The 230,686-nt window shown below is 30.3% G+C and carries 226 protein-coding genes, 12 tRNA genes, 1 other RNA gene and 1 riboswitch (2 of these 240 cut by a window edge); of the genes, 164 read left to right on the top strand and 75 right to left on the bottom strand.

The window, feature by feature from the left end:
* Positions 1–725, bottom strand: partial view of a cobalamin biosynthesis protein gene (locus tag EDC42_RS02060; protein WP_091698521.1) — the 5' portion only. 310 nt of this gene lie to the left of the window's left edge; 725 of the gene's 1,035 nt are visible here — the first part of the coding sequence; it begins with the start codon at positions 723–725; its stop codon lies off the left edge, out of view.
* Positions 726–790: 65 nt separating this feature from the next.
* Here EDC42_RS02060 and EDC42_RS02055 point away from each other — a divergent pair, with 65 nt between their 5' ends.
* Together EDC42_RS02055 and EDC42_RS02050 are read left to right on the top strand one after the other, a co-directional pair.
* Positions 791–1,249, top strand: coding sequence for a DUF2299 family protein (locus EDC42_RS02055; protein ID WP_069575772.1), 459 nt, complete (start codon positions 791–793; stop codon positions 1,247–1,249).
* A gap of 646 nt (positions 1,250–1,895) precedes the next feature.
* Positions 1,896–3,059: a Cdc6/Cdc18 family protein gene (locus EDC42_RS02050; protein WP_069575771.1), complete on the top strand. Its 1,164-nt coding sequence runs from the start codon at positions 1,896–1,898 to the stop codon at positions 3,057–3,059.
* On the opposite strand, the gene pyrB is transcribed toward EDC42_RS02050, so the two are convergent.
* Genes pyrB through hisG form a run of 3 tightly spaced genes read right to left on the bottom strand, consistent with a single transcriptional unit; the run spans position 3,052 to position 5,331 of the window.
* The gene (gene pyrB / locus EDC42_RS02045) at positions 3,052–3,987 is read right to left on the bottom strand and encodes an aspartate carbamoyltransferase (RefSeq protein ID WP_069575774.1); all 936 of its coding nucleotides are present in this window, start codon (positions 3,985–3,987) and stop codon (positions 3,052–3,054) included. The genes EDC42_RS02050 and pyrB overlap by 8 nt on opposite strands.
* On the bottom strand, positions 3,980–4,474 hold the full coding sequence (locus EDC42_RS02040) for a flavodoxin domain-containing protein (protein ID WP_069575770.1): 495 nt from the start codon (positions 4,472–4,474) through the stop codon (positions 3,980–3,982). The genes pyrB and EDC42_RS02040 overlap by 8 nt, the downstream gene beginning before the upstream one ends.
* Positions 4,471–5,331 (bottom strand): ATP phosphoribosyltransferase, encoded by an 861-nt coding sequence (gene hisG, locus EDC42_RS02035; protein ID WP_069575769.1) that lies wholly within the window; start codon positions 5,329–5,331, stop codon positions 4,471–4,473. Before hisG ends, EDC42_RS02040 begins: the two co-directional genes overlap by 4 nt.
* Before the next feature lie 228 nt (positions 5,332–5,559).
* Here hisG and EDC42_RS02030 point away from each other — a divergent pair, with 228 nt between their 5' ends.
* Both EDC42_RS02030 and EDC42_RS02025 read left to right on the top strand, forming a co-directional pair.
* The gene (locus EDC42_RS02030) at positions 5,560–5,766 is read left to right on the top strand and encodes a histone family protein (RefSeq protein ID WP_069575768.1); all 207 of its coding nucleotides are present in this window, start codon (positions 5,560–5,562) and stop codon (positions 5,764–5,766) included.
* A 41-nt stretch (positions 5,767–5,807) separates the two neighbouring features.
* Positions 5,808–7,112 carry an amidohydrolase family protein gene (locus tag EDC42_RS02025; protein ID WP_069575767.1) on the top strand — a complete coding sequence of 435 codons (1,305 nt, stop codon included), beginning with the start codon at positions 5,808–5,810 and terminating at the stop codon, positions 7,110–7,112.
* Here EDC42_RS02025 and tfrA read toward each other — a convergent pair.
* Positions 7,105–8,748, bottom strand: coding sequence for a fumarate reductase (CoM/CoB) subunit TfrA (gene tfrA, locus EDC42_RS02020; RefSeq protein WP_069575766.1), 1,644 nt, complete (start codon positions 8,746–8,748; stop codon positions 7,105–7,107). The genes EDC42_RS02025 and tfrA overlap by 8 nt on opposite strands.
* A gap of 175 nt (positions 8,749–8,923) precedes the next feature.
* Here tfrA and EDC42_RS02015 point away from each other — a divergent pair, with 175 nt between their 5' ends.
* Both EDC42_RS02015 and ribB read left to right on the top strand, forming a co-directional pair.
* Entirely contained in the window at positions 8,924–9,304 is a 381-nt protein-coding gene (locus EDC42_RS02015) for a DUF120 domain-containing protein (protein ID WP_069575765.1), read from the top strand.
* Positions 9,305–9,343: 39 nt separating this feature from the next.
* Positions 9,344–9,475: riboswitch (FMN riboswitch) on the top strand.
* A gap of 53 nt (positions 9,476–9,528) precedes the next feature.
* Positions 9,529–10,212, top strand: coding sequence for a 3,4-dihydroxy-2-butanone-4-phosphate synthase (gene ribB / locus EDC42_RS02010; RefSeq protein WP_069575764.1), 684 nt, complete (start codon positions 9,529–9,531; stop codon positions 10,210–10,212).
* 53 nt (positions 10,213–10,265) lie between these two features.
* Here the strand turns inward: ribB and EDC42_RS02005 are convergent, their stop codons facing one another.
* Positions 10,266–11,771: a nucleotide-binding protein gene (locus EDC42_RS02005; protein WP_069575763.1), complete on the bottom strand. Its 1,506-nt coding sequence runs from the start codon at positions 11,769–11,771 to the stop codon at positions 10,266–10,268.
* Between the two features lie 304 nt (positions 11,772–12,075).
* Entirely contained in the window at positions 12,076–13,446 is a 1,371-nt protein-coding gene (gene gatA, locus EDC42_RS02000; protein WP_069575762.1) for an Asp-tRNA(Asn)/Glu-tRNA(Gln) amidotransferase subunit GatA, read from the bottom strand.
* Positions 13,447–13,555: 109 nt separating this feature from the next.
* On the opposite strand from gatA, the gene EDC42_RS01995 reads away from it, so the two are divergent.
* Positions 13,556–14,350 carry an HAD family hydrolase gene (locus EDC42_RS01995; protein WP_069575761.1) on the top strand — a complete coding sequence of 265 codons (795 nt, stop codon included), beginning with the start codon at positions 13,556–13,558 and terminating at the stop codon, positions 14,348–14,350.
* Positions 14,351–14,419: 69 nt separating this feature from the next.
* Here the strand turns inward: EDC42_RS01995 and EDC42_RS01990 are convergent, their stop codons facing one another.
* A complete protein-coding gene (locus EDC42_RS01990; protein ID WP_069575760.1) occupies positions 14,420–15,133 on the bottom strand; it encodes a sugar phosphate isomerase/epimerase family protein in 714 nt (237 codons plus the stop codon).
* A gap of 67 nt (positions 15,134–15,200) precedes the next feature.
* On the opposite strand from EDC42_RS01990, the gene EDC42_RS01985 reads away from it, so the two are divergent.
* From EDC42_RS01985 to albA, 6 genes are all read left to right on the top strand, one after another.
* Positions 15,201–15,608, top strand: a complete 408-nt coding sequence (locus tag EDC42_RS01985; protein WP_069575759.1) for a PadR family transcriptional regulator — start codon at positions 15,201–15,203, stop codon at positions 15,606–15,608.
* On the top strand, positions 15,592–16,638 hold the full coding sequence (locus tag EDC42_RS01980; protein ID WP_069575758.1) for an ATP-binding cassette domain-containing protein: 1,047 nt from the start codon (positions 15,592–15,594) through the stop codon (positions 16,636–16,638). Before EDC42_RS01985 ends, EDC42_RS01980 begins: the two co-directional genes overlap by 17 nt.
* Positions 16,625–17,779 (top strand): ABC transporter permease, encoded by a 1,155-nt coding sequence (locus EDC42_RS01975; RefSeq protein WP_069575757.1) that lies wholly within the window; start codon positions 16,625–16,627, stop codon positions 17,777–17,779. The genes EDC42_RS01980 and EDC42_RS01975 overlap by 14 nt, the downstream gene beginning before the upstream one ends.
* Positions 17,780–17,790: 11 nt before the next feature.
* Complete coding sequence (locus EDC42_RS01970) at positions 17,791–18,996, top strand: outer membrane protein assembly factor BamB family protein (protein ID WP_069575756.1); 1,206 nt, start codon at positions 17,791–17,793, stop codon at positions 18,994–18,996.
* Between the two features lie 74 nt (positions 18,997–19,070).
* A complete protein-coding gene (locus EDC42_RS01965) occupies positions 19,071–20,612 on the top strand; it encodes a 2-isopropylmalate synthase (protein WP_069575755.1) in 1,542 nt (513 codons plus the stop codon).
* Positions 20,613–20,808: 196 nt separating this feature from the next.
* Positions 20,809–21,084 (top strand): DNA-binding protein Alba, encoded by a 276-nt coding sequence (gene albA / locus EDC42_RS01960; RefSeq protein ID WP_069575754.1) that lies wholly within the window; start codon positions 20,809–20,811, stop codon positions 21,082–21,084.
* Between the two features lie 10 nt (positions 21,085–21,094).
* On the opposite strand, the gene EDC42_RS01955 is transcribed toward albA, so the two are convergent.
* Positions 21,095–21,754 (bottom strand): PHP-associated domain-containing protein, encoded by a 660-nt coding sequence (locus EDC42_RS01955; protein WP_069575753.1) that lies wholly within the window; start codon positions 21,752–21,754, stop codon positions 21,095–21,097.
* A gap of 4 nt (positions 21,755–21,758) precedes the next feature.
* The gene (locus EDC42_RS01950; RefSeq protein WP_069575773.1) at positions 21,759–22,787 is read right to left on the bottom strand and encodes a DUF1786 domain-containing protein; all 1,029 of its coding nucleotides are present in this window, start codon (positions 22,785–22,787) and stop codon (positions 21,759–21,761) included.
* A gap of 91 nt (positions 22,788–22,878) precedes the next feature.
* Between EDC42_RS01950 and EDC42_RS01945 the strand changes: the two genes are divergently transcribed.
* The 3 genes from EDC42_RS01945 (at position 22,879) to EDC42_RS01935 (ending at position 26,052) form a co-directional block, all read left to right on the top strand.
* Positions 22,879–24,180: a TrpB-like pyridoxal phosphate-dependent enzyme gene (locus tag EDC42_RS01945; protein WP_069575752.1), complete on the top strand. Its 1,302-nt coding sequence runs from the start codon at positions 22,879–22,881 to the stop codon at positions 24,178–24,180.
* Between the two features lie 409 nt (positions 24,181–24,589).
* Positions 24,590–25,432 carry a ParA family protein gene (locus tag EDC42_RS01940; RefSeq protein WP_083234914.1) on the top strand — a complete coding sequence of 281 codons (843 nt, stop codon included), beginning with the start codon at positions 24,590–24,592 and terminating at the stop codon, positions 25,430–25,432.
* Complete coding sequence (locus tag EDC42_RS01935; RefSeq protein WP_069575751.1) at positions 25,432–26,052, top strand: hypothetical protein; 621 nt, start codon at positions 25,432–25,434, stop codon at positions 26,050–26,052. Before EDC42_RS01940 ends, EDC42_RS01935 begins: the two co-directional genes overlap by 1 nt.
* A 178-nt stretch (positions 26,053–26,230) precedes the next feature.
* Here EDC42_RS01935 and EDC42_RS01930 read toward each other — a convergent pair whose 3' ends face one another.
* Positions 26,231–27,343 carry a radical SAM protein gene (locus EDC42_RS01930; protein WP_069575750.1) on the bottom strand — a complete coding sequence of 371 codons (1,113 nt, stop codon included), beginning with the start codon at positions 27,341–27,343 and terminating at the stop codon, positions 26,231–26,233.
* 126 nt (positions 27,344–27,469) lie between these two features.
* On the opposite strand from EDC42_RS01930, the gene ilvD reads away from it, so the two are divergent.
* The 8 genes from ilvD (at position 27,470) to argS (ending at position 37,220) form a co-directional block, all read left to right on the top strand.
* A complete protein-coding gene (gene ilvD / locus EDC42_RS01925) occupies positions 27,470–29,119 on the top strand; it encodes a dihydroxy-acid dehydratase (protein ID WP_069575749.1) in 1,650 nt (549 codons plus the stop codon).
* A gap of 7 nt (positions 29,120–29,126) precedes the next feature.
* Positions 29,127–30,410 carry a histidinol dehydrogenase gene (hisD, locus tag EDC42_RS01920; RefSeq protein ID WP_069575748.1) on the top strand — a complete coding sequence of 428 codons (1,284 nt, stop codon included), beginning with the start codon at positions 29,127–29,129 and terminating at the stop codon, positions 30,408–30,410.
* Between the two features lie 135 nt (positions 30,411–30,545).
* Positions 30,546–31,865 (top strand): aspartate--tRNA(Asn) ligase, encoded by a 1,320-nt coding sequence (gene aspS / locus EDC42_RS01915; RefSeq protein WP_069575747.1) that lies wholly within the window; start codon positions 30,546–30,548, stop codon positions 31,863–31,865.
* 17 nt (positions 31,866–31,882) lie between these two features.
* Positions 31,883–33,088, top strand: a complete 1,206-nt coding sequence (locus tag EDC42_RS01910; protein ID WP_069575746.1) for a BaiN/RdsA family NAD(P)/FAD-dependent oxidoreductase — start codon at positions 31,883–31,885, stop codon at positions 33,086–33,088.
* 67 nt (positions 33,089–33,155) lie between these two features.
* Positions 33,156–33,785 (top strand): cobalt-precorrin-8 methylmutase, encoded by a 630-nt coding sequence (locus tag EDC42_RS01905; protein ID WP_069575745.1) that lies wholly within the window; start codon positions 33,156–33,158, stop codon positions 33,783–33,785.
* 9 nt (positions 33,786–33,794) lie between these two features.
* Positions 33,795–35,069: a glutamate-1-semialdehyde 2,1-aminomutase gene (hemL, locus tag EDC42_RS01900; protein ID WP_069575744.1), complete on the top strand. Its 1,275-nt coding sequence runs from the start codon at positions 33,795–33,797 to the stop codon at positions 35,067–35,069.
* Positions 35,070–35,074: 5 nt separating this feature from the next.
* Complete coding sequence (locus EDC42_RS01895) at positions 35,075–35,500, top strand: signal peptidase I (RefSeq protein ID WP_069575743.1); 426 nt, start codon at positions 35,075–35,077, stop codon at positions 35,498–35,500.
* A 19-nt stretch (positions 35,501–35,519) separates the two neighbouring features.
* A complete protein-coding gene (argS, locus tag EDC42_RS01890; RefSeq protein WP_069575742.1) occupies positions 35,520–37,220 on the top strand; it encodes an arginine--tRNA ligase in 1,701 nt (566 codons plus the stop codon).
* Positions 37,221–37,511: 291 nt separating this feature from the next.
* Here argS and EDC42_RS01885 read toward each other — a convergent pair whose 3' ends face one another.
* The 3 genes from EDC42_RS01885 to EDC42_RS01875 are packed head-to-tail and all read right to left on the bottom strand — an operon-like array spanning position 37,512 to position 39,819.
* Positions 37,512–38,045, bottom strand: coding sequence for a nitroreductase (locus EDC42_RS01885; protein ID WP_069574835.1), 534 nt, complete (start codon positions 38,043–38,045; stop codon positions 37,512–37,514).
* A complete protein-coding gene (locus tag EDC42_RS01880) occupies positions 38,042–38,458 on the bottom strand; it encodes a MarR family winged helix-turn-helix transcriptional regulator (protein ID WP_069574836.1) in 417 nt (138 codons plus the stop codon). Before EDC42_RS01880 ends, EDC42_RS01885 begins: the two co-directional genes overlap by 4 nt.
* Positions 38,455–39,819 (bottom strand): MATE family efflux transporter, encoded by a 1,365-nt coding sequence (locus EDC42_RS01875; RefSeq protein ID WP_069574837.1) that lies wholly within the window; start codon positions 39,817–39,819, stop codon positions 38,455–38,457. The genes EDC42_RS01880 and EDC42_RS01875 overlap by 4 nt, the downstream gene beginning before the upstream one ends.
* Positions 39,820–39,925: 106 nt before the next feature.
* Between EDC42_RS01875 and purD the strand changes: the two genes are divergently transcribed.
* From purD to argF, 3 genes are all read left to right on the top strand, one after another.
* Positions 39,926–41,236: a phosphoribosylamine--glycine ligase gene (purD, locus tag EDC42_RS01870; RefSeq protein ID WP_069574838.1), complete on the top strand. Its 1,311-nt coding sequence runs from the start codon at positions 39,926–39,928 to the stop codon at positions 41,234–41,236.
* A 27-nt stretch (positions 41,237–41,263) separates the two neighbouring features.
* Entirely contained in the window at positions 41,264–42,097 is an 834-nt protein-coding gene (locus tag EDC42_RS01865) for a TMEM175 family protein (RefSeq protein WP_069574839.1), read from the top strand.
* 62 nt (positions 42,098–42,159) lie between these two features.
* Complete coding sequence (gene argF / locus EDC42_RS01860; RefSeq protein ID WP_069574840.1) at positions 42,160–43,068, top strand: ornithine carbamoyltransferase; 909 nt, start codon at positions 42,160–42,162, stop codon at positions 43,066–43,068.
* 417 nt (positions 43,069–43,485) lie between these two features.
* On the opposite strand, the gene EDC42_RS09780 is transcribed toward argF, so the two are convergent.
* Both EDC42_RS09780 and EDC42_RS01850 read right to left on the bottom strand, forming a co-directional pair.
* Entirely contained in the window at positions 43,486–43,551 is a 66-nt protein-coding gene (locus tag EDC42_RS09780; protein ID WP_123833386.1) for a zinc-ribbon domain-containing protein, read from the bottom strand.
* The gene (locus EDC42_RS01850) at positions 43,541–43,873 is read right to left on the bottom strand and encodes a DUF2085 domain-containing protein (protein WP_069574842.1); all 333 of its coding nucleotides are present in this window, start codon (positions 43,871–43,873) and stop codon (positions 43,541–43,543) included. The genes EDC42_RS09780 and EDC42_RS01850 overlap by 11 nt, the downstream gene beginning before the upstream one ends.
* A 95-nt stretch (positions 43,874–43,968) precedes the next feature.
* Between EDC42_RS01850 and EDC42_RS01845 the strand changes: the two genes are divergently transcribed.
* The 5 genes from EDC42_RS01845 to EDC42_RS01825 all read left to right on the top strand — a co-directional run bounded on the left by EDC42_RS01845 (position 43,969) and on the right by EDC42_RS01825 (position 48,885).
* Positions 43,969–45,666, top strand: coding sequence for an acetolactate synthase large subunit (locus EDC42_RS01845; protein WP_069574843.1), 1,698 nt, complete (start codon positions 43,969–43,971; stop codon positions 45,664–45,666).
* Positions 45,663–46,148, top strand: a complete 486-nt coding sequence (gene ilvN / locus EDC42_RS01840; protein ID WP_069574844.1) for an acetolactate synthase small subunit — start codon at positions 45,663–45,665, stop codon at positions 46,146–46,148. Before EDC42_RS01845 ends, ilvN begins: the two co-directional genes overlap by 4 nt.
* 1 nt (position 46,149) lies before the next feature.
* Positions 46,150–46,677, top strand: a complete 528-nt coding sequence (locus EDC42_RS01835; RefSeq protein WP_069574845.1) for a beta-class carbonic anhydrase — start codon at positions 46,150–46,152, stop codon at positions 46,675–46,677.
* Between the two features lie 148 nt (positions 46,678–46,825).
* Positions 46,826–47,818, top strand: a complete 993-nt coding sequence (ilvC, locus tag EDC42_RS01830) for a ketol-acid reductoisomerase (protein ID WP_069574846.1) — start codon at positions 46,826–46,828, stop codon at positions 47,816–47,818.
* A 59-nt stretch (positions 47,819–47,877) separates the two neighbouring features.
* Entirely contained in the window at positions 47,878–48,885 is a 1,008-nt protein-coding gene (locus EDC42_RS01825; RefSeq protein WP_069574847.1) for a methanogenesis marker 12 protein, read from the top strand.
* Between the two features lie 2 nt (positions 48,886–48,887).
* On the opposite strand, the gene EDC42_RS01820 is transcribed toward EDC42_RS01825, so the two are convergent.
* Complete coding sequence (locus EDC42_RS01820; RefSeq protein WP_069574848.1) at positions 48,888–49,091, bottom strand: LSM domain-containing protein; 204 nt, start codon at positions 49,089–49,091, stop codon at positions 48,888–48,890.
* A gap of 76 nt (positions 49,092–49,167) precedes the next feature.
* Between EDC42_RS01820 and EDC42_RS09395 the strand changes: the two genes are divergently transcribed.
* On the top strand, positions 49,168–49,311 hold the full coding sequence (locus EDC42_RS09395; protein ID WP_170151642.1) for a hypothetical protein: 144 nt from the start codon (positions 49,168–49,170) through the stop codon (positions 49,309–49,311).
* A 5-nt stretch (positions 49,312–49,316) separates the two neighbouring features.
* On the opposite strand, the gene surE is transcribed toward EDC42_RS09395, so the two are convergent.
* Positions 49,317–50,093: a 5'/3'-nucleotidase SurE gene (surE, locus tag EDC42_RS01815; RefSeq protein ID WP_069574849.1), complete on the bottom strand. Its 777-nt coding sequence runs from the start codon at positions 50,091–50,093 to the stop codon at positions 49,317–49,319.
* 123 nt (positions 50,094–50,216) lie between these two features.
* Here surE and EDC42_RS01810 point away from each other — a divergent pair, with 123 nt between their 5' ends.
* Positions 50,217–51,119: a restriction endonuclease gene (locus EDC42_RS01810; RefSeq protein WP_069574850.1), complete on the top strand. Its 903-nt coding sequence runs from the start codon at positions 50,217–50,219 to the stop codon at positions 51,117–51,119.
* Here the strand turns inward: EDC42_RS01810 and EDC42_RS01805 are convergent.
* Positions 51,105–52,166 carry an oligosaccharide repeat unit polymerase family protein gene (locus EDC42_RS01805; protein ID WP_069574851.1) on the bottom strand — a complete coding sequence of 354 codons (1,062 nt, stop codon included), beginning with the start codon at positions 52,164–52,166 and terminating at the stop codon, positions 51,105–51,107. The two genes, EDC42_RS01810 and EDC42_RS01805, sit on opposite strands and share 15 nt — an antisense overlap.
* Before the next feature lies 1 nt (position 52,167).
* On the bottom strand, positions 52,168–53,523 hold the full coding sequence (gene cfbB / locus EDC42_RS01800) for a Ni-sirohydrochlorin a,c-diamide synthase (protein ID WP_069574852.1): 1,356 nt from the start codon (positions 53,521–53,523) through the stop codon (positions 52,168–52,170).
* 129 nt (positions 53,524–53,652) lie between these two features.
* Here cfbB and EDC42_RS01795 point away from each other — a divergent pair, with 129 nt between their 5' ends.
* The 3 genes from EDC42_RS01795 to EDC42_RS01785 are packed head-to-tail and all read left to right on the top strand — an operon-like array spanning position 53,653 to position 57,109.
* A complete protein-coding gene (locus EDC42_RS01795; RefSeq protein ID WP_069574853.1) occupies positions 53,653–55,479 on the top strand; it encodes a threonine--tRNA ligase in 1,827 nt (608 codons plus the stop codon).
* Positions 55,480–55,532: 53 nt separating this feature from the next.
* Positions 55,533–56,774 carry a bifunctional 5,6,7,8-tetrahydromethanopterin hydro-lyase/3-hexulose-6-phosphate synthase gene (locus tag EDC42_RS01790; protein ID WP_069574864.1) on the top strand — a complete coding sequence of 414 codons (1,242 nt, stop codon included), beginning with the start codon at positions 55,533–55,535 and terminating at the stop codon, positions 56,772–56,774.
* 53 nt (positions 56,775–56,827) lie between these two features.
* Complete coding sequence (locus EDC42_RS01785; RefSeq protein WP_069574854.1) at positions 56,828–57,109, top strand: zinc ribbon domain-containing protein; 282 nt, start codon at positions 56,828–56,830, stop codon at positions 57,107–57,109.
* On the opposite strand, the gene EDC42_RS01780 is transcribed toward EDC42_RS01785, so the two are convergent.
* From EDC42_RS01780 to EDC42_RS01770, 3 genes are all read right to left on the bottom strand, one after another.
* Positions 57,106–57,945: a phosphoserine phosphatase gene (locus EDC42_RS01780; protein WP_069574855.1), complete on the bottom strand. Its 840-nt coding sequence runs from the start codon at positions 57,943–57,945 to the stop codon at positions 57,106–57,108. The genes EDC42_RS01785 and EDC42_RS01780 overlap by 4 nt on opposite strands.
* A gap of 96 nt (positions 57,946–58,041) precedes the next feature.
* Positions 58,042–58,524 carry a hypothetical protein gene (locus EDC42_RS01775; protein ID WP_069574856.1) on the bottom strand — a complete coding sequence of 161 codons (483 nt, stop codon included), beginning with the start codon at positions 58,522–58,524 and terminating at the stop codon, positions 58,042–58,044.
* A gap of 8 nt (positions 58,525–58,532) precedes the next feature.
* Positions 58,533–59,156, bottom strand: coding sequence for an energy-coupling factor ABC transporter permease (locus tag EDC42_RS01770; RefSeq protein ID WP_069574857.1), 624 nt, complete (start codon positions 59,154–59,156; stop codon positions 58,533–58,535).
* Between the two features lie 630 nt (positions 59,157–59,786).
* Here EDC42_RS01770 and EDC42_RS01765 point away from each other — a divergent pair.
* The 10 genes from EDC42_RS01765 to hisB all read left to right on the top strand — a co-directional run bounded on the left by EDC42_RS01765 (position 59,787) and on the right by hisB (position 69,017).
* Complete coding sequence (locus tag EDC42_RS01765) at positions 59,787–62,717, top strand: FmdE family protein (protein WP_069574858.1); 2,931 nt, start codon at positions 59,787–59,789, stop codon at positions 62,715–62,717.
* 118 nt (positions 62,718–62,835) lie between these two features.
* On the top strand, positions 62,836–63,351 hold the full coding sequence (locus EDC42_RS01760) for a hypothetical protein (protein ID WP_069574859.1): 516 nt from the start codon (positions 62,836–62,838) through the stop codon (positions 63,349–63,351).
* Between the two features lie 17 nt (positions 63,352–63,368).
* Positions 63,369–64,052: a DUF2162 family putative transporter gene (locus tag EDC42_RS01755; protein WP_069574860.1), complete on the top strand. Its 684-nt coding sequence runs from the start codon at positions 63,369–63,371 to the stop codon at positions 64,050–64,052.
* A gap of 34 nt (positions 64,053–64,086) precedes the next feature.
* A complete protein-coding gene (locus EDC42_RS01750) occupies positions 64,087–64,728 on the top strand; it encodes a MotA/TolQ/ExbB proton channel family protein (protein WP_069574861.1) in 642 nt (213 codons plus the stop codon).
* Between the two features lie 8 nt (positions 64,729–64,736).
* Positions 64,737–65,075 (top strand): DUF2149 domain-containing protein, encoded by a 339-nt coding sequence (locus tag EDC42_RS01745; protein ID WP_069574862.1) that lies wholly within the window; start codon positions 64,737–64,739, stop codon positions 65,073–65,075.
* A gap of 58 nt (positions 65,076–65,133) precedes the next feature.
* Positions 65,134–65,718, top strand: coding sequence for a flavodoxin family protein (locus tag EDC42_RS01740; protein WP_091698573.1), 585 nt, complete (start codon positions 65,134–65,136; stop codon positions 65,716–65,718).
* Positions 65,719–65,766: 48 nt separating this feature from the next.
* Positions 65,767–67,323, top strand: coding sequence for a flippase (locus tag EDC42_RS01735; RefSeq protein WP_123833371.1), 1,557 nt, complete (start codon positions 65,767–65,769; stop codon positions 67,321–67,323).
* Positions 67,324–67,489: 166 nt separating this feature from the next.
* Positions 67,490–68,182, top strand: coding sequence for a TOBE domain-containing protein (locus EDC42_RS01730; protein WP_069574915.1), 693 nt, complete (start codon positions 67,490–67,492; stop codon positions 68,180–68,182).
* Between the two features lie 17 nt (positions 68,183–68,199).
* Positions 68,200–68,391: a 4Fe-4S binding protein gene (locus tag EDC42_RS01725; RefSeq protein WP_069574890.1), complete on the top strand. Its 192-nt coding sequence runs from the start codon at positions 68,200–68,202 to the stop codon at positions 68,389–68,391.
* 47 nt (positions 68,392–68,438) lie between these two features.
* A complete protein-coding gene (hisB, locus tag EDC42_RS01720) occupies positions 68,439–69,017 on the top strand; it encodes an imidazoleglycerol-phosphate dehydratase HisB (RefSeq protein WP_069574891.1) in 579 nt (192 codons plus the stop codon).
* Positions 69,018–69,134: 117 nt separating this feature from the next.
* Here the strand turns inward: hisB and EDC42_RS01715 are convergent, their stop codons facing one another.
* Positions 69,135–69,962 carry a F420-dependent methylenetetrahydromethanopterin dehydrogenase gene (locus tag EDC42_RS01715; RefSeq protein ID WP_069574892.1) on the bottom strand — a complete coding sequence of 276 codons (828 nt, stop codon included), beginning with the start codon at positions 69,960–69,962 and terminating at the stop codon, positions 69,135–69,137.
* 266 nt (positions 69,963–70,228) lie between these two features.
* A tRNA-Val gene (locus EDC42_RS01710) sits at positions 70,229–70,300 on the bottom strand.
* A gap of 124 nt (positions 70,301–70,424) precedes the next feature.
* On the opposite strand from EDC42_RS01710, the gene EDC42_RS01705 reads away from it, so the two are divergent.
* Complete coding sequence (locus tag EDC42_RS01705) at positions 70,425–71,348, top strand: branched-chain amino acid transaminase (RefSeq protein ID WP_069574893.1); 924 nt, start codon at positions 70,425–70,427, stop codon at positions 71,346–71,348.
* Positions 71,349–71,360: 12 nt separating this feature from the next.
* On the top strand, positions 71,361–72,194 hold the full coding sequence (uppP, locus tag EDC42_RS01700; protein ID WP_069574894.1) for an undecaprenyl-diphosphatase UppP: 834 nt from the start codon (positions 71,361–71,363) through the stop codon (positions 72,192–72,194).
* Positions 72,195–72,217: 23 nt separating this feature from the next.
* Here the strand turns inward: uppP and cobT are convergent, their stop codons facing one another.
* A complete protein-coding gene (gene cobT / locus EDC42_RS01695; protein ID WP_069574895.1) occupies positions 72,218–73,279 on the bottom strand; it encodes a nicotinate mononucleotide-dependent phosphoribosyltransferase CobT in 1,062 nt (353 codons plus the stop codon).
* Positions 73,272–73,772 carry a hypothetical protein gene (locus EDC42_RS01690; RefSeq protein ID WP_069574896.1) on the bottom strand — a complete coding sequence of 167 codons (501 nt, stop codon included), beginning with the start codon at positions 73,770–73,772 and terminating at the stop codon, positions 73,272–73,274. The genes cobT and EDC42_RS01690 overlap by 8 nt, the downstream gene beginning before the upstream one ends.
* 81 nt (positions 73,773–73,853) lie before the next feature.
* Here EDC42_RS01690 and EDC42_RS01685 point away from each other — a divergent pair, with 81 nt between their 5' ends.
* The 8 genes from EDC42_RS01685 to EDC42_RS01650 all read left to right on the top strand — a co-directional run bounded on the left by EDC42_RS01685 (position 73,854) and on the right by EDC42_RS01650 (position 84,424).
* The gene (locus EDC42_RS01685; RefSeq protein WP_083234867.1) at positions 73,854–75,452 is read left to right on the top strand and encodes a bifunctional N(6)-L-threonylcarbamoyladenine synthase/serine/threonine protein kinase; all 1,599 of its coding nucleotides are present in this window, start codon (positions 73,854–73,856) and stop codon (positions 75,450–75,452) included.
* Positions 75,453–75,495: 43 nt separating this feature from the next.
* Positions 75,496–76,047, top strand: a complete 552-nt coding sequence (locus EDC42_RS01680; RefSeq protein ID WP_069574898.1) for an XTP/dITP diphosphatase — start codon at positions 75,496–75,498, stop codon at positions 76,045–76,047.
* Between the two features lie 64 nt (positions 76,048–76,111).
* On the top strand, positions 76,112–76,510 hold the full coding sequence (locus tag EDC42_RS01675; RefSeq protein ID WP_069574899.1) for a 30S ribosomal protein S15: 399 nt from the start codon (positions 76,112–76,114) through the stop codon (positions 76,508–76,510).
* Positions 76,500–77,834, top strand: coding sequence for a single-stranded-DNA-specific exonuclease RecJ (locus tag EDC42_RS01670; RefSeq protein WP_069574900.1), 1,335 nt, complete (start codon positions 76,500–76,502; stop codon positions 77,832–77,834). Before EDC42_RS01675 ends, EDC42_RS01670 begins: the two co-directional genes overlap by 11 nt.
* A gap of 1 nt (position 77,835) precedes the next feature.
* On the top strand, positions 77,836–79,023 hold the full coding sequence (locus EDC42_RS01665; RefSeq protein WP_281272113.1) for an aconitase X catalytic domain-containing protein: 1,188 nt from the start codon (positions 77,836–77,838) through the stop codon (positions 79,021–79,023).
* Between the two features lie 82 nt (positions 79,024–79,105).
* Positions 79,106–80,491 carry a Mur ligase family protein gene (locus EDC42_RS01660; RefSeq protein ID WP_069574902.1) on the top strand — a complete coding sequence of 462 codons (1,386 nt, stop codon included), beginning with the start codon at positions 79,106–79,108 and terminating at the stop codon, positions 80,489–80,491.
* Complete coding sequence (locus EDC42_RS01655) at positions 80,484–81,995, top strand: Mur ligase family protein (RefSeq protein ID WP_069574903.1); 1,512 nt, start codon at positions 80,484–80,486, stop codon at positions 81,993–81,995. Before EDC42_RS01660 ends, EDC42_RS01655 begins: the two co-directional genes overlap by 8 nt.
* 107 nt (positions 81,996–82,102) lie before the next feature.
* Positions 82,103–84,424, top strand: a complete 2,322-nt coding sequence (locus EDC42_RS01650; RefSeq protein WP_069574904.1) for a DEAD/DEAH box helicase — start codon at positions 82,103–82,105, stop codon at positions 84,422–84,424.
* Here EDC42_RS01650 and EDC42_RS01645 read toward each other — a convergent pair.
* From EDC42_RS01645 to hisS, 4 genes are read right to left on the bottom strand one after another with little or no spacing between them, the layout of a single operon-like run.
* Positions 84,421–85,170 carry a sugar phosphate isomerase/epimerase family protein gene (locus EDC42_RS01645; protein WP_069574905.1) on the bottom strand — a complete coding sequence of 250 codons (750 nt, stop codon included), beginning with the start codon at positions 85,168–85,170 and terminating at the stop codon, positions 84,421–84,423. The genes EDC42_RS01650 and EDC42_RS01645 overlap by 4 nt on opposite strands.
* A 4-nt stretch (positions 85,171–85,174) precedes the next feature.
* Positions 85,175–87,019 (bottom strand): PINc/VapC family ATPase, encoded by a 1,845-nt coding sequence (locus EDC42_RS01640; RefSeq protein ID WP_069574906.1) that lies wholly within the window; start codon positions 87,017–87,019, stop codon positions 85,175–85,177.
* Between the two features lies 1 nt (position 87,020).
* Positions 87,021–87,428, bottom strand: a complete 408-nt coding sequence (hisI, locus tag EDC42_RS01635) for a phosphoribosyl-AMP cyclohydrolase (RefSeq protein WP_069574907.1) — start codon at positions 87,426–87,428, stop codon at positions 87,021–87,023.
* A gap of 2 nt (positions 87,429–87,430) precedes the next feature.
* Entirely contained in the window at positions 87,431–88,726 is a 1,296-nt protein-coding gene (hisS, locus tag EDC42_RS01630) for a histidine--tRNA ligase (protein ID WP_069574908.1), read from the bottom strand.
* An 85-nt stretch (positions 88,727–88,811) separates the two neighbouring features.
* Here hisS and aroE point away from each other — a divergent pair, with 85 nt between their 5' ends.
* Both aroE and EDC42_RS01620 read left to right on the top strand, forming a co-directional pair.
* Positions 88,812–89,663, top strand: a complete 852-nt coding sequence (gene aroE, locus EDC42_RS01625; protein WP_069574909.1) for a shikimate dehydrogenase — start codon at positions 88,812–88,814, stop codon at positions 89,661–89,663.
* A gap of 4 nt (positions 89,664–89,667) precedes the next feature.
* Entirely contained in the window at positions 89,668–90,357 is a 690-nt protein-coding gene (locus tag EDC42_RS01620; protein WP_069574910.1) for an ATPase, read from the top strand.
* On the opposite strand, the gene EDC42_RS01615 is transcribed toward EDC42_RS01620, so the two are convergent.
* Both EDC42_RS01615 and EDC42_RS01610 read right to left on the bottom strand, forming a co-directional pair.
* Entirely contained in the window at positions 90,340–91,785 is a 1,446-nt protein-coding gene (locus EDC42_RS01615; RefSeq protein WP_069574911.1) for a replication factor C large subunit, read from the bottom strand. The genes EDC42_RS01620 and EDC42_RS01615 overlap by 18 nt on opposite strands.
* A gap of 9 nt (positions 91,786–91,794) precedes the next feature.
* Positions 91,795–92,742: a replication factor C small subunit gene (locus tag EDC42_RS01610; RefSeq protein WP_069574912.1), complete on the bottom strand. Its 948-nt coding sequence runs from the start codon at positions 92,740–92,742 to the stop codon at positions 91,795–91,797.
* A gap of 153 nt (positions 92,743–92,895) precedes the next feature.
* On the opposite strand from EDC42_RS01610, the gene EDC42_RS01605 reads away from it, so the two are divergent.
* Complete coding sequence (locus tag EDC42_RS01605) at positions 92,896–93,852, top strand: zinc metalloprotease HtpX (protein WP_069574913.1); 957 nt, start codon at positions 92,896–92,898, stop codon at positions 93,850–93,852.
* The gene (locus tag EDC42_RS01600; protein ID WP_069574914.1) at positions 93,852–94,583 is read left to right on the top strand and encodes a tRNA (adenine-N1)-methyltransferase; all 732 of its coding nucleotides are present in this window, start codon (positions 93,852–93,854) and stop codon (positions 94,581–94,583) included. The genes EDC42_RS01605 and EDC42_RS01600 overlap by 1 nt, the downstream gene beginning before the upstream one ends.
* Positions 94,584–94,697: 114 nt before the next feature.
* Here the strand turns inward: EDC42_RS01600 and leuS are convergent, their stop codons facing one another.
* Positions 94,698–97,553 carry a leucine--tRNA ligase gene (gene leuS, locus EDC42_RS01595; RefSeq protein WP_069575556.1) on the bottom strand — a complete coding sequence of 952 codons (2,856 nt, stop codon included), beginning with the start codon at positions 97,551–97,553 and terminating at the stop codon, positions 94,698–94,700.
* A gap of 10 nt (positions 97,554–97,563) precedes the next feature.
* Positions 97,564–98,352, bottom strand: coding sequence for an NAD+ synthase (locus EDC42_RS01590; protein ID WP_069575627.1), 789 nt, complete (start codon positions 98,350–98,352; stop codon positions 97,564–97,566).
* Between the two features lie 312 nt (positions 98,353–98,664).
* Here EDC42_RS01590 and EDC42_RS01585 point away from each other — a divergent pair, with 312 nt between their 5' ends.
* Complete coding sequence (locus EDC42_RS01585; protein ID WP_069575559.1) at positions 98,665–99,675, top strand: ArsA family ATPase; 1,011 nt, start codon at positions 98,665–98,667, stop codon at positions 99,673–99,675.
* Between the two features lie 37 nt (positions 99,676–99,712).
* Here EDC42_RS01585 and EDC42_RS01580 read toward each other — a convergent pair whose 3' ends face one another.
* The 3 genes from EDC42_RS01580 to EDC42_RS01570 all read right to left on the bottom strand — a co-directional run bounded on the left by EDC42_RS01580 (position 99,713) and on the right by EDC42_RS01570 (position 103,616).
* Positions 99,713–100,042, bottom strand: coding sequence for a hypothetical protein (locus tag EDC42_RS01580; protein ID WP_069575561.1), 330 nt, complete (start codon positions 100,040–100,042; stop codon positions 99,713–99,715).
* Entirely contained in the window at positions 100,039–102,849 is a 2,811-nt protein-coding gene (locus EDC42_RS01575; RefSeq protein ID WP_069575562.1) for an Ig-like domain-containing protein, read from the bottom strand. The genes EDC42_RS01580 and EDC42_RS01575 overlap by 4 nt, the downstream gene beginning before the upstream one ends.
* 125 nt (positions 102,850–102,974) lie before the next feature.
* A complete protein-coding gene (locus EDC42_RS01570; protein ID WP_069575563.1) occupies positions 102,975–103,616 on the bottom strand; it encodes a cobalt-precorrin-7 (C(5))-methyltransferase in 642 nt (213 codons plus the stop codon).
* 90 nt (positions 103,617–103,706) lie between these two features.
* On the opposite strand from EDC42_RS01570, the gene EDC42_RS01565 reads away from it, so the two are divergent.
* Positions 103,707–104,495, top strand: coding sequence for a protein-ADP-ribose hydrolase (locus EDC42_RS01565; protein ID WP_198923038.1), 789 nt, complete (start codon positions 103,707–103,709; stop codon positions 104,493–104,495).
* Between the two features lies 1 nt (position 104,496).
* On the top strand, positions 104,497–105,348 hold the full coding sequence (locus EDC42_RS01560; RefSeq protein ID WP_069575565.1) for an SIR2 family NAD-dependent protein deacylase: 852 nt from the start codon (positions 104,497–104,499) through the stop codon (positions 105,346–105,348).
* Here EDC42_RS01560 and EDC42_RS01555 read toward each other — a convergent pair.
* Both EDC42_RS01555 and EDC42_RS01550 read right to left on the bottom strand, forming a co-directional pair.
* A complete protein-coding gene (locus tag EDC42_RS01555; protein WP_069575566.1) occupies positions 105,337–107,457 on the bottom strand; it encodes a phage holin family protein in 2,121 nt (706 codons plus the stop codon). The genes EDC42_RS01560 and EDC42_RS01555 overlap by 12 nt on opposite strands.
* Positions 107,454–108,323: a metallophosphoesterase gene (locus tag EDC42_RS01550; RefSeq protein ID WP_069575567.1), complete on the bottom strand. Its 870-nt coding sequence runs from the start codon at positions 108,321–108,323 to the stop codon at positions 107,454–107,456. The genes EDC42_RS01555 and EDC42_RS01550 overlap by 4 nt, the downstream gene beginning before the upstream one ends.
* Positions 108,324–108,403: 80 nt before the next feature.
* Between EDC42_RS01550 and EDC42_RS01545 the strand changes: the two genes are divergently transcribed.
* The 8 genes from EDC42_RS01545 (at position 108,404) to EDC42_RS09390 (ending at position 113,078) form a co-directional block, all read left to right on the top strand.
* Positions 108,404–109,594: a redox-regulated ATPase YchF gene (locus tag EDC42_RS01545; protein ID WP_069575568.1), complete on the top strand. Its 1,191-nt coding sequence runs from the start codon at positions 108,404–108,406 to the stop codon at positions 109,592–109,594.
* A 249-nt stretch (positions 109,595–109,843) separates the two neighbouring features.
* Positions 109,844–110,158, top strand: coding sequence for a TIGR04076 family protein (locus tag EDC42_RS01540; protein WP_069575569.1), 315 nt, complete (start codon positions 109,844–109,846; stop codon positions 110,156–110,158).
* A gap of 191 nt (positions 110,159–110,349) precedes the next feature.
* Entirely contained in the window at positions 110,350–110,481 is a 132-nt protein-coding gene (locus tag EDC42_RS01535; RefSeq protein WP_233144918.1) for a DUF2085 domain-containing protein, read from the top strand.
* Entirely contained in the window at positions 110,457–110,672 is a 216-nt protein-coding gene (locus EDC42_RS01530) for a hypothetical protein (protein WP_069575571.1), read from the top strand. The genes EDC42_RS01535 and EDC42_RS01530 overlap by 25 nt, the downstream gene beginning before the upstream one ends.
* A gap of 207 nt (positions 110,673–110,879) precedes the next feature.
* Positions 110,880–111,287 (top strand): NfeD family protein, encoded by a 408-nt coding sequence (locus EDC42_RS01525; RefSeq protein ID WP_069575572.1) that lies wholly within the window; start codon positions 110,880–110,882, stop codon positions 111,285–111,287.
* 12 nt (positions 111,288–111,299) lie between these two features.
* On the top strand, positions 111,300–112,205 hold the full coding sequence (locus EDC42_RS01520) for an SPFH domain-containing protein (RefSeq protein WP_069575573.1): 906 nt from the start codon (positions 111,300–111,302) through the stop codon (positions 112,203–112,205).
* Positions 112,206–112,363: 158 nt separating this feature from the next.
* The gene (locus tag EDC42_RS01515) at positions 112,364–112,849 is read left to right on the top strand and encodes a methyltransferase family protein (RefSeq protein WP_069575574.1); all 486 of its coding nucleotides are present in this window, start codon (positions 112,364–112,366) and stop codon (positions 112,847–112,849) included.
* A 91-nt stretch (positions 112,850–112,940) separates the two neighbouring features.
* Positions 112,941–113,078, top strand: coding sequence for a hypothetical protein (locus tag EDC42_RS09390; protein ID WP_158005596.1), 138 nt, complete (start codon positions 112,941–112,943; stop codon positions 113,076–113,078).
* Between the two features lie 142 nt (positions 113,079–113,220).
* On the opposite strand, the gene EDC42_RS01510 is transcribed toward EDC42_RS09390, so the two are convergent.
* Positions 113,221–113,622 (bottom strand): C-GCAxxG-C-C family protein, encoded by a 402-nt coding sequence (locus EDC42_RS01510; protein WP_233144913.1) that lies wholly within the window; start codon positions 113,620–113,622, stop codon positions 113,221–113,223.
* A gap of 84 nt (positions 113,623–113,706) precedes the next feature.
* On the opposite strand from EDC42_RS01510, the gene cfbD reads away from it, so the two are divergent.
* The 10 genes from cfbD (at position 113,707) to EDC42_RS01460 (ending at position 123,607) form a co-directional block, all read left to right on the top strand.
* Positions 113,707–114,780 (top strand): Ni-sirohydrochlorin a,c-diamide reductive cyclase catalytic subunit, encoded by a 1,074-nt coding sequence (gene cfbD / locus EDC42_RS01505; protein WP_069575575.1) that lies wholly within the window; start codon positions 113,707–113,709, stop codon positions 114,778–114,780.
* Complete coding sequence (hisH, locus tag EDC42_RS01500) at positions 114,777–115,373, top strand: imidazole glycerol phosphate synthase subunit HisH (RefSeq protein WP_069575576.1); 597 nt, start codon at positions 114,777–114,779, stop codon at positions 115,371–115,373. The genes cfbD and hisH overlap by 4 nt, the downstream gene beginning before the upstream one ends.
* A gap of 2 nt (positions 115,374–115,375) precedes the next feature.
* The gene (locus EDC42_RS01495; protein WP_069575577.1) at positions 115,376–116,740 is read left to right on the top strand and encodes an AIR synthase-related protein; all 1,365 of its coding nucleotides are present in this window, start codon (positions 115,376–115,378) and stop codon (positions 116,738–116,740) included.
* A gap of 51 nt (positions 116,741–116,791) precedes the next feature.
* Positions 116,792–117,229: a hypothetical protein gene (locus EDC42_RS01490; protein ID WP_069575578.1), complete on the top strand. Its 438-nt coding sequence runs from the start codon at positions 116,792–116,794 to the stop codon at positions 117,227–117,229.
* Positions 117,230–117,279: 50 nt separating this feature from the next.
* A tRNA-Arg gene (locus tag EDC42_RS01485) sits at positions 117,280–117,353 on the top strand.
* A 21-nt stretch (positions 117,354–117,374) separates the two neighbouring features.
* On the top strand, positions 117,375–118,631 hold the full coding sequence (gene truD, locus EDC42_RS01480; RefSeq protein WP_069575579.1) for a tRNA pseudouridine(13) synthase TruD: 1,257 nt from the start codon (positions 117,375–117,377) through the stop codon (positions 118,629–118,631).
* A 9-nt stretch (positions 118,632–118,640) separates the two neighbouring features.
* On the top strand, positions 118,641–119,030 hold the full coding sequence (locus EDC42_RS01475; RefSeq protein WP_069575580.1) for a DUF126 domain-containing protein: 390 nt from the start codon (positions 118,641–118,643) through the stop codon (positions 119,028–119,030).
* A gap of 9 nt (positions 119,031–119,039) precedes the next feature.
* The gene (locus EDC42_RS01470; RefSeq protein ID WP_069575581.1) at positions 119,040–120,254 is read left to right on the top strand and encodes a metal-dependent hydrolase family protein; all 1,215 of its coding nucleotides are present in this window, start codon (positions 119,040–119,042) and stop codon (positions 120,252–120,254) included.
* Positions 120,251–121,042 carry a nitroreductase family protein gene (locus tag EDC42_RS01465; protein WP_069575582.1) on the top strand — a complete coding sequence of 264 codons (792 nt, stop codon included), beginning with the start codon at positions 120,251–120,253 and terminating at the stop codon, positions 121,040–121,042. The genes EDC42_RS01470 and EDC42_RS01465 overlap by 4 nt, the downstream gene beginning before the upstream one ends.
* A 72-nt stretch (positions 121,043–121,114) precedes the next feature.
* On the top strand, positions 121,115–123,607 hold the full coding sequence (locus EDC42_RS01460) for a heavy metal translocating P-type ATPase (protein WP_069575583.1): 2,493 nt from the start codon (positions 121,115–121,117) through the stop codon (positions 123,605–123,607).
* A 36-nt stretch (positions 123,608–123,643) separates the two neighbouring features.
* Here EDC42_RS01460 and purB read toward each other — a convergent pair whose 3' ends face one another.
* Positions 123,644–124,993: an adenylosuccinate lyase gene (purB, locus tag EDC42_RS01455; protein WP_069575584.1), complete on the bottom strand. Its 1,350-nt coding sequence runs from the start codon at positions 124,991–124,993 to the stop codon at positions 123,644–123,646.
* A 145-nt stretch (positions 124,994–125,138) separates the two neighbouring features.
* Between purB and EDC42_RS01450 the strand changes: the two genes are divergently transcribed.
* From EDC42_RS01450 to EDC42_RS01365, 18 genes are all read left to right on the top strand, one after another.
* Positions 125,139–125,342 carry a helix-turn-helix transcriptional regulator gene (locus EDC42_RS01450; protein ID WP_069575585.1) on the top strand — a complete coding sequence of 68 codons (204 nt, stop codon included), beginning with the start codon at positions 125,139–125,141 and terminating at the stop codon, positions 125,340–125,342.
* An 89-nt stretch (positions 125,343–125,431) separates the two neighbouring features.
* Positions 125,432–126,208 carry a CPBP family intramembrane glutamic endopeptidase gene (locus EDC42_RS09775; protein WP_069575586.1) on the top strand — a complete coding sequence of 259 codons (777 nt, stop codon included), beginning with the start codon at positions 125,432–125,434 and terminating at the stop codon, positions 126,206–126,208.
* Between the two features lie 22 nt (positions 126,209–126,230).
* Positions 126,231–126,632, top strand: coding sequence for a hypothetical protein (locus tag EDC42_RS01440; RefSeq protein WP_069575587.1), 402 nt, complete (start codon positions 126,231–126,233; stop codon positions 126,630–126,632).
* A gap of 102 nt (positions 126,633–126,734) precedes the next feature.
* On the top strand, positions 126,735–128,231 hold the full coding sequence (trpE, locus tag EDC42_RS01435; protein WP_069575588.1) for an anthranilate synthase component I: 1,497 nt from the start codon (positions 126,735–126,737) through the stop codon (positions 128,229–128,231).
* Positions 128,228–128,812: an anthranilate synthase component II gene (locus tag EDC42_RS01430; protein WP_069575589.1), complete on the top strand. Its 585-nt coding sequence runs from the start codon at positions 128,228–128,230 to the stop codon at positions 128,810–128,812. Before trpE ends, EDC42_RS01430 begins: the two co-directional genes overlap by 4 nt.
* Entirely contained in the window at positions 128,809–129,816 is a 1,008-nt protein-coding gene (gene trpD, locus EDC42_RS01425) for an anthranilate phosphoribosyltransferase (RefSeq protein ID WP_069575590.1), read from the top strand. Before EDC42_RS01430 ends, trpD begins: the two co-directional genes overlap by 4 nt.
* 5 nt (positions 129,817–129,821) lie before the next feature.
* Complete coding sequence (gene trpC / locus EDC42_RS01420) at positions 129,822–130,598, top strand: indole-3-glycerol phosphate synthase TrpC (protein WP_069575591.1); 777 nt, start codon at positions 129,822–129,824, stop codon at positions 130,596–130,598.
* A complete protein-coding gene (locus tag EDC42_RS09570; protein WP_069575592.1) occupies positions 130,591–131,190 on the top strand; it encodes a phosphoribosylanthranilate isomerase in 600 nt (199 codons plus the stop codon). Before trpC ends, EDC42_RS09570 begins: the two co-directional genes overlap by 8 nt.
* The gene (gene trpB, locus EDC42_RS01410) at positions 131,187–132,371 is read left to right on the top strand and encodes a tryptophan synthase subunit beta (protein WP_069575593.1); all 1,185 of its coding nucleotides are present in this window, start codon (positions 131,187–131,189) and stop codon (positions 132,369–132,371) included. Before EDC42_RS09570 ends, trpB begins: the two co-directional genes overlap by 4 nt.
* Positions 132,364–133,137: a tryptophan synthase subunit alpha gene (gene trpA / locus EDC42_RS01405; protein ID WP_069575594.1), complete on the top strand. Its 774-nt coding sequence runs from the start codon at positions 132,364–132,366 to the stop codon at positions 133,135–133,137. The genes trpB and trpA overlap by 8 nt, the downstream gene beginning before the upstream one ends.
* Positions 133,138–133,209: 72 nt before the next feature.
* Positions 133,210–133,944 carry a proliferating cell nuclear antigen (pcna) gene (gene pcn / locus EDC42_RS01400; protein ID WP_069575595.1) on the top strand — a complete coding sequence of 245 codons (735 nt, stop codon included), beginning with the start codon at positions 133,210–133,212 and terminating at the stop codon, positions 133,942–133,944.
* Between the two features lie 61 nt (positions 133,945–134,005).
* The gene (locus EDC42_RS01395; RefSeq protein ID WP_069575596.1) at positions 134,006–134,881 is read left to right on the top strand and encodes a DNA replication complex subunit Gins51; all 876 of its coding nucleotides are present in this window, start codon (positions 134,006–134,008) and stop codon (positions 134,879–134,881) included.
* A gap of 217 nt (positions 134,882–135,098) precedes the next feature.
* On the top strand, positions 135,099–135,377 hold the full coding sequence (locus EDC42_RS01390) for a 50S ribosomal protein L44e (RefSeq protein WP_069575597.1): 279 nt from the start codon (positions 135,099–135,101) through the stop codon (positions 135,375–135,377).
* Between the two features lie 9 nt (positions 135,378–135,386).
* Positions 135,387–135,566 (top strand): 30S ribosomal protein S27e, encoded by a 180-nt coding sequence (locus tag EDC42_RS01385; RefSeq protein ID WP_067044971.1) that lies wholly within the window; start codon positions 135,387–135,389, stop codon positions 135,564–135,566.
* A gap of 63 nt (positions 135,567–135,629) precedes the next feature.
* The gene (locus EDC42_RS01380) at positions 135,630–136,430 is read left to right on the top strand and encodes a translation initiation factor IF-2 subunit alpha (RefSeq protein WP_069575598.1); all 801 of its coding nucleotides are present in this window, start codon (positions 135,630–135,632) and stop codon (positions 136,428–136,430) included.
* Positions 136,431–136,436: 6 nt separating this feature from the next.
* On the top strand, positions 136,437–136,604 hold the full coding sequence (locus EDC42_RS01375) for an RNA-protein complex protein Nop10 (RefSeq protein ID WP_069575599.1): 168 nt from the start codon (positions 136,437–136,439) through the stop codon (positions 136,602–136,604).
* Positions 136,604–137,380 carry a proteasome assembly chaperone family protein gene (locus EDC42_RS01370; protein ID WP_083234905.1) on the top strand — a complete coding sequence of 259 codons (777 nt, stop codon included), beginning with the start codon at positions 136,604–136,606 and terminating at the stop codon, positions 137,378–137,380. The genes EDC42_RS01375 and EDC42_RS01370 overlap by 1 nt, the downstream gene beginning before the upstream one ends.
* Before the next feature lie 94 nt (positions 137,381–137,474).
* Positions 137,475–138,653, top strand: a complete 1,179-nt coding sequence (locus EDC42_RS01365) for a TIGR00375 family protein (RefSeq protein WP_069575600.1) — start codon at positions 137,475–137,477, stop codon at positions 138,651–138,653.
* A 6-nt stretch (positions 138,654–138,659) separates the two neighbouring features.
* Here the strand turns inward: EDC42_RS01365 and EDC42_RS01360 are convergent.
* From EDC42_RS01360 to EDC42_RS01350, 3 genes are all read right to left on the bottom strand, one after another.
* Positions 138,660–138,733: transfer RNA gene (locus tag EDC42_RS01360), tRNA-Arg, on the bottom strand.
* A 54-nt stretch (positions 138,734–138,787) separates the two neighbouring features.
* A tRNA-Arg gene (locus tag EDC42_RS01355) sits at positions 138,788–138,861 on the bottom strand.
* 97 nt (positions 138,862–138,958) lie between these two features.
* A complete protein-coding gene (locus EDC42_RS01350; protein ID WP_069575601.1) occupies positions 138,959–139,486 on the bottom strand; it encodes an endoglucanase in 528 nt (175 codons plus the stop codon).
* A gap of 160 nt (positions 139,487–139,646) precedes the next feature.
* On the opposite strand from EDC42_RS01350, the gene frhA reads away from it, so the two are divergent.
* Genes frhA through frhB form a run of 4 tightly spaced genes read left to right on the top strand, consistent with a single transcriptional unit; the run spans position 139,647 to position 143,152 of the window.
* On the top strand, positions 139,647–140,861 hold the full coding sequence (frhA, locus tag EDC42_RS01345; RefSeq protein ID WP_069575602.1) for a coenzyme F420 hydrogenase subunit alpha: 1,215 nt from the start codon (positions 139,647–139,649) through the stop codon (positions 140,859–140,861).
* 16 nt (positions 140,862–140,877) lie between these two features.
* Positions 140,878–141,447 carry a coenzyme F420-reducing hydrogenase, FrhD protein gene (gene frhD / locus EDC42_RS01340; protein WP_069575603.1) on the top strand — a complete coding sequence of 190 codons (570 nt, stop codon included), beginning with the start codon at positions 140,878–140,880 and terminating at the stop codon, positions 141,445–141,447.
* On the top strand, positions 141,447–142,289 hold the full coding sequence (gene frhG, locus EDC42_RS01335; RefSeq protein ID WP_069575604.1) for a coenzyme F420 hydrogenase subunit gamma: 843 nt from the start codon (positions 141,447–141,449) through the stop codon (positions 142,287–142,289). The genes frhD and frhG overlap by 1 nt, the downstream gene beginning before the upstream one ends.
* Positions 142,290–142,300: 11 nt before the next feature.
* A complete protein-coding gene (gene frhB, locus EDC42_RS01330) occupies positions 142,301–143,152 on the top strand; it encodes a coenzyme F420 hydrogenase subunit beta (protein ID WP_069575605.1) in 852 nt (283 codons plus the stop codon).
* A 74-nt stretch (positions 143,153–143,226) separates the two neighbouring features.
* Here the strand turns inward: frhB and map are convergent, their stop codons facing one another.
* Positions 143,227–144,144, bottom strand: a complete 918-nt coding sequence (gene map / locus EDC42_RS01325; RefSeq protein ID WP_069575606.1) for a type II methionyl aminopeptidase — start codon at positions 144,142–144,144, stop codon at positions 143,227–143,229.
* A 102-nt stretch (positions 144,145–144,246) separates the two neighbouring features.
* On the opposite strand from map, the gene EDC42_RS01320 reads away from it, so the two are divergent.
* The 6 genes from EDC42_RS01320 (at position 144,247) to EDC42_RS01295 (ending at position 146,422) form a co-directional block, all read left to right on the top strand.
* Positions 144,247–144,657, top strand: coding sequence for a hypothetical protein (locus tag EDC42_RS01320; protein ID WP_069575607.1), 411 nt, complete (start codon positions 144,247–144,249; stop codon positions 144,655–144,657).
* A gap of 8 nt (positions 144,658–144,665) precedes the next feature.
* Complete coding sequence (locus EDC42_RS01315; protein WP_069575608.1) at positions 144,666–145,196, top strand: hypothetical protein; 531 nt, start codon at positions 144,666–144,668, stop codon at positions 145,194–145,196.
* A 113-nt stretch (positions 145,197–145,309) separates the two neighbouring features.
* Positions 145,310–145,384 (top strand) — tRNA-Met (locus EDC42_RS01310).
* A 29-nt stretch (positions 145,385–145,413) separates the two neighbouring features.
* Positions 145,414–145,694, top strand: an RNA gene (rnpB, locus tag EDC42_RS01305) — RNase P RNA component.
* Positions 145,695–145,790: 96 nt separating this feature from the next.
* The gene (locus EDC42_RS01300; RefSeq protein WP_069575609.1) at positions 145,791–146,114 is read left to right on the top strand and encodes a hypothetical protein; all 324 of its coding nucleotides are present in this window, start codon (positions 145,791–145,793) and stop codon (positions 146,112–146,114) included.
* Between the two features lie 83 nt (positions 146,115–146,197).
* Entirely contained in the window at positions 146,198–146,422 is a 225-nt protein-coding gene (locus EDC42_RS01295) for a hypothetical protein (RefSeq protein ID WP_069575610.1), read from the top strand.
* Positions 146,423–146,480: 58 nt separating this feature from the next.
* Here EDC42_RS01295 and EDC42_RS01290 read toward each other — a convergent pair whose 3' ends face one another.
* Positions 146,481–147,323, bottom strand: coding sequence for a DUF1002 domain-containing protein (locus tag EDC42_RS01290; RefSeq protein ID WP_069575611.1), 843 nt, complete (start codon positions 147,321–147,323; stop codon positions 146,481–146,483).
* A 191-nt stretch (positions 147,324–147,514) separates the two neighbouring features.
* Between EDC42_RS01290 and EDC42_RS01285 the strand changes: the two genes are divergently transcribed.
* The 3 genes from EDC42_RS01285 (at position 147,515) to EDC42_RS01275 (ending at position 160,197) form a co-directional block, all read left to right on the top strand.
* Complete coding sequence (locus EDC42_RS01285) at positions 147,515–152,308, top strand: cobaltochelatase subunit CobN (protein ID WP_233144915.1); 4,794 nt, start codon at positions 147,515–147,517, stop codon at positions 152,306–152,308.
* Between the two features lie 139 nt (positions 152,309–152,447).
* Positions 152,448–156,512, top strand: a complete 4,065-nt coding sequence (locus tag EDC42_RS01280) for a right-handed parallel beta-helix repeat-containing protein (protein ID WP_069575612.1) — start codon at positions 152,448–152,450, stop codon at positions 156,510–156,512.
* Between the two features lie 196 nt (positions 156,513–156,708).
* Positions 156,709–160,197 carry a hypothetical protein gene (locus EDC42_RS01275; protein ID WP_069575613.1) on the top strand — a complete coding sequence of 1,163 codons (3,489 nt, stop codon included), beginning with the start codon at positions 156,709–156,711 and terminating at the stop codon, positions 160,195–160,197.
* Between the two features lie 365 nt (positions 160,198–160,562).
* Here EDC42_RS01275 and dnaJ read toward each other — a convergent pair whose 3' ends face one another.
* The 3 genes from dnaJ to EDC42_RS01260 all read right to left on the bottom strand — a co-directional run bounded on the left by dnaJ (position 160,563) and on the right by EDC42_RS01260 (position 164,301).
* Positions 160,563–161,708: a molecular chaperone DnaJ gene (gene dnaJ / locus EDC42_RS01270; protein WP_069575614.1), complete on the bottom strand. Its 1,146-nt coding sequence runs from the start codon at positions 161,706–161,708 to the stop codon at positions 160,563–160,565.
* Positions 161,709–161,837: 129 nt separating this feature from the next.
* Positions 161,838–163,709: a molecular chaperone DnaK gene (gene dnaK / locus EDC42_RS01265; RefSeq protein ID WP_069575615.1), complete on the bottom strand. Its 1,872-nt coding sequence runs from the start codon at positions 163,707–163,709 to the stop codon at positions 161,838–161,840.
* A gap of 40 nt (positions 163,710–163,749) precedes the next feature.
* Positions 163,750–164,301, bottom strand: a complete 552-nt coding sequence (locus EDC42_RS01260; protein ID WP_069575616.1) for a nucleotide exchange factor GrpE — start codon at positions 164,299–164,301, stop codon at positions 163,750–163,752.
* A gap of 241 nt (positions 164,302–164,542) precedes the next feature.
* On the opposite strand from EDC42_RS01260, the gene EDC42_RS01255 reads away from it, so the two are divergent.
* On the top strand, positions 164,543–165,118 hold the full coding sequence (locus EDC42_RS01255) for an ArsR/SmtB family transcription factor (RefSeq protein WP_069575617.1): 576 nt from the start codon (positions 164,543–164,545) through the stop codon (positions 165,116–165,118).
* A gap of 26 nt (positions 165,119–165,144) precedes the next feature.
* Here EDC42_RS01255 and hypF read toward each other — a convergent pair whose 3' ends face one another.
* The gene (gene hypF, locus EDC42_RS01250) at positions 165,145–167,385 is read right to left on the bottom strand and encodes a carbamoyltransferase HypF (RefSeq protein WP_069575618.1); all 2,241 of its coding nucleotides are present in this window, start codon (positions 167,383–167,385) and stop codon (positions 165,145–165,147) included.
* A 55-nt stretch (positions 167,386–167,440) separates the two neighbouring features.
* On the opposite strand from hypF, the gene larB reads away from it, so the two are divergent.
* Both larB and EDC42_RS01240 read left to right on the top strand, forming a co-directional pair.
* Positions 167,441–168,202: a nickel pincer cofactor biosynthesis protein LarB gene (gene larB / locus EDC42_RS01245; RefSeq protein WP_069575619.1), complete on the top strand. Its 762-nt coding sequence runs from the start codon at positions 167,441–167,443 to the stop codon at positions 168,200–168,202.
* 1 nt (position 168,203) lies between these two features.
* Positions 168,204–168,764: a GNAT family N-acetyltransferase gene (locus EDC42_RS01240; protein ID WP_069575620.1), complete on the top strand. Its 561-nt coding sequence runs from the start codon at positions 168,204–168,206 to the stop codon at positions 168,762–168,764.
* Here EDC42_RS01240 and EDC42_RS01235 read toward each other — a convergent pair.
* The 8 genes from EDC42_RS01235 to EDC42_RS01200 form a co-directional block, all read right to left on the bottom strand.
* A complete protein-coding gene (locus EDC42_RS01235; RefSeq protein WP_123833370.1) occupies positions 168,753–171,287 on the bottom strand; it encodes a CDP-glycerol:glycerophosphate glycerophosphotransferase in 2,535 nt (844 codons plus the stop codon). The two genes, EDC42_RS01240 and EDC42_RS01235, sit on opposite strands and share 12 nt — an antisense overlap.
* Before the next feature lie 14 nt (positions 171,288–171,301).
* A complete protein-coding gene (locus EDC42_RS01230; RefSeq protein WP_123833369.1) occupies positions 171,302–171,820 on the bottom strand; it encodes a hypothetical protein in 519 nt (172 codons plus the stop codon).
* A gap of 8 nt (positions 171,821–171,828) precedes the next feature.
* Positions 171,829–172,833, bottom strand: a complete 1,005-nt coding sequence (locus EDC42_RS09750) for an ABC transporter ATP-binding protein (protein ID WP_083234907.1) — start codon at positions 172,831–172,833, stop codon at positions 171,829–171,831.
* Between the two features lie 429 nt (positions 172,834–173,262).
* Positions 173,263–174,030 (bottom strand): ABC transporter permease, encoded by a 768-nt coding sequence (locus tag EDC42_RS01220; protein ID WP_069575622.1) that lies wholly within the window; start codon positions 174,028–174,030, stop codon positions 173,263–173,265.
* Positions 174,031–174,060: 30 nt separating this feature from the next.
* Entirely contained in the window at positions 174,061–174,348 is a 288-nt protein-coding gene (gene hisE, locus EDC42_RS01215) for a phosphoribosyl-ATP diphosphatase (RefSeq protein ID WP_069575623.1), read from the bottom strand.
* Entirely contained in the window at positions 174,349–175,155 is an 807-nt protein-coding gene (locus EDC42_RS01210) for a CBS domain-containing ParB/RepB/Spo0J family partition protein (RefSeq protein WP_069575624.1), read from the bottom strand.
* Positions 175,156–175,167: 12 nt separating this feature from the next.
* Positions 175,168–176,520 (bottom strand): Asp-tRNA(Asn)/Glu-tRNA(Gln) amidotransferase subunit GatB, encoded by a 1,353-nt coding sequence (gene gatB, locus EDC42_RS01205; protein WP_069575625.1) that lies wholly within the window; start codon positions 176,518–176,520, stop codon positions 175,168–175,170.
* Positions 176,521–176,679: 159 nt separating this feature from the next.
* Positions 176,680–177,660, bottom strand: coding sequence for a radical SAM protein (locus EDC42_RS01200; RefSeq protein ID WP_069575626.1), 981 nt, complete (start codon positions 177,658–177,660; stop codon positions 176,680–176,682).
* A 190-nt stretch (positions 177,661–177,850) separates the two neighbouring features.
* Between EDC42_RS01200 and EDC42_RS01195 the strand changes: the two genes are divergently transcribed.
* The 9 genes from EDC42_RS01195 (at position 177,851) to EDC42_RS01160 (ending at position 179,890) form a co-directional block, all read left to right on the top strand.
* A tRNA-Asn gene (locus EDC42_RS01195) sits at positions 177,851–177,923 on the top strand.
* A 5-nt stretch (positions 177,924–177,928) separates the two neighbouring features.
* A tRNA-Ile gene (locus tag EDC42_RS01190) sits at positions 177,929–178,002 on the top strand.
* 27 nt (positions 178,003–178,029) lie between these two features.
* Positions 178,030–178,104, top strand: a tRNA-Glu gene (locus tag EDC42_RS01185).
* A 55-nt stretch (positions 178,105–178,159) separates the two neighbouring features.
* Positions 178,160–178,242, top strand: a tRNA-Leu gene (locus EDC42_RS01180).
* Positions 178,243–178,271: 29 nt separating this feature from the next.
* Positions 178,272–178,347, top strand: a tRNA-His gene (locus EDC42_RS01175).
* Between the two features lie 67 nt (positions 178,348–178,414).
* Positions 178,415–178,489: transfer RNA gene (locus EDC42_RS01170), tRNA-Glu, on the top strand.
* A gap of 116 nt (positions 178,490–178,605) precedes the next feature.
* A complete protein-coding gene (hjc, locus tag EDC42_RS01165; protein WP_069575735.1) occupies positions 178,606–179,016 on the top strand; it encodes a Holliday junction resolvase Hjc in 411 nt (136 codons plus the stop codon).
* Positions 179,017–179,071: 55 nt separating this feature from the next.
* Positions 179,072–179,219 (top strand) — tRNA-Trp (locus EDC42_RS09380).
* 59 nt (positions 179,220–179,278) lie between these two features.
* A complete protein-coding gene (locus tag EDC42_RS01160) occupies positions 179,279–179,890 on the top strand; it encodes an MBL fold metallo-hydrolase (RefSeq protein ID WP_069575734.1) in 612 nt (203 codons plus the stop codon).
* Here the strand turns inward: EDC42_RS01160 and EDC42_RS01155 are convergent.
* Both EDC42_RS01155 and EDC42_RS01150 read right to left on the bottom strand, forming a co-directional pair.
* Positions 179,885–180,544 (bottom strand): potassium channel family protein, encoded by a 660-nt coding sequence (locus EDC42_RS01155; protein ID WP_069575733.1) that lies wholly within the window; start codon positions 180,542–180,544, stop codon positions 179,885–179,887. The genes EDC42_RS01160 and EDC42_RS01155 overlap by 6 nt on opposite strands.
* Before the next feature lie 48 nt (positions 180,545–180,592).
* Complete coding sequence (locus EDC42_RS01150; RefSeq protein WP_069575732.1) at positions 180,593–182,026, bottom strand: TrkH family potassium uptake protein; 1,434 nt, start codon at positions 182,024–182,026, stop codon at positions 180,593–180,595.
* Between the two features lie 68 nt (positions 182,027–182,094).
* On the opposite strand from EDC42_RS01150, the gene EDC42_RS01145 reads away from it, so the two are divergent.
* Both EDC42_RS01145 and fhcD read left to right on the top strand, forming a co-directional pair.
* Entirely contained in the window at positions 182,095–183,156 is a 1,062-nt protein-coding gene (locus EDC42_RS01145; RefSeq protein WP_069575731.1) for a UPF0104 family protein, read from the top strand.
* An 83-nt stretch (positions 183,157–183,239) separates the two neighbouring features.
* Positions 183,240–184,130: a formylmethanofuran--tetrahydromethanopterin N-formyltransferase gene (gene fhcD / locus EDC42_RS01140; RefSeq protein ID WP_069575730.1), complete on the top strand. Its 891-nt coding sequence runs from the start codon at positions 183,240–183,242 to the stop codon at positions 184,128–184,130.
* Positions 184,131–184,186: 56 nt separating this feature from the next.
* Here fhcD and EDC42_RS01135 read toward each other — a convergent pair whose 3' ends face one another.
* The gene (locus tag EDC42_RS01135) at positions 184,187–185,320 is read right to left on the bottom strand and encodes an NAD-binding protein (protein ID WP_069575729.1); all 1,134 of its coding nucleotides are present in this window, start codon (positions 185,318–185,320) and stop codon (positions 184,187–184,189) included.
* 72 nt (positions 185,321–185,392) lie between these two features.
* On the opposite strand from EDC42_RS01135, the gene EDC42_RS01130 reads away from it, so the two are divergent.
* Entirely contained in the window at positions 185,393–186,934 is a 1,542-nt protein-coding gene (locus EDC42_RS01130) for a bifunctional ADP-dependent NAD(P)H-hydrate dehydratase/NAD(P)H-hydrate epimerase (protein ID WP_069575728.1), read from the top strand.
* Complete coding sequence (gene sfsA / locus EDC42_RS01125; protein WP_069575727.1) at positions 186,921–187,637, top strand: DNA/RNA nuclease SfsA; 717 nt, start codon at positions 186,921–186,923, stop codon at positions 187,635–187,637. The genes EDC42_RS01130 and sfsA overlap by 14 nt, the downstream gene beginning before the upstream one ends.
* On the opposite strand, the gene EDC42_RS01120 is transcribed toward sfsA, so the two are convergent.
* From EDC42_RS01120 to EDC42_RS01110, 3 genes are all read right to left on the bottom strand, one after another.
* A complete protein-coding gene (locus EDC42_RS01120; RefSeq protein WP_069575726.1) occupies positions 187,584–188,309 on the bottom strand; it encodes an NAD-dependent protein deacylase in 726 nt (241 codons plus the stop codon). The two genes, sfsA and EDC42_RS01120, sit on opposite strands and share 54 nt — an antisense overlap.
* Before the next feature lie 268 nt (positions 188,310–188,577).
* The gene (locus EDC42_RS01115; RefSeq protein WP_069575725.1) at positions 188,578–189,756 is read right to left on the bottom strand and encodes an argininosuccinate synthase; all 1,179 of its coding nucleotides are present in this window, start codon (positions 189,754–189,756) and stop codon (positions 188,578–188,580) included.
* Positions 189,757–189,849: 93 nt separating this feature from the next.
* The gene (locus EDC42_RS01110; protein WP_069575724.1) at positions 189,850–191,772 is read right to left on the bottom strand and encodes an IGHMBP2 family helicase; all 1,923 of its coding nucleotides are present in this window, start codon (positions 191,770–191,772) and stop codon (positions 189,850–189,852) included.
* 43 nt (positions 191,773–191,815) lie between these two features.
* Here EDC42_RS01110 and EDC42_RS01105 point away from each other — a divergent pair, with 43 nt between their 5' ends.
* Together EDC42_RS01105 and EDC42_RS01100 are read left to right on the top strand one after the other, a co-directional pair.
* Positions 191,816–192,556 carry a succinylglutamate desuccinylase/aspartoacylase domain-containing protein gene (locus EDC42_RS01105; RefSeq protein ID WP_069575723.1) on the top strand — a complete coding sequence of 247 codons (741 nt, stop codon included), beginning with the start codon at positions 191,816–191,818 and terminating at the stop codon, positions 192,554–192,556.
* Between the two features lie 73 nt (positions 192,557–192,629).
* Positions 192,630–193,334, top strand: coding sequence for a metal-dependent hydrolase (locus EDC42_RS01100; protein WP_069575722.1), 705 nt, complete (start codon positions 192,630–192,632; stop codon positions 193,332–193,334).
* On the opposite strand, the gene EDC42_RS01095 is transcribed toward EDC42_RS01100, so the two are convergent.
* A complete protein-coding gene (locus tag EDC42_RS01095; RefSeq protein ID WP_069575721.1) occupies positions 193,331–194,296 on the bottom strand; it encodes an arsenic resistance protein in 966 nt (321 codons plus the stop codon). The genes EDC42_RS01100 and EDC42_RS01095 overlap by 4 nt on opposite strands.
* A 361-nt stretch (positions 194,297–194,657) precedes the next feature.
* Here EDC42_RS01095 and EDC42_RS01090 point away from each other — a divergent pair, with 361 nt between their 5' ends.
* Genes EDC42_RS01090 through EDC42_RS01010 form a run of 17 tightly spaced genes read left to right on the top strand, consistent with a single transcriptional unit; the run spans position 194,658 to position 204,528 of the window.
* Positions 194,658–194,972, top strand: coding sequence for a monovalent cation/H+ antiporter subunit E (locus tag EDC42_RS01090; protein WP_069575720.1), 315 nt, complete (start codon positions 194,658–194,660; stop codon positions 194,970–194,972).
* Positions 194,973–195,016: 44 nt separating this feature from the next.
* Complete coding sequence (locus EDC42_RS01085; RefSeq protein WP_069575719.1) at positions 195,017–195,283, top strand: hypothetical protein; 267 nt, start codon at positions 195,017–195,019, stop codon at positions 195,281–195,283.
* Positions 195,280–195,702 carry a cation:proton antiporter gene (locus EDC42_RS01080; RefSeq protein ID WP_069575718.1) on the top strand — a complete coding sequence of 141 codons (423 nt, stop codon included), beginning with the start codon at positions 195,280–195,282 and terminating at the stop codon, positions 195,700–195,702. Before EDC42_RS01085 ends, EDC42_RS01080 begins: the two co-directional genes overlap by 4 nt.
* Positions 195,695–195,937: a DUF4040 domain-containing protein gene (locus EDC42_RS01075; RefSeq protein ID WP_083234913.1), complete on the top strand. Its 243-nt coding sequence runs from the start codon at positions 195,695–195,697 to the stop codon at positions 195,935–195,937. Before EDC42_RS01080 ends, EDC42_RS01075 begins: the two co-directional genes overlap by 8 nt.
* Positions 195,937–196,323 (top strand): cation:proton antiporter subunit C, encoded by a 387-nt coding sequence (locus EDC42_RS01070; RefSeq protein ID WP_069575716.1) that lies wholly within the window; start codon positions 195,937–195,939, stop codon positions 196,321–196,323. The genes EDC42_RS01075 and EDC42_RS01070 overlap by 1 nt, the downstream gene beginning before the upstream one ends.
* Positions 196,313–197,770 carry an energy conserving hydrogenase EhbF gene (gene ehbF, locus EDC42_RS01065; protein ID WP_083234912.1) on the top strand — a complete coding sequence of 486 codons (1,458 nt, stop codon included), beginning with the start codon at positions 196,313–196,315 and terminating at the stop codon, positions 197,768–197,770. Before EDC42_RS01070 ends, ehbF begins: the two co-directional genes overlap by 11 nt.
* Positions 197,767–198,102, top strand: a complete 336-nt coding sequence (locus EDC42_RS01060; protein WP_069575714.1) for a hydrogenase — start codon at positions 197,767–197,769, stop codon at positions 198,100–198,102. Before ehbF ends, EDC42_RS01060 begins: the two co-directional genes overlap by 4 nt.
* Before the next feature lie 34 nt (positions 198,103–198,136).
* Positions 198,137–198,376 carry an EhbH gene (locus tag EDC42_RS01055; protein WP_069575740.1) on the top strand — a complete coding sequence of 80 codons (240 nt, stop codon included), beginning with the start codon at positions 198,137–198,139 and terminating at the stop codon, positions 198,374–198,376.
* Complete coding sequence (locus tag EDC42_RS01050; RefSeq protein ID WP_069575713.1) at positions 198,373–198,849, top strand: MnhB domain-containing protein; 477 nt, start codon at positions 198,373–198,375, stop codon at positions 198,847–198,849. The genes EDC42_RS01055 and EDC42_RS01050 overlap by 4 nt, the downstream gene beginning before the upstream one ends.
* Complete coding sequence (locus tag EDC42_RS01045; protein ID WP_233144919.1) at positions 198,846–199,097, top strand: energy-converting hydrogenase B subunit J; 252 nt, start codon at positions 198,846–198,848, stop codon at positions 199,095–199,097. Before EDC42_RS01050 ends, EDC42_RS01045 begins: the two co-directional genes overlap by 4 nt.
* 12 nt (positions 199,098–199,109) lie before the next feature.
* On the top strand, positions 199,110–200,516 hold the full coding sequence (locus tag EDC42_RS01040) for a 4Fe-4S binding protein (protein WP_069575712.1): 1,407 nt from the start codon (positions 199,110–199,112) through the stop codon (positions 200,514–200,516).
* Positions 200,517–201,008, top strand: coding sequence for a 4Fe-4S binding protein (locus tag EDC42_RS01035; RefSeq protein WP_069575711.1), 492 nt, complete (start codon positions 200,517–200,519; stop codon positions 201,006–201,008).
* Positions 201,009–201,455 carry an NADH-quinone oxidoreductase subunit B family protein gene (locus tag EDC42_RS01030; protein ID WP_069575710.1) on the top strand — a complete coding sequence of 149 codons (447 nt, stop codon included), beginning with the start codon at positions 201,009–201,011 and terminating at the stop codon, positions 201,453–201,455.
* Between the two features lie 12 nt (positions 201,456–201,467).
* Positions 201,468–202,598 carry a hydrogenase large subunit gene (locus tag EDC42_RS01025; RefSeq protein WP_069575709.1) on the top strand — a complete coding sequence of 377 codons (1,131 nt, stop codon included), beginning with the start codon at positions 201,468–201,470 and terminating at the stop codon, positions 202,596–202,598.
* A gap of 3 nt (positions 202,599–202,601) precedes the next feature.
* Positions 202,602–203,600 carry a respiratory chain complex I subunit 1 family protein gene (locus EDC42_RS01020; protein WP_069575708.1) on the top strand — a complete coding sequence of 333 codons (999 nt, stop codon included), beginning with the start codon at positions 202,602–202,604 and terminating at the stop codon, positions 203,598–203,600.
* A gap of 12 nt (positions 203,601–203,612) precedes the next feature.
* On the top strand, positions 203,613–203,876 hold the full coding sequence (locus EDC42_RS01015; protein ID WP_069575707.1) for an energy-converting hydrogenase B subunit P: 264 nt from the start codon (positions 203,613–203,615) through the stop codon (positions 203,874–203,876).
* Positions 203,869–204,528 carry a DUF5612 domain-containing protein gene (locus EDC42_RS01010; RefSeq protein ID WP_069575706.1) on the top strand — a complete coding sequence of 220 codons (660 nt, stop codon included), beginning with the start codon at positions 203,869–203,871 and terminating at the stop codon, positions 204,526–204,528. Before EDC42_RS01015 ends, EDC42_RS01010 begins: the two co-directional genes overlap by 8 nt.
* A 21-nt stretch (positions 204,529–204,549) precedes the next feature.
* On the opposite strand, the gene cas4 is transcribed toward EDC42_RS01010, so the two are convergent.
* Positions 204,550–205,344, bottom strand: a complete 795-nt coding sequence (cas4, locus tag EDC42_RS01005; RefSeq protein WP_069575705.1) for a CRISPR-associated protein Cas4 — start codon at positions 205,342–205,344, stop codon at positions 204,550–204,552.
* A gap of 340 nt (positions 205,345–205,684) precedes the next feature.
* Between cas4 and EDC42_RS01000 the strand changes: the two genes are divergently transcribed.
* On the top strand, positions 205,685–206,428 hold the full coding sequence (locus EDC42_RS01000) for an SDR family NAD(P)-dependent oxidoreductase (RefSeq protein ID WP_069575704.1): 744 nt from the start codon (positions 205,685–205,687) through the stop codon (positions 206,426–206,428).
* 122 nt (positions 206,429–206,550) lie between these two features.
* Here EDC42_RS01000 and EDC42_RS00995 read toward each other — a convergent pair whose 3' ends face one another.
* Both EDC42_RS00995 and EDC42_RS00990 read right to left on the bottom strand, forming a co-directional pair.
* Positions 206,551–208,029, bottom strand: a complete 1,479-nt coding sequence (locus tag EDC42_RS00995) for a sodium-dependent transporter (protein WP_069575703.1) — start codon at positions 208,027–208,029, stop codon at positions 206,551–206,553.
* 344 nt (positions 208,030–208,373) lie between these two features.
* Complete coding sequence (locus EDC42_RS00990; RefSeq protein WP_069575702.1) at positions 208,374–209,447, bottom strand: DNA polymerase subunit beta; 1,074 nt, start codon at positions 209,445–209,447, stop codon at positions 208,374–208,376.
* Between the two features lie 98 nt (positions 209,448–209,545).
* Here EDC42_RS00990 and EDC42_RS00985 point away from each other — a divergent pair, with 98 nt between their 5' ends.
* From EDC42_RS00985 to EDC42_RS00940, 10 genes are all read left to right on the top strand, one after another.
* Positions 209,546–210,142, top strand: coding sequence for a DUF366 family protein (locus tag EDC42_RS00985; protein ID WP_069575701.1), 597 nt, complete (start codon positions 209,546–209,548; stop codon positions 210,140–210,142).
* The gene (locus tag EDC42_RS00980) at positions 210,139–210,654 is read left to right on the top strand and encodes a 6-pyruvoyl trahydropterin synthase family protein (RefSeq protein WP_069575700.1); all 516 of its coding nucleotides are present in this window, start codon (positions 210,139–210,141) and stop codon (positions 210,652–210,654) included. The genes EDC42_RS00985 and EDC42_RS00980 overlap by 4 nt, the downstream gene beginning before the upstream one ends.
* The gene (locus tag EDC42_RS00975; RefSeq protein ID WP_069575699.1) at positions 210,654–211,352 is read left to right on the top strand and encodes a 7-carboxy-7-deazaguanine synthase QueE; all 699 of its coding nucleotides are present in this window, start codon (positions 210,654–210,656) and stop codon (positions 211,350–211,352) included. Before EDC42_RS00980 ends, EDC42_RS00975 begins: the two co-directional genes overlap by 1 nt.
* A gap of 63 nt (positions 211,353–211,415) precedes the next feature.
* Positions 211,416–212,351 carry a CBS domain-containing protein gene (locus EDC42_RS00970; protein ID WP_069575698.1) on the top strand — a complete coding sequence of 312 codons (936 nt, stop codon included), beginning with the start codon at positions 211,416–211,418 and terminating at the stop codon, positions 212,349–212,351.
* A 30-nt stretch (positions 212,352–212,381) separates the two neighbouring features.
* Complete coding sequence (locus EDC42_RS00965; protein ID WP_069575697.1) at positions 212,382–213,182, top strand: CBS domain-containing protein; 801 nt, start codon at positions 212,382–212,384, stop codon at positions 213,180–213,182.
* A gap of 32 nt (positions 213,183–213,214) precedes the next feature.
* On the top strand, positions 213,215–214,021 hold the full coding sequence (gene pheA, locus EDC42_RS00960) for a prephenate dehydratase (protein WP_091698719.1): 807 nt from the start codon (positions 213,215–213,217) through the stop codon (positions 214,019–214,021).
* A 57-nt stretch (positions 214,022–214,078) separates the two neighbouring features.
* Complete coding sequence (locus EDC42_RS00955; protein WP_069575695.1) at positions 214,079–214,804, top strand: hypothetical protein; 726 nt, start codon at positions 214,079–214,081, stop codon at positions 214,802–214,804.
* A gap of 14 nt (positions 214,805–214,818) precedes the next feature.
* The gene (locus tag EDC42_RS00950) at positions 214,819–215,367 is read left to right on the top strand and encodes a PsbP-related protein (protein ID WP_069575694.1); all 549 of its coding nucleotides are present in this window, start codon (positions 214,819–214,821) and stop codon (positions 215,365–215,367) included.
* 30 nt (positions 215,368–215,397) lie between these two features.
* Positions 215,398–215,910 (top strand): flavoprotein, encoded by a 513-nt coding sequence (locus EDC42_RS00945; protein ID WP_069575693.1) that lies wholly within the window; start codon positions 215,398–215,400, stop codon positions 215,908–215,910.
* A gap of 25 nt (positions 215,911–215,935) precedes the next feature.
* Entirely contained in the window at positions 215,936–216,571 is a 636-nt protein-coding gene (locus EDC42_RS00940) for a phosphopantothenoylcysteine decarboxylase domain-containing protein (protein ID WP_069575692.1), read from the top strand.
* A gap of 633 nt (positions 216,572–217,204) precedes the next feature.
* Here the strand turns inward: EDC42_RS00940 and EDC42_RS00935 are convergent.
* Together EDC42_RS00935 and EDC42_RS00930 are read right to left on the bottom strand one after the other, a co-directional pair.
* Entirely contained in the window at positions 217,205–217,846 is a 642-nt protein-coding gene (locus EDC42_RS00935) for a fibrillarin-like rRNA/tRNA 2'-O-methyltransferase (protein ID WP_069575691.1), read from the bottom strand.
* Between the two features lie 3 nt (positions 217,847–217,849).
* Positions 217,850–219,001 carry an NOP5/NOP56 family protein gene (locus tag EDC42_RS00930; protein WP_069575690.1) on the bottom strand — a complete coding sequence of 384 codons (1,152 nt, stop codon included), beginning with the start codon at positions 218,999–219,001 and terminating at the stop codon, positions 217,850–217,852.
* Positions 219,002–219,114: 113 nt separating this feature from the next.
* Between EDC42_RS00930 and EDC42_RS00925 the strand changes: the two genes are divergently transcribed.
* The 5 genes from EDC42_RS00925 to EDC42_RS00905 are packed head-to-tail and all read left to right on the top strand — an operon-like array spanning position 219,115 to position 224,228.
* Positions 219,115–219,654: a coiled-coil domain-containing protein gene (locus EDC42_RS00925; protein WP_069575689.1), complete on the top strand. Its 540-nt coding sequence runs from the start codon at positions 219,115–219,117 to the stop codon at positions 219,652–219,654.
* A 24-nt stretch (positions 219,655–219,678) separates the two neighbouring features.
* Positions 219,679–220,590: a dihydroorotate dehydrogenase gene (locus EDC42_RS00920; RefSeq protein ID WP_069575688.1), complete on the top strand. Its 912-nt coding sequence runs from the start codon at positions 219,679–219,681 to the stop codon at positions 220,588–220,590.
* Positions 220,591–220,592: 2 nt separating this feature from the next.
* Entirely contained in the window at positions 220,593–221,393 is an 801-nt protein-coding gene (locus EDC42_RS00915; RefSeq protein WP_069575687.1) for a dihydroorotate dehydrogenase electron transfer subunit, read from the top strand.
* Positions 221,394–221,408: 15 nt separating this feature from the next.
* Complete coding sequence (locus tag EDC42_RS00910) at positions 221,409–222,431, top strand: AI-2E family transporter (RefSeq protein WP_069575686.1); 1,023 nt, start codon at positions 221,409–221,411, stop codon at positions 222,429–222,431.
* On the top strand, positions 222,432–224,228 hold the full coding sequence (locus tag EDC42_RS00905; RefSeq protein WP_069575685.1) for a DNA-directed DNA polymerase: 1,797 nt from the start codon (positions 222,432–222,434) through the stop codon (positions 224,226–224,228). It begins immediately after the preceding gene.
* A gap of 5 nt (positions 224,229–224,233) precedes the next feature.
* Here EDC42_RS00905 and EDC42_RS00900 read toward each other — a convergent pair whose 3' ends face one another.
* The 4 genes from EDC42_RS00900 to EDC42_RS00885 all read right to left on the bottom strand — a co-directional run.
* Positions 224,234–226,504, bottom strand: coding sequence for a peptidase associated/transthyretin-like domain-containing protein (locus tag EDC42_RS00900; protein ID WP_069575684.1), 2,271 nt, complete (start codon positions 226,502–226,504; stop codon positions 224,234–224,236).
* Positions 226,505–226,725: 221 nt separating this feature from the next.
* Positions 226,726–227,754 carry an L-sulfolactate dehydrogenase gene (gene comC, locus EDC42_RS00895; protein WP_069575683.1) on the bottom strand — a complete coding sequence of 343 codons (1,029 nt, stop codon included), beginning with the start codon at positions 227,752–227,754 and terminating at the stop codon, positions 226,726–226,728.
* 19 nt (positions 227,755–227,773) lie between these two features.
* Positions 227,774–228,793: a phosphoribosylformylglycinamidine cyclo-ligase gene (purM, locus tag EDC42_RS00890; RefSeq protein ID WP_069575682.1), complete on the bottom strand. Its 1,020-nt coding sequence runs from the start codon at positions 228,791–228,793 to the stop codon at positions 227,774–227,776.
* A gap of 90 nt (positions 228,794–228,883) precedes the next feature.
* Positions 228,884–230,686, bottom strand: the 3' portion of a protein-coding gene (locus tag EDC42_RS00885; RefSeq protein ID WP_069575681.1) for a beta-CASP ribonuclease aCPSF1. Its footprint extends 111 nt past the window's final position; only the last 1,803 of its 1,914 coding nucleotides appear in the window; the start codon falls outside the window, past its right edge — the gene reads right to left on this strand; the stop codon is at positions 228,884–228,886.

Genomic DNA, 230,686 nt, shown 5'->3' with positions numbered 1-230,686 from the left:
GGAATATAATTTAAAATATCATCTATTTTTGCAGGTAAAAAACCAATATAGATTAATTCCTGTGTTTTATATCCAAGCATTGCATCATGCGTATTTGAAAGTCTATATAACATTGGTACTAACAATAATAAATACAATTTCAAATGAACTGGATAAAATAAAATGAATATTGCAAAAATAATATAATAAAAAATTGGTGCAACATAAGAATCAGTTATATTTTCAGTTAAACTTTCAATAACTGCAGAAACAATGAAACATTCAGATAAATCTTCCGTGTTTCTACTAACTAAATATGAAACTGATTTTCTTGCTTTTTTAATATCATTATCTAAATCATTTTTAACATCAATTGCTGTTTGTAAAAGCATTTTAACAGAAAATGTTGAAGATAAAAGAATTGAAAATACTAAAAATAATAAAATAATATTATTTTTAATAATAGTATAAATTATTAATAATAATACACTTGAAATAACACTAGTACATAAAACAAGCATCAAACCAGATGCCCAATTTTTAATATTAATAAATTTTTTTTTAAAAAAATTAATCAATGAACCCATTATTACAACAGGGTGTATTTTTCCTGGAAGTTCACCAAATAAGACATCTATTACAAGTGAAAGTAATAATGCAAATATTATAAATAGAAATAAATAAAATGAAATAATATTATTTATATTTATTAAATTTATATTATTTATTAATTCATTATACACCATGATTTATTATATATAATATAAAAAAATAAATAATTTATTATATTTCTTTAATTGATGATGATATTATGATTAATGAAAAAACAATTGAAAAATGGTTACTTGATGAAGACATGTTACGTGAAATGAAGTTTGATGAAAACGCTGATTTTCATTTTATTATTGAATTTCCAAAAGACAATATAATAGATATTGTAAAACCGAAACAAAAAGATTGTATTGTTTTTGCATGTGCAACACAAGTTTCACAAGAACATATTAATTTGATGGTTTCAGCAGATTTAAAAACTAAAAAAGATTTTATTTTAGAATTAAATTTTGGATTAAATAATTTTTTAGTTGACTATGAACTTCAAATTCATGACGAAATGTTACAACAGTTTATTATCACTGATCAAATATTTGAAGATGGATTAACTAAAGATAACTTTATTAAAACTATAAAAAGAGTTTTTAAATCAAAATTACATTGTATTTGGTTAATTGAAAAAAAATTTAATAATCCTTCTTTTTCACCCATAAAATAATATACTAATTTAAAGAGAGAGAGGTACATTTCAAGTATAACATTTCCGAATGTATATTAAGAATGAAGAGGTATATTTCAAGTGTAAACATTTGAAATTTATCTCTATTTTTTGCACTTGATTTTTTATTCTATAATCTCATTTTTCTTTGTTTTTTAATTCAAATTTATATTTAATTTTTCTAAAATTTTTACACTTGAAACTCATGTCTTGATTTTTGTTTTTTGCAAAATTTAGTTACACTTGAAATTCATGTCTCTCTCTTAATTTAAAATCATGATAATTTTTTTAAAAAATAATGTTCAGTTCATTGAATATACTTTAATTTTGTTTTTTATCATGTAATTTTACACTTGAAATTGTTATATTATATTTGAAATAGTACTATTTCATATTTAAATTTTAATCTTATTTAATAGGATATTTTTTTATTTAAGTAAATTTTAATAATTATTATTATATTTAATTAATTTTTATTTTGTTTTATTTAATTTAATTTATTTTTATCAATTTAATTTTTTATAATTTTATTAATTTTATTACATTTTTATAAAATTGTAATAAAAATGTTTATTTAGGATATATTTTATATTATTAACACTGGAAATTATACTCTAATTTTTTTATAAATTTTTATGGTGGATATATGTCAAATATTTTTGAAGATTTAGAAAATGATGAAACACAAGGGCCTACTATATTTAAAGATAAACGTCCTTTAGATCATAGATGGTTACCTGATAAATTAGTTCACAGAGAAGAACAAATTAGGCAAATTGCAAAAAATTGGATTGATGTTTTAAGCAATGTAACTCCGTCTAATGTTACTTTATATGGTAAAACAGGAACAGGTAAAACAGCTGCATCAAAATTTGCCCGTGAACAATTAATTGATATTGCTCGTAAAAAGAATATTTTTGTTAAAGTTGAATATATTAGATGTACTGATTATACAACTGAATATCAGGTAATTGCAGAATTATGTAATAAACTTGGACGTGATGTTCCAAATCGTGGTTGGACAAAAGGTGAAGTTGTAAATACATTTAGAGACATTTTTAAAACAAATGCATTTGGTAAAAAGTTACATTTAATTGTTATTTTAGATGAAATTGATATTTTACTTGATAAAGATGGGGATGGAATTTTATACACTCTTACAAGAACAGAAAATGTTTCTGTATTATGTATAAGTAATTATTTAGATTTTAAAAATTTGATTAAATCTAGGGTTACAAGTAGTTTAAATGATAAAGAGATAGTATTTCCTCCTTATGGTGCAGATCAATTATCTGATATTTTAAAAGAAAGGGCAGAATTATCTTTTAATGAAAATGTATTGGAAAATGATGTTATTCCATTATGTTCAGCAATGGCCGCTAAAGAGGAAGGTGATGCAAGGTATGCTCTTGACTTACTTAAAAATGCTGGTGAATTAGCTTTTGATGAAGATTCAGAAAAAGTTACAAATAATCATGTAAAAAGAGCAAAAGATAAAATAGAACACAATAAAGTTATTGAAATTATATCCACTTTACCACTTCAACAACAAAGAGTTTTAGAATCTATTTTAAATTTAACAAAACAAAAAGAAGAAATTACATCTGGTAAATTATATGAAGCTTATACAGATTTATATAAAAAAGATGCAGTTACTTACAGAAGAATATTTGACTTTATTAATGAACTTGAAATGTTAGGAATTATTTCCACTAATACAATCTCACGCGGTCGTGGAAAAGGAAGAACTAATATTATTAAACTTCAATGTGATGAAACATTACTTGAAACAACCTTATTTTCTATTTAGGGTTGTTTTTTATTAATGTTTTTAAAATGGCCATTCTCACAGGAACAGCATTAGCAGCTTGTGTAAAATACTTATTATATTTTGTATTATCAACATTAGTATCTATTTCATCAATTCTTGGTAAAGGATGCATAATAATTAAATCTTTACCTTCAAGCATGTTTTTATTAATAATATATGCACCTTTTATTTTTAAATAATCATTAATATCTGCAAAACGTTCTTTTTGTATTCTAGTTACATATAAAACGTTTACATCATCAATTATTTCTTCAATTGAACCGATTTCTTTATATTCTACATTGGTTTTGTTCAAATCATGAAGAACTTCTTGAGGCATTTTAAGCTCAGGAGGTGATATTAAATATATTTTAATATTTTTAAATAAACCTAAAGCATGTGTTAATGAATGAACTGTACGACCAAATTTTAAATCACCAATTAATGCTATTTTTAAATTATCAATTTCACCGATTTCATTTTTAATAGTATATAAATCCAATAATGTTTGTGTAGGGTGTTGACCAGCACCATCACCTGCATTAATTACAGGTACATCTACAATATCTGATATAAATTTTGATACTCCTTCAAGTTCATGTCTTATAACTAATGCGTCACAATATCCTTCAAACATTTTTGCCGTATCTGCAATACTTTCACCTTTAGACACGGAACTAGATCCACTATTTTCAAATCCAATACATTCTCCACTTAAACGTTTCATGGATGTTTCAAATGACATTTTAGTCCTTGTTGAAGGTTCAAAAAACATTAATCCAAGAATTTTTCCTTTAAGCTCTTCAGATATTTCTCTAGATTTGGCAATATTTTCTAATTTTGATGCTTCATCTAGTATATATTCAATATCTTTTCTTTCAAAATCTTTCACTGAAATTATGTTTTTTAATCTAAAAATTTTAATCAACCCTTTTTTCAATCAAATTGTTTATATAATCACTAAATTTATTGATTTCATCAATGTTTAAACTTGGAAGGTTTTCTTTATTTTTAATTTTATTTTTTGTTTTTATTTTTTCAAAAAAATTTCCTTCATTAATATTTAATTCATATCCAAAATTTGAGTTAATACATGATGAATTTACTAATTCTTCTGTAAATATTTTATTAAATATGTCTTCTGTATTAATATTTTCTTCACTATTAATGACCAGTGCAATTGGTTTTTCTTTTATTGTTTTAATATTTCTAATAATATATCTTTTTAAACTACTCTGAAATTTACCGTTATATGCAGAAGCAATGAATATGATGAAATTATATTTTAAAATGCATGTTGTTTTTGCTTTTTCAATAGGTATTAATTGTACATCAGTGTTAATTTTACTAGCTAATATTTTACAAGCTTTTTTTGTAGATTTTTTTGAAGTAGAATATATTATTCCAATTTTCATATTATTCTTTCAATTGGTACTACAAGAATATCTTTTGCACCAGCATTCCTTAAACAGTTTACAAGTTCAAATACTTCTTTTTCATCAATAACTGCTTGAACAGCAACAGTTTTTTCATTTGATAATACTTCAGATATTGTTAAACCTCCCATGGAAGGCATTACTTCTTTAACTTTATCCAAATCATCATTTTTCACATTCATCATAATTAATTTTTTACGTTCAGCGTCAAGAACTCCTTTAATACTTGTACTAACGGCTTCAATTAATTCTTTTTTATTTTTTAAACTATATTTATTTCCAATAAGTTTAATTGTGCTATCTAAAATATTATCAATTATTTGTAGATGATTCATTTTTAAAGTTGTTCCAGTACTTGTTAAATCAGTAATCAAATCAGCAATTCCAATAAATGGTGCAGCTTCTGTTGATCCGCTTAGTTTAACAATTTTTAAACTTAAACCTTTTTTATCTAGGTATTTTTTAGTTAATACTGGAAATTCAGTAGCGACTTTCATTTCTTCTGTAATATCATCAACTGAATTTATATTTGATTCTTCTGGAGCTGCTAAAACTAATTTTGTTTGACCAAATCTTAAGTCAAGTAATTCTATAACATCTGCTTCATTTTCATTAATTAAATCAACACCTGTTATTCCCATATCTGCAACTCCATCATTGACAAATTCTGGAATATCAGATGCTCTTGCAAACATAACTTCTATATCTTCATTAAATGTTTTTGAAATTAGTTTTCTATTATTTTTATCAATTAACCCTAAACCTGCTTTTTCTAAAATGTTTATAGAAGGTTCACTTATTCTTCCTTTCGATGGTATTGCAATTTTAATTTTCATCATATCTTCTCAAATTTTTTTTCTTATATTATTTTATAAATTTATTTTATAAATAAGTATTTTTTTATTATTATTTTCTTATTTATTTTAATAATTAATTCTTATTTTAAGATAATACCTTAATTTATACCAAATATTTAAATATTAAGTTATCTTATATTGTTATTTAACTTATGATTTTAGATTTATAATCATAAGTTTTAATGAACTATTGTGAGGTGAAATAATATGTCTGAAATACCAAAAGCTCCTGTTGCAAGGATCATTAAAGAATCTGGTGCAGAAAGAGTTAGTGAAGATGCTAAAGCTGAATTAGCAGCATACTTAGAAGATGTTGCTCGTAATGTAGCTAAAGAAGCAAATGCTGTAGCTAAAATCGCTAAACGTAAAACTGTAAAAGCAGAAGATATCAAATTAGCTATCAAAAACTTATAAATAGTTTTATAGCTTTCTTTTTTTATTTTTTAGGTGTTATTATGAATGATAATACTATTTTAATTAAAAATGCATTAATTTTAAGTCCAAATACAAATTTTGAAAATAAACAGTCTATTTTAATTAAAGATAATTTAATTGCTGAAATTTCACCAGATATTGATGAGAGTAATGTCAGTAAAATTATAGATGCAACTGGTAAAATTTTACTTCCGGGATTAATCAATACTCATACTCATTTGTCCATGACATTATTTAGAGGTTTAGCTGATGATTTAAGTTTGGATAGTTGGTTAAATGATTATATATGGCCGATGGAAGCTAATCTTAATGGAGATTACTGTTATATTGGGGCTCTTTTAGGTGCTGTTGAACTTATTAAATCAGGAACAACTACTTTTTCTGATATGTATTTCTACATGGAAGATGTTGCTCGTGCTGTTGATGAATCAGGAATTAGGGCTGTTTTATCATATGGTATGATTGATTTTGGTGATGAAGATAAAAGAAAAAATGAAATAAATGAAAATTTAGAATTATTTAAATCTTGCGAGGGAATGGGAAATGGGAGAATTAAAGTTTTCTTAGGACCACATTCACCTTACACTGCTTCTGAAGAGTTATTAATCCAAGTACGTGAGCTGGCCGATGAATATGATATGGGTATTCATATTCATGTTTCTGAAACTCAAAAAGAAATTGTAGATATTTCATCTGAAAAAGGTTTAAGACCTTTTGAATATTTGGATAAAATTGGATTTTTAGGCCCTGATGTTGTTGCTGCACATTGTGTATGGTTAAGTGATAATGAAATTGAAATTATTAAGAAAAATAATGTAAAAATTTCACATAATCCATGTAGTAACATGAAATTAGCTTCAGGAATTGCTCCAGTTTCAAAATTAATTGAAAATGATATTTGTGTTTCCATTGGAACTGATGGTGCTTCTTCAAATAATAATTTAGATTTAATTGAAGAATTAAAAACAGCTTCCTTACTTCAAAAAGTTTCTACTTTGGATCCTAAAGTTTTGACTTCAGATGAAACCTTATCTATGGGAACTATTAAAGGTGCTGAGACGTTAGGTCTTGAATCTGAAATTGGTTCTATAGAGGTTGGTAAAAAAGCAGATATTATTTTAATTGACACTAATTCAGCTAATATGATTCCAGACAGTTCTTCTTTAAGTTCAAACATTATTTACTCCGCAAATGGTTTGAATGTTGATACAACTATTTGTGATGGTAAAATATTAATGGAAAATAAGAAATTAACTGTTTTAGATGAAGGTGAAATTTATCAAAAAGCTAGACAAGCAATAAAAGAATTAAAAGAAGCTATCTAGCTTCAAATTCTATTTTGTCTTTATTAAATATAATACTTTTTTTCCATTCATCTTTACTTTCAGGGAAATCAGACCTAAAGTGTGATCCTCTACTTTCTCTACGTAATATTGCAGATTTTACAATTAAAATACAAATTTCAACCATATTTATTACTTCAAGTGCAGTCACTAATTCGGTGTTGTATTGCTTTTTATCGCTAACATCTAAGTTATTTAATTCTTTTTGCATATCTTGGAGATCTTTTAAACCTTCATTCAATGTTTTTTCATCTCTTACTATAGCTACTTTTTCCCACATTAAGTTTTTAATATTCTCTTTGAATTTTTGTGGTTTGATATTACCTTTTTTAATCAAATTTTCAATTCTGGAAGATTCTCTTTTGACTTGTTCATAATCTGTTTTAATTTCTGTATCTGCACATGCTTTACTTGCACTTTCACCAGCAATTTTTCCAAATACCTGAGTGTCAGCTAATGCATTTCCACCTAAACGATTTGCACCATGGACTCCTCCACAAACTTCACCAGCACCAAATAAGTTCCTTAGTGATGTAGATGCATCCGTATTTATTTTCAAACCGCCCATAAAGTGATGTGCAGTTGGTGCCACTTCAATTGGTTCATGTTTAATATCAATACTGACATTATTGAATTGCAAAACCATTGTTTCAAGTTTTTCATCTATATAGTCATCATCTAAGTGTGAAATATCAAGATATACTCCACCTTTTTCAGTTCCTCTACCTTCAATTATTTCTTGGTAAATTGAACGGGCAACAATATCACGGGTAGCTAATTCCATTTTTTCAGGTGCATATTTTCTCATAAATCTGGCACCGTCTTTATTTAATAATTTTCCACCTTCAGCCCTTACAGCTTCTGTTACTAGTACTCCTTTTTTGGATTCAGGAGCAACCATACCAGTTGGATGGAATTGAACTTGTTCCATATCAATTAATTTAGCTCCAGCTTTGTAAGCTATTGCATAACCATCTCCATTTTTTTGGAAGGTATTTGATGTTACAGGGTATAATTGTCCAGCACCTCCACTAGCAAGGATTGTTGATTTTGCTTTAAAGTAAATTAAACTAGAATCTTTTAAATCAAGACCAGTTGCACCAATAACCTGATTTTTATCAGTTATGAGGGATGTAATCATCACTTCTTCAATGCATTCAATATCTCTTTTAATGATTTCTTCTTTAAGAGCATTTAATAATTCAGCACCAGTTCTATCTCCTTGATAACAAGTTCTTCTGTAGGTTTGTCCACCAAAAGGTCTTTGATCTATTTCACCTGATTCTTGGCGATCGAATAAAGCACCATAATTTTCTAAATCTATTAATCTTTGTGGTGATTCATTAACAAGAATTTCTACAAGTTTTTCATCGTTAAGATAACTTCCACCTTTAAGTGTATCATAAATATGAGCTTCCTTTGAATCATCTTTATCCACTGTTTTAAATACTGCATTGTATCCACCTTCCGCCATTCCAGTACAACCAGATCTAAATGAAAGACCTTTTGATACAATTATTGCTTTTAATCCAGCATTATCAACTTCAATAGCTGCTCTTGAACCTGCTCCACCAGATCCTATAATTAATACATCTGTTGAAATAGTTTTTATTTTCATTTTATTACCCTGCAAATTTAATAATTAGTAATTTATTTTTCAATTGTTAAATAAATTACTTCGAAAATATTTATAAAGTAAAAATATATTAAGTTATAATATTGAATTAGATTAATTTATTTCAATATTATTTAAATAGTATTTGATATTATGTAATTTAATTAGAGGCTATTTCATGAAAATTGATGGTGAAGTTACAACTGGTTTAGGAAAAGCAGCATATTTTTTATCACAAGAATTTTATACAAATGAATTTAAGAAAAATTTAGGTTTTGTTCCTTTCCCAGGAACATTAAATGTTATTGTTAGTGATAATTATTTAGATGAAATAAATGAAATAAAAAATAATTGTAAAAATTTAATTAAGCCAGATAAAGGATTTGGAGCTGTAAAATATATTAAAGCTAAATTGAATGATAATATTGATGGAGCTATTGTATTTCCTGCAAAAACTACCCATGAAGAGAATTATTTAGAATTTATTTCAAAAAATAAGTTAAGAGATGAATTAGCTTTAAATGATGGGGATATTGTATCTCTTGAATTTCAAAATTAAATAGTAAAACTTTTTATATATAATTTATATATTTATCAATCACGTTCTCAGGGCGGAGTGAAATTCTCCACCGGTGGTGATTTTTTAAAAAAATAAGTCCATGAGCACATCTGTGTTGATTTGGTGAGATTCCAAAACCGACGGTTATAGTCCGGATGAAAGAGAAGAAATAAGCAATTAGTTATTTTTAGCCCTGGTTCTAGTATTATAAAGGAGATATTACTATGAATCAAGAAACAAATTTAGATAAAGCTTTAGAAGCTATTAGAAATGGTGAATTCGTACTAGTTTTTGATGATGATGATAGGGAAGGAGAAGTGGATATGATTATCGCTTCTGAATTTGTAACCCCTAAATCTATTGCTACAATGAGAGATAATGCAGGTGGATTAATCTGTAATTGCATACACTCTGATTTTTGTGATGAAATTCATTTACCTTTCATGGTTGATATTATGGAAGCTGCAAGTGAAAAATACCCAGAATTAGCTAAACTTGCACCAAATGACATTCCGTATGATGAAAGATCTTCATTTTCAATTTGGGTGAATCACAGAAAATCATTCACAGGTGTAACAGATCATGACAGAGCAATGACAATTAGTGAATGTGCTATAATGATGAAAGAAGGAAGATTTGATGAATTCGGATCTACTTTCAGATCACCGGGTCATGTATGTCTTTTAAGAGGAGCAGATGGACTTGTTAAAAATAGAAGAGGACATACTGAAATAGGTCTGGCTTTATGTGAAATGGCTGGTGTTACTCCAGTTTGTGTAGTTTGTGAAATGATGGATGGTGAAACTGGACAAGCTACATCTGTTGCTGATGCTCGTAAATTTGCACAAGAAAATGGATTAATATTACTTAAAGGCGAAGACATCATTAATAAATATTTAGAGGATTAAGCTAATTTTTATTAGCTTTTTCTGCAATATATTATAAATGGGCTGTTGACTTATTAAGAACCATTAACCATTTTATTTTTAATTTCATTAAAATTGTATATTTTTTCAAATTCTACTTCACGAGCCATATTTATTATTTCATCAATATTTAAGTTATTTTCAATCAAATCCATTGCATGATTGGTAAATAATTCATATCTTATCTCAACTTCTGGAATAAATCCCCTCATATCTGCTGATTTTATTTTTGGTAATTTTAAAACTGTATCAACAGTGGTGTTATTCTTAATATAAGGTATTACTTCGTTGAAAATATCTTCACTGTATACTTTGTTGAGTAATATTGCTTTTACAGGAATTCCAAATTTTTCAAGCATATTAGAATGAGAAACTAAATCAACTGCAGCAGATTCTATTCCACCTTTATTAACACCTGAAATCAATATCATTGGTATTTTTGAAGACATTGCAATTTCTGCTGCTGAAAATGGTACTTTTTCATTTAAAAGGCCAGTAAATACACTCATTACTCCTTCAATTAAAACAATATCATAGTTTGATGAATTAAGTTTTGATATTGTAGATTCAATATCACTCCAACCTAAATGACCAATCTTTATAGATGAAAATTTTTCCATTTTTCCTTTTGTCAAATATAATCCTGGTATAATATCACGTACATCTGGACCTATCTTAAGCAGTGCAACTTTATATCCTCTTCTTCTTAAAGCTCCTGCAAGGCCAGTTACAATAAATGTTTTTCCAGAATCGGATCCGTTACTTCCAATCATTAAATATTTAGGTTTTTTGCATTTTATATCTAATTTAGGAACTTTAATGTTAGTGTTAATTCCAACTTCACTTTGCAAATATTTTTTAATTTCAATGTTTCTACTGTATATGTCATCAATATTTGCAGCATCTATTTGTTCTAATAGGTTTTTTATAAGAATTGGATTTTCATCTAATATTCCATGAATCATTGTGCCAATAACATTGCCATCATCATTACAAGCACCTGAAAATATATTGTATTCTCCATTTTTGTTTGTATCACCATAATTCATTCTTTGAACTTGTGAATAAAACAATGGTTTAGCATCTCCTTCAACTTTACCATAAGTGTGAGTATGAAAACCATCAACATCTTCTTTTTGACCTTTAACTAAAAAAGAGTTATTAAATACTTTGGCTTTAACACGATCACTTGTAATTAATGGTGAAAAGTTAACATCAATTATTCCAAGACCTTCTTTAACAATTGGTACTGGTGATTTTCTCCCAATATCTATTTGATTTGATAATAGCTGAAAACCAGCACAAATTCCAATAACTGGCTTTCCATCACTAGCCATTTTTTTAATTTCAGTATTTAGATCCATGTTGATGTCATTTGACTCAATAAGTGTTCCTCCAGGAATAATTAATGCATCTAATTCATTACTAGCTTTAAATCCATCAATAAGTCCATTTTCTTTAACAATATCTGTTGGTAAATTTCCAAAATCTTCAAATCCCGGAACAGCTCCATTAACATAAACAAGCCCAATTCTTGTCATAAAAATAACCTCTTGATAATCTATTGTACTTTATAAATATTATATTTTTAGAGGTCCATTTCAAGTGTAATTATTTTAAGAATCTAATTGTTCTGCAATGCATAATTTACAAACATCATTATGCAAATCCGTTTATCTTCTTTTACTTTCTTCAACTTTTAAAGACCCTGATCAAAAACAGAAATTGTAGATTAATATTTTTTAAAATAGTTAATAGATTAGGTTTTGATATTGTGGATTTCCAGTTACAATATCACTAATAATTATCGTATATTTCTTTTGAATTCATTTTTTAAAAAAGAGTTTATTGAGTGTTTTCGAAAACACTCATTGCTTTAATAATTTTTAAATCATCTAATGGTTTTGCTTGTAATTGTAATCCTACAGGAATACCATCTACTTCACCTGCAGGTATGCTTGCTGCTGGAATACCGGCTAAATTAGCAATTACAGTTAAAATATCGTAAGCATACATTTCCATTGGTTCTAATTCAGCACCAATTTCATGAGGAAGTTTAGGCACAGTTGGTCCTACAATTAAATCCACATTTTCAAGCATTGAGGTAATTTCAGATCTGATTACAGATCTTGCTTTTAATGCTTGTTTGTAGTATTTACCACTAAACTCAGCTTCTGCAATGTGAGAACCTATTTTTATTCTTCTAAGTACTTCATCTCCACACACTTCTTCGATTCTAGAACCATACTCTCTTCCATCATATTTTCTAGTTGCAGAAAAGAATTCTACATAGTTAATTAAGTAATATGTTGGTAAACATAAGTTAATGTAATCAAAGCTTACTTCAACAAGTTCAGCACCTGCTTCAACTAATTTATTGATAGCTTGGTTTACAGTTTTGTTAATTTCATCATCAGTTACATCAATGAATTCTTTACATACTGCAATTTTCATACCTTTTAAGCTGGTATCATCTAATACATTGGTAAAATCTGGTTTATCCCAGTTTAAGGTAGTACATTCAGTTTCATCGTATTTTGCAATAGTATTTAATGTGAGTGCAATACCACTTACGTCATTTGAGAGAGGTCCAATTTGATCTAAACTCATGGATAAGTCAAGTAATCCTTGTCTTGAAACTGCACCATAAGTTGGTTTAAATCCAATTACACCACAATGAGATGCTGGATTTCTTATAGATCCGCCAGTATCAGATCCAATTGAAATATCACACATTTTACCTGCAATTGCTGCTGCACATCCTCCAGATGAACCTCCTGGAATTCTTCCCATTGCCGCTGGGTTTTGTGTAGGTCCGTAGTATGAAGTTTCAGTTGAACTTCCTGCTGCAAATTCATCCATATTTAAAATACCGATGATAATCCCATCTTCATCTAAAATTTCTTTAACAACAGTTGCATTGTAACTTCCAATGTAATTTTCCAAAGTTTTTGAAGCTGCTGAAATGATTAAATCTTCAACATTAATGTTTGCTTTAATACCAAATACTATTCCAGCTAAAGCACCAACATCTTCTCCGTTAGCTATTTTTGCGTCAATAACATCTGCTTGTTTTAACGCATTTTCATAGTTTAATTCAATAAATGCATTAATACTTTCGTTATTTTCGTCAATAACTTTAATGAAGTTTTCAACATTTTCTTTAGCTGTTATTTCTCCATTTTTAATGGAGTTTAACTTTTCAATAACATTCATTAAAACACCTAATAATCGTAATTTGTAATATTAATAATTTATTTTTTAAGGTTAATAAACTTGCTTTTTTTAAATAATTTTAAATATTATTTTCTAACTATAATTAATCATGAAGAAAGCTGTTGTATTTGATAATTCTGGAACATTAATTGAAAGGTATAGAGTTATTAAAGATGTTTTAAATGGTAATTTATTCACAGATATTAATTCATTAGATTTAATTGATGCTGCTGATGCTTTAGCTTTAGTTGTACTTCAGTTTAATACAAATAAATTATTAGATTTAGATCAGAATACCTTAATTTCTGGTGTTATTAGAGAATATAACATTGATTTTGATGTCAGCTTTTCAACAAATCCTATTTCTAAAGCTGAAGTTAAAGAGATTATTGATAATGAAAAATCTGCTACCATAGCAGATATTACTGATGGTTTTGATATTTTAAGAGATAAAGTTCCTAATATGGAACTATGCAATGGATCTGCATTAATCGTTGATATGGATTTAGGGGTTATTGCATATACTATAACGTCTGCTGGTAAATTTTTTCCTAAGGTTTTTGAAACAATTGAAACTTTAAAATCACGTGGAATTGAAATATTTATTGCTTCAGGTGATCGAAAAGGAGCTATTAATAGACTGGCTAACCTGCTTGATATTCCAGAAGATAATGCTTTTGGAACTGTTTCAACAAGGGGTAAATGTGAAGTTGTTTCTATCCTAAAAGATAGTGGATATAAAGTCATGATGGTTGGGGATGGTATTAATGATTTATTAGCTTTTAAAAATGCTGATGTTAGCGTATTAACAATAGAACAACAGGAAGAGATATCTCCTAAAGTAATGGATAAAACTGACCATATCATTGAGGATATTTTTGAAGTTACTATGATTGATTTTTAATGATTATTTTTTATAATAATTTAACTTATAAGTTATAATTTATAACTAATAACCTTTAAAAAAATAATTTTATAAGTTTTCAATAACTTTTTTACTCTTTAAAATATTATTAAAATTATTTAGCTCAATAATTGCTGTATCTATTTTTTTAAGTAAATTTAAATCAAGTGTACCCTCACCTAATGTAATGTGTTGGTCTTTAACACCATTATTATCATTTAAATGACAATAACTTATATTTTTTAAATTTAACATTTCTTCTAAGTTTCCACAAGTGTTTCCATGCCCAGTATCTATTGTTAAGCTGCAACCTGTTTCTTCTTGAATCATTTCAATTTCTTCAACTTTATTTCCTAAAAATTTACCTCTAACTGGCATATTTTCAATTGATATTTCAATATTTGTGTTATCAATTATTTTTCCAATACTTTCAACTGCAATTTCAAGTGCCCATTTTCTAAGGCGGGGTTCGTTACGTCCAATTATTCCGGGATGTAGCGTTATTGTATTTGCATTTATACTTTCTGCATAATGGCCACATTGAATCATTTGTTTTATACTTTCAGTTCTTATTCCTTTATTTAGGCTTGCAATATTAATGTCTACTGTTGCTGCATGAATTCGCATGTCTATTCCACAATTTTTAAATTCTCCTTTATCTTTTTCATAAAATGGATCTTCTCCGAGAATTTCAATTATTTCAAATCCGTGCTGTTTTGCTAGTTCTATTATTTTATTGTTATCTTCCATGAATAATGCAAGAGTTGTAAAACCTAACTTCATGTTTATATATAAGTATGATTTATATAATAAATATTAACATATATCAAATTTTTACATATGGTGAAATATGACAGATAAAGAAATTTATGATACTCAAACAATGTTAATTAAACATTATTCCAATGGTTTAACCCGTAATTTAATTCTTTGGATTATTTCAAAAGAAAAAATTCATGGTTATGGGATAATGAAAAAATTAGATGAATTTTTTAACTTTGAAGATGTTAATTATGAAATTAAAAATACTTCAAGTAAAGTCTATCCAATTTTGAGAAAAATGGAGAAAAATGGACTTATCATTGGAGAATGGGATATTAATGAAAATAATAAAAGAGTAAAATATTACTCTATTACTGATGAAGGATTAATAATCTTAGATAAAATTCGTTCTATTATTAATTTTATTTCAAATAATCCCGCATGGTTAAATTTTTATGGGGATATGGGGGTTGAAATTAATGAAAAACGCAATTGAAACTAATAATCTTACTAAGGTTTACGGTAACTTCACTGCGGTTAATTCTCTTAATTTAAAAATTCCAAATAATAGTATTTTCGGAATGTTAGGTCCAAATGGTGCTGGAAAAACAACAACAATTAAAATGCTTACTTGTTTAATCCAACCGACTTCTGGCAAAGCTGTTGTTGGGGGATATGATGTAGAAAAAAATCCTGATGAAGTTAGAAATCTCTTAGGCATGGTTCCTCAACAAGTTAGTTTGTACAAGGATTTAACAGTTATGGAAAATTCACAGATGTGCGCTGACTATTATGGGATTCCATCAGATGAGAGAGATGCTCGTATTGAAGATTTAATGGAATTGGTTGATATTAAATATGCTAAGAATAAACGAGTTGGTCAACTTTCAGGTGGTCAAAAGCAAAAAGCATCTCTTGTTGCTAGTTTAGTCCACAGACCAGATATTTTATTTTTGGATGAACCTACTATTGGCCTAGACCCTACTACTAAACGTACTTTATGGGATTTAATTCGCGATTTGAATGATGAAGGCCATACAATAATTTTATGTTCACATGATATGCATGAAGTAGATATGCTTTGTGATAATGTTGGAATCATTAATACAGGTAATCTTGTGGCTTATGATACACCGCAAGGTCTTAAAGATTCTCTTTTAGAAGCTAATAAGAAAAAAATGACAGAAGCTTTAGGAAAGATTTCTGATGAAACTAAAATATCAACTTCTACTAAAGAAGATATTGGAAATCTTGGTTTAAGAAAAATGTCTATTCTTTTAAAAAATCAAAATGAAGAAATTATTGAAGCTATTAAAACATCTGATTTTGTGAAAACTGTTGAGATTGCTCACAATGGTCGTATTAATTTAAGAATTGATAGTTATGATGACATGGCTGTTCAAAATGTTTTAAAGGATATTAATTCTTTTGGTGGTGTAATTAAATCTATTTATACTGAAGAACCTTCACTTGAAGATGTATTTATTAAAGCAACTGCCGAGGTGGATGAAAATGCTAGAGTTTAAAAAATTTTGGTGGATGATTAAAAAAGAGGTACTTAGTCTTAAAAGACATCCTGCTAGGTTAGTTTCTATTATTGCATTTCCTATAATTATGATTTTACTTTTTGGTTACGGAATGGGTGGCGAAATGACAGATTTACCAATTCTTGTTGTTTCACAAAGTCATGGTAATTTAACAGATTTAACATTAGATACTATTAAAACAACTGAAACTTATAAGGTTATTGAGGTTATTGATGATTTGGATGAGGGTAAAAAACGTGTTGATTCGGGTGAAGTTAAAGCAGCTATAATACTGCCATCTGATTATGACGATAATTCAACACAACAAAAATCGGTTACTTTGTATTTGGATTCATCAGATCAAATGGCTTCTCAGATTTTAGATTCATCAACACAAGCTATATTCTCTAGACTCTCAAATATGGTTGCTTCCCAAACTAATGTTGAAAATAAAGATGCTAATATTAATCCATCAATATCAAATTCATTTAATAACTTTAAAGATGATATTAGCTTACATATTAATAGAATTTATGGTAATATTAAGTATATTGACTTTTTAGTTCCTGCAATTTTAGGTATGACTGTAATGATGAGTTGTATGATGGGAATGGGTGCAACAATTGCTGGTGAACGTGAAACTGGCGAACTTGCAAGATTATTCATGACACCAACATCTGTTTCAACTGTAATTGGAGGTAAAATTGCTGCTAAGCTTCTAATTGAGTTATTAAGAGCTTTAATATTAATTTTCATGGCTGTATTACTTTTCAATGTTAGTATAAAAGGAGGTATACTTCAAACTTTTATAGTCCTTGTAGTTGGAGCTTTATGTTTTGTTGGATTTGGAATGATGTTGTCTGCAAGAACATCTACTCAAGAAGATTATGTTCAAATGGTCATGCCATTTTCAATGCCTATGATGTTTATTTCTGGTGTATTTTATCCTATTGAAACAATGCCATGGATTCTACAGAAATTAGCATATATATTCCCTCTTACTTATTTAAATGATGCAATGAGGGGAATTATGCTTAAAGGTCAAACATTAGGGGATGTATGGTTAGATTTAGCTGTTCTTTTAGGATTTACATTGTTATTCTTTATAATTGGTGTTAAAAGATTTAATAGGGACGTATAGGAGGTTTCAACATGTATAAAAAATTATTTATTGGAATATTGATTTGTCTTTTAGTAATCTCTCCAATTGCTGCTGCAAATTGGAATTCATTTGCTGGTGGAGTTGATCACAATGCATTTAGAGAAGAAAGTTCGGATTTTGTAACTAATCTTTGGACTTTTAATATGGAATCACCTATTCATTCATCTCCTGCAGTTTATAAAGATTTTATTTATGTGGTTTCTACCCAGGGTATTTTGAAAGTTATTAATATGGAAACAGGAGAAAAAGATTGGGATTTTGATTTAGAATCAAATACTAATTCTTCACCAATAATTAACTCAAATAAATTATTCATTGGAACTGAAGATGGTATTAAAGCTATTAATATAAATAATCATAATGAAATATGGGATTATGATTGTGATGATGTTGAATCTACTCCCTTTTTATATAAAGATACAATTTACTTTGGAAGTGATGATGGTCATTTATACGGACTTGATAAGGATAATGGAAAAGTTGTATTTAATAAAAAATTAGATGGAGAACTTAAATCCTCCCCAATTGTAGTTGATGATACAATTTATATTGGATCTACAAACTGTAAGTTGTATAGTATCGGAACTGACAAAGATAAAAATTGGGAATTCACTACTGGTGATGAAATTTTATCTTCTCCTAGTTTTATCAATGACACTATTGTTTTCGGATCAAATGACGGCAATATTTATTGTTTAAATGAATCGGATGGTGCCTTAAATTGGAAAGTTGATTTAAATAATAAAGTTCTATCTTCACCTACTGTTGATAATCATGACAATAATATTTTTATAGGTTCTGATGAAGGTAATTTAACTTGTATTGATAATAGGGATGGGACTATAAAATGGAGTCATTCAGTTGGTGGTAAAATACAATCAACTCCTGCCATTAAGGATAATTTAGTTGTTTTTGGTTCGGATAATGGTAATCTGTATGTTTTGAATAAATATACTGGTAGTGAAGAATTTACATATAATCCAGGAACAATATTATTTAATTCAGCTATTAATTCATCACCTGTAATTAATGGTAACAGTTTGATATTTGGAGATGATTCTGGCAATGTATATTCTTTAAATATTGATAAACATGAGGTACCGGGATCAACTCAAATGTATTTTTCCATTTCTGTTTTAATAATTATTGTTATTGTAGCTCTTGTTATTGTTCATAAAGTAAAAGGTAGAAAATAATTTTTCTATATATTTTAAAAATGAAAAATTTAATAATTTATTAATCAATTTATTAGTATAGGGAAGTAATTACTATGAATGCAAAAAATATTGAAACTTTAAAAAAGGAAAATATGAATCTTGCTGAAAAAATTTATATTTTCGATACTACTTTGAGAGATGGTGAACAAACTCCTGGTGTTGCCTTAACTGTTGATGAAAAAATTCAAATCGCACAGAAACTTAATAATTTGGGTGTAGATAAGATTGAAGTTGGGTTCCCGGCATCATCTCCTGGAGAAATGGAATCTGCAAAAAGAATTAAAAATAGAGAACTGGATTCTAGACTTGTCGGTTTGGCCCGTTCATTAACAGGAGACATTGATGCAGTCATTGATGCTGATTTGGATTATATTCATACATTCATTGGTACTTCCCCATTGCATCGTGATTATAAACTTAAAAAATCTAAGGAAGACATTATTCACTCTTCAGTTGTGGCTATTGACTATGCAAAGGATCATGGCCTTACTGTTGAATTTTCAGCTGAAGATGCAACAAGAACTGAACGAGATTTTCTATTTGAAATATTCAATGAAGTTGTTGATGCTGGTGCTGATTTTTTAGATATTCCCGACACTGTCGGTGTTTTAACTCCCATTGTTACTCGTGAGTTAATCACAGATATTAAAAATAATTTTAAAACTCCGATTAGTGTTCATTTTCATAATGATTTTGGACTTGCTACAGCTAATACTTTAACCGCTATTGAATGTGGTGCCAATCAGGCCCATGTAACAATTAATGGATTAGGTGAAAGGACTGGTAACTGTTCTTTAGAAGAATTGGTAATGGCTCTTAAATCTGCTTATAATATTGATTTAGGATTAGATACTACTAGATTATACAGCTTATCTAATTTGGTTGGTCGTTTAACAGGAGTTAAAATGCCGGTTAATAAACCAATTGTAGGGGACAATGCATTTGCTCATGAATCCGGAATTCATGTTCATGGAATTTTAAATAATGCTTCTACTTATGAACCAATGTCCCCTGAAATGGTTGGTCACTCAAGAAAAATCGTTTTAGGTAAACACACTGGAGCTAATGCTGTTAAGGCTAAATTAAAAGAACATCACATAGATTTGAATGAAAAACAGTTTGACAAGGTATTTAAAAATATTAAATCATTAGGGGATAATGGTAAATGTGTTACGGATGATGATTTAATAGCTATTGCTATTACAGAACTTGCTTCTGCACGTGAAACTCCAATTGTTATTAAAGGTTTGAGTATTTCAATGGGAGCTAATGTTTCTCCTACGGCTACTGTTAAACTAGAAATTGATGGTGTTGAAAAAGAAACTGCAAGTACTGGAGTTGGGCCTGTTGATGCAGCTTTAAATGCTATTCGTGAATTGATTCAGGATACAATGGATATTGAATTGGAAGAATATAACTTAGAAGCTATTACTGGTGGTACTGATGCATTAGCTGAAGTGTTTGTTATCAGTTCTGATTCTGATGGTAACAAATCAACTGGCCGTTCAACTAATCAAGATATTGTAATGGCAAGTATATTGGCTGTTTTAGATTCAATTAATAAATTATTGTTAATTAATAGGTCAATTTTATAAATTTCAATTTTTTTCAATTTTTTATATTTTTTTTAATTTTTTTATTAATTTTCTTACTTATGTTTTATTTTTATTTATTTAATTATTAATTATTTTTTGGATTTTTATTATTTTTAATATTTTGTTTAAATAATATGCAAATATATGTAAAATTTTATATACATCTAATAACTAATATAATATATGGTGACATTAAATGGAGAATAATACAATTTTTGTTGGAAGCAAACCCGTTATGAATTATGTTTTAGCTGTGGTCACACAATTTAATGAAGGATCTGATAGTGTTGTTCTCAGAGCCAGGGGTAAAGCTATTAGTCGTGCTGTTGATGCTGCTGAAATAGTCAGAAATAGGTTTGTTCCTGCTTCCGATGTTACAGATATTAAAATTTCCACAGAAGAAGTTGAAAATTATAATAAAGAAAAAACAAATGTATCTATTATTGAAATTTTAATTGAAAAGGGTGAATAATTGCTCTTTTTTATTTAAATTTCTTTAAAAGATTTTTTTCAAGTAGGTATTTGGAAAGTAAAATATTTGAAGTGCCTTTTCCGCATGCTTTAACCTTTCCTTTTAGGATTGCTTTTAAAACGCTATCGATATCTTTTTCACAATCAATTAAACTATAACAATCCCCTACAAATTTCCAATAATGTGAATCACTTGCACCCAATGCTGGTAGATTTTTTTTTATAGATAATTTCCTAGCTTTTCTATTACAATATCCAACAATGAATCTAGCATTTTTTGTTTCAATAGCATCTATTTTTAATTTTTCATTGTCACTTTTACACAATAATCCATGTCTGTAAAAACAGTATGGATGAGGGATAATTGCAAGACCTCCTAAATCATGAATTCTGTCTATTGTTTCTTGAGGTGGTAAGTCTTTAGGTATCTTTTCCTCACACCCAAAACCAAGAATATGGCCTTTTGATGAAGAGATTTCTATAGAGGGGATGGCAAGTATATCTGTATTTCTTGTTTTTCTCATAACTTCACTAGTTCCATCTACAGTATCATGGTCACTTATGGATATTATATTAATATTTTCTTTGTTTGCTTTTTTTAAAATATCATCAATTTTTGAATTTGAATCGGAGGAGTATTCACTATGAATATGCGAATCCATTTTAAACATATAATCATCCTAATATTGTTTTTATTAAACCAACAGTGCCTGTCATCATTACATCTCCACCGGGAGCAGCATGATGCCAATCAAGATTTGTTTTTTCTATTAGTTCTCTTTTAGGTCCACTTACAATTACTTTTTCAATTTCTGATATTGGATTTAAAACATGCGCCCCATGTCCATGATCGTTATAAACTTCTTCATTGGTGATTATTCCATCTGCTAATCTTTTAATGTATCTTTCAAGTGATTCTCCAGTTAAACTAGATGTATGATGTTCGAATACTCCTTGAATTTTACCTTCATCTATAGATGCTGCTGTTGTATGTCCATTTCCAATATCTATTACAATATAACTTTCTAATTTTTCTGCAACCTCATCAAAACACATTCCAGCTATTGAAGCGAATTTTGTATCCATAATTAAAGGAATTTCATCTATTCCTTCATGTTTAACAATTCTTCTTACTGCATTCATTCTTGTGTAGTATTCAGGTAAATCATCAGTAAATCCGAATTCCAATGGAGACATTGGTTTGGAAATTTTTTCTCTTATTTTTTCAAATCTAAAATCTCTATCACCCATATTTTCGCTATACCCATGATCTTGTACTGCAATTGCAATTTTATCAAAATCAAATTCTAAATCATAATCTAATAGTAATTTAGATAATTTAGTTATGTTTATATCACCCATTTTGATTTTTGTATAATTTCTATACTTTTTTGATTCATCAGCTATTTTAATTCCAAATGATTTAACTTGTTCTAAATTGTCACGTATTGTTTTAGCACATGTAGGTTCCATAACTACTTCGTATCCTTTTTCGATGTGTTCTATAATGCTTTTTTTTATTTTTCCACCTCCCATTATTTCTCCTTCGAAGTAAATGTCGTTTTCTATATCTCTTATTTGTTGAGAAATAAATAAATGGGGAGAAGGTAGAACCAATTTAATTGAGTTTTCTAATTCTTTTTCTGTATCATAAATCATTATGTCTTGTGTCCCTGTTCCAACATCAATAGCTAAAATTCTCATGATTTTTTTATTGTTTTTTATATTATTAATAATTAAAGTGTACATTTAAGTACAACAAAGATTTAAATAGTGCAATATAGTAACTATTATTATGGATTATAAAATTACATTAAACTCTAATGAGGTACCAAAAAAATGGTACAATATTAACGCTGATTTGCCTGTCGAACTTCCAATGCCTAAAAACAGTGAAGGAAATGATCAAATTTCTTCTCTTCAGAAAGCATTTACAAAAGTAGGTTTGGAGCAAGAATTTTCAACTGAACGTTTCATAAAAATTCCAAAAGATGTTAGAAAACTTTACATGCAGATGGGAAGACCATCTCCCCTCTTTAGAGCAACAAAACTTGAAGAATATCTGGACACTCCGGCAAAAATATATTATAAACGTGAAGACACTTCCCCCACGGGGTCTCATAAATTAAATTCTGCAATTCCTCAAGCATATTTTGCTAAAAAAGAAGGTATTGAAAGATTAACTACAGAAACTGGTGCTGGTCAATGGGGCACTGCTTTATCTCTTGCATGTAACTTGCTTGATTTAGAATGCACTGTCTATATGGTTAAAGTTTCTTTCCAGCAAAAACCTGATAGAAAAAGTATCATGAATATTTATAATGGTAATGTATTTGCATCTCCAAGTGAAAATACTAAAGTTGGTCGTGAAATTCTAGCTCAAAATCCAAATCACCCTGGATCTTTAGGTGTAGCTATTTCTGAGGCTATGGAAGAAGCTTTAGAGAATGAAAAAGTTAAATATACTTTAGGAAGTGTATTGAATCATGTAATGCTACATCAGACAATTATCGGTCAAGAATTGAAAAAACAGTTGGAAATTGCAGGTGAAGAACCTGATATAATGATTGCTTGTGCTGGTGGTGGAAGTAACTTTGCTGGTTCATTATTCCCATTTATTAAAGATAAAATTGCGGATAAATCAGATACTCAATTTATTGCTGTTGAACCAAGTGCCTGTCCTACTTTAACTAAAGGAAGCTATGAATATGATTTTGGGGATGTAAATGGATTTACTCCAATGCTTAAAATGTTTACTTTAGGTCATGACTTCGTTGCACCTTCTGTACATGCAGGTGGATTAAGATATCATGGTATGTCTCCACAAGTATCTCTTTTAACTAAAGAAGGGTATATTGAACCTAGATCTGCTCATCAAAGAGATGTATTTGAGGCAGGAATTACATTTGCTCGTAATGAAGGAGTATTGCCTGCTCCTGAAACTACTCATGCAATTAAAGTTGCTATTGACGAAGCATTGAAATGTAAACAAACTGGTGAAGAAAAAACTATTGTCATGAACTTTTCAGGACATGGGATGTTAGATTTAAAAGGATATGCAAGTTATTTTGAAGGTTCAATGCCTAATTCTAAATAACATTGTCTTTCTTTTTTTTCAGTTTTTAGTATTATAACTTATAACTTATTATTTTATTTAAGTTATAACTTATAACTATTAACAAATAACTAATAACTTATTTGTGAAAACAAATACTTTATAAGATAGAAGTTATAAAATATAACTTATTTGTTAAAAGTTAGTTATGATAAGTTATTTCTTAAAACTTATTTTTTATAACTTTGAGGTTTTAACTTAAAACTTAATTCCTATCCCTTAGAAGTTAAAACTGATAATTTATTTCATTTAAGTTTTTCCTGAAAAGATATAACTTAACCCTTTTAACTTATACTGAATAATGTAAAAGTTATTCTTTTAACCCTTTAAATTTTTAAGTTATAAGTAAAACTGATAACTTAAAACTTATCATAAACAGGAGAATTCTTTAATGAGTGAAATAATAGCAGTGATGAATCAAAAAGGGGGTTGTGGTAAAACAACTACTGTTGTTAATACTGCAACATCTCTAGCAGTAATGGGTAAATCTGTTTTAGTAGTAGATATGGATCCTCAAGCTAATGCTACAACTAGTTTTGGGATTGATAAAACTAAAATAGAAAATACAATATACGATGCTCTTATAGGAGATATTAGTGTTAAAAAAGCAACAATTCCTACGTTTATTAAAAATTTATTTATTATCCCAAGTAATATATCTCTTAGTGGAGCTGGAATGGAGCTTTCTAGACGTGAAAATTATCATATTGTTTTACAAGAAACTCTTAAAGATGTTGTACCATTATTTGATTATATATTCATTGATTTGCCTCCTTCATTAGGTGTCATAACAGTCAATGCCTTGGTAGCTTCAGATAGTGTCTTAATACCTATTCAAGCTGAATATTATGCACTCGAAGGAGTAGCTGATTTGATAAATACTATTAAATTAGTTGAAAAAAGACTTAGAAGTCCAACTCCTATAAAAGGAATTCTCCTCACTTTATTCGATAAAAGAACTAGACTTAGTAAAGATGTTCGTAAAGAACTCAAAAATTACTTTGGCGAAACAAATTTACTTTTTAAAACTATTATTCCAAGAAATATAAGATTAGCTGAAGCTCCTAGTTTCGGTAAACCTTGTTTAATTTATGATCCAGATAGCACTGGTACTAAATCTTATTTGAAATTAGCTAAAGAAATCATTCAAAGAGATGAAAATGTCCAATTAAATATTGCTAAAACCAATATTGACAAAGTTAAAAAAGATTCTGAAGTTGCTGGGGGTAAATAATGGCTAGAAAAAGTCTTGGTAAAGGATTAGCTTCATTAATTCCAGATTTTTATAATGAAGATTTTGATAGCAATTCTACTCAATCTCTTGAAGATATTATGAATGAAACTGAAAATAATGAAGAAATTAAGGATTCTGAAGAAAAAAATGCTCCTAAAGAAAAATCTTCCAACGATGTTAATAATAATTCTAATGAAGAAGAGATTTCTAAAGATGAAACTCTTGAAGAATCTGGAAATGATGAAACTCAAAAAAATATATTTGAAGAGATAGAGGAAGAAAAAAATAATCAAGAAAAGTCTATTGATTCAAATGAAACTACTTTAAAGGAAGATGTATCGGAGAATATTAAAGAATCTGAAAACATATCTATTCAAAATAATGAAAAAAACACATCAACAACTCAGGAAACTAAAATTCAGGAACATATAGTTGAAGTTAAGGAAATTGTTGATAAAAATCCTAGAATTACGTTATGGTCTTCAAGATCCTCTGCGGTTTTCAGATATTTAAGAAAAACTGAACCTGAGTTTAGTATTTCAAAAGAGGCTTCTAACTTAATTGAAGAGGCTGTTGCTAAAAAATACCCTGAAATATGGGCATTATTCGATGATTACTAATTTTTATTTATTATTATATATTTATATTACATTTTTTATTCTATTTACACTTGAAATAATACTGAGTAGATTTTATTAAAAATATATTGTAAAAAATTATATCTATTATTATATTATATTTTAGTCTTATTTATATTAAATTAAATTACTTTAATAATAAAATAAATTATTAAACAATCTAGAAATTAAAAGTTGTTTGATATTCTCCATTAATTTTAATATATGGATCTGCTCTATTTGTTATAACACCTAATTCTTGAAGTTGTTCTTTATGCGTAAATGGTTTTTTCTTACGAATAGATACAATTTCATGAGCAGATTTTACCCCAATTCCCGGAACCCTGATAAGTTCTCTAATAGGTGCACTATTTATTTCTACTGGAAAAATATTCATATTTTTTGCAGCTAGAATCTTCGGATCTTGTGTAAGAGATAACTTATCACTTTCATCAAATATTAATTCTTTAACATTATATTTGTAAGAATTAATTAAAGTATCTGCATTATATAACTTTGATGTTCTATCTGTTGAACAAGCTTCCTTATTTTTAAATTCTGTTTCTTCAATTGGAGTAAATGCTGAGAAATATGTTCTCTTCAGATCTGATTTTTTGTATATTTTTTCCATTCTACTTAATATCTCTTTATCAGTTTCATTGTTTGCTCCAATAATTAATTGTGTTGTATGTGTAGAATTTGGATATGTTGTACTTTTATGCTGTAGAGAATTTATCCATGACAATCTTTTTAATATATCTTTATTATAATCCTTTGTTGATGATAATTCTGCAAGACCTGAAGATGTTGCAGCTTCAATATTGATACTAACTCTATTAGCTAATGCCATTGCTCTTTTAATCGAGTCTCTGCTTGCTCCTGGTATAACTTTAAGATGAATATAATCATCATAACCATATTTTTTTCTAAGAAGACTCACGGTTTCTATTTGTTTTTCCATAGTGGAGTCTACATCATCAGATATTCCTGAACTTAAAAATAAACCATTAACTAATCCTCTATTATAATATCCAAGAAACGCTCTTGCAAGTTCTTCAGGTGATAGTTCTAATCTTGTAAAATTTCTTTTGGATTGATTAATACAATATTTGCAATCATTTTTACATTTATTGGTCATGAGTGTTTTAAAAAGTGGAATTTTACATCCATTATGACCTATTGCTTCATAAATTCCAGGTAAATTTATCTGAGAACTTTTATGATGACTAACATAATCACATAAGTCATATTGAGCCGAATCAGTTAAAATTTTCATTTTTTCTAGTGTACTCATAGTAATCAATATTTTATTTATTAGTTTTAAAAATGTTTCTATTTAAGCAATGTTTATTTTACACAATATTATAAAAGTTATTAATTAAATATATATCAATGGTTAATAATTTAATTGTGTGATTAAATGAAAAGTGATAGTGTAAAAAAAGGAATTCAAAGAGCTCCACACAGATCTCTTTTAAGAGCTTGTGGTCTTGATGATGATGATTTTAAAAAACCGTTCATTGGTATAGCAAATAGTTTTACAGATATTGTTCCGGGTCATATCCATTTAAGAGAACTTGTTGAATTTGTAAAAGAAGGTATTATTGCTGCTGGTGGTATTCCATTTGAATTTGATACTATGGCAATTTGCGATGGAATTAGTATGAATCATGAAGGCATGAAATATTCACTTCCTTCAAGAGAAATTATTGCTGCTACAGTTGAAAGTATGACTAAGGGTCATGCTTTCGATGGACTTGTATTAATTCCAAGCTGTGATAAAGTAGTTCCTGGAATGATTATGGGTGCAACTAGAGTTAATGTTCCATCTATTGTTGTAACTGGCGGACCAATGATTTCAGGTGAATATAAAGGTAAAAGTGCTGATTTAATTACTGTGTTCGAAGCTGTTGGTGCTCATTCTGCAGGAAAAATGTCTGAAGAAGAAGTTTATGAACTTGAAAAATGTGCCTGTCCTGGTGCTGGTAGCTGTTCTGGATTATTTACTGCAAATACAATGGCATGTATAACTGAAACTTTAGGTTTATCTCTTCCAACTTGTGCAACTACTCATGCAAGAACAGAAGAGAACAATCAAATTGCATTAGATTCTGGTAAACAAATTGTTAAACTTGTTGAAGAGAATATTAAACCATCTGATATTCTGACTCAAGAATCTTTCAACAATGCTATAGCTGTTGACATGGCATTAGGAGGTTCTTCTAATACTGCTCTTCATATTCCTGCTATTGCAAGTGAAGTAAAAGATTTAAATGTTAATTTAGAGTTATTTGACGAAATTTCAAGAAATGTTCCTCATATTGCTCTTATCTCTCCCGCTGGTGAAGATTCAATGATGGATTTACATTTAGCTGGTGGAATTCAAGCGGTATTGAAAACATTAGGTGATAAAATTGATATTAATCAATTAACAGTAACTGGTAAGACAATTAAAGAAAACTTAGAAACTGTTGAAAATAAAAATACTGATGTTATTCATACTTTGGATAATCCCGTCCATGAAGATGGTGGAATTGCAATCTTAAAAGGTAATCTTGCACCAAATGGAAGTGTTGTTAAAAAAGGTGCAGTTGCTGATCATTTAATGCATCTTAAGGGACCTGCAAAAGTATATGATTGTGAAGAAGATGTTACAAAAGCAATCTTTAATCATGAAATTAAAGAAGGGGATATTGTTGTAATTAGATATGAAGGACCAAAAGGAGGTCCGGGTATGAGGGAGATGTTAAATCCAACTTCAGCTCTTGCTGGTATGAACATTAAAGATGTAGGTTTAATAACAGATGGAAGGTTCTCTGGTGGAACAAGAGGTCCTTGTATTGGACATGTATCTCCTGAAGCAATGGAAAATGGTCCAATTGCAGCCATCGAAAATGGAGATATTATTGAAATTGATATTAATAATAGATCTATTAATGTAGAACTTTCAGATGACGAAATCGAGAAAAGATTAAAATCAGTTAAACACCCTGAAAGGGAATTAGATGGCTGGTTAAGATTATATCAAAAATTAGTTCACTCTGCTGACACAGGTGCTATTTTAAGGTAGTTTTAAAATGGAAATATTAAAATATTCTGATATTGATTTAGTTGAAACTATAAAAAGATCAGAAGAAGATGTAAATAAAGTTTTAGGTATTGTTTCAGATATTTTGGATAATGTTAAAAACAATCATGATTTAGCTATTCGTGAGTATACTGAAAAATTTGATGGAGTTACAATAGAAAATTTAAAAGTATCTGAAGATGAAATAAAGGAAGCTTATGATACTTTAGATGATAGTTTACTTGTTGCTTTAAAACAAGCGGCATCAAATATTGAAAAATTTCATAAAAAACAAATTCCTCATGAATGGGAAATTGAAGTAAATCCGGGTATTGTTGCAGGTCAGATTGTAAGGCCTATAAACTCTGCTGGCTGTTATATTCCTGGTGGAAGAGCAGCATACCCTTCATCAATTTTAATGACCGTCATTCCTGCTAAAATTGCAGGTGTTAAAAAGGTTGTATGCGTTACTCCTCCGCAAAAAGATGGTAAAATTTTAGATGCTATACTGGTTGCAGCAGACATTGCCGGTGCTAATGAAATATACAAAGTTGGTGGAGCACAAGCTATTGCAGGTCTTGCATATGGAACTGAATCTATTCCGCAAGTAGAAAAAATTGTGGGCCCGGGAAATATATTCGTTACTGCAGCTAAAAAATTAGTGTATGGTCAAGTTGATATTGAATTCCCTGCAGGACCATCTGAAGTGTTAATATTAGCAGATGAAACTGCAAATCCGGAATTTTTAGCAACTGATATATTAGCACAAGCAGAACATGATCCTAATGCATCTTGTTTTTTAGTTACTGACTCTGAAAAATTAGCTATTGAAGTTGATGAATTTGTAAAAAAATTAACTGAAGTTGCTCCAAGACGTGAAATTATTGAAAAATCATTATCTAAAAGTGGAAAAATTATTATCACTAACACTTTTGAAGAGGCTATTTATATCACAAATGAATATGCTCCTGAACATTTAATCATATCTACTAAAGATGATGATGATACATTATCACACATTAATAATGCTGGTTCTATCTTTTTAGGTTCTTATTCACCAGTAGCAGCAGGAGATTATGGATCCGGAACTAACCATGTTCTTCCGACCGGAGGTGGAGCTAAGATGTATTCAGGATTATCTACTGAAGCATTTATTAAAAAACCCACTGTTCAGCGAATTACTAAAGAGGGTCTTAAAGAATTATCAAAAACTTCGGTACCTATTGCTGAGTATGAAGGTTTCTTTGAACATGCAAACTCATTTAAAACAAGACTTAAAGATGATTGGAAATAGCTAAAATTATTTAGCTATTTTTTACTTTCTTATTTTTAATCATTTTTTTACATATCTTTATAAAACATTAAAACTAAATTAAATTCATAATGAAAATTTTATCATTATTTTATTTTTACAACCGAGGTGAATAATTTGCAAGGTTTATTAAATGACTGGAGAAGAACTCATTATGCTAAAGAAACTACCCCTGATATTGCAGGTAGTGATGTTACCATCATGGGATGGGTACATGAAATCCGTGATTTAGGCGGTATTATTTTTGTTGTTATCCGAGATGTTACTGGTAGAGTTCAATTAACTGCTCCAAGTAAAAAAGTAGAAGCGGAAATATTAGAAGATATTAGAAAATTCAGAAAAGAGTCAGTTGTTGCTGTTAGAGGATTAGTTCAAGAAGCTCCAAAAGCACCTAATGGTGTTGAAATAATTCCTAATGAAATTAAAGTATTAAACTTATCTAATCAACCTTTACCAATGGATCCTACTGAAAAAGTTCAGGCCGGAATTGATACCAGATTAGATTCAAGATTCATTGATTTAAGAAAAGAAAATGTTTCAGCAATTTTCAAAATTAAAGGTCAAATGTTCCATACTATTAGAGATTATTTTTATAATAATGGATTTCATGAAATTAATACTCCTAAACTTGTAGCTTCCGCTACTGAAGGAGGTACTGAATTATTCCCAATTACTTACTTTGAAAAAGAAGCATTCTTAGGTCAATCTCCTCAATTATACAAGCAAATGATGATGGGTGCTGGAATGGACAAAGTCTTTGAAATTGGTCAAATTTTCAGAGCTGAAGAACATGATACTTTAAGACACTTGAATGAAGCTATTTCCATCGATGCAGAAGCTTCTTTCATGGACGATGTTGATGTAATGAAAGTATTGAATGACATGCTTATCAACGTATTAACTGATGTCAACGATAAATGTAGTGATGAATTATCTATTTTAGGATATGAATTAGATGTGCCTAAAGGAAATTTCCCTGTTGTAACTTATGATGAAGCTGTTGATATTGTAAATTCACGTGGAGTTGAAATGGAATGGGGAGAAGATTTATCTCGTGAAGCTGAAAAAGCATTAGGCGATTCAATGGGTGGATTTTATTTTTTAACTGAATGGCCGTCTGCAATTAAACCATTTTATGTAATGCCTCAAGAAGGAGATGAAAAATACTCCCATGCTTTCGATTTAATGTATAATAATTTAGAGTTATCTTCTGGTGCTACTCGTGTTCATCAGCATGATTTACTTGTAAAACAAATAGAAGAAAGAGGATTAAATCCTGATGGATTTGGAAGTTATCTTAAAGCATTTGAATATGGTATGCCTCCTCATGCAGGTTGGGGTTTAGGTGCTGATAGATTAACTATGGTACTTACTGGCTCTGAAAACATCCGTGAATGTGTACTATTCCCAAGAGACAGACACAGATTAACTCCTTAATTCCTTTTTTAGATATTATGGAAGAATATGAAATAGCTGTAATTGGTGGAGGACCGGCAGGAATAATGGCCGCAATAGCTGCAAGTCAAAATTCTTCAAGCGTAATATTACTTGAAAAAAATCCTAAATTGGGTCGTAAACTCCTAACTACTGGTGGAGGGAGATGTAATATTACGAATGCTAAACCAATAAGAGAGTTATTAAAATTCTATCCTCAAAAAAATTTTTTAAAACACGCTTTTTATACACTTTCAAATGAAAAATTACTATCTTTTTTTGAGAATAAAGGATTAAAATTCATTGAAGAAGCAAATAATAGAATATTTCCTGAAACTGAAAAATCTATTGATATCTTAAAAATTTTAACTGATTACTTAGAAGATATAATTATAAGTTATAACTTCGAAGTTAAAAGCATCGATGAGGATTTTGTTATAAATGATAAGTTAAAAGCAGATAAGATAATTATTGCTACAGGTGGTATAACATATCCGAAAACTGGTTGCAGCATTAAAAACTATTCTTTAACAAAACAGCCTATTACTGATATTAAATATGGACTATCACCATTAATTACAAAAAAAGATTTGTCTGATATTGCTGGTATAACATTATATGATGTTATTGTAAGTTATAAGAAAACTAAAGTTAAAGGTAATGTTTTAATTTCCCATTTTGGTTTAACTGGTCCGGCAATTATTGATTTAAGTAATTTTATATCAGAAAGTATAAGTTATAACTTATTGGAAAATGATAATTGTGATATTAATTTTGAAATAGCTATTGACTTATGCCCTGATTTCAGCCGTGAAAAATTACAAGAAAAATTCAATCAAGACTTTCAAGTTAAAGGAAAAACGATGATTAAAAATTATTTAAAATTATTTTTAACTAACAACTTCATTGATTTCTTTTTAGACGAAATAAATCTTGACAGGGAAACTCAATTATCAAGAATTAATAAAAAAAGTAAAAATCGTTTAATTAAAAATTTAAAAAGTTTTAATTTTAAAATAAAAGGTTTTAATAATGATTTGGCTAAAATAACAGTTGGTGGTATTGATTTAAATAATGTTAATCCAAAAACAATGCAATCAACAATCATACCTAATTTATACTTTGCAGGTGAAGTTTTAGATTTACATGGACCTACAGGAGGTTATAATTTAAAAATTGCTTTTTCAACAGGTTATCTGGCTGGGTTATCTGCAAGTGAAAAATAATTTTTATTTTAATTTTTTTATCAAATAAACAAAATATTTAACTTATATATTTACTAATAGTTATAATATGTCAGACAAAATGTTCATGGGTGCATCAACTAAACAAGGTTTGGATATTGCTAATAAAAGTAGGGAAATTATCCGTAACCTTATTGGAGATGATGTCAAAGATTTAAATCCTGCTGAAAGGGATATTGTTGAGAGGATTGTCCACTCAACAGCTGATCCTGAATATGCAAAATTAGTAAAAATTAGTCCTGATTTTGTAGATGCAGCTATGGCTTCCCTAAAAAATAAAGAAACCATTTTAACTGATATTAATATGGTTAAATATGGTATTACAAGATATGAAGGGGAAGTAGAGTGTTATATAAAAAATAAAGAAGTTATTAAAATAGCTAAAGAAAATCAAATTACAAGAGCAGCTGCCGCAATGCGTTATGCTGCTGATAATGGTTTTGAGGGTATTGTGGTTTCGGGCAATGCGCCAACTGCTGTTTTTGAAGCTATGGACTTATATGAAAAAGGTGAAATGAATCTTAAAGCTATTGTTGGAGTTCCTGTTGGTTTTGTTGGAGCTGCTGATTCAAAAGAAGCTCTACATAATTCTAATATTCCTAATATTATTGTTGAAGGACCTAAAGGTGGAACACCGATAGCAGTTGCTTGTGTAAATTCATTAATACAACATTTATAACGTGATAAAATGAATTCTGAAGAATTATTCAATGAATCTAAAAATTATTTTCCGGGGGGAGTAAATTCTCCTGTACGTGCTTTTAAACCTTATCCATTTTTTGTTAAAAATGCCGGAGGTTCAAAACTTACTGATGAAGATGGAAAAAGTTACATTGATTATTGTTTAGCATATGGTCCGTTAATTTTAGGGCATGCTAATCCTAAAGTTGTAAGGGAGGTTTCTAATCAATTAACTATTGGTACTGCTTATGGTACTCCAACTGAAAATGAAATTACTCTTGCAAAAGAGGTTATTGATAGAATTCCATCTGCTGAAATGGTAAGATTCTGTAATAGTGGTACTGAAGCCACTATGAGTGCAATTAGATTGGCACGTGGTTTTACGGGTAGAGATAAAATTGTTAAATTTGAAGGTGCTTATCATGGAGCACATGATTATGTATTGGTTAAAGGAGGATCTGGTGCTGCAACTTTGCCTGATAGTGCAGGTATTCCAGTTGATACTACAAAAAACACTTTATCTGTTCCATTTAATGATGAAGAGATTTTAACAGATTTAATTGAAAGAGAAGGTGACAATATTGCTTGCATTATAATGGAAGTTGTCATGGGTAATGTTGGTTGTATTGAACCAAAACCGGGATTTTTAGAATTTGTTAGAAAAATTACAGAAGAAAATAACATAGTTCTAATTTTTGATGAAGTTATCACTGGTTTTAGAGCTTCCAGAGGGGGAGCTCAAGAATATTATGGAGTCACTCCTGATTTAACTACTCTTGGTAAAATTGTTGGTGGCGGACTTCCTATGGGAGCTTTTTGTGGTAAAAAAGAAATCATGGAATTAATTGCTCCAAATGGTCCTGTTTATCAGGCAGGTACTTTTTCAGGAAATCCTATATCTGTACAAGCAGGAATATCTACTTTAACTCAATTAAATAATGCATTTTACAAAGAATTAGAAAGGAAAGGTAATTTTCTTAGAGGCAATATTCAATCTATAATTGATGATGAAGAATATAATGTTCAACCGGTTGGGTTTTCATCCATGTTTCAAATTTATTTCAATCCAGCACCAGTTTATAATTATGCTGATGCTCAGGAATCTGACAGAAAAAAATTCTTAAGATACTTTAAATCATTATTAAAACAAGGTGTATTCATTCCACCTTCCCAATTTGAATGTAATTTTATTTCAAATGCTCATAGTATGGAAGATTTACAAAAAACTTCAGATGCTATTGAAATTTCTTTACATGAAGCTTTTAAAAAAAGAAGAAGGTAGTTTAAATGGAAATTGATTATAAAGAAATTGCATCATATGTAGTTATCCTCATTATTGTTTTAATTGCCGCTCAACATCTTAATGTTGTTGTATCTGGAAGTATGGAACCTGCCTTTTATAGGGGTGACATTGTTTTAGTTGAAAAAGCAGATTTCTTTGGTATTCATGAGTTTAATGCAAGTGATGTCAAAGTTGGTGATGTAGTTGTTTATGATGCAGCTTGGTATAACCAGCCAGTTATCCATAGAATTATTAATATTACAGATATTAATGGAACTACGATGTATGTAATTAAAGGAGATAATAATAATGCTCCTGACCCATATTATGTTACTTCAAGTCAAATAAAAGAAAAAGTAGTAACAGTTGATGATAATTTAGTCGTAATTCCAAAAATTGGTTATCTTTCCCTTTGGTTAAGAGGGTTATAATTATTATTAAGGTGAGTTAATGTATTTTGAAATTGAAAAACAAGCTATTGATGCTATTAATAAAGCATTAGATCAATATGATGTAGAAGTTGATAGAAATTTTAAATTAGAATTTCCACCTAATCCAAATTTAGGTGATTTAGCAAGCACAATTGCATTTGCACTTACTAAAAAATTAAAAACTTCACCTCCTGAGGTTGCAAAAGGTTTAGTTGAGAAAATTGAAGTGCCTGAAATTTTTTCTAAAGTACAAAATTTTGGACCTTATGTTAATTTTTTCATTGATTACAGTAAATTCTCTAAATTATTATTGGAAAAAGTTGATGAAAATTATGGGCAACTTCCAGCATATGGTGAAAAGATTGTATTGGAACACACTTCAGCAAATCCAAATGGACCATTACACATTGGGCACATTAGAAATTCTATTTTTGGGGATTCTCTTTCAAGATTGCTAAAATTAGCTGGAAGAGATGTTATAACTCAATACTATGTAAATGATATGGGAAGACAAATAGCTATTATTGTGTGTGGTATAACTGAATGTGGTTTAAAAATTGAAGATTATGATGGGGACAAAATAGACCATAAAATTGGAAAACTATACTTCGATGCAAACAAAGCTGTTGAAGAAGATGAGGCTTTAAATGATAAAGTTGATGAATTAATCCGAAAATATGAAGAAGGCTCTGATAAAAAATTAAATAAAATCTTCGAAGATGTTGTAGCTAAATGTATTTCTGGAATGAAAGAGTCTCTTTTAAGAATGAATATTGTCCATGATGATTTTGTATGGGAAGGTCAATTTGTAAGAAGTGGGGAAGTCAATAATCTTGTAAATTACATCCAAAAAGAAGGATTTACAAGAGAAGAAGATGTACTGTTCATTGATTTAACTGATTTTAATATTGATAAAGAGTTCGTACTTAGAAGATCTAACGGAACTTCTCTTTATTCTACAAGGGATTTAGCTTATCACAAATACAAAGCTACTTTAGGTGATACTGTGCTTGATATTTTAGGTTCAGACCATAAATTAGCAGCTAAACAAATTAAAGTTATCTTTGAAGAAATTTTAAGACAAAAGGCTCCTGAAGTAATCTTTTATGAATTTATTACACTTCCGGAGGGGTCAATGTCTACTAGAAAAGGTAAATTTGTATCTGTTGATGAATTAATTAATGAGGCAGTTTCAAGAGCTCATGATGAAATCAAATCTAGAAACCCTGAATTAAATGAAGAGGAAATTGCACCGATGGCTGAAGATATTGGTGTTGGAGCAATTAGGTTCTTTATTGCTAAATTGTCTCCTGAAAAACACCTGACATTCAAATGGGATGAAGCTTTAAGCTTTGAAAGAGGCTGTGCTTCTATTCAATATGCTCATGCAAGGGCATGCAAATTACTTGCAAAATCAGGTAAAGATATTAATTCTTTAACTGTTAGTGATGATTGGATTCCTAATGAGGATGAACAGGAATTAGTAAGGCAAATAGCTAAATTCCCACAAGTTGTTGAAGATTGCGCTAACAAACAAAGAGTTCATAATATTACTCAGTACTGTCAAGATTTAGCTGGTTCATTTAATAAATTCTACAAATCACAACAAGTTATTGGGTCTGATTTAGAAAATACAAGACTAATTTTAGTTGATAGGGCTAAAACAACTATTAAAAATGCTTTAGATATTTTAGGTGTTGTTGCACCTGAAAAAATGTAGATGGGGATTTAACTCATCTTTAATTTTTTTGACTTGTTTTTTTATATTGTGGGTGTCCGCCAAAAATCTAAAATTAATTTTTGAAACTGATTAAAAATACTTCAATTCAAAAACAAAGAAAAATTTACATCGAAAAAATTACTTTTGGCGAACAGTCTTGTATAATTTCTGAATTTATTTCAGAAATTTTTGGATTTTTGAGTTTAGCTTCATTTTATGAAAATTTTGAATTATATTGTTAATTTAATAATGCTACATAAATTATTGCAAAATGGGAGAAATAATAAAAAATTAGTCCACATAGTGGATGTAATCTTCTTTTCTTGGTAATGGTTTAGGTGATTCCATGTCAGGATAACCAAGGGCTACATGGCCAATTCCTTCGTAACTTTCAGGAATGCCCCATTTTTTAAGTAATGCTTTTCCTTTTTCAGATGAAAACTCATCACGAGCTCTGTGAATCCAGCAGGATCCAACACCGATTGCATGAGCGGCATTTACAAGAACTGCAAGTACGCTAGCACCATCTTCAACAAATGTTGGCATTTTGCTATCTGCTAAAACAATTAATATTGTTTTTGCTCCATAAAATGGATCCATATCTTCGGGAACATCAACTGGGAAATAACTTCTATTCCATTTTGATAATTCTTTAATAGTTTCTGGATTTTGAATCACAACAATTTTAGGGGATTGCATTCCTCTTGCAGTTGGTGCATAAGTTCCAGTTTCTAAAATAGTTTTTAAATCTTCGTCACTGATTTGTTTGTCTTTAAATTTTCTGATGCTTCTTCTACTTTTTAAGTCATTTATTGTTTGATTCATAGTAATTCCTCACAAATTGTTCTAAGTGCTTCTAAGAAATTTGCATATTCTTCTTCTGTTAAATTTTGTTTTAATTTTTCATCCCATTTGTAATCGTAATTTATAACTTTTTGAGCTGTTTTTCTACCTTTAGATGTCAATTTAATAATTTTTTTTCTTTTATTTTTAATTCTTTCAATAAATCCTTTATCTTCAAGTTTTTTAAGATTTCTTGTTATTGTACTTTCATTTAAATGCAATACTTCAGCTAATTTTTCCTGATTTATTCCTTCATTTTCATATATTATGATTAAAATTGGATGGAGGCCAAAGCTTAAGTCTTCATCCTTTACATTTTCGTTAATGTATTTAGCATGTTCTTTATGAATTATTGAAATAAATGCAGCACTGGGTTTATTTTCATTAAACTTCATGATTCAATACTCCTCATTAATCTGTTGATATATAGTTCAATACAAATATAACATATTAATGAACCAATTCCTCCACCTAGAAGCATTCCACAGTATATTCCGAATTCCCCCATATTGAGGGTAAATCCAAGTACATATGCAAAGATTAATACTAATACAAATTCCCTAAATGATGTTAAAATAAATGAAATGGATCCTTTTCCAACTCCTTGGAATACATTTCCTGCACTTGCTCCAAATGGTACATATAATATAAATAAACACATAATTTGTAAGAAACTTGCAATTAATGGTTCTAATTGAGCACTACTTTCAGAATATGAAAATATGAATGCAATTTGATTTGCAAATATATTTAATATAATACAAACAATAATTGAAGCTATTAATGCAACTTTAACTGCATATCTTGCTGTAATTCTTAAATTTTCATATTTACGAGCTCCATATGCTACTCCTGAAACTGATATTGCTGCAGTTCCAACTCCAATTGCCGGAAGCATTCCGATGTTTATTATTCTCCAACCTGCTGTATAAACAGCTACTGCAACAGGTCCTGATACAATTGTAAGCATGAAATTTACAACTATTGTTAATGCAGATAAGATTAATTGTTCTAAACTGGCTGGGATACCCACAACTAAAATATCTTTATACATTGTTAAATCATTTTTAAAACTTTCACGATTATATTTAAGATAGGTATCTTTTTTAACAAGCATCCAATAAAGCATTGCAGCTACTGCGAATATATGTGCAATAACAGTTGCCCATGCTGCACCTGCGACCCCTAAATTGAATGTATAAATGAAAATTGGGTCAATAATCATATTGGTTATTGCTGAAATTGCAAGGGGTATTGTTGCTCTTTTTACATCTCCTTCTGCTCTGAATGCTCCTCCGAAGATTGGTGGAAGTAACATAGCAAATGAAAATGCAAAAATTACAATTCCGTAATCCATTGCGTATTTTAAAACAGCTGATGCTCCCATAACAATTAATAATGGTTTTAAAAATGTAAGTAAAATTATTGAGACTGCTATTGATAAAATTATTCCTAAAATTAAGTTGTGAATTGCGGCATTATTGGCTGACTGTCTCTTTTCAGCTCCAATATAACGTGAAATTAATGAGTTACCGCCAGCACCTATTCCGTTTCCAATTCCGATAAGCACCATAAATAATGGTGTTACATATCCTAGTGCAGCTAATGGATCTGCACCAAGTCCTGCTACCCAAACACTGTCAATAATATTGTTGGCGAAAATTAAAAACATACTAGCGATAATTGGTATTGATAATTTATTAATTGCCTTTTTAGGATCTCCTGTAATCATTTCTATATTTGAATTTTTTTCCATATTATTTTCCTCTTACTCTTGCATATGCAATGATACACTTGTATATGCAAGTGTTAATATATAAATATTTTCACTAACATAAACATAAATAACAGGAGACTATATTATGAAGGTTTTAGTTGTTGGAACTGGTGCTCGTGAACATGCTATTGCTGATGCTTTAAAAGAGGATGTGGAATTATACTGTTACATGAGTAAAGTAAACCCTGGAATGTCTAAAATTGCTGAATTTAAACAAGGTGATGAGGGTGAAGTTGAAAAAGTAGCAGAATATGCTGTTGAAAAGGATATTGATATTGCATTTATTGGTCCTGAAGCTCCTCTTGGAAAAGGAATTGTCGATGAACTTCAAAAAAATGGGATCAGTTGTGTTGGACCAACTCAAAGTGCAGCAAGAATTGAAACTGATAAATCATTCATGAGAAAACTTTTTGAAGATTATAATATTGATGGATCACTTGTTTACAAAGTATTTGATAACTCTGCTGATGTTTCTGCATTTTTAGATGAATTTGAGAGGGATGTTGTTGTAAAACCTGTTGGATTAACTGGAGGTAAGGGAGTTAAAATTGTTGGTGATCATTTAAAAGATAATGAAGAAGCAAAAGAATATTCATGTGAAGTAATTGACAATGTAATGGGTGGATTTGCTCAAGTAATTATTGAAGAAAGATTAATTGGTGAGGAATTTACAATTCAGGCATTTTGTGATGGTGAACACTTAGCTCCAATGCCTGCAGCACAAGACCATCCTCATGCATTTGAAGGGGATGTTGGAGCAATTACTGGTGGTATGGGATCTTATTCTGATGTTGGAGGATTACTGCCTTTTTTAACTCAAAATGATTATGATGATGCTGTAAAAATTATGGAATCTACTTTAAAAGCTATTGCTAAAGAAGCTGAACCATACAAAGGTATTTTATATGGCCAATTCATGTTAACTGCTGACGGTCCAAAACTAATTGAATACAATGCAAGATTTGGAGATCCAGAAGCAATGAATGTTTTACCATTACTTAAAACTCCATTAATTGATGTTTGTCAAGCTATTGTTGATGGTAACTTAGATAAAGTAGAATTTAAAGATAAAGCAAGTGTATGTAAATATGTAGTGCCTGACGGATATCCTGAAACAGAATTCGCTGGAGATCTGGTTGATGTAGATGAAGAATCTATCGAGAAATTAGGTGCTAAAGTATTTTATGCAGCAGTTTCTGCAGAAGATGATGGTATTCACTTATCTGGCTCAAGGGCATTAGGTATTGTAGCTAGTGGTAATTCTATTGAAGAAGCTGAAAAAATAGCTGAAAAAGCATGTGAATTCGTTAAAGGTAATGTTTACCATAGAAGAGATGTCGGTACAACTGAACTTGTTAACAAACGTGTTGAACACATGAAAGAAATTTTAAGCTAAATTTCTTTTATTCTTTTTTTTGATTTTATGAATAATATGCCTAAAGATTTAGATAAAATAAAATTTGAGTTATCTGAGAAACTTGAGTTTTTAAAAGAGAATGCCGAGTCGGAAGAAGAAATAGAAAAATTAAATAATTTTGCTTCATATTTGGCTGATAAATATTCTCAGATTGATGATGAAGATATAAAAACTGAAAAATTAAACAGAATTAATACAGGTCTAAGTTATTATCAACGTTTTAAAAAGGCTTTAGAGAAAAATATAGATATTGATCCTGGAAGATTAATGGGTCTTACAGACGGAATCTTTGGAATGGTAATGACTCTTTTGGTATTTGGTATTGCACTTCCAGAATTACAGATAACATATTATTCCACATTTTTGTCATTTTTTTCAAGTTTGGCTCCAACAATTGGAGTTACTGTTGTCAGTTTTGTTTTATTAAGTTCTTTTTGGATTTATCATCATGAATTTATTAAAGTGAATAATCTTAATATTCCTTACTTATGGTTGAATGTTTTCTTTTTAATTTGTATATCATTTGTTCCATTTACAACTTCATTAATTGGACATTACTCACATTTCTTTTTATCTGAAGTCATTTTTGGAATTAATATTCTATTAACAATAATTTCCTTCTTATTAATGTATCATTATGCAAATTCAATGCATTTTCTTGAAAATGCGCCTTCAAAAAAAGAGCGAAATTATGTTTATCAAACTTTTGGAATGATAATGGGATTAACCATTGTTGTGAACCTCTTGGATTTCCATGTTTCAAGTTATTTTATTTATTTATTCTTACTAGTTCCTGTAATATCTACAATTAGGGATATTAGATTTAAAATGAATGAATAGATAACTTTAATAAATACTTTTAATAAATAGTTAATTTTATTGTTATTGTAAAGGGGATTTGAATGGGTAGTTTATTATCAGTTACAGACATTAAAGATGATGTTAAATATATTTTGGAGTTAGCCTCTAAAATTAAAGCAGGTGAAATTGAAGAAAAACCACTAAAAGATAAAACATTAGCAATGATTTTCCAAAAATCATCAACAAGAACTAGAGTTTCTTTTGATGTTGGAATGTATCAGTTAGGTGGAAGAGCAATTTTTTTATCTTCTAATGATTTGCAAATGGGTAGGGGAGAACCAATTTCTGATACTGCAAAAGTTTTAAGCCGTTTTGTTGACGGGATAATGATTCGTGCTATTGAACACGATGATGTAATTGAATTAGCTAAACACTCTGATGTTCCTGTTATTAGTGGATTAACTAATTTAGAACACCCTTGTCAGGCATTGGCTGACATGTTAACAATCAAAGAACATTTTGGTGTTTGGAAAGGTAAAAAAATCTGTTTTGTTGGAGATGGAAACAATGTATGTAATTCCCTTTTATTGATTGCTCCTCTCCTTGGTATGAATATGTCTGTTGCTTGTCCAAAAGGTTATGAACCTTCTGAAACTATTTTAAAAACTGCTAAAGAGTATGCTATGGAAAATAATACTGAAATTATTGTAAGTGATGATATTGGTGTTGCATTGGAAAATGTTGATGTAGTTTATACTGATGTTTGGGTAAGTATGGGTGATGAAGCTGAAACAAAACAAAGAGAAATAGATTTTGCTCCATTTCAGGTTAATTCTGATTTAATGAGTATAGCTAATGATGAAGCTATTTTTATGCACTGTTTGCCCGCAATTAGAGGTCAAGAAGTAACTGGTGATGTTATTGATGGACCAAAATCAGTTATTTTTGATGAAGCTGAAAACAGAATGCATGCCCAAAAAGCTGTTTTATATTATTATATGAAGGATTAAATTCTTTTAAATTACTTTTTTAAATCTATAAATATTAAATATGGAATTATTATTAAATTTGATATTTAAGGGAATTGTAATTTCTGTATTTAGTAAATAATCCTTAAATGCTGATTGTTTATCTGGAATTATTCAAATCAGCATCACTATTTATTCTGTTTACTATTATGGAAATGAACGAATATTTTCATTGTAAAAATAAAGTTTATAATTGTTAATGAATTTAGTTTTTCACTTTAAATTGATCCGATTATTGCAAAGATTATAAAAATTCCAATTAAGCATAAACAACATTCTATCCAACTTTCATTATTTGTATTTGTATTAGTTGTAGATCTTATATTCTGATTATTATTATACGTATTTTCTTCCACTGAAGGTTCAATCACTGTTTTTTTAATTTCATCATCTTTTAGTTTAGTTCCGCAATTTACAGAATACTGCTTCTTCTGGATTCTCTTCACCACAATTTCTACAATACATATAAAATCCACCTTATAATTATTTTTAAAAAGATTATTAAACCAATCCCACCAATTAAACCTGTTATAAATCTTAAGTTGTTCTTACTTTCTCTTAAACTAAAATATTGTGTGAAACCATCAATTGCAACGGGAATCATAAGAATCATAGAAATTAATAGCATATTTAAATCATAATTGTGATTGTAAAATTGATAACAAATTAAATAAACAATTAATCCTGTGTAAAATCCACAACATCTTGCACAGACTGGGAATTGATGATTTTTTATGTGGAAACTTCGCTCTGGTTTTCTGTGACAAATATATTTTGTTAGTTCCATAGTATCAACACAAGTTTACTACATTAAATTTTTTCAATAATTATATATATTTTTATGCTTATAACTTAATTTATAATAGATAAAAGGTTTTTACAATGAGAGGCGGAGAAGCGATAATTCAATCCCTAAAAAACATGGGGGTTAAAACAATATTTGGTTATCCGGGTGGACAAACCATACCGTTTTATGACATGTTATATGACTCAGACATGGAACATATATTAGTAAGACACGAACAATGCGCAGCTCATGCAGCAGATGGATATGCAAGAGCTTCTGGCCGTGTTGGTGTGTGTTTAGCAACTTCTGGTCCAGGTGCGACTAACCTTGTTACTGGTATTGCTACAGCATATATGGATTCTTCTCCAATTGTGGCTATTACAGGACAAGTTCCTACTCATTTGATTGGAAATGATGCATTCCAAGAAGCTGATATTATTGGAATTACAATGCCTATTACTAAACATAGTTTTCAGCCTAAAAATCCAAATTATATTCCTTCAATGATAAAATCTGGTTTTGAAATTGCTGCAAGCGGAAGACCTGGACCTGTTGTAATTGATGTTCCGAAAGAAGTTCAAGAAGGTGAACTAAGTGATTTTGATGATTCGTTAATTGATACACCGGGTTACAATCCTACCACTAAAGGTAACCTTAGACAAATAAGGAAAGCTTGCAATTTGATTAAAGATGCTAAAAAACCAATGATTTTAGCTGGTGCAGGTGTCATTATATCTGGTGCATGTTGTGAACTAAAAAAACTTGCACATACTATTAATGCTCCGGTCATGACTTCTCTTTTAGGTAAAGGAGCAATTGATGAAACTGATGATTTGGCGTTAGGTATGCTTGGGATGCATGGAAGAAAAGTTTCTAATGATTATATTAATGAATCAGATTTGTTGATAGCTATTGGTGTTAGATTTTCAGATAGAACTACTGGTAGATTAGATAGTTTTGCTCCTGATACTAAAGTTATTCATATTGATATTGATCCTGCTGAAATTGGTAAGAATGTTGATGTTGATTTACCAATTGTAGGGGATGCACATAATGTTTTAACTTCATTGAATAATTATCTAAAAGAATATAAAGTTTCCAGGGATGTAACTGAATGGGCAAACATGATTAAAGAAAAAAAACAAAAATTACGTCCTAGAGTTTCTTATTCTGATGTTCCCTTAAAACCACAAACTGTTATAAAAGAAATAGCTGAGGCATTAACTTCAGATTCAATATTAACAACAGATGTTGGTCAGAATCAGATGTGGGCAGCACATTTCTTCGAAACTCAAAAGCCACGTAAATTTATCTCTTCAGGTGGTCTTGGAACTATGGGATTTGGATTCCCGGCAGCCATTGGTGCTAAAGTAGCTTGTCCTGAATATCCTGTTGTATCACTTAATGGTGATGGCGGATTTTTAATGGTTTGTCAAGAATTAGCAACCATTCGTGAATATGATTTGCCTGTTATTGCCATTGTTTTGGAAAATAGAACTTTAGGAATGGTATATCAATGGCAAAGTTTATTGTATAATGGAAGACACTCACAAACTTTACTTGGTAATAGTCCGGACTTTGTTAAATTAGCAGAAAGCTTTGGTGTAAATGGTGTTAGAATTACCGAACCTGGTGAAACTAAAAAAGAAGTAGCTTCCGCAATTAAAGATAATGAACCAGTTTTATTAAATATTGTAATTGATTCTGAAGAAGCATTACCTATGCTTCCTCCTGGAGCCGGAATTAGTGAGATGATTGGTGAATACAAACTTGAGAAGGATGTGATTAGATGAATAAAGAATATCATGTTATATCCACATTGGTAGAGGATAGGCCAGGGGTTTTACAAAAAATTGCAGGGTTATTTAATAGGAGAGGCTTTAACATTGACAGTATTACTGTTGGAGCATCTGAAGTTGAAGGATTATCTCGTATGGTAATTAGTGTCAATGCTGATAAACAAGGCCTTGAACAAGTTACAAAACAACTAAATAAATTAGTTGATGTTATAAAGATTAAAGATATTACACAAAATGCAGTTAATAGGGAGTTATGCCTTATTAAAGTGCATATTCCTAATGAAAAAGCAAGAGCTGAAATAATGCAATATACAAATATTTTTAGAGCAAAAATAGTAGATGTTTCTGAAGAAAACTTAATTATTGAGCTTACTGGAGATATAGGAAAAATTAATGCGTTTATATCTTTAATAAAAGGTTACGGAATCAAAACTATTTCCCGTACCGGCCTTACCGCTATGGCTAGAGGTGTATAAAATGAGTATTTTAGAAAATGTTTTAGAAGATAATAAGAAATTTGTTGAAAACTTTGAAGGCGAAGAAATGTCCCACCATGCACAAAAAAATTTAGCTATCTTAACTTGTATGGATTGTAGATTAATTAACTTTTTTGAACCTGCTTTAGGTCTTAAAAGAGGGGATGCAAAAATAGTAAGAAATGCAGGAAATTCCATCGTTGGAGAAGATGCAATCAGATCAATTGGAGCGGCTTTATACAACCTCGGAGCTGAAGAAGTGTTAGTTGTTGGTCATACTGAATGTGGTATGGCAGGTGCAGATGTTGAAGCTCTAAAAGAAAAAATGCTTGCAAGAGGAATCAAAGAAGAAGACATCGCTAAATATGATTTGTCTAAATGGATTGGCGGATTTGACGACGAAGAGGAAAATATTAAGAATGTTGTTGAAAAAATTAAAAACCACCCATTAATCCCTGATGTGCCTGTACATGGTCTTATTTTGGATGTTGTTACTGGTGAATTAAAAGTTTTAGTAGATGGTTACTAATCATCTTTTTTTCTATTTTTTCATATGTTCGATTTATGAAATATAAAACTTAATATATTATTAAAATTAATATATTATAATGGATATTTTATAATATATTCAATTCAATTTTATTTATTAATTAAAAAAAATAAGAGATGATTTTAAAATGAAAATGTATTACGATGCTGATGTAAATACAGATGCTCTTAAAGGAAAAACCATAGCTGTAATCGGTTACGGTTCACAAGGCAGAGCACAATCTAGAAATATGGCTGATAGTGGAGCTAATGTCATTGTTGGTGTAAGAAAAAATGGAAGTTCTTGGAATTTGGTTCAAGAAGATGGCATGACTGTAAAAACTATCGAAGATGCAGCAAAAGAAGCTGATATTATTCACATTTTACTCCCTGATGAAATTCAAGAAAAGGTTTACAAAGAACAAATAGCTCCTTATGTGGAATCTGGTAACACCATTTCATTTTCTCATGGTTATAACATTCATTTTGGTTTAATTGATCCTGCTGCTGATGTAAATATTGTAATGTTTGCACCTAAAGGGCCTGGATCTATGGTAAGGAGAACTTACGAAGAAGGATTTGGTATTCCTGGTTTAGTTGCAGTGGAAAGAGATGCTACTGGTGATGCATTACAACTCGCATTAGGTATGGCAAAAGCATGTGGTTTAACTAAAGCGGGTGTTTTAGAAACTACTTTCAAAGAAGAAACTGAAACTGATTTATTTGGTGAGCAAACAGTATTATGTGGTGGTATTACTGAATTGATCAATGCTGGATTTACAACTTTAGTTGAAGCTGGTTATCAACCTGAAATCGCTTACTTCGAAACTTGCCATGAAGTAAAACTCATTGTTGATTTAATCTATGAAAAAGGTTTTGCTGGAATGTGGAATGATGTAAGTAACACTGCTGAATATGGTGGATTAACTAGAGGAAAAACCATCATCACTGATGAAGCAAAAGAAGGTATGAAAGTCGCTTTAAAACAAATCCAAGATGGAACTTTCAAAAAACAATTTGCTGATGAAAATGCTACTGATGGAGCTAATTTAAAAGAAATGAGAGCTGCTGAAGGTCAAAAAGAAATCGAAATTGTTGGTGAAAGATTAAGAAAAGCTTGCGGATTACAAAAAGATGATTAAGTCTTTTTAATCCTTTTACTATTTTTTTATTTAATTATTTATATTGTAGTGTGGTAATCATGGTATTTATTGGAATGGACCATGGAACTACTGGAATCTCTTTTTGCATAATGTCTGATGATGGCGAGGTACTCGATGTTTTTAAATTAGGAAGAGAAGAAAGTAAAAAAGGTTTAGTTTCTGCAACTGAAGAAATAACAAAACGTGTTGATCTGGACTCTGTAAAATTAATGGCTATCACTTATGCCATGGGTGATGGAATAAACCAGATTTTGCCTACAGACAAAGTTGAAGATAGAGGTATTTTATCTATTGATGGAGCTGGAAAAGTAACTGGAGGTGGAACTTCCGTATTTTCCGAATTAGAATCATTGGATATTGATTCAATCATGATTCCTGGTCTTCATAAAGACTCTAATTCTTTAAATGAATTATTTAGAGCAGCTTATTCTCATCAGGCTAGTCCTGAAAAAGTAAGTATTTGTTATAATGGATTAAAGGAAACAGGATGGTCTAATTTTATTGTAGCAGATATTTCATCTAATAGTGTCGATATACTGATTGAAAACGGGAAAATTAAAGGTGCTATGGATGCATGTCTTGGCGCTATGGGTGTTGTTCATGGACCTATTGATTTAAAAATGATTAGGGATATTGATGAAGGAAAATCTTCGGCTAATGATTGTTTTTCACATGCTGGAGCAATTAAAATTGCAGGAATTAGTGGTAAAGTCGCTAATGTGAAAGATGTACTTTTAGAAAAGTATAGAAATGGGGATGAAAAAGCAAAGTTAGCTATTGATACTTTAATCATGACTGTTGCAATGGAAATTGCTGGTTTGGATGTGATATGTGAAAATGAAATTGAGGGAATTGTACTTACTGGATCTATTGGAAGTGCAATTGAACCATTTAATTTTGAAGATGAAATTAATAAATATTTCAAAAATAAGTATCATTTAAAAGTAATTTCTAAAGAATCTGGAGCTATTGGTGCTGCTCAAATTGCAATGGATGTTTATAATGGTAAAGAAGAAATATTGGGTATTGAAGTTAATATTTCCTAACTTTATTCTTCTTTTACACTAATAAAAATGATATTTCCACCTTTGACAGTTTCCAAACCATTTTCATTTTCAAGGATGATGTTTAAGTAATTGTCAATTGCGATTATTTTTCCTTCGCTTTGATAGTTTCCTCTTAAATCAACAGTTACATATTTATTCTTAAATTGTTTAAACATTTTATTTACATTATCTTTATCTTGATTCATTTTTTTCAAATCCTCGATATTCTACATTTATTTTGATGTTTCATCTTTATATAGTTTGACATTTATATTATATAATATGGCAATTAATCAATTAGAAAGTAATTTAGAAGCTATTACTCGTACAATAGCTCAATTAAAAAGAGATGGATGTACTGATGAAAAAATTTTAAATGAACTTAGGGAAGAAAGGGATAAAATACTTAAAGATTTAAATTTATAAGTATTTTACTTTAACCATTCTTTTATTAAGCTCATATCACCAGTTAAATCAATTTTTAATGGTGTAATTGTAGTTTTTTGTTTTATTTTTAATTCATAACCATCGCTTCCAGGTTCATTAAACTCATAGGGTTCGCCATCAATCCAGTAGTATGGTTTTCCACGGGGATCTAAGCGCTGTTCGACTACAGGGGAATACATCCTATTTCCTAATTCTACAACTTCAAATTCATCATCTGAAGGGTTTACAGGAATATTAACGTTTAGCAAATCAATTCCTTCAGGTAATCCTTTTTTTAATACTATTTTTGCTAATTTATTAAGCATTTTAACTGCAAAATCAAAATCTACTTCTACTTTACCATTTTCAAATTTAACATCGTCCTGTGTTACTTCTTGAGAAATGGCGATTGTAGGAATTCCAAAACTTGCAGCTTCCATTGCTGCTCCTAATGTTCCGGATGTTGTTAATTCTGCTTTTCCAATATTAAAACCAGTATTTATTCCAGAAATCATTATGTCTGGTTTTTTATCTAATATTTCAAATAATCCAATTGTTACAGCATCGGTTGGTGTTCCATTCACACCATAACCCATGCTTCCATCTCTTAAAGTATATTCATTTACTCTCAATGGTTCAAATAATGTTAATGCATGGCCTATTCCACTTTGTTGTGTTTCAGGTGCAACAACGTATGTATCACATAAATTTTCCATGGCTTTTTTTGAAGCTAGAATTCCTGAAGCGGTTATTCCATCATCGTTACTTATTAATGCATTCATAATTATATTAAGGTTTAATCTTGTTAAAATAATTTTATATTTTATTAATTGTATAAAAAAGTTTAATAACAATTTCCTTTATAAATTATAATAATAACTGCAAAAAATACAACGGGTGGAAACTTGGAAAAACCACAATTAATTAATTTTATAGCTAAAGTAATGGAGGACTCTGGTTTTAAGGTTTATAAGAATTTTAAAACTTCTCAGAGAGTTATAGATATATATGCTATTTTACCTACTACAATTGGCGATTTTGGTGTTGTTGTAGCATGTAAAAACTATGATAAAGATTTTAAAATTGGAGTCGATGTATTAAGGGAAATGGAAGAAGTTCAACAGAGTATTAAAGCATCTAAGGTAACTATTGTTTCTTCATCTTATTTTTCAGATCAAGCAAAGAACTATGCTCTTAGAAAAAACATTAAATTAGTAGATAGGGATAATTTACTTGAACTTGCTAAGAAATATCAGGACAGGACTTCACAAACTACATTGGATAATACTCCTTATGATGGAGGAGCATCCCAATATATTGAAGATGAATATCCTGAATATACTTATGATGCTTCTGATATGGAGTATTTGATGAGAAGAAGGGAGCAAAATCCTGCTGTTTATAAAAATACATTGTATAGGCAAATCGATGAAGATAGGCACACTGGATTTTCATCAATTTTAAATAGGGGAAGTTCAAGAAATAGTAGTTTATCCGGTGTAACTAATTTATATAATTACCAATCCAGAAAAAGTACTTTTGGACAAGATTCATTGTTGTTTAATTTAGTTAAAAATCCAATTGTTCTTATTATTTTAGTTGTAGCAGTTTCATATATCATTTCTTATATTGCAGGTAATCTATTAAAAGTAGATGCTGGAATAAGTGGATTAATTGAGATGATTGTGGCATTATTCCTTTCATATGGTTTATCATTGTATACTGATAGAAATAGGGATTTTATTGTTAAAGGAACATTCATATTCTTTATTTCATTAATTATTTTAATTATATTAATTTTTGTTTAATTTAATATAATTATGATTAATTATTATTAAGATTAATCCAAGGAAATATAAAAACCAAATCATAATGTCTGTGGGACCTGTTTCTATCCAAATTAATGTGTGTGTTAAAATAATGGAGTAAACTCCAACTCCTATTCCTTCTTTTAATTTATATATTATTCCAATAAATACTCCCATAAATAACATTTGAATTGCAAGGCCAATTAATCCGAAATCAAGGGTAACTGGTCCGAATAATGTTGAAGTAAGGCAAACATTGTAGTGCAGGACATATTCGCCTATAAATGTTCTGGGGCTTCCAGATGAGAAAATCATACTTAAAATATGTCCATTTGTTGAACCGGCAAGGGGAATTATTTTTTCAAAAACTTCTAGGGTAAATGCTGCTCTATACAGTACTAATTGACCAGGATTCAATGTCCAATGCTGATTAGCTATTGATTGGGAGGCAATATATCCGATTGCCATAAATCCAATAGCTATTATTGCTATGAATAAAATTCCTATTTTTTTAGATATTCTATTCAAATAATATAGGGTAATAAAAGAACTTCCTAAAATTCCCAAAACAGATGTTCTATATCCGTTAAGACCAAATATTAAAGCTCCAAGAGCAACTAAAATTAAATATTTTTTATTATAATATTTTGCAAGTAAAAGGTTTATCATTATCAAAAATAGCGGATATGCTATTCTCCAAATATTTGTTGTTGAATTTGACTTTAAAACACTATTAAAAAGAGGAATACCTCCAATTAAGATTATATTTAGAGTCTGTAATATCAAAGCTATTAAAACAAGAATTATTAATAACCTTTCAGAAATAAAATTGATTTCCTTAGTCTTATCAACAATAATTTTATTTTCCATGACTAAAAAGCCAGTTGCAAAAACAATGCATGCAAAAATAATTGTTAAAAATACATTCATGTTGAGAGGATCTTCAAATCTGTAGTCAAACGATCCGGCATACCCCATTAATAAAAAAACGACAATTGCAACTACAACAATTAATGGATTGAAAAAATCAATTTTTCTAATATTCATTTTATCCTCCAATTTCTAGAGAAGAAATACAGAAGTTTCCACCGAAGTTTGGCATAGCGGCTACATGGGTGTGAACATAACTTGCAAGCGTATTTCTTTCCATAAATCCGTCTTGGTTATTATAAGATCCTTTCCCTCTTAATATCTCAAATGCTAGTTTGTTTTTAATATTATTGTCATTTACAAGAACTTTTGAGTAATGAAACTCATGACCATTGAATTTTTCACCTTTTTTAGAAATAATGTTATCTTCTTTAACTTCAGCGATAGTGTATTTTAATGCTTGTACTCTATCTGTTAGAATTGACTTATAAGGGTATATATTTACCACTGCATCTTCATGTATTGAGTTCATAAGATACATTAAACCACCACATTCGGCAAAAATAGGTCTGTCTTCCATGTGGAAGTTCTTGATTTGTGATAGCATATTTTGATTTGCATTAAGTTCTTTTGAAAATAGTTCTGGATATCCTCCACCAATGTATATTCCATCAACATCAGGCAGCTCTTCATCCTTTAATGGTGAAAAATATTTTATTTTAGCATTATTTGCTTCAAGTGATTCAATATTTTCTTTATAATAAAAATTGAATACTTCATCATAAGCAACACCTATTTTTACCTGCTGTTTATTTAATTTATTCCAGATAGGAGTAATATTGGATGTAATTCTTGGAGCAGTTTTTGCAATTTCAATTAATCTATCCAAATCAATTGAATTTTTAATAACTTCGGACCATAATTCAATAAATTTAAGTGAGCTTTCTCTTTCACGGGCAGGAACAAGGCCTAAATGTCTTTGTTCAATGGAAATATTGTCATCACGGATTATTCCACCAATAACCTCGGTATTTGTTATCTCTTCAATTGATTTTTTAGTTTTCAGATAATGTGCTTTATTTTTAACTTTATTTAAAATAACTCCTGCAATATTAATTTCAGGATCTAGTGATTTAAATCCTAAAACTATAGCTGCTGCACTTTTAACCAAGCTTCTAGAATTAATAATTAATATTACTGGTGCTTTTAGAGATTTCGCTATTGAAGCCGTACTTCCAATGTCATTTACAGAATCTATTCCTTCAAAAAGTCCTCTTACACCTTCAATAATTGCAATATCTTTTCCTTCCATTCCCTTAAGATATGAATCCCTAACTTGACCTTCTTTCATAAAAAACGAATCTAAATTTCTTGAAATATTTTCAGTAGCTAATGTGTGGTAAGATGGATCAATATAATCTGGTCCAACCTTAAACGGTTGAACATTATATTTTTCACTTAATGCTTTCATTATTCCGGTAGCTATTGTTGTTTTTCCAACTGCACTTCCGGTTCCTGCTAAAATAATTCTCATGTTTATAATTATTGGTGAGATATTTTATTAAAGTTATCTTTTTAAATCCATATTCAAAAATACTTTTAATATTAGCTATTTTTATATAACATTAAAAATAAAATCTAAATCATAATATATGGTGGTAAAATGAGAATTTTATTAATTCATTCTGATTATTTAAATTATAATGTAAAAAATAAAACACCTGTAGCTGAAGATATTGAGGAAGCTAAAAAAGAAGGTTCCTTTGATGATTCTTTAGTTGTATTTACAGCTGTTGAAAAAGATGATGAAAATAATCCAGAAGGTATTGTTAAAAATTTAGTTAGTGAAGTTAAAAAAACTAATGATCAAGTTAAAGCTGAAAATATTGTATTATATCCGTATGCTCACTTATCTTCTTCATTAAGCTCTCCAAAAGTTGCTATACAAATATTAAAAGATGTGGAAGAAGCTTTACTTGCTGAAGATTTTAATGTAAAAAGAGTGCCTTTCGGATGGTATAAAGCATTTGAAATATCTTGTAAAGGTCATCCATTAAGTGAACTTTCAAGAACTATCACTGCTGATGATGCAGAAAAGGCTAAAGTTGAAAGAAAACCTTCAAAATGGCAAATTCTTGAAGGTAACAAAATCACTCAAATTGAAGACTTTGAATTTGATAATAAAACTTTCAAACAACTAGTTGATTATGAATTGGGACAAGGCGCATCTGATGAAGGCGAACCTCCTCATGTTAAATTAATGAGGGAGAAAGAAATTTGTGATTATGAACCAGCTTCTGATGTTGGAAACCTTAGATGGTATCCAAAAGGTAGATTAATAAGAGATTTGCTCGCTGATTATGTTTACAACCTTACTGTAGATCATGGAGCAATGCCAATTGAAACTCCAATTTTCTATGATTTAGATAATGAAGCCATATATCAGCATGCTTACAAATTTGGTGAAAGACAGTATAGAACTGATACTAAAAAGAATTTAATGCTTAGATTTGCCTGTTGTTTTGGAGCATTTAGGGTAATGTCTGATTCATATTTAACTTGGAAAAACTTACCTGCTAAAGTTTATGAATTGTCTACTTATAGTTTCCGTTTTGAGAAAAAAGGAGAAGTTGTTGGTCTTAAAAGATTAAGAGCATTTACCATGCCTGATTTCCATTCATTCTGTGCTGATGTTCCGGCATCTCTTGAAGAATTTTCAAATCAAACTGAAATGTGCATGCAAACTGGAAACGATTTAAATTTGGACTTTGAAGTAATTTTCAGAGCAACCCAGGACTTCTTTGATGAGCATGAGGAATGGATGTATGAAGTTGCTGAAAAATTCGGAAAACCTGTCTTATTAGAAATTTTACCAGAAAGACACCATTATTGGGTATGTAAAATAGACTTAGCAAACATCGATGCTTTAGGTCGTCCAATTGAAAATCCAACTGTTCAAATTGATGTTGAAAGTGGTAAAAGATTTGATATTTCTTACTTAGGAGAGGATGGTGAACAGCATAATCCAACTATATTGCACTGTTCTCCAACCGGAAGTATTGAAAGAGTTTTATGTGCAATGCTTGAAAAAACCGCAATTGAATTAAACGAAAAATCACCAATGTTGCCAACTTGGTTAAGTCCAATCCAGGCAAGAATTTTAACTGTTGGTGAATCTCACAAAGAATTTGCAGAAGAATTATATTCTAAAATTAATGCTTCAAACATTCGTGTAGATATTGATGATAGGGATGAAAGTGTAGGTAAAAAAATTAGAAATGCATCTAAAGAATGGATTCCATACATTTTTGTCGTTGGAGATAAAGAAGTTGAATCTGGCAAATTCCAAGTAACTGTACGTGAGACTGGTGAAAAAGTTGACATGACAGTTGATGAGTTAATTAATGAAATCAACGAAAAATGTGAAGGAAAACCTTTTAGAAGATTACCTTTGCCTAAAGATATCTCAAGAAGGATTAACTTCCAATAATTATATCTATAAATAAACTAATACTATAATATGGAGGAAATTTAATGGACCCAATGTATAAAATAGGAGAAGCTCTTATTGGAGATGGCCCTGAATTAGCACACATTGATTTATTGATTGGTGATAAATTCGGACCTATTGGTCAGGCTTTCGCTAATGGTTTATCAAACTTATCTGTAGGACACACTCCTTTAACAAGCGTAATTAGACCTAACTTAATGACTAAACCAGCTACTTTAATTATTCCTAAAGTAACAGTTGGTGATTTAGATGATGCTGGTAAAATTTTCGGACCTGCACAAACTGCTGTTGCAAGAGCAGTAGCTGATGCAGTAGAAGACGGATATATTCCAAAAGAAATTGTAGAAGATATTGTAATTAATGTAAGTGTATTCATTGATCCATCTGCTAAAGATTACAGAAAAATTTATCAATACAACTACGGAGCAACCAAATTAGCTATCAGAAGAGCAATGGAAGATTATCCATCAATTGAAAAAGTTTTAGCAGAAAAAGACCGTGGAACTCATCCAATTATGGGATTCAAAGTCAAAAAACTTTGGTCACCACCATACTTACAAGTTGCTCTTGACTTAGATAATGAAGATGCTATGGAAAGAATAATTAATGATTTGCCTGATAATGACAGAATATTACTCGAAGCTGGCACTCCACTCGTTAAAAAATTCGGTGTTGGAATCATTGGCAAAATCAGAGCTTTACGTCCTGATGCATTCATTATTGCTGACTTAAAAACTTTAGATGTGGGTCGTGTTGAAGTTAAAATGGCGGCAGATGAAACTGCTGATGCAGTAGCTATTTCTGGTCTCGGTACTGTTGAATCTATTGCTAAAGCTATTCATGAAACTCAAAAACAAGGTATCTATTCCATTTTAGACATGATGAATGTCGCAGGATTTGAAGAAAAATTAGCCAAACTTCCTAAAGACTTAAAACCAGATATTGTTTTATTACACAGAAATGTAGACATGGAAACTTACAGAGCAGAACATGGTGAAGACACTAGTGACATGACTGAATGGGGTAACATTAAAGATATTAAATCAATGCTTGGTGATAAAGGTCTTGTTGCTGTTGCAGGTGGTATTAGACCTAACAATGCTGAAGAAGCTATTGAAAAAGGTGCTAACATCATTATCGCTGGTAGATACATTATTGGTTCTAAAGATGTAAGAAGAGCTGCACAAGACTTCTTAGAACATTTTGAACCAGATCCAGACAACATGAGACTTGCTATGGATGAAGATGAAAACATTGAAGTAAAAGATGACTAGTGAATTAGATTTTTTTCTAATTTACAACTATTTTTTTTAATGGAGTTTTTATTATGGGATTTTGCAATTCATGTGGTAGACCAATTGTAAAAGAAGATTATGGAACTAACAAGGATGGAAGTTTAAACCCTGATTTTTGTAAAGATTGTTATCAAAATGGTGAATATACGGAACCTGATATAACTCTAGCAGAAATGATTACAAGAAAAACAAAGGAAATGATGGAAAAAAATCCGAGATTGCCTGAAACACAAGCTACAGGTATTACTGCAGTGTTTATTCCAGGACTTAAGAGATGGAATCCAGAGTTTCAAGATGATTATAAAACTCTTTAATTTCCACTTTTTAAAATAAATTCTTTAACTTTATTGGCTATATATGTGTCGTGGTCTTTCATAGCTTTAATTTTATATAATTCTTCTTCTAAACTGTTAATTTTATCGACCAGGTCATTGTATTCTAAACGAAGAGTGTCATAGTCTTTTTCTAATTCTTCATTGATTTCATAGATTTCAGCATAACCTGTTTTTGTATTGAGGTTTTCTTGTTTTAACTGATCGTATTTTGTTGAAACTTGATTGTAACTATCTTTAATAGTGGAATGTTCATCTTTTAAATTGGAACATTTGATTTTAAGATTCCTATTTTCTTCTTTAATACTTGAATATTTGCTTTTTAAGTTTTCATTTTCAGTTTTAATATTGACAAATTTATTTTTTAAGTTTTCATTCTCGATAATCAATTTGGAGTGTTTATCTCGAATATTCTCGTTTTCTTGTTTGAGTTGGTCAATATTATCTTTTTTAATTGAATTATATTTGTCTTCAATATCTTTTAAAGAAGTAATCTTAGCTTTTAACTCTTCAATTTCTTTTTCATATTCTGAAGTAGAGTTTAAATTTTCATCCATCTGTTCATTCAATTGTTTCACTTCCTCAACATAAAAATAATTAGCGATTTTTAAAAATTCATTTTCTTCTTCTCTACTCTTAAAATTTTCAATTTCACTATTTGGGATAATTAAAACTTCTTCTTGATTGTAATAAATATCTTCATTTTTAGGGATGGTAATTTGTATTTGTTCGGTAGTATATTTCTTTTGTTCGCCATTTTTAAGTGTTCTGTTATACTTCCGAGAATATTTTTTCACGATACCTTTTCCAATCTTCATAATCATCCCTTTTAGTATAATATTGTGTTTTTAAGATTATAAATATTATGTAGTTTTTAAAAAAGAAGTGGGGATTTTGAATTATTAATTTAATTCCTATCTTTTCATTATATATGCTCCACAGCCAATACCAATTAATAAACCTATTATGATACCGATTGTTAATGGCAATCCAAAATTATTTTCACTATTTACATTTTCTACGGGCACATTCATAATATTTTGAAGTCCTTCAAGAGTTGTATTGTCGTTTACATTGTCTATTACAATTATTCTATTGGACATGTCAGGATGCTTTTTTAAAAAATCATTAGCAGTCTCTTGATATGCAGTAAACAATATTCTTTTGTTTGTGTTGTTTATACTATGTTCAAGGATATGTGTAACTTCATCTTCAGATGTGAATTTATAAACGCTAATGTTAATATTATTTGATTCTGCAATACTTTTGACCATTTTTCCATTGCTGTCATTAGCAACAACCATGGTGTCTGCTGTTACATCTACTCCATGTGATGACACCGTACTTATTCCTAAAAGTAATATTAATAACAATATTGATATTTTTAAATATTTCATTTTATCACCTAAATTTTATTTATTTCAATTATTTCGGGTTTTATTTTTTCAATAGCTGTTATTATAATCACATTAGCAAAACCTTCTATAAATGAGATGAATACATAAAATGGCAATAATGTTGATAATAATACATCAAGGTTCATTGCTCCTGAAATTAATAAAATGCCTATCTGTCCAAATGTGGCAATAATAATTCCAATAACTGTTGATCCAAATATTGCAAATTTTTTATTTAAATTTAAAAATAGTTTATAAAACCCATATGTTGCTACAGACAATATGAATCCAATTACAATGAAATTAGCACCTAATGATGTTATACCACCCATATTCAGAGTTAATGCTTGCATAATCAAAGTTACAAAAGATACTATTGTGCTAGAAAAGGGACCTAATAACATAGCTATTAATGGTATTATGAAGAAGTGGATTGGCACTCCAAGCGGTGATGGGATTGATAATGATGTAATGCCTATTGTAAAAACACTAAACAAAGCTATTGATATTATTCTTTTTTCTTTATTTTCATCATTAGAAAATTTGTAAAAGAATAGTGAAACAATTATCAATGTTATTGTCCAATAGATTATTGCTTGTTCGAAACTTATTATTCCATCAGGTAAATGCATTTTCTCACTTTTTTTTAATTGTCGATAGTTGAAATTAGAAGTAATACATTATAATACTATTTCCATATTACTTTTTTTAGATATTTTTTAAAAGAGTATTACTTATTTTAGTTTGTTTAATTGTTGTTATTCATTTTAAAATTTTGTTTAACTAATTTTTAAAAGTAATAAGATTTAATTTCATTTTACTGCTTGGTTTATAATAATTAAGATGTAATTATGGTTTTATTTGTCCAAATATGAAATGTATTACTTTTTAAATTCGTAATACTTTTTTATAACTTTGTTATTAAAGATACGATATTTTTTATTATTACTTTTTGAATTTTGTTAAATCTTTTATTTATTTCAATTTTTAGCAGATTAGAAACGGTTTTTAATAAAACAATCTATTTTTTTGAATTATTTCTTGTAATTAAACTTTTTTTATCAGAATCTTATTATAATTCTTTTTCATTGTTCTTTTTTCAATAGTTCAAATAATGGAATAGTAATACTTTTTTATAATTTTTATTAATATAAATAATAATTATATTTATATATTTATTACTTCAATTTTTAAAATGTATTCATACGATTAATCTTTATTATTGCATATTCAATTATGGATACAAATGAATTTAAAATAATATGGGGGGTAAAAATATTAACAAACATTTAATTTCACTTTTATTTTTTTGCATTTTAGTTTTGCTAATGGCAGGTGGAGTTTATGCAGAAGATATCGGTAATTCAGATGTTTTTGAAAATCCAATCTCTACGGATATTCAGCAAGATGATTTATCTGAAGATGATTTGGATATATCTAATTTAAATGTTAAAGTTAATTATCAATATGCTGATGATAATGGAAAAATAAATCCTACTATTAAAGTTAATGATAAACATATTATATCAAAAGAATTTAATAGTTCATATCAAAATTATAATGTTATAATTAATTCTACAAATATTGCAGATAAACTTAATATTTCTATTTCTGCACCGGGATATTTGACTCAATATAAAATAGTCACTCCAAACATGGGTAAATCTATTTTGGCTAATGTCACTTTTAATATGGAATCTTCTGAAAGTTACAAATTAGGTAGAGATGTAACTGCGGAAGCAGATAAATTACTTGATTTTAAAAATGCTGATGATGTTTTAGCTATTACAACTGCTGGTGTTGCAAAATATAATGGTAAGACTAGTGAAGATGCAATGGAAGCAATGGTTAATTATGGAAAAATATCTTATAGCAATATATTAATGTTACGTCAAAGTGCTATTGATCCTATTGATTTTGCTTTTATTGTTAAGAAAGGAAATGAGTTAAAAGCTATCATTTTCCAAAATGCATCTACTAAATATTCATATTTGGGAACTATTTCTGAGAACATGACAAAAGCTCAATGGAATAAATATTATAAGTCACTTGTTGGTGAAAATTCCTGGGCATTTGCTAGCTTGGCAAATGGTTGGGCTGCTGGTGTTTCTAGAGAAATTCTTCAAGAAGCCGCTTTTCATGGCCATATTTGTGAAGGTACTTTGGGTGGATATAGTATTATTCAAGCTTTGTTGAAATACTATCCGCCTGAGCAAGAAAATAATCCTGGTGGAATTGGTTCTCCTGCAGATATTACTGCTTATAAAGTACTCGGAGTTCCTGGCGGATCGGATGATGATGCAGCATTATTCTTTTTAGATGATACAATTGGTAAAACTGGTTATGCTGGTATGAATACCACTAATACTGGGGCTACTGAGAATATGATTGGTTTTATTAAATGGAATTCCAAACAAAAGACTGGTGATTTAATTATCATGTCATTTAATTCCACTAAACTTAAAAAACTTTTCAAAAAAGAAACTAAAATAAATGCTGATGCTGGAAGTTTGGAAGAATTAAAATACTGCTCTTGGTGGATTAATAAAATTAATAATAATCCTGAAAAATTAGTTGATTTTTTATATGAATTTACAGGTTTAAATCAAGAACAATATAATTACTTGATGGGAACTACTGAAAATATAACTTATGATGGTGAACCTGCAGAGTATGGTCTTGATGGTCATGGTTTAGATTTAAACTATATTTTATCTTTAAATCTCCCCACTGCTAAAAGAACAATCAATAGTGTTGCTCATGCTAAATTAACTGATGCTGAACTTAAACAAATTGGTATTGATGCAGCCAATAAAGCTAAAAAAATATTCAATGAAGAATTGGGTGTTGAAATTGATAGGGATGATATTGATTTTCTAGCTTTAACTGATGCAGGATATGCATTTTTAAATGGCCAAGATACTGTAGTTGTTCGTGATGGTCTTCATGAAGTCCTTGGAGGAACATTATATAGTCAAAATTTATTAAGTCTTCACCAAGCTGTATGGAAACCGTTGTGGTTTGCATTTGCAATTCGTTATCCGGATTCTGATTTAGTTGATATGATTTATTTAAGATATAATCCAGATACTAAAGATTTCTTTGTTGGAACTCTTGATGGTAATAGAGTTGTGGATATTGGTTTTGAAACATTAAATAATAGTGATAAATTAAAAGCTATTGCAAAATCTTTTGTTCCTGATGGAAATTGGTTTAATATTCAAAGTATTGTAAACGCATGGAATGAACATCCTTTATTTGATCAGATGGCTACTTTCTTGTATCATGCTCATGTATGTCCTGGCGTTCAACCAGGTTTCTTTATAACTGATTATATTCAGGAAAAATATCCATTAGGTGAAAATGAATCTTACACTTACATTGCATCTAGTATTTATTGTAAAGATGACAGTTTAACTTATCTATTGGATTTATCTCCAGGTTTAGGTACTTTTTATGTACAAAAATTACCAAAAAATGAAACTGAAAATGGAATATCTCAAGGTGTTCTTGTCGTATGGGATAAAAATCTTAAAATAGGTAAGGCAGTAATTGTTAATTTTGATGATTGGGGTACAATTGACACAAGTATGTATGTAACTAGTGAAGCAAAACGTGCTAGTCAAATTAAAGCTTATATTGACATATATGGTAATAGGAACAATCCAAATGTTAAATCTAAACCAATTGTCTCAACCGTAAATGAAAAATGGATTACTGAAGAACAATTTAACATGTTAAAACAAGGTGCTGGTGATGATTTTAATGTACTTTCATACTTGAAAAGCCTTGATGATATCACTAAAGAAGATTTATTAAAATCAATAAATCAAAATTCCAATAGTAATTCAAATTCAAACTCTAAGCCTAACATTAACCCTAATAGTAATTCAAATTCCAATTCTAACAGTAGTTCAAATGCTATAGCATCTCATACAAATTCCAATCCTTCATCTTCTGGAAGTGTTGGAACTTCTGGTGCAGTAGTTTCTAGTGCATATGTTGGCGAGTTTACTAAAGATGCTGAATCTGAAGATTCACAAAACGGTCCTGATGATGCAAAATCATATGAGGTATCTAAATCTCCTGCAGCAAAATCTGCTGATTCAAATAGTTTAATTTATGCTTTAATTGGTGTATTGGCTATTGGAATTTTGCTTGGTGTAGGTTATATGAAACGTGATAAAAAATAGTTTTAAAGGTAATAACTCTCTGAGTTATTATTTTTTTATTTTTTTAAGTTAAATTTAATTAAATAAATTTTTTAAGAATTTTACTTAATTAAATTTAATTTAATTATGTGGTGGTTAAATGGAATGTAAAAAATTAGCATTGTTGATTTCAGTTATTTTTATTATGTCATTTGCAGCATCTGGAGTATTCGCTCATCCTGGTCATGGTTCTGAGTATGTGGAAGAAGTGACTTCTGATGATGTTGGTTCATCAAGTAATTCCGGATCTTCTTCAGGTAGTTCTGGTTCTTCAAGTAACTCTGGTGGTTCTACCGTTCCAGCTTCATCTTCTTCTAGTAGCTCTAGTTCTTCACGTAGTTCTAGTTATTCTAGTTCTGACCCTTATTCTAGTAGCTCTAGTTCTTCAGGAGCTCATGATTCAAACCATGATTCATATCAAGGTTCATCATCTAATTCTGTTGTAAAAGATAATTCTTCTCTTAAAGATGCAAATAAAACAAATGAAAATTTAACTAATGATTCAGGTGAAATTGATAATGATGAATTATTTACAGTAAACAATATTCTATTATTGATTATTGTATTGTTTTGTGGGTTTTTCATAAGTGTTATTCTATTTAAATTATTTTCTTAAAATAACTTGGAGATATTATGAGTTTTAGTTTGTTATGGTCTGTTGGATTTGCTGTTTCAATAGTGGTTTTTGCGATATCTATTGGTTTGGTTATTAATTCTAAAATTAATTCGAATAAAAATTTAGTCAAATTAGTTTTTGTTTTATTTATATCTACTTTAATTCTTATTTATTCGATTTGCATTTTTAAAATTCAGTTAAATTCAATTATAGGTAGTTATAATTATGTTTTATTGTTTTTAATTGCATTCCTATTAATGTTTATAGGATATATTATTATCAAAGAAAATGGGTGCGGAAGAACTTTTATAAATGTTCTTTTGTTATCTTACTTAAGTTTTATATTGGTGATGTTAATTTGTATAGGTTCTAAAGAATCTATTTTTGGATTGGATGATTTACAAATTAGTTTATTAGCAACACTATTGTTTAATTCATTGATCCTTGTTGTATTCTTTGCTTGTAGAAAATTAAAGTTGATTGATAGGTCTTATAGAAGTTTTGGAAGCTTGTATTTAATATTGGGAATTTATTGTTTAATGATTTCATTATTGCTTCCAAATATCATCTCTTTGAATATGGGGGATATGAAACCTATAAATATTGTTTCAATTGATTCAATAGCTTTTATTTTTATTTTATTGATTGTGATAATGGTTTTAGGTTTGTTGTATTATAAAAGAAATACTTTATTGAAATGATTTTAAAATTATAAAAAATTATATGGTGATTTATATGGTGGCTATTCCTGGGAGTGAGTTTTTAACTGCTGCTTTAAATGTAGTTTCTCAAAGTTTACAGATTCCAGTAATTATTTTCTTATTGATTTTTGCAGTTTTTGCAGTTTTTGCTTTTGGAGGTCTTATTTCAGATTATAGGACTCGTATAAAATTAAATAGGGATTATAAAGAAAAGTTAATATTTTCTTTAGTTAATTCTAAAACAGTCGATGAACTTAAACATGCTGTTGATGGTTCAGAGATTTATAATTCTCAAAAAGAAGTTCTATTAAAAATAGCTGATGCACATTCATTATCTTGTGAATCTCGAGAATCATGGGCTTTAAATTTAATTGAGGAAGAAGAGGTCGTCATGGCCAAATCTCTTGAAAAAATAGATATTGTTACTCGTATTGGTCCAACTCTTGGATTAATGGGTACTTTAATCCCAATGGGTCCCGGTCTTGCAGCATTAGGTAATGGGGATGTTTCAACATTGGCTGCTGCTATCATTGTAGCATTCGACACAACAGTCGTTGGTATCGGGTCTGGTGCTGTTGCTTATGTTATATCAAAAATTAGACGTAGATGGTATGAGGAATATTCATCTAATCTTCAGTTATTTGTAAATGCAGTTTTAGAGAATTTAAACGATTAGGGATTATTATGATTCGTAGAAAAAAAGGAAAATTTCTCAGTCAAGGTGAAGAAGATCCTATGAGTGGAACATCAAATTTAGTTGATGTAATGTTGGTTATTGCTGTTGGACTGCTGATATTTTTAGTTATTTCTTGGAACATGCAGAATATTGTATTTAATGAAAATATGGATGAACAACAAAAAGAAAAAGTGAAAAATGCAATAAAAGAGGTTTCACAAATTGACCAGGGCAATGAATTAAATGATACTCCGGATATAAGTAAATCTTCTGGAAAAGGTTTTACTGAAATGGGTAAAGTTTATCGAGATTCTGACACGGGTAAATTAATCATGGTTGAAGGTTAATTAATCAAAATTATTTTTTTACAAAATTATTTTAATTAATGTAAATAAAACTATTTTCATGAAGATTTTTGGTATTTGTGCTAGTCCTAGAAATAATACAACTGAATATGCGTTATCAAAAGCTATGAGGAGACTGAATGAAGAAGGTTTTGAAACGGAAATGTTTACTTGCCAATCAAAAGATATTAAACCGTGCATGCATTGTGATTATTGTTTGGAACATAAAAAATGCATAATCCAAGATGACATGGGGGATGTTTATAAAGGTCTTTTAACTGCTGATGGGATTATTTTAGCTACTCCAGTTCAAAATGGTGGTATCAGTAGTTATCTGTCAGCTATTATGGATAGGACTAGAGCATTAGAAGCTATCGATTATAATATTCTAAGAGGTAAAATCGGAATGAGCATCACTGTTGGCGGCGATCGTACAGGTGGACAAGATTTTGCCCATTTAAAAAATATTACTTATTTCATGATACATGGTATTATTCCAGTAAGTGGAGGTCCTTTTGGTTCTAATTTAGGTGCTTCATTCTGGTCAAAAGATTCTTTAGATGATATTAAAGAAGATTATTATGGTATGGATTCATTAAACAGAACTTTGCACGAATTTGAAAATTTTCTAAATAAATATATTTAAATATTAAAATCGATTTATATTAATGATAGATATTTTTAAGGCTAGATTATGGCAAATAAGTTAATTCGTGGTAGTTTAATAATTTTAATAGGTAATGTAATTTTCCGTATTGGGGGTTATATTTACCGTTTCTTAATGGCAATTTTACTTGGACCTACTGCATATGGTATTTTAGGAATTACTTTACCATTTCAAGGAATTTTTCAGACTTTATCTGCTGGTGGGCTCCCTCCCGCTATTGCTAAATATGTTGCAGAATACGAAGCTATTGATGAAAAGGACATGGCTCGGCAAACAATCTACACTGCCTTAAAGATTATGGTTTTTCTAGGTTTATTCTTTGGAGTATTGATGATTTTCATTGTTGCTCCATATTTGGCTTATGGTTATTTGGGGAAACCTGAAGCTTTAATCCCTTTACAGATTGTAGGGCTTATTACTCCATTCAGTGTTATTGTTGGTGCATTTAGAGGAGCATTCCAAGGGGTATATAAAATGGAGTATATTGTATATACTCGTGCTGTAGAGCAACTTGGTATGATTTTATTTGCAACTGCATTTGTATTAATAGGTTTATCTACAGTTGGAGCGTTATGGGGTACTGTTTTAGGATATTCTCTTTCTGTTGTAGCGGCGGTTTATATTTTCAAATATCATATGGGAAATTTAATACCGGAACCTAGTGATGATTTTGTTTTTACAAGACGTGATGAATTAAAACTTGCAACTGTCCTGGTTAAATTTTCTATTCCTGTAATTATTACAGCTATTGCTGAAATGCTTATTTATAATATCTGTACAATTGTTATGGGTAAATTTTTAACATTTGATGACATTGGATTTTTCGCTGCGGCAGATCCTATTGCAAGGCTTCCTTTAATTATTTCAATTTCCATCGCAACTACAATTTTACCGGCTTCTTCTGAGGCATTCAAGTTAAAAGACATTGGCATGCTTCAAAAATATGTTTCAGAAGCTTATAAGTTTTCATTGTTGTTTGTTGTTCCGATGTGTGTTGGTCTTGCATTATTTGCAGAACCTACTTTAAGAGTTCTCTACTTTAAAAATCCTGCTTATGTGGCTGGAGCAATGGCATTAGCAATTCTATCTATTGGAATGACCTTTTATTCAATATTTGCTATTTCAACTAGTATTGTTCAAGGTATTGGAAATCCAAGAATTCCTATGTATATTTTAGTTGGCGGGGCTGTTGTTACTGGAGTTCTTAATTGGATAATGGTTCCAACTCTTGGAATCGCTGGTGGTGCACTTGCTACTAGTGTTGCTTGTTTTTTAATGATGGTTCCATGTATATACTTTGTATTTAGATTAACAAAAACCAAAGCTCCTGTTGTTGCAGTAGCTAAAATATTGGTTGCTTCTGCAGTTATGGGTATAGTTGCATACTTTATCCCAAAAAGTACTTTATTTTTATTCCCTGGGATAGTATTATGTATGGTTGTTTACTTTTTTGCTTTGATTTTAGTTAAATTTTTCCAAAAAGATGATATTGAAAGTTTAAGGAAATTTTCATCTAAATTTGGCCCGTTTTCTAAACTTATTAATAAAATGTTAAATTTTGTTGAAAGGATTGAATTTAGATAGACATGTGTCATATGTGATATGCATAGTGCTGGTTCGTTCATCTGGTGATTCAACAAACTCGGATATTGTGTATAATCATGTAATATTAAAAAAATGTGGTCATGTGGCATATAATCAAAAATTATTTAATTATGGGAAATATAAATATAATATTCGGGAGATTATCATGGCGGATGTAAATGCTGGTGTTGAATATAAAATTAATGTTGATGGTAATTTATTTTTATTGGATAATAAAAAATACCAATTATTACAATCTATCTTAGATACTGGTTCTTTAACAAATGCGTCTAAGGAAATTAAAGTTTCTTATAGGACTGCTTTAAGTTATATTGAAAAAATGGAATCTGCACTTAATGTAAAAATTGTTAATACTACTAAAGGTGGTAAAGGTGGAGGTGGAGGAACCTCTCTTACAGATGAGGGTTACTCTATCTTAAAGGAGTGTAAAAAGATTAATGCAATCATGGAACTTCATAAGGACGTTAATGAAATTGAAGCGGATATTGTTGACATTAATGTTGAGAAGGGTGTAATGACTATTAAAATGAATCAGTTTGAAATAAATGCCCCGTTAAACAGGAATTATGATATTGGGGATAAAATTTTAGCTTTAATAAGTTATGATAATATATTTTTAATGCTGGAACCTCAGTCTTCAAGTATCCGTAATGTTTTAAAAGGCCAGATCATTGAAATGAGTCTTCAAAATGAGATAATTCGTGTTAAAGTGGATGTTGGCGGAGTTGTTTTGTGTTCTGATATTACTGTTTCTGCTGAAAAAGAGTTAAATCTTAATATAGGCACCGAAGTTTATGTAGGTTTTAAAGCAATGTCTGTTGCAACATTAAAATTATGATATTATGAGGAGATTAAATGTTACAAATTTTAGTTGATGAAGAAAAGTGTATTGGTTGTGGAAATTGTGCTGAGATTTGTCCAAAATCTGCTAAAATTTGGAAAGTTAAGGACGTTGCACATATATTGGATTTAAGATATTGTCATGTTTGTACTTTATGTGCAATGGAATGCCCTACACAATGCATTAAAATTGAACGTAATGGTTGAACTATATGAATTATTTAAGCTGAATTAATTATTTTATAGGTTAAATTATGACTAGGAATATAAATGTTTCAAGAAAGACATCTGAAACTGACATTAATATTAAAATGAATCTTGATGGTACAGGCAAATATAATATTTCAACTGGTGTGAACTTCTTTAATCACATGTTAGAATCGTTTTCAAAGCACAGTATGATTGATTTGGATGTTCAAGCCAGAGGGGATATTGAAATCGATGACCACCACACAATTGAAGATGTTGGAATATTACTTGGTGAAGCATTTAACAAGGCTATTGGTGATAAAAAGGGAATTAAAAGAATGGCACATTCTATTGTTCCAATGGATGAATCAGTAGCAACAATAGCAATAGATATTAGTGGACGTAGCTATTGTAATATGGACTTGAAATTTAAAAATGAAAAAATAGGGGATATGACCTCTGATGTTGTAATTCATTTTTTTGAATCTTTTGCCGGTTCTGCCAAATTAAATATCTATGGTACTGTTGAAGGTGCAAATGATCATCATAAGGCTGAAGCTGTTTTTAAAGCATTTGCAAAATCTATTAAAGAAGCAATCAAAATTGAGCACAATCAGATTCCATCGACAAAAGGTGTTTTATAGCTATTAAATTAGCTATCTTTTTTATTTTATAGAGCTTATTTTTAAAAATTAGTTTACATTTTAAATGGTTTTTATGGTTTATTAAAAAAATAAAAAAGAAAAGTAGTGAAAAACTACTTATTCTGGTTTTGAGATTAAGTCAGTTTTAGAACCAAGGTTTCCTTCTTTCATGTGAGGGGTTCTTAAAACAGTATCATTAGCTTTTTCAATTTCTCTTGCTTCTTGAGCTAATTTAGCAGCACATGCAGCAATTTCGTGAGCAGCAGCTACTAATGGGATGAAGTTTTCGAAACCTTTGGTCATGAAACAACCTTTCATGTCTAAGTTTGCAACGGATCCAGCCATTTCATATGCAGCAATAGCTTTTGCTTTTGCGTAAGGGTTTGCGAATCCACCTGCTTCAGCAGCTTTTTCAGCAGTTACTATAAGTTTAGGTAATTCGATTTCACCTGCTTCAGCTTGTTCGATTACAGTATCAATAGTTTGTTGGACTAATCTTAATGCTCCAGTTTCAGCTAATACTTTTAAGATGTCGGAGTTGAAGATAGCCATTTCAGTTGGGTCTAACCATTCTCTTTTTGCACCAATCATTGGGTCAGACATAACGATGATGTAACCTAATCCTTGTTCATCCATTTCATCTTTTTTACCTTTACCAGGTGCGTCACCAACGATAATTGCAGGAATATCTTTTTCAGATAACATTTCTCTTGCCTTAGCAGGACCAGGTGCTCCTGGGTTTGGGCTGATAAAGATTGCAAAATCAGGTTCGAATGCATCTATTTTAGGTACAACGTCTTCTACTTGTTCAGGGTTCATTTTTGCTCCAGATCCAAATGTTCTTACATCGATATTTGGTCTGTCTGCTCTTTCATCTAACAATAGGTCAATTACTGGTGAAGTACCAATATTACCACTTTTAATAATAGCAATTTTAACTACCATAATTAAGTCTCCTTTTTCGATAATACTAATTTTAGTTAGAAAACTATTTAAATTTTATTATTTGTTATTGTTAATCATTTTAGTACGTATTTTATAAAATATTGTTCATTTTTTAATTTATTTAATAAAAATATATACTATTGGCTATTGATTTAAGATTTTTTTAAGAAAAAGAATTTTATAATTATACATGTTTCATGTTAAATTTTACTTTTGAATAGGCAAAAATATTGTCTTTAAGTAATAATATTTTAAAAATTAGAGAGTGGTTCCGACGAGATTCGAACTCGTGATCCCCTCCTTGTAAGGGAGGTATCATACCACTAGACCACGGAACCAACATGTAATGTTATGAAATTAATAGTATATATATCTTTCCTTTTTTCAAATTTGAACAAAGTAAATTTTAATATATAATAAAAACATAATTACATAATATAAAAATATTATAGAAGTGATATAATGGCATGGGATGACACAGCTAGTAAAATTTGGGTAGATGGAGACATGGTTGATTGGAAAGATGCAAAAATTCATGTACTTTCTCATGTGGTCCACTATGGTACAAGTGTTTTTGAAGGAATTCGTGCATATAAAAATGAAAATGGTGTAGCGGTATTCCGTTTAAAAGAACATGTACAACGTTTATTTGATTCCGCAAAAATATATAAAATGGAAATTCCATTTACACAAGAAGAAATTCAAGAAGCAATTTTAGAAGTTGTTCGTGTAAATGATTTAAATGGATGTTATATTCGTCCTATTGCATTTAAAGGATATGGACAATTAGGTGTAGATCCTTCAAGCTGTCCTGTTAATGTAGTTATTGCTGCTTGGGAATGGGGATCCTATTTGGGTGAAGAAGGAATGGCAAATGGTGTGGATATTGGAGTATCTTCTTGGAGAAAACCGGCACCTGATACCTTCCCAGCACTTGCAAAATGTGGTGCAAATTATATGAACTCCCAATTAGCAAAACTCGAAGCTATTGATAATGGATATGATGAGGCTATCATGCTTGATTATGAGGGGCATGTTTCCGAAGGAAGTGGGGAAAATATCTTCCTTGTTGAAGATGAAAAACTATTCACTCCAGCAATGTCATCATCAAACCTTAAAGGTATTACAAGAGATTCTATAATGACTGTTGCACGTGATTTGGGTTATGAAGTTATTGAAGAAGTTATTTCAAGAGAAAGATTATACTCTGCTAATGAAGTATTTTTTACAGGAACTGCAGCTGAAGTAACTCCGATCCGTTCAATTGATCACAGAACTATAGGTATAGGTAAAAGGGGACCAATTTCTGAAAAACTACAAACTGCTTTCTTCGAGATTGTGGAAGCTAAAGTAGAAGATAAATATGGTTGGTTATCTTACATCTAAGCGGTGTAAATTATGGATATATTACAGGCTATAATAATTGGTATTGTTCAAGGGTTAACTGAATTTTTACCAGTTAGTAGCTCAGCACATTTAGTATTCGCTCAAAAATTAGTGGGTGTTGAAAGTTCTCTTACATTTGATGTTTTACTTCATTTGGGAACATTGATTGCTGTTCTTTGGTTCTTCCGTTGGGACATAATTAAAATGCTTAAATCTTGGTGGTTGAGTATTGGTGATTTATTGCAAGGAAGATTTAAACAAGGTTTTTATGATGATCCTTATAAGAGACTTGCATGGTATGTTATTTTAGCAACTATTCCAGTTGGTATTGTTGGAGTCTTATTTGATGATGCAATAGAATCATTATTTGCAGGCGCACTTTATGTTCCGGCATTCTTTTTATTTGTAACTGGTACTATTCTTTATTTGTCTCAAAGAATGAATAGTGGAAAGATTAACATGAATAACATGTCTAAGGTTGAGGCATTGGTAATGGGATTAGGTCAGGCATGTGCAATATTGCCGGGTCTTTCACGTTCAGGAACTACAATCGCAGCAGGTTTGGTAATGGGTCTTGATAAAGAGTTCGCTGCTAAATTCAGTTTTATTTTATCCATTCCAGCAATTTTTGGAGCATTCATTTTTAAATTAAAAGACATAGGTTCTGCAATGGATGTTAACTTTTTACCGGTTTTCATAGGTTTTATTGTATCTATACTTGCAGGATATCTGGCTATTAAATGGATGTTGGATTTAATTAAAAACAGAAGCTTGGATATCTTTGCATATTATTGCTGGCTGATGGGTATTATAGTGTTTATGGGATCAATTTCCCATATATTTTAAAATTAAAATAGAGATTAATATCTCTATTTACATACTTTTTCTATTTTTTCTCTTAATTCTTCAACAGAACTTCCTAAAACAAGTGCTGTAAACATCATTCCTCCAGCACCTGCACCTTCTTTAACAAATCCAGTTAAATAATTTTTTAATCCTTCATGTTTTGAATCTTCAAATTTAGGATCTACTACATGAACAGTAATGCTGCTGTCAATCTGATTTAAAATACCGAATAAATCTGCAGTTTCATCAGCTGCAACAAATACTGTAGTAGCTAAATTAATTCTTGAAAAATCAAAGTTTGGCTGAATTGATTTTATTACAGCACATGTTGCTGCCATTTGTGTCCCGCCTGCTAAAATAATTGGAATATCAGAACCTAACACAAGACCTGCAATTGCAGGAATTGTCGGATCTCCTACAGCACCAATCACTTGTATGGCATCTGCTTCACCGGGTATTATTCCAGCATTTCTCAAACCTTCATCAACAACTTTTGATTTTAAATCATGTGGATTGTGAGGCATACTTCCACTAACTTTTTCATTAGCTTCATAACCTAAGGCTTTTAAAACTCCTAGTGCTGTTGTTGTTCCTGCAGGTATGCTTTCACCAATGATGAGCATTTCATGTCTTCTAGATAGCTCATTACCTAAATCTTTTCCATTTTCAATAATTTCTAATGGATTTAAAATACCTTCTCCAGTTCTTATATCTCTCCCATGTTCTTTTCCAAAACTGTAATATGATACGTCTGCTTTAACTTTTGAACCTGCATCAATAATAACAAATGGGATATTTGAAAGCTGGAGTGCCGCTTTTGTAAGTCTTGCAGGTGTTGGTGCTGCCGCACCATCAACAACTGTTTCGGCTGCAGTTCGGGTACAATGGACTTCTCCTAAAACTAAAAATTCAGCATCTGCTGCTGGTGTAAATACTGTTAATTCAGGTGTTGCGCCAGCTCCTGAAATATCTGGAATTGTTGAAGTATCAGTCGTTCCTATTGTAAGTAAGAATACTGGGTCATCACATTCCTGCAGTTTTTCAATAAGTTCAGTTGATCCATATGTTTTTATTCCATCAATCATCTTTTTCACCAAGTTTCCTCAACTGTTCTAAAATTATTTTATTTTGATTAATAATCTTTTTATTTTGTAGCATGATTTTCTTTAACATTTCTATTTCTGGTAATTCATCATCATTTAAGAATTGTTTTCCGTCTCTTGCTCTTGGTGGAATTCTAATTTGATTTGGAGGAAGTGGATTTTGTTCATTTGTTTTTTGGGGTATAATTCCTTTTGATGCACTATCTTCATTGGAAATGAAATCAACATATCTATGTGTTACTTTATTTTTTCCCCTTTCGTCAAGTAATTCCATTAATCTATCATCTACTTCTTTAACACCATGAAGTTGTTCTTGTTCTACCTCGTGCAATAATCTTTTTTGAATATTATAAGCATTATAAATTGCAATTCCACGGGTTTTACATTCGTTTTTAAACAGATCACTGATGTTAATATCTCCTGTTAATTTTTTAACTCTTTTCTGTTCTGGAGTATTAGCGTTATAAAATCCCATATTTATTGTTATGTTTTTTAGATTTAAAAAATATTTTTATATTTTTAAAAAGTAATATACTAATTAATTAAATTTTTTTAGTTGATTATTTTGATATGTTTAGGAATTGAAGGAACTGCAGAAAAAACAGGTGTAGGTATTGTTGATGGTGATGGCAATATATTGGCTATGACTGGAAATCAATTATTTCCAGAGGAAGGTGGTATTCATCCAAGAATGGCGGCAGAACATCATGCAGAATGGATTCCTAAATTAATTCCTCAGGCTATTGAAGAATCTGGACTTTCATATGAGGATATTGATATGATATCTTTTTCACAAGGCCCTGGCTTGGGTCCGGGTTTAAGAATTGTTGCAACTTCGGCCCGTAGTCTCGCATTATCTCTTAAAAAACCAATAATTGGTGTAAATCATTGTATTGCTCATGTTGAAGTTGGAAAACTTGATACTGGTGCTGTAAATCCGGTTTCTCTTTATGTAAGCGGTGGAAATAGTCAAGTTATTGCTCATGAAAGTGGAAGATATAGGATTTTTGGTGAAACCTTAGACATAGCTATTGGTAATTGCCTTGATCATTTTGGCCGTGAAACTGGTTTGGGTCATCCCGGTGGTCCAGTTATTGAAAAATTATCTAAACAGGGGTCTTATATTGATTTGCCTTATGTTGTAAAAGGAATGGACTTTTCATTTTCAGGATTATTGTCTGCTGCGTTAAGGGAAGCTAAAAAAGGAACTCCTATTGAAGACATTTGTTTTTCACTTCAGGAAACTGCTTTTTCAATGCTTGTTGAAGTAACAGAACGTGCTCTTTCCCATACTCAGAAAGATGAAGTAATGTTGTGTGGTGGTGTTGCAGCTAATTCAAGACTAAGGGAAATGCTTAACACAATGTCTGAGGAGCATGGTGCTAAATTTTATATGCCTGAGATGAAACTTTGTGGTGATAATGGTGTAATGATTGCATGGTTGGGTCTTTTGATGTTTCGTGAGTTTGGATCTATGGACTTATCTCAAACTGGTATTATTCAAAAGTTTAGAACTGATGAAGTTGATATTCCGTGGGTTGATAATGTTAAAACCTACTTAAAATTAAGTGATGATTTGATTGCTAAAGGTGCAGAATCTAACATTGTTAAAAGTAACTATTTGGGTGAAAAAGCTGTTCTAAAAGACAGAATTCCTAAGGGGTATAGAATCGCCGAAATTGATGATAAAATTAGAAGAGCAAGAACAAAAGAGGAAGCTAAACTTTTATCTGATGCAAAATGTGCTGGTGTTAAAACTCCTATTTTATATGATATTAACTTAGAAGAAAAATCAATTTTGATGGAAGAAATTAAAGGTAAAATGGTTAAAGATGTCATGGATGAGGATTTGGCATTTAAAATAGGTGTGGAAATTGCCAAACTTCATGCTGCTGATATTATTCATGGGGATATTACTTCATCAAATATGATGCTTCAGGATGGGAAATTGGTTTTTATCGATTTTGGTCTTGGAAAATATTCTAATTTAGATGAAGATAAAGCAGTTGATTTGCTTGTTTTAAAGAAATCTCTTCAGAGTATTGATTATAATTTAGCATCGAAATATTTTGATTGCGTATTGGTGGGATATGGTGATGAAAATATGGTTAATAAAATATCTGACATAGAGTCACGTGGGAGATATACCCACTAATTTTGGATTAACTATATAAAAAAATGAAATCATATTTAAAAATATGATAACATTTATAACTGGTAATGAACATAAAGTTAAAGAAGCAGAGAATATTTTCAAAGATTATGACATTAATTTAGAGCATATTGATTTAGGTTATGAAGAACCTCAAGGAACTCTTGAGGAAGTAGCTATATCAGGTGCAGAATATGCCTGTCGTAAACTTGATAAACCTGTGATTGTTGAAGATGCTGGTTTATTCATTAAAGCTTTAAAAGGATTTCCTGGAACATATTCACATTATGTTCAAGATACATTGGGAAATCAGGGAATTTTAAAGTTATTAGCAGATACTGATGACCGTTATGCCGAATTCAGGTCAGTTATTGGGTACTGTGCTCCCAATTCTGAGCCCAAGATCTTTTTAGGTAAGGTATCAGGTGAAATCGCAGTTGAAGAAAGAGGAGATTTAGGGTTTGCCTTTGATCCACTTTTTTATGTTCCAAGTCTTGGTAAAACATTTGGTGAACTTACAACTGAGGAAAAAAACCAATTTTCACATAGAAAAAATTCTTTAGAACAATTTATTAAATGGTATTCTAGTCAAGAATAATTTTTCTAAAGATTTTAAATTTATACTAATTGGGCTTATTTATAAATATTAAAGAGGTTATATTATGGCAAGACCAGAATGGGTAACTTATAGTGATGAAGAAATTGAAGAAATGATTTTAAAATTTAACAAAGAAGGTAAAAGCACTTCTGAAATCGGTATTGTATTAAGAGATCAATATGGAATTCCATCTGTTAAAGATGTTACTGGTGAAAGAATCACTCAAATTTTAAAAAGAAATGATCAAGCTGGACAATACCCGGAAGATTTATTAAATTTAATCAAAAGAGCTGTTAACATCAGAGATCACTTATCTGAAAATCCTAAAGATTTACACTCTAAAAGAGGTTTAACTATCATCGAATCAAGAATCAGAAGATTAGCATCTTACTATGTAAGTGAAGGTGCATTACCTGAAGGATGGAGATATAATCCAAAAGAAGCAGCACTCCTTGTTAAATAGGGCTAGTGAAGCAACAGATATGCTCAAGGAGCATATTGAAAATGATGACGTTATAAGAATAATTTCTCATAACGATGCGGATGGAATATCCTCTGCAGCCGTATTAGCGAATGCTCTTGCCGAAGAGGATGTACAATTCCATACTACAATTATTCCTCGTCTTAAAGGTGATATTGTAAATCAATTAAGGCATGAAAAATATGATTTATTCATATTCTCAGACATGGGAAGTCCATTTATTAAAGAATTCAACACATATAAACATGATGTTATTGTTGCAGATCATCATCAAGTAAATGATACTGAAGCGGAAAGCAATGTTGTACACTTGAATCCTCATTTGTTTGGAATAGATGGTAGTAAAGATTTATGTGGTGCAGGTTCAAGTTATCTTACTATTCGCGGGCTTGATAAAAAACATTTAGCTTATTTTGCTTTAATCGGTGCATTTGGTGATATGCAAGGACAAAATGGATTTACTGGAGTAAACAAACTAATTGTTGATGATGCTATTGAAAGCGGAACTTTAGAAATTCATGAAGGGTTGAAAATTGTTTCCAAATCATCTGAACCAATTTTTAAATCTTTAGCTTATACTTTTTCACCTCCTCTTCCTAAGATTAGTGGAGATTTTGAGGGTGCACGTGAATTTTTAGAACGTATGAACTTGTCTTATGGAATTAAATTCACAGATTTGGAAGACGAAGAGAAAGATTTATTAAAAGAAGCGTTGATGTCTATTAATCCGGATATTTTTGGAGATTGTTATACAGTTCCAAAAGAAGTACCATTATTGCGTGATCTGGAGGAGTATTCTTATATTCTTGATGCATGCGGTAAAAACAAAAAACAAGGCCTTGGTTTAAGTATTGCACTTGGCGAACGTGATCAAGCACTTGACACTGCTTTAAAATTACAAAGTCAATATAGGGATCAAATTGTTAAAGGTCTTGAATGGATTAAGAAACAAGGTGCTGAACAGCTTAATAGTATTCAGTACTTATATTCTGAAGATAAAGTATTAAAGTCTGTGATGGGTACTATTGCAAGTATAGGTTTGTCAGTTGAATTATTGGATGATTCAAAACCAGTGATTGGTCTTTCAAGGCTTCATAAGGATATTAAGATATCTGGCAGAACCACTCGTAATATGGTTGCAAAGGGAGTTAATTTAGGTAAAGCATTGCAAGACTCTTCAAACAACTTTGGTGGTACCGGAGGAGGTCATGACATCGCAGCGGGTGCTATGGTTGCTTATGAATTTAAAGATAAGTTCCTACACCTAGTTGATGAAATGGTTGAATATCAATTAACAAATGATTAATATGTTTTTAACAAAAAAAGAAGAACAAATGTGTGATGGGGAGTTTGGAGAAACTATCAGAAAAAGCATGGATATCTTAGTTGCTTTAGGGGATATCTATGGTGCTTCTAAATTGGTTGATATTACTTCCGCACAGGTATCTGGTGTTTCATATAAAACTATTGGAGATGCTGGTTTAGAATATCTTGAAGATTTGGCTCGTGACGGATCAGGTAAAGCTACCATTAATGCTTCATTAAACCCGCCAGGAACTGATTTGGATAACTGGAAAGAGTTAGGTTTTCCAGAAGAATTTGCAATTAAGCAAAATCAAATTGTGGATGCTTATGCAAATCTGGGAATTTATAAAACTTGTACTTGTACACCCTATTTGGTGGGTAATGTTCCAAGATTTGCAGATCATGTGTCCTGGTCAGAATCATCTGCTGTGGCATTTGTTAATTCTGTTATCGGAGCTAGGACTAATCGTGAAGGTGGTCCGGCGGCATTGGCGGCAGCTATTGTCGGTAAAACTCCATTATATGGATTCCACTTGGAGCAAAATAGGAAAGCTAATTTAATTGTCAATGTTGATTGCAAAATCAATGGTGCAGATTTTGGTGCATTAGGTTATATTATTGGTAAATTTGTTGGTGGTGGAGTTCCATACTTCAATTTAATGAATTCTCCCAATAATAATGATTTAAAAACTTTAGGGGCGGCACTTGCATCTTCAGGTTCAGTTGCTCTTTATCACATGGAAAATATAACTCCCGAACATAAAAATGCTGGAAAAGATGATGTTGAAGATATCATGTTTGTTTCAAGAGATCAAATTAATGAAACTCGCCAAAAATTATCCACTACTGATAAAAAACCAGATTTAATTTGTTTAGGATGTCCTCATGCATCTCTTGATGAAATTAAACAAGTAGCTAGCATTGTTCAAGGAAAAACTATTAAAAATAAATTATGGATTTGTACGTCCGTAAGTGTAAAGGCAACATCTGATAGAATGGGCTATACTAAGATTATTGAACAAGCAGGTGGAAATATTGTATGTGATACTTGTATGGTTGTAGCTCCTATTGAAGATATGGGCTTTGAAGTAATAGGTGTGAACTCAGCAAAAGCGGCAAACTATGTTCCGTCAATGTGCGGACTTGATGTTGTATATAATGATGTGGAAAATTTAATACAGTTTAAATAAATTTTCTATTTTTTTTTAAAAAATCTTAAATTTAATAAGATTCAAATATTATACTGATACAAACTGTGGGGAAGACTTTTTTATGAATTATTTAGTTGTTGGTGCTGGAAATGCTAGTAGGCCTGTTGCAAGATTATTAAATTATTTGGGTCATGATGTTGTTGTAACAGATTTAAAAGATATTTCTGAATTTAAAATAGAATTTCAAAGAAGTTTAATTGAAATGGAAAAAGAAGGGGTAAGATTAGATATGGCTAACAAAAATCCTTCAGTTGAAGGTTTTGATGCTGTTTATATGCCTCCTACTTTGCCCGAAACAGCTCCAATCGCTCAAAAAATTTATGAGTCTGACTTAAAAATTTTAACTAATGAAGAATTCTCTAAAATCGTAAATGATTTAATTGATGTGGATATTATTGGAATTACTGGAACTATGGGAAAAACAACTACTACTTTTATTACAACTAGCTTATTTAAACAAGCAGGATATAAAGTGTGGTCATGTTCTTCTCTTGTAAATAATTTAGTTTCAGAAGCTATTGTTGACGGTATTGTTAAAGGTAAAGTCAATGAATGTGATATAGCTATTTTTGAACTTCCTCATGGTACTATTGGTCTTTTAAACAAATTAAATATTAAAATTGGTCTTTTAACTAATATTGCAGAGGATCATTTATCAGAGTTCGGTGGTTCTCTTGAAAAGTATCAGAAACGTAAACTGTTATTGCAGGCAATGAGTGAGATTTTCATATCAAATAATTCATGTCATGATATAATTGAAAAAGTCCGTGATGATGCAATATTTTATGCTTTAGATGAAGATGTTGACTTTAAAGGTACTGTTGGTGATAAGTCATTAACTATTGCCTATGGTGATAATGAATTTACAACACCGTTTAATATGATGAGTTATTTCTTTGAAAACTCTGTTGCAGCAGCCTCTATTGCATTAACATATGGAGTTAATGAAAAAGATATCATCGATGCTTTAAAGGCATTTAAAGGTTTGCCTGCGCATATGGAAGATGTTGGGGAGTATAATGGCAGAAAAGTAATTTTGGATTCTGCGTTTTTATATGATGGAATGAAAATTACCCTTGATTACTTTAAAGATGATAGTGTTGTATTGTTCTTAGATCATTTTGATACCTTGTCTGTAAGGGACAAGGCAGAAGTTGGCAATCTAATAAGTGAATATAACCTTAAAGCAGTTATAGCTAGCGGATTTAATGAGGTTACACAGGCTGTTGAAATGGATGCTGCAAATGAAATTTTAGATGCTATAACTAATATAAACATTGAAAAAGTTGCTGTTGAAACAATAGAAAAAGCAGCTGAATTAACTTTCAAATATTCCGAGCCTGGAGATGTTATTTTACACATGGGGCCACTTATAGCATATGATAGATTAACTACTGTTGATAAAATTATTAAAGGACTTGAAAGAGGAAGTAAAAAGTATGAATAAAAATAAAACCTTCGGAGTTATTGGTGTTTGTGGAGCAAACGGAAATTTAATAGCAAGGATTCTTAAACAAAGAGGATATAATGTTATCGGGACTGATCTGTCTTTCAAAAAGGATTGCCGGTTTGCTAAAGCATTAGAAGGTTATGATATTGAAGTATTCTACGGAAATGCTCCGGAAGCTTTCTTTAAAAAGGCAGATTATATAATTCCTCCTGCTAGTTTATCTAAAGATTCTAGTTTATTTAAACAAATGGGGGACAAACCTATTTTTGAATTATATGATGTAATTGAAATGATTCAATCTGAAAAACCAGTCTTTGGAATAACTGGTACTAATGGTAAGACAACCACCACTACATTACTTAAAAAAATTGCTTATGATAATGGAATTAAACCATGTGAACATGATTTGGAAGGCATGCAAGGTAATGCTGAGTTTATTCCAATTTTACAATCTAGATTGGATGGAGATGTTGGAATTATTGAAGTGGGAACTTTTGGTGTTCCGGGAACTATTGGAAGAATAGTTAAAAATACTGGAATGTCCGGCGGTTTAATTACAAATATTACTCCTGATCATTTAAATGATCTTGGAAGTTTCATGGATTATGCAAAAGTTAAAGCGGAATTCATTTCTGAACTCGGTCTTGGTCAATTAATTGTAAATGGACAAGATCCAACAATTATGGGACTTTTAAGAGAACTTGATTTTAAAGGAGAAGTAATTACCTTTGGGGTTGATGAACTCCCGGATTCAATTGGAATGAAAGAATGTGTATGCGGAAATGAAATTGCTGTTAAAGAAATAATTTCGGGCTGCGGATACTACTTCTGTAAATGCGGCCTTACAACTCCTCAAGCTGATTATATTGCAACAAATATTGATTTAAAAAATAGAACTTTTGATTTGCATACTCCAACTGAAAAATTAACAGTTAAGATGGGAGTTGATGGACTTCACAATGTATACAATTTAACTGGAGTCATTATTGCAGCTCATAAATTCTTAGACTTACCTTATGATAAAATTTTACCTACAATTGCAAGTTTCACTGGTGTAAGTGGAAGAATGGAAGAAGTTGCAAAAGTTAAAGGGAAAGATATTTTTGTTGATTATGCACATAATCCTGCAGGTGTAGAAACAGTTTTAAAAGAATTTAAAAAGTTATTTGGAGACTTTACAACTGTAATTACAGTTTCATCTGAATCAGGATATGTTGGGGATATTGATATATTTAACAGTGCTTTGAAATTTTCAAAATTCATTGTTCCAGCATCAGTTGCATCACAAAAAATAGCAATTGAAAAACTTAAATCAAAGCCCGAATTAAATGATAGGATATTTTTAAACCATATTGATAACTTTGAGAAAACTGGAACTCTTGGGGCTTCTGAAGATGAAGTTCGGGATGGTTTAAGAAAAGCTTTAAATTTGGATTGTGAAATGGTAATAGCTATTGGAGAAGCTGCTACTAAATTCAAGAATGCTGTTTTTGATTTATAATCCTATTTTTTAAATTTACTTTCTAAGCAATATTACTTTTCAAATGCTCTCACTAAACATTTTATAAATATCAAAGAGTAATATGATAATATTTAAGGTTTGGTATTATGACTAGTTATATTTCTCATCCTCTATTGAAAGAGAATGCAATTGAATCAAGATTATATCAGCAAGTGCTTGCAGGGGATGTTTTAAAAAAAGGAAACACTATGGTTGTTGCACCTACTGCTTTAGGTAAAACAATTGTGGCAGTTTTAGTTGCAGCAGATAGGTTGCAGAAGGTTAAAAATTCTAAAATACTGATTTTAGCTCCTTCCAAACCATTAGCAATTCAACATGAAGCTAGTTTTAAAGAGTTTATTACTCTCCCATGCGCTTCAATAACTGGTGCTATTAAGCCAGAAGAGAGAGTTAAAAGATGGGAAGAATCAAGAATAATTTCTGCAACACCTCAAACTGTTGAGTCTGACTTATTAAATGGACGTTATGATTTGAGTAGTGTTTCTTTAATGGTATTTGATGAATGTCATCATGGTGTCGGATCTTATTCTTATGTATATCTGGCGTCTCGATATGTTCAGGAATCTAAGTTTAATCTAATTTTAGCTCTTACTGCTTCTCCAGGTTCAGATAAACTTAAAATCAAAGAAGTTTGTGAGAATTTATACATTCAAAACATTGTTGTTAAAACAGAAGAGGATGCTGATGTGAAACCTTACTTTAATCCAGTAGAACTGGATTGGGTTAGAGTAAAGATGAGTAGTGAAATTGAGAAAATTAAAGGATATGTAGATAAATCTCTAAAAATAAGACTCAAAGCTTTGAAAAATATGGGAATTATTAGAACCGTATCTGTTGGAAAAGTTGATATTTTAAAAGCAAGGGGAAAAGTTCAAGGCGAGATTGCAAGATCCACTAATCCTGATAAAGATTTATTTCAGGCTATTTCTATTTTAAGTGCTGTTATTAATATTCAACATGCTCAGGAGTTAATCGAAACTCAGGGTGTTCAAACATTTAATAAATATGTTGCAAGGCTACGTAAAAAGAAAACTAAAGCCGCTAAATCATTAATGTGGGATGATAATTTTAGCCGTGCTATTAAATTGGCAAGGGAAGCTGAAAAGCATGGGTGGGAGCATCCAAAATTAGGAGAAATTACAAAAATCATCAAAAAGGAATTGGGAGAAAGTGATGGTCAACTTAAATTGACTACTAATCGTTTTGATGATAAGAATGATAAGAATGCATCTAAAATTATGGTATTTACTCAATATCGTGATACTCTTGAGATGATTCATCAGAAACTTGAAAAAGAAGGAATTAAATCAGTTAAATTCTTTGGACAAGCGTCAAAAGATGGTGAAAAAGGTTTAACTCAAAAACAGCAAAAAGCGATTATCAAATCATTTAAAATGGGGGAATATGATGTTTTGATATCTACCAGTGTGGCTGAAGAGGGCATTGATATTCCTGCTGTGGATTTGGTTATATTATATGAGCCAGTTCCCTCTGAAGTACGTATGATTCAAAGACGTGGAAGAACTGGCCGTAAAAGAACTGGTCGTGTAAAAGTATTGATGACTAATGGAACAAGGGATGAAGCTTATTACTGGACCAGTGTCAATAAAGAAAGCCGTATGAAAAATCAATTAATAGATCCGGATGTTTTAGAAGAGTTAAATGCATCTGCAATTGAACGTATGGAAAATCAAAGAAATGTAAAAGTCATTGAAAAGCCTAAAAAAGAAAACAATTTTCCAATTGTTTATGCGGATTCCCGTGAAGGTAATTCAAAAGTAATTAGGCACTTAACTGAAATGGAAATTGATGTTAAAGTTAATTCAATGGCTGTTGCTGATTATCAGGTAAGTGATGAAGTGGCAATTGAGAGAAAAACAGCAAAAGATTTTGTTGATTCAATTATTGATAAAAGATTATTTAAACAAGCTCGTGAATTATCAGAGGAATTTAAACGTCCTTTATTGATTCTTGAAGGTGATGATTTATATGCTGGTATGGTTAATCCAAATGCAATTCGCGGATCATTAGCATCAATTGCAATTGATTTTGGCATTAGCATTATTCCAACAAGAAATGCTCAGGATACTGCTGCAATGATTAAAAGAATTGCAGTTCGTGAACAAAATGGTGAAAGGACTCCTATTCAGATTAGAACAGATAAAAAACCTGTAAGCATGTTGGAACAACAACTGTTCATTGTCGAGTCTTTACCGAATATTGGTCCTGTTAATGCTAAAAATTTGCTTGCTCATTTCGGTAGTGTTGGAAAAATAATAAATGCAAGTGAAAGTGACCTTCAGGAAGTTGAAGGTATTGGTAAAAAAACAGCAGAAAATATTAGAAAGGTAATTGATTCAAAATACCTTTATTTTGAAAAGGAAATTAAAGAAAAAAGGCTTCTCTAAAAGTTCTTTTTCATATATTCGTAACTTTTTTTGATGGAATCATAGTTATTTACTTCAATGATGTAGATGCCATCGTAATTATTTTTCTCTAAAGTGTTTACTATATGGTTTAAATCAATTGACCCCTCACCTAATGCAAGGTGTGTGTCATCATCACCAAAATTATCATGGATGTGTATGTGTTTAATGGAATCAAAATACATTTCCTCTGACGAATATCCTGCATGTTTAGCATGACCAATGTCTAAAGTCATTGAGAGGTTGTTGTCTGTTAGAAATTCATGTAATTTTTCGATATTGCTGTAAATCATATTGTCAAACTGGGGCATATTTTCAAAAGTAGTTTGTACTCCTAAATCTTCTCCATATCCTCCAAGTTCGATCATCGATTTATTAGCAACATCAATAACTTTGCTTCTAAAGTATTTGTTTGCTAAAAAGGGAATAGTTCCAGGATGTATGACAACCGATTCGCAGTCAATTTTATTTGCGAGTTTAAATGAGGATTTAATTTGATTGATTGCATTTATTCTGCTCTGATTTTGTAAACTTGCAATATTAACATCCATAAAAGGTGTGTGAATTGAATATTTTAGATTAAAATTTTCTAATAATTCAACATCAATACTTTCATTAGGAAATTGGTGCACTAATTCAGCATAATTCAGTCCTAAATCTTCAATAAATTCTAAAGTATTTTCTAATTTATATTCTATTCCTGCAAGTGTTGATGCTCCAATTTTCATAATATCACATTTTTTGAATTGCAGTAATTTCTAATCCCATTTCAATAGCTTCAATAATGAAATCAGATAATTCTATTCCTCTTTTAATTTTTATTTCTCCTTTTTTAGAAGTTGTAGCTGTAAGTAAATATTCCCCGTCTATAAATACATCAAAATTCTTCCTTCCTTTGTCACGACCTAAATCTAAAATTAATTGTTTTTTTGTGTGGATAATATCAACTTCAATTGGATGTTTATTTATTGGTTTTGATTCGATTACTTCAACTCCAAGACTTATTCCAATACTTTCTTCAATCTCAGCAATTCTTTTACCGTTTTTTCCAATGATTTTTGGAATAAAATCTTCTGGAATGTAAATGTTTGCTCGCTCAGGAGAGGTAACTTCCACATCAACTTTAGCTTTTTTCGGAAGAATTTTTCTAATTTTTCTTAAGATTTCTTTTTCTGCAATTTTTTCAACTGCAGTTTTTTGTCTTTCACTATTTTGAGAACCATTGACTAAATCCATGTCCATGACTATGGTCTGCTCACCATAAGTGTAGATTTCATTTTTAAGCTCACCAGTTTCAAAGTCTCTTACTTCAATTACGGGTCTTGCAAGATCTGCTTCTTTCATTCCGGTGGGAACTTTTACAGTCATTTTTGTTTCATAAACATGAGTAACTTTCCCGTCTTCAATATAAATACTTGTATCAACAATGGAGGGGATTACTCCAAGTTCAACTCTTGAAGCTATTCTTTGGATTGCATCTATTGGCCGAGTTGCATGCACTACTCCAATCATTCCAACGCCGGCCAATCTCATATCTGCAAAGATATTAAAGTCACTATTTTTTCTAAGTTCGTCATAAATAGTATAATCCGGTCTTACAAGTAATAAAACATCTGCAGTATTTTCCATACTCCCTTCTAATGGGCTGTATTGCGTAATTTCATCTGGAAGTTGCAAATCTCTTGGAGATTCCATTGTTTTTACAACTTTATTTAATTTTGAAGAATAATATTTTGCAATAGCCTGTACAAATGTAGATTTTCCTGCTCCGGGTGAACCAGAGATTAATATTCCTTCAGCGCTAGTTCTAATCCTATCTAATAATTTTTCAGATAGGTTGTATTCATTTAAACTTATACTAACAACAGGTCTTACGGCTGTAATTTCTAAAGCCTCTGAAAATGGAGGATAAGCTATTGAAATCCTATATTCTCTTGATTGAACAACAAAAGAACCCTCTTTTTCACTTTCAAGATAAGTCTTAGGATCACTTTTTGCTTTATCAAGAATTTCATCAACAATTTTTTTGAGTTCTTTGTAAGTATAACGTTTTTCGTTTAATATTTTAAAATCAACATGTCCTGGAGTTCCTTTTTTAGCCATTGGAACAACATTTTCTTTTAAATGAATGGACATGGTCTCATCATCAAAAAATTTTTCAATTGAAAGTGGAGTTTCTTTGTATTCCTGTTCAAAATAATAAACAGGAATTCCTTGAGCTTTAGCAGTTTCAGCCTGTACTTTGTCATTTGTAAGAAGAGTTCCCATTTCGCTTCTTGCTAAATCTCTTATTATGCTATCAATTTCACCACTTTTAGCATATTTGATATCATGATTGGTTGGTCTTCTTCCTTTAAAGCTAATGGATAGCTCTCCATCGTATTGGAGTTCTTGTAATTTTTGCAATTCTTTTAATCCTTTTTGACCTTCTGATCTGTTAGCATTGGCTTGGTGTTCAAGTTCACAAACAACTGCTTCAGGTACAATAATTTCAGGATAATCAATATTCTCCTTTTCAATTAATTCAGTTATTGCACCTATAATAACAGCACTTGTGTCTGGTATTATACATTTCATTTTAATACACGTCTTCTGGGTTTACAAGTCTTTCTAAAATAACTTCTAAATCTTCATCTTTTAAATCGTCAATATCAACTTCATTTTTTGTGTTTATTTTTCTATAAAAACATGAAAGATATCCTTCATGGCAAGCAGCGCCTGTTTGGTTGATTTTTAGTATAATTGCATCCATATCACAATCAACAAGGATTTCTTCAACTTCTTGGATGTGGCCTGAACTTTCACCTTTAAGCCATAATTTGTTTCTTGAAGTACTCCAATAATGAGCTTTGCCTGTTTTAATAGTTTTGATTAGTGCTTCTTTGTTCATATTTGCAAGCATTAATATTTGATTTGTTTTTGCGTCTTGTGCAATAGCAGTAATTACTTTAACTCCGTTAATTTCATGCCTGAAGTTGACTTTCATTTCTATTCCTCTTTAAGATAATCTACAATATTATTAATACCAACTAATTCTTGTTCGCCATTAATCATATTTTTAATAGTGACTTTATCTGATTTAAGGTCATTAGCACCGATAATAATCATTTTTTCAACTTTGATTTTATCAGCGTAATTCATTAATTTCTTGAATTTTTTACCGTTTAAATCGACATCTGCCTTAAATCCATTTTTTCTTAAAATTTGGGTTATTTCAAATGCTTTTAGTCTAACATCGTTAGAAATAGGAGCTACATAAACATCTAAGTGGGAAGGCAATTCCTCTTTATCTGCAAGTTCCTCAATTGCATTCATTAATCTGTCAAAACCTAGAGCAAAACCAGTGGATTCTACTTCCTGGCCTCCAAAAAGTTTAACGAGGCTGTATGATCCTCCACCGCATATTTGTTTTTGGGCACCAAGTTCTGGAACATAAATCTCAAACACGATTCCGGTATAATAATCAAGACCTCTTGCAACACCTAGATTTAATGTATAATTTTCAACTTTAAAAGCATCTAAAAGTGAAATTAATTCTTTAAATTCTTCTAATGCTGCTTTCGATTCTTCATAAGGGGATATTAATTCTTCAACTTCAGGAATAATTGATTTATCTCCTACAAGATCAATCAGTTTTAATAAAATCTGGTTTAATTCTTCATTATTGATTACAGGTTCGTCTCCACTTAATGATTCAATAAGCAAATCTTTATCTCCCTTATCAATAACTACCATAATTTCCCTTTGAGTTTCAACTGAAATGTCAAAATGTTTGAATAATCCTCTTATAATTCCAAGGTGGTTAAGATTGACATCAGCTGTTGTAATTCCAAGGGATTTAATTGCATCACAACAAAGTGCAATAACTTCTGCTTCACCTTGAGGTGTTTTAGCACCTATTAATTCACAACCAAATTGCCAAAATTGCCTGAATCTTCCTTTCTGAGGTCTTTCATATCTAAAACAGCTTCCATAATAATAGAGTTTAATTGGTTTAGTCGATGTTTTTTCAAGTTCATTCAAATATAATCTAGCAACTGGTGCTGTTATTTCAGGTCTTAAAGTCAATTCTCTATCAGATTTATCTTTAAAATTGTATAATTGATTTACAATTTCTTCTCCAGATTTGGTTGTGAATAATTTCAATTCTTCAAATAATGGTGTTTGAATCTCTTGATAACCGTAACTTTCAAATACTGTTCTTAAGGTACTTTCTGCTTGTTTTCTTTCTCTCATTTCTTCAAATAAAAAATCTCTTGTACCTCTCGGTCTTGTAAATTCCATTTTTACTCTCCTTATAAATGATATATTATAGTTTAAGTTTGTATATACAAATTTATATAATCTTTGTTAATCAATTAAATATTATATGAAAATTAAAGGTAGTACAAATATTGTAGGATTAATTGGCCATCCTGTTGAACACAGTTTCTCTCCACCTATGCACAATGCTGCATTTGATAAATTAAATATGGATTATGCATATGTTGCTTTTGATGTTGATTCTAATAATCTAAAATCAGCAATTGATGGTGCTAAATCATTAAATATTAAAGGGTTTAATGTTACAATTCCTCATAAAATTGGAATAATGCAATTTTTAGATGAAATTGATGAGGTTGCTAGTTTAATAGGTGCAGTTAATACAATTGACTTTAAAAATTTAAAAGGATATAATACTGATGGAATCGGTGCTGTAAGGGCAATTGAAGAAGTTACTAATATTAAAAATAAAAATGTTGTAGTTGCTGGTGCAGGCGGTGCATCAAGAGCCATTTCATTTTATCTTGCTAGGTATGGTGCAGACACTATAACTCTACTAAATAGGAATGTTGACAGGGCAATGAATCTTGCAGAAGATATTTTGGATTCCGGATTAATTACTGAAATTAAATCAGATTCCATCTCTGAAATCAACAGCTATTTGTCTGATGCAGATATTCTAGTTGATACAACGCCTAGGGGAATGCACCCTCACACAGATGATGAGCCTATTGCTCGAGCGGAAAATATGCAAGAAGATTTAGTTGTATTTGATGCAGTTTATAATCCTAATGAAACTGTTTTAATAAAAGAAGCAATTAAAGCAGGTGCAAAACCAGTTTATGGAATTAAAATGTTACTTTATCAGGGAGCAGAAAGCTTTAAAATATGGACTGGAAGAAAAGCACCAATTGATGTAATGGAAAAGGCTTTAGGGGAAACACTTAATTTAGAGTGATAATATGGATTTAATGTTTGATGTTTCAGGATTGGCAGGTGAAAAAGAAGAGTTTTCAACTTCAAAAAAAGATGTGTTGAAATTTCTGAAAATAATTGGAGTAGACAGTCGTTTTGTATCTTACACACCAGATAAAATTTACATTAATAATTTAAGATTTTCAAAGTTTTCAAGAAAAAGACAAGCTACCTTTAATAAGCAATATCCTGAAATTGAAGTTGTAAGAAGCTCATTATTCCAAAAGATATGTTCTAAGTCATCAAAACACTTGGCTTTGGAAATTAAACCAAATTCACTTGTCTTAATGCCTAAAGATAATTTCATAGTTGAGCTAATCATGGAGCCTTATACACGTAAGTACGGTGCTAGGCTAGTTTATGAGGGGGATTATGATTTGATGGTTAATCCATTGATTTTAGATGATCAAGTAAATGATATATTTGAAGGTATTTTCAATGGGGAAGGTTTAAATTTTAATATTAATTCTAATGAGATTTATCCGTTAATTAATGTACCTTTAAACTGGATTAATTCCTTTTTAGAAATGGATGGTCAAAAATCAATTGAAAATAAAAATAAAAACAGGTTAGCTGCCTCATTCAGTGAATTTTTGGAAGATGTAGCTCCGCAATATAAAGAAAATGTTGTTAAAGCAGCTAAATATATTGAAAAAAAATTAGAAACTGAACAATGAAACCTGTTTGTCAGTTTTCTTTTTTTCCTTTTTCTCTTTTGGGGGTTCTTTTTTAACTGTATCTTCAGCTTTAGTTTCATCAGGTTTTGAAATTTCATATGAATCTTCAATTTCAACTGCAGCTGTTATCATTTGGTTTTTAAGTTCTTCAGCACGCCTGTCACGTTCTTCAACTCTCATTTGAGCTTTCTGTTTTTCCATTTTATTAATAACTTTCTTAGGAATTTTTTTAGATCTAAATCTTTTGATTTCATTATCTTCAAGTTCCAAATAATCAGAAATCTCCCAAGCAAGTTCATCGTTTTTAAACATTATCTCAAGATATGGGAACATTGAAATAGCTATTGAATGTGAAACGTGTAATTTTACAGACATTTTTTCAGCAATTTCATCTCTAAGATTTCTTTTGCCCCTATTACGGCTCATTAATGTGAATATGGTTGGAGTTTGTATTTTTGTGAATTTTTTATATGTTTCATGTTTGGAGTTACTTACTCCAATTCCCATAAAGTCGCTTGCATATTTCCAATAGCCGTAATTTCTGCTGCGTTGTGTTCTTCCAAAGAAAATGTCTGCTTTTGAAATGTAGTCATAAGCTTTTTTGATTTCATCTTTTTTCTTGTATTCTCTTGGAATGTTTTCAGCAATATATTCCATGACAAGTGTTGGATCTTCTTCAATCCACATCGCTTCTTTAACGTGTGCTGGTGTTTTACTTTTTAAAACACCTGTAATTGCATTAAATATGTCTGAACGGGTATCCTTGGTTTTCATGTTTTCTACATCTTGGACTTCAAGTGTAGAATCTTTACTGGATAATGCTTGCAATGTGTTGATTGCTGATCTTACATCTCCTTGTGATTTTAAGGCAATCTCTTTTAATGCTGCAGGATTTGCATCCACGTTTTCTGCTTGAGCAATTTCTCTTAAAAGTTTTGTGATGGAATTCCATCTTGACTTTTTCATCTTAATTACTTGGCATTTTGGTTTTATAGATTGCAATCTTTTTGAGTAAAAATCGTTAGCTATTAAAATCATTGGATGTTTTGAACTTTTAATTATATCTCCAATAGCTTTAACTCCTCCACGGTCGTTAGTTCCGTGAATGCCGTCTACTTCATCAAGGATTATTAATTTGTATTCGTCTCCAAAAAGGGATCTGGAAGATGATGACTCTCCAATTGTACTTTTGATAATCTCTTGTGAACGTTTATCACTAGCGTTAAGCTCAATATGTTCTGAGAATTGTTTTGCTATAATTTGAGATAGGGTTGTTTTTCCAATGCCTGGCGGACCAACTAAAAGTAGTGGTATTTGGGGGTTATTTGATTTCCATGCATTAACCCAATCTGTAATTATTTTAATCTCTTTTTTATTACCTACCACTGCACTTAATTCTTGTGGTCGGTATTTATCAGTCCATAACATTTATATACCTTATAAGAATTGGGTTAACAAAGCTTCGAGTTGAATTCTTGGATTTGCTCCTTCCCTTATTCTGAAATCACATTCAGCGATAGATTCAATTAAATCCATGTAGATTGACGCATCCATTTTTCCTTCAAGAACTCTTTTAGAAACATCTTGGTAAATTTGAGTAACCATATCTTCTCCGCTTGTTCCCTGAAGTACTATAGTTTCTCTAAGAAGTGTGCGAGCACCCATAAAGTCACCCATTAATGCTTTATTTATCATATTTTCAATGTCTTGTGGTTTAGCTTTTGAAACAACTTCGTAAACTGAATCTTCTGTGACTGTTTCTCCTTCGGATGTTGCGGCTTGAAGGACATTTACTGCTTTTCTCATATCTCCTTCAGCAAAATAAACAATTGATTCAAGACCTTCATCATCAGCTTGGAATCCTTCACTTTCACAAATATATTTTAAACGTTCTTTAATTTCTTCTCCTTTAATTGGAGCAAATCTGAATATTGCACATCTTGATTGAATCGGATCAATGATTTTTGATGAGTAATTACATGAAAGTATAAATGAAGCGGTTTTAGTATACATTTCCATTTCACGACGAAGGGCATGCTGAGCATCTTTTGTCATGTTGTCCACTTCATCTAAAAATATTATTCTAAATGGAGCACCAACAGGTTTCAATCTACAGAAATTTTTAATATTATTTCTTACAGTTTCAATTCCTCTTGCATCAGATGCATTTAATTCTAAAAAGTTTTGTCTCCAGTATTCTCCTAAAATGGATTTTACTAATGCTAAGGCTGTGGTTGTTTTACCAACACCTGCAGGACCTGTAAACATTAAGTTAGGCATACTTTCTTCGCCTACATATTTTTGTAATCTTGCAACAATCTGTTTTTGTCCTACAATGTCTTCTAATTTTTGTGGTCTATATTTTTCTACCCATGGTCCGCTCATTTAATCACCATTTTTTATATAGTAAAATTTATGTATTTTGTAATTAAATTATTTTTTGATTAACTTTTAAAGTATATGAAATCTAATAAATATATATTTAAAGTGAGCATTTTAAAACTAATGTTTACAACAAAAATTAAGGTGTTATAAAATATGAAAAATACATGGAAACTTAAGTTAAGAATGATTCTTACATCAGTTGTAATGTTTACTATTGTATATTTCCTTATCATGCTTGTAGGGTTGTACCTTGGTGTGAGCAGCTGGAAATTATACTTTGGAGCAAGCTTAGTAATCGTATTTTTACAATATTGGTTTGGACCATCATTGGTAAAACGTTCAATGAATGTAAGGCCCTTATCAGAAGCTGAAGCACCTCATATTCATCAGATGGTTCAGGAATTAGCAGACGCAGCTGGAATTCCAAAACCAGAAATTGGTTTATCTGAAATTAATATTCCAAATGCATTTGCATATGGCAGATCAAGCAGAAGTGGACACATTGCAATTACCCGTCCAATTTTGGGATTACTTGACCGTGATGAACTGAAAGCCGTTATTGGTCATGAAATGGGGCATATTAAACATAATGATATGATTGTTACTGCTGCTGTTAGTGTTATTCCAATGATTTGTTATTATATTGCATTATCTTTCATGTTTTCAGGAGATAATGACAATGGTGGCGGAATTATAATCGGAATTCTTGGATATGTGTTCTATTTGATTGGTCAATTGCTGGTGCTCTTTATTTCAAGAACTCGTGAATACTATGCTGATGAAGCAAGTGTTGATTTTGGAAACCGTCCTGCAGCATTGGTGTCTGCACTTTATAAATTATCTTATGGTGCAGCTAGTTGTGATAAGCAGACAATTTCTGAAGTAAATACAAACAGGGCATTCTTTATAAATGATGTAAACAATGCAAGGCATGATGTTTCTGATTTCCAACAAATTGACTTTGATGGTGATGGAAAAATATCTAATGATGAGTTAAGAAGACTTGCAAATTCCGATGTTAAAGTTTCAAGGAAAAATGGGCTCATGGAATTATTATCCACCCATCCTGATTCATTAAAAAGAGTTAAAAGATTAGCGGAGTTAGAATAATGAAAATGATTTTAGATGAACGTGGTAAGAAGTATGTTTTAAAATCTGGAGAAGATTTCCAAAGTGATTTGGGAATTGTATCTGCTGATGTATTAAATGATGCAGATATTGGTGAAGAGGTTAAAAGTCACTTAAACCACACATTTAAAATTATAAAACCGAATATCAATGATTTCATTGATATTATGGATAGAAGATGTTCAATTCTCCTTAAAAAAGATATTGGATTGGTATTGGCTCATACTGGTTTGGGATCAGGCTCACGTGTAGTCGATGCTGGAACAGGTGCAGGAGCTATTGCACTAAACTTCGGAAATGTTGTTGGATCTGAAGGTGATGTCTTTACCTATGAAATTAGGGAGGACTTTGCTGAAGTTGCCCGGAAAAACATTGAAAAATTTGGAATTACTAATGTTCATGTTAAAAATAAGAATATTAAAGATGGGATTGATGAAGATAAAATTGATTTGGTCTTTTTAGATTTGCCAAAACCTTTCGAGGTATTTGAAGAAGTAATGGAATGTTTGAATGTTGGCGGGTGGTTAACAGTTTATGCCCCTTACATTGATCAAGCAGAAATTTCTTATCGCATTGCAAAAAAATTAGGATTTTATGATATTGAGATTTTTGAAATTTTAGAACGTGGTCTTGAAGTTAGGCCTCAGGGTGTCAGACCAAAAACACGAATGGTTGGTCACAGCGGATATATGGTATTTGCACGAAAATTATAGCTATTCTTTAATTAATTTTAGCTATAATTATTTTACTATTTTTAATATAACTGTGTCATTAATTTGATGGTTTTATTTTAATTAAAATAAAAAGAAAAAGTTGGAATAATTTTGTTATTCCATAAATATTGCAGGTTTATATGGCATTGCATTTTTAGCCTTATTTTGTGGATCGTATGAGTCATCAGTATGGATGATAACTTCATTTCCACATTCTTCTTTGATGTAGTCAAGAGCATCAGATAAGATTTCTGCTTCGTTGATTTTGCCGATATATCTTGTTTTAGTTATCTCTTTACCGATTTTTTTAGCTACCATTGCAATTTCTTTTTTATCATCATGAATTTTAGATCCAATGGCTCTTCCCATAATCTGTCCGATGTCTGGTTTTCCCACTTCGTCAGCTATTTTGTATAAGTCCCATTTCCAGTCAGGTGCAAGATAAATGTGGACTTTTTCAACATCTTCTCCAACCATCTGTTTGATGTGGGCAATATCTTTAATGATGTTTTCCACTAAATCTTCTGATTTTTCAATTTCAGCACTTACAAGCTCTTCATTGTATTCTGGCCATGCTGCTTCACTTGCAAATCCAGCTCCGCCATAGGTTGACCATAATTCTTCTGAAGTGTGAGGAGTGAATGGAGCAAGGAGTCTAATCCATGCTTCAAGAACAGTGGATAAAACATAGATTACTGCAGAATCTTGTGCATCAATTATGTGTTTTACTCTGTATAAGTAATGATCTACATCTTTTTTAAGTAAGAATAAAGAATCTTGCAGTGCTTGTCTTGTTTGGAAGACTTCTAAAGCTTCAGTTGCATTTTTAATATGCTGATTAAGCTGACTGATTATCCATAAATCAATAGTTCTTTTTAATTCAACTTCTTCAATGTTACTTAAATCTAATGGGGAACCTTTGATTTCTTCAACTCTTGCTGCAAATTCTCTAAACCATTCAAGTCTTCTTTTAGTTCCGAGAACTTCCTTTTCTCTCCAGTCAAAATCTTGCCATGGTTCAGCAGATGCCATCAGGAAGAGCCTTACAACATCAGCGGAGTAGTCTTTGATTGCATCTTTAAGTAATATAACATTTCCTTTTGATGAAGACATTTTATTTCCTTCTAGAAGACCCATACCGAAGACTACAGTTCCTCTTGGCCATTTATCTTTAGGATAAATTGCACTGTGGTGGAACATTAAGAAGCTTAAGTGGTTACCAACAAGGTCTTTTGCGGATAATCTCCAGTCAAGAGGATACCAGTAGTTGAATTCGTCTTGAATTTCTTTAACTTTTTCCGCCGGCACTGTAATTTCCCCGGAGTCTTTGTTTAAAAGAACTTTGTCAAAGAAAGCAAGGTTTAAATCATCAGGGTTCATGTCTTTTAGGTATTTTGCAATAGTATAATATGACATGTAGATTGTTGAATCGGTTAAAGGTTCAATTAACCACTGATTGTCCCAAGGAAGTCTGGTTCCAAGTCCTACTTTTCTTGAACAAGCCCAATCATCTAACCAGTTGAGATAATATTCAAAATTATTTTTAATTTCTTTTGGGATTATGGTTTCTCCATCAAGAACTTCTAAGGTTTTTTCAGTCCATTCTTCATTACCATATTTCATGAACCATTGGTCGTCCATAATCTTAACAACACAATTGTTGCCGCATCTGCAGACTACTGGTCTTTCAGCAAAGTCGTACATGATTGTAGCCATGTTGTCATTGATTAATTTTTCTTTTAACTCTTCACGAGCAAAACGAACTTTCATACCACCGAAATCAGGGATGGAATCAATAATTTTACCTTTGCTGTGCTGGGCTTTGTATAATTCATTAGTGGCTTCATGTAATTTTTCATCGTTTTGGTCAGTAATTCCAAGTCTTTCAATGATGTCTGCTGCTGGAATTTCTCCATATCCTTTAAGCGTACATACTGGAATTGGATGAACATTTTCAATAATGCCTTCTAAATTGTACTTAGATATTAATTCGGCATTGTTTTTTAAGTCTTGAAGTGCAATGTAATCTGCTGGTGCATCTGCAGGTTCAGAGAAAACAACTCCACTTCCGTAGGATTCACTTACAAAACTTGCTGGGAAAACTGGTAATTCTTCCCCAGTAAACGGATTTTTAGCCATTTGTCCAATTAAATCGTTAGGATTAATTTCAGATATTATATCTAAGTTTTTAATTTGATTTTTTAAGTTGTAGTGAGCTTCTTTTGTAATGACCCAGCGTTCACCGTTAGCATTGACTAAGACATATTCAACATCCGGGTTTAACCAAATATTGGTTGCTCCAACAATAGTTTCAGGTCTTAAAGTTGCAGTTACAAGAATTTTATCTCCTATAGGGAATTTAAGCAATGTTAATTCATTAACTCCAACTCCTTCTCCTTCAAGCAAATCATGGTCTCCAACTGGGTTGTCACAGTTAGGACAGTATTTCACTGGATGTTCGCCTTTTGCAACTAGACCTTTTTCGTGTAATTGGGTAATTTGCCATTCGATGAATTTCCTGTATGTTGGATCAATTGTTCTAAATTCTCTTCTCCAATCAATAGAATAACCCATTTCTTCCATTACTTCATGGTATTCAGTTGAAAAGTATTTTACAATGTATTCAGGGTCTTCTAATTTTGGTAAAGTTTCTTTAGGAACTCCATGAACATTGTGGTATAAATCAAGTGTCCATTTGTCTTTTCTTTTAATTCTGTCCGCTATTCCGATAACTGGTGCACCAGTCACATGCCATGCCATTGGAAATAATACATTATATCCTTCCATTCTTTTGAATCTTGCATAAACATCGGGCACTGTGTAAGTACGTCCGTGACCTATATGCATCGCTCCACTAGGGTATGGAAAAGCAACAGTAAGGTATAATTTTTCTCGTTCATCTGGGTTTGATTCAAATAATTTTGCATCTGCCCATTTTTTCTGCCATTTCTTTTCAATATTTTCGCTCACTAAATCACCATTATAATATTGTTTTTGCAGGGCTTTCAGGAACTTTACTTTTGTGTTTGCTCCTGATTATTTTATTAATAATCATGTCAACTTCCTCTGCTGAAATATTTAATCTATTAGCTATTTCATTATTTTTCATATATTTTTCAGTAGATAAATAAAGAATCTGATCAAGTAAATCATAACTCATTCCAATTTCGTCCTCGTCAGTTTGATTATCCCATAATCCTGCACGTGGAGGTTTTTCGATGATTTCCTTTGGAATATTTAAAAATTCACTTAATTTAAATACATCGGTTTTATACAGGTTTCCAATCGGTTCAATATCACATGCACCATCCCCATGTTTTGTAAAGTATCCAATTAATATTTCGCTTCTATTACCAGTTCCACAAACGATGTAGTTGTTATGGTTAGCATAATAATAAATGATAGACATTCTAATTCTAGCTTTTAAATTACCTATGGCTAAATTATAATTGTCTAATTGAGTTACAGATAAATATTCATTTAAAACACTGTCAATAGCTATTTCTTTATATTTAATTCCTAATTCTTGAGCTATTTCAATAGCATGAATTTTATCTTCAGTTGGTGTGGTAGTGGATGGCATACTTACTCCAAATACATTTTCTTTTCCAACAGCTTCGCATGCAAGATATGCTGCAAGTGTTGAATCAATTCCTCCACTCAAACCAATTACAATACCTTTAGATTTAGATTCAGATACTTTTGATTTAATGAAGTCAACAATGTTGCATTTTGTTTTTTCACAGTTTAGTTTTGGAATTTCACTAATGTTCTCACCAACCTTTATCATTCATACATTGAATAATATGTAATTATTAATTTATATATTCTATTGTGTTTTTAATTGTGATTATGGGGAATTATAATATTAAATAACATTAAGGGAATGTTTGAATTTAGTAAAATTGTTGCTTACGATGGTAATTTACAATATTTGTAAAGAAATTTGCTATTTATGTAAAATGATGCATAAATATGGAACATTGATGATTGTAAAAATCATTATAATAACTAAATTTATATACTATAATAAATTAAATAACATTAAGTTACTAAAAGTAGGTTTATTAGGAGGTAAAAATTGTCATTTAAAGATTATTTTAAATTTGATAAAGACAAAACCACATTTATTTTTGTTGGTGGTAAAGGTGGAGTCGGAAAAACTTCTGTTTCTTCTGCTACTGCATTATGGTTAGCTGAACAAGGTAAAAAAACATTGATTGTATCAACTGACCCTGCTCATTCGTTAGCGGACTCATTGGAAGTACCAATTGGAAGTTATCCTCGTGAAATTAAAACTAATTTGTTTGCTGTTGAAATTGATCCGGATGTAGCAATGGCTCAAAAACAAGCACAATTGGAAGCCCAAAAAGCAGCAAATCCTGATGATGGTGGGTTATTGGGTATGGACTTTTTGTCTGACCAATTGGATATGGCATCTGCATCACCCGGCGCTGATGAAGCGGCTGCATTTGAAATGTTTATGGGTGTAATGAATTCTGATGAATTTGACGTTGTTGTATTTGATACTGCACCAACAGGACACACTTTAAGATTATTATCTTTCCCTGAAGTAATGGATTCTTGGGTAGGTAAAATGATGATGCTTAAAGCAAAATTGGGTGGAGTAACTAACTCATTAAAGAAAATTATGCCATTTATGGATGCTGTTGATGATCCTCAAACTTCTGAAGATTTAAAAAGAACCAAAGAACAAATTGACATGGCAAAAGAAGTTTTATCTGATCCTGATAGAACCACTTTCAAAATGGTTGTAATTCCAGAGGAAATGTCTATTTATGAATCTGAAAGGGCTTTAGAAGCTCTTGGTAAATATGATATTACTGTTGATAGTGTTATTGTAAATCAAGTAATGCCTGATATTTGTGACTGTGATTTCTGTCATTCTAGACATAAATTACAGCAAAAACGTTTGGCTTTAATTGACCAAAAATTCCCAAATCAACACATTGCTGAAGTGCCATTATTCAAAGATGAAGTTAAAGGTCAGGATAAATTGTTAAAGTTAGCTCATATTTTATATGATGATGAAGACAACGATGAAGTTGTCCAGGATGCTATTCAGCTTTAAAAAATAAATAAGTTAAAATAAAATATTATTTTAACTTTCAATTACTTTTTTTATTCAAAGTGCTATCAAGCAAATTTGCAAGTATTAATAATGCCGTTGAAAAAATTAATGGATTTCCAATAGACATTTCATAAAATGCAATTATTGTTGCGAATATTATTATAATCACAATGTTAATATTTAATTTTCTTTTAGATTTTTTACTTGTGTCAAGAATTGTTTGTGTACTTGTGTAAAAAATACTAATGAGAAATGCCACATCCCATATAGCACTATATTTTGGATAAACAAGGGTTATAGCTATTAATGCACATAATATTATAATTATTGATACTGTAAATTTACTTTCTTTTTTAATTTTTATCACCTGTTCCAACTTTTATCCCAATATTTTTGAGGCATACTAAATGGTGTCCAGTAGTCATCAATGAAATATTTGTAAGTCTCTGTTTTACTTAATTTTCTTGTTTTCCCATCACTTATATAGATTGCATTATTGCGATCTAATGTCATATCATCTCTGATTTTTACTTCAATAAAATCACATCCTCCTTTTTCATTCGGAATATTGTAAATTTTTTTTGATTGTAAATATCCTGGTCTTGTAAAAGTAATTTTATCCATAACTTCATGCCAATCACTTTTTTCAACCATTTCGTTTCTATATGTTGTTCCTCCACTTTGTATAAGTGCCATTGTTGTAATTAAATTCATACCTAATGATCCAACCCCATTTAATGGTTTGGCAAGTAAATTTGCAGCCATATAAAATAATTTACTAATTGGATGTGTCTTATTGGGGTATATGTTTGATAATCCATTATTAATAATGTTAAATGTTTCTTTAATTCCTTTTATTATGTCTTTTGGTATAATTCCAACACCGCAACAGTCATGTGTGGTTTTAAGTGATGATCCTTTATAAACGGAGTTTTGAGCTAGAACTACACTTGAAACTCCGCTGCTTGTATTTAATATAATTGCAGATTTTGAATTTGCTTCTGAAAATATGTAAATCATGTCATCTAATTGTGCAATACTAAAGTTGTTTTTTAGAATGGATAAAAATACATTATCTAATGAGTTTGAACTTTTATCCAAGTATCTATATGCAACTTTCAATAATGCATATTCCTCAATATTTGGTAAATTCATTGAATTTAATAATTTGAATAGGAATGCATTGTCAAATTTGCCTGTTACTTTCATACCCATGTCTGCATTTAGTATATTTAAATAAGTGTCTTCTAAGTTTATTCCACCTAATATTGTTAGGGTATTGTTTCTTTTCCAATTCACATTTAATTCTTTGGAGCTCTTATCTGCTATTATATCTGCAATCCAAGCTACTTCAAGAGATGCTAAATGCATTCCATAAATATTCATTACTCCAAATCTACTTAAATAGTCCGGATTTTTTAAAACCCAATTCTCTAAAGTTTTTTGATTTATTTTTTCATTAATCAGAGTATATGATTGCAGAACTTCAAATCCCATTGCAGTTCTATATTTTTTATTAAGGCCGTAACTTATATTCTCTTCTTTTTCTACTTCTTTAATTTCATCAACTTTAAATTTAGTTATAATGGTTTCTTGTGAGGCATATCCTACTATTGAATTTCCAAAATAACTAAATGTTACGGGAGTGTTGGTGTTTGCAAATCTAATTGTGTCATTGTAATTTCCATAATTGAAATTATAAATTGTTTTTCCATGCAATGCAGATAAACTGTATCGTAAGCTGAATTCATCAAAACTCAATGTGTTGAAGTTAATTTTTGCAGTTATTTTATCATTTTCCACATATGTTAATGTTTCACTTTTATCTAATCCTTTACTTGCATAAAATCCAAATAAAGCTGTATTATCTTTTGTTTTACTCTGATAGTCAATTTGTGTGTAATCATTTACTTTGCTAATAATTATTCCATCTGAGGTTAACTTGTTTCGGTTTGTATAACTTTTTACTCCACTCCCATCAAAGGGCACTAGATAATTATTATTGTATCTAAGAGTTATGGAATTTATTCCGTTAATTGAAGTTGTTGTAAATGTGTAAATTTTTCCCCCAACTTGAATTTTAAATATTTCATTTTTTGGCATTTTTATGATGCCGTTGATTCCAGATTTAAGACAGTAAACAGAGTTATTAACCACATATTTTGCTGTAACATTAACATAATTTGGAATTAATGTTGTATGGATATAATTGGTTGATTTCACTATTTTATTTATGTTGATTTTATTAGTATTTTTAAGACCCATATATTCGGTTGTTATTGAGTGTTTCCCAACATCTAAATTGATGTCTAATGTTGCAATGCCATTTTTATTAGTTTTTTTTGAATATGTTTTTCCGTTAATCTTAAATGTAACTTTTTGATTTGGATAAACTTCGCCTTTATTATTAAATACTTTTACATTAAATTTACCATCATTTTGCCCATTAATGCTTAAATCTTTAGTTTTAATTAAACTTTTTATAGTTATTTTTTTATTTACAGTTTCAGATGTCTTTGGATTTATAATGGATATGGCGTATGTTCCAGGTTTTAAATTAATCGGTAATTTTCCAACACCCTTTTTGTCTGTTTTAACAGTGTAATGTTTCTTATTTAACTTGAATTTAACGGCTTTATTTTTTAATATATTTCCTTTTTGATTATAAAATTTAGAAGTGTAGGGCGATGTATTTTTATAGTATTTCTTAAAATCATTACTTTTTATTGTACTTTTAACTGTAATTGTGCTCTTTTTTGATATTGCAGTGTATTTAGTTGTTCCAGCAAATCTTATTTTAATTGGATAATTTCCACTTTTTAAACTGCTAATTGTAAGGTAAGCATCACCTTTACTGTCAGTTTTTTTGTTATAAACTTTGCCATTAACAGTAAAATCCACTTTTGCTTTTGTTATTGCTTTTTTATTTTTATTTTTCACTGTTGCTTTGAATTTACTTCCATCCTTATAATACATTTTTAAATTAGGTGCTTTAAGAGTGACTTTTTCTTTTTTAGAAGTTTCCTTACTAACACTTGACTTACATAATTTTTGACTTGAATCTGTTTCTTTTTGAGTTAATAATGTTTCATTTTTATTATCCGCCGCTGATACTGCGGTAATTAAAAAAATAAATAATAAAATGAAACATGTGGTGTTTAGTTTCGCATTCATGATATCTACCTTAATGTCAATTTTGTCAAATCGACGATTAAAGTTTGATATATGAACTATATAAGTTTTAATTTTAAAAATAAATAGTAAATGACTTTTAAAATAAATTTTAACTGTAAATTATCTTAATAAATAATCATAATACACATATAGGTAAATTCACTTTGTGCAATATCTTTTAATGTAGCCTCAACAATGTTTTCATCAGGATAACTTAATCTCTCACATACCACAACTTTCCTATTTTCTTCAACACCATGGTCAAGTAAAAACTGGGCCATATCTTTTACTTTTCTTGAAGGAAGGGCTATTGTTGTCTTTCCATTGTTAATGACAGGTAAGATGTCCTCTATATTTTCTCTACCGTGAAATGTCATTACATTAGCATTGTCCCATTGGATATGGCATTTTGCAGCTGCAAGCTGCAGGGAACTAATTCCTGGAATAACTTCAATATTTTCATTTGGGAATTCTTTTTCTTTTGAAATTCTTAAAACTGTATTTAAAACACCTGAAAAACCAGGATCTCCTGTTGATAATATTGATACGGTATTTCCATTACATGCAAGTTGAACACCTTCATTTAATTTCTCTAAAAGTTCTTTTACATTAAATGCAATTTTATTTTGAACATCATCAAATAACTCAATTGCTCTTGTACTTCCAATGGTATAATCACTTGTTTTTACAGTATCAATTGCTTTTTTAGTTAAATATTCGGAAGCACCAGGACCAATCCCAATAATAAAAATTTTTCCAGTTTGCATATTTTCTTATTTATTTAAAATTGGTATTAATAGTTACTTTTTGGTTACAAAAATCATTTAAATATTAACAAGTAATGTTTATGTGAGGCGATTAAAATAAACACTGAAGAGCAATTAGATTTTTTAATTAATTACTTAATAAATGAAAGAGATGAATTAATTGAGGTTCCGCCTAATTTTATTGAAAAAAGAAATTTGCTTCGTGCATTAATGAATATTAGGATGCCTAATGAAGTATCTTCGGAATTTTTAAATGTCCAAGATGATTTTTTAACTGCTGAAACTTTTAATAAATATTTAACTTCTGTTGATGATATTGCTGAAGTTAAGGGCAAATTAATGCTGTGGCAGGGTGATATTTCAACTTTGAAAGTGGATGCAATTGTTAATGCTGCTAATTCAAAGTTACTTGGATGTTTTGTTCCATTACATAATTGCATTGATAATGTTATTCACTCAGCAGCAGGTATTCAATTAAGGGATGAATGTAACACGATAATGAAAATTCAGGGTAAGGATGAAGAAGTTGGAAAAGCTAAAATCACTGGTGCTTATAACTTACCTTCTAAATATGTAATTCATACAGTTGGTCCTACTATTCCACAAGGCTTTAAACCATCTAATTATGATTGTGAATCATTAGCTAATTGTTATAAATCCTGTTTGGAAGTTGCAGATTACAATAATCTTGACTCAATTGCATTCTGTTGTATTTCAACTGGAGTATTTAATTTTCCACATGAACTTGCTTCAAAAATTGCAATTGGAACTGTTGATGAATATTTAAAATCAAATGAAACATCATTAAAGCATGTAATTTTTAATGTGTTTACAGATTCGGATTATTTGATTTATAAAAAAGAGTTATTCGGTGATTAAGATGGATAATTTCAAACAAAGATTAAATAAATCCAAAGAAGCTATTGATAATGCAGATTATATTATTATTGGTGCAGGAGCTGGATTTTCAGCAGCTGCTGGAATATTATATTCTGGAAAAAGATTTGAAGATAATTTCAAGGATTTCATTGAAAAATATGATATGAAGGACATGTATTCAGCAGGGTTTTATCCATTTAAAACTCAAGAGGAAAAATGGGCTTATTGGTGTCGTCATGTTTATGTAAATAGATATTCTGTTGGAAAAACAGAGTTATATAAAAAATTATTTAATTTAGTTAAAGATAAAGACTATTTTGTATTAACAACAAATGTTGAACATCAATTTTGGATTAATGACTTTGAGGATAAAAGAATATTCGCAACTCAAGGGGATTATGGTTCAATGCAATGTGAAAAAGGATGCCATGATAAATTATATTCAAACGAGGATTTTGTTTATGAATCTTTAGGAAAAATAGAAGGTTGCAGAATTCCGTCTAATCTGGTTCCTAAGTGTCCGGTTTGTGGAGGGAATATGGATCTTAACCTAAGAAAAGACCAATTCTTCATTGAAGATAAAAAATGGCATGAAATGGCCAGTAATTATCAGAATTTTTTATCCAGAATTGATGAAGATAAAAACATTGTACTTTTAGAATTGGGAGTTGGATTTAACACTCCAACAATTATTAGATATCCATTTGAACAAATGACATATAATAATAAAAATATGACTCTAATTAGATTAAATAGGGATTATCCAGATGCAATTGATCAAAATAAAGATAGAACAATAAGTTTTGATGAAGAGATTTATGAAATATTTGATTATTGGCTTTCAAGATTTTAATTCATTAATTTCTTTTTTTAAGAATTCGTAAATTGAGGAAGCTCCAATTAATTTACCAGGATCTTCCCATTCAGAAGGATATAAAATGAAAGGTTTTGTTTGATCTCCTCCAAGACCTCCATGACTTCCAATTAACTCTTCAAATGCATTTACTTCATCATATTTTTCATCATAAAAACCATTGACCATTATGTCGGGCATATTGTTAAATGTGTTTTGTCGTTTTAAATGTCTTGCAGCATTTTTTCCATAATTAATTAAGGGGTTTTCACCAATTATTTTATCTGTATCTAAATAGTATATTCCATCTTCTCCAATCACCATGCCTCCATTGGTTATTGAATGAACTAAAATGAATCCAATTCCTGGATGTTTTACAAGGCCGGGTATCAATTCAGGAAATAACATAACTATTTCTTCATAGGTTAAGCGTTGTTTCCATTCTGTTAAATATATTAATCCTAGGTTTCCAGAACCTAAAACAATCAATTCAGAATCTTTTGCTTTTTTAGTGCTCTGTTCAATACTTTCATGGCCTTTAATGTATTCTAAACTATTTGAATATTTTTTTCTTAAATTTTGGTATTGTTCATTATCAAAAATAATTGCAGGTTTTTTATTTTCAAGTTCATCTCTAATATTTTGAAAATATGTATTTTCATCAAATATATCGTCACGAAAATCACCTATTTTTTCTTTGACAATTTTTAATTTTATATTTTCAGAAAAAACTGCATCTCTAAAGTGATCAATATTAAATTCATTTCTATAAACTTTTAAATCATCTGGAAGAAATCTTCTAACATAATTTCCGAGTGTTATTCCATATTTTTGTTTAAATGTTGCCCCATTACTTTGGCCATGGTCTGATAAAATAACAAGTTTGTAGCCCCTGTTGCTCATATCAATTGCATTTGTTAACCTTTGAATTTGAGTATCAATTTGTTTTAATACTGGCCACACATCTTCATCTTGTGTTCCAGAGTGATGGGCTACTTCATCATACCCCATAAATGTTGCATATGCAGTATCAATTTCTCCTTTTAATATTTCACTTGTCAGAATATCTGTTGTAACTTCTCTAAGCACTACATTAGCACCAGCTCTCACAGCAGCATAAACAACTGTTCTTCTAAGTCTTGGTTGGATATTTTTTATTAAATGTTTAATTTGTGATTTTAATTCAACTAAAATGTCCCATAAAAATAATGTAAATATTCTTTGGTAGTTGTAAGTGTCTAAAAATACTGTATTTAATGTTTTATGGTTAATTCTAGTTAGTGTCCCTAATTTTGAAGAAGTTAATGGTGCACTTTTACTATCTCCTGAAAACATATTGCTAACGCTTATTCCATCAACAAGCAATCCTTCCCCATTACTTATTCTTTTTTCTATTAGTGGAGCATGGCTTAATTTTCCAGAAACAATTATCTTATTGTCATTTTCTTTTTCAACCCATCTATAAGCTACAATATTTTCATTATTTCCATGCAATATTCCCGCCTGGCTTGCTCCGGTTTGAGAAGATAAATCTGTTTCCCATTCTTTTAGATTATGAGTACTTGAATCAATCCATTCTTTAATTGTTGGCATTATATTATTGTCAATTGCTTTTTTTAGAATATTTATTGATAATCCATCAATTTCAAGCATTATAATTCCCGGATAGCTTTTTGAATCTATTTTTTTATTAAGGGCGTATTTTACAATATTTTTAAGATGTCTATTGTAATAATTAGTGTTTGTCATGTTTGTAACAACTGTTGTGGCAATTGACATGAAAAACGGAACTTTAATAGATGCATAAAAACCAACATCAACATTCGGAATAAAGTAACAAGCAATATAAAAGATTAATGCATTAATAAATATTGTACCAATGCCTAAAGTTTGTATCATGAACTTCATAAAAAATCTTTTAAAAATTGGCCATAGTAATGTATTGGCTATGGTTATTGAAAGGACTATGAAAAATGCATTATACCACGGTCCTATGGAAAAATCTCCATATAAATCTGACATTAATATTATAACTAGTATATTAAGTAAAACAAGTAAAATTAAATTAATTATATTTTTTGTTGAAGTTATGATATTATGAGTATTCATTTTACATCGATTTTTTGTTTTCTATTTGTTTTAAGGGTAATTATTGTAATTTCAGGTTTACAATTAATTCGCATTCTGAATGAATTTGTTCCAAGTCCTTTACTTGTATACTGTATCATATTTCTAACTTTATAAAGGCCAACGGGGTATTTTTTTGAGTTCGGACCTCTAAATGGTGTTGTTTCGAATTTTGGGATTATGAATTGTCCGCCATGTGAATGTCCTGAAATTTGCAAATCAAATTTGTTTGTTTTAGATGATTCTTCTGCAAAATCTGGCTCATGGGCAAGTAAAATACTTGGAGTATCTTCTCTAATTTTAACTAAAACTTCATCTAAATTATCTGCACAAACAGTGCAGCTGTCAACACCACAAATATTTAAAAATTCACCTTCTTTTTCAAGAGTATAAACTTTATTGCTTAAATCTATGATCTTTGATGATTTAAATATGTCTCTAATTTTTGATGCATCCATCCAGTGATCATGATTTCCTAAAACTCCAAATTTTCCATATCTTGATTTTAATTTTTTAAAAGAGTCAGTTAGGGATTTTTCATAACCTTCTGTTATGTATGAAAAATAATCTCCAGTTAAGGTAATTAAATCGACATTTAAAATATTGACATAATCTATAAGTTCATCTAAGTATTCCGGATTAATCCATTGACCTAAATGAATGTCTGTTAGATTTAATATCTTAAAATTATGAAAGTTCCATCCAAGATTATTTAATTTAATATCTACTTCAACCAAATCAATTTCACTGGGTTCAAACTTCTTGTCTGGAAGTGAATAAGTCATTGCATCTTGAATTCCCTGTCGAATCTTCATTGCTGGAGGACGATCAGTATCATAGTTTTTCATTAAAATATTATATGCATTCTGAAACTATTTATAATTTTAAATACAGATATTAATGTGTTATTAATTATTAAGTGATTATTATGCTTCAAATTGCAGTTTGTGGAAAACCAAATGTGGGGAAATCCTCTTTTTTTAATTCAGCAACAGCATCTACTGTAGAAATGGCAAATTACCCATTTACAACAATTGATGCAAATAAAGCTGTTGCTCATGTAATTAAGGATTGTCCATGTAAGGAGTTGGAAGTTACATGTAATCCTCATAATTCAATTTGTATTGATGGAAAAAGATTGCTTCCAATTGAATTGATAGATGTTGCAGGTTTAGTTCCTGGAGCACATGAAGGAAAAGGATTAGGTAACAAGTTTTTAGATGATTTAATGCAAGCTAAAGTTTTTATTCATGTCATTGATGCTTCAGGTTCAACTGATATTGAGGGAAATCCTGTCGATCCTGGAAGTCATGACCCATTAGAAGACATTCAATTTTTAGAAGAAGAAATAGTAATGTGGATGTACGGAATTTTATCAAGAAATTGGGTAAGACTTATAAGAAAAGTTGGTGCTGAACATTTGGATATTTCAAAAGTATTGTTTGATCAATTGTCCGGTACTGGAATAACTATCGAGGACATTATTGAAGCTAAAAGGAATATTGAACCAGATTATAATAAATGGGAAGAAAAGGATTTAATAGAATTAACAAGAAATATCTTAAGGATTGCCAAACCAATGATGATTATTGCAAATAAAGCAGATCTTCCAACTTCTGCAGCTAATATTGAAAGAATTAAAGAAAAATATCCATATGTAATTCCAACTTCAGCGGAATCTGAAATTGCACTTGTAAGAGCAGCAGAAGCAGGTTTAATTTCATATATTTCAGGGGATGATCATTTTGAGATTTTACAAGCTGATAAGTTAAATCCAAATCAACTTAAAGCATTGGAATATATTCAAACTAATATTTTAGACAAATATGGCAGTACTGGTGTTCAGAAGGCTTTAAATTATGGAATTTTCGAATTACTGGATAGGATTGTTGTCTACCCGGTTCAGGATGAACACAAATATACAGATCAAAAAGGTAATGTTTTACCAGATGGATTTTTAGTTCCAAATGGTGCAACTCCTCGTGAATTGGCCTACATTGTACACACGGATATTGGTGATAAATTCATGCATGCTGTTGATGCAAGAAGAAACATGCGTGTAGCTAGCGATTATGAGTTAAAGGATGGGGACATTATTAGTATTGTAACAAGAGGTTAAATCCTCTTTTTTTTCATTTTTATAGGTTTATGGTTAAATTAACTAAAAAGTTAAGTTCTAATTAATTTAAAGTATTATTTTTAAAAAATCTGCTGTCTTAAAGTTAGCAGTAGTTAAGATTTAAAAAAATAGGATTACTTAGTATTGGAGATTCTGCAAATTAATAATGATAAATTATTAGATTAGGTAATTAAATGTTGGAATTATAAAAAAGTCTTAAAGACCATAAAATATTGATTTGGAGATATTATGAAAAAAGTAAAAATTACTGTCATGAGAAAAGTTAGGCATGATGATTTAATTGAAGAATATGAAAACCCTTTGGAGCATGAATGTAGTGTTGAAGAAGGTCAGGTTTTCATTGCAAATGGCTGGGCAAGACCTGATGATTTCTGTGATAGTGCTTGGGAAAGTCTTTCTCCTTTTGTAATGGCTTTAGCTAATGGTGCTAGTGATTTTTATGATGGGTGGATGAAAAACAAAAAATCTGCAATGATTTCCTGTAATGATGGTTTTAGGCCAGTTAGTTTTCTTTTGGAAACACTCGATGAAGATGCAGATTAATTAGGTTAAATCATTCTAATTTTATTTCCTATAAACTTCTTGTTGATGAATTTGAAGAATTTAAAAACTAAATAGTCGTATTTATAGTTTAAATGTTCTTATTCTGTTTGGGATTTATATTTTAACTTGTTAGTTTGATTATACTTACTTCTTTTTTTGTAGATTATACAATTCATGTTATTTTATTGGTGATGTTATTATCAATTCCAACAGTTATTGATGGTTTAACTCAATTAAAGGGGCTTCGTGAATGTAATAATAATTTAAGATTTATTACAGATTTAATGGTGGGTTATATTTGGGTATTATTATTAAATCTTTAAAATACTTCATTTATTTACAAATTGAGGCATTTAATCATGAGTTTTTCAGATGGCCGAAAAGAATGGAGTACTGGAAAAAAGCATTATCAATTATCATATTCTTTTGTATTGGATTAATATTAATGGATATGATAGCTTGTGGAGATTTACCAGATAAAAATACTGCTTCTTCATTTATGTTTTATATTTAGATAAATTGTTAATTTTACAAAAATTTTTTTAAAAATCTATTTTTTACTATTTTTAGTTAATTTAATCGATGTTTTATTTGCACTGGGTAGAATTTGTAGAATTTGTGTTTTGAGTATAATGATTAACTTCATATGGTTAGATTTTAAAAACAATTAAGTATAATATACTTGATAAATTATATAGTTAACTATCAACAAGTGATTAAAATGGAAATTTTTATTTGGATAATATTGGCTATCCTGTTCTTCTTATTGGAAATACTTACAGGTAGTTTTATTTTAGTGTGGTTTGGTATAAGTTCAATAGTTGCAGCTGTATTAAATTATTTTAAATTTGATTTCTACACACAATTTGGAGCTTTTATAGTAATATCAATAATTTTATTGGTGTTTACTAAAAAATTTGCAATTAAAGTCACACCTGAAATTAATAAAAAGACTACTGCAGAAAGGCTGATTGGAAGAAATGCTAAAGTTGTTCGAAAAATTGATGATAAGAACATTATTGTAAAAGTATGTGGTGAAGAATGGTCCGCTTATGCAAAAAATAATGTTGACATTGGGGACACGGTTAAAGTATGTGGAATAGAAAGTATTAAATTAATAGTTGAGTAAAGGATGTTTTAAATGATAGAAACAATAATAATAATTGTCATATTTTTAGTTTACATTGCTATGAAATATGTTAAAATTTTAAGGCCATATGAAAAAGGGGTTGTTGAAAGACTTGGAAAATATAATAGAACTGTTTCAAGTGGGATAGTTGTATTAATTCCATTTTTAGAAAATTTAGAAAGGGTGGATTTAAGAGAACAGGTTGTAGATGTTCCGCCTCAGGAAGTAATTACAAAAGACAATACTGTGGTTGTTGTTGATTGTGTAATTTTTTATGAAGTTGTAGACCCATTTAATGCAACATATAATGTAGTTAACTTTTATCAAGCAATTACAAAACTTGCACAAACAAATTTAAGAAATATAATTGGGGATCTGGAACTTGATCAAACATTAACTTCTCGTGAAATGATTAATGCAGAATTACGTGAAGTATTGGATGAAGCTACAGATAAATGGGGTAGTAAAGTAGTTCGTGTTGAAATACAAAAAATTGAACCTCCGAAGGATATAGTGGAGGCAATGAGTAAACAAATGAAAGCTGAAAGAATGAAAAGAGCATCAATTCTTGAAGCTGAAGGTTATAAACAATCAGAAATTAAAAAATCTGAAGGGGATAAACAAGCAGCAATTTTAGAAGCAGAAGGTAAAGCTGAATCTATTAAAAAAATGGCGGAAGCAAAAAAGCAAGCTTTAATTTTAGAAGCAGAAGGTGAATCAATGGCAATTGAAAAGGTATATGCTGCAATTCACGAAGGAAATCCTGATGATGGTCTTATAGCTATTAAATACTTGGAATCACTGGAAAAAATAGCTGATGGAAAAGCATCTAAAATATTTTTACCGTTTGAATCAAGCGGTGTTTTAAGTTCAGTTGCAGGTATAGCTGAGCTGTTTAAAGAGGATAAAAAAGAATAATTTTTATTCTCTTCTTTATAATATTGTACTTATTTTAATGAAATACTCATTGGATTTTAGAAACATTAACCTAGAATATTTTAATATATGTTTAATCACAATAAACAAAATTTAGGCATACCAAAAAATTTATATTCTATCAAAAATACAATTAACATATGGATGAAAAACATTTGCCGCTATTTGGTGTAGGTCCTTATTTAATGGGATTAATAATTATAATAACCTTTTTATCAATTGCAGCCTCAATTTACAAAATTATACCAGTATATAATATAAATAAACTAAATATCTTCCTTATTACATTGGGAATAATTTCAATCATTTTTGCTATAGTATTATGGTTATTGGCAATACTTAATTCAAAATTAATGAAGAATATTAAAAATAATAATCTAGTAACAACTGGAGTTTATTCTTTTGTATCTCATCCAATATACGCCTGTTTTCTTTTCATATCAATTGGATTAATTTTAATTTCACAAAATATATTATTATTCTTTTTACCATTTCTATTCTGGGCTTTTTTAACAATTAGTCTAATAAAAACAGAAGAAAAATGGTTATTTGAAAGATATGGGGATGAATACATAAAATATTCAAAGAAAGTTAATCGATTCATTCCATTTAAAAAAATATTTTAATAATTCTCCAGGATGACTATAATTTTAATTCAAATTTAATTAATACTTATGACATTAAAGGAGAAGATATCCCAACTTGTGCTCAAAATGCATGGGAACAGTATGGGAAAATCAAAGGAATGAAAAAATTAAAAGAAGTTTCAATATTGATTATGAAAGTTCTGTTCCAGAAGATTTTGCTTCTGATGGAAAAGTGTATTGTTATTTATATATTGCTGTTGAGTCTTAGCATATAATATAATTCTTTCTAATTTTATATTCGCACTGAAATATAAAAAATTAATTTATAATGAAAGATAATGTCGAAAAATAAATGATTCATACAACTGGCTATGTTTTGATAGTTTATTACATATTTTCATTTCAACAAGCTATTCATCCCATAAATCAGCAACTTTATTTGCAATAAATACACAGCAGTCGACACATGGGGATTTATCTTTTCCATTGTTGGTTATTTTACCACAACAAACGGTTCCATATTTTTCTTTAAAAGAATTAAAAATCTCTTTTGCATTTTCTTTGATTTTAACAGGATTATCTAATACTAATCCATTCGCTATTAAAGCACCAGTTACAGCACCGCATGTCCCTTCATCAAATGTTCCACCTATTCCTCCTGCAAATCCGCATGCTATTTTACACATTTCTGCTTTACTCATAGGATATTCTGCAGCTTCACAAAGCCCCATTAATGTTGATTCGGAACAACTTTTAAAATCCCTATACTCTCTAATTTTTTCTTCTAAAATTTTTTTATCTAGTTTCATCATTTAATCTCCAATTGATAATTGTATAATTATATAAATTAAGAATTTAAAATAATTATTTGTTAAATTATTTTAGGTGAAAAAAATATGCATCCAAGACCAAGTCCAATTGCAGCGTCTCTTTATACTTTAAGAGACATGAATGTTGATGTTATTGTTATGCACGGGCCAAATGGTTGTTGTTTTAGAACTGGAAGGTTATTAGAAAGTGATGGAGTAAGAGTCTTAACAACTGCAATGGCCGAAAACGATTTTATTTTAGGAGCTGGTGAAAAGTTAGAAGAAACTTTAAAAAAAGCTTATGACATGTTTAAACCAGAATTGATGGGTGTTGTAGGTACTTGTGCAAGTATGATTATTGGTGAAGATTTAAAAGAAGCTATTGCTAATGCTGATTTGCCGTGCACTGTAATACCTGTTGAGTCTCATGGGGGATCTGGTGAAGGTGACAATACTGTTGGTGCTATTATGGTTTTAGAAGCAGCAGTAGAATGTGGTGTTATACCTCAAGGTGAAGCGGATAGACAAATTGAAATGCTTGAAAAAGCAACTGAAGTTGAAAAAACCCGTGGAATGGCACAAGGAAAATACATTAAACCTAACTTTGGTGATTCAAAGGAAAATGTTGCTAAACTTGTAGTTCGCGCTATTAAAGATGGCAAAAAAGTAGCTTTTGTTCATAATGCTAAAAAAGAAACTGCATATCTGTTTGCAGATATTATTAATTTTGACTATAAAGATATTAGAAGAGATAATAAACCTATCATTGTAGCAAATCTTGATGGCAGCACTGGTCTTGAAAGAATTAGATGTCATGCAAAAAATATCAAAGAAGAATTGCCGATGGAAATTGATTTTATTACAGGGGGGCTTGATGAATATCCTATCACTGCTGATGTTGCAGCTGAATACTTAAAAAATATGGATTTGGATTTAATTGTTGTATTTGGTGTTCCACATGCTTTCCCAATTGAAGACTTTGATGTGGAGTCTGTTGCAATAACAGATGGGCCTCGTTTAGTTGAACCTTTAAGGGATTTAGGTTACAATCATGTTGTTGCTGAATTGGATGCTCATTCAAAAACTCTTGGAACTGATGAAATTGTATTTTCAGACTTTGGCGGTATGATTAGATCAGCTATTGGATGGTTAGATGAATGATTACGATTATTGATTATAAAAGTGGAAATTTAAAAAGTATTTCAAACGGATTTAAAAAAATAGGTGCAGAATACAAAATTAGTGATGATAAAGAGGTAATTGCTAATAGTGATTATCTTGTTTTGCCAGGTGTGGGTGCGTTTGGAAGTGCAATGGAAAATTTAAAACCATTTAGAGATGTAATTCATGAACATGTTTCAGAAGATAAACCATTTTTAGGAATTTGTCTTGGCCAACAGGTTTTAATGAGTTCAAGTGAAGAAGCAGATGGTGTTAAAGGATTGGACTTATTTAAAGGACATGTTGAACTGTTATCAGGGGATGTTAAAATACCTCATATGGGCTGGAATAAATTAAAAATATGTAATAATTCACCTATTTTAGAAGGAATAGATGGGGAATTTTTCTATTTTGTTCATTCATATCATGTTGTCCCTGATGATGAAAGCATTATTGCAGGAGTTTGTGAATATGGTGGGAAAATTGTAGCTAGCTTAAGCCAAAATAATTTATTTTCAACACAATTTCACCCTGAAAAAAGCGGTATAGCAGGACTTAAGATTTTAAAGAATTTTACTAATTTGGAGTTATAACAATGGATATTGAAGGATTTGTAAGAGCAAGAATTGATGATTATGATTATAATGATTTAACAGAGCTTTTAGCTGTAAGAATCAGGGAATATAAAAAAATTTCTGAAAAAAACTCTGTTGAAATGGCAAAAGCGGTAATTGATGAAGTTTCAACAACTCTTAAATTACAAGAGTGTGGTGATGAATTTTTAAAAGAAATAGCTAATGTTAACAAAGCCGATGTTTTAATGGGTGAAATGGGAGTAGGTTCTCGCGGAGCTGGGGATTTCTTTGTTCACAGAAAAATTGCAGAAATTGTCGCATCAACAAATACAGCATCACTTATAAATCCGTCCGAACAAGATGATGGTGGTGTTGTTAAAGCAAAAGCAAACAATGATGATGTTTATATTACAACTGCAGTAGATGGAATTCATTCACGTTTAAGCGAATATCCATTTTTAGGTGGTTTTCATGTAACCAGAGCAACCCTTAGGGATGTTTGTGTAATGGGTGCTGATCCCGTTGCAATTTTAAGTGATGTTCATTTGGCAGATGATGGTGATGTTGCTAAAATATTTGACTTTACTGCTGGTGTTGCTGCTGTATCTGAACTTGTTGATGTTCCAATTGTAGCTGGAAGTACATTGCGTGTTGGTGGAGACATGGTTTTGGGTGATAGGTTTGTTTCTGCTGTTGGAAGTGTTGGTGTTTCAAATCATCCTCCAACAGCAAGAAAAGGAGCAACTGACGGTGATGTAATTCTTTTAACAGAAGGCTCAGGTGGAGGAACAATAACAACAACAGCTTTATATAATGGTTTCTTTGATGTTGTGTGGGATACAATGAATGTAAACTTTGTTCAAGCATCCCATGCATTATTTGAAGCAGATCTTGTAAAAGACATTCATGCAATGACTGATGTAACAAATGGTGGTCTTAGGGGAGATGCTCATGAAATATCTAATACAACTGGTGTTGGTTTAGAATTTTATGAAAAAGAAATCAGACAAATGGTTGCTCCAAATGTATTAAACATGCTTGAAACATTAAATATTGACCCATTGGGAGTTTCAACTGATTCACTAATGTTGATTGCACCTCCTGAAATCGTTGGAGATATTAAAAAAGTGGTTGGAAAATATGATGTTTCAATATCTGAAATCGGTGAAGTTAATACTTCTGGAGAACCAATATTAATTAAAGAAGACTCTTCTGAAGAAAAACTTGTTCCGTTATTCAGAGAAGCTGCTTATACCAAAATTAAAAAATTAGTTGGTGAAACAACTCCTGAGGACTTTGAAGAAATGAAAGAAAAAGTTCAAAGAGCTTCTGATGCAGCTATTGCTAAAAAAGAAAAAGTGATCAATCACATTCGTGCAAATTAATATTTGCACACTTCACTATTTTTTTAATATTTTGAAATTCTATTTTTATTCATGTTAGATGAAAAAGGATATTTTTATATCATTGATGCTATTCTTGCTGTAATTCTTGTTTCAATAGTATTTTTAGTTGTAAATACTGCAATTTCCATTCCAAGTCCAGATTATTCTTATGATTCATGTGAATTCAGAACTGCTCAAGATGTCATGGAAATTCTAAGCGGAAAAGTGAATTTTACAGATAGGACATTTATTGGTGAGATATCTAAAATCTTAAAAGATAATAAAAATTCAAAAGAATCTATTAATTTAGTTTCAAAAATTTGTAAAAATAAATTTAAAAGTTTAAATCTTACAAATTATAGATTTACTGAGAATAAAATTTTAAAAGAAAAAATATTGGACTCATCAGGTGATTATTCAAAAAGTAATATGGTTTCAGTTGCTACACGTAATTATGATGACTATTCTTATACTTTATCTGTATGGTAATCATTAAATACTATTAAAATCATAAAATTATATGTTATCTTATTTTATTGGCCCTGGTGGTGTAGTTTGGATAACACATGGGACTGCGGATCCCATTCCCCGGGTTCAAATCCCGGCCAGGGCATTATATTTTTCCGTGATTATTATGTTAAATGCTAATACTTATGTTACAGCTCAAGAAGGTATTGGGGGAACAATTAGAAACCAATATGAAGATTTTTACGTAGAAGAAATTCCTGAAATTATTCCCGATGGTGAAGGGCCCAATGTTTATGTATGGATTGAAAAATTAGGAAGAACTACATTGGATGTTGTTTTAGATATTGCTCGTGATTTGCATATCTCAAGAAAAAGAATGGGCTTTGCAGGAATGAAAGATAAAAAAGCTATCACTCGTCAATGGATTTGCATTGCAAATATGGATTCTGAAGAACAGTTTAAGCAAGTCGAAGCTTTAGATATTTACAAAACTGATTTTTTAAAAACCGTTCGTGGTCGTAAAAAACTTAGAATGGGTCAACTTCGAGGAAACAAATTCAGAATTCTAGTTAAAGATTTGAAGGATATTGAAAAAAGTGCTGATGTTGCAAACGAAGTTTTAGATGAACTTCAGCATACTGGTGTTCCAAATTACTTTGGTTGGCAAAGATTCGGGAAACCAAGAACAATTACTCATTTAGTTGGGGAAGCATTGGTTGAAAATGACCTTGAAAAAGCTGTTGGAGTTTATATTGGTAATCCTCAAGAGGATGAATCTGAGAAAAACCAAAAAGCAAGACAAGCATATGATGATGGAAATCTTGAAGAGGCATTTAATTTAATGGGTAAGGGGATGCGTTATGAAAAAATGATGCTAAAAGAATTAGTCAAGGCATCTAAAAAAGGAGAATTAACTGATAAAGATTATATGAATGCATTGCATGCACTTCCAAAACCACTTCAAAGAATGTTTGTCCATGCTTACCAATCTTATTTATTTAATGAAGCTGTAAGTAAAAGAGTAGAGATGGGAATTAACAAATATATTGAAGGAGATATTATAATTGACACAGAAGAACATATTGTTCGAGATAAAACTCCTGAAGAATTTCAAGAATTAATTGATAATTTCCAAGCAAGTCCAACTTGTCCCTTGTATGGTACAAAGGTTCCTTTTGCAGAAGATGCTGTTGGAAAAATGGAAGAAGATATTTTAACAAATTATAATATTACAAAAGCCAATTTTGAAGTTCCAAAAATGCCACGCTTAGGAAGTCATGGTCTTAGAAGATCAATGAGATTCAAAGTATGGGATGCTTCAGCTACTGCAACTGATGAGGGGGTTTTATGTGAATTCTCAATTGATAAAGGCTCTTATGCTACTGCTGTTTTAAGAGAAATAATGAAAAAAGATGTTATTTAAGTGATTAATATGATTACATGTAGAAATATTGCAAAAGGAAAAGGAAAAGGTGAATTAATAGTCTCATCTGAACCAATTAGTTTTCTTGGTGGTGTTGATCCTGAAACTGGTATTGTAATTGATCCTACTCATGAATTAAAAGGAGAATGCATTAAAGATAAAGTTTTATTTATTCCTGGTGGAAAGGGTTCTACTGTTGGTTCTTATGTTATTTTCCAAATGATGAAAAATAATACTGCTCCAAATGCCATAATCTGTCTTAATGCAGAACCAATTATTGCAACAGGAGCTATCATGTCCGATATTCCAATGGTTGACTCACCAGCTCAAACTAAAGACTTAACAAATGGGACTTTAGTTGAAGTTGATGGGGATAATGGAACAATTGAAATTTTATAAGGGGTTAAAATGCAAACTCTAATTGAAAATGTAAATATTGTTAATCCTGGTGATGATATAAAAACTCATCAGAATATCTTAATTGAAGATGCTCTGATTAAGGAAATCTCTCAGGATAAGCTATCCACTAAAGATAATGTTAAAATTATTGATGGTGAGGATAATTATTTACTTCCGGGCTTTATTGATTGTCATACTCATATTTTTGCAAAAGGGTTTCATAAAGAAGAAAACATGACTAATCCTTTAGGAATTCATTTTTATAATGCAGTTCCTCATTCTTTGCAAACTATTGATGCGGGTGTTACAACAATTAGAGATTGCGGATCTGCTGATTTAAGTTTTAAATTAGCTCAACAAAGAAAATTATTTACTGCTCCTAAAATTCATTTATCTGTTACTCCTCTTGTCATTACTGGAGGACATTTTGATTTACTTTTACCTTCTGGTTGGGATATGGAGATAATGTATCCTGGGTTTCCAAAAGGAAGGTGTGACGGTGTTGAAGAAGTTTTAAAAAAGACTCGTGAAGTAAAAAGAGCAGGTGCTGATTTTATTAAAGTAATGTGTAGTGGGGGAGTTTTAACAACTAACAATTCACCAGAATTCGCACAATTTAACAAGAAAGAATTGAAAACAATCGCATGTGAAGCTAATGCAAATAATATGAGTGTTTCTGCTCATTGTCATAGTTTAAAAGGAATGAATAATTGTATTGATGTTGGATTTTCATCAATTGAACATGGAACATTCATTGATAGGAAAACTGCTTGTCGAATGGCTGAAAATGATGTTAGTTTAGTCCCAACACTTTTAGTTCATCAATTTTTATATAAAAACGGTTTTCCGGCATGGGATAATTATGCTCGTGAAAAAACAGCAAAATTAAAAGAAATAGTTAAAGTCCACAAGGAAAATATTGCTGCTGCTTATGAAGAAGGGGTTAATATTTTAATGGGAACTGATAGTGGGGTTATTCCTCATGGTCATAATTTAGAAGAATTAATTCATTTAACTGATATTGGAATGAGTGAATCAGAAGCAATTGCCAGCGGAACTGTGAATGCAGCTAAATTTTTAGGCAATGATGACTTAGGCAAAGTTAGGAAAAATTGTATTGCGGATTTGGTTCTGGTCAATTCTAATCCTTTTGATGATATTTCTATTTTAAGCGATAATGATAATATATTAACTGTCATACAAGATGGAATTGTGGTTAAATGAAATTAATTATTGATACTGAATTATGTACTGCCTGTAAATTATGCTCTCAAGTATGTATTCGTGATAATATCTATGTAGATGATTTTGCAGTTGAAATGGGTGATAATTGTTTTGAGTGTGGACATTGTATGGCAGTATGTAAAGTTGGTGCAGTAACTTTAAAAAGTTTCATAGGTCATGAAGATAGAATCCAAGAGTATAATTCTCATGAAATTCCTGTTAAATATGATGATCTGCTTCAACTTTTAAAACAAAGAAGATCTATTCGTTGGTTTAAAAATAAAAAAGTGGATAAAAAAACTTTTGAAAAATTATTTGAAGGGGCATATTATTCACCATCAGCTCAAAACGAACAAGATGTTGAATTTGTTGTTTTAGATGAAAAACTCGATGAATTTATGGATGTCGTTTATGATATTATTAAAGTTGATGAAGATAAATTTTTCAGAATTAAAGAATTCGGCGATTATTTAAAAGATAATTCCAAAAAGAAATTCCACCCATTGTTATGGGAAGGAAAACAACTCATTTTAACATTTTCAACAGATAAAAATAATGCAGTTATTGCAAATACTCGTCTAGAATTACTTGCTTATTCTTTAGGTCTTGGAGGATTTTATTCTCTTTTTATTCTTAAAGCTGATGAAATTAATCATGATAAATTAATGGAATTTTTTCCAGATATTGATAAAAATAAACATATGTATTCTACTTTTATAATTGGATATCCTAAAAAAAGATTCAGAAGAACAATTCCTCACAGGGATATCACTGCAACCTATTACTAATTTAGGTATGACAAAAACTTTATATTGTGGTATGTTTAATAGTTATCATAATAATATAACGGATGTGATGAAATGGCTTATCTCAAAAGAATGGATTTGCCAATTGAAGGAATGCATTGCGCTTCTTGTGTATTAAGTGTTAATAAAACTTTCGGAAAAATTGAAGGTGTAGAAGAAGTTGATGCTGATTTAGCGGCAAATAGGTTACATATTACAATAAATCCTAAAAAAATTTCTTATGAAGAAATGGAAAGATTAGTTAAAAATTTAGGTTTTGAACTTCACTCTGATGAAATGACTTTAAGAATTCAGGGTATGCATTGCGCATCGTGTACTATGAATGTCGAAAATTTTTTAATTAGAGTAGATGGTATTTTTGATGTTAAAGCTGATTTAACATCTCAGACTGCAAAAATAAGATATGATTCATCTAAACTGGATATGAATGAGGTTGAAAAAGTAATTGAATCCTTAGGTTTTGAACTTTTAGGTATTGAGGGTCAAACTGAAATTGATGAGGAAGCAATTTATCAACAGGATCTAAAAGATAAACTCACTAGAATTATCGTAGGCGTAGTATTTACTGCTATTTTGATGATTTTAATGTTTAGTGGATGGGATCCATTAATGGGGCCTATTGCTAGTTTAAATCAAGTCACTGGTCTTCATATTTCTGCAATGGGATTACTGTCATTAATTGTAAGTATCGGACCATTTATTTACATTTCATTACCAATTTTAAAAGCAGGATGGAATGGATTAAGCCATAAAAACTTGAACATGGATGTAATGTATTCAATGGGTATTATGGTTGCTTACGTTTCAAGTATTTTTGGAACATTTGGTATAGTATTGGATCACACTTTCATGTTTTATGATTCTGCGGTTATGCTTCCTGCATTTTTAATGATTGGAAGATACTTGGAAGCAAGGGCTAAAAAAAGAACTTCTGATTCAATTCGTGAATTGATTGGGCTTCAACCTACAGTTGCAATTTCAATTGAAGTCGATGAAAACGGAGAAATTACATCTCAAAAGGAAGTGTCTATTGCAGATATTGTATTAAATGATTTATTGCTTGTAAAACCTGGTGAAAAGATTCCTGTTGATGGTGATGTTGTTGGCGGAGAATCTTGTGTGGATGAATCAATGATTAATGGTGAACCAATTCCTAAAGTAAAAAAAGATGGTGAAGAGGTGTTTGCAGGCACTATTAATCAGGATGGAGTATTATATATTAAAGCTAAAAAAATTGGAAAAGAAACGGTACTTTCGAACATTATCCGTTTGGTTGAAAAAGCACAATCTTCAAGACCTCCAGTTCAAAAATTCGCAAATACTATTGTATCATACTTTATTCCAGTTATTTTAACAATAGCTATTGTTGTATTCTTAATCTGGTACTTTGTACTTGGAGAAACATTGCTATTCTCACTTACCTGCTTAATTTCCATTTTAGTTGTGGCATGTCCATGTGCATTAGGTCTTGCAACTCCAACTGCAGTTACTGTAGGTGTTGGAAGGGCTGCTGAATTCGGAATCTTAATTAAAAATGGTGATACATTAGAAAATGCAGGACAGCTTGATGTAGCAGCATTTGATAAAACTGGAACTATAACTGAAGGAAAACCTGAAGTGGATGATATTATTGCATATGCTACTTCTGAAGAAGATTTAATTAAACTTGTAGCAAGTGTTGAGCAAAATTCAACCCATCCAATTGCAAAAGCTATTGTTAATAAAGCAAAAGAGTTGAATATTGAATTAGATCAGACTACTAGTTTTGAAAATGTCACTGGTAAAGGTTTAAAAGCTGAAATCAATTCTAAAGAAATTCTTGCAGGTAATTTAGCTTTAATGGAATCAGAAAATGTTGAAGTTTCTTCAAAACTTGCTGATAAATATTATGAACTTGAGAAATTATCTAAAACAATTATTTTCCTTGCTGAAGATAAAACTGTTAAAGGTATTTTAAGTCTATCAGATAAGATCAAAGAAAATTCTAGAAGAACCATTGAAGAATTGCATAAAATGGGTGTTCAAACATATATGCTAACTGGAGATAACGAATCTACTGCATTAAATGTGGCTCGTGAAGTTGGTATTGATAATGTAAAAGCGAGTGTTCTTCCTGAAAATAAATTGGAGATTGTTAAAGATGCTCAATCAAATCACACTAAGAAAGTTTTATTTGTTGGAGATGGAATTAACGATGCTCCTGCACTTACACAAGCAGATATTGGTGTAGCTATGGGTAATGGTACTGATATTGCAATGGAAAGTGGAGATGTTGTTGTTATGGAAGGTGATTTGGAAAATGTTGTTGCAGCTATTCAATTCTCTAAAAAAGTAATGCGCAGAATTAAAGAAAATATATTCTGGGCATTTGCATATAATTCAATTTTAATCCCTATTGCAGCAGGAATTTTATATCCTGCATTTGGCATAACATTTGAACCTGCATTGGCAGGTCTTGCAATGGCAATGAGTTCTGTAACAGTCATATCTCTTTCATTAATGCTTAAAAGATATGTTCCAGAAATAAAAAGAAAAAGTAATATTTAAATTAATTGATTATATCAATTAATTCTTTTTTTAATTTTAAAACCACTCTTTTGATTTTTCAAGTAATTCATCAATAATGGTTGGTATAGATCCGGTATATGTATGAGGATCCATTATTTTATCAACATCTTCTTTAGTAAGGTATTTTTTAACTTCTTCATCTTCTAAAATTAACTCTCCAAGTAATAATTTTTCTTTATTGGCTTTAATAGCATTTTTTCTTACAATTCCGTAAGCAGTTTGTTTTCCCATTCCTGCACGAGTAAGTTCTGCCATTAATCTTTCAGCCATAACCAAACCATGGGTGAAATTTAAGTTTCTTTCGATATTTTCATCGTAGAATACGAGATTGCTCATTAATTTAATTGTTAAGTTTAAAATGTAATCAGTTAAAATACAACTTTCTGGAAACATTATTCTTTCACAAGATGAATTTGTCAGATCTCTTTCGTGCCAAAGTGGATTGTTGTCTAATGCCGCATTTACATATGATTTAACGATTCTTGCAACGCCGCAGATTCTTTCAGCCGTAATTGGATTCATTTTGTGAGGCATAGTGCTACTTCCTACTTGTTTTTCAGGATCGAAGTACTCGCCTAATTCCATAATTTCAGTTCTTTGTAAACTTCTAATTTCAAGTCCAATTTTATCTAAAGTACTTGCAATATTAGCTAATACACTAATGAATTCAACATGATTGTCTCTTTGGACAACCTGATTCGTAATTGTTGCTGCAGGCAAACCTAAAATTTCTGCAACAGTTTTATGGATTTCCCAACCTTGTTCTCCTAATGCTGCAGTTGTACCTACTGCACCATCCATCATTCCAACACATACATTTGATTCGGCATGTTCTAATCTGTCATATTGCCTGTGGAGTTCATCTGCCCATAGAGCAAATTTCATTCCGTAAGTTGTTGGAAGAGCATGTTGTCCGTGAGTTCGTCCAATACATACTTTCATTTTGTTTTCACTTGCTAAGTCTAGCATGATTTTAGTTAATTTTTCTAATTTTTCTTTTAATACATTAATTGAATCTTTAATTAATAATGAATTTGAACTGTCAACAATATCATTGGATGTTGCTCCAAAGTGCACATATTCTCCTGCGCCATTTTCACAAACTTCTGTAATTGATTTTGATAATGCTGCAATATCATGATTAGTTGCAGCTTCAATTTCTTTCATTCTTGTTAATTTAACATATTTTGTGTTAGCTTTTGATGAAATTTCATCAGCCACTTCTTGAGGGATAATTCCAAGTTTACCTTCAGCTTGAGCTAATGCGGATTCAACATCTAACATTCTTTGTAATTTATTTTCTTCTTCCCAAATATTTTTCATTTCAGGAGTCCCATATCTGAATTCAATAGGATGTATAGCCATTTTATCATCTCACATAATTATGAATAACAATATAATATTTTACTTTAATACTATTATAATTTGGGTATTTGTTTACAAAACATTTATATATGTTTTATTTTAAAAAATAAAGATTGCTATTAATCATGTTTAATAGGTGATATATTTGGAAACAAGAATACGAAAGTTTCGCCAAGAAAAGGGCATGACTCAGCAACATCTTGCTGAATTGGTTGGTGTGACTCGTCAGACAATAAATGCTTTAGAAAATGCTCGCTATAATCCTTCCTTATTATTATCCTATCATATTACTAAGATATTGGGGAAAGCTGCTATTGAAGATGTTTTTATATTCAATGAAGATGATTGATGGGATTTAATTAAATTTGGATCATGATTTATTTTTAATTTTTTCATTAATTAGTCTATTTTATATAAAATTTTAACTTTTTTGATAATATGTCTTCACTTAACGAAAAACTTAAATTAGTTACCTTAAAGGGTTTATTGATTTTTATTTTTTTCATATTTCTTATTAATGTGTTGCTGGGTTCATTAAACCTTATTCAAATTAATAATGCTTGGATTTATATTTTTGTTATTTTTTATTTTATTTTTAAACTTAGAGAGGGATTTTCAAGTTTTAAGCATGATTTTTTAAAAGTTTTCACATTTGAATCGTTAAAAATTATTTCAGCAATCGTAATTTTAAATGTTTTTATTTCTTATGGGCTGCTTTATTTGTCAGACTTTATTTTAAATGTTTTTCCCAATTTAAATTCAATTGTTATGTCTTCTGAATATATTAACAATTCTTTATTTGTTTTTTACGGGGTTATAACAACAGTTTTTATTTCACCTATTTCAGAAGAGTTAATTTTTAGAGGAGTTTTGTTAAATAGACTAAATTTAATTATTCCATTGGATTTTTCAATTGTAATTACATCTATTTTGTTTGCATCGCTACATAGTTTTGGAAGCATTACTGCAGCATTTATTTTTGCTGTTTGTATGGCTGTTTTATATTTAAGAACAGATAATATTTTAGTTCCAATTTTTGCACACTTTTTAAATAATTTAATTGCTGAAATTATTGTTATTGCTGATGTGGGTAATATGTTATTTACAAATAATGTTGTTATGCTGATAATGTCAGTTTTAGCAATCATTTCAACTTTTTTAATCTTAATTCTGATTAAAAAGCAATGGAATATATTAAATATTAATAAATTATAGAATATTTTTAAGGAGTTTTAGTATGGATTTAAGAAAAATAGGCATTCTATTAATATTTGTTGGAATTTTTGTTACAATTTTTTTTATAAATGATGATAAACTTTTTGTTCCTGCATTGACTGTGACTGTTTTAGGATTTTTTGTAACTGTTGTAGGTTTTGTCATTGAAATTAGAAAACAAAAAATTAAAAACGACAGATTGGAAAAAGATATAGAATCTATTCTTCAACCATTGATTACTGAATATTCAAATCTTAACAAACAGTATCGTATGGATTTTCAAGGGGATGAATACACTCAAAAAAGGATTCAGTTAAATCGTGATTTGGAAAAGGAAATCACAGATAAGATTCCATATTTGGAAAGTAGGGAAATTAAAAAAATTGTAATTCAGTTTAGTCAAGAACAGGACAAAATGAATTAATTTTTTTTCAACATGAAGAATAATGTACATTTTATTACAACAAGGATTTAAATAGTACATCATATATATGATATTATGATGATGAAAATATTAAGTGATACTATGTTTTCCCCAAGTTTAGAAGAAGTAATAGAAATAGGAAAAAACGAAGAATATAAAAGGATTCCAATATCTTATGAACTATTTTCAGATATTGCCACTCCTATTGAAGTTTTAAGAATTCTGAAAGGTATAAGTAATCATACTTACATGTTAGAAAGCGTTGAAGATTCAAAAAAATGGGGAAGATACAGTTTTTTAGGTTTTGATCCACTACTGGAAGTCACTTGTCATGACAATATGGTTCATATCAGAGGGGATAAGGAGTTCAATGAATTAACTGATGAGGAAACAATAATTGAAACTAATGTTCCAAGTGATGTGATTAAAGATTTAGTTAGTAAAAATAAATCTCCAAAACTTGAGTACTTGCCACCATTTACTGGAGGTTTTGTCGGATATTTTGCATATGACTATATTAAATATAGTGAGCCTTCTCTTAATTTAGATGCCGAGAATCAAGATCAATTCAAAGACATTGATCTGATGTTATTTGATAAGGTTATTGCATTTGATAACTTCAAACAAAAGATTATTATTATAATCAACATGAAAACTGATGATTTAGAATGTAATTATAAAAAAGCATGTGAGAATCTAAAAAATATAGCAAATTTGATCAGAACTGGTAAAAAAGCAGAAATACAACCACTTAATTTAAAATCAGAATTTACACCAGTTTTTTCACGTGAAAAATATTGTGAAATGGTCAAAAAAGCTAAGGAATATATTTATGAGGGGGATATATTTCAAGTTGTTCTCTCAAATAGAATTGAAGCAGATATTTCTGGAAGCTTGTTTGATACATACAGGGTTTTAAGAACAACTAATCCCTCTCCTTACATGTTTTATTTTTCAAGTAATGATATTGAAATAGCTGGCGCTTCACCTGAAACATTAGTTAAATTAACTGATAATCAATTATACACATTTCCGCTTGCCGGAACAAGGCCTCGTGGAAAAACTGAAGAAGAAGACTTGATGTTCGAAAAAGAATTACTTGCAGATGAAAAGGAACTGGCTGAACATAATATGTTAGTTGATTTAGGTCGTAATGATATTGGAAAAATATCTGAAATCGGCTCTGTAAGTGTTGATAAATATTTATCTGTTGAGAAATTTTCACATGTGATGCATATCGGATCAACGGTTAGCGGAACATTAAGAAGCGATTTGGATTCACTTTCAGCTATTGATTCGATTCTCCCTGCAGGAACTTTATCTGGTGCTCCAAAATTAAGGGCTTGTGAGATAATTAATGAGCTTGAAAATAATAAGAGAGGAATATATGGTGGAGCTATAGGATATGTGGATTTAAGTGGAAATATTGATACTTGCATATCAATTAGGATTGCATTTGCTCGTAATAATAAAGTTTTCATCCGTTCAGGTGCAGGAATTGTTGCAGATAGCGTTCCAGATAATGAATTTGATGAATGTTTAAATAAAGCGGCCGCTGTAATTAATGCTTTGAAAATTGCTGATGGAGGTATTTTATGATTCTTTTAATAGATAATTACGATAGTTTTTCATACAATTTATACCAACTAATTGGAGAAGTCATGAAGGATATTCAGGTTTATAGAAATGACAAAATAACAGTCGAAGAGATAAAAGATTTAGCTCCGGAGGCAATTGTTTTATCTCCGGGTCCCGGAAAACCTGAAAATGCAGGAATCTGTATTGATGTAGTTAAAGAATTTCATGATAAAATACCTATTGTTGGTGTTTGCTTAGGTCATCAAGCAATCTGTGCAGCTTTTGGAGGTAATATTTCTCATGCTAAACGATTGATGCATGGCAAATCTTCAAAAATCTCTCTCCATTATGATTTCATATTTAAAGGATTGCCAAGTGAGATAAGTGTCGGAAGATATCATTCTTTAAGTCTAATTGAAGACACGCTTCCAGATTGCTTAGAAATTATTTCAAAGGCTAAAGATGATGGTGAAATCATGGCAGTTAAACATAAGGAATTTAATGTTTACGGACTTCAATTTCACCCGGAATCAATACTAACTCCAGACGGTTTGACTATTATAGAAAATTTTGCAGAAAAAGTTGAAAGAGGGATATTATGATTAAAGAAGCTATTTTAAAAGTATACAAAAATCAAGATTTAACTCATGATGAGGCATTTCAAACTATGGATGAAATTATGAGTGGTGAAGCAAGTGAAGTTCAGATGAGTGCTTATTTAACTGCCATGTCTATGAAAGGAGAGACTATAACTGAAATTACTGCTTCTGCTGAAGCTATGAGGGCTCATTGTGTAAGGTTATTAAATGACAGGGAAGTTTTAGAAATTGTTGGAACCGGTGGGGATGGTTCAAATACATTCAATATTTCTACTACTTCTTCAATTGTTATATCTGCAGCGGGGGTTCCTGTTGCAAAACATGGGAACAGATCCGCTTCAAGCAAATGTGGTGCAGCGGATGTTTTGGAACAGTTAGGTGTAAACATTTATATTGAACCTGAAAAAAGTATAAAATGTTTAGAAAAAATAAATCTATGTTTCTTGTTTGCTCAAAATTATCATTTATCAATGAAATATGTGGCTAATGTTCGTAAAGAACTTTCAATTAGGACAATATTTAATATCTTAGGTCCTTTGACTAATCCTGCTGGGGCTACAATGCAGGTATTGGGGGTTTATGAAAAAGAACTTGCCGAACCTTTAATTGATGTATTAAAAAATTTAGGAGTTTCATCGGCTGTGTCTGTTTATGGAATGGATGGAATGGATGAGATTTCAGCTAGTGATAAAACTTTTGTGTGTGAACTTAAAGATGGCAAAACAATGTCTTATGAAATTTCACCAGAATTATTTGGCATGGAATTAGCATCAAAAGATGATCTTGTTGGTGGAAATGCTCGTGAAAATGCAGAAATTACATTATCTATCTTAAAAGGTGAAAAAGGACCAAGAAGAAATGCAGTTTTATTAAATTCTGCTGCAGGTTTATATGTTGCAGGTAAAGTTGAATCCTTAAGAGATGGTGTTGACCTTGCAGCTGAGGTAATTGATTCTGGAAAAGCATTAAAACAACTTGAAAACTTTATTGAATTTACAAACAGCTGATTAAAATGTTATGTGAAATTGTCGAAAAAACTAAAGAAAGGGTTGAACAAGCTAAAAAATCAATTCCTCTTGATGAAATTAAAAAAGAAGTTTCTTCAATGGAAATGACAGATGAGTTTCCTTTTAAAAAAGCATTAATGGAGGATGGAATTTCAATTATTGCTGAAGTTAAAAAAGCATCTCCTTCTAAAGGTTTAATTGCTGAGAATTTTGATCATGTGAATATTGCAAAAGATTATGAACAGGCTGGCGCTTCTGCAATTTCAGTCTTAACAGAACCTTTCTTTTTCATGGGATCTAATGAGTATTTAAGTGAAATTTCTGAAAATGTTTCCATTCCAATTTTAAGAAAGGATTTTGTTGTTGATGAATATATGATTTGGGAAGCTAAATTGCTAGGTGCTTCTGCCATATTATTAATAGTTTCTATACTTGATGTTGTTCAATTAAAGAAATATTTGAATTTGGCACATGATTTGGGGCTTTCGGTCATTGTTGAAACACATGATGCTGACGAAATTAGAATGGCAATGATTGTTGGGGCGGAAATTATTGGTGTCAATAATAGAAATTTAAAAGATTTCACTGTAAATATTGAAAATAGTATTAATCTACGTAGATGTGTAAGTGGCGATGTTATATTTGTTTCAGAAAGCGGTATTAAAACAAAAGATGATGTCACTAAATTAAAAGAAAATGATGTTGATGCTGTTTTAATTGGCGAAACTTTAATGAAAAGTAATGATAAAAGGTCCATGATTTCGGAGTTAAAAAATGGTTAAAATCAAAATTTGTGGAATTAAAAGATTAGAAGATATTGAAATTGTAAATAAGTATAATCCCGATTATATTGGATTTGTTTTTGCAGATTCAAAAAGAAAGATTTCGCATGATTTGGCTAAAAGATTAAAAGATAATTTGAATTCAAATATCCTTTCTGTTGGTGTTTTTGTCAATTCATCAAAAGATGAAATACTGGGTTTATTTAATGAGGGCATAATTGAAATTGCACAACTTCATGGTAATGAAAGTGAAGAATATATAATTGATATAAAAGAAAGGACTAATTATGAACTAAAAATTATAAATGCTATTGAAATGTCGCAGGATATTGATTTATTGAAATATGATAAATCTTTAGCAGATTATTTATTGCTGGACAGTGGTAAAGGAAGTGGAAAAACTTTTGACTGGCAATTGATAAGAAATGATTTAAAAAAGAACTTTTTTTTAGCTGGTGGATTAAATATCCAAAATGTTCGTGAAGCTATTCATGAATGTAATCCGTATGCAATAGATTTAAGTTCTGGTCTTGAAACTGATGGATTTAAAGATGAAATGAAGATTAAGGAAATTATGGAGGTTATAAATTGAGTAAAGGAAGATATGGAGAATATGGTGGGCAGTACATATCTGAAACATTAATGAATGAATTGATTTATTTGGAGGAACAATACAACCATTACATGAGTGATCCTGGTTTTGTAGAAGAGCTTGACATGTTATTAAAAGAGTATGCAGGACGTCCTTCTTTATTATATTATGCTGAAAGAATGACAAAAGATCTTGGTGGGGCTAAAATTTATTTAAAACGTGAAGATTTAAACCACACAGGAGCTCATAAAATTAATAATGTTTTAGGTCAGGTTCTGCTTGCTAAAAAAATGGGAAAAACAAGAGTTATTGCTGAAACTGGTGCTGGTCAACATGGTGTGGCTACTGCAACTGCTGCTGCACTTTTGGATATGGAATGTGAAGTATTTATGGGTGAACTGGATACTAAACGACAAGCTTTAAATGTTTATAGGATGGAACTTTTAGGGGCAAAAGTTCATTCAGTAAAATCCGGAACTAAAACTTTAAAAGATGCAGTAAATGATGCATTTAGAGATTGGATTGCTCGTGTTCATGATACCAATTATGTAATTGGTTCAACAATGGGTCCCCATCCATTTCCAATGATAGTTCGTGATTTTCAAGCAGTAATTAGTGCTGAAGCACGTGAACAATTTTTAGAAAAAGAAGGAAGGCTCCCTGCTGCTGTTGTTGCATGTGTTGGTGGTGGAAGTAATGCTATGGGTGCTTTTTATAATTTTATTGATGACGATGAAGTTAAGCTAATAGGATGTGAAGCTGGTGGAAAAGGTATTGATACACCTTACAATGCAGCAGCATTAACCAAAGGTAAAATTGGGATTTTCCATGGGATGAAATCAATATTTAATCAAAGTAATTATGGTCAGATTGCGCCAGTACATTCGGTTTCTGCAGGGCTTGATTATCCGGGTGTTGGTCCGGAGCATGCTTATTTAAGGGATATTGGTAGGGCAGAATATGTTCCTGTAACTGATGAAGAAGCAGTTACCGCATTTGAATATTTATCAAAAATGGAAGGTATTATTCCTGCTATTGAAAGTGCACATGCCGTTGCCCATGTCATGAAAATAGCACCATTAATGGACAAAGAAGATATTATAATGATTTGTCTTTCAGGAAGAGGGGACAAGGATGTCAGATCAATTGCGGAATATAGGGGAGTTGAATTAAATGAGTAAAATAGCTGATGCATTTAAAAATGGAACTGCATTCATTGGTTTTTTAACTGCAGGGGACCCGACAATTGATAAAACTGTTGAATATATTCTGGCAATGGAAGAAGCAGGTTGTGATTTGATAGAAATTGGAATTCCATTTTCTGATCCAATGGCTGAAGGTGTTGTAATTCAAGATGCAAATGTACGTGCCTTAAAGCATAATACAACAGCAGATGATGTATTTGGTATTGTAAAGAGAGTCCGTGAGAAAACTGACATTCCTTTAGTATTTTTAACTTATATTAATCCTGTTTTCTTTTATGGGTATGAAGAGTTTTTTAAGAAATGTGGAGAATTAGGAGTCGATGGCATCATATCTCCAGACTTGCCTTATGAGGAAAAAGGTGAGATTAAAGATATTGCTCTTGAAAATGGTGTAGATGTTATTTCATTAATTGCTCCCACTTCAAGTGAAAGAATTAAGATGATTGCGGGTGATGCTACTGGATTTATTTATGTGGTGTCTTCATTAGGGGTTACTGGAATGCGTAGTGAAATCAAAACAGACTTAAATTCTATATTGAAAGATATTCGTGAAGTAACTGATTTACCATTAGCAGTTGGTTTTGGTATTAACACGCCTAAACAAGCTGAAGATATTTCTAAAATTGCTGATGGTGTTATAGTGGGAAGTGCGATTGTAAAAATAATTGAAGAACATGGAGAAAATGCTACAAAATATTTAAAAGAATATGTTTCTTGCATGAAAAAGGCCTGCAATAAATAATCAATATTAAAAAGATAAACTTATTATATATAAAAAACATATATATTCATATTATTAATAAGAGGATTATTTATGTTTAAAGCAGAATTAAGTGATTCTAGTATACTAAAAACCAGTTTTGATGCTATTTCATCTATTGTTGATGAAGTACAAATTCAAACTGATAGTGAAGGCATGAGATTAGATGCCTTAGATCGTAGTCACATAACTTTCGTACATTTGGAGCTTAAATCAAGTTTATTTGATGAATATGTTTGTGATGTTCCTGAAAAAATTAATATTGATACTGATGAATTCATGAGAATTCTTAAAAGAGCTAAATCACAAGACAGAGTATTGATGTCTTTAGATGAAGGTAATTTCATTATCACTTTTGAAGGCGATGCTACAAGAACTTTCAAAATTAGATTAATTGATATGGAATATGATAATCCTGTTCCGCCTCAAATTGATCACCCAACAAAATTTAAAGTACGCTTTTCAATTTTAAAGGATTGTATTAATGATATTGATATTTTTTCAGATAAAATAGCTTTACAAGTTGATGAAGATTACTTTATGGCATCTGCTGATGGTGAATTTGGTGATGCAAGTATTAAATATCTTCACGGCGAAAATATTCAAGAACATGCAAAATCTTTATTCTCATTAGATAAGATTAGAGAAATGCTCAAAGCAGATAAATTTTCAGAGGAAGCTGAAATTAGTTTAGGCAATGACATGCCATTAAGTTTAACTCTTAATATGGTTACTGGTGATGGTAAACTTAGTTTCTTGCTTGCTCCTAGATTAGAAACAGATGATTAATTTTTTTTCATTTGTTTGTCCTTTTTTTATTTTTAAAAGACACCTTTAGAGATGATATTAAGTGGATCAATTTTATCAAGAATTGCGTAAAATTCAAAAAAAAGAGCGTAATAATGGTACTTTAGCTCGTGTAGATGAAAATTTTTATGCAAGTATTCATGAATATTTGGATGAGTTAAGGCAAGAAGCAATCAGAGATCCATTTTCTAATATTCATGGAATGCTTAAAGAAGCTCAAATTATTGCAACTGAGATTTGTGAAAGAAGAGAACATAAAATAACTGATGCTGCAGTTGTAAATATCCATAGATCTTATCGGCTGTTCACTGGAAAACCTAAATTTGATTTAGTTGATACTACTCCTCTTAATTTAACTCCTGAAGAGGAAAAATTTTATTTTTCTTTATTGGATACCTTAAAAAATCATAGGGGAAATATTTCTTTAGAAAAATTATCCGATGATGATGAATTTGTTAAACCTAAAGAAACTCAAACTAACACATTGGTGCCAAAACATGATGAAATTAAGCCTAAAGTTAGTAATTTAACACATGATAATGAATCTGAAGATGAAGTTTTAAATCGTTTAGATGAGATTAGTAGGGCAAAACCACTAAAAAAAGAACCGTTAGAACCTAAAATCGAATCTAAAACAATGTCCATTCCAAAAACTCAGGCTGGAAATATTCCTGAGAAAAGTATTGAGATAAATCCTAATGCTTTTGATAAACAAGATGAATTTTATGATTTGGAGTCTAAAAAGTTAGCTAGGGATACAGAACTTGTTACTATGTTGGTTTTTGATGAGATTAATCCGATTGTGGGTGTTGATGAAAAAGTCTATGGTCCATTCAGACCTCAAGACTTGGTGACTTTGCCTTTGATAAATGCAAAAGTATTTTTCAAAAATAGAAAAGGTCGTCAAATTAAAATTTAACTGATTTTCCATTACATTTAAATAACTTAATAAATAGATATACTAATCGTATCTATTTGTGATAATAAAAAATTATATTTTATATAATTTGGATTTTTGCTGTGTGTAGACTTGATGCGTTACAATACAGTCTTAATCTCTAGTTTTTTAATACATATATTGGATTTAGATAAATTCATGAATAGAGTTACAATGATTTATTAATTATGGTGAAAAAATGAAAATACCAAAAGAAAAAAGAACTTACTGTCCGCACTGTAAAAAACACACAATGCATGAAGTTCACACTGCTAAAAAAAGAAAAGCTAGTGAATTAACTTGGGGACAAAGACAATTCAGACGTGTAACTGCTGGTTACAGAGGTTATCCAAGACCTTTACCTGCTGGAAATAAACCTGTTAAAAAATTAGATTTAAGACTCAAATGTAAAGAATGCGGTAAATCTCATATTAAACAATCTTTCAGAACAGGAAAACCTGAATTTGTAGCTAAATAGGTGATTAACATGGTTAGTAAAGGTAGAGGAAACTTTTTAAAAGTTAAATGTTTGGATTGTGACAATGAACAAGTAATATTTGATCGTGCAGCATCTGATGTTAAATGTATTATTTGTGGTAAAACTCTTGTCAAATCTCGCGGTGCTAAAGCTAAAATCACTGCACATATTGAAAAAGTTTTAAACTAGGTGCTCTAGTTTAAACTTATTTTTTACTATTTTTTATAATTATTTATTAATGTTGGTGAGAATATGGTAAGAAAAAGTCAAGAATGGCCTGATGAAGGGGAACTTATTGTTGGTACTGTTTATAAAGTTCTTAATTATGGGGCTTTTGCTAAATTAGAAGAATATCAGGGCAAAGAAGCTTTTATTCATATTTCTGAAGTGTCTTCTGGTTGGGTTAAAAACATCAGAGATCATGTAAGGGAAAATCAAAAAATTGTTTGTCGTGTTCTCAGAGTCAATCCTAAAAAGGGGCATGTTGATGCTTCTTTAAAAAGAATTCGTGAAGACCAAAGAACTAAAAAAATCCAACATTGGAAAATAGAGCAAAAAGCTGAAAAATTCTTAGAATTATCTGCAAAATCATTGGATAAAAGTTTGGATGATGCTTATGATGAAGTAGGTTATGAACTCATGGATATCTTTGGAGATGTTTATGGTGCTTTTGAAACTGCTTCTGAAGAAGGTGCGGGTTCACTTACTGAAGAAGGAATTCCGCAAGATTGGGCTGATGCTATTACTGAAGTAGCGCAGAGAAATATCACTCCTCCTGAAGTTCACATTAGTGGTTATGTCGATATTGAAACTTTCGTACCTAATGGTGTTGAAATTATCATTGATGCACTTAAAGCTGCTGAAGATAATGGTGATGAAGAGGAAGAAATTAAAGTCCAATGTGTTGGTGCACCAAGATACAGGATTACTGTAAAATCTACTGATTACATATTGGCTGAAAAAGCTCTTAAAGCCGCAGCTGATAGATGTATTGCAGTTATTGAAGAATCTGAAGGTAACGGTTCTTTTCTAAGAGAGTTAGATAATAATTAGATTCTTATGAACATGAAAATGAATAAATGTCCTGAATGTGGAATTTATACTTTAAAAGATTCCTGCCCTAAATGCGGCGGGAAACTTAAAGTTATTTATCCTCCTAAATTTTCTGTTGAGGATAAATATGGAAAATATCGTCGTATTTTGAAAAAAGAATCAATGAAGGAGTAATGTCCGTGAACACTGCTGAAATAAATATTTTAAAAGAAATCGAACTTGAAAATCCTATTTTCATTGAAGCATTGCCGGGTCTTGGACATGTTGGTAAATTGGCTGCAGATCATATGATTGATGAATTGAATGCAACCAAATTTGCTGAAATTTATTCCCCAGCTTTTCCACCTCAAGTTCTTATTAAAGAGGATGGGATTATAGGTAATATGCTTAATGAGTTATATTATTTAAAAGATGTTGGTGAAGACAATTTGGATTTAATCGTTCTTGTTGGTAACACTCAAGCTTTATCTCCTGAAGGACAATATTTGGTCTGTAAAGATATTTTAGATTTTGTTAAAGGTTATGGAATAACTAGAATGTTCACTATGGGTGGAATGGCTATACCTCAGCCTGTTGAAAATCCTAAAGTTTATGGTGCGGCTAGTGATGAAGCTACTATTGAATTATTAAAAGAAGCCGGAATTGAAATCAGATCTAATGATGGGGGTATTGTTGGCGCTTCTGGTTTATTTTTAGGTTTAGGAATTCGTCAGGGAATTCAGGGGGCTTGTCTTATGGGTGAAACTCCAGGATATTTCATTGATGCCGAATCTGCTGAAGCTATTTTGAAAAAATTATCATTATTACTTAATTTTGAAATCAATACTGATAAATTAGATGAAAGAGCTGAAGAAACCAGACAAATGATTGCTAAAGCTCAACAAATGGAACAAGATTTGATTAATAAGGCTAATACTGGAAATGCCGATGATTTAAGATATATTGGATAAACTTCAATATATTCATTTACTTTTTTTATTTTACCCATATTTCTAAACTTAAGTTTTAGAAAAATAAATATAATTTAATTTCAAACATTTAACCATGTTAGTAAATGCTGATTTTCATGTTCATAGTTGTTTTTCAATGGCATCATCAAAAGACATGTTAATAAAGAACATGGCTGCTAAATCTAAGTTAAAAGGTTTAAATCTTTTAGGAACTGGTGATGCGTTTCATCCTAATTGGTTAGATATGATTGAGGAAAGTACAGTATATTGTGGGGATGGAATTTATAATAGTGATGATATGAATTTTGTTTTAACAACAGAAGTTGAAGGAAGAAATAGAATTCATCATTTAATTATTATTCCAAATATTGATATTGCTCGTGAACTGTCATATAAGCTTCCATCTAAAAATAAAAAAATCGATGGTAGACCAAAAACCAATTTATCTGGAATTGAACTGTTAGAGTTGGTTCGGGATTATGATTGTTTGATTGGTCCTGCCCATGCATTTACTCCGTGGACTGGAATGTATAAATCGTATGATAGTATTTATGATTGTTATGAAAAAAGAGTGGATTTTGTAGAATTAGGTTTATCTGCCGATACGTTCATGGCGGATAGAATTTCAGAACTTAAAGATTTTCCTTTTCTCACTAATTCGGATGCACATTCTCCATGGCCTCATAGATTGGGCAGGGAATTTAATCAAATAGAGCTTAAAGATATTTCTTTTTCTTCAATAAAAAATGCATTTAAACATAACAAGATTAAAGCTAATTATGGTTTGGTGCCGAACTTAGGAAAATATCACATGACTGCATGTACTAAATGTTATAATTTGATTGATCCTATGATTGCTCATGAAAATAAAATGAAATGTAGCTGTGGCGGAACCATTAAAAAAGGAGTTGACTTTAGAATTTCTGAAATTGCTGACTATGATAAACCTAAACACCCGGCGTTCAGACCAAAATATGTTCATTTGATGCCTTTGGCAGAAATAATCTCTTCTGTTTATGAGAAAGGCGTCACTACAAAAACAGTTCAAGGTAAATGGCAGAAGCTGATTGATAATTTTGGCACAGAAATTGATGTTTTAATTAATGTCAGCTTGGATGATATAGAAAAAATTGATTTAAATATTGCTCCAGCTATTAATGCATTTAGAAATGGTGAAATAAATGTTATTCCTGGTGGTGGGGGTAAATATGGTCAGATTTCTTTTGATAAAATAAAAAAACAAGATAAAATTGTTACTTTAGATAATTTTTAAAAATCACGGACTTGGAGGGATTTGAACCCTCGATCTTAAGATTAGGAGTCTTACGCCCTTCCAGACTAGGCTACAAGCCCAAAATTTATAAATTAACTTTAAAAAATTATTTTAAAAAAAGAGTGTATAAAGAGCGGACCCGCCGGGATTTGAACCCGGGGTCTTCGGATTAGAAGTCCGACGCCCTATCCAGCTAGGCTACGGGCCCTCACATACAACAATAATAATTTTGTTATTTTTATTATATATAGTTATCCATTTTTTGCATATTTAATAAAAAAATAAAAAAGGATTAATTTTAAAAATTATCCTCTTCCGGTAGCACCAGTGTTGTCATTAACACTTATGGTGTCTACATTATTACCATTTGCATCATATACAGTAAAGTACCAGTATCCTCCAGAATATGATCCACTTCCTGCATAACATCCAGCTTCTTCAATAGCATCATTTGCAATACTTTTTGCTTCTGAATATGATAAATGTGTTCTTGAGTTACTATTGGATCCTCCTCCAGATCCCGAACCTGATCCGCTTCCGGAGCTTGAACTACTGCTGGATCCACTTCCAGATCCTGAACCTGATCCGCTTCCGGAGCTTGAACTACTGCTGGATCCACTTCCTGAACCGGATGTGGTTGCTATTGTATTTCCACTTCCATTTCCTGTAACTGTATTATTTCCTATTCCATTTCCAGCATCATTATCATTTGCTGACATACTGGATAAGTCAGAAAAGATTGGATTATCGCTATTTGTAATACCATATGCCGCAACTGCTGCTGCAACACATAAAACGATAATGATTGAAATAATTATGTTTGCTTTATCCAATTTTTCCCCTCCTTTGAATTGAATATTAGATATAATAATATAACTTGGTCATTTATGTCTTATATATATTTCTATATAATTTTTTTAGTATTACTTATTAATATTTGTTAATATATATATGTATCGTTAGTTTCTAATTTCTATAATTGAGGTGACATATTTGAAAGATAGAGTAGTTATATCTCCTACAACTCGTCAAGAAGGCCATGCCGAATTAGTCATGGAAGTTGATGATGAGGGGATAGTTACAAAAGGTATGTATTTAAGTATAACTCCGGTTAGGGGTTTAGAAAAGATGGTTCTTGACAAAGCTCCTGAATCTGCTGTTGTTTTATGTCAAAGAATTTGTGGTGTTTGTCCAATTCCACATACTTTGGCTTCTGCAGAAGCAATGGATATGGCTTTAGGAATCGAAATTCCTAAAAATGCTAAATTGTTAAGAAAAGCTACTTTAGCAGCACACAACATTAACAGTGCAGCTATTCACCAGTTTTTAATTGCAACTGATTTTGTACCTGAAAATTTATTCGCTACAGCTGTTGACAGTGTAAGTGAAGTAAGAAAAACAGTACAATATGTTGTAGACATGATTGCTGGTGAAGGTATCCACCCATCTGATGTAAGAGTTGGTGGAATGGCTAGAAACATTACTCCATTCACTAAAGAAAGATTAATCGAAAGAATGACTGCACTCAGACCAAAACTCGAAGAACACATTGAACTAATCAAAAACTGTGTTGTTGAAAAAGGTTTACCTGATGATTTAGGTGTAATAAACAGACCATTAATGGCAACTGATGCAACTTATGGAACCAACGATTTCGATATGGACGTTTTCTCAGAAGTTTTACCTGAAGCTTGGTATGATGACCCTGAAATTGGTAAAAAGGCTTGTTCTGTAATTCCATTAATTAATGGTGAAAATGTTGAAACTGGTCCTAGAGCAAGAATGGAAAAATTTGCTGGATTTAAAGGTAAAGGTGTAAATGCACAACATGTGGCTCGTGCAGATGAAATGTTAAAAAACTACGATGCATGTATGGAAGCTTTGGATGCAATTGATCCTGCTGCTCCTGCAAAAGTAAGTTATGATAAAAGAGGAACTGGAGAACTTGGTTTTGGTGTAATTGAAGGTCCTAGGGGAACCAATGTACATATGGCTAAGGTTGTCGAAGGAAAAACTAAATTCTACTCTGCTATTGTACCAACTACTTGGAACATTCCTACAATGGGACCAGCTACTGAAGGATTCCATCACGAGTATGGACCACATGTTATCAGAGCATATGATCCTTGTTTATCATGTGCTACTCACGTAATGGTTGTTGACGATGAAGATAAATCCATTCTCAAGAATGAAATGGTGAGAATATAATTGTGGAGGATAAATAATGCCTTATGATTCGGATATAATCGTTATTGGATGTGGAAATATATTATTTAAAGATGATGGCTACGGTCCAATAGTTATTAATCTTTTACAAAAATATTTTAATGATAAAAATGATTATTATGATCCGGCGGTTACTTCGTATGTTGAAGATGAATTTGATAAGAATGTTTTAAATCAAATCAAAGAAAAATTTGAAGGTGTAACTTTACCAGATAGTGTGCAGTTTATTGATGGAGGAACTGCAGCACCAATGAACTTCTTTCCGTTATACAAAGAGTATGACTGGAAAAAATTGATTGTTATTGATGTAGTTGAATCAAATGCCGAACCTGGAACTGTGGGCATATTTGATCCTAATGCTATGCAAGTAGGAAAATATGATAATCCTCATGGTATGACTGTTGAAGAGCCACTTCAAAAGATTTCTGAAAAATGTGAAGTTGTAATTGTTGGTTGTAAACCTGCTTCTATCCCAATACCTGACATCGATGTGGGTTTGTCTGAATCTGTAGAAAAGGCAATTCCTGAAGCTATTGATATTATTTTAAAAGAAATCGGGGTAAAATAATGTTTGATAAATTAAAAAAAGCTTTTGGCGGTTCAGCTGAACCTGCTCCAAAAGTAGATGAAAAAGTTGAAGAGGTTGCTCCTGTAGAAACAAAAGCACCTGCAGAAGAACCTAAAGCAGCTTCATCAAAACCACGTATTGGTTACATACACTTAAGTGGTTGTACTGGAGATGCAATGTCTTTAACCGAAAATTATGATATCTTATCCACTGTTTTGACTGATATGGTTGATATTGTATATGGACAAACTTTAGTTGATAAATGGATTCACGGAACTTATGCTGAAGAAATGCCTGAAATGGACTTATGTTTAATTGAAGGTTCTGTATGTTTACAAGATGAACATAGTGTACATGAACTTTTAGAAGCAAGGAAAAAAGCTGGTTTAATTGCAGCATTCGGGTCTTGTGCTATTACTGGTTGTTTCACTACTTATTCACGTGGAGGACAACAAGCTCAACCTAGCCATGAATCTTTCTTACCAATTGGTTCTTTAGTTAAAGTGGATGTAGCACTTCCTGGTTGTCCTGTTGCACCTGAAATGATTGCAAAAACTATAGTTGCATTATGTGAAGGCGACTTAGACTATTTAAAACCTGCAATGGATTGGGCTGCATGTGATAAAGGATGTGGTTGTGACGTATTAACCAATGTAGTTCGCCAAGGATTATGTACTGGTTGTGGAACTTGTGCTCTTGCTTGTCCAACTAGAGCAATGGGCTTCTCAGAAGGTAGACCTAGCTGTGATAAAGACAGATGTATTAAATGTGGATCTTGTTATATGATGTGTCCAAGGTCATGGTTGCCTGAAGGAAGAATTAAAAAGGAAACAGGACTTTAGGGGGAATAAATATGCCATTAGGTAATTATAAAGAAGCAATCTCAGCAAGAGCTACTGAGAAAAAAATCCTAGATGTATCACAAGATGGAGGAATTGTATCTGCATTGCTTTGTTATGCACTTGATGAAGGAAAAATTGAAGGTGCTGTTGTAGCTGGAACTCCTGATGATGATTGGAGACCTGTTCCTACTGTTGTAACTTCATCTGATGAAGTAATTGCAAATGCTGGAACTAAATATTCAATGTCTCCTACTTTAGCTGTATTAAAAGAAGCAACTCGTCAATACGGTCTTGAAAAAATTGGAGTTGTAGCAACACCATGTCAAATCCAAGGGTTAAGAAAAGCACAAGCTTATCCATTCACAAGATTTGTCGTTAATAAAATTAATTTAATCATTGGTATTTATTGTATGGAAAACTTCCCTATGGCTTCTCTTGACACTTTTGCTACTGCAAAATTAGGATTTGATAAGTTAACTGATGCTACTAAAATGGACATTGGTAAAGGAAAATTCTGGTTAACAAAAGATGGAGAAGATTCTGGTTTAAAACTTAAAGAAACTCATGGTTATGAACAATCAGGATGTAACATTTGTACTGATTATGTTGCTGAATGGGCTGACATATCTACTGGTTCTGTAGGATCTCCAGATGGATGGTCTACCGTTTTAACTAGAACCGATGATGGTAATAGTATATTTAAAGAAGCAGTTTCTGCTGGTTTAATTGAAACAAAACCTGTTGACGATGGAAAATTCGGTCTTCCTTTACTTGAAAAATTAGCTAAAGGTAAAAAAGACAAAAACGGTGCAGAATTTGAAAGAAGAGCAAAAATGGGAGTTAGAGTTCCTACTATATATTAATCTTCTTTCTTTTTTTTCTTTTTTTTAATGGAAATCATTTATAATAAAAAATAAGTTGAAGAAATAAATTTCTTCTATATAGTTGTAACAGTACAACCTTCTTTTTCAATAATTACTGTATGCTCTTTTTGACTTACAAAACAATTCTCTTTTTCACGAAGAGGGGCATATGGATAAATTGCCATGGATTCTGATAGTTGCTTTAAAGCGATTGATCCTTTTCTTTCTCCAAATTCATTGGTTATCCATCTTCCAGAAAATGGAACATCTCTGTGGTTGTGTTGAATATATTTTAAAACTTTTTGAGTGCTTTTCATTCTGAATGGTTTATTTGCCATGTATGAAAATATATAATGCCCTGGCGCATCATTTACAATACCTTCTCCATTGGTTGCAAAAGGTTCAATTGCAATGGCTTGACCTTCCTCTAAAATATAATTGTCGTGGTTGTCATAATTTGGAATGGAAATGCCTGCATGTAAATTGTACTGTTCTAAGCTATGTCCAGTTAAATTGAATATCGGATTTAAATGGTATTCCGCAATTGCTTCATGGACTGCAGCACCTATTTTCGAAACTTCAATTCCTGCTCTTGCTGTAGCGATTGCAGCTTCAAGACCTGCTGCAGATGCTTCTTGGATTTCCTCATGTAGATTAATTTCATCTTGACTGTAATTTTCATCAATATTCCCATTAGCTATGATTGTAACTGCTGAATCTGCAATACATCCATCTACCATTGCACCTAAATCTAATTTCACCATGTCACCTGCTTTAAATGCAGTTTCATCTCTAATAGGGGAAGTATAATGAGCTGCAATTTCATTTATTGATACATTACATGGGAATGCAATTTCAGCACCAGTTTTTAATATTTCACTTTCCACGTAGTTTACAAGGTCTATAACTAATGCTCCATCTACAATCATTTTTGAAGCTTCACTACGTATTTTTGAAACAATTTTTCCAGCTTTTATATAAGATTCCATCATATATTATTACCTTCTTTAATATAATAATTAATTATTTAATAAATAAATTTTATATTTATATTTATATTAGTTTACTCTATAAATATAACTGGAGGTTAAAAAATGGAAGCTATTCCTACAATACCTGATCAAATTTTTTATTTGATAATTCTGGTAATTGTTGCTATTGTATTGATAGTTATTGTTTTTCAATGGAAAAAAGTTGCACAATCAAAAAATTCAATTTTAATTCTTGAAAAAGAAATTGAACTTAAAAAAATGTCTATGGTGGAAAAAGACATTGAATCTAAAAGGTTAATGGACAATCCAATTCCATTACCTCAAGAGCAACAGGACAGTCTTTCAGCTATTAGGCAATCTACAACTGAAGTGAGAAGTAATGTTGGTTATCTTCACTCTGAGATTAATGAAAGATTAGCCAGACTCGAAGCTGAAACCGAACAAAGAAAGTTAGAAAAAATGCTTAAAGAAATTGAAGCAAAAGAGAAAAAACTTAGTAAAATGAATAAATAGGTGTTAATATGGATGCTATTGAAGCAGTTGCAATCTTAATTTTAGTTGTTGCTATTTTTATTTTAGTTTATTATTATTTGCTAAATAGTCCATCTTCTATGGATAAATTAAAAAACATTGTACCTGAAAGTGCAGATGCGCACATGGACGAAGTTTTAGGTAAAAATAATGTTGATTCAAGTTATGATTTATCTAAAGAAGATGTTTTAGGTGATAAAGAGGAATCTGAATCAATGGGTAAAAGAATAAAAGTTAAATTAAGTGATATTGATGGTTCTACTATTAACACTAGCGCATTTTCCCATAAACTTGATGCATTTTTAGATCAAAAAAGTGATCAATTAATTAAAGACTGGTCTTTAGCCACTACAAACGATTTGGATAATCTTCAAGCTAAATTTGATGAAACTACTAATAATGTAGATACTTTAGAAAAAAATTTCAATGAGTTTAAACAATCATCTGAAGAATTCCAAAAAATCACTGGGGAAAGATTGGATGATTTGGATAAAAGAATAGAATCTTTAGAAAATAAATAATTTATTTTTTTAAAATATTTTATTTTCTTCGATTTTTATCTATTTTTACGAAAGATTTATATAGTATGTTTGCTATATGATATAGTATAAACATATACTGTTTTTATTCATATAGCAGGGTGGGGTAGTCTGGTGATCCCGCGGGGCTCATAACCCCGAGATCCCTAGTTCAAATCTAGGCCCTGCTACTATTATTATAATTGATTATTTTTTCATGGCAAGTTAAAGACAGCTGCTGGTTTTTATTAACTAAGGAAACTCCGCCCATCATACAAGACTATGGCGTTGAAAAACGTATGCTGAGAAGCATGACACTGGAGCAGAAACGATACGTCTTTTAATGGTGGACTATGATATTTAATTGAGGACATTAAAAGAACAGGTGAAACGGCCATTCCATAGGATGCAAGAGCAAAGTTGCCGATAATCTCTTGAGTAGGCAAGGTAGCACGCTAAGATGAATGCTGTAAAACAGAAGGTGGGTTACTCTTAACAGGCCATGATTAATTAATTATAATATTATATTGCTATTTTTCAAAATATTTAATAATTTATTTATACTTATATGCTGATATTGAATATAAGGTGATTGTGATGGAACATATTACGTATGATGATGTTGTTGAGTATAATCATTTATTTACTCTAGTGCCTTCTTTTGTATTGGAAAAAATGGCCAAAAAGAATTCCAATTTAGTTGATAAGTTTGAATCAGCAATTCAGTCCCATATAAATGATTTAACTGTTGAACAAAGAATCAAATTAAATATTATCCTTGATAGTGATGTTTCAGAATTGCAAGATTTAATGTATAATGCATATATGAGGACAAATAAAAAACAATATCAGATATTGGCTAATCCTAAGTATAAACAGTTCATTGAGTTAAATTTAGGGGAATTGCGGAAAATAATATAATGTTGTATTGTGCAACATTGGTATAGGTTTGGTAATATACTTTTTAATTGTGATTATTATGAAAAATATTTTTTGAAAGAGAATTGGCTGGTGAATTAATTTCAACTGATGATCCTGAATATGATGATATTTTATCAATTATTAAAGAAACAATGAATCTTTGTCGGGAATTAAATTCAGGTGTATACACCGAGGAAGAAAACTTAGAATATTTAAGTAAAATAATTGGAAAGGATGTTGATGGATCAGTATTTTCCATGCCTCCGTTTATGTGGATTATGGGAAAAATATTACTATTGGTTTATTAAAAAAATTGATGAATGATTTATCAATTTATTATTATTTTTTAAAAAGTAAATTGGACTATTAGTTGAATAGCCCGTCTAAAAATCCAGTATTTGATGTATCGGTAGTATTTAGCACATCATTTACTTCTGTCTGGTAACTGTTAATATCTCCCTGAACATTTTGTATTTGTTCAATACTTTCAGCAAGGTTTTCAATATCATTGTATGTTAAATTGATATTGTAATTAATGGTAGTGTTATTGATTATATTTACTATTGTCTGGTAATCTGTAATGTTTTCTTCTTTAACGGTTTCTTTTACATCATCAACCAAGTTTGATAAGTCATCGGCACTAACATTTGACTCTTTTACAATTTCCGCTTGTGTATAAATCTCTTTGTTTGCAGCTTCTTTAACCGGTGCGGGAATTTCAACATCAGTAGCTACTTCATATGAATTCATAATTCCCGCTAAAGCAGATTCACCAGTCGCAGTAACGGGACTTGTTATATATACATGGCCATTTGTAATTCCTGCTGATTTTAATGCGGAGAGATACATATCTCCAGTTATTGTGGTAATTTTTGATTTGTCTACGCTAACTTTAAGGTTATCATTATCTCCTAAATCAACTAGTGCTGATGAGAAAATCTGATTTGAATTATAACTTTTTCCAGTTATTGTACTTGAAATTTTATTCACTTCATTGGCAGTGATTATTTTGGAATTTACTCCTTTTAAATCCATATGTGCTTGATTTTCAAAGAATGAATCAACAGTGTTCTTATATTCAGCATTGTTTTTTGTAGTTTCACCGTATGTTATAACAATTTGGTAATCATTTGCTGAAAAACCCGCTGGAATAAGCATTCCTATAATTGTTATTGATAAAATAATTATGATGATGCTATTTTTATGCATTAATGTCACCTCTTTTATATTAGTACATTTAATTAGTTGGATTATATTATTTAAATGTATCTTATTTGTGTTAATATGTATATGAAAAATTGTAAGATTCTTTTAATTTTAATAAAATTTATATATTTTCAAATTAAATTTAATTTCATAGTTGATTATTTTATATTGCTATGTATATTGATGTAAAGGGGGTGAAAATAACGAAAAGATTAGATAATAAGTTGTTATTTACATTATTTGCAGTTATGTTTATATTGTTTTCATTAAACTGCGTTTTTGCACAGAATAACACTACAGTAACTGATGTTTTATCCACTGTTGAAGATGATGTTGGTATTCAACAAATACAGAGTTTTCAAGTAGATGAACCTCTATTGGCTGCGACTAATAATAATATTCAGATTAATGTTAAACATCATTATAATGAAACGGCTAATACATGGGATGAGGATGGTTATAATTTAGCTAATGCAACAGTTAAATTATATGGTGCTAATGATAAATTAATTTCAACACATAAGACAGATTCAAAAGGTTCAGTTTTAATTAAAAATTTAAAATCAACCAAATATTATGTTGAAGTTAGTTATGCAGATTATGAACCAAAAAAATCTAAAGTATTGGATTTTACTAAAAAATCCGGAACTTTAAAAGGATCATTTGACTTTATTCCTGATATTCTATTATTTGTAGATTATAAATCCCATAATGAAAAGTTAAATGTTTTAATGAATATGTCTAAGAGAGTGGCTTTCATTAGCACTGGGCAAGATTATGATGTGTCTCGTGAATGGTTAGTTGGGTATGCACGTTTCATTCATATTGATATGTTTTCCGAAGGAGCATATGCCATATTCACTGCTGAAAAATTAAAAAAATTGCTTGCTATCTCTCCAGCTAATGCAAATTATAATGTTGCATATACATTCGGTGTTTATAGTAATTCAATTTTAAACGCTACTGGTTTACACATTGTTGGTGCAAACTCGAAGAATAATACTTTCAATACTATTGAAAACACTTATATTGGTTCTTATTTCCAAGCCAAAGACATTAACTTATCAGATGTTTTGTATCATAATATGGAAAACTATTTGAAATATGTGTATTATTTAATTAATCCGTCAAAATATGAAAATCCCACACTTAATGATTCTAATGCTCCTCAAATGGGTCCAGAATGTGGATTTTATCATCCAGATTTAGGTATTTTCACCATATATCCTGAAGGTAGTTTAATAAATAATTGGATTAAAACTAATCCTGGATATGGTGTTGATGGAATTGGTAGTTTAAATTGGATGATACAGGATTATCCAAAGTGGTTTGTAGATCTATTGGATCCTACTACTTTATTTGAACAGTTTGAAAATCAATTTATTGATAGATTTAATCCTAATAAGAAATTCATAGCTATTGTTTCTTACTATTGTGGTGGGGAAGTTGTTGATTCTTTAATTAGAGGTTATGAAGAAATTGGAAGGCCTGCATTCAATGTTTTTAAATTTTCTACAGATCCTTCAATGTCTTCAATATTAAATAAAATTAATAATGTCTCAAAAATAGGAATTTCTTCTATTACTTCATTATATAGTTGGTCTTTAAGTTATGCTAATGGTTCTGCTGAAAAAGATTTATCTGATATTGATGTTGAAATCCTTAAAGGTGTAAATGAAATTTCAAAATACAGTTATGAAAGTGAACTTGGACCTCAAGTTGAGTGGACTTACTCTGTGACTTATCCGAGTTTTGAAGGGGTGTTTAGTCCTGTTATTTTATCGTATCTAGATGAGGATAAGGTTCATGTAATTCAATCAGGTGTTGATAAGATGGTTCAGCTCAGTAGTAGGTGGGCTGATTTGAAAGATTTAAATAACTCTGAAAAAACAATAGCTATTGTTCTTTATAATTATCCTCCTGGTAAAGCCGAAATTGGCGCATCTTATTTGGATGTAATGCAAAGTACTTATGATTTACTTATTAAATTGTATGAAAATGGTTATGCTATTGGGGATATTAGGAAAATGATGAATATTACAGAATTCACTAATTTATTAATTGATAGTGGTAACAAAGGATCCTGGGCTGGGGGTTTGTTAAAAAAATATGTTGAAAAGAATTGGGATGAATTAGTTAAACATAACCAATTAATCTCAATGGATGAGTTCATTGATTTAACTTCAGATCTTCCAGATGAGTTATATGAGGAAATGGTTACTCAATGGGGTGCTGGTTTAGGTAAATCAATGGTTTATACAGCTAGTGATGGTAAACAGTATTTGGTTATTCCTGGTGTTTGGTTTGGCAATATTTTTATTACTTATCAACCAAGCAGAGGTTGGGAAGAAGCAGATATTGGTGAAGTTATTCAAAATTACCATGATTTGAAATTACCTCCTCATCAGCAATATGTTGCATTTTATGAGTGGATGGATAAAGTAACAAAGGCTAATGCAATTGTTAGTATGGGAACACACGGAACATTAGAATGGTTACCTGGTAAAAATATCGGTGTTGGTTCTGGAGATTGGTCCTATGAATTAACAAGAATTCCAACAATATATCCATATATTGTATCTAATCCTGGTGAAGCTATGGTTGCAAGGGATAGAGGTTTAGCAATGCTTATTACTCACATGACTCCTGCTATAGTATCATCTGAGTTATATGGTAATTATTCGATTTTAAATAATTATATTAATAGTTATAATAATCAGATTAAACTCAATGTTACTTCTAATGCTAATATATATAAAGAAAAAATTCTTAAATTAGCTCCTAATTTAGGTTTCAGAAAGATGTCTAAAGGTGAGTCTTTTAATCACTGGCTTGAGGAATTGCACCTTTATCTTGAAAGTATGGGTGATGACCTAATGACTTATGGATTACATAATTTGGGTAAAGTTTTAACAGGTAATGAACTATCTGAAGAAGTTGTTACAATCGTAACTTCTCAAACTAAGATTTATAATCAAATAATGGAATTTTTATATCCTAATTTAAAAGGCAAAGATTTTTATAAAGATATTCAAGGAGATGTAAAATACCTTAATGAACGTCATACTATTCAGGCATTCTTAAGAAACTATGTTGATGGCTTAGTTAACGGATCTTCTGTTTTGGATTTGGTTAATAAGTTAGGTGTAAATAAAGATAGTTCATTATTCTCATCAATGAAATATGCTCAAGATGTAATTATAAATATCCAAAATAACAATGAATGGAATGCAATTCTCACTGCATTATCTGGTGGATATGTTAAAGCAGGTTTATTTGCGGATCCTGCATATGGTGATTCAATTCCAACAGGATATGATGGATATGCATCCGATCCTACTAGAATGCCATCTGAAGCAGCATATGAATCTGCAGTCAATATAGTGAATTTATTGCTTGCGGATTATTATGAAAAACATGGTAAATGGCCTGAAATGACTGCATTAATCTTATGGGGTACAGAAATATCAAGAACTGAAGGAATTGGTGTTGCAGAATTTTTATACTTCTTAGGATGTAAACCGAAATGGGCAGAAAATGGTAAAGTAATTGGCGTTGAACTACTTCCTTTAAAGGACTTAAAAGTTAAATTACACAATGGTTCTGTTGTTAACAGACCTAGGATTGATGTATATGCAAGTTTAGTTACAAGTAATAAAGATTGGATTACTTGGATGGTAACTGCCACTAGGTTAGCGGCAAATGCTGGTGAAAGTGAAAATGATAATTATGTTATAAAACATTATAATGAATATCCTACTCTTGATAGATTATTTGGTCTTCCGGGCAATATTCTTGAGGGTACTGGTATGAGTACTCTTATTCCAAATACTGCTAATTGGAATATTTCCACAGTTAATGTGGAAGGTATGAATGTTTATTTGGATACTGTTTCATTTTCATGGACTATTGATGAGAAGGGTAATATCAATATCACTAAACAAAAAGATACTTACAAATATCTCCTTACAAAAACAGAGTTAATAACACAAAACCTAGATAGTACTTGGAGAATTTTAGATTCTGATGATTACTATGATTGGTTTGGGGGATTATATAATGCTGCTTCAATTTTAAGGCAAAAAGCAGGTTTAAGCAGACCTGATACTTCATTTGTTGATATCCGTGATAAGAATAAATATGTTACTAGAACTTATGAGGAAGAGATGGAGTTTGAAATCAGAACCACTCTTTTGAATCCAAAATATCTTAAACCTCTTAAAGGAACTGCTGCAGGTATGAACTGGATTGCTTCAAGAATGCAGAATACATTCGGTATTTTGACTATTAGTGGTAATAAGTTGAATAAGGAATTAGGTAATCAAATGTCCAATACCCTTTTAGACTTAGCTAGTGGTGTTAGAGATGCAAGTACTTCTTACGGTATTCAATCTGCTATTGCGCACATGATTTACTTAGCAACTCAAGGTACTTGGGATGCAGATAGTGAAACCCTTCAGAAACTCGCTGATGAATATATGAGACAAGTTTTAAAATATGGTGTTGCATGTTGTCACCACACTTGTAAAAACTTGGATTTTAATAACAAGGTCATTCAAGTAAGTTCATTAACTCCTGCTCAAAAAGCAGAATTTGCAAAAATATTGGCACAAGCTACTAATACTGATCCTTTGTATGAGGTGGAAAAAGATTCCGCTAATAATGATAATAATGCACAAGGAATTGTTAATGGAACTACTAAAGATAAACAATCAGATTCAGAATCTGGGGATAAAACATCTTTTGGAGGAGATTCCTCTCAAGCAGGTGATGCAAAATCTGCTTCACAATCTCAAGATTCTAGTGATTCATCAGGTGATTCAGGTGCTGATGCATATGAGTTGTCCCAACAATCCGCTTCTAAATCTACTAGTGGCGCTGAATCTAGCATGCCAATATTTGTTATAATTGCTATTATTATTTTAATTGTAATTTTCTTAGTTGGATATGTTAGAAATCAAAAAGATGAAGATTTCGATGATTATTAATTTAATCATCAACTTTTTTTATTTTTAGAAATTTTTAAATATACTTTAATTATAAATAGAGTAATATATTAGATTATTTTTAAAGTTTAATTTAATTTTACTTTAAAATATAGTTGAATTTATATTAGTGAGGTGTATTATGGTTAAAAAATTTAATATTTCATTATTATTATTCCTCATTTTTATATCAATGGCTACTGTTTGTGCTAGTGATAATATGGAGGATACTTTAAATAATAATGGTTCTATTCTGAGTAATCCATCGGATGAAAGTATTTTGCTTTCTAATGATGATGTTCTAGCTGAATTTACAACACATGAAATAAATGTAGAAAAGTATTCTATTTATTTTAATAATAATGGTGATCTAATTTCTTCTAAGGTTAAATCTGGGGACACACTTAATTTTACTGGAGATTGGAATGAAGTTAGTTCTAAAACTTTTAATTTTAATAAAACTTTAAATATTGTTTATTCTGGATCAAAACCAATGAAAAACGGTGTTTTCACATTTTATAATGGTGCAACAGGAAGTTCCATTATTGGCTTGAATATTGCTAATACTGAGGATTATAATTATGGAATTTTCTTAAATGGTGCAAGTAACTGCATTGTAAAAGATTGTTTTATTAACAATACAGGAATGTCCTCTTATGCAATTTGCATAGCCAATAATGCAAATTACAATAATGTATCAAATAATTTTTTCTGTGATTATGGTATGAATTATGGGGGTCAAGGAACTAGATCAACACCACCTGTACTTCTTTCTGGTGCTCATCATAACTATATTGCAAACAATCATATTGAATGTGATGATGCAAACGGGATATATTTGTCTTACTATGATGGGGGTCCTTTGCATGGTGGTGTTTCTAATTATAATTTAATTTACAACAACACTGTAAAATATAATGTTTTGCCAACTTCATGGGGTTATGGTATTCAGATAATGGGTGGATACAATAAAATTTATTCCAATAGGATAATTGGTGCATTCAGAGGCATTTCAACTTCAAATGGTGCATTTAATGAGATATTTAATAATAGGATTATTAATATTACTGGTGCGGATTTTAATCATCCTGTTGTTGAAGTTGGAGGGGAGTATGGAATTGTTGGTTCAGCAAATGCGATAATAATAAACAATTCTATTGAAAATGCAAGAATACTTCCAGGTTCTGGTGCGATTTATGCTATTGATAATGCAATTATTGAAAATAATACTATTGATGTTGTGTCATCAGGATATGGTATTCAGGCAAGTGGAAGTAATATTTCTATCAAAAACAATAGTATAATTACTGAATCTGGTGCTGGTGTCTTTTGGAAAGGCGAATATTTTGATTTGGTTGTAGTTGGTAATAATATTACAAGTGGAAATGGTGTTGGTGTTTTAGTTAAAAAAGAAAGTGTTAAAAAAATGCCAGGGAATATAACTATTGTTGATAACTATATTTCTACTGGAAATAAGTATGCAATTGATGCAATTGAGGTTAATGCAGATACTAGTTATGTTATTGAAAATAATACTATTCCTAAGGGTAAAGGTATTGTTGCAACTCCTGAAGGGTCATATGATCCATCAAAACCACGTTATATCTTTAAGGGAACAACTTATAGTATTACTCCTGAAAATTATGATGATTATTTTGATGTGGGAGGTACTTTAAATTCAGTTGTTAAAAATGGAGATATTTTATATTTCGATGGTAATTTTGAGAATAAGGGTGTAATATATATTAATTCTGCAGTCAAAATTACTGGTAAAAATCCGAATTTTTATAATGCTACTTTTAGGATATCTGAAGGTGTCTGGATTGAAAATTTAACAATTAAAAATAAAGATTCTGAAAGAATAAATGCATGGGGAATCCTTGTATATAATACTGGTGGAGCGATAATTTCTAATTGCAATATTGAAGTAACAGATCCAAACGCAGCATATGCAATTTATGTTGTAGAATCAAGCGATATTGATGTTTTGAATAATAACCTTACATCTAATGGTAATTATTTAACTTATACATTACTTGCTATAAGTGTCTATGATTGTAATTTTATCAATAATAGTATTCATACCATTGGAACTGGTATTGAGCATGTATTTGAAAATAGTCATTGTGTTGATGGCAATTCTAATTGTATAGATGGTTCTACTTGTGTTGGTGGAGATACTGTTTGTACAAGTGGGAATACTATAACTGGAAATCATGTTTTAAATGAGGTTTATAGGACTTATGGTATTTTGATGGCTTATTCTTCTGGTTGCAATATTTCTGGAAATAAAGTAAATGCAACTTCTAAGCTTAATAAAACATCTAATACATTTAATTCAAGTTGGGGAAATAATTATCATAATAATATATCTACAAATTCTATTGTTGGTATAGATTTATATTTTAATAGTCATAATAATACCTTTTCAAATAATAATATTTATGTAAAGTCTAATGATAATTATATTTATGGTATGGGTGTATTAGGTTCTAATACTGGGCATGATGCTCCTGAAGGAAAAGATGCATCTAATAATCAATTTATTAACAATAATATTGTTTTGGAAGGAGATTATTTTGTTCAAGGTTTAGTTATTGGCCATGAATCAAAAAACACAACTCTCATTTCAAATACTGTTAATGCTAAATCTAATAATTTTTCATATGGTATTAATTTAGAAGGGTCTCAAAAATCAATTATTAAAGATAATAATCTAAAATTAACTTCAGATATTGTTTATGGACTTGAAGTTTTTAGGTCGAATGGTAATTTTATTAAAGGGAATAATCTTGATATAAAAGCTAAGCAGGCATATGCTATTGCACTTTCAAATGCTGAGAATAATATTATCCTTAATAATATTGTAATGAATAATGTTACTGGTGAGGAAATAACTTATAATGTGTGTGATTCATTAGGTGTTGGGGTTGCTGGAATCTGTCTTAAATTTAATTCTTCTAGTAATAATATATCTGGCAATAATATAACTTCTAAAAAAGGTTATGCAATTGTTATTGATAAATTAGCAATTAAAAATAATTTATTTTACAATTATTTAAATTCTGAAATGGGTATTGGTGATAAAGCTATTAATAACACAAATAATAATTTTGTTAAAGGTAATTACATCTATATTTTAAATGGATTAATTCCGGAAGTAACGATTAATTATTTGGGTACTGCAGATATTGTTTTGAATGTTGGTGTTGATGGGGTATTGGTTAAATTTTATATTTGTGGGGAAGAAATTGGTAATGCAACTTCTTCAAATGGTGTAGCAAAATTAAGATATAAATTTGATGATAGTTATACTCCTGCGGGTTATTCGATTAAAGCTATTGCATCTAAAAAGGATTACTTAACTAAAGAGTTCATTTCTTATTTAACTATTGAAAAAGGTCTTCTTAATATTAATTATAATGATGTAACTGCAATTCCAACATCTAAGGGAAAATTTGTAGTTGTTGTAGAAGATATTTTTGGAAATTCTGTATCTGGAATTACTGTTAAATTTTATAGACTTCAAGGAAGGGATGTTTTCATAGGTAAAGTAAAAACTGATAAAAATGGTGTAGCTACTCTTGTTGCTGAAGTACCTTCACTTGGTAATTATAAATTACGTGCAGATGTTGTTGAAAATGACAATTTTAAGTCAAACAGTGGTAAAGCTAATTTGATTGTGGCTTATAAACCTTCAATTTATCAATATAAAACTAAAGCTGTTTATTATGGTAATACTATAAAATATACGGTTCGTGTTAAGGGTATTGATGGTAAATATGTTGCTGGGGGTAAAATTGTAACTATTAAAGTTAACGGAAAAACCTACAGGGTTAAAACTGATAAATATGGTAAGGCATATAAATCCATTAAATTAAAAGCAGGTTCTTATAAAGTAACTGCTCAATATGGGGTTACTAAAGTTTCAAGTAAAATTAAATTTAAGCCAATTTTAATAGCTAAAAACATTGTTAAAAAGAAATCTAAAAAAATTAAGTTCTCGGTTAAGTTAGTTAATAAGCATGGTAAAATATTAAAATACAAAAAAATTATTTTTAAGATTAAAAATAAAAAATATAGTGCAAAAACAAACAGTCATGGTGTTGCTATATTATCTATTAAAAACTTAAAAATAGGTAAAAATACTATTACATCATTTTATGGTGGTTGCACAATATCAAATACAATAACTATTAGGAGATAATTGCATTCTTCTTTTTTTCTTTTTTTTCAATTTTAATTTAACAAATTTTAAATATTATTTATTAAATAATCATTATTATAGTCAATAAATTAAAATTTTTATCAAATAATTTAGACTATTTTTTAATTTAATAATTAGTAAATGAGGTGGAATTATTAAAAGAAAGAGTTTAATTATCTCATTAATTTTACTTTCAGTGGTTTTATTATCTACTGGTGTTGCTTTTGCTATTTCTGAAAATGATGTTGCTGTAAGTAATGATGTGGGTATTGTTAATGAGACTGTTCTAGAAGTAAGTTCTGATGATTCGGATTTATCAGAAGCTGATGTTTTAGAAACACAAACTAATGTTGTAACTAAAGATACTTTCCATAATTATTTTGGAAATGATGGTACATTATTAGATAATGTTTCTAGTGATGAGTTAATATTTAAAGGAGATTTTACTGGAATCGATGTCAGTTATATGACAATTGGTAAATCTGTTAAGTTATCTGGTGGTAATACTACTCTTAATAATGTTACTTTCATTATTGGTGCAGATAATGTGGTGATTGATGGGTTTGTTCTTGATCATTCTGATGTTTATTTATTTGATATAGAAAATGTAAATGGTGTAACTTTATCTAATAATATAATTAATTTCAAAACACTTGAAGGGACAGAGGGTTATGCTATTTTTGCCAATACTGTAAATGATTTTAAAATTATCAATAATACTATAAATTATGTTGGTAATACTAAAGGTACGATGGTTAATAATGCTATTCGTGTAACTGGTGATGAAGATTCTGCAATTGCTTCAAAAAAGATTATTGTTGAAGGTAATGTAATTAATATAAAAATCCCTTCTGTGGATGTGGGTTATGATCCTGTTACTTGGGAATCAAAAGTTTTTTCTGAAGGTATTGTTTTCTATTATTGTGAGGATGTAAAATTTATAGATAATCGTGTTGATTTAAAATATAATAATTTTAGTGGTGGTTTCGATACTATTTATGCATTAAGTGTAAGAGGAAATCCTTATAACTTTGAGAATACAATTGTTTCTTCTGACATTGAAATTATTAATAATACAATAAATGCTAATGGACATAATTATATTTACACTATTTTCCTGTCTGCTAATGATTTTAAACTTTTTAATAATGTAATTAATTCAACAGCTGATTTTTATTATGCTAATGGTATTAATATTGATGGTCCTGCATCTGAAGGTATTGTAAGTAATAATTTGATAAGTGTTGAATCACCATATGATGTTTATGGTATTTATTCTTACCAAATGAATGGTCCCATTGAATATATTTCATATGTAAATAATACAATTATAGGTAAATCTTATGTTGGTTGCGGTATGGAAATTGTTGAATGCAATCCATACATTGCAGATAACCTCATAATCATGAATGGTAATTATACTTTTGGTGTTGTTGCAAGTATTAGGGATAATGGTACTATTTCTAATAATTCAATATCTTCTTTAGGAAATAATAATGGTACTGATGGTACTGGTGATCCTTTATTGCCTTTAAATTCATTAGGTATTAGTGTAAAGGGTAGTGTATTAATTGAAAAAAATAAAATTAACTCTGGGGGTATTGGTTTAAACCTTGTCGAAAAAGGCAATATTACTATTAATGATAATAATATTAATGTTAATACGACTGGTGGTGTTGAAAGTTATGCAATTTACTCTGATAAATTAAGTAACTTAGTTATTTCTAATAATAATATCTTATTTACTGGAAATACCAATGGAACTATGGTTAATAATGCTATTCGTGTAAATGGTGATGAAAATAAAAAAATAATTGCTAAAAACATTATTGTTGACAATAATAATATCAATATTAATATTCCTTCTATTGATGTGAGTTATAATCCTGTAACTTATGAGGCAACTGTTTATTCTGAAGGTATTGTTTTCTATTATTGTGAGGATGTAAAATTTATAGATAATCGTGTTGATTTAAAATATAATAATTTTAGTGGCAGTTTCGATACTATTTATGTTGTTAGTGTAAGAAGTAATCCTTATAATTATGTTTTTGATGAAGAAGACAATATAATTTATTCAATTGTCAGTTCTGATATTTTAATTTCTAATAACACGGTCAATGCTCTGGGTAATAATTATACTTATGGTATTTATATTTCTGCGGAGAATTTTACTGTTGGTGATAATTTTGTAAATATTTCTTCTGATGGTAAATATGCTAATGGTGTTAATGTTGATGCATTGTCAAGTAATGGTGTTATAAAAAATAATAATGTTATTGTGAATGCTGATATTATTGTTTATGGTGTTTATTCTGCAAATTTTATGGGTCCTATTGAAAATATTACTTATGATAATAATACAATTAGAGTAAATGCTTATGCTGCTTGTGCTATGGAATTAATGGAGCCAAATCCTTATGTTTTTGATAACACAATAATTGCTGCTGGTAATTATACTTTTGGTGTTGTTGCAAGTATTAGGGATAATGGTACTATTTCTAATAATTCAATATCTTCTTTAGGAAATAATAATGGTACTAATGGTACTGGAGATTCAATTTTACCTTTAAATTCTTTAGCTATCAGCACTAAAGGTGATGTGATAATTAAAGATAATGAGATTGTTACATCAGGGATTGGTGTTAAAACATTAAAAGGAAATGTTGATATTCTAGGTAATGACATTAGAACTACTGGTAATCACACTATTGAGGCTATAAATTCTAATTTAACTGTAAAAAATAATTATTTGGTATCTAAAAAAGCCGTAGGTACTGATTCCATTGTTTCAGATAAGGAAGTTATATCTGCTAATAATACTCCTGCATTAAAAACTATTATATCTGCACCAAATATATTTACTGAATATATTAAAGGTGCTGTATTCCCAGTTGCTGCATTAGATGAAAATGGAGATCCAATTTCAGATATTGTTCTCTTTTTAACAATGGACGGTATTGTTTATAATGTAACTACTGATGCAAACGGCTATGCAGCATTTTTACTTAATCCTGATTCAGGTATTCATAATGTTGTGGTCTCATTTAATGGTAATGAGGTATATGGTCCTAAATCAGTAAATAGTATTATTTCTGTTGATGCATCTGCAAGTAAAATCGTTGCAAAAACATCTACAACTGTTTATTTAACTTCAGTTAAATCTGGTTCATACTTTAATATAGCTGTAAAGGATGTGAACGGTAAAGGTTTAGCAAATAAAAAAGTTTCTATTTACTTCAATGGTAAGACTAAGAGTTACACAACAAATTCATTAGGAGTAATCAAATTCAAACTTTCTGCTAATAAAATAGGTAATTACCAATTAAAAATGAAATTTGCTGGGGATAAGAACTATACTGCATCTACTGCAATTGCAAAAATCAAAGTCATTAAACAAGCAACTAAATTAACTGTTGCTAAAAAGACTTTTAAAGCTAAAACTAAAGTTAAAAAGTACACTATTACTTTAAAAGACAATAAAGGTAAGGCAATTAAAAAAGCCAAAGTTACTATTAAAGTTAAAGGTAAAGTATACAAAGCAGTTACCAATTCTAAAGGTAAAGCTACTTTTAAAATTACCAAATTAGCTAAAAAAGGTACTTATAAAGCTTATGTTAAATTTGCAGGTAATAAATATTATAAAGTATCTTCAAAATCTGTTAAAATTTCAGTTAAACGATAGAAATTTTCAATTTCTATCCTATTTTTATTTTTTCATGTAGATTACTTAATTCATTTTTATCATTTTTAAGATATGAATTAATTATATTGCATCATTGTTATTTTAATATTTGAGTATATTTCATAATTATTCATTTAATTTTAGCTATTTCTGATTATTCGGTAGTTAAAATTGATATTAATTTCTGCTATTTTTTGAAATTACTGGTCAGATAAAATGTTAGTTTATTATCTAGTTTTGCTATTATATATTGAAAAATAGCATGTGTTGATATAATCATGTAAAAATAGCTATTAAAAATTTATAAAATAAATTAATCAGGTATTCAGTAAAATAGGGGTAAAGTAAATTAGCATTTAACCAATTTACTTCATTGCATCTTTAACTCTATCAAAGAGTCCTTTTTCAACATGCTTAATTTCATCTCCGCTGACCTCGGCGAATTCTTTAAGCAATTCTTTTTGTTTTGAACTTAATTTTTTAGGAACAACAACTGTAACATTCACATAAAGATTTCCTCTGCTGTTATGTCTAACAGAGTTCATACCTTGTCCTCTTAATTTGTAAACAGTTTCGCTTTGTGTACCTGGAGTGACTTTGAATTCAATTTCTTTCCCTTCAATAGTAGGGATGCTGAGCACATCACCAAGTGCTGCTTGAGGGAAGCTGATTTGCTGTTCCAAGTATAAGTGATCTCCTTCACGTTTGAATTTTTTATGTTTTTTAACATGTACTGTAACAATTAAATCTCCTTCAAGACCTTCTTTATCACCACAGTTTCCTTCGCGTGAAACTCTTAAGTGGTTTCCTTCGTCAACACCTTCTGGAATTTCGATTTTAATTGTTTTAGTTTTTCTCACACTACCTCTTCCGTGACATTCATCACAAGGATCTGTAATAATCTTACCCGTACCTCCACACTCTCTGCATGGTCTTACATTAACCATCTGTCCAAGGAAAGTGTTACTGACTTCTTTAATTTGTCCTGTTCCTCCACATGTTTTACATGTTTCTGGATTAGAACCCGGTTTTGATTTAGATCCTTTACAGGTAGGACATAATTCACTTCTAGTAATTTTTATTTCTTTTTCGCATCCGTTGAATGCTTCTTCTAAAGTAATTGGTATTTCTGTGTAAATATCTGAACCTCTTTGAGGACCAGTTCTTCCACCTCTAGAACGTGCTCCTCCACCAAAACCGAACATATCAAAGATATTTCCTATATCAAATCCTTGGAATATATCTTCAAAGTTTACATTTTGATAGAAATCTTCAGCACTAAATCCATCCATTCCTGCATGACCAAATTGATCGTATCTTTGGCGTTTATCATCATCGGACAAGACAGCGTAAGCTTCACTTACTTCTTTGAACTTATCTTCAGCATCCGGCTCGTCACAAACATCCGGATGGTATTTTCTAGCTAATTTACGATAAGCTTTTTTAATTGTCTTTTCATCAGCAGATTTATCTACTCCAAGAACTTCATAATAATCACGCTTGTCTGCCATTTATTCACCTTAATAAAAATAATTTTTAAAAAATAGATAGAAAAAATAATAGTTTTATCTATTGCTAGTTTATTTTTTGATTCTGATTGTTATTAACCTAACAATGAAAATAAAACTTTATTATTTAATCTAGTCTTTTACTTCATAGTCTGCATCAATTGTGTCATCATCTTTGTCTTGAGCACCAGCATTAGGGTCAGCACCTGCTTGTTGTTGTGCTTGTGCTTCAGCTTGTGCTTGTTGGTAGATTTTTGCACCAATCTCTTGAACTACATTAGATAGTTCATCAGATTTTGCTTTAATGGCATCAACGTCATCGCCGGCTATAAGTTCTCTTAATTCTTTAACAAGGTCTTCGACTTTTGTTTTTTCATCTTCAGATACTTGATCTTTGAGGTCATCTAAAGTTTTTTCTGAAGTGTAGATTAATGAGTCTGCATTGTTTCTGATTTCGATTTCTTCTTGTCTTTTAGCATCAGCTTCAGCATTCATTTCTGCTTCTTTGATTTTTTGTTCGATTTCTTCATCAGATAATTTGGTTGAGGAAGTAATAGTGATTGCTTGTTCTTTACCAGTTCCTTTGTCTTTAGCAGTTACATTAATAATACCGTTTGCATCAATATCAAAAGTTACTTCAATTTGCGGAACACCTCTTGGTGCAGGTGGAATACCTACAAGTTGGAAACGTCCAAGTGAAGTGTTGTCCGCCGCCATTTTTCTTTCTCCTTGCAATACATTAATGTCTACAGATGGTTGGTTATCTGCAGCTGTGGAGAATACTTGACTTTTTTTAGTAGGAATAGTTGTGTTTCTTTCAATTAAAGTAGTTGACACTCCACCCAAGGTTTCAATACCTAAAGATAATGGAGTTACATCTAAAAGAACGATGTCTTTAATTTCACCAGCCAATACTCCTCCTTGGATAGCAGCACCCATGGATACACATTCCATCGGATCGATACCACGTTCAACTGGTTTACCTATGAATTTTTCAACGAATTTCTGTACAATTGGCATTCTGGTAGGTCCACCAACTAAAATAATCTTATCAATCTCAGATTTATTCATTTTAGCATCATCTAATGCTTGTTGCATAGGTTTACCAGATTTTTCTACAATACTGTCGACCAATTCTTCTAATTTTGCTCTTGTAAGATCAATAATTAAGTTTTTAGGTGTTCCATCAGACCCCATTGCAATGAATGGCAAATTGACTTGGGTAGTTGTAGTGGTGGATAATTCTATTTTTGCTTTTTCAGCAGCTTCTCTTAATCTTTGCACTGCTTGATCGTTATCCATTAAATCAATACCTTCTTGGGTTTTGAATTCACTGGCTAAGTATTTGATTAATACATTATCCATATCAGTACCACCAAGTTGGGTATCCCCACTGGTTGATTTTACTTCAAATACTCCTCCACCGAATTCCATAATGGTTACATCTAAGGTACCTCCACCTAAATCGTAAACCATAATGTTCATGTCATCATCTTCTGATTTATCAAGACCATATGCGAGACTTGCAGCTGTTGGTTCGTTTACGAGTCTTACAACATCAAGTCCTGCAATTGTTCCTGCATCTTTAGTTGCGGTCCTTTGGTTATCATCAAAGTAAGCAGGTACAGTAATTACAGCTTTTTCGATAGGTTCTCCTAGGAAGGTTTCTGCATCTTTTTTAATTTTTTGTAAGATGAATGCAGAGATTTCTTGAGGGGAGTATTGTTTTCCATTTACTGTAACTTTGTGATCAGTACCCATACTTCTTTTAATTGCACTAATAGTATTTTCTGGGTTGGTTACAGCTTGTCTTCTTGCCGGTTCACCTACTAACATTTGACCTTCTGGAGTAAATGCAACATAACTTGGGAAAGATTTACCATATTGACTTGCTCCTTCTGCAGATGGGATTGTAGTTGGTTTACCCCCTACAAGCACAGATGCAGCAGAGTTACTTGTTCCTAAATCAATTCCAATAATTTTTTCTTTTTTAGTATCAGACATAATTATCACCTAATTTTTTTCATAAATAAATTAATAAATATTATTTTTTACAAACAATAACTTTTGAGTATTTAAGGACTTTATCTTTGTACATGTAGCCTTTCATTAACTCTTCTATAATATAATCGTTTTCAACATCTTCAGATTCTTGAACCATCATTGCTTCATGTTTGTTCAAGTCAAATTTTTCTCCTTTTGTAGGAATTTCCTTAATTCCTTCTTTTGTTAAAATATCTTTGAATTTATTATATATGAGTTCTACACCTTCTTTTAAGTCATCATTATTCTTAATTTCTAAAGCTCTACCGAAATCTTCGTAGCAATCAAGAAAATCTTTTATAATATCTTCATTTGCGAATTTAATAAACTCTTTGTTTCTTTTATCAGTAATTTTTTTGAAATTTTCGAAATCTGCTTGAAGTCTTTGTGAAAGTGAAATGTACTCTTGAGTTTCTGCTTCTTGCTTTTCAAGATTTTCTTTGACTTCTTTCAGCTCTTCTTCCTTAAGAGCTAATTTTTCAAGAAGTTCATCATATTTTTCTTGAAAGTCTTGAGTTTCAGCTTCAGTTTCGCTTTTATTTTCGTCAGTCATATTTGCACCTTTTAGGTTTATTGAAAAACTTTTGTAATAACTATATTGCGAGAATTTGAACTTTATGTTCTTTAATATAGGTTTTTGGGAATTTATGGATATATAGGAAAATGGTTCATTCATTTAAAGTTATTACATTAAGTTTTTCTGAACCAGATATTAAAGTAACAAAAAGTTATCTTTCTCTTACATTATTATAGTAACAAAAAGTTATATAAAGGTTTCGATATAATGTATAATCATGATTAGAAATGATGACATTGATAATATTAAAAAAAATCGTAAAAATGTCAATTCTTCTAATGGCCACATAGAAATTAGAGGAAACTATAATGACCAATTAGGAGGGATTGATAAAGAGGACATCCTTGATGTAATGGGTTGTAAGACTAGAAGAGATATTATAAATCTTTTAAGGGAAGAGCCTATGTTTGTTAGTGAAATATCAAATGAACTGGATATTGGTCAAAAAGCAATTATAGCTCATTTACGTGCAATGGAGGATATAGGTATATTGAATTCTTCTTATAAAAAGATTTTAAGAGGACGCCCACGTAAATATTATGATTTACAAAATGAAGTTAATATTCATATTACTATTAATAGGAATACTTTTGATGTTAACTTGTCTGAGGATATGCTCAATACATTACAACTTCCATCAGGTGACGAATGGTCTAGATTATTGGATATTGAAAAAAGAATAGATGATGGACAACTGGAGGCTATTGATGAGTTGAAAAATCAAATAAGATTATATGGCAATCTTAAAGAAAGAGCAGAATATATTCTTGAAAGAACTTTAAAAAATAGATGATGGATGGTTGGTTATAATCCATCTTTTTATACTTTTTTAGCAATTATGGCTTGGCCTAATGATACAGATCCATCTCCAGCACAAGTATTTTTATGCTGAATAAAATTGAATCCATTATTTTCTACGTAATTTTTAACTGTGTTTGTAATAGCTTCATTGTAAAATACTCCTCCCGTAGCACCAATTTCCTGAATACTTTTTTTACTTGCAGCATTTATTGCAAGTTGGCTTAAACCACGTGCGATAGCATTTTGACCAGCAGCAGCAACATCTGCTTTCTTTTCACCATCCTGATATAATTTTACAACTTCTTTTAATATTTCACTTGTATTTAAAATATTATTTTCAATGTTCAATGGGATTTCTATATTCTTATTTGAATAGTATGCTGCTGATTCAAGCTTCATTGAACATTCTCCTTCGTAGGTGCGTTCATTACATATTTCAAGAGCAACAGCCATTGAATCAAGAACTCTTCCGGTACTTGTTGTTTTACCAACATTTATTCCCGCATCCATCTGTTTGAAAATGTTCTTTATTTCTATTTCTCCATATTTGAAGTAATCTGAATAATTTTTAATTAAATTTTCATCATTCAATATACTTGCAAGCATTCTGGCAGGATATTTTGTAGCAATATCACCACCCGGCATTAGCTGGGTTTGTAAGTGTCCTAGTCTTTCGAAATTTTTTATATCGGTGTAGAGAATTTCACCACCCCAACTAGTTCCGTCACTTCCATAACCTACTCCATCAGCAGCAATCACAATCATTTCGTCAATTGCATTATCGTTTGAAAGAGCGACAGAATGCGCATGGTGGTGTTGGATTGGCTGAACTTCAGCATCATATTTTTCAGCAAGTTCATAAGCAAGCTTTGTTGTGAAAAAATGAGGATGCATATCACAAGCGATTATATCATATTCGTTTATTTTTGTAATTCTCTGCATATTTTCAATAGCTTCTCTTAAAAATGCTAATGTTTTTGGTTTATTTGTATTTCCAATGTGTTGGGAGGGATATGCAATATTGTCTTTTGCAATTGAGAATGTAACATCAAGTTCTGGACCTAATGCAAGTATATTCAAATCGTTCACTTCGTAATTTATTGTATAGGGTTCTGGTGTGTATCCGCGTGATCTTCTAATAAATGACAATTCATTGTTTCTAAATCGAATCACCGAATCATCGCATCGGTTTAGTATTCGGCGATTATGGATTAATGAGTAATCATTAATTCCATTGATGATATCTTCATTTTCAATCATCATAGGTTCTCCAGGAATGTTTGCAGAAGTCATAACATATGTGTCAATATCCCCTTCGTCAAATAGTAAATAATGCATTGGAGAGTAAGGAAGCATCACACCAATATTGTGAAGTCTAGGGGATAAACTTTCAGGGAAAGGATAATTGTTTTTTTTCTTTAAAATAACAATGGGTCTTTTATTTGATGATATTGTATCAATTTCTTTCTTGCTTAATTCTGCATAATTTTGAAGGCTTTCTAAATCTTTACACATTACTGCGAAAGCTTGATTTGGACGATTAAGACGTTTTCTTAATTCTTTAATTGCTTTATTATTATAAGCATCAACAACAAGGTGTGTTCCACCAATTCCTTTAATGGCTAATATTTTACCATCTTTTAATTTATTTGCACCTACTTTTATTGGATTATCTGTATTTATTTTATGTTTACCTTCATATATTTCCATTTGGGGTCCACATTCACTACAGCATATTGCTTCACCATGGTAACGTCTGTTTAATGGTTCTTCGTATTCTACTGAACAATCGTCACATAATGGAAATTCATCCATTGAAGTTCTTATCCTGTCATAGGGAACACTTTCAATCACTGTAAATCTTGGACCACAATCAGTACATGCATTAAATGCATATTTATAACGTCTATCAGTAGGATTGCGTATTTCTTCAAGACATTTATCGCATATTGCAATGTCTGGTGGAACTACGCTAATTCCAGAATATGAATTTCCACTTTCGATTATTTTAAAATCAGTATAATTTGTTTTCTCAATTTCCTCTACGTTCATTGAATTAATTTTTGCTATTGGCGGTAATTCTTTTGGGAGTCTGTCAACAAATAATTCAGTATTCTGACCTTCAATAATGATTTCAACTACATTTCCAAGGTTTCTAACATATCCTTTAAGATTCAGGTCAACTGCTAGTCTATAAACATATGGCCTGAATCCTACGCCTTGCACTATTCCTTGTGTTAAAATCTTTAAAGCTTTCATTAAGTTATATTATTGTAAGTTAAATTTTATATAATTTTATCTTAAATATTATATCATGAAAGATATTCTTGAAAGATTGGTTGATGGCGAAATTAATATTGATGAAGCTGAAAGATTGATTAATGCGGATAATATTTTAGAATTTAATGAAGTTGCTAAATTTGATTCTAAAAGAAAGAATAGGGCTGGTTTTCCAGAGGCTGTCTTTGCACAAAGTAAAGAATATGAAGATTTACTTTTAATAATAAAAAAATACATGCAATCTAATAATGATAATTTGATTGTTACAAGATTATCTAAAGAAAGATATGAAAATATTCTAAATGATTTGGGTGAAAACTCATTTGTTTTTGAATATAATAGAAGGGCTCAAATTTTAATTATAAGAAAAGAGATTGTAGAAAAACCAGCCATTGCAAAAGTTGGCATTATGACTGCTGGAACTTCAGATGTCAATATTGCTGAAGAGGCTCGTGTGATTGTAGAAGAAGGTGGTTGTGAAGCTATCACTTCATATGATGTTGGTGTGGCCGGAATTCATAGGCTATTTCCTCAAATTGCTCGGATGGTTGAAGAAAATGTTCGTGCAATTATTGTTTGTGCCGGAATGGAAGGAACTCTTCCTTCTGTTGTTGCAGGTTTGGTGGATGTTCCGGTCATTGCTGTTCCTACTTCTGTAGGTTACGGTGTTGGTGAAGGTGGAAGAGTTGCTCTTGATGCAATGCTTCAATCATGCGCTCCTGGAATTGCAGTTGTAAATATTGATAATGGTTTTGGTGCTGGTGTATTTGCACTTACTATTGTAAATAGTGATTAACTTGAGATACGTAAATTTTAATCCTCACATTCATGATACTTATAAAGTCGCCGAATTGGTTTATGATGTTGATTTTAGAACTTTTGATTTGTTATTTAAAACTCCAAAAGAAGCTATTTCAACAATTGAGAACGATTTAAGGAAACATGGACCTGAAAATACTTTTAAAGTAATTTTAAATGATGAAATGCAAATAATTGGTGTTTTAATAATGTATATTTCTGAAAAATCATTTGATTTAAGGTTAAAATCATTAAGATTAATCCTCGTTGACATATTGGATTATTTTGTATTGTGTGATGTTAAAAAAGATGATCTGTATCTTGCAGAACTTGCAATTGATGAATCATTAAGAGGCCAGGGATTAGGCCGTAAAGTTGTACTTGATGTTATTGATTATGCTCGCTCTAAAAATTTAAATCGTGTAATTATCGATGCTGATTTTAGAAATGTTGGAGCTCGAAAACTTTATGAAAGAATTGGTTTTACTATTTTTAATAAAAAAAGAGTTAAAATTGGAAATTTTGAAAGAGGAATGTATAATATGGAATTAATCCTTTAATGTAATCTCTTTAATTCTATCATATGTTCTTTTACAATTTTTTTTATCATTAAATTTGAAAGTATTTTTAATTCTATTGGAATATTTTTCTTTGATTTTACAATCATTTTTAATATATTCAATGACCAAATCAACCAATTCATCTTCTTTTTTAACAACTTCTCCAAATCCCATAGTTTCATAATTAAAATATCCTTCTTCTAAATTAAAATGATAATCATTATCATAGTGGTAGTATAGGACTGGTTTGTAGAGATATGCAAAATCAAAGGCTACAGACGAGTAATCTGTAATTACTAAAGATCCGCTATTGAATAATTCTTGATATTTTGTTTTACCATAATCAATTTCAATATAATTATTTTTATCAAACAAATCAATGAATTTATAAACATTGGGATGTGGTTTAAAGATTATCTCATAGTTATTTTCACGTGCCGTTTCTATTAATCTTTTATTATTTATTAATGAATTGAATTTTTTGAAAAATCCATTCTTTTTAATATACTCTTTTGATTTATAATTCAAATCCCGTCTCCAAGAAGGCATAATAAGGATTTGTCTTTTTTCTTCTTGATTTTTAAGATTATCAAATCTGGGCAACCCCAGCAATTGAACAACATAATCATCATAGTTATAATGGTTTTCTAATATTGACTCATACTCTTGAATAGTCGATGTTAAAAATAAAGATAAATTCATGTTTGCTTTATTCGCCCAATAGGAAATATCGTCCTTTGCAACACCATGTTGTAAAAACATAGTGCTTGATCTTAAAAGGCCTGCAAAAAATGGATAACCTCCCCAAAATGGATAAATAATTCCATTGTCAGGATGTGATGTGATAATATTTTCAACAAACATTCCTAAAAATCTATGTTTGAGGGATTTATAGTTAATAACTTTCCCTATCTTTTTTATATTATTGAAATCATTATTTTTTGAGCTTAAAATAAAGTATTTAGATATATCATCCTCTTGTTTGACAGCATATTTAAATAATGCTAATCCATTATCATCTGCTTCATCGGGGCGATCCATAAAAAACCATATTTTTTTATTTCTTAAAAATGGATAACTTATCATATAAGCTACTCTAAAGGGAACTGCTTTTATAAATCCAGTTTCATGATTTTTAAACATAGTCTTTAAACTTTTTAATTCTTGTTTTATCCATTTTAATGTTGTTTTTTTCTCAATAGATATGTGGTCATCTTTTAAAATACTTAAGTAATGTTTAGTTTTTGCATAACCGACACTTTTTGAGAAATTACAAGGTCTTGAAAAATCAATATGTAACAATTTGTCTTTTTGTTTAAATTCAAGTTTGAATTTTTCATTTGTTTTAATTGGAATAATACATTCTATTGAATAATCTTGTAATAGATTATAACCTAAACTAGGAGCATATTTGTGAGGAAATGTTAATTTTTTAAATTTAATCTTTTTGTTATTGACTAATATATTAATATCTCCTGTTGTGATATTTTTGATATTTGCTAAAATGTGGATCTTATTGTCGATAATATCATATATGTCAATAAAAAGTGTATTCAAATCTAATTTTTCCATTAAATCATTGCTTAAGTCATTGTTGTATTTTAATAAAAAAGTGGTAATCGTTAGTTCCTGTTTAAGTAATCTGTTTTCTAAAAGAATATCATTGTTTATATATGATATAGTATCAATTAAACTTTTCAAATCAATCTTTTCTTCTGTTTTTTTTATAGATAATAACCATCTTAAATGATTTATAAAGCTAAATTGTATGAATTCGGGTATTTTAGAAAATTTGTTGAAACATTTATTTTTCAGATTATTAAAATTATATTTGATAAATTTTTCATATTCTTTTGTTGAATAAATGGTAGTGTCTGAAGGATAAATTCTTTCTTCAATATTCTTTGCAAAATATGCTCCTTTGCTGCAAATACCTAAATAAGGATTATTTATCAACATTTCGCTGAAAAAAGTAATATTTTCATTAGTAGTATCTAAAAACTCAATGTTTTTAATAGACTCTTTTTTAAAGAATGTGGATAAACCAATTAATTGGGAATATTGTGGTTGTTCTATTAAATTGATTTTTTTATTGTTTTTAATTTTATAATTTATGTAACGTTCTTTTCTGTTATTTTTATAATAAAAAATCGGAAGTATTGCTAAATCAATGTTTTCATGAGTGTTGATAAATTTTAAAAGATGTGATAATGAATCTTTTGATAAATAGTCATGAGGTTTTAAAAATGTAATGAATTTCCCATAAGCATGTTTCATTGCTGTATTTTTTGATTTATGCAGATTAACTGTGTCTAATTGGATATAAGATATGTTCTTCGGGTATTTGGAAATATAATCGTAGCAAATGTCTTGAGTTTTATCTTCACTATTGTTGTCCACAATAATTATTTCAATATTATTCTCAAAGTTTAGTGTTTGATTAAGTATGGATTTGATTGATTTTTTTATTCCCAATTCTGAATTATGAGTTGGTATTATAACTGAAAATTCAATTTCATCCAATTTTATCACGTTGTTTAATCTTGAGATTGTTTAAAGTCAGGGGTCATATGTGTAATTACATAATCCAAATCATTATCTGACTTAACGTTATTATTATAATTTTCTAATTTAATTAAGAATGTGTGATTGCAAGTAAATACATAAACATTACTCAAATCCGAATTATTCTCTTTTGTAATATCCTGATAATCAATTTTATATGCAGTGATATTATTAATGTTTGATGTTGAATTTTTAACATGATCGATATCGGGATTTTTAGTTAAATCTGTTAATGCATTTTTAAACTTAGTTAATGCTAAATTTCCTTTACCTAAATCTTTAATGGTAATTTTTTCCTTTGTATTTTTATTAATTAATGTTCCATAGCCAGTTTCTCTACTTTCAATTGAGAATTCGTTTGGTAATGTGACAACAGTTTTATTTACTACAGTAATCGCATTCCCAACAGTGGTTGATGTTTCAACAACATAAAATAGGCAACAGCACCCTATAATTAAAAATATTAATATCATTATCCATCTCTTATCCATTTTAATCACTACTTCTTCTTAGCACTTTTAACATATGCATCACAAACCTTTTTAGCTGGACCTTCCATGTAAACATGGCCATTTTCAATCCAAATGCATCTATCGCAAATGTTTCTTATTTGACTTATAGAATGGGATACAAGAAGTACTGTAACACCTTCTTTCATCATTGATTTAATTTTTTCAGAACTTTTTTTTCTGAATTTAATGTCTCCAACAGCTAAAATCTCATCAATAATTAAAATTTCCGGATTTACAAGAGTAGCAATTGAAAAACCTAATTTCGCCCTCATACCTTTTGAATAATTCTTAACTGGATAATTAATATGTTCTCCAAGTTCAGAAAATTCAACTATTTCATCATATTTCTCTTTGATGAAGTCTTCTTCCATGCTTAAAAGAGCACCATTCAAAAAGATATTATTCTTTCCAGTATAATTCTTATCAAATCCTGCACTTAATTCAAGTAATGGTGCAATTCTCCCATTGATTATTACTTCTCCTTCAGTAGGTTCATATATTCCTGCTATTATTCTTAAAAGAGTACTTTTTCCAGCACCATTAAATCCTAATATGCCCACTCTTTCTCCTTGGTAAATGTTAAAGGAAATGTCATCTAATATTCTAATTTTCTCATGTTCTTTTTTGGTTCTTTTAATAGTTCGAATAACATATTCTTTTAATGTATCTATCTTGTCTTTTGAAATTTTAAATTCCATTGCAAGATGTTTGACTTCGATCATTATTTTCCGATCGATATTTCTGGTTTTAACATTTATTGTTGATGTTTTAGTAATAGGATTTGAGTCTTTTTCACCTTTAAATATTGTTTCAATTGAATATGTTCCTTCATCTAATTTTAAATCTATGCTAGCAAATCCTTCTTCATCAGTTATTTTTTCATATGTCTGGTTATTAAAATTGAATATTAGTGTTTCACCAATCATTGGATTATCTTCACTATCAAGCAATCTAGCATTGTATTCTGGTTCATCTTTTGAATAGATGCTCATATCTGGAGCATATAATTTTGGGTTTTCATTATTTTCTTCAGGATTTATGTTATCTGGGTGTATCAATTTGGCAATTATGCAAGGACAATACTCTTCATTTGATAGATAATATATTTTCATTTCCTTTTTCTTTTTATTGGGTGAAATTTTGGCTGATGCATATCCGTCTTTATTGGTTATTTTTTCATAACATTTTCCATTAATAACCAAAGTTATTGCTTCATTTTTAATAGGGTTGTTAGAATTATCCAATATTTGCATATGGTATCTGTTTTCAGTACTCATTACATAATCCGGTGCATGGATTTTGATATTCTTAAATCTACTGCTCTGAAATTTAGCATCAAGAGGAATATGTTTGTTTTTTTCTTGTTTAGTATTATCATTAAATAAATTCCTTATTTTATTAATTAAATTCATGGTAATCTCCTATATTTCTAATACTAATTTCTTTTCATAAATTTTGAAGAGATATAATCCAATTCCTAATGTTGTAAATGAAAATATGGCTAGATAAGCTAAAGTAGAAGTATTCGGAAAAATTCCATAGCTAATACACTCTCTGAAACAAGAAATTGCTGAATAAACTGGATTTAATGTAAATATTCTTTGCACTATTGCTGGAACTATCTCCATAGGATAGAATAATGCGGATGCATACATTAATACGAGAGTGAATACATTGTATAAGTGTCCGATATCACTAAAATAAGTGTTACATACAGCTAAAATTAACCCAACTCCGAATATTAAGCAAACTAAGAAAAACATTGGAATGATTGATAAAACTATAGTCCAATGGAATGTAGCTCCTGTAAGTATCATTACAATGAATAATATCACAAATGAAATTAAAAAGTTAACAAATTCATAGCAAATTGTACTTACTGAAAACATGTATTTGGGAACATAAATCTTTTTTAATAAGTTTGCATTTCTTTTTATTGATTTCATAGCACCTTTTGTCCCACTGTTATAAAAATCAAAAATAATTCTTCCGGATAAGAAATAAACTGGATAATTCTCAATTTGACGTCCGAATAGCATTGAAAAAATTGCTGTAAATACTAACATTATTAAAAGGGGATTGAAAAAACTCCAAAGTATTCCTAGTACAGAATCTTTATATTTTGAAGTCAAATCTTTTTTAACCAATTCTTTTAATAAAAATTTCTTTTCTGTGAATGTGTCAAACATGTTTTCAACCAGTATCTGAATTAATATATTTTATTTTCTTCTTCTTGCAAATTCATCAAACACATCATCAAGGTCTATGCCTTTGTATGCAAGAAGCAATAATGTATGGAAAATCAAATCAACGGATTCATAAACTAAATTTTCATCATTCTTAGAAGCTATTAATACTTCTCCTGCTTCTTCGGCAATTTTTTCAAGTATTTTGTCTTCTGCTTTTTTATCACTATTTTGCATGATTTTTGAGGTGTATGAATCAATAGGATTGTCACGGCGTGATTCTAAAACTTCATATACTTCTCTTATAATTTTATCATTCATTTAATCATCACTTTTACGTTCTTGATCTTGAAGGCTTTCTGTAAGTGCTATCAGAGGATGTTTATCATCATCAATAATTTCAATATCTGAAAATGTTTTAATTCCCGCTTTATCTGCAGTTTTCTCCATACCTAATTTTATGTCTTGTCCTAAATCAATAACATATGAATCAACTGTTTCATAACCTTGCTGTGATGAAGCTACAGCTCTGTGATGCCCATCAACCAGAATCCATCTATTTCCAGTTTTTACAACAATTGCAGGTTCTGCTAATCCTCTTTTTAATTCATAAGTTCTTCCTTCAAGCTCATCCGCATAGACTCTATCTTGTGTTGGGCGTAATTTATTAGTTTCAACAGGCATGTGTCTTAATGTAGCTTTGATATCGTATAATTGTTCTAGAGTTTTTTTGAAATATTCAACTTTATTTGGTGTTGACCTTTCGATATGTGATCTAACCATATCCGTATTTGTTATAATTCCAACAATTTTTCTATTTTCATCAACAACAGGCATTCTGGAGATTCCTCTTCTAAACATTACTCTAGATGCATCATTTATGGATAATTCAGGGTTAGCAACAACTAATTTAGTGCTCATCAACCCTTCAACCGTGTCTGACCATTTTTTAGATACAACATCAAATGCAGTTACCATTCCAACAAGTCTATCATTTACAACAACAGGATAACTGTTGTGCCGACTTGTTCTCATTAATTCAATAATTTCTTCAGTAGGAGTATTTGGGGAAACGCAGATAACATTTTTTGTCATATAATCTTTAACAAAAGATTTTTTTTCCACCATATTATTTCCTCCCTATTCTATATTCTCTCTTAATAATTTAACAGTTTCTCCAGGATCAGCTTTTCCACGTGTTAATTTCATTACTTGTCCCATTAAAAAATTAATTGAAGCTTTTTGACCAGCCAGGTAATCTTCAACAGCTTTTGGATTTTCTTCGATTGCCTGTTTTACAGCTGCAAGCACTTCGTCATCTTTTACAACACCTAGTAATCCTAATTCTTCAGCAATTGCCTTAGGTGTTTTTTCATTATTTGGCATTTGTTCAATGATTTTTTTAGCTGCTTTTTGTGTAATTTCTTTTGTTTGAATCATATTTAAGAATTCAATTAAATTTGCAACACTAATTCCACTATCTGCAAAATCTAATTTATTATAAGATAAAACTCTTTTAAGTTCATCTCTCATCCATTTGGATGCAAATATTGGTTCAATTTCTTTTACAACTTCTTCGTATGCAATAGCCAAATCAAGTTCTGAAGTTAAAACTTTTGCAGATTCCGCATCAATACCATAATCTTCAACAAATCGCTTTACTTTGTTGTGGGGTGCTTCAGGCATTGTATCTAAAATTCTTTGAATTGTTTCATCAGAAATTTGCATTGGTGGTAAATCAGGGTCTGTGATGAATCTGTAATCATCTGCATCTTCTTTCATCCTCATTCCCACAGTAATCATTTGGGATTCTAAATAAGCACGAGTTTCCTGTTTAACTTCCACTCCTCTTTTCATAAGGTTTTTTTGTCTTACAAGTTCAAATTTCAATGCTTTGTAAGCTCCTTTAATGGAGTTAACGTTTTTCATTTCTACTCTGTTTCCACCATTGATAGAAATATTTACATCTGCTCTCATGGTTCCTTCTCCACGAGCCCCTCCACTGTATTGTAAAACACGAATTAATTCTTTTAAGAAGTTTCTTGCTTCTTCAGGAGATTTTATATCCGGTTCTGTAACAATTTCAACCAGTGGAATTCCTGAACGGTTGAAGTTAACAATACCTCTATCCGGTTTGTATTGACCCGGGTCTTCTTCTGCGTGAATTTCCCTAATTCTAATTCCGTTTAATTCACCTTTAATTCCAATTGGGACAGAAGTTCTCTGATATCCAGAAGATAAATCTGGGTAATCGTAATGTTTTCTCATAAAATAGATTACATCTTGATCAATTTCACAGTTAAGCATCAAAGCAATCATTAAAGCATTTTCTAATGCTTTTTTATTGGTGGGATGTGGTTTTGCTCCGGGTTGGTTAAGACAAACTGGACAGATATTTGTATTTGCTGGAGCATCCTGATAATTTGTAGGACAATCACAGAATAATTTTGATTCAGTTTCTAGCTGTACGTGGATTTCAAGTCCACACATCATATCGACATCATCGTTAATAATAATTCCTCCACTAGTAATTTATATTATAATTATGTTTAGTATATTAGATTTATAAAGGTTATTAAAATAGAACTTATTTTATTTAATTTTTTATAAAATATTTTAATTTATAGATGATGATTTCGGATCGTATTTAGTTTAATATTTATTTTTAAGAGATTCTTTCACATATCTTTTAATAAATTTATCTAATTCTGGTGAAATTTCACTTTTTTTAGGACCTAACTGATTTTTATCTGTAAATGTTCCCTTTAATTTTCTACCGGTCCATTTTACTTCTTCTTCAACCCTTTTTCCATATTTTGTTCCAAACATTTTGAATAGTGGGAATTTTGTAATTCCATTTGCTCCACTTAATATTAATATGCCTATATTTGCAAGATTATCAATCCAAGTTCCACAGATTATTTCAATATCTGGGAATGCTAATCTAACTTGAGCTACTATTTGCGCATAATAAAGAGAAGCGGGCTGTGAAGAATTTGCATATATTGTTTCTTTGTGGGGATTTAATGAATAAAAGATTACTCTATCGATTTTGTGGGCTTGAATATAATTTATTATGTAGTCCACATCAGATAGTGTTTCACCAAGTCCCAATATAATTGTGATTGCTTTTTTAAATCCTAAATCGTTTGCGGTATCTAACATATTACTTATATCACTTAATTTTTTTGAAGGGCATACCTTTTCATGGATTTTTGGATTTGCTACTTCAACAGCGCCGGTTATTCCTTTTATTTCAGAACCATATTCTTCTAATTCATCTGTTATTCCAGTATTTAACCATACACCATCTCCAGTTATATCTTTTATTGTTGTGGCTATTTCTTTTATTTCTTGTGTTGTATAAGATTCGTATCCTCCAGATAAAAATTCAATGTTCCAATCAAGACGTTTACACATTTCAGCTTCAGCATAGATGTTATTAATGTTTCGTCTCGCTTTGGTCGGATCTCTAATTTTATCTTTTTGTGTGGACATATAACAAAAGGCACAATCTCCTTTATCGCACCACCAAGATAAAAATACTGCTCGCTCTAATGTAATTAAATCGCCATGTTTGTTTAATGTGACTTCATTAGCTTTTTTTATTAAATCAAATATGTTAGAATCCATGTATTTATATATGGACTTAAAGTTTATATAGTAGTTAGTTTAATTTACTTAATAGAACTGATTTTATTAGTTTGAGGTTATAAAAACCCAAAGGTTTATATAGTGTATTATACAAACTACTTATTACTGTTTAAAATCTTTCGATTTTTAAACATGGGTTATATTTGACTAAGTGAGATGGGTGTCATATGCCATCGTAGCTCAGTAGGTAGAGCGTTCGGCTGTTAACCGATTGGTCACAGGTTCGAGCCCTGTCGATGGCGCTTTTGGGCCCATAGCTTAGCCAGGTAGAGCGTCCGGCTCATAACCGGAAGGCCATGGGTTCGAACCCCATTGGGCCCATGTTGATTAAACAGTTTATATTCATATGCTCCGGTGGTGTAGTCCGGCCAATCATTTCGGCCTTTCGAGCCGAAGACTCGGGTTCGAATCCCGGCCGGAGCATTTTAAAAACTTGTTAAGATTTTTTATGGTTTCTATGTATCCTTTGTTTTCATAAGCGGGGGTGCCCGAGAGGCCAAAGGGGACAGGCTTAGGACCTGTTGACGCAGGTCTACCAGGGTTCAAATCCCTGCTCCCGCATTCTTACAACTTTTTAATCTATTTCATTTGCCGGGGTAGGGTAGGTGGTCATCCTCCGGGACTGTGGATCCCGGGACTCGGGTTCGAATCTCGGCTCCGGCCCCATTTATAAATCTATTTTTGATTTTTTAAGATTATTTAATGTAATTTGCATTTTGTATGTTGTTCTTATGCTCCGGTGGTGTAGTCCGGCCAATCATTTCGGCCTTTCGAGCCGAAGACTCGGGTTCGAATCCCGGCCGGAGCATTTTTAGATATTTATTTTTCATGATTACTTTTCAAATGCTCTCGCATTCTTATTATATATCATGTTAATATAAAATTAGTATTATAGATGAATTATTATCTTTGTTGAGTGTTGTTATGGCTAAAAAAGGATCGGCTGAAGAAAGAGAGTTAGTACATAAACTTTGGGAAAGGAATTTTGCAGCTATGAGGGCTCCAGCATCTGGAGGGGCTACTAAAAAGTCCTTACCTGATGTTGTTGCTGGAAATGGTAAATTATATTTAGCTATTGAAGTTAAAACAACTACAAAAGATAAAATATATATTGATTCTATTCAAATTGAGGAGTTATGCGAATTCTCAAATATTTTTGGAGCTAAACCGTATATCGGTGTTAGATTTAAATATACTAAATGGTTATTTTTAGAGCCTGATAATACTCCCCGTACTAAAAAAGGCAATTATCGTGTTGAAAAAGATTATGCACTTGAAAAAGGTTTGGAAATTGATGAAATAACTGGTATTGATAGACAAATGAAATTTGAATAAATGGTAATCTTTATATATTATTAAAATAAATTTATTATTGTTGTATGTTATATACGGGGTTATGGTGTAACCTGGCATCATCTGGGACTCCAGTTGTCTTTGAAGAAATATACGCGTAACTGAACAGTACTTGTTGTGATGAACAATTGGAGTACTGAGGCAAGAGAAATCCCAGGATCGGGGTTCAAATCCCTGTGACCCCATTTTTATATAAAACTTTTTTTCAAAAATTTTAATTACTACTGGATTAATATTATTTTTCATGTCAAAAATTGTTTTTATTTTAGGATATAATTATGATTCAAATTGTTATTTAATCGATGATAAAATTTTAGTTGATACTGGCGCGGGTGAAAACAGAGATTATCTATTTTCTAAACTGCGTGAAAATGGTGTTGAACCGGATGATATTGAGTTAGTAGTTAATACTCATTGTCATTTTGATCATATTGGAGGTAATTATCTTTTTCCAAATGCTAAAATTGCTGTTCATAAATTGGATGCAACTCCAATTAGAAATGAGGATACATTAGGCACTGCCGGCACTGCTTTTGGTTTTGATAATATAAATAATTCCCGTGTTGATATTGAATTAGAAGAAGGGGATAAAATAGCAGATTTTGAAGTAATTCATACTCCAGGACACACAAGTGGAGGAATTTCTCTTTGGGATGGTGAAAACCTAATTTGTGGAGATACCATTTTTGCTGGTGGAGGTGTTGGTCGAATGGATATTGGAGGAAATTATGATGATATGAAAAATAGTGTTGAAAAATTAATGGCGTTAAATGTCAAAAGAATTTTTCCAGGTCATGGACCAATCGTTGAAAATAATGGAAAAGAACACATTAAATTATCATATTCATATTTATGATTTATTTTCTAATTTTTTGGATACTTTACTAAATGATCCTCTTTTAACAAGAACAGAAACCTTTTCTCCACGGCTAATAATGTTGTCAGGTTGGGGGATGATTAGTGTTCCATTTTGATAAGTAGCTATAATCATAAAATCTTTTGTTGGTGAAACATCTTTAAATTTTTTACCAACAATTTTGTTATTGGTTATGGTCATATCTAAAATTTCTCCATCTCCTTGCCCTATTGTCATTAATTCCGCTGTGTTAGGTCTTGTAACAATTTTTTGCAGATATGATGCAGCAGCTCTTTCTGGACTTATTACTTGTTCGATTCCAACTTCTTTAAACGCTTCTTCGTGATCCGGATTACTTACGCGTGCAATAATATGTTCAACATTATATTTTCTAACAAGTATGCATGAAAGTAAGTTTGCTTCATCATTTCCAGTTGTTGCAATGAAATATTTTGCATCTTCAATGTTCACTTCTTCAAGTATTTTAGAATTAGTTCCATTTCCACAAATAACTAATGCATCGAGTTCTGATGCAACTTCATCACATAACTTTGTATCACTTTCAATTAATGTAATGTCATATCCTTCATTAATTAATAAGTTTGCAAGAGCAAGCCCTACACGACCTCCTCCCATAATTACTACATAATCCATTATAAATCACCTAACTTTATCAATATATATTTTTAAGTATTATAAAGTTTATCTTTTGAAAATTTCAAAAACAGTTCTTAATGTGATTAAAACTGGGTATATTTCTAATCTTCCAATCCACATATTGAGCATACTTACTATTTTTAAGACAGGATGTATTTGATTGGTAATAATCCCCAGGTCTAAACCATTGTTGCCTTGAAGTGATACAGTTGCAAATAAACTGTCAAATGGGTCATGGCCGAAGAAACAGAATAATGCCCATGTAAACATTATAAACATTAGATATAATGTGATATAATTTCCAGATTGTTCTGATGCATTTTCAGGTAATGGTCTGCCTTGTAATTTTATGGGAACAACTCTACCACTCGGTGATAAGATTTCACGTATATTTCTGTAGATTCCCTTGAAAAATGTTATTAATCTGATAAGTTTAATAGCTCCTACAGTAGATCCATTAGAACCTCCAGATAACATTAAACAGATTAAACAGATTATTACAAAAGATGGCCAACTCGCCATTGTTAAAGATGAGGAGATGCTGGCCCCTGTTGTTGTAATTGCTGATACAACTGTGAATAATAATTCCATCGGGACAATATTTGATACATAATAAAGCATCAATGTTACAATTGCAATCACACAGATAATTATTTTAAATTGCAAATCTTCCAACAATGATTTTCCTTTTGTTTTTATAACTTTATAATGTACTAAAAAACTTGTAGCACCAAGTATCATTAAAACAATGGATATGAAATAAATTAAGTCGTTATGGTAATAGCCCATGTTTGCATTTTTAACATTCATACCTCCAGTTGAAATTATGCAAAATGTATTGCATAGGGAATCAAAAAGTGGCATTCCAGCTATTGCATATAATACAATTCCTACAACAGTATAAATTATATAAATTTCTATTGTTTTTTCAAGGGTTGCTTTAGTACTTGGTTTTATACGCTCATCATGTGCTTCTGAATGATATAACGTTGAGGTTGCAGTACCCGGTTTTGCTAAAACACTAATTACCATGACTACAACTCCTAAACCTCCAATCCATTGTTCAAAAGCTCTAAAAAAGAGTATGCTATGAGGTAATATTTCTAAATTTGTATACATTGTCACTCCAGTCCCTGTTAGAGCAGACATGCTTTCAAAGATAGCATCAATTGGGGGCATATTGGTTGCAAGCATAAAAACTAATCCGCCAATAAGAGCTGCCCATATCCATCCAAGAGATGAAATAATCATACCATGTTTAAGTCGAACATTTTTATTTGAATATTCATCGAGATATTTTGTTAAAAAGAATCCAAGACATATTGATATTGCTCCAGGCAGAATAAAGCTAATTAAATCAAATTCAAAATATATTAAATCAAATATTAATGGAATTAAACACATTATTCCAATTCCTATTAATAAATATCCGGAATTTAATCCAATAACCAATAAGTCAGTTTTTGTTATATATCTCATTAATGTATTAATTTGGATAAATTTCTATATAAATTTATAAGTATTGAAATATAATTATAATACTAATTATGGATAAAAAATCAGTATTTTTTCTTGGAATAAGTGTCTTTATATTAATCATAATGTTGTGGTTGGTTGGGATAGAAGATATTATTGATGCTCTTAATGTAGCTAAATTAGAATTAATAGCGTTAGCTATTGGTGTACAAATATTTACATATGCTTTGTACACATTACGTTGGCAAATACTTAATAATCTAGCAGATATTAATACCAGTTTTAAAAAATTACTTCCGATGATTTTGGTAGGTCTTGCCGTAAATAATATAACTCCATCTGGACGTGGTGGGGGAGAGCCTGTTAGAGCATATATTTTATCTAAAGAAGAAGATTATCCGATGAGGGAGACATTTGCTACTGTTGTTGCTGATAGAGCTTTAGATACTTTTCCATTTGTTGTGCTGACAGTTATAACAATTATTGGTATGACTTTTTATTTTAATTTTGATTTATGGTTACTTATTGTAATGATTTCAGCTGTAATATGTATTGTTGCTTTTTTACTGATGATTATATACATGTCTATTAACCCTAATTTTGGTAAACGTGTAGATGGATGGATAATTAAGTTAGTTAGAAGGTTTTATAAGAAGAATTCTGAGGAATTGGAAAATAAAATTCATGCTGTAATTTTAGATTTCCAAAGTACAATGAAAATTGTTATTTCAAGTAAAAAAGTCACATATTATGCATTGCCATTATCATTTATCATCTGGATTTTTGAAATTTTAAGGGTTTATATTGTATTTTTAGCTTTTGGAGCGGATATTAGTCCTATTGTTATTGGGGAAGTATTTATTATTGCTTCACTGGTTGGTATGATACCACTTCTTCCGGGTGGACTGGGTGCTGTTGATGGAATTATGGTTGTATTTTATTCTGTTGCAGGAATATCTGCTTCAATAAGTGCTGCTGCAACTGTTATTGAGAGATTAATTTCATTTTGGATGGCCACTATTTTAGGAATGATTATTTTACCTCATTATGGATCTTCAATTTTGGATAAAATTTCATTCGGTTCATCAAATGATGAAATTGAAGAAGCTCTTGAAAATGAAATTGATAATTAAATAGAAAACTTTATTTTAATTTATACACATAGATTTTAGTATAGCAAAAAATTTATTTTTTGTATATTAATTTTGGTGAAATCATGGAAATTAATGGTGTAGAAATTAAAGATACATATGCAGAAGGTTTCGGAATTAAAGTAACTAGAATTTTAGTTACTGCAGCAACTGAAGAATTGGCAAAAATCGCAGCAACTGAAGCAACAGGTTATGGAACTTCTGTTATTGGATGTCCTGCAGAAGCTGGTATTGATTGCTTTGTACCGGCAGAAAATACTCCTGATGGAAGACCGGGTTATGTTATTATGATCTGTCAAGGTGGTAAAAAAGCACTTGATCATGAATTAATGGAAAGAGTTGGAATGTGTATTTTAACAGCTCCTACTGCAGCTGCATTCAACTGTCTTGAATCAGAAACTACCTTAAAAACCGGTAACAAATTAAAGTTCTTCGGTGACGGTTTTGAAAAAGAATGTGAAATTGATGGAAGAAAAATTCACTCTATTCCAATTATGTCTGGGGATTTCTTAGTAGAATCTGAATTTGGTTATAAGGATGGTGTGGCAGGTGGAAACTTCTTCATTTTAGCAAAAGATCAAATGACTGGAGTAGAAGCAGCACAAGCTGCTGTTGAAGCTATTTCTAAAGTTGAAGGTGTAATTACTCCATTCCCTGGTGGTATGGTTGCTTCTGGTTCTAAAGTAGGATCCAACAAATACTCAAAATTCTTAAATGCGTCCACTAATGAAAAAATGTGTGTAACATTAAAAGGTGAAGTGGATTCTGATATCAGGGATGATGCTGATGGTGTATTTGAAATTGTTATTGATGGTGTAGATGAAGAATCTGTCAAAGCAGCTATGAAAGCGGGTATTGAAGCAGCTTGTGAAGTTGATGGTGTACTTGAAATTAGTGCAGGTAACTTTGACGGTAAATTAGGTGCCTACATCATGAACTTACAAGAATTATTCTAGAGAATTTTATTCTCTTTTCTTTTTTTATTCATTTCTTTGGATTTATTTATTATAAGTTAATTAGAATCTTCTTTTCTAGTTATTTTAGCTATTTCTTCATTAGTTAAGTTAATTCCAATAATTTCTTCTATTTCTTTTAAATCTTTTATTAAATTCTCGAAAGACTCTTTATCTTGACCTAGGATTAAATGTGAATGTATATTATTTGTAGTTCTGTATAATGTGTCTAATGCTTGTCTTTGATCATCATGTGTTTGTAGGTAGTTATAATATTTTTTGCCATCTGCAAGTCTAGTTACATATATTTCACGGGTGAGTGGGGTTTCAACTCCTGGAATGTGGTAATCAATGGTTTCTAAACTGCAATCATATTTGTTAATAACTTTAAATTCATCATATATTTGGTCTACAGTGTGTTTTACTGTTATTCTTAAAAGATAAGGGTTTGTAGATTCGAAAAACATATCTTGTCCTCCGCTTATTTCAGGGGATACAACTTTATCTGCACCTGCTTTTTTAAGACGAGGAATGTTTTCAACTTTACTGGCTCTTGTTACAATCCAAGCATCAGGGTTTGTTTCACGGATTGTTAATACAATAAATAAGTTGTTTACATCATCTCCAGTACTTACAATCACACTATTGCATCTTTCACCAGCTAATTTTGATATTAAATTGTCTTCACTTGCATCTTTATGAATACTAACTACAGAACTACTCTCTTCGATATTATTACAAATTTCTTCTTTTTTTTCAATTACAATAATGTTCTGTTTTCTTTTATTTAATTCATCAAATACTACTTTTCCAACTCTGCCAAATCCACAAATAATATAATAATCATCCATATCCTCGATTGTTTTCATTTTTCTTGCTCCTTTTGAATATGTGCTCATTTTTTCCTGGAAACTTGTTAACATGATATTAAATACATAAGCGAGTAATGCAACACCTGAAAGAGCTAATGTTGTTGCAAAAATCTTCTGAATTCCTGTATGTGGTGTATAATCTCCATAACCTACAGTTGCCATGGTAATAATAGAATAATAAATAGAATCAATAATATTCAGGTGCATTATAAAATATGAACCTAATATTCCATAAACAAATAATGCGATAATTAATAGTAGTCCGATTGTCACATATTTTGTGGGTAATCTGGTTAAAAGTCTTATTGTTATTTTTCTCATAGGTTTGTTTCCTTGAAATTAAGATAATTATATTTATATTAAGTAGTTATATTTTAATTTAAAGGTGATTTTTTGGATCCACTTGATATGATGGTTACGGATTATAATTGTGAATATTTAGGATTGTCTAGATTATGTTTGATGGAATCTGCAGGGAAGTCTCTAGCAGAAGAAGTTGGTAAAATTGCAGTATACACATTTGCAAAGCCTATAAAAGTTGTTATTTTCACTGGTTCTGGTGGAAATGGTGGAGATGGTTTTGTAGCAGCAAGATACTTACTAAATAGGGGTTATGATGTTGATATTTACATGTTAAAAGATAACATTCGCTCTGAAGATGCAAAAACTAATCTTGAAATCTTAAAGAATATGAAGCCACGTTTGTCTCGTTTGAATATTTTTAATTTAAAAACATTGGATGATATTAATAATTGTGAAGTTGTTAGTGATGAAACTAGTGATTTCATAATAGTTGATTGTCTTTTGGGAACTGGAATTGATGGGAATTTACAAACTAATATTAAAAGAGCCATTGAAGTAATTAATGAATCTAATGGGCTTAAAATAAGTGTTGATGTTCCTTCCGGAATGAATCCATTAACAGGTGTGGTGGATGATTTGGCGGTTATTCCAGATTATACTATTAGTTTTCATAAAATCAAAACAGGAGTTAGGAATGCTGATGAAGAAGCGGTTGGCGGTATAATAACTGCAGACATTGGAATTCCATTTGAAGCGGAATATTTTGTTAATTATGGGGATTTTTTAAGACTTAAAAATAGGGATTCTGATTCACATAAAGGAAATAATGGTCGTTTACTTATTGTAGGAGGATCTGCTAATTATTCTGGTGCTCCTGCAATTGCAGGAATGGCTGCAATTGGTGCAGGCGCAGATTTGGTTCATGTTGCAGCACCTGAAAAAGCTGCTGAAGCTATAAAGGCGACATCTCCTGATTTAATAGTTAACTCTCTTGAAGGGGATGAATTATCTCTGGAACATGGTGAAGAGATAATCAGATTATCTGAAAATGTTGATGCAATTTTAATTGGTCCTGGAGCAGGAATATCTGATAGTACTTCTAAATTATTTAATCTGCTTGTAGCAAAAATTAAAAAGCCAATTGTTTTGGATGCTGATGCATTAAAACAAGTTGAACTGTCTTTAATTAGGAATCGTGAAGATATTATTTTAACTCCACATATTTTTGAGTTTAAATCATTTTTCAAGGTTAAAAATGATTTGAAATTAGATATTGATTCATATGATTTTAAAAAAGTTGATGAGAATATCACTGAAATCCAATTTATCACTAACCAAATTAAAGGAACAGTCATTGTTAAAGGAAAATATGATTTAATTTTATCTGAAAATAATTTTAAAATTAATAAAAGTGGAAATTCTGGAATGACTGTTGGAGGTACTGGTGATGCACTCTCTGGTATTGTGGTTAGTTTATCTGCTCAGGGTTTAAATGCTTTTGATGCCGCTTCGTTAGCTGTTTTTATTAATGGTCTTGCAGGTGACAGGGCATTTGATGAGAAAGGAAATGGGTTTTCAGCCACTGATTTAGTGTCTTTTGTTGGTAATGTGATTAAAGATGGATTATGTTAAGGGAATTTTTAAAAATCGTCCTAATAGGTTCATAGCCGAGGTTGAAGTTGGGGGTAATTTGGAAATAGCTCATGTGCCAAATACTGGTAGGTGTAAGGAGCTTTTAGTTGATGATGCTGTTGTTTGGCTTAAAGTTGCTGATAATCCAAAAAGAAAAACTAGATTTTCACTTCATTTTGTAGAAAACAAAAATGTGTTAGTATCACTTTACTCTCAACAAGCGAATACAATTGTGTATGATGCAGTTATTGAGGGTAAAATAAAAGAACTTAATGGTTACTCTATTTATCAAAGAGAAAAAACTATTGATAATTCAAGAATTGATATATATCTTGAAAATGAAACCGAAGAATGTTATGTTGAAGTAAAAGGAGTAACATTAATTGTTGATGGGGAAGCTAGATTTCCTGATGCACCAACTGAGAGAGGTTCAAAACACTTAAAAGAGTTAATAAAACTTAAAAAAGAAGGGAATCGTTGTGTTGTATTCTTTTTAATTCAACATCCTGTTGGAAAATTTTTTAGACCAAATTGGGAAAATGATCCTAAATTTTCACAAACTCTAAATGAAGCATATGAAAAGGGTGTTGAAATTCTTGTTTATAGATGTGATAATCAGTTAGATGGTATAAATTTAATTCCAGAAGCTTTAGATTTTGATCTGGGAAAAAGTTTCACCGATGGCATCGTTAATGACAAGTGATGCAAGATTATCATATTGTGTTTCACTTTTATTAATTAAAACAAGATTTTTTCCATTAAAATAATTTATAAGGCTTGCTGCAGGATAAACAACAAGAGAAGTACCTCCAACGATTAATGTATCTGCATTTGAGATGTAATCTATTGAAAAATTTAAAACTGCACTGTTTAGAGGTTCTTCGTATAAAACAACATCCGGTTTTATAGTTCCTCCACATTCACATTTTGGTATTCCATCACTTTCTAAAACGGAATTTAATTCATATTGTTTTCCGCATATTTGACAATAATTTCTGTGAATACTTCCATGAAGTTCTAAAACAGTTTTACTTCCTGCTTTTTGATGAAGTCCATCGATGTTTTGTGTCACTACAGCTTTTAATTTTCCAATTTCTTCTAATTTAGCTAGTGCAATATGTGCAGGATTAGGTTTAGCATCTTTAAAAACAAGATTGTCTTTATAATATTTGAAAAATTCGGCAGTATGGTCTATGTAATAGCTATGTGAAACAATATTTTCGGGTGTTTTGCCATATTTATTTAAACTTTCAAATATTCCGTTTTCAGATCTGAAATCTGGAATTCCGCTTTCTGTTGAAACGCCTGCCCCTCCGAAAAATACTATATTGTCAGATGAATCAATAATTTCTTGTAATTGGTTAAGTTTGGACATAATTTAGTTTATATTATCAAATAATATTAATTTTTTTCTTAATTTATTAAATAAAGTTTTAAATATATTATTAAACTTGAGTGAAGTATAATGAATAAATATATTCAAAGTAATAATTTTAATCTCATTAGGTGAGTATTCGGCCTTTAAAAGGGCATGTTCCTTGTAACAGTCAAATCATGCTCATCAATAATTTAATTTTGCAGTTGATGAATGTTATAAGAATATTATTCTTTAAGCTATAAAAAAAGGGGGGATAGCATTAAAGCTATCTGTTTAATTTCTGATAATTTGCTGCTTGAAGACCATGGTATTTAATCATACCTTCAACTTCTCTTTGGTCAGTTTCTTTGTCTTCAAAAGTAATTTGTTCAATACTATGTAGGCTGAAAGGGGATTTTCTTACTAAAGGTTGGATGGAACCTTTGAAGAGTTTCATTACAACTTCTCCACTTACTCTTTCTTGCATTTTATCAAATGCTTGATCTAAATCTTCTCTTAATGGTTCTTGCCATAATGCTCTGTAGACTAAGTCAGCATAAAGTGTAGACATATATTCGGCAAACCTTAATTCATCTGTAGTTAAAACTAGTTCTTCTAAAGCTTGATGGGCTGCAATTAATAATTTAGCACCGGGAACTTCATAGTTTTCTCTACTTTTAAGACCAATCATTCTGTTTTCAATAGTATCCACTCTTCCAACACTATTGTTTCCAGCAATTTCATTTGCTTTTCTAATAAGGTCTATTAAAGGCATCATTTCTCCATTAATTGCTACTGGAACACCTTCTTCAAACTCAATTGTTACTTTTTCAGGTTCATCATTTGAATCTTTCCAAGATTTGGTCCATGCATAGATTTCTTCAGGAGGTTCATTTGATGGGTCTTCTAAAATATCTCCTTCAATAGATCTTCCCCAAATGTTTTCATCAATACTGTAAAGTTTATCGGAGCTTAATTCAATTCCTTTAGATGCAGCATATTCTTGTTCTTCAGTTCTTGTTAAGTTTAATTCTCTGATTGGAGCAATAATATCTAAATCAGACATTGCAAGGATAACTGCTTCAAATCTGAATTGATCGTTTCCTTTTCCAGTACAGCCGTGTGCAATTGCAGTTGCACCTTCTTTTTCAGCTACATCGATAATTTTTTGAGCGATAAGTGGTCTTGCAAGTGCAGTACTTAATGGATATCCTTCATATTCTGCATTTGCTTTAATTGCACGTGCGATGTATTCATTTGCAAATTCATCTTTTGCATCAATGTTGTAGTGTTTTAGTCCACCAATTTTAGAAGCCATGGTTTTTGCTCTTTCCATTTCTTCTTCACCTTGTCCAACATCTACGCATGCAGTTATTACTTCCACATCGTATTTTTCTTCTAATAATTTAACACAAACAGAGGTATCTAATCCTCCACTGAATGCTAAAACTACTTTTTCAGTCATATTTAATCACCGTTATAATTAATAAGAATAAGTATACATTCAATAATTATGTTTCTAATAGTATTTATAATAATTTAAAAAAGTTTGGATTTTCTATAAATCAATTAGTAAATTTTCATTTTCAATAAATTCAATAAGTCTTTTATATGTGGGACTATTTTTTAAAGTTTCTTTGTTTCCAACTATTATTAATTTTCTCTTTGCTCGTGTTATTGCAACATTTAATCGTCTTAAATCTTTTAAAAATCCTATATTTCCATTATTATTGCTTCTAACGGTTGATATGATAATGATTTCTTTTTCTCTTCCCTGAAATCCATCAACAGTTTTTACTTCAACTGGAGTATTATCCTGTATTACTTTAACCTGGTCGGCATATGGACTAATTATCCCGATATCTTCGTTATCAATTCCAGATTCTAAGTAATTTTTAACAATATTAATTGTAATTTCGGATTCTACTGGATTTATTATTGATTTTGAATCTTTTAAACGTTTTTCTTTATTATTATATACATTTGATGTATTGATGAAAAGCAAGGCTTCTTCATGATGATTATGGTCGAGTAGGTCATCTATTTTTATTTCCTCAACACTTGGATCACTTTTCAATCCATTATTGTAAAATTCTTTGTTTGGGAATTTCATAAGTGCTTTGTTCATTCTATATTGGACATTTAATAGTTGAGATTTGTATGGATAAAGTTTAATTAACTCTTCAAACAATGTTTTTTCTAAATCTCTAGATTTAGCACTTATAATTGTTGGAGGGAGTTGTTTATGGTCTCCTGCGAGTATGAATCTCTTAGCTTTAGCTATTGGGATTAATATACTAGGTATTGTGGCTTGAGATGATTCATCAATAATTGCAACATCAAATTTAGTTTTAGCTATTGAATCAAGAGCAGCTGATGAGTTTGTTGATAGAATAACATCGCTGCATTCGATAATATCGCGAATCATTTTATTCTCTACTCTCTTTATATCGTCATATGATTCATTAATTTCTTGATTGCATTCAATCCAACTGGCCATAGATTTCATTTTTTCAGGACTAATTCCACGACCGCCTTTTCCTTTTGAAGCATTATGTAATATGTCATAGTCTCCATAGCCTCTACGGAATTGGGGTGTTGGTCTTGTATGGGTATTTCTGGTTTCTATTAATTTCTCAATTTTTCTGTGAATTTTTTTAATTTTTTTATTTAATTCATGTTTCTCAACTTTGTATGCTAAAGTTTGAGTAATATTATGTTCTGATACTCTTTGCGGATGTCCAAGTCTTGTTAGATTTAATTGTTTATTATTCATTAATCTTTCTAAGATATTGTCTACTGCAGCATTACTTTCGGCTGTAGCTAATACTTTGTGTTTTTGTCTTGTTTCCTGTGATATTAATTCAACTAGAGTTCTTGTTTTTCCAGTTCCAAAGGGTCCGTGTATTAAAAAGAAATTTTCACAAGACAGAGCATTTTTAATAGCTTGTTTTTGTGAATCATTAAGAGATTTATCAATATAATCAATATAAGGAATTTGTTTATTTTTTCTTGGATCTCTTTCAGTTAAAATATATTCTAGCGCATCTTTTCCCCTTAAATTTAAATGTCTTAAATTATCTTCCATTCTTTTAAAAGTAACATCATTAGCATATAAATCTATACGAACTTTCTTTTTCATCGCCCATTTGGGGATTTTTTTATCAAATGCAATTTTTATAAATCTGGCTCCCTTTTCGGTAACAGTTCCAGTTAAATCGCTTTTAAGGGGATTATCGGTACTAATCAAAACCATGTCTCCCACAGATATTTCAGTTTCAATTCTCTCAGATCTTCCGAATTGAACGATTTGTAAACCTAATTCTTTGCCTATAATTTTTCCTTTAACTTTATTTATTGCCCTTCCTAATTCTTCTCGTTTTTTACCAGACATTGTACTTATTTCATGTGTCATTAAGTCTATTTCAGCATCTCTTTCATAGTTAACAAGTCTGATTAATCTCTTAATATATTTCTTCAATTTAATCCCTATTTTTAAATAAGAGTTTTATGTATAATTAATTATGCATTTAAAAAAGATAGGTCAATTTGAAAATTTAAAAATGGGTTATATCTCAGATTTTTCCGGTGGTTATATTTCAAGAAATAAAGATATTTTAAATCATTTGGAATTATCGTCTCTTAATCAGTTTATTTTAGAAAAATCTGTTTATGGTACTCCAATTTTTAAATTAGGTAATGGTGGAAAGAAAATACTGGTTCTATCTGGAATCCATGGGAATGAATTACCTCCTCAAATTGCTAATGTATATTTGATAAATGAATTGTTAAATAAAAAATTAACTAATACTGTTTATTTAATCCCTTTTGCAGCTCCAAAATCTTCCATGAATAATGAAAGAACTTTTAATGAACTTGATTTAAATAGAGCATCTCACATTAAAAATTCAGTAAGTAATTTAATCATGCAGGCTATTGAACAATTAGGCATTGTCGCTGTTGGTGATTTTCATTCAACTTCTTTTAATTCAAATCCTGGTTGCGAGTCTATTTTTTCATCTAAATCTCCTTCTCCTGAAAGTTTTTTAATGGCAAATTATATTTCAAGGAATGTTGGTTCTGAATTGATTTCTTTTGATTTTGCAGGTTCTATGTATAAAGGAGCTATTGAAGATGTTTGTAATTTAAATGGAATTCCATCTGTTACTTGTGAAGTTTTATCTCCATTTGGCAATGTTGGTAGGGGTACTGTTGAGACATCTTTTAATCAAATGATAAGTTTTTTATCTTATTTTGGAATTTAATATTACTTTTCAAATGCTCTTGGATTAATTATTTTTATTTTATATTAAAATAATATTTGTAAGGTGATTTAAGTTGTCGTCTTATAAGGGGCATTCTATATTTGCATTTTTACTTGCGTGCATGTTTTTTCACAATCCTCTGTTAATTTCTTTGACATTAATAGGTGCAAATATTCCAGATTTTGATCATAAATTCAAAAAGGATAATGTATATAAGATGATTATCTTGGGGTTAATAATTTTTATATCACTTTATATTCTTAAATTACCTTATTATATTGGTCTGATTATTGTATTTTTAGGTATAACATTTTATTTCTCTGAACATCGTAGTTTTACACATTCACTTTTTGGAGTATTGACATTAACTGCTGCTGTTAGTTTAATATTGATTTGGGCATTACAATTAATAACAATAGTTACTACATTAAATAATCATTATCTGATTTTAGCAATATTGATTTCTTTATTGAGCTTTTTATTCTTAAATAAAAAATTATTGATGGTTTTTTTACCAATATTTTTCATTTCTTTGTTTGTAATTAAAACAGGAGATATTGCATATACTGAAATAGTTTTAAGTTTATTGTTAGGCATATTTTCACATATTGTTCTTGATTCATTTACTCCATCGGGAATTAAACTTTTTGCTCCATTGTCTTCAAAAAAAGTTTATAAAAATTTTGGACTAACAGTAATTTTTATTTTGGCAATTTTATCTATATTTTATCATGCATCATCTTTATTTAAATTGTTTGAAATGTATATTAAATATTAGATAGTATAATCATGAAATGAAAATAATTTGGTGTTTTTGATCCATAAACAGAATTTAGAGATAATATATAAAATAGGTAATTCTATCAAAGGCCCAATTACAAGTGCAATGGATACTAATTCATGATTTTGGAATGAAATTATTGCAATAGCTAACGCTAATGGTGAATTTCGTGCTAATGTTGTCATTGTTAAACTAACATATTCGGGATATGTGAAGTTTATTTTTTTAGATATTAATAAGTCCACCAGAGAATTTACAATAAAAAATATGATTAATGGCAGGAATATTGTAATTAAGAAGTTTAGATTTTCAAATAATTGTTTTCCTTGACTTGAAAATATGCAAAAAACTGCAAGTGATAAAAACCAAATTTCTAAATCGGAGATTATATTTATCGCTCTTTCTTTTAATGATGTTATCAAAACAAATTTTGTAATTTGTGCTGTAATAAATGGTATTATGATTATTATTAAAATTGAATAAATGATTTGTGTGTAGTCTATTGAATTTTTACTTGAAAAGAAGATTATTAGATAAATTGGGAGTAATATTATTTGTAAAATTAAGTTTAATGGCAGTATTGATAAATTTAAATTCAAATCTCCTTTTGCAAGCTTTGTAAATACTAAATACCAATCAGTACATGGAGTTATAATTAACATAAAAAATCCAATTAAAATGTCTAGATTTCCATTTAGAAATATTGAACCAATCCAATATCCGAATAATGGAGTCCATATGAAGTTAATTATTAGGCTGGTTAATGTGAATTTAATATTCCTAAAACTATTTTTTAATTCATTAAGATTAACCTCTAAGAATAATCCGTATATCATTAAACATAAGAATATATTTATTAAATAATTGGTATGCTGAGCTATATTTATATTACTTGCAAGAATTCCAATTAATACTGCAGAAAAGATTATTATCGGTTCTAATTTTTCAACTAAATTCATATGCACACCTTTTAGGTATACCTAAATTTATAAGTCATATTATATAATCTTTTCAATTGTGATATTTTTTGTTAATTGGCATGATAATTATTCTATGGGTATCGGCAAGAACTCAAAAAATATTTTTCAATAAATTCAAATAATGTTTCAATTGTTAAATAAAAAATGTTTTGTATTGTTGGATTTGCTTTTGGAGTGTTCCTTAATTTTTTTAAAAAAATATTACGCATGTTATTTATATTTTAGTAGATTTTTTGATTAAATACATAACATTTATAATAAATAATCATGATAAATAATACTGTTATTAATATAGTCAGTATTTTGACTTTTTAATTATTAATGAAATGGAGCTTATTTAATGTTTTTGACTAGAATTGGTTATGGAATTATTTATTTCTTGGACCTTATTTATGAAATCCTTAAATCAACATTTGATGTTGCATTTAATGGAATTATGAGAAGAAATATTAATCCTGTTGTCTTTGACATTGAAACGGTTTTGGAGAGACCTGTTTCACAGACAATATTGGCAAATAGTATTTCTTTAACTCCTGGTACTTTGTCTGTTGATTTAGACAGTGAAAATAACATTATCAAAGTAGCTACTATTTCTCCACGAAAAAAAGAGGATGTTATTCCTTTTGAGCAGTATATAAAGAAAATGTTAGAGTAAGTTAGTTTTAACATTTTTCTTATTAAATAATCGAGTGAGATAGTATGGATATATTATTTGTTTCAAATTATATTGTGGTTATTGCATTGATGATAATGATGTTGGCTGCATTAAGGGCAAGTGCATATGAATCCACATCTATGGGGCTTTTAGGAAGTTCAATTGTGGTAAACGCATTTGCAGTTGCATTATTAATCATCGGTGGATTATACAACCTTGAATTCTTTAGAGATATATCATTAGCTTTAATATTCTTTGGTTTTGTGGGCACTGTTGCTTTCGCTGTAGTTTTAGGAGGTGATGATGAATGATGGAGTATATTCAATCAGCTCTTCTCATCATATCTGCTATTTTAACCATAATTTCTGCAATAGGCCTTATTAGTTTGGATAAGAATACAAAGGATGTTGTTTATGCAAGAATTCATATTGTAGGTGTTTTCGATATTGCTTGTGTTATTGCAATGATTGCAATAGGTCAGTATTTACTTGCTGGAATTTACTTTATTCTAGCACCTTTTATAGCACATGCAATCGCTAATGCTTATTGGAAAAAAGAAGATAGAGAGAATAATTTAGATTTACAAAATATTGGAGAAGATGTAGGTGAAGATCATCCATTTTTACATCCTAAAGAAAAAATTCAAGCTTTAGAATGTGAGGATTCAGAAAAATTTAAGGTGGACGAAAGGTTTTCAGTAACTACATTGGAAATTGAAGAGGATGAGTAAGATGATTGAATTCATATTATGTTTAATAACAGTTTTAAGTGCTATTCTTGCTCTCATCCAAAAAGATTTATTAAAAGCAGCAATTTTAACAGGATTTTCAGGAGGAGCTCTTGCAGTTCTTTTCCAAATATTATTGGCACCTGATGTTGCTTTAACTCAAGCTATTGTGGGTGCTGCAATTGTACCGGTATTTATTGCTTTAGCTGTTAAGAAAACTCAGAGGGTGGATAACTAATGGCACAAACTCAACTTGCGATATTGTTGACTTCAGTTGCATTGGTCATTGTCGGACTTTATTCTGCAATTTTTATTGATAATATCATAAAAAAAATAATTGGTATTAGTTTCATTGAAGAAGGGGCTAATTTATTCATTGTTGCTATTGGTTATAAAGCAGGTGGTGTTGTACCTATTATAATGCCGGGTATGGACACATCATGGTTTGCTTCAAATGCGGCATATCCATTACCTTTTGGTTTAGTACTTACTAGTATTGTAATTGGTGCAAGTACATTAGCTGTAATGCTTGCTTTAGTAATGGTTCTTTACAAAAGGTATGGTACTTTAAGCACTAGTGTAATGTTAGCAGATACATCAAAACAGGAGGAATATGATGAATGAATTAATTCCACTTATGGTTATTGTTCCATTAATGGCAGCATTAATTATTAGTGCCTTTTCAAAATTCAATAAAGCAACTAAGATTTTTGCATTTGTCATTGCGATTTGCCTTCCATTAATTCCATTATTGTCAAATTATGGCCTCCATTACTTTGGAGGATATGAACCAATTTTGGATAATGTGACAAATGTTGTGTATCATCCTGCAATTACATATTCATTCACATTCTTCCAACAGATATTCATTGCAATGATTGGTCTTTTAACATTTTTAGTTGTATTTGTCTATTTAACTAAATATAAAGAGATTTCTGGACCTTATTTATTCTTGTTGTTCTTAGGTACTGCAGCGGTTACTGCAATGATTTTAACTGATGACATATTTCACATGTTTGTATTTTTCGAAATCTTGGCACTTGCACAAGTTGGTATAGTTGCAGCATCATCAATTGATTACAGTTATGAAATGGCTTTAAAGTATATGATTTTGGGATCAATTGGAAGTCCGATAATGCTTTTAGGAATTGGATTCTTACTTGCATTAACGGGTAGTGTAAATATAACTGATATTGTTACTGCAGTTCATAATGGTTTAGTTAATGCCAAATCTCCAGTATTTTTATTATCACTCGGATTAATCTTCTTTGGTTGGTTATACGCATCTGGTTTACCACCATTCCATACTATAAAATCTGGAATTTATTCAAAAGCAGAACCTCATGGAGCAGCTTTACTTCAATCATTTACTGTTATTTCCATGATTTCAATCGTATTGATCATGTACAGAATCTATTCTGTATTGCCAATATTCGAAGTTCTCATAGTATTTTTCTCTATCTTAGCTATGGTATTGGGTGTTTCACTCGCATTAACTCAAACAGACTTCAGAAGAATGATTGGATTTTTAGCTGTTGGTGAATTAGGTTTCATTGGTTTAGGTATTGGTCTTGGAACTAATTTTGCAATTACTGCAGGACTTTTCCAAGCATTAAATGAAATCATAATTACTGCATTATTATTTATTGGATTTGGTGCAATAGTTGAAGCAACAAATGAAGTTGATACACGTAAACTTGGGGGTCTTTTAGCTTACCATCCAAAAGTAAGTATCATGCTTTTAATTGGTGGTTTGGCAATGGCAGGAGTTCCACCATTAAGTGGTTTTCAATCTAAATTAATGCTTGTTCAAGCTTCTTTAAGTTGCGGATTCCCTGAATTATCTATATTGGCCATTATGGTAAGCATAGCTACATTTGTAGTGTTCGTAAAAACATTCTATACAATGTTTTTAAAACCAAAACCAGTTGAATTGGATGTTGAAAATAAAGAGGTTCCTCGTGCTATGGTATTTGTAATGGGAATATTATTAATTATAATCGTGCTCTTAGGTTTATTCCCAAATCTTATTATACATGGAATTTCTAGCTTTGTAGGAGGAATATTATGAGCTTATATGACAAAATATTTGATGTTGTGAAACAATTCAGAAAATTGTTTTCACCGGGGCCTGTAACTAATGCAGATGTTTCTGGTAGTATTACGGCGGAAATATTTTTAATCGTTTCATTAGTTCTAGCAACTATATTATTGAGGCATATTAGTGTTTTACTTGCAGGATTAGTTATTTTATTTGTTGCTGTTGTTTTAATTATAAATATTCCACTTATTCCTAAGTTTAAAATTGAACAAGAAGATTCTCTAGATAAAATGTTATTTTATGCAATTGTAACACTTGCAATTATAGGCGTAGTCATGTATTGGGGTGGTAATCTTGTCTAGTCACACAACTGTTCGTAATTTAATCGCATCAGTAATGGCAGCAATATTTTCAGTTACTTTACTTGATGCTGTATTTCATTTAAGTAGCATGATTAATGCAGGTGTAAGTAATATTTACAATGTTTTAGGAACTAAAATAGCTCCAAATATGGTCACTGTTGTTATTTTTGATTTCAGAGCTTATGATACCTTGGGTGAATCAATTATTTTATTAACTGCTGGTTTAGTTGTTTTACTTATATTTGGTAGAGGATTATTGGGGGACAAACAATGAGTCAAAGTAGTATTATTTTAAAATTAGTTTCTTTACCAATTTCAATGATATTGATTTGTTTAGGTATTATGACTATTCTTGGCGGTCATATTACTCCTGGGGGAGGTTTCCAAGGTGGTGCTATGATAGCAGGCGGTGTTATATTATCTGTCCTTGTGTATGGATTAGATAATTCTCCGTTGGAATTCTCACATTTATACATTGAAGTTCTTGAATCTATCGGGGCATTAGGATTTATTATTTTAGGATTAATTGGATTGTTTGTAAGTGGATTTTTCTTATACAATGTGGGTACCGATTTATTGAATGTGGTGCCGCCTACAATTCAAAACGTATTACATTATCCCGATGTTACTAATGCAGGTATTATTCCATACCTCAATATATTTGTTGGATTAAAAGTATTTGTAGGATTATCTGCAATTGTTATCGCATTTGCAGGATTTAAAAAAATTACAGAGGAGAGTAAATGATGTTAAGTTTAGGACCAATCATATTCGGAATAATATTGGGTGTAATTATTGGATCCCAAATCAAACTTAAATGTTGCGATTCAAATTTTACTTGGACATCATTTGTAATAATCATTATTGCAGGAATCATTATTGCATGGCAATCTGGCAATTATCCGTTTTATACAGATTTACCAATTTCAACTGCATTTGTATCTGCATTAATAGGAATTTTTGTAGGCAAACTACTATTTGCAAGGAGTAAATAAGGAGTTATAATAATGTTTTTAACAACTAGTACATGTGAAGGAAAAAGAGAATGTATTAATCAGTGTCCTACAAAAGCTATTAAATTTATAAATGGGAGGGCATTTAGTTGCCTTACTTGTGGAATATGTTATAAAAACTGTCCAAATGATGCAATATTCCAAAATAGCTATGGGGGGTATGTTGTAGACAGGGCTAAATGTAATGGCTGCGGAATGTGTATGTACAATTGTCCTACAAACAATATTACTATTGAAGATGGAATTGTATATGGTATTTGTTCCCGTTGTGGAGTTTGTCATGAAGTTTGTTCAAATCGTGTTGATGGGTATGAACTTGAAAAAGATAAACAATTAAATTTAATTAGATCATTACAAATTCTCAATCCTCCATTAAATGACGTTCCATACAAAAAAGAAAGCGAAACTAAGGTAGTCACAAGAAATTACTTCGGAACTGATGTGGAGAATTGTATTTTATGTGGAAGATGTCAGGAGTATTGTCCTACTGGAGCTATTCATGTTAAAATAGATTGGGATGAAGGAATTTGTAGTGGATGCAGGTTATGTGAAGATGTTTGTCCTAATGATTCAATGAATAAACATCAAATTGTTAATAAAAAATCTTGTACTCTCTGCCTTAATTGTATGAAGGCTTGTCCTCATAATGCAATTTCTGTTGAGGATTCATCAATTGTTGTCAATAAATTGAACCAAAAACCTAATGGTTCGATTATTTCATGTTTAAATTGCGGATTATGTGCTGATTTATGTGAAAATGAATCTCATAAAAAGGTTGATGGTAAATTAAGGTATGATCCAACATTGGATATGGAGAATGTGAATCATGATGTGGCTATTAGTCATTGTCCTGTTCACACCTTAACTGAAGATGATGAAATGTTCATTTATGATGAATTTAATGATGAGGAGTTACCTATATTGTCCGGATTCTGTGTATCTTGTGGAAATTGTGTTCAGGTGTGTAATGAATATGGTGCACGTCAATCTATGACCCAGTCATGGGATGGGAAAGTTTCAGAGGATTGTATATCTTGTGGAATTTGTGCTGAAGTATGTCAGGAAGAAGCAATCACACTTCACAGGGGAAGTATTTCTGTTGATTTGGACAAGTGTATATTATGTGAAAATTGTGCTGTGCATTGTCCAGTTGATGTGATTCCTAAATCTACAATGTATAAAAATGAAATCAAAGATGGATTCAATTTCATTGAACAAAAATTATGCATGCATTGTGGTTTATGTTATAAAACCTGTTCATATGATGCAATTGAAAAAATTAATGATGAATTTGTTGTTAATGAAGAAAATTGTACATACTGTGGTGCATGTAAAAATGCATGTCCTGCAAGAGCATTTTTATTTGAAAGAAATTTTAAAGATTCACTAGAGGGTATTTAAATGAGAAATTTAATTAAAATAGCTTTAGAAGGAGCATTTACTAACTTTAAAAGAATCTTTTTTGCAGCTGATAGAGTTACAGATATGGATATGAAAAAGCAAATTGCAACTCTTTCAGTAGAAGTAGATGATAGAGTTGATGAAAGTGCATGTATTGGATGTTCTGGTTGTGCTAATGTATGTCCAACTAATGCGATTGTAATGAAACCATTAGCCCATCCAGTTAAATTGACTGAGGGTTGGGTTAAAGATCAAGTACCTGAAATTATCCTTGAAAAATGTGTTGTATGTTATTATTGTCATGATTTTTGTCCAATATTTTCACTTTATGGACAAAAAGGCGCTATTCATCCATCTTGTGTTGGTGATCAGGAAGTCGATGTTTCAGAATTCCTTGAACAGCCATTTAAAATATCCGATGATAAACTTAAAATTATTGCACAGTATCTGTCAGATAAAACAGTATTAAAAAATAAAGAGGATGGTGATTAAATGGGAATCAAATCATTTTCAAGAGCAAGGGCAATACATGTCATGTTGGTTTATACTGGTGGATGTAATGGATGCGATATTGAAATTGTTAATTCAATATTATCACCAAGATTTGATGCTGAACAATATAATGTGTTTTTAACTTGGAATCCTCGTGAAGCTGATGTTTTAGTTGTGACTGGGCCTGTCACACATTTAAATAGGAAACCATTGGAGGCAATTTATGATGCTATTCCTAATCCAAAATTAGTTGTAGCTGCAGGAAGTTGTGCTTTAATGGGTGGTGTTTATAAGAATTGCCATGGAGATATTCCTTCTGAAGAAATTGAAGGTCCTGTTGATAAAATTATACCTGTTGATGCAAAAGTTCCAGGTTGTGCTGTAAGGCCACAAGATGTTTTAGCTGGTGTTGTGTCACTTTTACCTACATTATTGGATGCGGATTAGGGAGAGGATTATATGGATGAAAAATTACCAACAAATAATATAATTGAAACAGAAATTCCAATGGGTACAGTTCACCCTGCTGCATTGGAACCATATAAAGTAAGGTTTTTTGTTGAAGATGAGATAATTCAAGAAGCCGAAATTACAATTGGTGTTAATCATAGGGGAATAGAAAGAATTATGGAAGGCCTTCCTGTTCAGAAGGCAAATTCACTCACTGAAAAAATTTGTGGAATTTGTTCTAATTCACATATATGGAATTCATGCAGAACTGCAGAAATAGGTTTAGACATTGAAATTCCAGAGAGAGCTACTTATATTCGTGTAATTATGGGGGAACTTGAAAGATTACATTCACACTTTTTGTATTTGGCTCATGGTTGTGAGGTACTAGCTCATGAAACATTTTCAATGAGAGTGTTTTATTTAAGAGAAATTGTCATGGAATTACTTGCAATGATTGGAGGAAACAGAGTTCAATATGGTTGTTCTGTTTTAGGAGGAGTAAGACCTAGATGTGAATTAGATGCTAACAAAATACAAAGGCTTAAAGATGATATGGATAAACTAGAAGGGGGTCTTTCAGATTTTGCTGATAGATTTGTTGCAGATCCTATTGTGTTATCAAGAATTACGGGTGTGGGAGTATTACCACAAAAACAAGCTATTAAATTAGCTGTAACCGGACCATCTCTTAGAGCTACAGGCATCGCAAGAGATTTAAGGACTACTATGTTTGAATATGATAATTTTGATTATAATATTGTAACACAACAAGATGGTGATGTAAAATCTAATTTATTAATGAGGGTTTTAGAATCTTTTGAATCAATTAAGATTATAAGACAGGCTATTGCAAATATTCCTGATGGTAAATTAGTTAACAATGATTGGGATATGGTTGATACTGAGGATATTGCTGAAAGTTATATTGAAGTTCCAAGAGGAACATTGTATCATTCTTATGCATTGGAAACAGGTAGAATAAGACATTGTATTATCAGAACCCCATCAATGGCAAACATTGGTGCAATGCAATATGCCTGCATTGGAAACCATCTTACAGATGGTCAATTATGTATTGTGCAATGTGACCCATGTTTCACTTGTACTGATAGGGCAATTGAAGTAATTAGGAGATAGATTATGTATTCAAATATACTTACAAACTCAATAGTTGCAGTAATTCTTACAGTTATTGTTTGTTTTGTAATTTCGACATTGCTTCCAGGCATTGAAAGAAAATATGTTCATGCAAGAATCCAACAAAGAGTGGGACCATTGGTATTTGCTCCGGGTATTATGGCTCCATTAAAATTCTTATTTAAGGAAAATGTTGAAGTTTCATCTCCTGTTCCAAAGTTATATAAAATCTTGCCGATTTTATGTTTCATTGTGATTTTATGTGTATTCATTGCATTAACTCCTCAAGCTTACAAAATTCCAGCACTTTCAAGTTTAGTGGCCATTGTTGGTTTTTTAAAAGTAGAAGAAATATGCTATGTTTTAATGGGAGCATTATCTAAATCTGTAATGTCAGTTAGAATGCCGTTTCCGGATCGTATAAAAGGAGCAGCACATATTAAAGCTCCATTGTCATTTATTGAAGATATAAGTGCAAAAAGATCTTTAAGAATGATTACTTATGGATCGTTCCCATTGTATTTAGCATTGTTTGCTCCGGTAACTGCTGCTAGAAGTATTTTCTTAAAGGATATAGTTGCATTTCAACAAGTTCATGGGCCATTTTTATTTACTGTAGCTGGTGGAATCGCAGCTATTGTATTTTTTATAGGATATATGATAATTTTGAATGAATATCCATTTTCAATTATTAAAGCTAAATCGGATGTTATTGAAGGACCATATATGGAATATGCTGCTAAATACAGGTCTATTGTCTTTATAACAAGAGGATTTTTCATGTTTGTATTGGGTTCTGTATTTTCCGTATTGTTCATTGGAGTTCCACCAAGTATATTTTCATTAGGAATTCTTGTTAATATTGCTGTTGCTTTAATATTTGTATTTATGATGGGTATTTTCTCAGCATTTGCACCAGTATTTACAAACAAACAGTTATTGCCAACAATTTTGGGAACAACTCTGCTTGGTATATTGGCTATTGCACTTGGGTTATTATAGGGGGAATTATTTATGAAATTTGTTATGAGGCCGTATCACATAATAAGTCTTGGAGGATACATTGTTGAATGGGATTTCCCTTATAGAAATCTTATTGTTGTTAATAAAACCTCTGAACCAATTAAAATTGAAATTCCTGTTTTTAATGAAGAATGGATTCAAGAACATAGGGATTTAGGACTGGATATCATTCCAGTTAATAAATATGATAATTATTTGAGTATGTGGAAAAAAGCACATGCTGAATTAGATAAGATAAGGCCAAAAAATGAATGATTATACATTAACGATTAAATCTGATGAGAAAAAAGGTGTATTATATGATATTACTGATGTTATCACTGCATATGGTGCTAATATTAGTTATGTTCATCTTTTTGTTGAAAAAAATAACATGGGTTCCATTAATCTTGAACTTGAACATGTTGAAAATATTGAAGATTTAATAAAGGATTTAGAAAAAATCAAAGAAATTAAATCCGTTGAATTGCATGGTTCTCAGTTAGATATTTATGGTAAACGTATAATTATTATTGGTGGTGGTGCACAAGTATCTCAAGTAGCTATGGGTGCAATCACGGAGGCAGATAGGCATAATATACGTGGTGAACGTATTAGTATTGATACTATTCCATTAGTTGGTGAAAAATCATTAGCTGAAGCTATTGAGGCTATTTCAAGACTTCCTCGTGTTAGTGCTTTAGTTTTAGCAGGTTCGCTTATGGGTGGTGAAATTACTCGTGCGGTTAAAAAAGTTAAAGAAGAGAGTAATTTAATTGTAATTTCACTTAATATGCCTGGTAGTGTTACTGATTATGCTGATTTAATTATCACTGATCCAATTCAGGCTGGTGTTTTGGCGGTAATGTCTATTGCAGATACTGCAGTATTTAATATTAAACGTTTAGATGGCAATATTCGTTTTTAAATAAATTAAGATATTGCTAACTTATTTTTTCATACAAATATTTTCATATTCACAGTTTCTACATTTTTTAGAATTTCTTTTAATGTTTGGAAGTTTTTTATTCTCAATTATTTCTTTAACTTCCCTTATCACACTAAATAATGATTTTCTAAGATTCACATCCATTATTACAGGTCGTCTGTCACCAATTTTTTTATAATCGACAAATCCTACAAATATTTCTGTATCAAATTCTTCTTCAAGAAGTATTGCATTAGCAACAAGTTCTATTGCATCCTGATCCCAAACTCCTTTTATTGGTGGATTTGAGCTTTTAATGCTTATTGGATAATATCGACCGTCAATTATCTCTATTTTATCACATATTCCGATTAATTCAAGTTGTGTATCTTTAATTAAATATGAATAAAGGCAATTTGGGAAAAACATTTCTGTAATGCCAAATCCATCTTTATTTAATATTGTCATTGCTTTTTTTGATTTAATGCTTAATATTTTTATGTTGAAGTATGTTTCATCATTTATCTCGCTAATCTGTTCTGAAGTGATTTCAATATTTGAAGATTTCATTGATTTAGTTGTGTTTTCTATGTATTCATAAATATTTTGAGATAATATTTTTTCAATTTCTTCTAAACTCATTGTTCTTTTGATTTTACGAATATTTTTTTGCATTAAATCTTGAATATCTATTTTTAAGTTTTTAATTTCCAAATAACAATTGTACATGTCATTTTCATCAATATCAACATGTGTTTTTAGATATAAACTCATTGGACAATACATGTGCATTTTTATTGAAGATAAATTTATCATATTTTTACCTCTTAAATTCTGTATAATTAGTTATAAACTGTTAATATAAATAATTACAAGTTTTGAATCATTTAAATTTAGTCAATATCTATGAATATTTTTTTTAGGATTAATTAGATCAATTTTAGGTAATTTTTTCAATGAAAGATTATAATTGTTGATTATTAAATAAAATTCATTTCATGTTAATATTTCAAACATTTGTTCGATAAATATTAAATTCAATTATAAATTTTTAAATATTATTTAAAATATATTATAACATACCAAGAATTCATTATTGAATATATGCCATATTTGATAAAGAGATCATAGATAATCAATTAAAGGAAGTGTTATCATGGGAAAACTAGATGGTAAAGTAGCAATTGTTACCGGTTCAACCTCAGGTATGGGTCGTGATTCCGCAAAACTCTTTGCTGAAGAAGGTGCAAAAGTTGTTGTAACTGGAAGAAACGAAGAAAGAGCTAAAGCTGTTGTTGATGATATTAAATCAGAGGGAAATGAAGCAATTTATGTTATTGCTGACATGGCCAATGTTGATGATATCAAAAAAGTTTTCGATACTACTATGGAAGAATATGGTACTGTTGATATTTTATTCAACAATGCAGGTTTATTAAGTGTCACTCCTCTTTTAGAAATGACTAAAGAAGAATGGGATAAAGTATTTGATGTAGATGTTTATGCTGCATTATATTTAACTCAATTAGTAGCTCCTGTAATGAAAGAAAAAGGAAAAGGTACTATTATTAACACTTGTTCAGTCGCATCTTATGCTGCTCACTTTGGTTTTGTGGGTTACATTAGCTCTAAACATGCTATTGCAGGTCTTACAAAATCAATGGCATTTGAACTTGGTCCAGAAATAAGATGTAATGGTATCGCACCGGGTGCTATCCACACTGCAATGGTTGATAGTATTGGTGGAGTTGAAGCATTACAAATGATGGTTGACGGTGCACCAATGAAACGCGTAGGTCAAGGAGAAGATATTGCAGCACTTGCATTGTTCCTTGCTTCTGATGAGTCTGAATTTGTTGATGGTCAAATCATCAGATGTGATGGTGGATTTGAGTGTTAATTCGGTGGTGGATTCTTTAATCCACTACTTATCTTTTTTTTAAAATTTTTGATATTATAATTTTGTGCTTGCTTTAAAATAAAATAATAAAAAAAGTAAATAGCTAATTGTTAGCTATTCATTTAGTCTACTTTGTAGTAATCTTCATTTTTTGCAGGTAATTTGGCGAAAACGATTGGCAATACAATTAATATTACAGTTAGTATTCCCATAATTGTTAAACTTAAATTATCTGAGCTTGTAATTGTGGAGTAAACTCCTTGTATCCATAAAACAGCAATACAAATTGGTAAAATGTATTTAATTACTGCTTTCCAAGTTTTACCTACTTTGATTCTTGAATCTTTGTTTAATGTTTCTATTAACTTGTTAAAGTCGTAAATCCAACCGAAGATTATGCATTCAATAAGGATTCCGAGTAATAATGCAAAGTTGTTTAAGAATGCATCGAATGCTCCAAGTATTGTACTTCCAATTCCGGTTGCAAACATGGTTGAGATTAAAAATCCTACAATACAAATCACTGTAACTGTTCTTTTTCGTTCAATATTAAATTTTTCAGAAATTGCATATGTGACTACTTCAAGAAGAGCTATAGCTGATGTAATTCCTGCAAATAATATGCATATGAAGAATAATGGTCCAATAATTGATCCCATTGGTCCCATAGTGTTGAATACTTGTGGGAATACTACAAATGCAAGTCCTGTTCCTTCAGTTACTAGTTGATCAAATGGAATTTTTGTAGATAAGGCCATGAATCCTAAAATGGAGAATATTCCAATTGAGTTAAATACTTCGAAAGCGGAATTTGAGAATGCAACTGTTACTGCACTGTCAATTAACCTTGATTTTTCCGGCAAGTAACTTGCATAGGTCATTGCAATTGCCATACCTAAACTAAGGGAGAATACAATTTGTCCAAATGCTGCTAACCATACATTTAAGTTAGTTAGTGCATTCCAATCAGGGGTAAATATCTGTGTGTATCCAATTGATGCTCCTGGTAAGGTTAATGAAAATACAACAATTATCACTACCATTAAACAAAGTGTTGGTAATAAAATTTTACTTACGTTTCCAATTCCATCATTCAAGTCTCTTTTAACAATAAACCATATCATAAACCAAATAGCAAATACTGATGCAAGCACAATTGGTACAATTTGGAATATTCCAGATATTGAATCTGTTGCTTGCAATACGTTGCTTGCAAAGAATGTATCTGGGTTTGCACCCCATGCTTTTGTGAAACTTAAAACAACATAAATTAAATCCCATCCAACAACACAAACATAGTATGTTGTGATTAAAAATACGATTAATACAATAAACCATGCTATTGGTTCTAATTTTTTACTAATTGAGAATAGTATTCTTCCAATTGATTTTTTAAATCTAAATCCAACTGCATATTCTACTAGAACAAATGATATTCCTAATAAGAATAATGAAACGATGTAAGGGATCATGAAAGATCCTCCACCGTTGGAATATAAAACATTTGGGAAACGCCAAATATTTCCAAGTCCGACAGCTGAACCGATCATAGCCATCATGAATGCAAAATTACTATTCCATTCTATTCTTTTCTCACTCATTTTATCACATTACATTATATAACATTAGTATTTTGTAACTTGAAGTTTATAAATTATTTGAATTAATTTTGCTTTATTTTGTTTGGTTTTCATTTAAAAATGCTGAATAATTGTTTAAAGTATTTTATGATATTAAATATTATTCAATTAGAAAATTAGAAAGTTTTTAAAAAATATGTAATAAGTTTATTACATATTATTATTTTGTTTAAAAATCATGCTGTGAATATTTTTCATTCATGGAAATTAAAATGGAGTAAAAAGCAAATAATTAAATAGTTAATTATTTCCTTTTATTTTTGTTGAATTGCATTATATTTAAAAATTTGAATGCTAGATCTCATTTAAGCAGGACTTTCTTTAAGCTTTAAATATTCATCAATTGATTCACGTGTGGTTCCAACAACTATTCTGTAATAATCTTCTTTTCCTTGGATAGTTACCTTTTCTACTTTTCCTTTTGCTATTATATGTTCTCCATCAATTACTTCACCTGCATAAGTGTGTGTAAATGAAACAATTTCTTTGATAGGTGCTTCAACACCCTCCAATATTTTTAAATTTTCAATAGTGTAAGATGAAGGGTTATCGAATGCACCAAGAGAACTTACGATATCACATTCAATTTGAGCAATGCCTTGAGGTTCATAAACAGTGTCTCCCCAAGTTCCTTCAATTTCATCATAGTCTCTAGTAGCTAGAATATCAAATAAAGTTCCATTTATTGTTCCCCTATTTGCTTTTCTATTTTCATACCATCTGAATTCTTCTTTAGTTAAACTTTCATCACTCATTCTTTTATTGTATACAAAATCCCAATAATCATTTGTAATGCCTTCAACCGTGATGTGTTTGTCAACTTCTTTGATATATACTTCTTTTCCTCTATGTTTTTTAAAAGCAGAAATTGCCCTTCTATGGTTGTCAAGACCATATACGACAAAATCCAAATCAGAAACATCACTTTTTTGAAGTCCCGGTAAAATGGAACCTGAGATTCCTAAGTGATCATAAGGAATATTTGCCATGAAATGGAAAAAGTCAGCAACATCCATTAATTTTGCAATAAGTTCTGGATTTTTAACTTCCCCTCCATTGTCAAAAGTATCTTTAAGACCTAAAAGTCTTTTTTCAGGTTTTATTATTCTTTTAACTTTATCTAATGGAACTCCCATCATTTCAACATTTGTAACATCACAGAAATATAAATAATCAGGATGATTTTCTCTTAAGTATTCATAAGCTTCTGCAGATCCCACTTTTCTGTATTTTTTACCATCTTTTTCCCTATCTCCTTCTGGATCTGGAATGTATCTTAAAAATGAAATCACTCTGTCTTCTGGATGTATATAATTTGTTGATGCAAAATATAAATCGTCACTTGTGTAAATAAAGTCTCTTGTTCTTACTTGTTCCATTTTATTATCTCCTAATTAAGTTATTTTATAATACATCTTTAAATTAATTTTTCATTTAATCTTAATATTTATATAAAAATATAATCTTAAATTAGTTTATGTCTATTATTCATAAACATATTGATGAAATATTTGAATATGATGGAAGCCAAATCAATCCATCTTGGGCTTTTCAGGAATTTGGAGTTTATGGTTCTTCGATTATAACTTGGATTGGTCCGGTTAATATCACTCCCGATAACTTAAAAGATTTTGCTGATGTTGGACTTGAGATAAAATCTAACTATATGGTTAATTTTATTTGTGAATTCTTTGATCAACAACCTCCAAATATGAGGATTGCTTATTTAAGACAAAGACTTATTGTAATGATTTTTAGAGAAATCCTTACTGAGTATGGAATTAAAACTAAAAGGGAAGGTGATGATATTTTTGTGGATGATGGGAAATTATCTATTTCAATAGCTAGTATTTCATTAAGCTCTGCAAAAATACACTTTGCACTTAACTTGGAAGATAAGGGAACTCCGGATGATGTTGAAACAATTGGGTTATTTGATATTAAAGATGAAAATGGAACTCAAATATTTAATAAAGATAATTTGTCAGATTTAATCAATGAAACTGCATCCAGATTCATTGATGAGTTACAAACAATTGAAAATGATATAAGTAAAACAAAGGTGTTAGGATGAAAATTTTAGTTAATGGAATTCAATCAAATTTAAGGTTCTCATCTGCTCATGTAATTCCTGGCCATGAATCTTGCGGATTTATTCATGGTCATTCTTACTTTGTAGATGTTGAAATTGAAGGTGAAAGAACAGGAAAATTCGAATTTGTTGTTGATTTTAAAGATGTAAAAGGATTTACAAAAGAATTTTGCAATGAACTTGATCACAGATTATTGATTCCTGTTTTCAATGAATTAATTGAATTCAAAGATTTTGATAAAAAAACTGATTCAATTGATGGATTAAAGGAAAATAAAACAATTCAATTTAAAATTGACGGTAAAGGATATTCAATTCCTTCTGTGGATTGTGTATTGTTGCCTCTTCCGTATACTTCTGCTGAAGAATTGTCAAAATATTTTGCTGAAGGTTTGGCAGAAAAATTATCTGAGTCTTATGATAACTTAAAATATGTTGCAGTTTGTGTTAATGAAGGTATTGGTCAAGGTGCAGAATATAGGAAAGAGTTATAATGAAAGCTCCAGTTATTGAAATCTTTTCAAGTTTTCAAGGCGAAGGTCTTTTAATTGGTGAAAGGCAAATTTTTGTCAGATTCGCTGGATGTAATCTTAATTGTAAGTACTGTGATACTGAAGATAGCAAATCTGAAAAATCAGGAAAATTAATGACGGTTGATGAAGTCTGCAGAGAAATTAATAAAATTTTAACTCCTGATTGTAACACTATTTCATTCACAGGTGGTGAACCGAGTTTATATCCTGAGTTTATTTCAGAGGTTAGCAAAAATTTTAATTTAAATATAATGCTTGAAACTAATGGTACATTACCAGATAATATTAATAAAATTGAACAATTAGATGTTGTTTCTTTAGATATTAAGTTGCCTGAACATTTTAATGGCAATTTTAATGAGGATATTTTATTAAATGAGATTAAATCAGTAAATTTATTAAGGGAGAAGTCCATAAGTGTATATTGTAAAGTGGTCATATTGCCTTCAACAAAAATAGAATCATTTAAAGAGGTAATTGAAAAATTATCAAAAAATATTTCAAACAAAAGTAACCTTAAAATAATTATCCAGCCTTCTAGTCCTTTGAAAGATTGGAAAGATATTAATTTTAGATTATTTGAATATTCTGAAGTTGTTGGACAATATTTTGATGTTTCCACCATTCCTCAAATCCATAAAATTTTGGATATTGAATGAATTTTGTTTTTAATATTTTGATTTTATTTTTTTGATGTGTGATTTGATAGTAGAGGTGTGTAAATGAAAGATAAAACATCCATTAATAGAAAATCAAATACTGGTGCAGTTGAACATGTGACTAAAGTTCACGATAGGGAAGGGGACATAATGGCTCTTGCAACTAAAGAAGTTATTTCTATTCCTCCAACTAAATCTATTAAAGATACTGCTAAAGTAATGATGGAACATGAATTTAGAAGATTACCAATTACCGATCCTGGTTCTGGTAAATTGTTAGGTATTGTAACAGTAATGGATATATTAGATTTCTTTGGTGGAGGAAAAAAATTCAACATTATTGAGAAAAAATATGAAGATAACTTTTTAGCAGCAATTAATGAACCTGTTAAAGAAATTATGACTCGTGATTTAATTACATTATCTACAAAAGTTTCAATTGGTGATACTCTCAAAACAATGCTGGACAATCAATTAGGGGCTATTCCTCTTGTTGATGCGGATGGAAAACTTGCAGGAATTGTAACTGAAAGAGATATTGCATTATCTTTAGCAGGCATGGCAGGTAAAGAAACTGTGCATGAATATATGAGTCCTAAAGTATTCACCACTACCCCTGGAACACCATTAGAAAGTGCATGTAAAATAATGGTTAGGAATGGATTAAGAAGAATTCCAATTGTTGGTGGAGAAGCAGACATTTCTAAAGCAAATAAAAAATTATTAGGTATTTTAACATCAACTGATGTTATTAGGTTCTTAAATGCAAAAGAGTTGTTCGATAATTTAAATTCAAATTTAGCTTCTGATGTTTTAAAAATTACTGTATCAGAAATTATGGTTAAAGACCCAATTACAGTAGAACAAACAATGACTATTGGTGAATTATGCCAATTATTCGCTGAAAAAAATATAGGTGGCGTACCAATTATTAAAGATGATGAAATAGTTGGTATTATTACTGAAAGAGATGTTTTAAACTCAGTTAGAAGAGCATAATATTGTATAATTAATAAGGAGATGATAATAATGCAAATTAAGAATTTGATGTCTGAAAATTTAATCACAATAGACAAAGATCAAAATCTTTCTGATGCATTAAAATTATTACGCAAACACAATATCTCTCGTTTGCCTGTAACAAATAATAAAGAACTTGTTGGTATTGTTTCTGAAAGGGATATCGCTAACAAGCTTGGATCTTCAAAATCTGAAGGCATGCCTGCATCAAGGTTTCATATTTCATCTGTAATGGTTAAAGATGTAATCACAGTTTTAGAAACCATGCAATTAGGTGATGTAGCGGAATTAATGTTGGAGAATGGTATTGGATCAGTCCCTGTCGTATCTGGTGAGGGTATGATAGGAATTGTTTCTAAAGCAGATTTTGTAACTCTTGCTGTTGGAATTGCATTTGATAAGATAACTGTAAAAGAAATAATGACTGGTGATGTAGTTGCAGTTTCCCCAACTGATAGGCTAATTCATGCAAGAAGATTAATGATTGATGCCCATATTGGAAGGGTGCCTGTTATTGAAGAAGATGAACTTAAAGGAATAATCACATCTAAAGATTTGATGAGGGCATTCATTGACTTTAGAAAAAATGTTCCTGAAAAACATCAAAAATCTCAAATTAAAGAAGTTCTTGTTGAAGATATCATGTCTTCAAATCCATCTTCTGTATCTAAAAAAATGTCAATCAGTGATGTTTCTAAAATCATGATTGAAACAGGATTCAATGGTTTGCCTGTTGTTGAAGACGGTAAGGTCATTGGTATTATAACACAAACAGATATATTAAGATTAATTGCAAAATTAGAATCTTAATATCTTTTTTTATTTTTTTCGGGGGTATTAATATATCAGTAATTTCATTTTTAGGACCTAAAGGAACTTTCACCCACGAAGCAGCAAACATGATTGGTGATAATTTAATTCCTTATTGCACTATTCCTGCAGTTTTGGAAAGTGTTGTTAATGAAGAGTCATTATATGGGGTTGTTCCGATTGAAAATTCAATCGAAGGGCCTGTTGGAATCACATTAGATTCCCTTGCTCATAAATTTGACTTGAAAATATTTGACGAAATTATTATTCCAATTAATCAGAATTTGATGGTAAATCATGGAACCCGAATGGAAGATATTGAGGATGTTTATTCTCATTCTCAAGCAATCGCCCAATGTCAAGAGTTTATTGTTAAAAATAAAATTCAGCCTCATTATGCGGTAAGTACTGCTAATGCTGCTAAAAATATTATTGGTAATAAAACTAAAGCAGCTATTGGAAATTCAAAAGCAGCTGAATTGTATGGTTTAGAAATAATTAAACCAAATATTCAGGATAGTGATAATAACGAAACAAGGTTTGTCGTGGTCTCAAAAGATGATCATGAACCAACAGGCTGTGATAAAACTTCTATTATATTTTCTATTTATGAAGATAAGCCTGGTGGGTTATATAATGTTTTGGGGATTTTCCAGAAAAATGATATTAACTTAACTAAAATTGAATCCAGACCGTCTAAAAAAGGTTTGGGCAAATATCTTTTCTTTGTTGATTTCAATGGGCATAGAAATGATGATATTATTCGCAATATCATTAATGAAATCCAAGAAAAAACTTACTTTTTAAAAGTTTTGGGTTCTTATCCTGAATTTAGGTAAACTATAAATTATTGTTCTAATATAAAATTATATTATAATGATTCAGGGAGGGTAGGAATGCCAAATGATAGAGATAAACTTCTAAAAATTATGGATAGTTTGGAAGTTGATTACCGTTCTGGAAAGATTTCTCCAGAGAAATATAGTTATTTTCGTTCTAAATATGAAGATAAATTAAATTCTATTGATGCAAAAGAAGCTACTCAAAGAATTAGATCTATGCAGGGTAAATCAAATCAAACTACTTCAATTAAAAGAAGTAGAAAACCTACCAAAAATAAAAAAGAAAAAGAACAGGATTTAGTTCAAAAATATATTATCAACCCTAAAAAGGGTGATGCTAAGTATAACAAAAAAGAAAAAAAATCAATGAGTAGTGGAACATTTAAATTAGTGTTGTTATTGGTGTTGGTTGTAGCTTTCACTGTTGGTGTAGGTTATGGTGTCTTTAATTTAGATTTCAACAATATTTCTGAAACATCTACCGTAGCTATGGTTCATGATACTGCATTCCCTGATATTACTGAAGATATTAAAAATACTACAAAAACTACTTCTTCATCTAATACTAATTATTCATCTACTAGTTATAATGTAAAAACTACTGAAGATTCTTCAAGTGATTCTGATTACTCTGATGGGGGTAGAAATTCTGGTTCAAGTGATTCTACTTATTCAGGTAGTGATTCGGGTTCCGGATCTTCAGGTAGTGATTCTGGATCAGGTAGTGGGTCATCAAGTAATAGTGGTGGTTCCGAATCTAATGGAAGAAGTGATGAATAATTATTGGTGGTTTTATGAAAAATAATGTTTTAAAAAGAAGTCTAATAATCATTTCATTTATATTTTTAATTATTTGCGCATTTTCATGTGTTAATGCTCAGGAAGATAACTCAGATATCACTATGATGACTTTATCTAAAGGAGGTATTGTTATTCATTACCCTTCTAATTGGGGTTATTCTCAGTCCGATTCTAATTATTCAATAATGTCAATATCTAAACTGGATTCAGTTGATTCCGCTGGTGTAGGTCAAGTTAATATTAATTTTGAGAAAAAAGCTATTGAAGGAGATTTTTATACTTATTTGAATAACACCTATAGGTCAATGCAAAGAGATTCTTCTTTCAATTTAACCTCTTCAGGTGAAGTCATGGTAAGTAATATTCATGCATATGAATATATGTATTCTTCTAATCAAAATGGCACTGTAAAAGAGCACAAGGCTGTTTGGTTTGAAAAAGGTGGACAGGCTTATGTTATGTTGTATAGCGCACCGGTAAATGATTTTGAAGATAACTTATATGTATTTGATTATATACTATCTGATATTCAAATTACATAATCATTTTTTTTAATTATTTGGAGGAATTATATGATTATATTATGTGTCACGGGTAGTATTGCAGCTACCGAATCTATTAAACTTGCTCGTGAATTTAGACGTAATGATATTGAAATAAAATGTTTTATGAGTGATGCTGCATGTGAAATTATACATCCAAATGCAATGGAGTTCGCAACGGGAAGTGATGTAGTAACTAAATTGACAGGTCAAATTGAGCATGTTAAGTACTCTCAAGAAGATTTGATATTGGTTGCTCCGGCAACAGCTAATACCATTTCTAAATTTGCATATAAAATCGCTGATGATGCAATTTCTACTCTTTTAATAACTGCTTATGGTCATGATACTCCAATAATATTTGTTCCATCCATGCATGATTCAATGTATAAAGCTATTAAGGGAAATATTGATAAAATTAAACAAGAAAAATCAGCTAGTTTTATTAAACCTCGTATGGATGAAGGAAAAGCTAAATTCCCATCAAAAGAGGATATTGTACTTGAATCTTTAAGGACTATTAATCTAAATAAGAAGGATTGATTTTATTAAAGGAAAAAAGGTTTTAATAAGTCTTGGTGGAACATATGAACCTATTGATTCTGTAAGGGGCATTACAAATAAATCTTCTGGAAAAATGGGTTTGGCACTTGCAAAAGAAGCATATATTAGAGGTGCGGATTTAACTTTAGTTGTGGCTAAAGTCAGTGTCGAGATTCCTTCTGTTTTCGATGTTATTCATGTAGAAACGGGTAATGAGATGAATAATGTTATTTTAAATCTAATTCCTGATTTTGATATATTCATATCTACTGCTGCAGTTTCAGATTTTGAATTTAAGAAGAAAAATGATAAAAAAATAGATTCAAATAGTTCTTTATCATTGGATTTAAAACCTGCAACTAAAATTATTCGCCAAGTTAAGAAAATAAATCCTAATATTTTTTTGGTTGGTTTTAAAGCTGAATTTAATATATCAAAGGAAGAAATCATTTGTTGTGCTAGAAAGCAGATTGAACATGCCGGTACGGATATTGTTGTTGCTAATGATATCTCTAAAAATGAGTGTCAATTCGGATCTGACAATAATGAAGTCCTTATAGTTGATGATGAAGTATTAACTGTTCCTCTAGCTTCAAAAAGGGAAATTGCAAAAGTTATTTTCGATGTAATTTCAAAAAAATTGTCTTCACATGTATATTAACATATACTTTGGATGATTTTTATATAATTCATTTTATTATTTTTATTTTATAACTAATTATATCATGGAATATTATATCTATTATTCATTTAATTAGGTATATTTTTTATTTAATCAAATCTTTTTCTAATATTATTTTTGGTTTATTAAGTTATATGAAAAATTGAACTTCAAATGAAATGGGCTATTTTCATAAATATCTTTTCATGTAATCTTGTTTGTTCATCTGAAAAATTTGTTTTATTAAAAATTAATTTGGTTGTTGCCTTTCCTATGAATTAAATTTCTAATTTAATAAATAAATCTGTAGGGAATTCGAACTCTTAAGAGTAATACTTTTTTCGATTAAAATTAGTAAAATGGTCTTTAAAATAAAATCTTTTAAAAAATAATATTTTTATAAAATAAGTTCATGCCTTTAGGCTTTAATTAAATGGAGTGATTAATAGAGTGAATCAACCTAAAGGACAATTTAATGAACTTTTATTTTATTTGCATTAGCACATATAGTTTTAAATTTTCTAGTATAAAAAGCTATCTAAGTAATACTTTTTCAGCTTTTTTGTAGTAATTTTTTATATTTCTCATAGCTATTTTTTAGCTTATTTGATGGTGAAAACTGTCTGATTTTTTTTAAAAATTTTTCTCTACTAATAATGCAATATGGTCTTTTTCGTAAGGTTCCAGTTTCACTTTTTCAATAATTTTAAAACCTTTTTCTTTCAATTTCTTCTCTTGTTCCTTGAAAATCTTTTTTGGTTTTTGTACTACATCAATACTTCTAGCTTTAATTGTTATAAGTCCCTGTGCATTATCTTTTGCGAACATGTTGATATTTTTCATAAACAATTCACTTTGTGTTGGTTGAGCAACATCACAGTATACTAAGTCTACCTTTTCGACAATGTTAAGGTATTCTTTAGGTTTTGTTGCATCTCCTAAAATCGGAGCAATATTAAATCTCTTACGTGAAAGTTGAACTAATTTTTTAGCTGTTGTTGGTGAAAATTCAACGGCATATATTCTTCCGTTAATTAAGACATCTGAAATGTGTGAAACTGTTGTTCCAGTTGAAGCACCCAGATATAATACTTTTGAAGTATCTTCAAGCTTTAAATTCTCCAGTCCATTTAATAGTGCTGCTGATAATTTTGAACGTCTAGGATTCCATATTCTATATTCAACATCTTCTTGAATTAATTCTTCCCCATAAACTGAAGTTCCAGGATTTAAATTCTTAGTTGCTACATTTCCATCTTTAAAATATACATTCATGCTTTATCTCCTTTTTTTCCTTTTCTTCCCTTTTTTCTTACTTTTTTTAGATTTGGAGCGTTCTTCATTTCTTCTTTTTGTTGTTTTTGTTGGAAATGGGTTATTTTTTTCTATTTCTTCAATTTTTGATGTTAATTCATCAGCAACATTTTCATCAAAAGTTTTCGTAAACACGTCTCTTCTAACAGCTAATGAGATCATTCCAGCAAGCATTCTTGCAATTTTCCCACGATTCCACCATTTTGCACCTCTTACTTGTGGGTGTTGATAAATTAATCCATATTTGGGAGGTCTGTCTCCACTTTTCAAATGTCTAAATAATGCTTTTTCAGCACCCATTATTTGAACAGTACTTGATGGATAAACTGCAAGTCTTTTAATGCCTCCGGCATGTGAAATTAGCTTTGCACCAAGGGATGATCCAACTAAAAGTTTTAAATTAGGTGCAATTGATTCCATTTTTTTATCAATATAATCTTCAATATTTTTTCTTGATTTTTGGAGTTCATAAATAGAATTAGCATAATTATTCATAATTTCTAAATCTAAAGGATTTATATCCTCTTCAAGGTCAATAATATCATTTGGAAACGCATCAGGCTTTGCTTCAATAATCTTTTCTTTTGTCTTATTTTGTGATATTAATTTTATGTATGTCTCATTATTATGAATGACATCCATTTCTGGGAAATAAAGAGCATACCATTCTCTAATTCTTTCAATTAGTTTAGAAATGCTTTCATCAATTTCATCAATGGAATTAATAGCTTGGATTAGATGTTTATCTTCTGAAGCTGATTCTTTTTTGATTTTATAAATTGCTAAATTTCTATAAATTGAAGTTATTTCCTCTGAATCTAATTTAAATTTTTCATAATTGTTTCTTAAATATTCCCCACCTTGATTTGGTGTTTTTACAATTATTTTTTCATTATCATAATCAGAACGTCTTTTGTTTGACTCAATGATAATTTCATCATAATCACTTGAAACTTCTTCAATTATTTCTAATTCTTCTTCAACTATTTTTTTGTCATCAATTTCAGCTAATCTGTCAATTATTTTATCTTCTGGAAATAATTTTTCGGATATTAATTCATTTTCACTATTAAATGCTAAAAATCCTTTAACTGAGTAAGTTATATAACATTCCATGAAATTAAATATTTTTTTTATTTTTAATAAGCATTTTCATGGTATACGAAGATTTAATTTATTTAAAGATAATAGAATTAGTATATTGTTGTTGTCTTTTTGGATTTGAGATTATGTCAGATGGAAGTTATAAAGATTTAAAATATGAATTGGAACTTAAAAATGCCGAAATTGATGAGCTCAATATTGAGTTGGAAAATAAAAAAGAAGAAATTAATAAACTGAGGTTATATGCAACTAAATTAAAATATGAAAAGAAAAATTTGGAGGATAAACTTGATACAAAGATAGATTATGATAAAGCCACAATGAGTGAATTGGATGATTTATCTGATAAAATTAAAGAAAAAGAAGTAATCATTGAGGATAAACAGGATCAAGTTAGGTATCTCAGATCTTTAATTGATGATTATAAAATTCAAGTAAGTAACAATACTGAAAATCTTGAAATTCAACTTAGAAAGATATCTAAAACATATGGTGAGTTATTAAAACAAAAGGATTCCATTATCGAAAAACAAGATGAACAAATTTCAAATTTACTTAAATCCAAAGAAGAAATAATTAAATCTAATAAAACCAATATAATTGGTTTAAAATTACAAAATGAAAAATATCAAGAAATAATTGATAAATTAACAAAAACTAATTAAATAATTAATTACAAAGTTGATACCATGTTAAAAACTAATATTTGTGGAGTTGAATTTAGAAATCCTTTGATGTTGGCTGCAGGAATCATGGGAAGTAATGCCTCATCAATGAACTGGATTTTAAAATCAGGTGCTGGTGGGGTTGTTTCAAAATCATTTTCTTTAAATTCTCATCCGGGATATGTTAATCCAACAACTGTTGCAGTTGAAGGGGGCATTATTAATGCAATCGGACTTTCAAATCCGGGGGTTGCTAATTTTAAAGAGGAATTGGAAAAAATTGAAAGGAAAAATAGTGTTGTTATTGCTTCAATTTATGGGGCAACACCTGATGAATTTTCATCATTGGTTTGTGAGGTTCAAGAATTAGTTGACATGATTGAATTGAATATTTCTTGTCCTCATGCAATGGATGGTTATGGTGCTTCTATTGGACAGGATTGTAATTTAAGTCATACAATTGTTTCAGCAGCAAAAGATGCTTCTGATGTGCCGATTATTGCTAAGTTAACACCTAATGTAACTGATATTACTGAAATTGCAAAAACCTGTGAAGATGCAGGTGCTGACTGTTTATCTTTAATCAATACATTAGGTCCGGGAATGAAGATCAATATTGATGTTGCTCGTCCAGTTTTATCTAATAAATTTGGAGGTATGAGTGGTCGTTCAATTAAGCCAATAGCTATTAGTAATGTTTATTCCGTTTATGAATCAGTTGATATTCCGTTAATTGGTGTTGGCGGAATTTATAATTGGGAAGATGTTGTGGAATTTATTTATGCGGGTGCAAGAGCAGTTCAAATAGGTACTGCTATAATGGATGAAGGTGTTGAAGTATTTGACCATATTAATGAAGGTTTGGAAAGATTCATGACTGAAAAAGGATTTTCATCTATTGATGATATGGTTGGACTTGCACATAGGGAGTTGTAATTATGATTAATGAACCAAAAATTGTTGAAATAACTGATATTATTGATGAAACTCCTACAATTAAAACTTTCAAATTTGATTGGAATATGAAATCATTAGGAAAACCGAATCCTGGGGAATTTGTAATGATTTGGAACTTTAAAAATGAAAAACCAATGTCTATTGCTCAGATTAATGATAATGAATTGGCAATTACTGTTAAAAATATTGGTGAATTTACCTCTCAATTACATGATTTAAAAATTGGGAATCAAATTGGTGTTAGAGGTAGTTATGGTAATGGATTTAATAATTCATTTGAAGGCAAAAAAATCTTAGCAATTGGTGGAGGAGTTGGAATGGCTCCTATTAATGCAATTGTTTCTGACTTAATCAAAAAAGGAAATAAAATTGATGTTGTTGCAGCAGCAGTCACTAAAAATGAATTATTATATGCTACTTCACTTGAAGAATTGGGTGCTAATGTTCATCATTGTACTGATGATGGCAGTTTCGGATTTAAAGGTTTTGCAACAGATTGTACTCGTAATTTACTTCAAGATTCAACTTATGATTATGCATTTGTTTGCGGACCTGAAATAATGATGAAAGGAATATTTGATATTCTTGAAGAAGCAGGAATATCTGCACAATATTCTCTTGAAAGATACATGAAATGTGCAATCGGCATATGCGGTCAATGTTGTGTGGATAGTGAAGGTTGGAGAATATGTGTTGAGGGGCCCGTTTTTGAAAATGATAAGATAAATAAAATCACTGAATTTGGAAAATACAGAAGAGATGCATCTGGTGTTAAATATTAAATTAAGGTTGATAATATGGGAATTGAAATTGAGAAATATTTAAATTTTCCAGTTCTTTTAATTTGTTTTTTATTAATAACCTCATTAATATTCATATTTCCTGCTTTAAAAATGATTGTTTTGGGAGCTATTTTGGCTTATTTAGTTAGACCAGTAGCTTTTAAGATTCAATCAAAATTAAAATTTTCTTCTGTTTCTATATTGATTGCAATGGTTATTGTTTTGATTCCATTAATTGCTCTTGTAGGGTATATTTCATATGAACTTTCTTCAGTTGCATCAACTATGCTTGCATCTAGTTCTACTGCAGATATTAATGAATCTATTTTAAAATTAATAACCTATTTGCATATTGATGTTAATCCAAATGAGATTTCTCAATCTATTATTTCTTCATTTGAAACAATTGCAAGCTATGTTATGAATTATGGTGTAAGTTTTTTAGGTAAATTTGCTAATCTTACTTTGGATTTATTTATTTTGGTTTGTTCGGTATTTTATTTTGTTAGGGATGGAGATAATTGTTTAAATTTTATTAAAAGTTTTGTTCCAGAGGGTTCTGTTGAATTTTTTGATAAAACTGTTGATAATATAAAAGATGTGTTGAAAAGCATATTTTATGGTCACTTTTTAACTGCAGTAATAATTGGAATCTTCGGATGCATTGGCTATTCTATTTTGGGTTATCCATTTGGAATATTTCTAGGTGTTTTAACTGGTATTTTACAATTAATTCCAATATTCGGACCATGGCCAATCTATTGGACTTTGTTTTTCATTGATGCGTTAAGTGGAAATTATCCAAGGGCAATAATGGTCTTATTATTCGGTTTTTTCTTAAGTACTATTGATATGTATATAAGACCAGCTCTTTCAAGCCATTATGCAGATATTCATCCTTTAATTTTACTTGTAGGGTTCTTAGCAGGACCTTTAGTATATGGGATTGTTGGTTTTATTGTGGGACCTTTAATTTTAGGAATAACATATACAGTTTTGGATAGTTATAGAAAAGAATATCTTATGAGGGTGGAATAAATGCAGAGAAATGTTGTTATTTTAGATATTGATTATGTCACCTATGAAAATAAGCCAGTTATTAGGTTATTTTCAAAAGATGGTGATAAAAACATTATATTACTTGATGATACCTTTGAACCATATTTATATGTTATGGCTGATGATTTAGATAAGTGCATTGATGAAATTCAAAATAATTTTGATGTTGTTTGCATTGAAAAAGTAAATAAAAAAGACTTCCAAATTGAAAAGGAATTTTTAAAAGTTACATTTAATCATCCTCAAGAACTTGCAAAAAACAGGGATGCTTTAAGAGATTTGGAAAGTGTGGTCCAGATTAGAGAATTCGATATTCCATTTTATAGAAGATATTTAATGGATCGGGATGTTATTCCCATGACTGAAGTAGTTGCAATTGGTGATAAAATTGATTCATTTCTTGATTTAGATTCAAATAAACAGGACATTGAAATTATTAAACTTACAGATGAATTAAAACGTTCCCCCGATTATCCGCGAGAGTTTCGTATTTTGAGCTTTGACTTGGAAGTTAGAAATCCTCATGGAATGCCAAACTCTGAAATTGATGAAATCATAATGATTGGTGTTTCAAGTAACTTTGGGATTAATCAAGTTATTTCAACTAAAACAAATTCTGATTGCCGTGATGATTTTGTAAATCAAATGAACTCTGAAAAAGAAATGATTGAAGAATTTGTCAAAATCATTAAAGAAAATAATATTGATATTATTGTGGGATATAATTCAGACAACTTTGATTTCCCATATCTTAAAGACAGGGCTAAAATATTGGGAATTGATTTAGATATTGGAATGGACGGATCAGATATTAGATTTATTAGAAGAGGATATGCTAATGCGGCATCTTTTAAAGGTTTAATTCATGTTGATTTATATTTGGTCATGAGAAGATACATGACTCTTGAGAGATATACTCTTGAAAGAGTTTATTATGAATTATTTGGTGAGGAAAAAATTGATGTTCCGGGGGATAGGATTTGGGAGTTCTGGGATAATGGAGGTGAAGAATTAGATAATCTGTTTGATTATTCTCTTGATGATGTTGTATCAACATTAAAAATTGCCGAACAAACCTTGCCCCTTAATTTAGAGCTCACTCGTATTATTGGTCAGCCTTTGTTTGATGTTTCTCGTATGGCAACGGGTCAACAAGCAGAATGGTTCTTAGTAAAACAAGCTTATTTTGATAATGAGGTAGTTCCAAATAAACAGGGAGCTAATTTTGCAAATAGGGCGGCGGCTGAAGATAATGAAGGGGGTTATGTAAGGGAACCTGAGAAAGGGTTACATGAAAATCTTGTTCAATTTGATTTTAGAAGCCTATATCCAAGTATTATTATCTCAAAGAACATATCTCCAGATGTAATGTATTTGGGGGATGTGGATAATGAAGAAGATTATAATATATCTCCTGAGCATGGTCTCAAATTTAAAAAAGAACCACAAGGTTTTATTCCTTCAGTCATTGATAAAATATTGCAGGAACGTTTTAGAATCAAACGTGAAATGAAAGCATCTGATGATGATACCGAGAAAAAAGCATTAAATGTACAACAACAAGCTATTAAAAGATTAGCAAATACTATGTATGGTATTTATGGTTTTCCAAGATTTAGGTGGTATTCATTCGAGTGTGCAAAAGCCATTACTTCTTGGGGAAGACAATACATTAAATCATCAATAAAAAAAGCTGAAGAATATGGTTTTTATGCAATATATGCTGATACTGATGGTTTTTATGCTAAATATAAAAAAAAGGATAAGAGAAATTAATTCTCTTATTTAGTTATTTTTATGTAGTTTTTAGCTGATTTAGCAATGCAATATTTGTTTGCAGAACTTACAATAGCTTTATGTTTTCCAACACTCAATGATTTTACATTAAATTGTGCAATTCCTTTTGAATTAGTTTTTACAGTATAAGTTTTGAATTTTTTACCAGTATAAACTTTGATCTTTACTTTAACGCCAGGAATAACTTTTTTGGTTTTTGTGTTTTTTACAGTAACTTTAAAGTATTTATTTGTTCCTTTTTTAGCAGTTAATTTTGCAGGATATAATTTAGTTGGAGCTTTAACAACTACTATTTTGGATACTACTTTTGAAGCAGCATAATTTTTGGAATCTGCACCTCTAACTTCAACTTTATAAGTTTTCGGTTTTAAATCAATTGATAATTTTAATTTACCGTCCACTCCGGTTTTTCCATTAAATTTGTAGTATTTGTAATTTGAAATGTATACTCGGATGTCAACTTTTGCAGCATAAATCGGTGCATTGCTTTTTTTAGTGTTAATTAACTTTATTGTAAAGTATTTTCCTTGTTTGTAGTATGCGGTTACTTTTGGCGCACTGATTTTTGCAGTAGCTTTTTTAACTTTAATATATTTGGTAACTTTGCTTGAACTGTATCCTACTGCACCACTCACAACAATTTTATGTTTCCCAACTGAAAGCGGTGCTTTAAATTTAATATTTCCATATTTGTCAGTTTGGAAAAGATAATTTGCTGATTTTGAACCAGTATATAATTGGACAAGAACATATGCTCCAGACACTCCTTTACCTTTTTTATCAGTAACTTTGATGGCTGCAGTATTTCCAGTGTTATAATTAATAGTTAAACCAGATGTAATCTTTATTGTAACTGGTTTTGGTGTAATAATAATTTTACTGCTTGCCTTATTATTTATAATATTTACAGTGTCATTGTTGCTTACAGTTAAATTGTACTTTCCAGGAATTAATCCTTTAACAGATATTATGCCTATTCCATTTGTGTCAGTCTGAATGTAATAGTTTTTGCCGGCGGTTTGAGGCATGTTTAAATGTAGAATGATTCCTGGCACAGGTTCCCCATTATCTGCATTTATAACAGTAATGGTTAAATTTTTGTTACTTCCATATTGTTCGTTGTATTTATCAATAGTAATGTTGATTTTTGCTTTTTCAATAGTTAAATTAACTTTATTTGTTGTTAATTTCACATTGTCGCCACTTTTCAATTCAACAGTGTTATTGCCAACATTTAAGTATTTAATTACAATTGTATTGTTATTGAAATCATATCCGAATATCTTGCTTGTTTTAAAGTTTACAATACCATTTTTGTCAGCAGTTCCTGTAATCTGGTTTATAACATTTTTACCAATAAGTAAGTTTAATTTAAAACCAGTTAAATTTTCAGTTGCATTATCAATATCGGTTAATCTAAATGTAAAATTACCATTTTTGTATTGATTTTTAGTATTAATCCCTTCAATTTTAACATTGTAAATTCTGTTTATTGTAACATTTTTTGATTTAACAGTTTCATTAGCAGTATAAACAAGGGTTATTGTTGAGGTAGTAATATTCCTTGATAATGGATAATTGAATATTATTGTATTATTTATAATTCTAAAATCAGTTATATTAATTGCTTTAGTGATATTTCCATCTTTATATGTTAATGTAACATTAAAATCATCTTTTACAAGTTCTTTTGGATCGATACCATTTGTAACATTGATAGGCACTTCAACAATTTTGGTACTGTTTACATCAACTGAAGTTGGTGCTTGGATTGTATAATTTCCAAAAATTGTTAAAACAATGTTTTTTGAAGAATTAGTGTAATTTTCATTACCTAAATAGCTAACAAGTAAATCATGTTTACCAAGAACTAATGCGTCTTTAATAATGACTTTCGAATTATTATAATCAAATTTTATTGTTTTTGTTCCTTCTTTAACTGTTAAATTTTTAACTGTAATTCCAGCAATGACTTTAGATTTATTGGTATCGTTTACAGTTAAATCAATTGATTTTATTTTTTCTTTTTCATTTATTGATACAGTATCGCTAGAAACAATCATTGTATCCACTTTATGTGGTGTTGTTGGATTGGACGGTTCAATTGGTTTGTCATCCATAACCACATCAGATCCGTCATCAGCTAGTCCTATGGTATCATCTGCAGATATTTCACTAGCACAAACAGATCCTATACTCATTAATAGGAATATTGCCATTGCTATTAATAAGATATAAGAGTCTTTAAGTTTCATAACTTTATTTTCCTCCTTAAATGAATCATTTTTCGTAAAATTAGTCATATTTTTAATATTAATAATTTTAATTTTATATGCACTTATACATTTGTACATTTTTATTATATAATCATTTTTATTTTAAACGTTATAAATTAAAATTTAATTTAATTTGCATCAATCGAAGTGTGAATATTCATCATCGTGATTTTTATAAAAAAAGAAAATGAAGAATGATACTATTCTTCTAGGTAAGAATCTAAATCGATATTCAAATCGTCACAAATTCTTTTTAATTGTTCGTATAATTTTTCATCAATGGATATTCCATTAGTTTCGGCTTCTTTGACTCTTTTAACTTCTAAATCACCGGGCACTGGGATATTTTCACCAGTAGATCTTACTTGAGATATAAAGTCTTCGGTGTTTGCTTTAAACTCATCAAAGTCACCAAATTTGGAAGGATCGATTACAATATATAAGTCTCCTTTTGTACAATTTTTATCAGGTGATGCGGTACCAGTTACTTCATGACCATATCCTGCCTGTACTAATGGTCCGGTTAATATTTCAATCAATAAGGATAATGCATATCCTTTAAATCCACCGAATGGTAAAATTGATCCTTTCAATGCTTCTTCGGGGTCATTAGTTGGATTTCCATTTGCATCTAATGCCCATCCATCTGGCAAATCCAATCCTTTTCTTTTGGATTCAAGTATTTTTCCACGTGCAGTAACTGATGTTGCCATATCTACAGTAATGTAACTGTCAGATGGAATACCTAAAGCAATAGGGTTAGTTCCTATTAATGGTACTTTACCTCCTATAGGAGCAATAGCCGGATCAGTGTTTGCGATTACAAGTCCAATACAGTTTTCTCTTAAAGCCAAGTCACTGTAAAATCCAGTAACTCCAAAGTGGTTAGTATTGTGGACACCAACACATGCAATACCCATTTCTTTTGCTTTTTTAATTGCGATTTGCATGGCTTTGTAGGATACTGCTTGTCCAAATCCGCTGTTACCGTTAATCAATGCCATTGCAGGAGTTTCTTTTTCGATTGTAATATTTTCATCTAGGTTAATTGTTCCGGCTTTAATACTAATAAGGTATTGTGGGAATCTGCCGAGTCCGTGTGATGTGAATCCTTTTAAATCTGCATCAACTGTAGCTTCTGCAACTAATTCCTGATCTTCTTTACTAGCTCCTAATTCCTTTAATATTTCTTTTACAAGAGCTGTCTCATTATCCATCATTATTTTCATCATATCAACTCAATTTAAATTAGTATTCAAGTTCACTGCCTTCAAATGATTTAACTTTGATTGTTTCATCATCAGTCACTTTACCAATGATTTGACAGTTACAATATTCATCTAAAGTACTCATAATTTTTCCCGCTTCTTCTTCATCACAGATAACAACAAAACCGACACCCATGTTGAAAACTTTATACATCTCTTTGATGTCTACTCCTTGTTCGTAAATAAGTTTGAATATTTCTGGAACTTCTGGAAGGCTGTTGATCTCATATCCTACACCTTTTTTCAAACGTCTAAGGTTAGTGAAACCCCCTCCAGTAATATGAGCAAGACCATTAATATTGTATTCTTTTTTGAATAGAGCAACAATAGGTTTTACATATAATTCAGTCGGCCTAATTAATTCTTCACCAATGGTTGTTTCACCATTAGGCATTTTGTCATCAACAGAAAATCCCCCTTTATCAAAAATTGCATTTCTAGCTAAACTGTATCCGTTAGAATGAATACCATTACTGTTGATACCAATTAAAACATTTCCTGGCTGTATACTTTCACCAGTAATAATTTTATCAATGTCTACAAATCCAATACCAGTTCCTGCCAAATCAAAGTCTTTAATGATTCCTGGAAGAGATGCTGTTTCTCCACCAATAATTGCAATTTTTGATTCATTAGCACCTTTAACAAGACCTTCAGCAATTTCTGCTGCTCTTTCAGGATCTGGTTTTTCAACAGCAAGATAATCTACTAAAGCTATTGGTTCTGCCCCAACACATAAAATGTCATTAACAACCATAGCAATACAATCAATACCTACGGTATCATATTTGTTCATCATTTCTGCGATTAAAATTTTACTTCCAACACCATCAGTACTCATTGCAATAGCTTTATCTCCTAATTTTACTAAAGCTGCATAATGACCACTGTCTGTAATAATATCTCTACATTCTAATGTTGATTTGAGTTTATCTGCTAATTTTGAAACAGTAATTGCTTCTAAATCAATATCAACACCTGATTCTGAATATGTAACCATTTTAACACCTATTGTTTTAAAAATAAATAATGTTGTAGTTAAACAACATATATCATAATAACATTTGTTCTAATTAGTATTTATTTATTATTAATGTATTCTTACACAATCTAAGTTAATTGGAGTTTTTGTCTCAATCTTGTAACTTCTATGTATTGAAGATGCAAGATCCACAGTTTTATATGGATCTCCATGACAAGTGATAACCTTTTCAGGTCTTGGATTAAGTCTTTTAACGTATTCCATTAATTGTCTTCTGTTAGAATGACCACTGAATCCGTTAATTGTTTTAATTTCCATTTCAACATTGAAAATTCTAGTTTTCCCATCATCATCTTCAAGTGGAATTTCTTTCCAACCTTTTTGAACTCTCCTACCCATTGAACCTTCGGACTGATATCCTACAAAGATTAAAGTGTTTCTTTCATCTTCACATAACCATTTGAAGTATTCTACTGAATTACCTCCAGTTAACATACCTGATGTGGATAAGATAATTGCGGGGTCTTGACTTTCAACAATTTCTTTTCTTTGGTCATGGTTTTGAACTTTATTAAACATGTCTGAAACAAATGGATTTCTGCCCATATGGAAAATTTGGTCTCTTAAGTCTTTACTTAAGTATTCTGGTCTTGCTGTGTGAATTGCTGTTGCTTCCCAAATCATTCCGTCAATGTAAATCGGCACTTCTTCGATTAATCCATGTCTCATGTATTCTTCTAAAACTACCATAAGTTCCTGTGCTCTTCCTACGGCAAATACTGGAACTAATACTTTTCCACCACGTTTAAGAGTTTTATAGATTGTTTTCATCATTTCTTTTTCAGCATTATTTCTGGAAGGTTGAATATCTTCTTTTCCACCATATGTGCTTTCCATAATTACTGTTTCAGCACGTGGGAAACGTATGGTTGCAGGTTCAAGTAATCTGGATGGTTCGTATTTAAAATCTCCAGTATATACTAAATTATGAGCTCCGTCTCCAATGTGCATATGGGAGATTGCTGAACCTAAGATATGTCCTGCATTATGCAATGTTAATCTTATGTCTGGTGAGATGTCAGTCACTTCACCATAATCTAATGTTATTGTATTTTTAATTGCTTGTTTTACATGCTTTGATGTAAATGGTAAAGGGTTACCTTCTCTGTGAGCAATATCCAGATGATCAAATTGTAAAAGAGTGGTTAAATCTCTAGTTGGGGTTGTACAGTACACTGGTCCATCATATCCGTAATGGAATAAGTAAGGTACAAATCCGCAATGGTCTAAGTGAGCATGAGATATGATGACTGCATCTAATTCTTCAATTGAAAATTCTGGCGCATTCAAATAAGGGAATGCATTTTTATTATCTGATGCAGCAACGTTTACTCCACAATCTAATAGAACACGACTGTTTGGTGTTTGTAAGAGCATGGATGAACGTCCAACTTCTTTAAATCCGCCCATTGAAGTAACTCGTGCCCAGTCATTTGGGTATTTGCTTCCTTGGTGAATTTGACGTCCAAGACGTTGTAATAATTTTTTTCTGTCTTTACTACTATTTTTTTGAATAGTTCTAATTTTTCCAATAATGTCTGAACTTATTGGTGGGGTTCTTAATATTTTAGGAGCCCATCCGGTATTTTTAACAATATTTCTAGAAGTGACACCATATTTTCCAATAACGAGGCCTGGTTTTTTAGCAGTAATAACTACTTCTCCAGTTACAGTATCAAAATAAATATCAGTAATTTCAGCTCCGTCTGGAACAATTTCATGAATTTTATTTATTGTTGATTCATTATCAAGTAATGCGCTTTTATCTGATCTGATAATTATTCTTTTTCTAAGTTCTTTTGCAAGTGATCTTATTAAGTCACCATTTTCTGTTATTATTTCTGGATTTTT

The organism is Methanobrevibacter gottschalkii DSM 11977 (assembly GCF_003814835.1).
GTDB classification, from domain to species: Archaea; Methanobacteriota; Methanobacteria; order Methanobacteriales; family Methanobacteriaceae; genus Methanocatella; species Methanocatella gottschalkii.
This window is presented reverse-complemented; position numbering and strand designations above follow the sequence as displayed.

Excerpts from the sequence above, each read along its gene's own strand:
- EDC42_RS02055 (WP_069575772.1), top strand. The coding sequence starts at position 791 with ATGATTAATGAAAAAACAATTGAAAAATGGTTACTTGATGAAGACATG.
- EDC42_RS02050 (WP_069575771.1), top strand. The coding sequence starts at position 1,896 with ATGTCAAATATTTTTGAAGATTTAGAAAATGATGAAACACAAGGGCCT.
- EDC42_RS02040 (WP_069575770.1), bottom strand. The coding sequence starts at position 4,474 with ATGAAAATTGGAATAATATATTCTACTTCAAAAAAATCTACAAAAAAA.
- hisG (WP_069575769.1), bottom strand. The coding sequence starts at position 5,331 with ATGAAAATTAAAATTGCAATACCATCGAAAGGAAGAATAAGTGAACCT.
- EDC42_RS02030 (WP_069575768.1), top strand. The coding sequence starts at position 5,560 with ATGTCTGAAATACCAAAAGCTCCTGTTGCAAGGATCATTAAAGAATCT.
- EDC42_RS02025 (WP_069575767.1), top strand. The coding sequence starts at position 5,808 with ATGAATGATAATACTATTTTAATTAAAAATGCATTAATTTTAAGTCCA.
- tfrA (WP_069575766.1), bottom strand. The coding sequence starts at position 8,748 with ATGAAAATAAAAACTATTTCAACAGATGTATTAATTATAGGATCTGGT.
- EDC42_RS02015 (WP_069575765.1), top strand. The coding sequence starts at position 8,924 with ATGAAAATTGATGGTGAAGTTACAACTGGTTTAGGAAAAGCAGCATAT.
- ribB (WP_069575764.1), top strand. The coding sequence starts at position 9,529 with ATGAATCAAGAAACAAATTTAGATAAAGCTTTAGAAGCTATTAGAAAT.
- EDC42_RS02005 (WP_069575763.1), bottom strand. The coding sequence starts at position 11,771 with ATGACAAGAATTGGGCTTGTTTATGTTAATGGAGCTGTTCCGGGATTT.
- gatA (WP_069575762.1), bottom strand. The coding sequence starts at position 13,446 with ATGAATGTTATTGAAAAGTTAAACTCCATTAAAAATGGAGAAATAACA.
- EDC42_RS01995 (WP_069575761.1), top strand. The coding sequence starts at position 13,556 with ATGAAGAAAGCTGTTGTATTTGATAATTCTGGAACATTAATTGAAAGG.
- EDC42_RS01990 (WP_069575760.1), bottom strand. The coding sequence starts at position 15,133 with ATGAAGTTAGGTTTTACAACTCTTGCATTATTCATGGAAGATAACAAT.
- EDC42_RS01985 (WP_069575759.1), top strand. The coding sequence starts at position 15,201 with ATGACAGATAAAGAAATTTATGATACTCAAACAATGTTAATTAAACAT.
- EDC42_RS01980 (WP_069575758.1), top strand. The coding sequence starts at position 15,592 with ATGAAAAACGCAATTGAAACTAATAATCTTACTAAGGTTTACGGTAAC.
- EDC42_RS01975 (WP_069575757.1), top strand. The coding sequence starts at position 16,625 with ATGCTAGAGTTTAAAAAATTTTGGTGGATGATTAAAAAAGAGGTACTT.
- EDC42_RS01970 (WP_069575756.1), top strand. The coding sequence starts at position 17,791 with ATGTATAAAAAATTATTTATTGGAATATTGATTTGTCTTTTAGTAATC.
- EDC42_RS01965 (WP_069575755.1), top strand. The coding sequence starts at position 19,071 with ATGAATGCAAAAAATATTGAAACTTTAAAAAAGGAAAATATGAATCTT.
- albA (WP_069575754.1), top strand. The coding sequence starts at position 20,809 with ATGGAGAATAATACAATTTTTGTTGGAAGCAAACCCGTTATGAATTAT.
- EDC42_RS01955 (WP_069575753.1), bottom strand. The coding sequence starts at position 21,754 with ATGTTTAAAATGGATTCGCATATTCATAGTGAATACTCCTCCGATTCA.
- EDC42_RS01950 (WP_069575773.1), bottom strand. The coding sequence starts at position 22,787 with ATGAGAATTTTAGCTATTGATGTTGGAACAGGGACACAAGACATAATG.
- EDC42_RS01945 (WP_069575752.1), top strand. The coding sequence starts at position 22,879 with ATGGATTATAAAATTACATTAAACTCTAATGAGGTACCAAAAAAATGG.
- EDC42_RS01940 (WP_083234914.1), top strand. The coding sequence starts at position 24,590 with ATGAGTGAAATAATAGCAGTGATGAATCAAAAAGGGGGTTGTGGTAAA.
- EDC42_RS01935 (WP_069575751.1), top strand. The coding sequence starts at position 25,432 with ATGGCTAGAAAAAGTCTTGGTAAAGGATTAGCTTCATTAATTCCAGAT.
- EDC42_RS01930 (WP_069575750.1), bottom strand. The coding sequence starts at position 27,343 with ATGAGTACACTAGAAAAAATGAAAATTTTAACTGATTCGGCTCAATAT.
- ilvD (WP_069575749.1), top strand. The coding sequence starts at position 27,470 with ATGAAAAGTGATAGTGTAAAAAAAGGAATTCAAAGAGCTCCACACAGA.
- hisD (WP_069575748.1), top strand. The coding sequence starts at position 29,127 with ATGGAAATATTAAAATATTCTGATATTGATTTAGTTGAAACTATAAAA.
- EDC42_RS01910 (WP_069575746.1), top strand. The coding sequence starts at position 31,883 with ATGGAAGAATATGAAATAGCTGTAATTGGTGGAGGACCGGCAGGAATA.
- EDC42_RS01905 (WP_069575745.1), top strand. The coding sequence starts at position 33,156 with ATGTCAGACAAAATGTTCATGGGTGCATCAACTAAACAAGGTTTGGAT.
- hemL (WP_069575744.1), top strand. The coding sequence starts at position 33,795 with ATGAATTCTGAAGAATTATTCAATGAATCTAAAAATTATTTTCCGGGG.
- EDC42_RS01895 (WP_069575743.1), top strand. The coding sequence starts at position 35,075 with ATGGAAATTGATTATAAAGAAATTGCATCATATGTAGTTATCCTCATT.
- argS (WP_069575742.1), top strand. The coding sequence starts at position 35,520 with ATGTATTTTGAAATTGAAAAACAAGCTATTGATGCTATTAATAAAGCA.
- EDC42_RS01885 (WP_069574835.1), bottom strand. The coding sequence starts at position 38,045 with ATGAATCAAACAATAAATGACTTAAAAAGTAGAAGAAGCATCAGAAAA.
- EDC42_RS01880 (WP_069574836.1), bottom strand. The coding sequence starts at position 38,458 with ATGAAGTTTAATGAAAATAAACCCAGTGCTGCATTTATTTCAATAATT.
- EDC42_RS01875 (WP_069574837.1), bottom strand. The coding sequence starts at position 39,819 with ATGGAAAAAAATTCAAATATAGAAATGATTACAGGAGATCCTAAAAAG.
- purD (WP_069574838.1), top strand. The coding sequence starts at position 39,926 with ATGAAGGTTTTAGTTGTTGGAACTGGTGCTCGTGAACATGCTATTGCT.
- EDC42_RS01865 (WP_069574839.1), top strand. The coding sequence starts at position 41,264 with ATGAATAATATGCCTAAAGATTTAGATAAAATAAAATTTGAGTTATCT.
- argF (WP_069574840.1), top strand. The coding sequence starts at position 42,160 with ATGGGTAGTTTATTATCAGTTACAGACATTAAAGATGATGTTAAATAT.
- EDC42_RS01850 (WP_069574842.1), bottom strand. The coding sequence starts at position 43,873 with ATGGAACTAACAAAATATATTTGTCACAGAAAACCAGAGCGAAGTTTC.
- EDC42_RS01845 (WP_069574843.1), top strand. The coding sequence starts at position 43,969 with ATGAGAGGCGGAGAAGCGATAATTCAATCCCTAAAAAACATGGGGGTT.
- ilvN (WP_069574844.1), top strand. The coding sequence starts at position 45,663 with ATGAATAAAGAATATCATGTTATATCCACATTGGTAGAGGATAGGCCA.
- EDC42_RS01835 (WP_069574845.1), top strand. The coding sequence starts at position 46,150 with ATGAGTATTTTAGAAAATGTTTTAGAAGATAATAAGAAATTTGTTGAA.
- ilvC (WP_069574846.1), top strand. The coding sequence starts at position 46,826 with ATGAAAATGTATTACGATGCTGATGTAAATACAGATGCTCTTAAAGGA.
- EDC42_RS01825 (WP_069574847.1), top strand. The coding sequence starts at position 47,878 with ATGGTATTTATTGGAATGGACCATGGAACTACTGGAATCTCTTTTTGC.
- EDC42_RS01820 (WP_069574848.1), bottom strand. The coding sequence starts at position 49,091 with ATGAATCAAGATAAAGATAATGTAAATAAAATGTTTAAACAATTTAAG.
- EDC42_RS09395 (WP_170151642.1), top strand. The coding sequence starts at position 49,168 with ATGGCAATTAATCAATTAGAAAGTAATTTAGAAGCTATTACTCGTACA.
- surE (WP_069574849.1), bottom strand. The coding sequence starts at position 50,093 with ATGAATGCATTAATAAGTAACGATGATGGAATAACCGCTTCAGGAATT.
- EDC42_RS01805 (WP_069574851.1), bottom strand. The coding sequence starts at position 52,166 with ATGAATATTAGAAAAATTGATTTTTTCAATCCATTAATTGTTGTAGTT.
- cfbB (WP_069574852.1), bottom strand. The coding sequence starts at position 53,523 with ATGAGAATTATTTTAGCAGGAACCGGAAGTGCAGTTGGAAAAACAACA.
- EDC42_RS01795 (WP_069574853.1), top strand. The coding sequence starts at position 53,653 with ATGAGAATTTTATTAATTCATTCTGATTATTTAAATTATAATGTAAAA.
- EDC42_RS01790 (WP_069574864.1), top strand. The coding sequence starts at position 55,533 with ATGTATAAAATAGGAGAAGCTCTTATTGGAGATGGCCCTGAATTAGCA.
- EDC42_RS01785 (WP_069574854.1), top strand. The coding sequence starts at position 56,828 with ATGGGATTTTGCAATTCATGTGGTAGACCAATTGTAAAAGAAGATTAT.
- EDC42_RS01780 (WP_069574855.1), bottom strand. The coding sequence starts at position 57,945 with ATGAAGATTGGAAAAGGTATCGTGAAAAAATATTCTCGGAAGTATAAC.
- EDC42_RS01775 (WP_069574856.1), bottom strand. The coding sequence starts at position 58,524 with ATGAAATATTTAAAAATATCAATATTGTTATTAATATTACTTTTAGGA.
- EDC42_RS01770 (WP_069574857.1), bottom strand. The coding sequence starts at position 59,156 with ATGCATTTACCTGATGGAATAATAAGTTTCGAACAAGCAATAATCTAT.
- EDC42_RS01765 (WP_069574858.1), top strand. The coding sequence starts at position 59,787 with ATGGGGGGTAAAAATATTAACAAACATTTAATTTCACTTTTATTTTTT.
- EDC42_RS01760 (WP_069574859.1), top strand. The coding sequence starts at position 62,836 with ATGGAATGTAAAAAATTAGCATTGTTGATTTCAGTTATTTTTATTATG.
- EDC42_RS01755 (WP_069574860.1), top strand. The coding sequence starts at position 63,369 with ATGAGTTTTAGTTTGTTATGGTCTGTTGGATTTGCTGTTTCAATAGTG.
- EDC42_RS01750 (WP_069574861.1), top strand. The coding sequence starts at position 64,087 with ATGGTGGCTATTCCTGGGAGTGAGTTTTTAACTGCTGCTTTAAATGTA.
- EDC42_RS01745 (WP_069574862.1), top strand. The coding sequence starts at position 64,737 with ATGATTCGTAGAAAAAAAGGAAAATTTCTCAGTCAAGGTGAAGAAGAT.
- EDC42_RS01740 (WP_091698573.1), top strand. The coding sequence starts at position 65,134 with ATGAAGATTTTTGGTATTTGTGCTAGTCCTAGAAATAATACAACTGAA.
- EDC42_RS01735 (WP_123833371.1), top strand. The coding sequence starts at position 65,767 with ATGGCAAATAAGTTAATTCGTGGTAGTTTAATAATTTTAATAGGTAAT.
- EDC42_RS01730 (WP_069574915.1), top strand. The coding sequence starts at position 67,490 with ATGGCGGATGTAAATGCTGGTGTTGAATATAAAATTAATGTTGATGGT.
- EDC42_RS01725 (WP_069574890.1), top strand. The coding sequence starts at position 68,200 with ATGTTACAAATTTTAGTTGATGAAGAAAAGTGTATTGGTTGTGGAAAT.
- hisB (WP_069574891.1), top strand. The coding sequence starts at position 68,439 with ATGACTAGGAATATAAATGTTTCAAGAAAGACATCTGAAACTGACATT.
- EDC42_RS01715 (WP_069574892.1), bottom strand. The coding sequence starts at position 69,962 with ATGGTAGTTAAAATTGCTATTATTAAAAGTGGTAATATTGGTACTTCA.
- EDC42_RS01705 (WP_069574893.1), top strand. The coding sequence starts at position 70,425 with ATGGCATGGGATGACACAGCTAGTAAAATTTGGGTAGATGGAGACATG.
- uppP (WP_069574894.1), top strand. The coding sequence starts at position 71,361 with ATGGATATATTACAGGCTATAATAATTGGTATTGTTCAAGGGTTAACT.
- cobT (WP_069574895.1), bottom strand. The coding sequence starts at position 73,279 with ATGATTGATGGAATAAAAACATATGGATCAACTGAACTTATTGAAAAA.
- EDC42_RS01690 (WP_069574896.1), bottom strand. The coding sequence starts at position 73,772 with ATGGGATTTTATAACGCTAATACTCCAGAACAGAAAAGAGTTAAAAAA.
- EDC42_RS01680 (WP_069574898.1), top strand. The coding sequence starts at position 75,496 with ATGATAACATTTATAACTGGTAATGAACATAAAGTTAAAGAAGCAGAG.
- EDC42_RS01675 (WP_069574899.1), top strand. The coding sequence starts at position 76,112 with ATGGCAAGACCAGAATGGGTAACTTATAGTGATGAAGAAATTGAAGAA.
- EDC42_RS01665 (WP_281272113.1), top strand. The coding sequence starts at position 77,836 with ATGTTTTTAACAAAAAAAGAAGAACAAATGTGTGATGGGGAGTTTGGA.
- EDC42_RS01660 (WP_069574902.1), top strand. The coding sequence starts at position 79,106 with ATGAATTATTTAGTTGTTGGTGCTGGAAATGCTAGTAGGCCTGTTGCA.
- EDC42_RS01655 (WP_069574903.1), top strand. The coding sequence starts at position 80,484 with ATGAATAAAAATAAAACCTTCGGAGTTATTGGTGTTTGTGGAGCAAAC.
- EDC42_RS01650 (WP_069574904.1), top strand. The coding sequence starts at position 82,103 with ATGACTAGTTATATTTCTCATCCTCTATTGAAAGAGAATGCAATTGAA.
- EDC42_RS01645 (WP_069574905.1), bottom strand. The coding sequence starts at position 85,170 with ATGAAAATTGGAGCATCAACACTTGCAGGAATAGAATATAAATTAGAA.
- EDC42_RS01640 (WP_069574906.1), bottom strand. The coding sequence starts at position 87,019 with ATGAAATGTATAATACCAGACACAAGTGCTGTTATTATAGGTGCAATA.
- hisI (WP_069574907.1), bottom strand. The coding sequence starts at position 87,428 with ATGAAAGTCAACTTCAGGCATGAAATTAACGGAGTTAAAGTAATTACT.
- hisS (WP_069574908.1), bottom strand. The coding sequence starts at position 88,726 with ATGGAATTTACAAGACCGAGAGGTACAAGAGATTTTTTATTTGAAGAA.
- aroE (WP_069574909.1), top strand. The coding sequence starts at position 88,812 with ATGAAAATTAAAGGTAGTACAAATATTGTAGGATTAATTGGCCATCCT.
- EDC42_RS01620 (WP_069574910.1), top strand. The coding sequence starts at position 89,668 with ATGGATTTAATGTTTGATGTTTCAGGATTGGCAGGTGAAAAAGAAGAG.
- EDC42_RS01615 (WP_069574911.1), bottom strand. The coding sequence starts at position 91,785 with ATGTTATGGACTGATAAATACCGACCACAAGAATTAAGTGCAGTGGTA.
- EDC42_RS01610 (WP_069574912.1), bottom strand. The coding sequence starts at position 92,742 with ATGAGCGGACCATGGGTAGAAAAATATAGACCACAAAAATTAGAAGAC.
- EDC42_RS01605 (WP_069574913.1), top strand. The coding sequence starts at position 92,896 with ATGAAAAATACATGGAAACTTAAGTTAAGAATGATTCTTACATCAGTT.
- EDC42_RS01600 (WP_069574914.1), top strand. The coding sequence starts at position 93,852 with ATGAAAATGATTTTAGATGAACGTGGTAAGAAGTATGTTTTAAAATCT.
- EDC42_RS01575 (WP_069575562.1), bottom strand. The coding sequence starts at position 102,849 with ATGAATGCGAAACTAAACACCACATGTTTCATTTTATTATTTATTTTT.
- EDC42_RS01570 (WP_069575563.1), bottom strand. The coding sequence starts at position 103,616 with ATGCAAACTGGAAAAATTTTTATTATTGGGATTGGTCCTGGTGCTTCC.
- EDC42_RS01560 (WP_069575565.1), top strand. The coding sequence starts at position 104,497 with ATGGATAATTTCAAACAAAGATTAAATAAATCCAAAGAAGCTATTGAT.
- EDC42_RS01555 (WP_069575566.1), bottom strand. The coding sequence starts at position 107,457 with ATGAATACTCATAATATCATAACTTCAACAAAAAATATAATTAATTTA.
- EDC42_RS01550 (WP_069575567.1), bottom strand. The coding sequence starts at position 108,323 with ATGAAAAACTATGATACTGATCGTCCTCCAGCAATGAAGATTCGACAG.
- EDC42_RS01545 (WP_069575568.1), top strand. The coding sequence starts at position 108,404 with ATGCTTCAAATTGCAGTTTGTGGAAAACCAAATGTGGGGAAATCCTCT.
- EDC42_RS01540 (WP_069575569.1), top strand. The coding sequence starts at position 109,844 with ATGAAAAAAGTAAAAATTACTGTCATGAGAAAAGTTAGGCATGATGAT.
- EDC42_RS01535 (WP_233144918.1), top strand. The coding sequence starts at position 110,350 with ATGTTATTATCAATTCCAACAGTTATTGATGGTTTAACTCAATTAAAG.
- EDC42_RS01525 (WP_069575572.1), top strand. The coding sequence starts at position 110,880 with ATGGAAATTTTTATTTGGATAATATTGGCTATCCTGTTCTTCTTATTG.
- EDC42_RS01520 (WP_069575573.1), top strand. The coding sequence starts at position 111,300 with ATGATAGAAACAATAATAATAATTGTCATATTTTTAGTTTACATTGCT.
- EDC42_RS01515 (WP_069575574.1), top strand. The coding sequence starts at position 112,364 with ATGGATGAAAAACATTTGCCGCTATTTGGTGTAGGTCCTTATTTAATG.
- EDC42_RS09390 (WP_158005596.1), top strand. The coding sequence starts at position 112,941 with ATGGGAACAGTATGGGAAAATCAAAGGAATGAAAAAATTAAAAGAAGT.
- EDC42_RS01510 (WP_233144913.1), bottom strand. The coding sequence starts at position 113,622 with ATGATGAAACTAGATAAAAAAATTTTAGAAGAAAAAATTAGAGAGTAT.
- cfbD (WP_069575575.1), top strand. The coding sequence starts at position 113,707 with ATGCATCCAAGACCAAGTCCAATTGCAGCGTCTCTTTATACTTTAAGA.
- hisH (WP_069575576.1), top strand. The coding sequence starts at position 114,777 with ATGATTACGATTATTGATTATAAAAGTGGAAATTTAAAAAGTATTTCA.
- EDC42_RS01495 (WP_069575577.1), top strand. The coding sequence starts at position 115,376 with ATGGATATTGAAGGATTTGTAAGAGCAAGAATTGATGATTATGATTAT.
- EDC42_RS01490 (WP_069575578.1), top strand. The coding sequence starts at position 116,792 with ATGTTAGATGAAAAAGGATATTTTTATATCATTGATGCTATTCTTGCT.
- truD (WP_069575579.1), top strand. The coding sequence starts at position 117,375 with ATGTTAAATGCTAATACTTATGTTACAGCTCAAGAAGGTATTGGGGGA.
- EDC42_RS01475 (WP_069575580.1), top strand. The coding sequence starts at position 118,641 with ATGATTACATGTAGAAATATTGCAAAAGGAAAAGGAAAAGGTGAATTA.
- EDC42_RS01470 (WP_069575581.1), top strand. The coding sequence starts at position 119,040 with ATGCAAACTCTAATTGAAAATGTAAATATTGTTAATCCTGGTGATGAT.
- EDC42_RS01465 (WP_069575582.1), top strand. The coding sequence starts at position 120,251 with ATGAAATTAATTATTGATACTGAATTATGTACTGCCTGTAAATTATGC.
- EDC42_RS01460 (WP_069575583.1), top strand. The coding sequence starts at position 121,115 with ATGGCTTATCTCAAAAGAATGGATTTGCCAATTGAAGGAATGCATTGC.
- purB (WP_069575584.1), bottom strand. The coding sequence starts at position 124,993 with ATGGCTATACATCCTATTGAATTCAGATATGGGACTCCTGAAATGAAA.
- EDC42_RS09775 (WP_069575586.1), top strand. The coding sequence starts at position 125,432 with ATGTCTTCACTTAACGAAAAACTTAAATTAGTTACCTTAAAGGGTTTA.
- EDC42_RS01440 (WP_069575587.1), top strand. The coding sequence starts at position 126,231 with ATGGATTTAAGAAAAATAGGCATTCTATTAATATTTGTTGGAATTTTT.
- trpE (WP_069575588.1), top strand. The coding sequence starts at position 126,735 with ATGTTTTCCCCAAGTTTAGAAGAAGTAATAGAAATAGGAAAAAACGAA.
- EDC42_RS01430 (WP_069575589.1), top strand. The coding sequence starts at position 128,228 with ATGATTCTTTTAATAGATAATTACGATAGTTTTTCATACAATTTATAC.
- trpD (WP_069575590.1), top strand. The coding sequence starts at position 128,809 with ATGATTAAAGAAGCTATTTTAAAAGTATACAAAAATCAAGATTTAACT.
- trpC (WP_069575591.1), top strand. The coding sequence starts at position 129,822 with ATGTTATGTGAAATTGTCGAAAAAACTAAAGAAAGGGTTGAACAAGCT.
- EDC42_RS09570 (WP_069575592.1), top strand. The coding sequence starts at position 130,591 with ATGGTTAAAATCAAAATTTGTGGAATTAAAAGATTAGAAGATATTGAA.
- trpA (WP_069575594.1), top strand. The coding sequence starts at position 132,364 with ATGAGTAAAATAGCTGATGCATTTAAAAATGGAACTGCATTCATTGGT.
- pcn (WP_069575595.1), top strand. The coding sequence starts at position 133,210 with ATGTTTAAAGCAGAATTAAGTGATTCTAGTATACTAAAAACCAGTTTT.
- EDC42_RS01390 (WP_069575597.1), top strand. The coding sequence starts at position 135,099 with ATGAAAATACCAAAAGAAAAAAGAACTTACTGTCCGCACTGTAAAAAA.
- EDC42_RS01385 (WP_067044971.1), top strand. The coding sequence starts at position 135,387 with ATGGTTAGTAAAGGTAGAGGAAACTTTTTAAAAGTTAAATGTTTGGAT.
- EDC42_RS01380 (WP_069575598.1), top strand. The coding sequence starts at position 135,630 with ATGGTAAGAAAAAGTCAAGAATGGCCTGATGAAGGGGAACTTATTGTT.
- EDC42_RS01375 (WP_069575599.1), top strand. The coding sequence starts at position 136,437 with ATGAACATGAAAATGAATAAATGTCCTGAATGTGGAATTTATACTTTA.
- EDC42_RS01370 (WP_083234905.1), top strand. The coding sequence starts at position 136,604 with ATGTCCGTGAACACTGCTGAAATAAATATTTTAAAAGAAATCGAACTT.
- EDC42_RS01365 (WP_069575600.1), top strand. The coding sequence starts at position 137,475 with ATGTTAGTAAATGCTGATTTTCATGTTCATAGTTGTTTTTCAATGGCA.
- frhD (WP_069575603.1), top strand. The coding sequence starts at position 140,878 with ATGCCTTATGATTCGGATATAATCGTTATTGGATGTGGAAATATATTA.
- frhG (WP_069575604.1), top strand. The coding sequence starts at position 141,447 with ATGTTTGATAAATTAAAAAAAGCTTTTGGCGGTTCAGCTGAACCTGCT.
- frhB (WP_069575605.1), top strand. The coding sequence starts at position 142,301 with ATGCCATTAGGTAATTATAAAGAAGCAATCTCAGCAAGAGCTACTGAG.
- map (WP_069575606.1), bottom strand. The coding sequence starts at position 144,144 with ATGATGGAATCTTATATAAAAGCTGGAAAAATTGTTTCAAAAATACGT.
- EDC42_RS01320 (WP_069575607.1), top strand. The coding sequence starts at position 144,247 with ATGGAAGCTATTCCTACAATACCTGATCAAATTTTTTATTTGATAATT.
- EDC42_RS01315 (WP_069575608.1), top strand. The coding sequence starts at position 144,666 with ATGGATGCTATTGAAGCAGTTGCAATCTTAATTTTAGTTGTTGCTATT.
- EDC42_RS01300 (WP_069575609.1), top strand. The coding sequence starts at position 145,791 with ATGGAACATATTACGTATGATGATGTTGTTGAGTATAATCATTTATTT.
- EDC42_RS01290 (WP_069575611.1), bottom strand. The coding sequence starts at position 147,323 with ATGCATAAAAATAGCATCATCATAATTATTTTATCAATAACAATTATA.
- EDC42_RS01280 (WP_069575612.1), top strand. The coding sequence starts at position 152,448 with ATGGTTAAAAAATTTAATATTTCATTATTATTATTCCTCATTTTTATA.
- dnaJ (WP_069575614.1), bottom strand. The coding sequence starts at position 161,708 with ATGGCAGACAAGCGTGATTATTATGAAGTTCTTGGAGTAGATAAATCT.
- dnaK (WP_069575615.1), bottom strand. The coding sequence starts at position 163,709 with ATGTCTGATACTAAAAAAGAAAAAATTATTGGAATTGATTTAGGAACA.
- EDC42_RS01260 (WP_069575616.1), bottom strand. The coding sequence starts at position 164,301 with ATGACTGACGAAAATAAAAGCGAAACTGAAGCTGAAACTCAAGACTTT.
- EDC42_RS01255 (WP_069575617.1), top strand. The coding sequence starts at position 164,543 with ATGATTAGAAATGATGACATTGATAATATTAAAAAAAATCGTAAAAAT.
- hypF (WP_069575618.1), bottom strand. The coding sequence starts at position 167,385 with ATGAAAGCTTTAAAGATTTTAACACAAGGAATAGTGCAAGGCGTAGGA.
- larB (WP_069575619.1), top strand. The coding sequence starts at position 167,441 with ATGAAAGATATTCTTGAAAGATTGGTTGATGGCGAAATTAATATTGAT.
- EDC42_RS01230 (WP_123833369.1), bottom strand. The coding sequence starts at position 171,820 with ATGGATAAGAGATGGATAATGATATTAATATTTTTAATTATAGGGTGC.
- EDC42_RS09750 (WP_083234907.1), bottom strand. The coding sequence starts at position 172,833 with ATGAGCATCTATTCAAAAGATGAACCAGAATACAATGCTAGATTGCTT.
- EDC42_RS01220 (WP_069575622.1), bottom strand. The coding sequence starts at position 174,030 with ATGTTTGACACATTCACAGAAAAGAAATTTTTATTAAAAGAATTGGTT.
- hisE (WP_069575623.1), bottom strand. The coding sequence starts at position 174,348 with ATGAATGATAAAATTATAAGAGAAGTATATGAAGTTTTAGAATCACGC.
- EDC42_RS01210 (WP_069575624.1), bottom strand. The coding sequence starts at position 175,155 with ATGGTGGAAAAAAAATCTTTTGTTAAAGATTATATGACAAAAAATGTT.
- gatB (WP_069575625.1), bottom strand. The coding sequence starts at position 176,520 with ATGATGTGTGGACTTGAAATCCACGTACAGCTAGAAACTGAATCAAAA.
- EDC42_RS01200 (WP_069575626.1), bottom strand. The coding sequence starts at position 177,660 with ATGGATTCTAACATATTTGATTTAATAAAAAAAGCTAATGAAGTCACA.
- hjc (WP_069575735.1), top strand. The coding sequence starts at position 178,606 with ATGGCTAAAAAAGGATCGGCTGAAGAAAGAGAGTTAGTACATAAACTT.
- EDC42_RS01160 (WP_069575734.1), top strand. The coding sequence starts at position 179,279 with ATGTCAAAAATTGTTTTTATTTTAGGATATAATTATGATTCAAATTGT.
- EDC42_RS01155 (WP_069575733.1), bottom strand. The coding sequence starts at position 180,544 with ATGGATTATGTAGTAATTATGGGAGGAGGTCGTGTAGGGCTTGCTCTT.
- EDC42_RS01150 (WP_069575732.1), bottom strand. The coding sequence starts at position 182,026 with ATGAGATATATAACAAAAACTGACTTATTGGTTATTGGATTAAATTCC.
- EDC42_RS01145 (WP_069575731.1), top strand. The coding sequence starts at position 182,095 with ATGGATAAAAAATCAGTATTTTTTCTTGGAATAAGTGTCTTTATATTA.
- fhcD (WP_069575730.1), top strand. The coding sequence starts at position 183,240 with ATGGAAATTAATGGTGTAGAAATTAAAGATACATATGCAGAAGGTTTC.
- EDC42_RS01135 (WP_069575729.1), bottom strand. The coding sequence starts at position 185,320 with ATGAGAAAAATAACAATAAGACTTTTAACCAGATTACCCACAAAATAT.
- sfsA (WP_069575727.1), top strand. The coding sequence starts at position 186,921 with ATGGATTATGTTAAGGGAATTTTTAAAAATCGTCCTAATAGGTTCATA.
- EDC42_RS01120 (WP_069575726.1), bottom strand. The coding sequence starts at position 188,309 with ATGTCCAAACTTAACCAATTACAAGAAATTATTGATTCATCTGACAAT.
- EDC42_RS01115 (WP_069575725.1), bottom strand. The coding sequence starts at position 189,756 with ATGACTGAAAAAGTAGTTTTAGCATTCAGTGGAGGATTAGATACCTCT.
- EDC42_RS01105 (WP_069575723.1), top strand. The coding sequence starts at position 191,816 with ATGCATTTAAAAAAGATAGGTCAATTTGAAAATTTAAAAATGGGTTAT.
- EDC42_RS01095 (WP_069575721.1), bottom strand. The coding sequence starts at position 194,296 with ATGAATTTAGTTGAAAAATTAGAACCGATAATAATCTTTTCTGCAGTA.
- EDC42_RS01090 (WP_069575720.1), top strand. The coding sequence starts at position 194,658 with ATGTTTTTGACTAGAATTGGTTATGGAATTATTTATTTCTTGGACCTT.
- EDC42_RS01085 (WP_069575719.1), top strand. The coding sequence starts at position 195,017 with ATGGATATATTATTTGTTTCAAATTATATTGTGGTTATTGCATTGATG.
- EDC42_RS01080 (WP_069575718.1), top strand. The coding sequence starts at position 195,280 with ATGATGGAGTATATTCAATCAGCTCTTCTCATCATATCTGCTATTTTA.
- EDC42_RS01075 (WP_083234913.1), top strand. The coding sequence starts at position 195,695 with ATGAGTAAGATGATTGAATTCATATTATGTTTAATAACAGTTTTAAGT.
- EDC42_RS01070 (WP_069575716.1), top strand. The coding sequence starts at position 195,937 with ATGGCACAAACTCAACTTGCGATATTGTTGACTTCAGTTGCATTGGTC.
- ehbF (WP_083234912.1), top strand. The coding sequence starts at position 196,313 with ATGATGAATGAATTAATTCCACTTATGGTTATTGTTCCATTAATGGCA.
- EDC42_RS01060 (WP_069575714.1), top strand. The coding sequence starts at position 197,767 with ATGAGCTTATATGACAAAATATTTGATGTTGTGAAACAATTCAGAAAA.
- EDC42_RS01055 (WP_069575740.1), top strand. The coding sequence starts at position 198,137 with ATGGCAGCAATATTTTCAGTTACTTTACTTGATGCTGTATTTCATTTA.
- EDC42_RS01050 (WP_069575713.1), top strand. The coding sequence starts at position 198,373 with ATGAGTCAAAGTAGTATTATTTTAAAATTAGTTTCTTTACCAATTTCA.
- EDC42_RS01045 (WP_233144919.1), top strand. The coding sequence starts at position 198,846 with ATGATGTTAAGTTTAGGACCAATCATATTCGGAATAATATTGGGTGTA.
- EDC42_RS01040 (WP_069575712.1), top strand. The coding sequence starts at position 199,110 with ATGTTTTTAACAACTAGTACATGTGAAGGAAAAAGAGAATGTATTAAT.
- EDC42_RS01035 (WP_069575711.1), top strand. The coding sequence starts at position 200,517 with ATGAGAAATTTAATTAAAATAGCTTTAGAAGGAGCATTTACTAACTTT.
- EDC42_RS01030 (WP_069575710.1), top strand. The coding sequence starts at position 201,009 with ATGGGAATCAAATCATTTTCAAGAGCAAGGGCAATACATGTCATGTTG.
- EDC42_RS01025 (WP_069575709.1), top strand. The coding sequence starts at position 201,468 with ATGGATGAAAAATTACCAACAAATAATATAATTGAAACAGAAATTCCA.
- EDC42_RS01020 (WP_069575708.1), top strand. The coding sequence starts at position 202,602 with ATGTATTCAAATATACTTACAAACTCAATAGTTGCAGTAATTCTTACA.
- EDC42_RS01015 (WP_069575707.1), top strand. The coding sequence starts at position 203,613 with ATGAAATTTGTTATGAGGCCGTATCACATAATAAGTCTTGGAGGATAC.
- EDC42_RS01010 (WP_069575706.1), top strand. The coding sequence starts at position 203,869 with ATGAATGATTATACATTAACGATTAAATCTGATGAGAAAAAAGGTGTA.
- cas4 (WP_069575705.1), bottom strand. The coding sequence starts at position 205,344 with ATGATAAATTTATCTTCAATAAAAATGCACATGTATTGTCCAATGAGT.
- EDC42_RS01000 (WP_069575704.1), top strand. The coding sequence starts at position 205,685 with ATGGGAAAACTAGATGGTAAAGTAGCAATTGTTACCGGTTCAACCTCA.
- EDC42_RS00995 (WP_069575703.1), bottom strand. The coding sequence starts at position 208,029 with ATGAGTGAGAAAAGAATAGAATGGAATAGTAATTTTGCATTCATGATG.
- EDC42_RS00990 (WP_069575702.1), bottom strand. The coding sequence starts at position 209,447 with ATGGAACAAGTAAGAACAAGAGACTTTATTTACACAAGTGACGATTTA.
- EDC42_RS00985 (WP_069575701.1), top strand. The coding sequence starts at position 209,546 with ATGTCTATTATTCATAAACATATTGATGAAATATTTGAATATGATGGA.
- EDC42_RS00980 (WP_069575700.1), top strand. The coding sequence starts at position 210,139 with ATGAAAATTTTAGTTAATGGAATTCAATCAAATTTAAGGTTCTCATCT.
- EDC42_RS00975 (WP_069575699.1), top strand. The coding sequence starts at position 210,654 with ATGAAAGCTCCAGTTATTGAAATCTTTTCAAGTTTTCAAGGCGAAGGT.
- EDC42_RS00970 (WP_069575698.1), top strand. The coding sequence starts at position 211,416 with ATGAAAGATAAAACATCCATTAATAGAAAATCAAATACTGGTGCAGTT.
- EDC42_RS00965 (WP_069575697.1), top strand. The coding sequence starts at position 212,382 with ATGCAAATTAAGAATTTGATGTCTGAAAATTTAATCACAATAGACAAA.
- EDC42_RS00955 (WP_069575695.1), top strand. The coding sequence starts at position 214,079 with ATGCCAAATGATAGAGATAAACTTCTAAAAATTATGGATAGTTTGGAA.
- EDC42_RS00950 (WP_069575694.1), top strand. The coding sequence starts at position 214,819 with ATGAAAAATAATGTTTTAAAAAGAAGTCTAATAATCATTTCATTTATA.
- EDC42_RS00945 (WP_069575693.1), top strand. The coding sequence starts at position 215,398 with ATGATTATATTATGTGTCACGGGTAGTATTGCAGCTACCGAATCTATT.
- EDC42_RS00935 (WP_069575691.1), bottom strand. The coding sequence starts at position 217,846 with ATGAATGTATATTTTAAAGATGGAAATGTAGCAACTAAGAATTTAAAT.
- EDC42_RS00930 (WP_069575690.1), bottom strand. The coding sequence starts at position 219,001 with ATGGAATGTTATATAACTTACTCAGTTAAAGGATTTTTAGCATTTAAT.
- EDC42_RS00925 (WP_069575689.1), top strand. The coding sequence starts at position 219,115 with ATGTCAGATGGAAGTTATAAAGATTTAAAATATGAATTGGAACTTAAA.
- EDC42_RS00920 (WP_069575688.1), top strand. The coding sequence starts at position 219,679 with ATGTTAAAAACTAATATTTGTGGAGTTGAATTTAGAAATCCTTTGATG.
- EDC42_RS00915 (WP_069575687.1), top strand. The coding sequence starts at position 220,593 with ATGATTAATGAACCAAAAATTGTTGAAATAACTGATATTATTGATGAA.
- EDC42_RS00910 (WP_069575686.1), top strand. The coding sequence starts at position 221,409 with ATGGGAATTGAAATTGAGAAATATTTAAATTTTCCAGTTCTTTTAATT.
- EDC42_RS00905 (WP_069575685.1), top strand. The coding sequence starts at position 222,432 with ATGCAGAGAAATGTTGTTATTTTAGATATTGATTATGTCACCTATGAA.
- EDC42_RS00900 (WP_069575684.1), bottom strand. The coding sequence starts at position 226,504 with ATGAAACTTAAAGACTCTTATATCTTATTAATAGCAATGGCAATATTC.
- comC (WP_069575683.1), bottom strand. The coding sequence starts at position 227,754 with ATGAAAATAATGATGGATAATGAGACAGCTCTTGTAAAAGAAATATTA.
- purM (WP_069575682.1), bottom strand. The coding sequence starts at position 228,793 with ATGGTTACATATTCAGAATCAGGTGTTGATATTGATTTAGAAGCAATT.